The sequence below is a fragment of the Allobosea sp. R86505 genome (assembly GCF_042466375.1).
GTDB lineage: Bacteria > Pseudomonadota > Alphaproteobacteria > Rhizobiales > Beijerinckiaceae > Allobosea.
In genome coordinates this window covers 1,957,434-2,178,471 of record NZ_JAXHPY010000001.1, presented here as the reverse complement: position 1 = coordinate 2,178,471, position 221,038 = coordinate 1,957,434, and the positions used below count along the sequence as shown (strand labels likewise).

The following is a 221,038-nucleotide window of genomic DNA, read 5'->3' as shown; positions in this document are numbered from 1 at the left end:
AGCAATAGGCGCGCGAGTTGATCTCGCGCTTTCCGAGATAGAGGATGTCGTTGCCGCCCGAGATCTCCTCCCAGACGTTCTTCTTGTCGTCGAGCGAGTCGCGGCTCTGGTCGACATAGCCGAGGGTGACGCTCTCGCCGATCTTGATCGTGCCGGCATCGGGCTTGTCCTGCCCCGTGATCATCCGGAACAGCGTCGTCTTGCCGGCGCCGTTGGGGCCGATCACGCCGACGATGCCACCCGGCGGCAGCTTGAAGGTCAGCCCGTCGATCAGGAGCTTGTCCTGGAAGCCCTTCGAGATATCCTCGAAATCGACGACGTTGTTGCCCAGCCGCTCGGCGATCGGGATGACGATCTGCGCGGTGTCGGGCCCTTTGTTGTTGGCCTTCTGGACGAGTTCGTCATAGCGCTGGATGCGCGCCTTGCTCTTGGCCTGCCGGGCCTTGGGTGAGGCCGAGATCCACTCCTGCTCGCGCTCCAGCGTCTTCTGGCGGGAGACGTCCTCGCGGTTCTCCTGGGCGAGGCGCTTCTGCTTCTGCACCGACCAGGCCGAGTAGTTGCCCTCATAGGGGATGCCCTGGCCGCGATCGAGCTCGAGGATCCAGCTGGTGACGTTGTCGAGGAAGTAGCGATCGTGGGTCACGATCAGGATCGCGCCCGGATAGGTGCGCAGGTGACCTTCCAGCCAGGCGGTCGTCTCGGCGTCCAGATGGTTGGTCGGCTCGTCGAGCAGCAGCAGCTCCGGCTGCTCCAGCAGGAGCTTGCAGAGCGCGACGCGGCGGCGCTCGCCGCCCGAGAGCTTGGCGACCTCCCAGTCGTCGGGCGGGCAGCGCAGCGCGTCCATCGCCTGGTCGACCTTCGAGTCCAGATCCCACAGCCCCTTGGCCTCGATCTCGTCCTGCAGCGCCGTCATCTCGTCGGCGGTCTCGTCCGAGTAGTTCATGGCGAGCTCGTTGTAGCGGTCGAGCACGGCCTTCTGCGGCGCGACGCCGAGCATGACGTTGTCGCGGACGTTCAGCGTCTCGTCGAGCTTGGGCTCCTGCGGCAGGTAGCCGACGCGCGCCCCCTCGGCGACCCAGGCTTCGCCGGTCCATTCCTTGTCGTAGCCGGCCATGATCTTGAGCAGCGTCGACTTGCCCGCGCCGTTGACGCCGAGCACGCCGATCTTGGCGTCAGGATAGAAGGACAGGTGGATGTCCTTGAGAACCTGCTTGCCGCCCGGATAGGTCTTCGACAGGCCGCGCATATGGTAGATGAACTGGCGGGACATGGGCGTGCGGGCTCCGCTGGCGGACTGAGGGTCGCAAGGGTCGGGAAATCTGGCGCGTATGTAGCGAGACACGCCGCCAGCCGCAACCGGCATGCCGGCCCGGGCGCCGCGATTGCGCCAGCGCGCCTCCCCTGAATAATGCTCTCTCGGACATGCGGGCGAGGCTGATCGGACATGACGCGAAACCCGGGCGACGCCACCATCGAGCTGCGCCTCGCCAACGGCGCCCAGCTGTTCAACACGCTCGATCCCTTCCCCTTCAGCGAGGGCGACATCTCGGCCGAGGCCGAGCGCTATATCGTCGAATGGGCGCAGGAACTGCCGAAGGACGCCCCCATCGCCATCACCATCCACCTGCCGGCAGCGGAGATCGCGGGCCCGCCCGGACCCGACCTCGCGACCGCGCTGACGGGCTGGTTCGCCGCCAAGGCGCGATCCGAGGGGCACGCCCTGCGCGAGCATTTCCGCGACGGGCGGCGCGCCTTCCTGATCGGCTTCGCCGGACTCGCTCTCTGCCTCGCCATCAGCTTCGCGCTCACCAGATCCTTCGACGGGCCCTTCGCCCGCATCGTCCAGGAGAGCCTCGTCATCATCGGTTGGGTGGTGATCTGGCGCCCGGCCGAGATGTTCCTCTACGACTGGCTGCCGCTGCTGCGCCGCCAGCGGCTCTACCGACGCCTGGCCGAAGCGCGCGTCACGGTCCGGATCGCGGCTGGCGACTGACCCCGCTCGCCTCCGACAGTTCGGCGAATTGGGCCAGGAAGCGCATGAACCGTTTCGTGTGGCCTGAGCCCCCGGCCGCACGCTCCGCCAATTGCACGACCACAAGCCCTCGCGTAGGCAGCACCGCGATGAACTGGCCGCCAAACCCGGCAGCGAACCCCGCCCCCGGCCCGAAGCGCCCGGCGGGCAACGTCCACCACAGACAGCCATAACCCAGATCGCCCCGATCCGTGGCGGAATAGGGCGAGAGTGTTTGGGATATCCACGCGGCGGGGATGATCTGGCGTCCACCCCAGCGTCCGCGATCAAGGACGAGTTGGCCGAACCGGGCCGCATCGCGCGCCGTCAGCTTGAACGGATAGGCCTCATGCCGAGATTGCGGAACGCGCACAGACCGACCGTCCTTGGCGTCGAAGTCCTCCATGCCGATGGGCCGTGCGATGCGCTTGGCGAAGCTGGCGAAGATGTCCTCGCCGGTCTGCTGGCGATAGATCGTGCCGAGAACGTTGAAATCCCAGTTGTTGTAGAACCAGAAGGTCCCTGCGGCATGGCTGCCGCGTTCCGGGCGCTTGGCGCGCATGTCGGCGGTTTCATGGGCAGCCGGGTGATAAACGCCAGAGCGCGCCCGCAGGAGATCCATCACGCTCGCCTGCTTCTCGGCGTTCGTGAGAGCGGGGGGCACGTCGTCGATGTGGAGTTGGGCGAGCGTCGCCGATGGATCGACCCGGGCCTCGGCGATGGCGATGCCGTAGAGCGCGCCGAGCAGGCTCTTGCGAACCGAGGCGACATCCACCTTGCGTCGCTCGTCACCGAGGCTGACCAGGCGCCGACCATTCCGCAAGACGATCAGCGCCGTCAGGCCCTCGGCGCGAAACTGCGCAGCAGCGAGCGCGGCGCCTTGATCGGCTGCGGGGCTCACCTGACCGGAGGAGGTCGTCGCAAGCCAGGGCAGAACGCAGAGACCACACAGAATCCGGCGCGTGAGGAATCCTTGTATCATTGCCGGTGCCCGCAGCTCTTTTCACGACCTGTCTTGCGAGCGCTTTCAGGGCGTAATGATGACATGAGCAGGGTACCCGTCTGAACACCGAACACTGTATGCAGCATATCTTGATAGGCCCGGGATTTGCGGTCTAATCTCCCCGCTGGACCAGCCGGACCAATCCGGCGGCCATCCCTGGGGAGGGACCATGAAGACCATCATCAAGGCTGCGCTCGGCGCGGCCGCCCTGCTCTCTGTCGCCGGCCCGTCCTGGGCCTTTCCGGATCGTCCGGTCCAACTCATCGTGCCCTGGGCCGCCGGCGGCGGCATGGACGCCGTGATGCGCATCTTCGCCGCCGGTTACGAGGCCGAGCTCAAGCAGCCGGTCAATGTCGTCAACCGCACCGGCGGCGGCGGCCTGACCGGCCACACCGCGATCGCCAACGCCACGGCCGACGGCTACACGGTCGGCGGCATCAGCCCCGAGATCTCCTTCTTCAAGACGCTCGGCCTCGGCGACATCACCATCGACAGTGTCGATTCCTTCTCGCGCGTCTCGCTCATCCCGGCCGGCGTCACGGTCAAGGCTGACAGCCCGATCAAGACGGCAGCCGACTACATCAAGGCGGTCAAGGAAAATCCGAAGGGCACCTTCATGGCCTCGGGCACCGGCGTCGGCGGTTCCTGGCACATCGCCTCGGGCGGCCTGCTGAAATCGGCGGGCATCGCGCCCGACGCCGTGCGCTGGGTGCCGAGCAATGGCGGCGCGCCTGCCCTGCAGGACCTCGCCTCCGGTGGCATCAGCGTCTTCACCGGCTCGCCGATCGAGGCCAAGGCGATGCTCGACGCCGGCCGCGTGCGCACCATCCTGCTGATGACCGAGGAGCGCCATCCGAACTTCCCGGACGTGCCGAGCGCCAAGGAGGCCGGGCTGAGCTGGACCTACCAGAACTGGTTTGCGCTCTCGGCACCCAAGGGCGTCCCGGCCGACCGGCGCAAGATCCTGTTCGAGGCGGCCGAGCGCACCATGCAGCGCCCCGAGGTCCGCAAGGCGATGGCTGATCGCGGCATCACCCCGGTCTGGGACAAGCCCGGCGAGTTCGCCGTCTACGCCAAGACCTTCACCGAGCGCGGCGTCAGCGTCCTCAAGGATCTCGGCCTCGCCAAGCAGTAACCAGGCCGATCCGCCGGGGCGTCTTCACAAACGCGCCATCGGCGGCGGCGGCGCCTTCCCTTCGGCCCGGACCATGCATCACACTTGGCCGGGCCGAAGGTCGGGAGAACGGCGATGCGGGGAACCACGAGGTCCTGGACAGCGATCCGCGACGGGCTCATCGCCCTGGCCGCAACGGTTCTGCTCCTGCCCCCGGCCGCCCGCGCCCAATCCGACGAGCCGGGCTGCCGGCCCGAGATGGCCTCGCTGCGGCTTCCCATCCATCGCGCCAACCTGACGCTGGCCGCCCTCGGCAGGGACGAGGCGCGCATCACCTTCGTCGGCCACGCCACCTTCCTGATCGAGACGCCGGCGGGGGTGAAGGTCGCGACCGACTACAACGACTATGTCCGGCCGCAGGTGACGCCCGATGTCGCCACGATGAACAAGGCCCACTCGACGCACCATTCGCGCAACCCCGATCCCGGCATCAAGCAGGTCCTGCCGGGCTGGGACCCGACCGGCCGCGGCGCCGCCAGGCACGACGTGACCTTGGCCGATCTGCGTGTGCGCAACGTGCCGACCAACATCCGCTCCTATTCGGGCTCGACCGATTTCGACGGCAATTCGATCTTCGTCTTCGAGATCGGCGAGCTCTGCATCGCCCATCTCGGCCATCTGCATCACCCGCTGGAGCCCGGCCATCTGCGCGCGCTCGGCCGTGTCGACGTCGTGCTCTTCCCGGTCGATGGCAGCTACACGCTGGATCAGGAGGGCATGCTCGAGGTGCTGAAGTCGCTGCAGGCGCGGGTGATGATCCCGATGCACTTCTTCGGGGGTGCCACGCTCAGCCGTTTCCTCGCCCGCTCGCAGGACAACTGGCCGATCGAGCGGCGCGATCAGCCGGTGCTGACCGTCAGCAAGGCCGGGCTTCCCGCTCGCCCGACCATGATCGTGCTGCCGGGGAACTGAGGCAGCCCGTCGACGCTCACATGTCGCCGAGATCGTCCGGCACGTTGCCGTGGATCTTGCCGGCGGTCTTCGGCTTGGTCAGCGGTGCCGGCACCGGCGCATTGCCGCGGATCAGACTCGTCCCGGCATAGATGTCGCTGGCGACCTGGAGGTCGAGGCGCTCCGCGTCGCGCCGGCGGACATCCTCGGCGATCTCGGCCGCCTCCGGCTCGGGCACGCCCATGCCGAGCAGCACCGCCGTGCCGAAGGCCATCGCGGATTCGAAGGTCTCGCGGATCTGGTAGTCGACGCCGGCGCGGATCAGGTCCATCGCATGGCCGCGATCATAGGCGCGCACGAACAGCTTGGCATGCGGGAACGCCTCCTGCGCGACGGCAACGATGCGGTTGCTGGTTTCGCGGTCGTCGACGCAGACCAGGATCGCCTCGGCGCGCTCGGCCCCGGATGCGTGCAGGATCTCGGGGCGCGTGCCGTCGCCGTAGTGAACCTTGAAGCCGAAGCCGGCGGCCGCCTGGATCAGTTCGACATCGACCTCGATGATCGAGACGCTGAAACCCCGGGCCAGCAGCGCCTGCGAGGCGACCTGGCCGAAACGACCGAAGCCGATGACCAGCGCACGGCCGTTGAGACCGTCGGCGAGGTCGACCCCATCGAGCGAGGTCTCCTCCGGCGGCAGGAAGCGGTCGAGCGCGAGCACCAGCAGCGGCGTCAGCGCCATGGAGAGGATCACCGTGGCGCTCGCCACCGCATTGGTCTGGGCGTCGAAGATGCCGGCCGCCGCCGCCGCCGAATAGAGCACGAAGGCGAACTCGCCGCCTTGCGAGAACAGCGCGACCCGGGTCACCGCCTCCCGCGTCCGCGAGCCCGAGACCTTGGCGACGATGAAGATGCCGAGCGCCTTGACGCTCATGAAGGCGACAACCGCGAAACCGATCAGCACCCAGTTCCGCGCGATCACGCCAAGATCGAGCGACATGCCCACCGCGAGGAAGAAGAGCCCGAGCAGGATGCCGCGGAACGGCTCGATGTCGGCCTCGAGCTGATGCCGGAAGCTCGATTCCGACAGCAGCACGCCGGCGAGGAAGGCGCCCATCGCCATAGACAGCCCGCTGAGCTGCATCGTCAGCGCCGAGCCGAGCACGACCAGCAGCGCGGCAGCGGTCATCACCTCCCGCGCATGGGCCAGCGCCAACAGACGGAACATCGGGTTGAGCAGATAGCGGCCGGCGACGACGAGCCCTGCGACGGCCGCCGCCGCGATGCCGACCGAGAGCCAGCCATTGCTCTGCGTCCCCGTCACGGGCGCAAGCAGCGCCACCACGGCCAGGAGCGGCACGATCGCGAGGTCCTCGAGCAGCAGGATCGAGACCGCCTGCTGGCCCTGCGGGGTCGAGCTCTCGCCGCGCTCGTTCAGCATCTGCATGACCACGGCGGTGGACGACAGGACGAAACCCATGCCGGCGATGAAGGCGGCCGGCAGGGGGAGGCCATAGGCGTATCCGACGACGGTCAGCAGCGTGCCGCAGAGCGCGACCTGCGCCACGCCGAGGCCGAAGATTTCACGACGCAGATTCCACAGCCGCGAGGGCTGCATTTCGAGCCCGATGATGAACAGGAACATCACCACGCCGAGCTCGGCGACATGCAGCACGGATTCGGGATTGGGAAACAGGCCGACGCCATAGGGCCCGATGGCGAGGCCGGCGGTGAAATACCCCAGCACCGAGCCGAGCCCGAGCCGCCGGAACAGCGGCACGGCGACCACGCCGGCACCCAGCAGGCTCACCACCTTGATGAGATCGCCGGTGAGACCCTCGGCTGCCATCTATCCGCCCTCCCAGAACGGCGCCGCCCGCCCGGCGCAACCGGGCTCAGTTAGGTGCGCTGCAGCGACAAGGCAAATGCCGCGCCGCCCGATCACGCAGCCGTGCGCGCCGGCCGCCCCTCGATCGGATAGGCGGGGTCGTTGTAGCCCGGCGTCGAGGGATGCCCGGTCGGTACCAGACCGTCGATCAGCGCCTCGTCCTCGGGCGTGAAGGTGACGTCGAGTGCGGCCAGATAGGCCTGCCACTGCTCCAGCGTGCGCGGGCCGGCGATGGCGGCCGTCAGGAGGCGGTTGTTGAGCACCCAGCCGACCGCGAACTGGATCGGCGTCATGCCGCGCGCAGCGGCATGCTGTTTGATCGTCTGGGCGATGACGAGGCTCTCCTGCCGCCATTCGGTCTGCAGGATGCGCTTGTCGCCGCGCGCCGCGCGCGTGCCCTGCTGCGGTGTCTCGCCCGGCTCGTACTTCCCGGTGAGCACGCCGCGCGCCAGCGGCGAATAGGAGGCGACGCCGAGCCCGTAATAGCCGCAGGCCGGCAGATGCTCGACCTCCGGCATTCGGTTCATTGCATTGTAATAGGGCTGGCTGACGACCGGCCGGTCGATGCCGAGTTCGTCGCAGAGGCGGCAGATCTCGGCGACCCGCCAGGAGCGGTAGTTCGAGACGCCGAAATGCCGGATCTTGCCCTGCCGCACGAGATCCCCGATCGCGCGGACCGTCTCCGCCAGCGGCGTGGCGAGGTCCTCCTTGTGGAGGTAGTAGATGTCGATGAATTCGGTGCCGAGCCGGCGCAGGCTGTCGTCGCACGCCTGGAGCACCCATTTGCGCGAGAGCCCGGCGCGGTTCGGCCCCTCGCCGATCGCATTGGCGACCTTGGTCGCCAGCACCCAGTCGTGCCGGTGGGCGGCGATGGCCCGCCCGGTGATCTCCTCGGAGCGACCCTCCGTGTAGGCGTCCGCCGTATCGATGAAGTTGATCCCGACATCGCGGGCGTGGTCGACGATCGCGCGCGAGGCGACTTCGTCGGTGGCACCGCCGAACATCATCGTGCCCAGGCAGATCGGCGAGACTCTCAGGCCCGAGCGCCCGAGCTGGCGGTATTCCATCGACACATCCCCTGCAATCGGCGGGCTGCGCCCCGCACGCGTCCGATCCGTCCGGCAAACCTGCCCCAGCCCCGCCCGTCGCGCCAGCCATCCGCGCGCAGGCGCCCCCTGCAGGCCGCGCCATCCCGGGTCCGGCGCCCGCCCTGGAACGCCTAACCGCAAGGAAATGCTTAAGCTTTGATGTCAGGCTGACCGCGTCGCCATCACGGCCGGAGCCGATGAATCCCGCCACGCTCGCCCACAGCCAGACGCTGGCCACCCTGCTGCAGGCGCTCGCGCCCGCCTCCGGCCTCGTCGCGGGCCGGACGGTGGAAGCGCGCCTGCTCGCAATCGCCGGCGACGGCACCGCGACCGCGCAGCTCGGCCAGGAAACCGTCTCGCTCGTGCTCGCCGGCCCCGCCGCCCGTCAATCCGCGCTGCAACCGGGCGCGACTTTGGTCCTGAAGCTCGACCCGGGCCCCTCCGGCGCGGCCAGCGGAAGCCTGACGGCGACGCTGGTCGAGGTCCGCCCGCCGACGCCCGAGCAGGCCCGTGCCGCCATGGCGACGGCCCAGTCGATGCTACCGCCCGGGGCGGCCAACGCGGCGCCCGGCAAAACGGCACCTGCCCAGCCCGCGCCGACGTCATCCACCTCCACACAGGCTTTAACCCTGGCGATGCCGGGCCAACCGCCGGCCCCTGCCGCACGGCCGACAGGCCCCGCCGCGCCGCCGACGGCGCTGGGCACCGCCATGGCCGCCGCCACGCCCGGCCCGGGGCCGATGGCCGGTCCGATCCCGAGCGCAGCGGCAGCGCCCGCGAACCCCGAGGCGATGTCCGGATCGAACCGTCCCGTGGCCGCACGCGCCGATCCCGCCGCGGGTGCGGCCTCGCCACGCGCCATGGCCGGGCCTCTGCTCGGCCCCGCCCTGGCACGACAGGATTCGCTGGCGCCGCTCCTGGCCAATCTGCGCGCCGTCGCCAATGGGGCCGTCGCGCTGCCGCGGCCGCTGCTGGCGCTGGCCGATCGCGTCATGGCCCGCGCGCTGCCGGTCGAGCGCAAGGCGTTGACCGGGCCGGCCCTCCAGGCGGCGGTGCAGACCTCCGGGCTCTTCCTCGAGGCCAACCGGGCGCAGGGCGCGCCGGCCCGGCCGCAGGCGGACCTCAAGGGAGCGCTCCAGACCCTTCGCGACCATCTCCTGCCGCTCGTCCAGTCGGCCTCGGCGCCCGAGGCCGGCAGGGCCGGCAGCCTGCCCTCATCCTCGGCCGGACCGGCGCAGCTCCCCGGCGGGGATCTCACGGCGAAGCCCGCCCCGCCCCGCCGCGACGGCGCGCCGGTGCCGCAGCCGATCGCCGAGCCCACCCTCTCCACTGGCGACAAGCCGCTCACGATCGTCGGCACCCTGCTGGAGCAGACGGACGCCGCGATCGACCGCATCACGCTGTCGCAATACGCCTCCCTCCCGGCCGAGGGCACGCGGCCCGAGGCGCAACAGAGCCAGCGCTGGCTCACCGAGATCCCCCTCGCCTTTCACCAGGGTGCGGCGATGCTGCCGCTCCAGATCGAACGCGAGCCGCCCCGGCGCGAGGTCGATGCCGCGGCCGGCCCGCTCTGGCGCGTCCGCTTCGCGCTCGATGTCGAGCCGCTCGGCCCGCTTCAGGGCGTCGTCACCCTGCAGGGCCGCAGCGTCGGCATCACGCTCTGGGCCGAACGGGAGGACACCAGCCGGCTCCTGCGCGGCGCCTCGCCCGGCCTCGAGGCCGCCCTGGCGGATGCACGGTTCGAGAACCGCTCCATCGACATTCATACCGGCCAGCCGCGCATCGCCCAGCCCACCGCCGGGCAGTTCCTGGACCGGATGTCATGACCAGCCCCCCCGCCCCGCCTCCCGCCCGCCCCCCGGCGCGGCAGATCGCCATCGCGCTCGAATATGACGGGCAGAACGCGCCCCGCGTCACTGCCAAGGGCCGCGGCGAACTGGCCGAGCGCATCATCGAGACCGGCCGCGCGCATGGCGTCGCGATCGAGGAGAACGCAGTGCTGGCGCAGGCGCTCTCGGCGGTCGAACTCGACGACCAGATCCCGGAGGAGCTCTATCGCGCGACGGCGCAGGTCATCGCCTTCGTGCTTTCGCTGCGCGGCGAGGTCGGCCGATACCGGCGCGAGGGCGGTTCGGTTTGACCTCCGGCATCGTCGTCAGGCGCGTCAGGGCCGCCGATTACGGAGCGTACGGCGCACGCTTCGCCGCGCTGGCCGCACGGTCGCGCGAGCCCAATCCGCATATGTCGCCGGCGGCGGTCAGCGCCGCCCGCGTCGTTGTGCCGGAGGACCGGATCGTGATCCTCGCCGCCTGGCTCAGCGAAGCACTGGGGTCCGAGCGGCTGGCAGGTCTCTGGGCGCTGCGGCGCAAGCGTGACTGGCGCACCGGCTTCGCAGCCGCCCTGACCGCCCCGCTCCTGCCGCTCTACGAAGTCACCTCGCTGCCGGTGCTCGATCCCGACCATGCCGAGGACGTCGCGCAGGCGATGCTGCGCCATATCCTCGCGGCCGGCGACCTGCCCCGCACGCTGTCGCTGCCGCTGCTGCCGCTGGAAGGGCCGGCCTTCGCGGCGCTGAGCGAGGCCTGCCGCGCCACGGGCAGCCGCCTCTCCACCAGCGAGCGCTGGCAGCGCCCGGTGATGGTGGCGCAGCCGGGCGACGACGCCGAGCGCTACCTACGCCGCGCGCTGGGCCAGAGCTACAAGAAGCGGATGCAGCAGTTTCGCGCCATCGCGCGACACGGCACGGTGAGCTTCGAGCGCCTCAGGGGCCCCGCCGCACGGGACGCCATGCCGGATTTCCTGGCGCTGGAGGCGGCGGGCTGGAAGGGCGAGGCGGGCACCGCCATCGCCCGCCTCCCCCAGGCCGGAGCCTATTTCGACAGCCTCGCCACGCAATACGCCGCCAGCGACGCCCTACAGCTCGACATATTGCGGCTCGACGGCCGCCCCCTCGCGATGGGCCTGCTGATCGAGAGCGCCGGCACCCGCCACTTCCTCAAAATCGCCTATGACGAGGCGCAGGCGCGCCACTCCCCCGGCCGGGCCCTGACGATCGCCATGCTGCAGGCGGACTTCGCCGGCACGCCTCCGGCGCTCTTCGACAGCGGCGCTGGCGACGGGGTCGACGCCGGCACCTATGTCTGGGGCGAGCGCCGGGCGATGGGCAACGTCCTGATCCGCCTCGGCGAGCCTGAGCCGGGCCTGCCCGAGGGCGCCGCCCGCCTGCGCCAGGGCCTGCGCGCGCTCCGTACCCGCCTGCAGCGGAAGCGGGCGAAAACGGTGGCGTGAGCCGCCGCGATCGGCCACATCTGCGCTCGACCAGAGCGGAGGGCACGACATGGACGGCGGCATCAGGATCGGCATCGTCACGGTTTCGGACCGCGCCTCGGCCGGGATCTATGAGGACGAGGGCGGCCCCGCCATCAAAGCCTATTTCGCAAAGGCGTTAAGCTCGCCCTGGATGCCCGTCGCCCGCGTCATCCCCGACGACCGCGCCTTGATCGCAAAGACCCTGATCGAACTGGCGGACCAGGAGGGCTGCTGCCTGATCGTCACGACGGGTGGGACCGGCCCCGCCCCTCGCGACGTCACGCCCGAGGCGACGGAGGATGTCGTCGAGAAGCCGATGCCGGGCTTCGGCGAGCTGATGCGGCAGGTCAGCCTCGCCAAGGTGCCGACCGCGATCCTCTCGCGCCAGACCGCCGGCATCCGCGGCCGCTGCCTGATCGTCAACCTGCCGGGCCGCCCGCGCGCCATCGCCGAGTGCCTCGACGCGGTGATGCCGGCGGTCCCCTACTGCATCGACCTGATCGAGGGCCCCTATCTCGAAACCGACCCCGCGGTGATCCTGGCCTTCCGGCCCGGCCAGAAGCCCAAGGGCTGAAAGCCCGACGCTGCGGACGCCGCGCTCGCACGCAGGGCCCGCATGCAGGGACGAGGGTGCAAAGCGCGTCGCGATCCGTCATCATCCGCCCCGAGCGCCGGTCACGGCGCCGATCACACGCCGGTCGAGAAGAGCCGGCATCGGGAGGATGACGATGAAACGCCGCGACATGCTCGCCGGCCTCGCCGCGACGTCGGCCGGGGCCCTTCTGACCGGACCGTCCCGCGCCCAGGCGCCCTGGCCCTCGCGCCCCATCACCCTGGTCGTGCCTTTTCCGCCCGGCGGCCAGGCCGATCTCGCAGCGAGGCCGATCGCCCAGGCGCTCGAGAAACTGCTGAAGACCGCCGTCGTCGTCGACAACCGCGGCGGAGCCGGCGGGGCCATCGGCAATGCCGCCGTCGCCCGCGCCGAGCCGGATGGCTACACCCTGCTGATGACGCTCTCGTCGCTGGCTGTGCTGCCGGAATCGGCGCGCCTCTTCGCCCGCACTCCGCCCTACGAGGTTGCGCAACTGGCGCCGGTCGCGCGGGTGCTGGCCGACCCGACGCTGCTGGCCGTTCCCGCCGCCTCGCCCTGGAAGACGCTGAAGGACTTCGTCGAGGACGCCAAGGCGCGCCCGGGCACGATCCCCTACGGCTCGTCGGGTTCCTACGGCACGCTGCATGTGGCGATGGAGATGTTCGCCGCCTCCGCGGGTCTGAAGCTGCTGCACGTGCCCTATCGCGGTGCCGGCCCCGCTCTGACCGACCTGCTCTCCGGCCAGATCCGGGCGCTGGCCTCGGCGCCCGGCGTCCTGAAGCCCCATGTCGACTCCGGCGCGTTGCGCGTGCTCGCCAATTGGGGGGCAAGCCGGATTCCGAGCTTCCCCGACCTGCCGACCTTCAAGGAGCTCGGCTATGCCGATGTCGAGTTCTACATCTGGGCCGGGCTGTTCACCCCGCGCAACCTGCCCGAGCCCGTCGCCACCCGCATCCGCGAAGGCATGCGCAGCGCCATGGCCGACCCGGAGGTGCGGCAGATCTTCGAGAAGGCGGGCAGCCCGCCGGCCTATCAGGACACGCCCGACTTCACCCGCTTCGTCGAGGCCGACAGCGCCCGCCTGATCGAGGCGACGCGCAAGATCGGCAAGGTGGATTGAGGACAAACGCCAGCGTCAGCCCTCGCGCTGCGCCAGCCACTCGGCATAGGTGCCGCGCGTCAGATCGAAGCGGTCGTTCTGGCGCGCATAGCCGTCGCCGAACATCCGCCCGACCGGCTTGTAATCGTCGATGCTGACGCGCAGCGTCGCGGGATCGACGAGGCCCTCGCGGGCATGGATGCGAACGACCTCGCCGATCAGCATCTCGCGCGTCGGCGAGAACACCAGCGACATCGTCTTGCGGCATTCCAGCGCGAAGGGCGCTTCCGCGATATGCGGCACGCCGACCGAGACACCGGGATTGAGCGAGAGCCCCGCCGCGTCGATCTCGCTGATCTCGGGCGGGAAATCGACCGCGCAGATGTTCATCGCCTCGGCCAGCCCTTCATCGACGAGGTTGACGACGAATTCGCCGGCCGCGGCGATGTTGCGCGTCGTGTCCTTGGGGTTGTTGCCCGGCCTGTGCTGCAGGCCGAGCACGATCAGCGCCGGGTCCTCGGAGAAGACGTTGAAGAAGCTGAAGGGCGCGGCATTCACCACCCCGTCCGGCGACAGGCTGGTCACGAGCGCGATCGGGCGCGGCGTGACGCTGGCGCAGAGCAGCTTGTAGCGGTCGCGCGGGGCGAGGTCGGAAAAGGCGACGGTGAAGGCGCTCATCGGTTCACTCCGGCTCGACCACGCCGACCTGGCCGGTGATCGGCCCGTAATGCTCGATCCGCCGGTGCATCTTGAAATCGAAGATCGTCTGCTTGCCGAAGCGGGTGTCGTCGAGATCGCAGGCGTGGACGATGAGGCCGTCGGCCTCGCCCTCGAGCTCGGCGACGATCTCGCCGTCCGGGTTCACGATCAGCGTGCCGCCCATCAGATGGTGGCCGTCCTCGCTGCCGGCCTTGGCGACCGCCACGACCCAGCAGGAGTTCTGGTAGGCGCCCGCCTGCACCGACAGGCGATGATGGAACAGGCGCTGCGCCATCCCCTCCTTCGCCTTGTGCCCGTTGACCGAGGGCGTGTTGAAGCCGAGCACGATCATCTCGACGCCCTGCAACCCCATCACGCGATAGGTCTCGGGCCAGCGGCGGTCATTGCAGATGCACATGCCCATCAGGCCGCCCATCGTCCGCCAGACCGGGAAGCCGAGGTCGCCGGGCTCGAAATAGCGCTTCTCGAGATGCTGATGCGCCCGCGTCGGGTCGTACTCGACATGCCCCGGCAGATGGATCTTGCGGTACTTGCCGACGATGGCGCCGCTCTTGTCGACCAGGATCGAGCTGTTGAAATGCTGCCTTTCCGGCGTCAGCTCGGCATAGCCGAAGCTCATGCCCATGCCATGCGCGCGGGCCCGGTCGAACAGCGGCTGCACCGCCGGATTGGGCATGGCGGCCTCGAACCAGGCATCGGCCTCGGCGCGATCCTCATGATACCAGCGCGGGAAGAAGGTCGTCAGAGCGAGTTCAGGATAGACGATGAGGTCCGCGCCCTGCGCTTTCGCCTCGTCCATCAGCGCCAGCATGCGCGCGACCACCTGCTCCCGTGTCTCGGCCTTCTGGATCGGCCCGAGCTGGGCGGCGGCGACGGTCACGATGCGGGACATGGAAAACCTCGGCGGCAGGCGGGGATTACGACGCGGCTTAGCGAAATCGGTGCCAGCCGCCTATCCCGCGCCCATGTCCGCGGCGCTCGCCACGCCTGCGCTGTCAGCCTGCCTGCAGCTCCTGGCCGATCGCCCGCACCAGCTGCGGCCCGATCGGATCGGTGATCGAGGAATACCCGCCGAGCAATTCGCCGGAGCGGCCGACGAGGTATTTGTGGAAGTTCCAGCGCGGCGTCTCGGTCGGGCGCTGCGCGGCCGCCCAGCGATAGAACGGGTGCGCCTCGGGGCCTCGGACCACCGTCTTCTCGGCGAAGGCGTAGGTCGCACCATGGGTCTGCCGCGCGGCCTCGGCGATGGCGGCGCCCTCCAGCGGCTCCTGCCCGCCGAAATCATTGCTGGGCACGGCGATCAGCATCAGGCCGCGCGCGCGATAGCGCTGCCAGAGCTGCTCCAGCGAAGCGAACTGCCCCGCGAAACCGCAATTCGTCGCCGTGTTGACGATCAGCACCGGCCGCCCGCGGTAATCGGCCAGCGAAAACCGCCCGCCGCCGACCCGCGCGAAGGTGAGGCTGGACGCCGAAGGCACGCCCTGCGCAAGGGCCGGGCCTGCCACCGCCGGCAGCGCGCAGGCGCCCGCCAGCCATCCCAGAACGTCTCGACGCCGCACTGTCATGACACGATCCCTCCTGGCTGCCGGTGGGCCGCCCCCTCCGGATCACGCGATCATGCCATCTACGACGTCGATCCCGAAATGGATGTGCCCCGCGGCCTTCCGGCGCGGGGCACATCTCGAACACTAATCCGGATGCGGCGCGAAGCCCGCGCCGGCGCGGCTCAGTTGCTCAGCGACAGCACCTTCTTCACGCGCACCTCGAGATCGCGCAGCTCATAGGGCTTCACGACGTAATGGTCGGCGCCGTTCGACGTCGCCTCGTCCATCTTGTCGACCGAGCGCTCGGAGGTCGCCATGATGATCTTGATCTGGTTGAGCTCCGGCACCGAGCGGATGGCGCGCAGCAGGTCGATGCCGCTCATGCCGTCCATGTTCCAGTCCAGAAGCAGCAGATCATAGCGCTTGGTCTGCATCTTCATCAGCGCTTCGCGCGCATTCTCGGCCTCGTCGATGTCCTGAAACTCGATCTGCTTCAGGAAATACGTCGCGAGGCCGCGCATGCTCTTCTGGTCGTCGACCACGAGGATCCTGTACTCGCTTCTCGCCTTCATCACGATCTCCTTATGCGGTCCGCAGGTGCGACCGCTCGCCGAGCAGGTTGCTGACCGCAGCTCCGATCTGGTCGAGCGCGACAACCCGGTCGGCGGCACCGATTTCGAATGCCGCTTTCGGCATCCCGTTTACCACGCAGGTTTCCCCACTTTGGATTAACGTCTCCGCCCCCGCTTTGCGCATGGCTAACAAACCCTCAGCGCCATCGCGCCCCATGCCGGTCAGCAGGATGCCGATAGCGTTCGCGCCGAGGCTGCGCGCGACGGAGTGGAACATGACGTCGACGGAGGGGGAATGTCCGCTGACCAGCGGCCCCTCGCGCAACATGCAGACGAACTCGCCGCGCCGCTCCTCGATCTCGAGATGGCGCGGCCCGCCCGGCGCGACCACGGCCATGCCGGGCTTGAGCCTGTCGCCGTCGCTGGCCTCGCGCACGTCGAGCCCTGTCGCCGTCGCCAGCCGCGCCGCGAACTTCGCCGTATAGCCCGGCGGCATGTGCTGGACGACCGCGATCGGGAGGCGCAGATGCGCCAGATCACGCATCACCACCTGCACCGCCGGCACGCCGCCGGTCGAGGCGCCGATGGCGATGAAGGAGGCCTTGCCGCCCATCCGGGCGGGCTCCCGCGGGGCCGCCACGCGCACCGGCGCGCTCTCGCGCCGGGAGGCGAACATCCGCCGGCTGGCGGAGGCGCGCTGCAACGCGCCCACCAGATGCTTCATGAAGCTCTCGAGCGTATGCGTCGTGCCGTCGGGCTTCTCGATGAAGTCGATCGCGCCGAGTTCGAGCGCCTGGATCGTGTTGTCGGCGCCGGGCCCGCCGAAGGCCGAGACGATCAGCACGGGCAGCGGGTCCTGCTTGAGCACCCGCGCCAGAAGCTTGAGTCCATGGCGACCGGGCAGTTCGAGATCGAGCGTGACGACGTCCGGGCGCAGTTCCTGGATCTTGTCCCAGCCTTCCTCGGCGCTGCCGGCGATGCCGATCACCTTGAAGCCCGGAGCTCCGTCGATGATCTGCGTCATCAGCTTCTGCATCAGGACGGAATCGTCGACGACCAGGACCTTGACCGGGTTGGCGGCGGAGGGAGTACCGATCGGCATCACCAGACCTCCACTTCACCGGCCACAGGCTGGGTCTTGAGCCGGTTGAGATAGGCGACTTCCTGCTGGTGGTCGGGATCGCGCGCCGTCGACTGGACGTGCTGGACCCAGGCCCGCCCCGTGGAGGGCTGGTAGTGAATGCGCCGCGAGCGCGTGCCCCCGACATCCTTGGAAACGACCGGGATGCCCTCGCGGTTGAGGAACTCGGTCACGAACGCGATGTTGCCGTCGCCGATCGCCAGCATGGTCGCTCCCGAGAGGACACGCGCACCGCCGAACACCTTGGCCTCGAGATTGCCGCGCCTCGCCCCGCGCTTCAACAGCCCGTTGATCAGAACCTCCATCGCTGTGTCGCCATAGCGCTCGCCGGCGCTGGCGTCGGAGGCGCCGTTGTTCTTCGGCAGAAGGAAATGGTTGAGCCCGCCGACGCCGGCCTGCGGGTCGCGCATGCACACGGAGATGCAGGAGCCCAGGACGGTGGCGACGATCTCGTCCTTGGCGGCCGTGATCTCATGCTCGCCCGGAGCGACCGTGATGATCGTGGCCTCGAAGCGCGGGTCGAAATAGCGGCGGGAGGAACGCGCGACGCTCATGGCAGTCTCTCATAGATCGTGCGGCCGATCAGCCGGAGTTGAGGGTGGGGCTGGGGCAGCGATTCCGAATGGCCGAGATAGAGGAAGCCACCAGGCGCGAGCAGCGTGACGAAACGGTCGAGGATCGAGGCCTTGGTCTGCGTGTCGAAATAGATGAAGACGTTGCGGCAGAAGATCACGTCGAAGGGTCCGCTCATCGGCCAGCGTTCGATCAGGTTGAGCCGCTTGAAGGAGATCATCCGGCGCAGATCGTCGCTGATGCGGGCTTCGCCGCGGCCGGAATTCTCCAGCTTGAGCAGCGGCTTGACGTCGGACGGCAGGCGGTCGAACTGATCCGGCGAATAGACCGCGGCCTCGGCCTTGGCGAGGATGTCGGTGTCGATGTCGGTCGCCAGGATCTTGAAGTCGACGTCGCTGCGGTTGCCGACGACGTCGCGCGAGACTGCGGCAATGCTGTAGGGCTCTTCGCCAGAGGAGGCCGCCGAGCACCAGATCCGGATCCGTCCGCGCCGCCCGGCGCGCTCCTGCACCAGCCGCGGCAGGACATCCTTGCGCAGATGGTCGAAATGGTGCCGCTCGCGGAAGAACGAGGTGTGGTTCGTCGTCACCGCGTTGATCAGCTCGGGGATCTCGTCGGCCGCCTGCGGCGTCTTCAGATAAGCGCAGTATTCCGCCACAGAATTGAGGCCAAGCGCCTTGACGCGCCGTGCCAGCCGCCCGCGCGTCATGGCTTCCTTGTGCTCGCGGATAACGATGCCGGCATGCTCGTAGACGAGCTTGGAGATGAAGCCCATGTCGTCACGCGTCAGCGTAACGTCGGCCAGCTGCGGTTGAGCGAGGGCTGCACTGGATCTCGACATGGCCACTAGAACTCCGCCCAGTCATCGGCACGTCCGCCGCCGGCGACACGCCGACGGGGCTCCTGCCAGGTTTTCGTCGCCGATTCGGGCCGGCGGACGTCGTTGTTTTTCGGAACGGGACGGGCCGCCGCCACCGGCGTCGGGACACGCACGGCCCTAGCCGGCTCGGCCGCGCCGCGCGTCGCGACGGGCGCCACGGACCCCTCGGCCCGGAAGAAGGAGACCAGCCGCCGCAGCGTCGCGATCTCATCCATCAGCTCGGTCGCGGAGGTCGCGCTCTGCTCCGCCAGCGCCGAGTTCTGCTGCGTGGTCTCGTCCATCTGGGCGATCGCGCGGCTCATTTCCTCGATGCCATGGGCCTGCTCGGCGGCGGCCTGCGAAATCTCGACGATCGTGGTCGAGACCTTGCCGGTCGCCTCGACGATCCGCTCCAGCGCATCGCCCGTCGAGCGGACGCAGCGCACACCCTCGCCGACCTGCTCGTTGGAGCTGACGATCAGCCCCTTGATGTCCTTGGCCGCCTGCCCCGAGCGCTGCGCCAGCGCGCGCACCTCGGAGGCCACCACGGCGAAGCCGCGGCCGGCATCCCCCGCCCGTGCCGCCTCGACCGCGGCGTTGAGGGCGAGCAGGTTGGTCTGGAAGGCGATGTCGTCGATCACGGAGACGATCTCGGAAATCCTCACCGACGAGGTCTCGATCCGCTCGATCGCCCCGACCGCCTGCGCCACGACCGTCTTGCCGTCCTGCGCCACGCCCATCGCCTCGTTGGCGAGATCGGTGGCGACGCGCGAGCGGCCGGCGCTGTGCTTCACCGAGGCCGCCAGCTGTTCGGTCGTCGCCGCGGTTTCCTCGAGATTGGCGGCCGTCTGCTCGGTGCGCTCGGCGAGATCGCCGGCCCCCGAGTCGATCTCCGATGCGGCGCGGGCAACATGGCCGGCCGTGCCCTGGATCGTCGCGACGGTCTCGGACAGGTGGGACAAGGCGTCGTTGAGACTGTTCTTCAGCTCGGCGAGGCGCCCGCGATAATCGCCGCACATGCGTCGCGTCAGATCGCCTTCGGCCAACCCGTCCACGACGTGGGCGAACTCGCCGACGGCGCCTTCGACCACCGCGTTGATCTGATTCATGCCCTCGGCGATGCGCTGCAGCCCGTCGGGCTTTCCCGCCACCGGAACGCGGCGCGAGAAATCGCCCTCGACAGCGGCTGCCACCATGTCGGCGACCTCTGCGGCGGCCGCCAGTTCGTCGGTCAACTCGACCCATTCGACGGCGGTGCCGAGCCGGCGGCCGTTGGCCTGCGTCACCGGCGACAACGAGAGCGAGACCGTGCGGCGCCCGAGCGCGAAGCGGATCGCCTGGGGGCCGACCGTCTGCACCCCGGCCCGCGCCTGGACGCTCTCCATGACGCGGCCGAGCATGTCCTTGGCCGAGCAGCCCGGAAAGGCGATGCGGAAATCCTCCTGGGCCTCGCCGAAGAAGCGCAGCAGCGAGGCGTTGACATAGACCACGCGCCCCTCCGCGTCGCAGACCATCACATTGGTGCGGCAGCCGTCGAGCGCGGCGCGAATGCGCGCGGCCTCTTCGCCGGATTCGTGCAGGCTCTTCAGGGACCGGGCCAGATCACCGATCGCATCGCCGCGTTCGATCCCGGCTACAGCGACGTCTTCACCCGCCTGCAGCTGCGCGACAGCCTCGCGCAAGCGCCGCAGCGGAGACTGGATATGACGGCCGGCCATCCAGGTGCAGACGCCGACGACACACAGGCCCGCTGCGCCGAGGCTGCTGAGCGAGATCGCGTCGAGGCGGCCGAGGGCGGCCTGGTAGGAGAGGCTGCCGGCCGCACCGGCCGCCACCGCGACGGTGGCGGCGAGCAGGAGCGGCAGTTCGAAGCCGTTGCGTGTTGATGGACCGAGGGCGCTGCCCATTTCTGATGTCGTTTCTTGCTCGGCCCGCGCTTCCAGCAACGCCACTCCTCGGGCCCGTCTTTGTTGAGTCGTTCAGCTCGCGCGGGCGACCTTTGCCACCTGGCCCTCGACGCCGCCGTCGCGGATGACCGCCGCGAGGTTGAGCAGGGCGACGATGTCTGTGTCGAGCAGCACGAGGCCCTCGATCAGGCCGTGTTCGTCGCGCTCGAGATCGGGCGCCGGGCGAACCGCGCTGACCGGCACGTCGACGATGTCGGAAACCGAATCGACGAGGAGGCCGGCGACCTTGTCCTCGATGTCGACGACGACGATCACATGGGTGGCCGTGGCGTTGGTGGTGCCAAGCCCGATCGAGGTGCGCAGGTCGTAGACCGCCAGGATCACACCGCGCAGATTGAGCACGCCGCGGACATGCGGAGCCGCATGCGGCAGCGGGGTCGTGGCCTGCCAGCCCTTGATCTCGCGGACCATGCCGACATCGATGCCGAAGGTGCGATCACCGACCTTGAAGGTGACGATCCGGCGCGCCGCCGATTCCGGCTGCGCCGACGAGAAATGCTTTTCGCCGAGTTGCAGGGTCATTGGATTATCCAGCCAGTTTCAGTTCGGTTGCGGGAGGACGCTCGCCGGATGCGGCGAGGCGCAGCATGGAGTCGACATCGAGGATGAGCGCGACGAGGCCGTCGCCCAGAATGGTGGCGGCAGACGCGCCGTGGACCGTGCCGTAATTGCCTTCGAGGCTCTTCACGACCACCTGCTGCTGTCCGAGGATCTCGTCGACGGCGATGCCGACATTGTCGCCGCGCTCGGTCTCCGCGATGATGATGATGTTCTCGTTGCGGGTGCCCGAAGAGCCCATCACGGCACCGAGACGATGCAGCGGCGTGATCTCGCCACGCCAGCGCAGGACCTCCTGGCCGAAAGTGAGATGCTCGATCGGCGTCGAGGCGAGGTGCTGCGTCTCGATCACGCTGGCGATCGGGATGACGTAGCGGTCCGACCCGCAGCGGATGACCATGCCTTCGAGGACGGCGAGCGTCAGCGGCAGGGCCAGCGTGAACTTGCAGCCTCGGCCGGGCTCGGAGTCGACGCTGATGCGGCCGCCCAGGGATTCGACGTTCCGGCGGACCACGTCCATGCCGACGCCGCGGCCCGAGACGTCGCTGATCACCTCGGCCGTCGACAGACCGGCGGCGAAGATGAGTTGATCGATCTCCTCCGGAGCCAGCCTCTCGTCGGCCCCGACCAGACCGCGGGACTTCGCCTTCGCCAGCAGCTTCTCGCGGCCGATGCCGCGGCCGTCATCGGTGACCGAGATGACGATGCGCCCGGCGCGATGCTCGGCGATCAGCTTGATCGTGCCTTCCGGGCTCTTGCCGGCGGCAATGCGGTCTTCCGGTGTCTCCAGCCCGTGATCCATCGAGTTGCGGATCATGTGGGTCAGCGGATCGGCCAGTTCCTCGATGATCGTCTTGTCGACCTCGGTGTTCTCGCCCTCCAGCACCAGGCGCACTTCCTTGCCCAGCGTCTGGGCGAGTTCGCGAACGAGGCGCGGCATGCGCTGGAACACGGCTTTCACCGGCTGCGCGCGCACAGCCATGACATGGTCCTGGAGTTCGCGGGTCTGGCGCGAGAGCGTTAGGATGCCTTCGGCGGTCTTGGCGTAGACGTCGTAGGGCAGCGAGCGGACGCATTCGACCAGCATGGACTGGGTGATGACGATCTCGCCGACCAGGTTCATCAGCTTGTCGATGCGGTCGAGGTCGACGCGCACGCTGACGGCGGTGCGCTGGCGCGCAGCGGCCGCGTCGTTGGCGGGCGCACGCGGCGCGGCCTTGGCGGGCGGAGCCTCGACCACGGCGGCCGGGGGCGCCACCGGCGCGGCAGCGGCAGGCTGGATGTCGGGCGTCGCCACGGCCGCCGAGGCTGGCCCGAGCTTGGCGAGGATGGCGGACAGATCGGCCGCGACCGAGCCGGAGACCTCGCCGCTGGCGGCCGGCGAAGCCGCAGGGGCCGGCGCAGGCGCCGCCGCGGGCTCATTGGCGGTTTCGGCCAGGACCTCGATCTGGAATTCCTCGGTCGCCAGCGTGAAGTCGAAGCGGCTGCAGATCTCCTCGACCGACAGCTCGGTACGCATCGTCACGACGAAGCGCATGAAGCAGTCGGAGACGTCGATGGTCTCGAGCGAGGGCACATGGCTGAGATCGCAGGCGATCGAGACGATGTCGTCGGCCGGAAGCGAGGCAAACACGACGCGCGGCTCGATCACCCGGCGGAACAGGTCCGCCTCGGGGGCGATGCGCAGGATCACGTCGCGGCCCGGCTTGCTGGCGGCGGCCTTGGCCGGCTCGTCGTCCCAGCCCGAATCGGGTCCGGAGGTCTTGGCCTCCACCATCGCCAACAAATTGCCGAGTGCGGCAACGCCGGGCGGCTCATCCTTGGCAGTTGCGGGGGCGGGGGCGGGGGCGGGCGGGGGCGGCGCAGGCGGCGCGGCAGCCGCGACCGGCGCTTCGCCGGGGGCCTTGCCGACCTGCTCGAGCGCCTCGAGGAGATCGGGGCGGGGCCGGGCCGGCTCGTCGTTGCGGGCCGCCGAAACAAGGTCGGCCACCGCATCCGAGCAGCGCAGGAACAGGGTGAAGGGTGCATCCTCGATCGCCACGCGGCCCGACCTCAGATGGTCGAGCGAGGCCTCGAAGACATGCGCGAACGCCACGAGTTCGGTGCAGCCGAAGGCGCCGGCGCCACCCTTGATCGAGTGGATCGCCCGGAAGGCAGCGTTGACATCCTCAGGATCCGTCGAGCCTTCGTCCAGCGCCTGCAGTCGCAGCTCGAGCGCCCCCAGGAGCTCTTCGCATTCCTGGAAGAAAGTCTGTTTGAGTTCCGCCAACGGATCCATGGACGCAAGCCTCAGTTCTGGTAGCGGGCGACGAGGCCGAGCAGGGTGTTCGGCTCGAACGGCTTGACCATCCAGGCGCTGGCACCGGCGCGGCGGCCCTCCGCCTTGATCTCGGCACCGTTCTCGGTGGTCAGCACGATGATCGGCGTGTTCTGCCCGGCAGGGCGGGCACGGCAGGCGCGGGTAAACTCGATTCCGTCCATCAGCGGCATGTTGAGGTCGGTGATGACGAGATCGGGCTTGAACTGGTCGAACTTGGCCAGACCGTCCTCGCCGTTTTCCGCCTCGGCCACCTCATGGCCGGCATTGCGCAAAGTCAGGCTGAGCAGACTGAGCAGGGTTTTGGTATCGTCGATCGCGAGAATGCGCATTCAAATCACTCCAGAACGAGAGCGCTGTGAGCGGGATCGAAACCGATCGCCCGCAGGGATTCGCGGCATTCTGCGGAAGCCGCCTTGAGCGAGACCGACAGACCGCGCGCCTTGGCGCTGGTCGCGGCGGAATGCAGCAACTGGACCCAGAGGCTGGGCAGCGGCCCGGCTTCGGCACATTCGACGGCGATGCTCTCCTTCTGCTCCAGCGCGACAAGCAGCTGGTTGCGGAAGGTGGCCGCTTCGGAGCGGCCGAGGAACGTCGGAAGGGAAACGGTGATGACCATGAGACACGACCCAGGATTGCGCCACTCATCATCGCGTCCGACTGGTAAAAATTTCCCTAACCGCACGACGTAGCGTCAACTTTTTAGGCATGGCGGTGGTGGCAGCCGCGTTTTGGGGGCGCCAGACCGGCGGTTTGCAGCCCCTTCACCGCGCTCCGGAGCCTAGTCCGTCAGAACATGCTGTTGCTGATCGCACGCGGGACCAGGGTGATGCTGCCGCTCGCCTCGCGGTACTTGCGAGGTATGTTGATGATCCCCGAGAGGTGCAGCCAGAGGTTGTTGGGCGAGATCGGCTTGGTGATGATCTCGTGCGCGCCGAGCTTCGCCGCCTGGAGGACCGAGCGCCGGTCCGGCTTCTCCATCATCACCAGCACGGGTGCCTTGGCGAAGGGCGAGGTCTTGAAGGAGCGAATGGCGGCGAGACACTTGGTGCTGCCGTTATCGGGCATGTCCCAGTCGAGGATCACGATGTTGGGCTGCTTCTGGATGAACATCGTCGCAGCGGAGGGAAGATCGGACGCCTCGAAGATGCGATGCAACTGCGCCTGATACAGCATCGTCCGGATGATGCGCCGGTAATGCGGGCTCGGATCGATCAGGAGCACCGAAAGATTGGGAAATGACGGCGCGATATGCATGGCGCGGGGCCCAACGACTTAACTCAACTGAAACTGACGTCACACAGGTAGAAGGCCGGTCCGGTCGCTAGACGTTGAGGCCGAAGCGAAAGCCGCCCCAGTGGCGGCCCTTGACCATGATCGGGGCCGACAGGTCCTCCATCACGAGGAACTGACCGCCACCCATGTCGCGCCGGTAGGTCTGCAGCAGGAACGGCTTGCGGTTGCGCGCCGCCGCTAGGCCGGTCCGGTCGTCGAAGATCCGGCGGTTTCGGCAGTTGGCGTTGTTCCACACCGGGTCATTCCCCTGGGGATGGGAATATTTGACGTTGTGCGTCGGCAGGAAGCCGTTGCGGTCGACAGCCGCGCAGAACACGATCCGGCGGTTGGACGCCAGCAACGGCTCCTGGATCGGCGGAAGCAGGCGGTCGCACAGCTTGACGAACCGCGTCATGTGCTGGACCGGGTCGCTGCCAGGGATGGGCTGGTAGCCCTCGTCGAAGAGATCGGTCAGCGACAGCTCGCCCCGGTCCAGCGCCTGCTCGAACAGCCCGCCGATACGGGCGGCGGTTTCCATGGCCGTGGCGATCAGCTCCGACTGGGCGGTGCGGACGCCCGACGCCGCGATCGCACCGAGGATGCCCTCGCTGATCGCAACGAGCGTCTCGGCGCGCTGGGAGGCCTTGTCGAGGTTTTCGCTGGAATGGTCGACGCCGTCGACGAGGGCCCGAAGGTCCTCCCCGACCTTGGCGAAGGCGATGGCGTTGTCCCGGGTCGGATTGGAGATCGCGTCGATCTCGCCGATCAGCTCGACGACGCCGCGGCTGAAGCTGTCGAGTTCGCCGACCTGCTGCGCAATCGACTGGCTCTCGTCGCTGGCCCGCCGGGCCGTCAGGGCGTTCTCCTCGCTCTTGCTCGCCAGCAGGTCGACCGAGTTCACCAGCGCATCGAGCTGCTTGGAGCTGAGCGCGGTGGCATCGCGCGTCTGCTCGGCGAGATGCTTCACCGCAGCGGCGATCACCGCGAAGCCGCGGCCGGCGGCCCCGCTGCGGGCCGCCTCGACGCCGGCATTGATCGAGAGCAGCTGGATTTCGCGGGTGATCGCCTGGATCGCATCGCTGGAGGCCCGCACCTTGTGCGCATCCGCGACAGCCTGGGCGAGAGCCTGAGAGATCGACTGGGCCCCCTGCGAGAGGGCCTCGATGTCGGACTGCGCCGAATTCAGCCCGAGCCTGACGGAACCCGTGACCCGCTCCAGCCCGTTGCGGACGGTCGACGCGGTCGTCTGAGCCCCCTCGGCCGCCTGCTGGATGGCGCGGTTCGCCCGCGACACCTGGTCGACGGCGGCGACGACGCGGTGCAGACCCTGGGTCTGCCCGTCGAGCTGACGGGTCACGTCGCCGATGCGTCCGGAGATGTCGGTGATCTCCGCTCCGAGCTTGCCGAACCGCTCGGCGATATCCCGCACGGCCGCGGCCGCGGCGCTGTCCGCCGGGAGATCCTCATTGGCCGGCACAGGAGCAACTCGCGCGAGCGCATGCATGGTCGTCGGGTCCTTTTCGGGCCTCAGCAATCCTGTGAGACCTTAAGGAAACGCGGTAAACCGAGCGTTAATGCAACCTCCGGGCGTATCCGGGGCGCAGCGATGCCGGCGCGACGTCCGGCTCTGCACTGTCCATCTCGGGAACCGTACCGGCCGGGGATTCGTATATGCTGTGCATCCGTGAACGCGGCTCCCGCATAACGTGGGGGCAAGTCTGATGCCGAAACCGCTCATGGAGGAATCCCGATGACCATCACCCACAACGCTTCCCGGCGCACGCTCCTGGGCTTCGGGGCCGCCGCCCTCGCCATGGCCGCCGCGCCCCGCGTCTGGGCTCAGGCCGCCGCGCCCGCGGCGCCGGCCGGCCCCTTCTCCCTGCCCAAGCGCGCTTACGAGGCGGCCGCGCTGGAGCCGCATATCGACGCCACGACGATGGACATCCACTACACCCGCCATCACGCGTCCTTCGTCACCGCGCTCAACAACGCCGCCAAGGACCATGGCGTCCTCGCCTCCAAGCCGATCAACGAACTCCTCGGCGACATCGGCGCGTTGCCGGAAGCCGTGCGGGTTCCGATCCGCAACGCCGGCGGCGGCCACGCCAACCACAGCATGTTCTGGGAGATCATGGGCCCGGGCGCCGGTGGCACGCCGACCGGAGACGTCGCGGCCGCGATCACCAAGGACCTTGGAGGCTTCGACAAGTTCAAGACCGATTTCGAGGCGGCGGGCCTGCGCGTCTTCGGCTCGGGCTGGGTGTTCGTCACGGTCGACAAGGCCGGCAAGCTCGCCCTGCTCGCCAAGCCCAACCAGGACAGCCCGCTGATGGACAAGCGCATGGTCCTCATGGGCAACGACGTCTGGGAGCACGCCTATTATCTGAAGTACCAGAACCGCCGCGCCGAGTACCTCAAGAGCTGGTGGAACGTGGTCAATTGGGCGAAGGTCAACGAGCGTTACGCCGCCGCCAAGGCCGGCAAGCTGACCGTCTGATCGGTCGGATCACCGCGAGAATGGCGATACCCGGCCCCTAGGCCGGGTATCGTCGTTTTGGTCTTGGGCAGCCCCGGCCCTGCGCCCTTGCGTCGACGGGTCGGCCGGCCTAATTTAGAATTATTCTAAATTATGAGGCCCCCTATGCTCTCTCGTTTTTCCCTTCCGGGTTTCGGCGGCAAGCGTCGCTTCGACGAACTCTCCGAGAAGGAGGTCCTGGCCCTGGCGATTGCGTCGGAGGAGGAGGATGGCCGCATCTACGCGATCTACGCGCAGAAGCTGCGGACGGCCTACCCGGCATCGGCTGCGGTCTTCGACGGCATGGCAACCGAGGAGAACGGCCACCGCGAACGCCTGCTCGCCCTCTACCAGCAGCGCTTCGGCGACGTCGTCCTGCCGATCCGGCGCGAGCATGTCGCGGATTTCTATGCCCGCAAGCCGGTCTGGCTGGTCGAGAACCTCGGTCTCGACCAGATCCGGGCCGAAGCCGAAGATATGGAGCGCCGGGCCAGCGACTTCTACGTCGCAGCCGCCGGTCGCTCGACCGATGTCGAGACCCGCAAGCTCCTGGGAACGCTGGCCGCCGCCGAGGCCGCCCACCAGGCGAGGGCGCAGGGGCTCACGGCAGAGCATCTCGACGGCGAGGCGCGCACCAGCGAGGATGACGCCGCCAAGCGCCAGTTCGTGCTGACCTGGGTCCAGCCCGGCCTCGCCGGCTTGATGGACGGCTCGGTCTCGACGCTCGCCCCGATCTTCGCCACCGCCTTCGCGACGCAGGACCCCCACACCACCTTCCTGATCGGCCTCTCGGCCTCGGTCGGCGCCGGCATCTCGATGGGCTTCACCGAGGCCGCCCATGACGACGGCAAGCTCTCGGGCCGCGGCGCGCCCTGGAAACGTGGCCTGGCCTCGGGCGTGATGACGACGCTGGGCGGGCTCGGCCATGCCCTGCCCTATCTGATCCCGCATTTCTGGACCGCGACCACGGTGGCGCTGATTGTCGTCTTCGTCGAACTCTGGGCGATCGTCTGGATCCAGAACCGCTTCATGGAGACGCCCTTCCTGCGCGCCGCCTTCCAGATCATTCTGGGCGGCGGGCTGGTGCTGGCGGCGGGTATCCTGATCGGCGGGGCGTAGTGGCACGTCATGCTCGGGCTTGCCCCGAGCATCTCTTGCAAACGGAGACACCTCGTTCGGCAAGAGTTTCTCGGGTCCGCGCAGGCGCGGCCCGAGGATGACGACCTAGCCCAGCACCGGCGCCCTCGCCTCGCACACCCCCTCCTGCTGGAGCACGAAGGCCGCCCGCAGGCAGAGATCCTCGCGCCAGGGCGCAGCGATGATCTGAACGCCGATCGGCAGCCCGTCGCCGAAGACCGGCACGGCCGCGACCGGCAGGCCGATCGCCGAGATCGGCTGGGTGAACAGCCCGAGATTGGGCCGCAGCGGCACGGTCTCGCCGCGCAGCTTGAGCGTCTTCTGCCCGACGAGCGGCGCCGGACAGGGCGTGGCCGGCGCGATGATCAGGTCGACATCGGCGAACACCCGCATCATCGTGTCGTGAAACCAGCGCCGCGCGCGCTGCGCCTGAACATACCAGGCCGCCGGGAGCATCGCCCCGGCCAGAAAGCGGTCGCGGGTCTCGGGGTCGAAATCATCCGCCCGCTCCCGCAGCCGGTCGAGATGGAAGGTCGCGCTCTCGCTGTTGGTGATCAGGAAGGCGGCTGCGCGGGCGATCGCTGCGCCCTCCAGCGCGAAGCTCCGTGTCGCGCCCAGCGCCTGCGCCACCTGCGCCACGGCGGCAGTCGCCTCCGGCATGCCGTCGGTCGCGAAATGCCCGCCCGCCACCGCGATCCGCAAACCACCGATGCCCGCCTGCAGCGACGGCAGTGTCGGTTCGACCGGCCGCTGCGCGCAGGCCGGATCATACGAATCCGGCCCCTGCAGCGCGTCATAGGCGGTCGCCAGATCGGTGACGTCGCGCGCGAAGGGGCCGAGATGGTCTAGCGAATCGCAAAACGGGAAGCTGCGCGAGCGCGGCAGCCGGCCATAGCTCGGCTTCAGGCCGAAGACGCCGCAGAGCGAACTCGGCACGCGGATCGAGCCATTGGTGTCGGAGCCGAGCGAAAGCGGGCTGAAACCCGCCGCCGTCGCCGCGCCCGAGCCGGAGGAGGAACCGCCAGCCATGCGCGCCGTGTCATGCGGGTTGCGGCAGGGCCCGTCATGGGCGTTCTCGCCGGTGAAGTCGTAGGCGTATTCGCCCATGTTGAGCCCGCCGAGCAGCACGGCGCCGGCCGCCGTCAGCCGCTCGACCAGCACCGCGTCGCGCGCCGCCGGTGCCCGCTCGCGATTGATCTTCGAGCCCGCCCGCGTGGGCAGCCCCGCAATGTCGAACAGGTTCTTGGCCGCGAAGGGCACGCCCGCCAGCGGCCCGAGCGGCGCACCGGTGGCGCGGGCGGCATCGACCGCGCGGGCCTGCGCCAGCGCCCGCTCGGCGGTGATATCGGTGAAGGCGTTGATGGCGGAATCGAGCGCCGCGATGCGGGCGAGGAAGGCTTCGGTGACGGCCAGGGCCGTGACCTCCCCCTCCCGAACGTGCGCCGCGATGCGATGGGCCGGCGCGAAGACATCGACAGTCACGCGGTCACCTCCGGCACGCCCGGCCGAAACACCGCGGCGAGTTCGAGCGAGGCCTCGTCGAGCGGCGCGGCGCGGACGATCTCGGCCATGCCATGAGCGATGGTCAGGAATTGCAGCACCACCGGCCGCTGCGCCTCCGTGATCGTCAGCCCCAGCACCGGCGCCATCGCATCGCAATGGAGCGCGGCGTCGAACGCCGTCTTGGGGTGGGTCTCGTTCACGCCGCCGGCTCCCATCGATTTTCGCCCCCTTGCCGCGGGGGTTCGGCTGTCGCCCCGGAGAGCGCGGCCAGCACCTCCGTCGTCGTCGAAACCCAGCCGAAGATTCCGCCCTGGGCCGCGATCATCGCCAGGCCCACCTCGTGGAACTCCGGGAAATAGGAGGCGCAGGCATCGCCCAGCACGAGGCAGCGATAGCCCCGGTCGTTCGCCTCGCGCACGGTGGTGTGGACGCAGACCTCGGTGGTGACGCCGGTCACCATCAGCGTCTCGATGGCGCGATTGCGCAGCATCAGCTCGAGATCGGTCTGGTAGAAGGCGCCCTTGCCCGGCTTGTCGATCACCGGCTCGCCGGGCAGCGGCGCAAGCGCAGGAATGATCTCGTGCCCCGCCTCGCCGCGGATCAGGATGCGCCCCATCGGCCCGCAGGCGCCGATGCGCTTGTCGGCCGGACCGCGCAGGACCTTGGCCGGCGGCGCGTCGGCGAGGTCGGGCCGGTGGCCTTCGCGGGTGTGGATCACCAGCATGCCGGCCGCCCGCGCCGCCGCCAGGATCGCCCGGCAGGGCTCGACCGCCGCCATCAGCCGGGAGACGTCATTGCCGAGCGCAGCCCCGAAGCCGCCGGGCTCGAGGAAGTCGCGCTGCATGTCGATGATGATCAGGGCGGTGCGCGCCATGTCGACGCCGAGCGGAAAGGGCCGGGCAGGAATTTCGATGCGGCTCACGGCGCGGCGCCCCCGATCGCGGATCTGCGGAACGGGCTTTGCAAGGCGCGTGCCTGACAGCGAGCGAGCACCAGAGCGGAATCAGATCATGAGAAGCGCGGCCGAACCCCTTGCCGGAACGGGGAAATCCCGGCGATCCGAAATCTGAGCCAAAACCGCCTCGGCCCGCCGCAGTCGCCAGGGCGGAGGACGAGCGCGTTCGTTGCATAATCCTTGCATGCAACTCCTTGAGTTTTGCCTAATCGATAGGCGCCACGAAAGAGGGCCCCGTGACGACCCTGAGCAGCCTGCTCGCCGCCCATCTCGATGGCAGCGCCACCATCCCGCAGACCATCGCCGCCTGCTATGCCCGCCACCGCGCCCATGGCGACGCGGCGATCTTCATCGGGCTGCGGCCGCAAGCCGAGGTGCTGGCGGAGGCTGAGGCCCTGCAGGCGGAAGGGCCGCGCGGCCGCGCGCTCTGGGGCATCCCCGTCGCGGTGAAGGACAACATCGACGTCGCCGGCCTGCCCACCACCGCGGCCTGCCCCGCCTTCGCCTATGAGCCGGAATGCGACGCAACCGTCGTCGCGCGGCTGCGGGCGGCGGGCGCCATCGTCATCGGCAAGACCAATCTCGACCAGTTCGCCACTGGCCTGAACGGCTCCCGTTCGCCCTATGGCGTGCCGCGCAATGCGCTCCGTGCCGATCTCGTCCCCGGCGGCTCCAGCTCTGGCTCTGCCAGCGCGGTCGCGGCCGGCATCGTGCCGGTGGCGCTGGGCACCGACACGGCCGGCTCGGGCCGCGTGCCGGCGGGCCTGCAGAACCTTGTCGGCCTCAAGCCCAGCCTCGGGCTGGTTTCCACGGCGGGCGTCGTGCCGGCCTGCCGCACGCTGGACTGCGTCTCTGTCTTTGCGCTCACCGTCGAGGATGCGTGGACGGCGCTGTCCGTTGCAGCAGGCCCCGACGCTGGTGATCCCTGGTCCCGCGCCCTGCCGCTGGGCCGGCCGGGCGCCGTGCCGCCAAAGCTGCGGATCGCCGTCCCCCGCCCGGAGGATCTCGATGTCGCGGGCGATGCTGCGGCGGCCGCGAGCTTCGCAGCCGCGGTCGAGCGCGCCAAAACCCTCGGCGCCGAGATCGTCCCGCTCGACATGGGCCCGTTCTACGAGACCGCGCGCCTGCTCTATGAGGGGCCCTGGGTCGCCGAGCGCTACCTGACGATCCGCGATCTGCTCGCGAAGGACCCCGAGGCGATCCTGCCCGTGATCCGCCAGGTCGTCGCGGGGCGGCCTTTGCCCGACGCGGCCGAGACCTTCGCCGCGCGCTACCGCGTCGCCGAACTCGCGTTGGTGGCCAAAGCGGCGATGAAGGGCATCGACGCGCTGATGGTGCCGACCGCGCCCCGCCCGGTGACGCTGGCCGAGATGGCGGCCGACCCCATCGGGGCCAATTCGCTGCTCGGGCGCTACACCAATTTCGTCAATCTGCTCGATCTCTGCGCGCTCGCCATCCCCGCCAGCCTGGCAGCCAACGGCACGGCGGCGGGCGTGACGCTGATCGCCCTGGCCGGGCACGATGCCGTGCTCGCGGGCATCGGGCAGGCGCTCCACGCCGCCGCCGGGCTGCCATTGGGCGCAACCGGCCTGCCCCATCCCACGGTGACACCGGCGCCGGTGCGAGCTGCGCCAGACGCCATCGAGATCGCCGTCGTCGGCGCGCATCTTTCCGGCATGCCGCTGAACCGCGAACTGACGGACCGGGGCGGCACCTTCCTGCGGGCGACCACGACCACCGCGGACTACCGCCTCTTCGCTCTGCCGGGCGGCCCGCCGGCGCGACCGGGGCTGACCCGTGTCGGGGCGGGTGGCGCCGCCATCGCGCTCGAGGTCTGGTCGCTGCCGGCGGAGGGCTTCGGCCGCTTCGTCGCCGGCATCCCCTCCCCGCTCGGCATCGGCACGTTGGCGCTGGCCGACGGCACGACCGTCAAGGGCTTCCTCTGCGAGACCATCGCCACGGAAGGCGCGCGAGACGTCACGGAGTTCGGCGGCTGGCGGGCCTTCGTGGCGGCGCAGGCGAAGGCGGGGTGACGGCAGAGCGGGACTTCGCCGAACAGTGCGCATGTGATAAGATCACCTGTAGTCACCGTCGGAGGTCGCGATGAAGGAAGTCCAGTTGCGGGAGGCGAAGGCGTCCCTCTCCGCTCTCGTCGACCGCGCCGTCGCCGGCGAGCCCGCGCTCATCACCCGGCATGGGCGGAAGGAAGCGGTCGTGCTGTCTTTCGCCGAGTACCAGCGGCTCGCCAACGTACCGAGTTTTGAGGAGCTGCTGGCCGCCTTTCCAGGCGAGCCTGGCGATATTCCCGATCGGGATCGGTCTCCGCCGCGCGATTTCGCATTCTGATGTACCTGCTCGACACCGACATGCTTTCGGCGTCGGCTCCGACCAAGGCCCAGCCACACGACACGTGGCTGGAATGGCAGGCTCGGGCCAAGGGACGGCTTTTTCTGTCCGCGATCACGGTCGCTGAGGTGGAGGGCGGCATCTGCGCATGCTTACGTCGTGGCGCGACCACCAAAGCACTCCGCCTACGGCAGTGGATCGATGCGATGGCGCATCTCTACGACGGACGTATTCTGCCGTTCGATCTCAATGTCGCCCATGCCGCGGGGCCGTTGCTCGATCGGGCTCGCGCTCACGGGACGGGGTTCGCCGACATTGCAATCGCCGCCACGGCAGCGGCACACGGTCTGATCGTCTTGACCGGCAACGAGAGACACTTTCGCCCCCTCGAGATCGCCTGCATCAATCCCTTGCAGAAGCTCCCGCCGCTGTGAGCCGGCCTGCCCTCAACGCATATCCGCATAACTGCGGAACGCATCCCTGACGATGCCGATATGGGCCCGCATCGCCTGCTGGGCGCCGGGCTGGTCGCCGCGCAGGATCGCCTGAACGATCAGGTCATGCTCGCGATAGGAGCCGCCGAGGCGGCCCGTGGCGCGAAACTGGGCGCGACGGAAGGGTGCGACGCGGATGCGCGTCATCAGGGTCAGTTCGGCGAGATAGCTGTTATGCGAGCCGGCATAGATCGCGGCGTGAAAGGCCTCGTTCTTCTCGTGATAGCTCGCCGGGTCGCCCTCATGGACGAGCAGACGCAGCGCCTCGTGCAGGGCTTCCAGCGCCCGCCGCTCGGGCACGGTCATGTTGCGGGCGGCGAGCCCGGCGCAGAGCGCCTCCAGCTCCGCCATCGCCTCGAACATGTCGTTCAGCTGGCTCGGCGTCGGCAGCGCCACCACCGCGCCGCGATGCGGCCTGACGCTGACCAGCCCCGAAGCCGAGAGCTGGCGGATCGCCTCGCGCACCGGCGTGCGCGACACGCCGAAGCGGGTCGCGATCTCCTGTTCGTCCAGCGGCGTCCCGGGCTCGAGCTGCCCGGAGACGATCGCATCGGAGAGCTGCAGCCGCAGCGCCTCGGTGCGCGTCACCGGCGCCGTGGCGGGCCTTAGCGTTCGGACGGGAGCGGAACCTGGCTGCATGACCCTGTCGCCGTCGGAGGAAGGTGGGGCGGGAGGAGCAAGGGCATGCGCGGTCTCCCGTCGCCGCTCACTCGGCAATGGCACTGACATGGGCGGCGACGACGCGCCAGCCCTCGGGGAACTTGACCCAGGTCTGGCTCTGGCGGCCGATCTTGCCCGCCATGCTCTCGCGCCGGAACAGCGTGTTGGCCGTGGCGAAGGCGTCGCCATAGGTGGTGATGACGGTGCGCTCGATCGTGCGCGTCAGCCCGGCGGACGGGCGCGCCGCGCGGAAAGCCGCAATCTCGCTGAACCCATAGAGATTTTCGCCGATGCCATAGCGGATCGTCTCGGGCGCATCCTTGAAGCAGGCATCCAGCACCGCGACGTCGTTTGCGTTCAACGCCTTCTCATAGACCATGAAAGCGGCCTCGACTTCGGCGACGACGGCGGGATCATTGAGGATCATGAGGAGTTTCTCGACTGCGTTCTTCATTGAACCTTGGCGTCATTCTCGGGCGGAGCGAAGCATAGACCCGAGAATCTCTGGCAGGAGATGCTCGGGTCAAGCCCGAGCATGACGCTCCAAACCGTGTCCGCGAATGACATTCACAATCACGCCGGCGGATGGGGAATCGCCGTCAGCAGTTCCTTGGTATAGTCCGCCTTCGGGTCGCCGAGCACCTCCTCAGCCGTGCCCTGCTCGACGATGGCGCCGGTCTTCATCACGATCACCCGGTCGCAGAGCAGGCGCACCACGTTAAGATCATGCGAGACGAAGAGATAGCTCATCCCGAGCCGCTCCTTCAGCTCCTGCAGCAGGTTGAGCACCACCGCCTGGACCGAGACGTCGAGCGCCGCCGTCGGCTCGTCGAGGATGACGAGGTCGGGCTCCAGCGCGATCGCCCGGGCGATGCCGACACGCGCCTTCTGCCCGCCCGAGAGCTGGTGCGGGAAGCGGTCGATCAGCTCGACCGGCAGCCCGACCAGCCGCGCCAGCTCCTCGCAGCGCGCCCGCAACGCGTCGCGCCCCGAAATCCCGCCCATCCGCAGGATCGGGTCGGCGATGGCGCGCTCCGCCGTGAAGCGCGGATTGAGGCTGTCGGTCGGGTCCTGGAAGACCATTTGGATGCGCCGCCGATAGAGCGAAGCGGCAAACTGCTTGGCGGGAATCGCACCGATATCCGTGCCGTCGAACAGGATCGAGCCGCTGGTCTTGTCGATCAGCCGCGTAATCATCATCGAGGTCGTCGACTTGCCGCAGCCGGACTCGCCGACGAGCCCGAGGGTCTCGCCCTTCGCCACGCTGAAGCTGATGCCGTCGACCGCGCGGAACGGCGCTTTCGGCTCCTCGGCCTTGCCCATCAGCTTCGCGAAGAGCGAGCCGCTCGGGGGCCGCGGATATTCCTTCACGAGGTTCTCGACCCGCATCAGCGGAGGAGCATCGGGCGCCGGCACGGCCTTCGCAGCAGCCGGCTGTGCGGCCGGTCCCTTCAGCGCATCGGGCAGCAGATCGCGCAGGCTCATGCCGATGCGCGGCGTCGCCTGCATCAGCTTGCGGGTATAGGCGTGCTGGGGATTGCGGAAGATCTCGCTGGCCTTCGCCGTCTCGACGACGTTGCCCTTCTCCATCACCACGACCTTGTCGCAATAGGCGGCCGCCAGCCCGAGGTCATGGGTGATCAGGATGGTCGACATGCCACGCTCGCGCGTGAGCTCGACGATCAAATCCATCACCGCCTTCTGGGTGGTGACATCGAGCCCGGTGGTCGGCTCGTCGGCGATCAGCAGCTGCGGCTGGCAGGCGAGCGCGAGCGCGATCACGACGCGCTGGCACATGCCGCCCGACAGCTCGAACGGATAGGCGTCGTAGCGCTCCTCCGGCCGCGCGATCCTCACCTTGGCAAGCGCCTCGATCGCCTTCTCCCTGGCCGTCGCTCGCGTCGCCTGGACATGTTCGAGCAGCACGTCCTCGATCTGCTTGCCGACCTTGCGGATCGGGTTCAGCGCCGCGCGCGGGTTCTGGAAGATCATCGAGATTTCGCGCCCGCGGATGTCGCGCATCTGCGCTTCGCTGGCCGCAACGAGATCCACGCCCGAGAACGCGATCGAGCCCTCGGCGACCTTGCCGGCCCGGTCGAGAATCCGCACCACGGCATAGGAGGTCACCGACTTGCCGGAGCCGGATTCACCGACGATCGCGACCGTCTCGCCTTTGGCGACGCTGACGTCGATCGCCTTGACCGCCTGCACCGTCCCGCGACGCGTGGCGAACTCGACGGTAAGGTTCTTGATGTCGAGGAGTGGGGGAGAGGTCATGGGCGGACATCTCCGTCATGCTCGGGCTTGACCCGAGCATCTCTTGCCGGAGATTCCCGGCTCTCCGCTGCGCTCCGGCCGGGAATGACGGCCTGCTGTACCCGAGCCATCATCAATTCCTCCGCTGCGGATCGACGAGGTCGCGCACGCCGTCGCCGAGCAGGTTGAAGCAGAACACCGCCGTCATCAGCGCCAGCCCCGGGAAGAAGGCGATCCACCATTCGCCCGAGACGATGAAGCTTGCGCCCTCGGCGACCATGATCCCCCATTCCGGGGTGGGCGGGCGCACGCCGAGCCCGATGAAGGAGAGGCCCGCCGCATTCAGGATGGCGTAGCCCATGGTCAGCGACATCTGCACCGCCATGATCGGCATGATGTTGGGCACGATCTGCGTCAGCAGCAGCCGCCAGTCGGAATTGCCGGAGAGGCGCGCTGCCTGGACGAAGCCGGCCTCGCGGCGGACATTCGCCTCGGCCCGGGCGACGCGGGCATAGAGCGGGAAATTGATGATCGCGGTGGCGATGACGATGTTGGTGACGCTGTTGCCGAGCGCAGCCACGATGCCCATCGCCAGCACGAAGAGCGGGAAGGCCATGATCGTGTCGGCGAGGCGCCCGACGACCTTGTCGACCCAGCCGCCATAGAAGCCGGCCATCACGCCCGCGAGCCCGCCCATCGCGAAGACGAGCGCCACCGAACAGACCGCGATGGCGAAGTCGAGCCGCGTCGCCACGATCACCCGGCTGAAGATGTCGCGCCCGAGCTGGTCGGTCCCGAACCAGTGCCGCGCGCTCGGGGCCTGCAGGGCAGAGTTGGTGTTGCTGGCGAGCGGGTCGTAGGGGACAAGCGAAGGACCGAGGATCGCTGCCAGCAGGATCAGCGCGAAGAGCCCGAAGGCGAGCCCCGTCACCGGGTTCTCGGAGACGATGTGGCGGGCATGGGCCAGCAGGCTGGTCGAGGGCGGCGCCTCGAAGCGCAGTGCGGGAGCAGAGGCGGGATCGATCTTGGTCATGTCGTTCATGCCCTCAGCCCTCCAGCCGGACGCGGGGATCGATGACGCCGTAGAGCACGTCGATCATCAGGTTCAACGCGACGTAGAGGATCGCCATCGTCAGAACGAAGCCCTGGATCGGCGCATAGTCGGAGGCGATCAGCGCCTCGACCGCATAGGAGCCGACGCCCGGCCAGGCGAAGACCTTCTCGACCAGCACATTGGCGCCGAGCAGGAAGGAGAACACCATGCCGAGCGTGGTGACGACCGGCAGCATCGCGTTGCGAAAGGCATAGGTGCCGATGACCTTGCGGCTGGAGAGCCCACTGGCGCGCGCGGTCCGCACGAAATCGGCGCCGAGCACGGCGAGCATCGAGGCCCGCGTCATCCGCGTGATCGGGGCCAGCGAGAAGATCGCTAGCGTGATCGCCGGCAGCGCGATCTGCGCCAGCGCGGCGCGTAAGGTCTCGCCATCGCGCGCCAGCAGCGAATCCACCAGGTAGAGCCCGGTGATGCGGGCGGGCTCCGAGGCGAAGACGTCGAGCCGCCCCAGCGGCGCCGGCGCCCAGCCCAGGATGAAGTAGAACACATAGACCAGCAGCAGCCCGGTGAAGAACACCGGCAGCGAGACGCCCGCCGTCGCCACGATGCGGCAGAGATGATCGATCCAGGAGCCCTGGCGGACGGCCGCGAGCACGCCGAGCGGCAGCGCCACCGACATCGCCAGCAAGAGCCCCGCCAGCGTCAGTTCGGCCGAGGCCGGCAGCCGCGCCGCGAGATCGGCCGTCACCGGCTGGCCGGTGGTCAGCGACATGCCGAGATCGCCCTTCACCAGGGCGGTGACGTAAGCGACGAACTGCACCGGCAGGGGCCGGTCGAGCCCGAGCTTGCTTCGGATCTCGATGATCGCCTCCGGCGATGCGGCCGGACCGGCGAAGTACGCCGCCGTATCGCCCGGCAGCACCCGCGTCAGCAGGAAGGTGACGATGATGACGCCGATCACCGAAGGGATCGTCGTCATCAGGCGCTGGCCGATCAGGCGAAGCATGGTTGAGTTTCCTTATCCAACCGCGTCGTCATTCTCGGGCGGAGCGCAGCGCAGACCCGAGAATCTCCGGGGAGAGATGCTCGGGTCGAGCCCGAGCATGACGCGCGGGGCTCGTCGGCGCCCGCGCGTCTGTGGCCATCAGAGTCACACGCCCTTGGTCAGGTAGCGGAAGTCCGGCTCGCGGCAGGGCTGGAACTGGTAGCCGCCGATCGACTTCTGCAGCGCGACGTCGTGGGTCGGCTGGTTGATCGGCACCATCGGCACCTCGGCATTGATCAGCTTGATGAAGTCGATGACGTTGGCGTCGTAGGAGGCCTTGTCGGGGGCGAAGCGGGCGGCGTCGACGAGCTTGTCCAGCGCCGGGTTCTGGTAGGCGGCGATGTTGAAGATCGAATTGTTGCCGTGCATCGTCCAGAACAGGTAGTAATCCGGATAGTCGAGCCAGCCCGCGAAGCGGTTGAGCACCATCGGATTGGTCTTCTTGGCGATCTCGGTGCGGAAATTGGCGCCCGGCACCTTGTTGATCTCGACGGTGATGCCGATCTGCGCCAGCGCCTCCTTCATCAGCACCGCCATCGGCTCGGCGACGGTCGCGTTGCCGGCGTCGAAATACAGCGTCGTCGAGAACGGGCCGCCGGCGGCATCGACCAGCGCCTTCGCCTTGGCGACGTCGGTCGTGTAGGGGAAGGGTTGCGGCCAGGCGACCTTCGGGGTTGTGCCACCCGCCATCGAGACGCCACGGCCGAAGAGCGAGGCCTGCAGGATCTTGTCGTAGGGCATGACCCAGGCGACGGCCTGGCGCAGGCGCACATCCTTGAACGGGCCGACCTGCGTGTTGAGATAGCAGCCCCAGACACCGTTGGGGATGGGCACGCCGACGACGTTGATCTTGCCGCCGTCGAGCAGGTCCTTGAAGTCCTTCGGCGGCAGCCCGTAGGACACGTCGGCATCCCCGCGCTCGATCAGCGCCCGACGGGTTGAGGGCGAGGCGATGTCGCGTGCGATGATGCGGCGCAGCTGCGGCAGCTTCCCGCAGGCCCAGGCGTCGTTGCGGACATAGATCGTCTCGACGCCCGGCTTCCAGCTCTCGACCTTGTAGGCGCCGGAGCCGGCGATGTTGTTCTTCAGATATTCCTTCGCCCATGGATCGCCGCCGCTGTTGGCGATGGCGAGCTCGGAGTCGAAGACGAAGGGAATGGTGACCGCCAGGTTGGGCAGCGTCATCTTGTCCTTGCGGACGAAATCGATGCGGAAGGTCTTGTCGTCGACGGCGACGAACTGCTCGGGCTTCTCCAGCGAGCCGGCGTTCATCTGCGTGGTGGCGAAGCCGCCGATCGAGACGGCGCGGTCCATCGACCACTTCACGTCCTTGGCGGTCACCGGCCGGCCGGAATGGAACTTGGCGTCGCGCAGCTTGAAGGTCGCGCTCATGCCGTCCGAGGCGACCTGGTAGCTCTCGGCGAGTTCGCCTTCGAGTTCGCCCATCGCAACCTGATGACCGCCCCCGCCCGGGATCGGAACCGGCTTGAAGCGCAGCAGGCGATCATAGCAGTTCAGCGAGACGCCATTGACCGGCTGCGACGAGCCGATCCCCTGCATGTCCAGACTGTTGGGCCCGTATTCCTGCACGAGCAGCAACGTCTCGTTGCGGCTCGGCGCCTGGGCCTGGGCACTGCCCTTGGCCACGAAGGGAGCAGCGAGGCCTGCGGCCAGGGCGGTGCGGCGCGTGATCATCGGGGTCTGTCCTCGGTTGGCAGGCTGGTGAAGGAACGGAACACGCCGTTTCGCTAGCAGGGAGCGTGCCAATTCCGATGGCCTGTGATTCCAAGGGCTTCGGGCCGATCACCGCCGTCGCCCTGCCTGCCTTGCATGCCATTGTATGCACGACGGCAGATGATGATGAATTTATAGGCAAAATTGTCACCGCCTCCTGACCAGGCTTAACTGTTCGTTCAGAAGTCGGCTCGGTCGCCTGCGCACCGGCTCACGCCCCCTTGCGTCGCGGCGAATCCGCCTGTGGAGTTGCCTCGCCCGCGACACCGGGCCGGAGTGAAGCGGATGCGCGCGCGTCAGATCGAAGTCTTCCGGATGGTGATGCGCTGCGGCACGCTCACCAGCGCCGCCGAAGCCTTGAACGTCTCGCAGCCGGCGCTCAGCCAGATCCTGCTCCACACCGAGGACGAGCTCGGCTTCAAGCTGTTCCAGCGGGTCAAGGGCCGGCTGATCCCGACCCCGGAGGCCGAGGATCTCTACCCCGAGGTCGAACGCCTGTTCGGCGACCTCGAGGCCCTGCGCTGCCGCGCCCGCGACCTTCGCCACGGCAAGGCCGGCATCGTCAGGCTTGCCGCCTCCGCCCCGCCTTCGCTTTCGGTCGTGCCGGAGGCGCTGCGCCATTTCCGCAGCGCTCACCCCGCCTTGCGGGTGCTCTCCTATGTCGTACCGGCCGAGATCATCATGCGCATGCTCGACGACGGCCAGGCCGGACTCGGCGTCGCCATGACCGACGAGCCGATGGCGGGGATCGACACCGAGATCATCGGGCGGACGCGGATGGTCTGCGTCCTGCCCGCGGGCCATGAACTGGCGGAAAAGGCGTCGATCGCCGCCGCCGACCTGCAGGACGAGACGCTGATCTCCTACCGCGCCACCTCCCTGCAGGGGCGGTTGCTGCGTGAGGCCTTCGGCCGCGAGGGGCTGGTTTTCCAGCCGGAAATGGAGATCGACGTCTCGATCATCGGGCTCGCCTTCGTCCAGCAGGGGCTCGGGGTCGCGGTGGTGGACGGTCTCCTGCCCTGGCACAGCTTTCCCGGCCTCGTGACCCGGCCCTTCCTGCCCGAGGTCTCACTGCCGCTGTGCCTGCTGACCAGCGCGCGCCGCCCGCTCTCGCGCAGCCACGATCTCCTGCGCGCCCATCTGCGCACCGCCTGCCGCGAGCTCGGCCTGGCAGCGGCCGATGTCGACCATAAGCCTGCCTTATGAAGCGGGGTGGCCTTGCTCTTTGACGGCGAGGCGGGCGCGACCCGACACTGCCGCGCACTCCACGGACAGGCACATCATGAGCTGGCGTATCGGCGTCGACATCGGCGGCACCTTCATCGACTTCTGTGCCCTCGAGACCGGCACCGACCGTGTCGAGACCATCAAGGTCCTGACCACGCCGGACGAACCGGGCAAGGAACTGCTCGACGGGCTGCGCCTGCTGCAGGAGCGCCACGGCATCGCACCCGGGGAGGTCGTCTCTTTCGTTCACGGCACCACGGTCGGCATCAACACCATCATCCAGCGCAAGGGCAGCCGGCTCGCGCTGATCACGACGGCGGGCTTCGAGGACGTCATCGAGCTCGCCCGGCTGCGCATGCCCGAGATGTACTCGCTGTTCTGCGCCAGGCCCGAGCAGCTGATCCCGCGCGACCGCATCCATGGCGTCCGCCAGCGCCAGCTCGCCAGCGGCGAGATCGCCGCGCCGCTCGACACCGACGGGCTCGCCGCCGCCGTGGTCGCGATCCGCGCCAAGGGCGTCGACGGCGTCATCGTCTCCTTCCTCCATGCCTATCGCAATGGTGCCCATGAGGCGCAGGCCAAGGCGCTGATCGCGAAGCTTGCGCCGGAGCTTTTCGTCTTCACCACCAGCGAGGTCTGGCCGGTGATCCGCGAATATGAGCGGACGACCACCGCGATCCTGAACGGCTATGTCCATCCACGCGTGGCGGGCTATCTGACCGCGCTGGAGGAGGCGCTCGCCTTGCGCGGCGTGCCGGCAGCGCCCATGCTGACCAAGTCGAACGGCGGCATCATGAACGCCCCCACCGGCAAGCGCGCCTGCGTCAACATGCTGCTCTCGGGCACGGCGTCGGGCGTCATCGGCGCAGCCTGGCTGGCCGAGCAGGCCGGAGTTGGCAACGTGCTGACGCTCGACATCGGCGGCACCAGCGCCGACCTCGCGCTCATCATCGACGGCCAGCCGCAATTCGGCACCGGCGAAGTCGTCGGCGACTTCCCGCTCTTCCTTCCCAGCGTCTCCGTGACCTCGATCGGCAGCGGCGGCGGCTCGATCGCCTGGGCGGATGATTTCGGCGTGCTCAAGGTCGGCCCCGAAAGCGCCGGCTCGACGCCGGGCCCCGCCTGCTATGGCCGTGGCGGCACCCGCGCCACCGTCACCGACGCCATGGCGGCGAGCGGCTTCCTCGGCCACACCCCCCTCGCCTATGACCAGATCGGCATGGACCGCGCCCGCGCCGACGCGGTCATCGGCGACCTCTCCGCGAAGCTCGGCCAGACGCCCCAGGCCACCGCCGAAGCGATCATCGCGGTTGCGGTCTCCGAGATGTTCGTCGAGGTCAACAAGCTCGTCGCGCGCTATGGCGTCGATCTGCGCGATTTCACGCTGATGCCCTTCGGCGGCGCGGGGCCGATGCTCGGCTGCTTCCTGGCGCGCGAGCTCGGCATCCCGCGCGTGCTGGTGCCGCACCGGCCGGGCGTCGTCAGCGCGCTCGGCGGGCTGATCGCCGATGTGAAGGGCGACTTCATCCAGACCGTCTTCGCCGCCGCCGTGCCGGATGCGCTGCCGCTGCTGCGCGCGGCGCTGGCGCGGCTGAAGGCGGACGGGCTGGCCTGGATCCGGCAGGACCAGGGCTTCGACGGCCCCGTGGTCGAAGCCTTGAGCGCCGACATGCGCTATCACGGCCAGTCATTCGAGATCGAGGTGCCGCTCGAGGAGGCCTGGCTGCGCGACGGCGACCTCGCCGCCATGACGGCCGCCTTCCACAGCCAGCATCTCGCCATCTACGATTTCAACGACGTCGGTGCCGAGGTGCAGATCGTCAATCTGCGCCTGGTCGTCAGCGGCGCGACGCCGCGTCCCCGCCCCGCCCCGGCGGCGGACCAGCCGGCGGCGATGGCGATGCCCGCGCGCCGGATCGAGGTCTGGCTCGACGGTGCCACCCGCGAGGTCGATCTCCACCACCGCGATGCCCTGCGCAACGGCCACCGCTTTTCGGGCCCGGCCGTCGTCGCCCAGCAGGACACGACGATCTGCATCCCCGAAGGCTTCGATGCGCAGGTCGATGCCCGCCTCAACCTCCACCTCATCCTGCGCAGCGAGGCCTGATCATGGTCGACAAGATCACCTTGCAGGTTCTGGCCAACCACTGCCGGGCGGCGGCCGAGAACATGGCCTACACGCTCTACCGCACGGCCCACTCGACCTTCGTCAAGGAGACCGAGGACTTCACCGTGATGGTGATGGACCGGACCGGCCGCGTCGTCGCCGTGCCGATGGATCTGGGCGCGACCTGGTATCCTGGGATGAACTACAACCGCGCGATCGACCTCGTCGACGAATACCGGCCCGGCGACATCGCCTTCACCAACGACCCCTATAGCGGCTACCTCGCCACCCATGCGCCCGACACGCATCTGTGGAAACCGATCTTCCACGAGGGCGAGATCGTCTGTTTCGTCGGCGGCCATGTCCACAACACCGACATGGGCGGCGCGGTGCCGGCCTCGCTCTCCCGCTCGCTGACGGAGATTCACCAGGAGGGCATCCGCTTCCCGCCGATGACGCTGATGCGCGACGGCGCCTTCGACGAGACGATCCTGCGGATCATGACGATGAACGTCCGCAAGCCCGCCCTCAACATGGGCGACCTGAAGGCGCTCGCCGGCGCGCTCAACACCGGCGAGCGCAAGATCCTGGCGATGGTCAGGAAGTTCGGCGCCAAGGGCTTCATGGACGGCCTCGACGGGCTGATGGACTATGCCGAGCATCAGGCCCGCGACATCCTGCGCGGGATGCCGGACGGCGAATACGTCTTCGCCGACTATGCCGACGAGGACGGCGTCGACGGCAACCCCTGCCGCCTGAAGCTGACGCTGACGATCAGGGGCGACGAGGCGATCCTCGATTTCACCGGCTCGGACCCGCAGCTCGGCTCCTCGCTCAACGTGCCGACCGGTTCCGACCCGCGCCACACCCTGCTGCTCGTCGGCGTCTACTACGTCCTCTACACGCTCAACCCGCAGATTCTGCTCAACTCCGGGCTGACCCGGCCCTTCACCTGCATCGCGCCCGAAGGCACGGTGCTGAACCCGACCTTCCCGGCCGCCGTCGGCATGCGCAGCCTGACCTGCGCGAGGCTGCGGAGCCTGGTCTTCGGCGCCTTCAGTCTCGCGGTGCCCGAGCGCATGCCCGCCGCACCGGCGGGGTCGAGTTCCATCGTCAACGTCATGACCACCGACGAACGCACCCATCGCAGCGTCATCGCCGCGATCAACCCGGTCGTCGGCGGCGGCGGCGGCATGCCCCATCGCGACGGCACCAACGGCTCGGGCGCGGACGCCGCCTATCTCAAGAACACGCCGATCGAGATCACCGAGACGGAGGTGCCGATCCAGTTCACCCGCTACGGCCTGCTGCCCGATTCCGGCGGCCCCGGCCGCTGGCGCGGCGGGCTCGCCACCGTGATGGAGTTCAAGGTCTTCTCGCCGAATTCGCGCATCACCGTGCGCAACCGCGACCGCTCGATCTTCCGCCCCTGGGGCACGCTCGGCGGACTTTCGGCCGAAACCTCGAACTTCATCATCAACCCCGGCGCGGCCGGCGAGCGCATCCTCGGCAACACCGACATCGCCATCGCCGAGCCGGGCGACGTCATCCACATCCATTCGCCGGGCGGCGGCGGGCGCGGCTGCCCGCTGGAGCGCGAGCCGGAGCGGGTGCGGCTCGATGTCGAGCGCGGCTATGTCGGGGTGGACGCGGCGAAGGCCCGCTACGGCGTGGTGATCACGGACGGCGTCGTCGATGCCGAGGCGACGGCGGCCCTGCGCGCAACCCTACGCAAGGACGTCCACACCACCCATTTCCACTTCGGCCCGGAGCGCGACGCCTTCGAGCAACTCTGGACGGCGCAGAACTACGATGCCCTGACGCGTCTGCTCGCGGCCCTGCCGGTCCATTGGCGCTTCTTCGTCAAGACCAAGCTCTTCGCCGCGATGCGCGAGGCGGAGAGTGGCGGCGACGTGGAGGCGGCCTTCACCGCCGTGCGGCGCGACTATCCGCAGGTGCCTGAGGTCGTCTGAGCCGCGCCGTCATTGCGAGCGCAGCGAAGCAATCCAGGAGCCGCCGAGCGATCGCGTCTGGATTGCTTCGCTGCGCTCGCAATGACGCGGAAAGGCCGCGCCAAACTCCTGACCGTTACGACAGGCTCACGGGGTCGCCAGCCCGAATCTCGCCCGGCACGACCACGTCGCAATAGATCCCGAAATTGCGCTCGTAGCGCTTCACGATCGTTCGCAGCAGCTCGACGTCGAGCGGCAGCCCCTCCTGCTCGAGGGTGATGAAGCCGCAGCGCCCGCAGGGCTCGCGCCCCTGCAGCACGACATCGCCGATGCGGATCTCCCGGCCGATCCAACCCTGTTCCGGCATCGGATCGGGTTCGTCCGGCCAGTCGACGACGAGGCTGGGGCGGAAGCGGCGCTCGTCGATCACGCTATCGGGATGGTCGCGCCCGAGGCTGCGCATGGCGGCCGTGGTGACGATGTGGAGCGGTGCATGCTCGTAGCGCGGCCGGAAGCCCGCGCCGGAAACGGGATCGAAGGGCTTCAGCAACGGCCGGAACCCGAAAATCGCCGACAGCGCCTCAATCGTTTCCGGCTCGTCGGGGACCGCCCAGCTCTCGCCATCGGCGGAGATCGCGACGCCCTCGCCAGTGAAACGGGCATGGCCGCGCGGCACCTGGATGAAGTGCTTCTCGCGGCCGGGCGAGGCGATCCGCCCCGTCTGCGCGTCGAGCAGCCCCCAGATGCGATCGCCCAGAATGCCCGACGGGCCGAGCGGCGCCCGCTCCAGCCGCTCCCCGCCCATCGAACTGACCGGATAGCGCCAGAGCGACGCGACCGATCCCGTCACGGCAATCCCCGTCACGGCAAGTCCATGCGCGGGTCGAGCGCGTCGCGCAGGCCGTCGCCGACGAAATTGAAACTCGTCACCGCCAGCGTGATCGCCGCGCCGGGGATGATGGCGAGCCAGGGCGCGCTCGTGAGGTAGCTCTGCGCGTTCTCCAGCATGTTGCCCCAGCTCGGCGTCGGCGGCTGGATGCCGTAGCCGAGGAAGGAGATGTAGCTCTCGGCCAGGATCGCATGAGCGACGTTCAGCGTGGCCGCGACCACGATCGGCGCGATCGCATTGGGCAGGAGTTCGCGCACCATGATGCGCATGTTGCTCGAGCCCATCGCCACCGCGGCCTGCGCGAATTCCCGCGTCCGCAGCGAGCGGATCTGGGCTTCGACGACGCGCGCGACCTCCATCCAGGAGGTCATCGCGATCAGCATGACGATCGACGGCACGGAGGGCTGGATCAGCGCCGATATCGCCAGCAGCAGGAAGATCGTCGGGAAGCACAGCATCGCGTCGACGAAGCGCATCAGCGCCGCCCCGATCACGCCCTCATAGAAGCCCGCCGCGACGCCGACCGCGATGCCGATGCCCATCGCCAGCACCATCGCGCAGAAGCCGACGGCCAGCGAGATCCGCCCCGCCATCAGGAGCCGGGCGAGGACGTCGCGCCCGAGCGGATCGGTGCCGAGGACATGCGACCCTGCGAAGGGCGGCGCGAAGCGCTGGCGGATGTCGATGAAGGTGTCGCTGTAGGGCAGGAGCCACGGCCCGATCACGCAGGCGAGCGTCATCAGGATGATCGTCACGGCCCCGAAGACCGCGAGCTTGTGGCGCCGGAAGCGGCGCATGCCGCGTCCGTTCCAGAAACCCTCCGCGCGGATGGGAAGGGCGTCGAGGGTCGGCTCGAGGCTCATCGGCCGCTCCTCGCAATGCGGGGATCGGCGACGCCGTAGAGCAGGTCGGCGAGCAGGCTGCCGAGCAGCACCATCACGGCGGTGAACATCAGGATACCCATCACCACCGGATAGTCGCGGTAGCTGATCGAATCGAGGAAGAGCCGTCCCATGCCGGGCCAGGTGAACACGGTCTCGGTGACGAGTGCGCCCGACAGCAGCGAGGGCACATGCAGCCCGGTGATCGTGATCATCGGCAACAGCGCGTTGCGCAGCACATGCGTCATCAGGATGCGCCGCTCCGGCACGCCCTTGGCCCGCGCCGTGCGGACGAAATCCTGGTTGATCACGTCGAGCATCGAGGAGCGCATGTAGCGGCTCCAGACGGCGGTCGAGACCAGCGCCAGCACGATGCAGGGCCCGACCAGATGGTGCAGCCGGTTCAGGAAGGAGCCATCGCCGATGGTGAAGCGGTTGCCCGAGGGCAGCCAACCGAGCCCGACCGAGAAGACATAGATCACGACGAGCCCGAACCAGAAGGTCGGGATCGACAGCGCGATCATCGTGCCGATCGTGGCGATGCTGTCGAACAGCGAATAGCGCTTCACCGCGCCGATGATGCCGATCCAGGCGCCGATCAGCATGGCGAGCAGGGTCGACGAGACCATCAGCTCGAGCGTCGGCCCGAGATGGCCGGCGATGATGTGCAGCACCGGCTGCTGGTCGCGATAGGAGCGCCCCCAGTCGCCGCTCAGCATGCGCCAGAGCCACTCGGCATACTGAACCGGCAGGGGCCGGTTCAGTCCCAGTTGCTCGGCGATCCGGTCGAGATCGGCCTGGGTCATGTCGCCGCCTTCGGCGAATTGCGACATCGGCCCACCCGGAGCCAGATGCAGGATCGCGAAGCCGATCATCGAGACGATGAACAGCAGCAGGATGGCCTGCATCAGCCTCTGCAGAAGGAACCCGCTCATGGCGAAAACGAACTCATGGCGCGTCGGTCCGGGCGGGTGCGCATCATGGTCTCAGCGCGCCCAGTACCAGCTGCCCATGTTCCAAGTATTCTGGCGGGCATTGACGTTGGGTTCGTAGCCGATCAGCCCCTCCTTGTAGCCCTCAACCGGCGCGTACTGGTAGATCGGCAGGATCGGCAGTTCCTCGCGCACCAGTTCCTGCAGCTTGAAGTAGATCTCCTTGCGCTTGGCCTGGTCGAAGGTTTCCTGGCCGGCCTTCATCAGCTTGTCGGCCTCGGCGTTCTGCCACTGCATCTGGTTGGCGCCGGCGCCGCTCTTGGCGGGAATCGCGTCCGAACCGAAGCGGTGCGCCGGATCGGGGTCGATCACGGTGCGGAAGGCGGTGCCGACGATCAGCGAGTCGAATTTGGAGCGGGTGTAGAACTCGCCCCAGATCACCGCCGCCGGCATGTTGTTGATCGTCATCTTGACGCCGACCTGGGCCCAGTCCTGCATCATCAGTTGCTGGCACTGTTCGCGCAGGGCCGCGCCCGTCGTGGTGGACACCGCGAATTCCAGCGGAACGCCGTTCTTCATGCGCGTGCCCGAGCCGGAGCGCTTCCAGCCGGCGTCGTCGAGGATCTTGTTGGCCAGCGCGAGATCGTAGGTCTGCTTCGGCAGATTCGGATTGTAGGCCCAGGATTCCTGTGGCGCGAAGGACTCGGTCGGCGTGTGCAGGCCGTAATAGATGATGTCGATGATCGCCTGCTTGTTGATCGAGGCGTAGAGCGCCTGGCGCACTGCCTTTTCCTTCAGGACCGGGTGCTCCAGATTCGGCATCAGGATCTCGAGCGAGGCGCTCGGGATTTTCACGACCTTGCGGCCCGGCAGCTTCACCGCCTCGGCATAGAAATTGGCCGGAATGCCCGTGCCGATGATCAGGTCGACCTGCCCGGTGCGGAACTGGGCGTAAAGCGCGGTGCGGTCGGGGACATATTTGAGGACGGCGCGCTCCAGATACGGGCCCTTGCCGTGGAACTTCTCGTTGGCGACGAGCTGGATGTTGTCGCCGGGCGTGCGCGTGCCCCATTTGAACGGGCCGGTGCCCACCGGCGCGCCGTTGAAAGGCGCCGTATTGGGGTCGGCCGCCTTTTCCAGAATGTGCTTGGGCACGATGTAGGTGTTGGAGAGCAGCGCCAGATAGGGCGCATAGGCCTTCTCCATCCGCCAGGAGATCTCCCGCGGGCCGGTGACCTTGATGTCCTTGACCAGCGCATGGCCGACGCGGGTACGGCTCTTGAAGCCCGGCGCGACGATCAGCTCGAGCGTGTACTTCACGTCCTCGGCGGTGAAGGGCGTGCCGTCATGCCAGGTCACGCCCTCGCGCAGCTTGACCTTCCAGGCCAGGCCGCCCTCCGAGATGCCGCCATTGGCCTCGCTCGGGATCTCGACGGCGAGGTCGGGGATCAGGTTGCCCTGGGGATCGGCCACCCAGAGCGTGTTGAAGATCTGCATCCAGACCGTCTCGTCGACCTCGATGCCCGGCATCAGCGGGTTGAACGCGGTCGGCTCCTGCGACAGGCCGACAACGACCTGTCCCGTCGGCTTGGCCGGCGGCGGCGGCGCGGGCTTGGTCTGGGCGCGGGCGCTGCCCACGCCCGAGGCCGCGAGCAGGCCGCCAGCGCCGAGCGCGAGCAGGTCGCGGCGGTGAATCGCGGGCATCGGGAAAGCGGACGTCACGCTGCCGTCGGAATTCTTTGTCATCGGAAACCCCTCGTTATGAGCGATGAGCCTGCCTTTGCGGCAAGCACTCGCGGTTGGCCGATTGTCGGCCTTCCCTTCACGCTAGGCGACGTCGGCGGTATCGAACACCGATGATCTCGGACAGGTGCACAGATTATGCCGTTTGACGGCACGCCTTTGGCATAGGCTTCTGCCGTGATGCGGTGCTATCGAGGCCCCGTTTCCGGTTTCTGCCGAAGGACTGCCGCAGCCATGTCGCCCCCGGTCACCCGCATCCACAGCGACGAAACGCTGCCTCAATCCGTCGACGTCGTGGTCATCGGCGGCGGTGTCGCCGGCATCACCGCCGCCTATAACCTCGCCAAGAAGGGCCACTCCGTCGCGGTGGTCGAGAAGGGCTATGTCGCGGGCGAGCAGTCGAGCCGCAATTGGGGCTGGTGCCGCCAGCAGAACCGGGACCTGCGCGAATTGCCCCTCGCCCAGCGCGCGCTGGAAATGTGGAAGGGCATGAACGAGGAGCTCGGCGCCGAGACCGGCTTCCGCCACACCGGCCTCGTCTATGTCACGACCAAACCGTCCGATCTCGCGGCCTGGTCCGGCTGGATCGACAAGGCCCGCGAGATGCAGATGCACAGCCGCGTGCTCTCCGCCGCCGAGGCCAAAGAGATGTCGCCGGGCTCGACCGAAAACTGGATCGGCGGCGTGCATTCCCCCAGTGACGGCAAGGCCGAGCCCGCGCTGGCCGTGCCGGCCTTCGCGGAAGCCACGCGCAAGCTCGGCGTCACCATCCACCAGGACTGCGCGGCACGCGGCCTCGAAACCACGGCAGGGCGTGTCTCGGCGGTCGTCACCGAGAAGGGCACGATCAGGACCAGCAGCGTGCTCGTCGCCGGCGGCGTCTGGACCTCGATGTTCTGCCGCCATCACGGCATCGACATGCCGATGGCGGGCGTCCAGTCGACCTCCTTCTTCACCGCCCCCATCGACGGCCCCGACATCACGCAGGGCGGCATCTCGACGCCGGACGTGACCTTCCGGCGCCGGCTCGACGGCGGCTACACGATCGGCATCAGTGGCCGCGGCCTGCTGCGGCTGAGCCCACAGGGGATGATGTATGCCAAGCCGTTCTGGCGCACCTTCAAGAAGCGCCACAAGCTTCTGACGATCACCGCGGACAAGACCTTCTTCGCCGGGCCGGAGGCGCTGATGCGCTGGAGCAATGACAGCGTCTCCCCCTTCGAGCGGATGCGCACCTTCGATCCGCCGCCGCAGGAGAAGCTGATCTCGTTCGCGCTGAAGCGCATCGCCGAAATCTATCCGCAGCTCGCCAACGTGAAAATCGTCCAGAAATATGGCGGGCTGATCGATTTCACGCCCGACTGGGTGCCGGTGATCTCTCCCATCGACAAGCTGCCCGGCCTCTATGTTTCGGCCGGCTTCAGCGGCCACGGCTTCGGCGTCGGCCCGGCAGCGGGCAAGCTCGCGGCTGATCTCATCGCCGGCGACGCCCCCATCGTCGATCCCCACCCCTATCGCTACAGCCGCCTCGTCGACGGCACCGATCTGGGCGAACCCGGGCTGATGTGAGCGGGGCGAGGAGGACCGCTGCCCCGGCATGGATTTCGCGGGCACGCAGCGGTAAGCCGGACGCCTGACTTCATCGGGAGAGACGATCATGCTGCGGACCGTGCAAGGCTGCGCCGAGGCGCTTGCGAGCGGCGCCACCACGGCGCGCACGCTGGTCGAGGATTGCCTGGCGACCATCGCCGATCCGGCCGGCGAGGGCGCCCGTGCCTTCATCTCCGTAGCGGCCGACGCAGCCCGTGCCTGCGCCGATGCCCATGACGCCCTGCGCCGGGCCGGGCGCGCGCCCTCGCCCTATGCCGGCATCCCCTTCGCGGTGAAAGATCTGTTCGACGTCGCCGGAGAGGTCACGACGGCGGGTTCGCGCGCGCTCGCCGGCGCCGCCCCGGCGAAAACCCACGCCCCGACGATCGCGCGCATGCTGGCGGCGGGCTTCATTCCCGTCGGCCGCACCAACATGACCGAGTTCGCCTATTCCGGCATCGGCGCCAACCCGCATTACGGCACGCCGCTCAGCCCCTGGGACCGTTCCTCCGCCCGCATCCCCGGCGGCTCCTCCTCCGGCTCGGCAGTCGCGGTGGCGGACGGCATGGCGGTGGTTGCGCTCGGCAGCGACACCGGCGGCTCCTGCCGCATCCCCGCCGCGCTCTGCGGCATCGTCGGCTACAAGCCGACCGCCAGCCGCGTGCCCCTCGACGGCGTCGTGCCCCTCTCCGGCAGCCTCGATTCGCTCGGGCCGCTCGGCGCCAGCGTATCCTGCTGCGCCATCGTCGATGCGGTACTCGCCGGAGAAACCCCTTCGTTGCCGATACCGCGCCCGCTCGCGGGGCTGCGCCTCGCGATTCCCCGCGAGATCATGCGCGACGGCATGGACGCGACCGTCGCCACCACCTTCGAGCGCGCGGTCGCGACGCTGGCGGCGCAGGGCGCGCGGATCACGGAGGTCTCGTTCTCGCCCCTGCTCGACATCGCGCCTGCAATGACCCGCGGCGGCTTCACCGGCCCGGAATCCTATGACTGGCATCGTGATCTTCTCGCCGCGAAGGGCGCGCTCTACGATCAGCGCGTGCGCAGCCGCATCGAGGCTGGCGCGACCATGACGGCGGCCGACTATGTCGCCCTGACCGCGGCACGCCGTCGCATCGTCGCGGCGATGGACGCGCTGACCGCCCCTTTCGACGCGCTGCTGATGCCGACCTGCCCGATCGTGGCGCCGCGCATCGCGGAACTGGCCGAGGACGCGGAGTATTACCGTCTCAACGCGCTTCTGCTGCGCAATCCGAGCCTCGGCAACTTCCTCGACCGCTGCTCCATCAGCCTGCCCTGCAACCGCCCCGGCGAGGCTCCCGTCGGGCTGATGCTGATGGGCGAGACCGGGGGCGACGCGACACTCTTCGCCGTTGCGGCCGCCATTGAGGCGGCTTTGGCCGCCTGATGCGAAAATGATCCAAGGCAGCGGCGCTCAACGCCGCTAGTGGTCCGGCCTGGATCTGCCGGAGACACGCCATGAGCCCCACGATCAAGCCCATCGCCAGCGACGGCGCCCTGCCCGCGCAGGCCGATGTCGTCGTCATCGGCGGCGGCATCGTCGGTACGGCAGCGGCCTATTTCCTGGCGAAGCGCGGCCGCTCGGTGGCGCTCGTCGAGAAGGGCGTCGTTGGCGGCGAGCAATCGAGCCGCAACTGGGGATGGTGCCGCCAGCAGAACCGCGATGCGCGCGAACTCCCGCTCGCCATGCGCTCCATGGAGTTGTGGGACCGTTTAGCCAGCGAGATCGGCGAGGATCCGGGCTTCCGCCGCTGCGGGCTGGTCTATGCCAGCAATGACGCCGCGCAAATCGCCCAATGGGAGCGCTGGCGCGAAACGGCGACGCAGTTCGGCGTCGAGACGCGAATGCTGACCGGGCCGGAAGCCTCCGCCATGACGGCGGGCACCGGCCGCAACTGGCTCGGCGGCGTGCATTCGGTGACCGACGGCAAGGCCGAGCCGGCGCTCGCCGCACCGGTCCTGGCGCTCGGCGCCCGCCAGCATGGCGCGACCATCCATCAGGGCTGCGCCGCGCGCGGGCTCGACATTGCCAACGGCACTGTCACCGGCGTCGTAACCGAGACAGGCACGATCCGCACCCAGTCGGTTATTCTCGCTGGCGGCGCCTGGGCCTCGGGTTTCTGCCGCCATCACGGCGTCCTCTTCCCGCAGGCCAGCATCCGCGTCACCAGCCTGCGCACGGAGATCGCGCCCGCCTGGCTGGAGGCGTTCTACACGCCTGAGATCGCCCTGACGCGCCGCCTCGACGGCAGCTACACCATCGCGATCAGTGGCAAGGGCACGCTCGAGCTGACACCGCAGGGCATCCGCTTCGCCCGCCAGTTCATGCCGATGTTCGTCAAGCGGCTGAAGGCCGTCGAATTCGGCATCGGCTCCTCCTTCTTCAGCGGGCCGGAGGCGCTGGGCAACTGGACGCTGGACGAGGAAACCCCGTTCGAGCGCATCCGCGTGCTCGACCCCGCCCCCAGCCGCAAGGCGATCGCGACACTGCTGGAGCGCGCACATTCGCTGGTGCCGACGCTGCGCAGCGTCGCGGTGCGGGAGAGCTGGGGCAGCTATATCGACTCGACGCCCGATGCGGTGCCGGTGATCTCGCCGACCGTGGGGCTGAAGGGCCTCGTCCTGGCCGCCGGCCTCAGCGGCCATGGCTTCGGGCTCGGCCCCGGCGCCGGCCATCTCGCCGCCGATCTCGCCACCGGCGACACCCCGATCGTCGACCCCCGCCCCTTCCGCCATGCCCGCCTCCTCGACGGGTCGCAGGGCGAGGTCGGCGAGTTCTGACGCGCCCACCGGCGGCGTGGCAATCCATGCTGCCGATGCCGGATTGATCGGCAGATTCTTGGGCCGCCGGCCCGCAAATCCGCGCCCGCCCCTGCCCCCTGCCGCTAGTCTCGGCTCATCGGCGGCGATGTCCGCCCCTCCGACAGAGCGAGCGCGGACCATGACCACCTGGCGGCCGAAATTCATCACCTTCGACTGCTACGGCACCCTGATCTATTTCGAGATGGGTCCCGCCGCGCGGCGGGTCTACGGGGCGCGCCTGTCGCCTGCGCAGATGGACGCCTTCGTCGACGACTTCAGCAGCTATCGACTCGACGAGGTGCTCGGCCCCTGGAAACCCTATCAGGACGTCGTGCGGAACGCGGTCGAGCGGACCTGCAAGCTCAACGGCTTCGCCTATGATCCCGCCGACGCACAAAAAATCATCGACGAGATTCCTGGCTGGGGCCCGCATCCCGACGTGCCGGCCGGCCTCGCCAAGGTCGCCAGGGAAATTCCCCTCGTCATCCTCTCGAACTCGATGACCGACCTGATCCCGCATTCGGTCGCCAGGCTCGGCGCGCCCTTCCATGCCGCCTACACGGCGCAGGAGGCCCAGGCCTACAAGCCCCGCATGCAGGCCTTCGAATATATGTTCGATCAACTCGGCTGCGGGCCGCAGGATGTGATGCACTGCTCGTCGAGCTTCCGCTACGACCTGATGACGGCCCATGACATGAAGATCGGCCGGCGCGTCTTCGTCAATCGCGGCCATGAGCCGCCCAATCCCTATTACGGCTACAGCGAGATCAGCGGCATCGACGGGCTCCCCGGCCTCGTCGGGCTCTGAAACGATGGCCGATTTCGCGCCGGACTCGGTCGCCTTTGCGACCGGCCACTATATCGGCGGCGAGGTCGTCCAGGCGGGCGAGCGCATCGACGTCGCTCGCCCTTCGGACGGCGCGACTTACGCCGATCTGCCGATCGCCGACGCCGCCATCGTCGACCGCGCCGTCACCAATGCGACGAAGGCGGTCGCGGCGAGCGGCTGGGCGACGCAGCCGCCGCGCGAGCGCGCCCGCGCGATGCGGCGCTGGGCCGATCTGATCGAGGAGCACGCCGTCGCACTCGGCCGGCTCGAGGCTGTGGGCTCGACCCGGCCGATCGCGCAGGCGGTTACCGGCGACGTCGCCAGCGTCGCCGAAGGCATCCGCTTCTTCTCGGAATGGGCCGACAAGCTCGGCGGCGAGGTCGCGGCCACCCGCCAGGACCATCTCGGCCTGATAGTCGCGGAGCCCTATGGCGTCGTCGGCGCGATCACGCCCTGGAACTTCCCGCTCAGCATGGCCTCCTGGAAGGTCGGCCCGGCGCTGGCCGCCGGCAACGCCATCGTGCTCAAGCCCTCGGAGCTGACGCCCTTCTCGACCGTGCGGCTGGCGGAACTCGCCGTGGAAGCCGGCATCCCTGCCGGCATCTTCAACGTCGTGCAGGGCAATGGCGTCGTCACCGGCGATGCACTCTCTCGCCATCCCGGCCTCGCCAAGCTCTCTTTCACCGGCTCGACCCGCACCGGGATCGCGGTGATGAAGGCCGCCGCCGAAACCGGCATCAAGCCGGTGACGCTGGAACTCGGCGGGAAGAGCCCGCAGCTCGTCTTCGCCGACGCCGATCTGGACAAGGCCGCCGCCTGCATCGCCGGCTCCCTGCTCGCCAATGCCGGCCAGGCCTGCGTCGCCGGTTCGCGGCTGATCGTCCAGCGTTCCGTGATGGACGAACTGGTGGCACGGCTGAAGGCGCGGCTCGCCACGGTTGCGCCGGGCCCGACCTGGAAGGCCGCAACGGGCTATGCGCCGATCATTTCGGAGACGCAGGCAAGGCGCATCGACGACATCCTCGCGCGCAGCCGCCTTCAGGGCGCGGAATGCCTGCTCGGCGGGGCGCGGATCGAGGGCCATGGTGGCGCGTTCTACCAGCCGACCCTGCTCGCCGGCGTGACCGCGCAGACGGCAGCCGTGCGCGAGGAGATCTTCGGCCCGGTCCTGACGATCCAGGCCTTCGACGACGAGGCCGAGGGGCTGAGCCTCGCCGATCATCCCGAATACGGGCTCGCGGCGGGCGTCTACACCGCCGATCTCGGCCGCGGCCTGCGCGCGATGCGGGCGCTCAAGGCCGGTACCGTCTGGATCAACCGCTACAGCCGCACGCTCGACTTCATCCTGCCGACGGGCGGCTACAAGAGCTCCGGCATCGGCAAGGACCTCGGCCGCCAGGCGGTCGAGGCCAATCTGCGCCACAAGACGGTGCTGATCGACATTGGCGGGTGAGCCAGCGTCGGCGCACGCACAGCCCTCATCCTGAGGAGCCACGCAGCGGCGTCTCGAAGGATGGTCTAGAGGGTTCGCGAGCCCCCTGAATCATCCTTCGAGACGCGGGCTTTCGCCCGCTCCTCAGGATGAGGGCTGAGGGCCGGCAGGATCGGCCTCAGTGCCGCCAGTCCTGATAGCGGTAGTACATTCCGACGAAGGGCAGGAACCAGGGCGGGCCGAAATGGCCGGGCACCACCGGCCAGTCGAGCCCGGCGAGCGGGTTGGCCGCGGTTTCACCACCCATCACCCGGGCCATGATCTGCCCCATATGCACCGACATCTGCGTGCCGTGGCCGCTATAGCCGGTGGCGTAGAACACGCCGTCGCGCTCGCCGGCGCGCGGCAGGCGGTCGGCGGTCATGTCGACGAGCCCGCCCCAGCAATAATCGATCCGCGTCTGCGCGAGCTGTGGGAACAGCTCGAGCATCCGCGCCTTCAGGATGGCGCCGCTTTTGGCGTCAGAAGAGGGGCTCGACAGCGCGAAGCGCGCCCGGCCTCCGAAGATCAGGCGGTTGTCCGGCGTCAGCCGGAAGTAGTTGCCGATGTTCATCGTCGTCGTTGCCGTGCGGCGCGTCGGCATGATCGAGACCGCGAGATTGTCCGACAGCGGCTCGGTCGCGATGATGAAGCTGCCGACCGGCACGATCCGCCGACGCAGCCAGGCGAAAGGTCCCTGCCGCGAGGCGCCGGTCGCCAGCAGCACCTGCTTGGCTTCCAGCGACCCGCGCGTCGTGACGACGCGATGCGCCTGCCCGGCGATCCGCTGGAGCGACGTCACCGCGGCGCCTTCATGAATCTGGGCCCCCGCCCGGGCCGCGGCCTCCGCCAGACCCACGCCGAAGCGGCCCATATGCATATGGGCGCTGCGCGGGAAGACGAGCCCGCCATGGAAGCCCAAGGACCCGATCTCGCTCTGGACCTCGCCCGGCGCCACCACCTCGAGGTCGGGCTCGACGGTGGACTTGAGCAGATCGGCGCTCTTCTGCAGTTTGGCGAAATGCCCGGGCTTGGCCGCGAGCTTGATCTTGCCGGTGCGGGTGAAGTCGCAGTCGATCGCCTCCTCCTTCACCAGCGCCTCGACCGTGTCGACGCCATCGTCGAAGACGCGATACAGCGCGCTCGCCCGCTCGATGCCGATCTGCGCCGCGAGGCCGCCGAGGTCATGCGCCAGGCCGTTGTTGCAGTGTCCGCCATTGCGGCCAGAGGCCTCGCCGACCACGCGGCCGGCCTCCAGCACGGCGACGCGCGCACCCGCCTTCGCCAGGCTGCGCGCGGCCGACAGGCCGGTGAAGCCACCGCCGATCACCGCGACATCGACTTGCCCCTCGACCGGCTCCGTCGAGCCCGAAGTGAAGCGCGGCGCGGAGGCCAGCCAATAGGGTTCGAGCTTCATCTCGGATCGGCCTCGATCGGGAGCGGGCCGGGCCGGCGCCCGCGCGCAGGCGCGACGGGCCGCCGTACCGGGGCGGAGAACACGCAGCTTGCACGACCCTAACCTGCTGTATTGTATGAATTATGCTATTCCCGAGTGGCCTCGGCGGCCCTATGATCGGCGACTTCCCGTGAGGCACAGGCCTTGGCTTACAGAACGGCAAAGCGCCGGCTCGGCTACGAGATCGCCATCCGGCCGATGGCGGAGGCCGATCTCGACCAGCTGCATCAACTCTCGATCGGCGTCGGCTGGCCGCATCGCCCCGAGGACTGGCGGCTCGTCATCGGACTCGGCCACGGCATCGTCGCCTGCGACGCGATCGGCCGGGTGCTGGGCTCGGCGATGTGGTGGCCCTTCGGCGAGAGCTTCGCAACCGTCGGCATGGTCATCACCTCGCCGCGCCTGCAGGCCCAGGGGGCCGGCCGCGAGCTGATGGACATGATCTTCGCGCAGTCGGGCACGCGCGACCTGCGCCTCAACTCCACCAAGGCCGGCTACCGGCTTTACCGCTCGCTCGGCTTCGAGCCGGTCGGCCGCGTCTTCCAGCATCAGGGCAAGGCGCTGCCGCCTCCTGCCCCCGTCGCCGCCCTGCCCGGCCTGCGCCCGGTGGCCCCGACCGATCTCGACGCGCTCGCCGCCCTCGACGCAAGCGCCTATGGCGCCGACCGGCATCAGGCCCTCGCCGCGCTGCTCTCGACCTCGGTGGGCACGCTCGTGGAGTGCGACGGTGCGGTCGTCGGCTTCGCCCTCTGCCGCCCCTTCGGCCGCGGCCATGTCGTCGGGCCCATCGTGGCGGAGGATGACGCGATGGCGATCGCGCTGCTCACGCCGCATGTCGAGGCCCATCAGGGCGAATTCCTGCGTGTCGACACCGCGCAGGAGCAGGGCGCCTTCGGAGCCTTCCTCGAATCCTGCGGCCTGACGATCTTCGACACGGTCACCCCGATGATCCGCGGAAGGGCCCACGGCCCCACCGGCCCCGCACGCATCTTCGGGCTGGTCAACCAGGCGCTGGGCTGAATCCAGCCGTCATTGCGAGCATAGCGAAGCAATCCAGAGTCGCCCGCCCGACGTCCCCCTGGATTGCTTCGCTGCGCTCGCAATGACGGGTCAGGGACCCGCGTCGCTCATACGTCGAAGAGAACCGGCAGCGGATAACCCGGCTTCTGGATCGGCGACTTGATCACGACATAGCTGAAGTATTTGGAGATGCCGATGTTGCGGTTGAGCAGGGTCTCGATCAGCGACTGGTAATGCGTCAGCCCGCGCGTGACGAACTTGACGAGATAGTCGTAGCCGCCGCTGACCATGTGGCACTCCACCACCTCGTCGACCCGGCGCAGGGCCGTCTCGAAGCGGATGAAATACTCCTTGGTGTGGTCGGCCAGCGTCACCTCGGTGAAGACGGTGATCGTCTCGCCGAGCTTCTGCAGGTTGATCGTCGCGCCATAGCCGGAGATGAACCCCGCCTGCTCCAGCCGCTTGACGCGCAGCAGGCAGGGACTCGGCGAAAGGCCGACCGCATCGGCCAGATTGACGTTGGTGATCCGGCTGTTGTTCTGCAGCTCGATCAGGATCTTCATGTCGATGCGGTCGAGCCGCACGCCCGGTGTCACGTCGAAAGCCTCACCCCACCCCCGGCGCGCAGCCCCTCGCGGAGCCGCCGCCGTCGCGTCAACCTAGACCGTCGGCGCCTCCGGGCAAAGCAAGGATCGCGCCGCCTCAGGCCGCCTTTGCGGGCGCAAGAGCCGCCTGCACCTCGGGCAGATCGAGCATGTCGTCGAGCGTCTGGCGCAGGCGCGAGACGATCAGGTCGATCTCGCTCTCGCTGCAGCAGAGCGGCGGCGCCAGCCCGATGATGTCGTCGGCGAAGGCGCGGAAGATCACGCCATTGGCATAGCCACGGGCGAAGAGATGATCGGCCAGCCTGACGCTGCGCGGCAGCTTGTCCTTGCTCGCCTTGTCGGCGACGAGCTCGATCCCGGCCAGAAGCCCGCGCGCCCGCACTTCGCCGACCAGCGGATGATCGGCCAGAGTGGCGAGCTTCTTTTCGAAATAGGCGCCGACGCGCTGGCCGTTGGCCAGGATGCCGCCCTCGTCGTAGAGCCGGAGCACTTCGAGCGCGACCGCCGCCGAGACCGGATGGCCGGAATAGGTCTGGCCATGGCCGATGGGGCCGCCCTCCGGGGCATTGTCCTTGATGCCGCGATAGATCTTTTCGCCGATCGCCAGCGCGCCCAGCGGGGCGTAGCCCGAGGTCAGCCCCTTCGCCATCGTCATCAGATCCGGCACCACACCCTCCCCCTCGCAGGCGAACATGGGCCCCGTCCGGCCGAAGCCGGTGATGACCTCGTCGGCGAGGAACAGGATGTCGAGCTCAGTGGCCGTGTCGCGCATCGCCTTGAGCCAGCCCCTCGGCGGCACGATCACGCCACCCGAGCCGACCACGGGCTCGCAGAAGAAGGCGGCGACATTCTCCGCACCCAGTTCCGCCACCTTGGCCCGCAGCGAGGCGACGCTGGCTTCGATCACCGAGGCGTCGTCGGAGCCGGTCGGATTGCGATAGGCGTAAGGCGCGGCGACATAGTGCCGGACATGCGCCGGGAAATCGAAGTTCGCATGGAAGGCCGGCAGCGCGGTGACGCCGGCCCCGGTCGAGCTCGAGCCGTGATAGCCGCGCTCCAGCGAGAGGATCGCCTTCTTCGTCGGCCGCCCGGTGACGTTGTAGTAAAACTGGATCAGCCGCAGCGCCCCGTCGATCGCATCCGAGCCGCCGAGCGAGAAATAGATGTGGTTGAGATCGCCCGGCAGGAGTTCGGCGAGCTTGGCCGCCAGCCGGATCGCGGGCTCGCTGCCGAAGGAGAAATAGCCGGTCGCATAGGGCAGCTCGCGCATCTGCGCGGCTGCGGCCTCGACGATGCTCTCATGGCCGTAGCCGACATTGACGCACCACAGGCCGGCGAAGCCGTCGATCAGCTCATGCCCTTCCGAATCCGTGATGAAGGCGCCCTTGGCCGACTTCATGATGGTGACGCCGCGCTTCTCGTGCCCGGCCCAGTTGGCGACCGGGTGGACCCAATGGAGGCGGTCGAGCGCTTCGAGCGAATTGACGGTCATGGCGGGCTCCTGCGGCGCAGATCGGTGGTGGTTTGACAGGGTTCAGGCGGCGCTCTGGAGCGAGGTCTCGCCCCCCGGTCGCCGGCGCGGCATCCCGCCCATCTCGCGCAGATAGCGTCCGGGCGTGATGCCGCAGATATTCTTGAAATGGCGCGAGAAATGGCTCTGGTCGAAGAAGCCGGCCTCGGACGCCGCCTGCGCCATCGGCACGCCGTCGCGCAGCAGCCGCTTCGCATAGCCGATCCGGCGATGGCAGATGTAGCGGTGCGGCGTCAGCCCGACCTGGCGGCGGAACACCGTCACGAAGCGGCAAACGCTCAGGCCCGCCAGCGCCGCGAGATCCTCGAGATAGATCGCATCGGTGAAATGGCGTTCGATATGACGCAGCGCGCGCCGGATCCCGTGGCTGGCGGGCTGCGCGGACATCGTCATCCCGCTTTCGTGCAGGGCGGGCTCGACCGGGGCTGGCTCGTGCATGGACCTCTTCGACCTCCGCGGATGGATCAACCATCCTGCGCAGAGGTTAGAACGGCCCCGGAAGCCGTCGGCGCGGCCTTCGGCTCCGCGCGTGACACGACCTGCCCATTTCGCCGCCTCGCGCAGCAGATCGTGCTTCGCCTTTGGGAAGGCGGCTGAGAGCCTCAGTAGCCGCGCTGTCGGTCGACCGCTCCCAGCAGCGGCTCGCCCGCCTTGTGGCGGCGCAGGTTTTCCAGCACGAGGTCCACCGCCGTCTCGGGCTGCGTCATGCTGGCGATATGCGGGGTCAGCAGCACGCGCGGATGGCTCCAGAGGGGATGGCCCGGCGTCAGCGGCTCGGGCGTGCAGACGTCCAGCACCGCGGCCGAGATCTGGCCGCTGTCGAGCGCCGCCAGCAGCGCCTCCTGGTCGAGATGACCGCCACGGCCGACATTCACCAGCCGCGCGCCCTTCGGCAGTTGCGCGAAGAGCTCGGCGCCGAGCATGCCGCGCGTCTCATCCGTCAGCGGCAGCAGGCAGACGAGGATGTCGGTCCGGCCCAGGAAATCCGGCAGGCTCTCCGTGCCCGCAAAACAGGTCACGCCCTCGATCTCGCGCCCGGAGCGACTCCAGCCGGCGACCTGGAAACCGAGCGTGCGCAGCATGCGGCAGCAGGCCTCGCCGAGCATGCCCAGCCCGAGCACCCCGACCCGCCGCGTCGCAGCGGGGCGCACGCGGATCTGCTGCCAGATCTCGGCGCGCTGCTGGCCGACATAGTCGATCAGATCCCGATGCAGGCCGAGCACGGCCATCGAGACATACTCGACCATGCCGTCGACGATGCCGGTCTCGACCATACGCGCCACCGGCAGGTCCGGCGGCAGCTTCGACAGGTCGAGATGATCGACCCCGGCGCCCGAGGACATGAGCAGCTCGAGATTGGGGAAGCGCTCGGCCAGATCGTCCGGCGGCATCCAGGCGACGAAATAGCGGATTTCGGCCGGGTCGCCGATGTCGGGCCAGATCCGGAAGGAGAGGTCCGGCGCCTTCTCGGCGAGGATCTTGGCCCATTCGGCGCCGCGCGCGGGGTCCGACTTGTAGAGCAGTGCCATCGTCTTCCCTTCAGCCCAGCGCCTGGCTGGCGAGCGTGTAGCGGCTGACCGGGCCCGCAGGCCGGGGGAGGTTGCCGCGCACCATGCTGTTGACGCCATCGACCGGCTTCAGGCCAGCTCCCGTCAGCAGATCGACGAGCGGCGAGCCGTCCTCGACATCCACCCGCACGAACTGCCCCTGCCTCGCCTGCAAGCCATGCGCCAGCAGCGCCCGCGCATCGGCGAGGTCCGCGGCCACCACGGGTCCGATTACGAGGCCCCGACCGAAGCGGCGCACCATGCTGAAGCCTGCGGCCTCGCCGCCGCGCATCAGCACGGTCCCCTCGCCCGCCTCCAGCACCGCCCGCAGCAGCGGCCCGCGCGGCAGGCCGGTGGCCGCCTGGTCAAGCTGTTCCAGCACCGGCAGATCGGCCAGCGCAGCCGGGCGGAGCGTGGCGCCATTGGCGAGAGCGAGGATGGGATCGGCGCCGACCTCGCCCTGATACTGGCGGATCGCCCCGCAGAGGACGAAGCCGAGCTTTTCATAGAGCGGTTGGCCGGCGACAGTGGCGTTCAACAATAGCGATCGCCCTTCGGCCTGTGACAGCAAGGACTGCATCAGCCGCCGCCCGAGGCCGCCGCCCTGATGCTCCGGCGACACGATGATCATGCCGAGCGTCGCATGATGCTCGCCATAGGGCCACCATAGCGCGGTCGCCACAACCTCTTCGCCGACCGTCGCGACGACGCCGCGACCGAGCCCGATCGCCATCGCCCAGTCCTCGGCCCGGTGGGGCCAGCCGACCGCACGGGCAAGGCCGGCACCGGCGGCGGCATCGGCCGGCGCGATATCGCGCAGCAGAGCCGCTTCCCGGATCAACGTATCGCCCATCAGCCGACGCTCTCCTGAACGACGTAGACCTTCGCCACATGGACGCGGCTGGTCCAGGCGCAGGGCGCGCCCTGCGGCACGAAGACGGTCTCGCCTTGCGCCACGGTGACGACGGTGCCGTCCGCGATGGTGAGATCGACCGCGCCTTCGAGAATGTGCATCAGCTCGGCCAGGCGGTGCGGCCGCGAGATCCGCGCATAGGGCGTCGAATCCCACAGGCCGGCGCGCAGCTGCACGGCCTCGTCGGTGAAGACGTTGTGGCTGCGGCATTGCGGCGCCGGGCCGAGCAGGACCTCCGGTGCCGGCGGCGTCGAGGGCGACAGAGGCAGATTCCGGGTGATCAGCGTCGCACCCGGCAGCGCGCAGGCGCCGGCGATCTGCGCATGGAAGGCGAAGAAGGTGCCCGGCGCCGCCTCGACACGCAATTTCGTGCCGCGCCCGATCACCACCGCCGCGTGAGCCCCGACGGTGAGCGCGGGCGCACCCTCGACCGACAGCGTGAGCGCGCCCGCCAGCACGACCAGCGTCTCCGTATGCGGGAAAGCGTCGATCTCGACGGCGCCGGCGAAGGCCGCCCGCCCGGCTGCCGCGGCGTCCGACCGCCAGACGACCTCGCGGCCCGCCGCGAAGGGATCGGCCGGACCGAGCCCCTGACCCGCGGTAGAAGCGGGCGGCGCGGAGACGGCGCGGTGGAGCATCACGAGGGCGGGAGTCGTCATGGGCGGGGCGGTCCGTCGCTGTCGTTTCGGAGCGTCCAGCCGCTAAGGCAATCCGTCGTCGCGGGATTGCACTATCTTTTCGATCCCGCTGCTAAACGGCGCGGCTGTAGCGCCGCGCCGGCTGGTCGATATGCGCGTCGAACGCCGAGGCGACCTTGCGCACCAGGAGCCGCGCCCGGTCCGGCATGCGGATGACGGCGCCGTCGCGCTGCACCATCCCGTCCTGCACCAGCGGCGCGAGCCGGGCGAACGACGGCGCCAGCTCCTCCGGATCGGCACCATGGCGCGCGCAGACCGCCTCGACATCGACCGAAAGGTCGCACATCAGCCGCTCGATCAGATCCGCCCGCAGCCGGTCGTCGTCGCTGAGCCGGTAGCCGCGCACCGTCGCCAGCCCTCCCTCGCGGACGCGCTCGCCATAGCGGCCGGTGACCACCTCGTTCTGGACATAGCCCTGCGGCAGCCGCCCGATCGCGGAGGCGCCGAAGCCGATCAGAGCCTCGCAGCCATCGGTGGTGTAGCCCTGGAAATTGCGCCGCAGCTGCCCGCTGCCGAGCGCCTGCGCCATCTCGTCCCCGGGTCGGGCGAAATGATCGAGACCGATGCGCACATACCCGGCCGCGACGAGGTGCTGCGCCATCGCCTCCGCCTGCTCGTGACGTGCCGCGCCATCGGGCAGATCCGCCAGCGCGATCCGCTGCTGGTGCTTTTTGAAGTCCGGCACATGGGCATAGCCGAAGATCGAGAACCGGTCCGGCGCCATCGCCAGGCAATGCTCGACCGTCTCGATGCAGGAGGCTGTGCTCTGCCGCGGTAGTCCGTAGATCAGATCGAGATTGACCCCGCCGATGCCGGCTTCGCGCAGTTGCGCGATGACCGCGGCGGTCCGGTCGACGCTCTGGACCCGGTTGATCGCGCGCTGGACGTCCGGATCGAAGCTCTGCACACCGAGGCTGGCGCGGTTGACCCCGGCCTCGCGCAGCGCCTCGACCATCGCCGGCGACAGATGGCGCGGGTCGATCTCGACCGCGATCTCGGCGTCACGATGCAGGCAGAAGTGCTCCCGCAGCAGTGCGATGAGATCGACGAAATCCTTCGGCGCCAGGATGGTCGGCGTGCCGCCGCCGAAATGGACATGGCGGACGTCGAGCGGTGTCGTCAGACGTGCCGCGACCGCTTCGATCTCCTGCCGCAGCACGGCGAGATAGGCGCCGATTGGTGGGTCGCGCAGCGCCACCGTCGTGTGGCAGCCGCAATACCAGCACATCGACCGGCAGAACGGGACATGCAGATAGAGTGAGCCCTTCGCATCGGAGGGCAGCGACGAAAGCCAGTCGCCGTAGCAATCGCCGTCGACATCGCCCGCAAAGTGCGGTGCCGTCGGATAGCTCGTGTAGCGTGGCAGGCGTTCGTCGAGATAGGTCGTCCCAGGCGCTTGCACGGCCGTTTCCCCCTGTGCCGGTCGACCGGCTCGGCGAAGAAACATAAGCGGTACCGCGCGCCCGTCTTTGCGCTAGAGCAAGTCGCGTCGCCGGCTCAGCGACTCAGACGAGCCCGCCGTCCACATGCAGCGTCTGGCCGGTGATGTAGGAGGCTTCCGTCGAGGCGAGGAAGGCGATCGCGGCCGCAACCTCCTCCGGAAGGCCGCGCCTCCCGATCGGGATGATCGCCTCCATCCGGGCGATCGCCTCGGCGGCGAGCTTGCTGCCCTTGCCCTCGTCCTTGCGGATCAGCCCAGGCGCGACCGCGTTCACCGTGATGCCGTCGGGCGCCAGCTCATGCGCCATCAGGCGGACCGTCGTCTCCAGCGCCGCGCGGCTGGCGGCGGTGGCGGCGAAGGGCTGCATGTCGGTGCGCAGCGCATGGGCGGTGAAGGAGGACGTCGCGACGATGCGCCCGCTGCCGCTTGCCTTGAGCAGGGGCCGCGCCAGCCGGGCCAGCCGCAGCAGCACGACGACCGAATCCTCGACGGCGCCGCGCAGCTCCGCTTCCGCCAGATCCATGATGCCGCCCTTGCGGGCATGCCCCGCCACGGCCGCGATGGCATCGAGCCGGCCGAAGCGTTCATCGGCCAGCGCCACCGCGCGCTCCACCGTCGAAGCCTCGGCGATGTCGCCCAGCAGGGTGACGACGACGGCGCCCGATTCCGCCGCCGCGGCCGCGACCGCCGCGAGCCCGGCCTCGTTCGAGCCCGTATGCAGCACGAGCCCGACGCCGGGCCGGGCCAGCCGCAGCGCTGTCGCCCGGCCGATGCCGCTCGCCGCGCCGGTGATGAGATGGACGCGCTCGGGAGACACCATCGGCAGAAGAGACCTTTGCTGCGGTCGCAAGACCAGATTTGCAGTCCAGAAGGTGTATGAATGGCCAGGACGGACCGATCTGAAAGCAATTATATGATTGAAATTGCTTTGTAAATTTGCGGCGACAAATGAGGTGCGTAGCAAGAGCACGCTACCGGACGCGACGTCGAGATCGATGCCGCGCAGCGCCGGGTGGCTGCCGAAGCGCTTGCCGATTGCGTTCCCGTTCGTCAGCCGCAATCGCGACGCCCCGCTCTTCGCGGGCTTCCTGTCGGTGGTCCGGGAGAAACTCGCCGCCCATCACCCGAAGCCCGCGGAGGACGCAGGCCCGCCGCCCTGGCCGGATGATCGCGTTGGCTCGCGGCGGCGTTGGCTAGATCTCCCGGGCGTCGAGCGCCCTGTAGAGCGGCAGGGCCAGCGGCGCGATCCTGCGAACGACGTTCCGCATCGGCTGGGCCTTCGGCTGTGACAGCGGCAGGCCCAGCGTCGAGAGCGGCACACCTTGCGTCGCCTGCGCCAGTTCGCGCCCCAGCGAAATCGAGAGCGCCACCGCCCGCCCGTTGCAGCCGACCCAGCCGAAGCCATTGGGTCCCAGTTGGTGGATGCGCGGATAGCCCGGCACCTGGGGCTTAAGGACATCATCCGGCGTCATGCCGATATAGCCGGACCAGACGTAATCGAAGGAGACCTCGCCCAACTGGGGCCAGAGCCGCTTCAGCCGCTCGGCGACGGGCCCCCGCAAATTGTCGCCGCCGGCGCCCGGAAACACCGCCGCCCCGCCCGTCACCAGCCGGTTGCGCGCGTCCCAGCGGGCGAAATAGAGCTCGCGATGGGTATCCGACATCGCCTGACGGCCGGGAATGATCGTCTTGGCGATGTTGTCGCTGATCGGCTTTGTCGCCATCTGCCAGGACAGAACGGGGATGACTTCCGCAGCGATGTCGGGGGCGAGCCCGCTTTCGAATTCGTCGGTATAGGCGTTGGTCGCCAGCACCAGCGCGCGCGCCGTCACCGAGCCCGTCGCGGTCTTCACCAACCAGCGATCACCCTGGCGCGTCATGCTGGCGACGGGCGAGCGCGCATAAATCACCGCCCCCAGCTTCAGCGCGACCTCGGCCAGCCCGCGCGCCAGCGCCAGCGGGTTGATATGGCCGCCGGTCCGGTTCCAGAAGCCGCCAAACCAGGCCTCGGAGCCGGTCATCTGCGCGGTGGCCGCCCGATCGAGCAGTTCGACAGGCGCACCGATCGTCGACCATTCGCGCACGCGCTTCTCGGCCAGCCTGAAACGGCCGGGCGAATGCACCGGCTGAACCCAGCCCGCCTGCTCGGCCTCGGCGGCAATGTCGTATTTGCGGATCGTGTCAAAGAGATACTGTGCGCTGTCGCGCAGCACCGCGTTGAAGCGCTCGCCCGCCTCGCCATGCCTTGCGACCATGGCGGAGGGATCATGCCCCGCCAGCGTCGGGATGACCTGGCCGTTGTTGCGCCCCGAGGCACCCCAGCCAGGCTCGGCCGCCTCGACCACGACGACCTCGACACCGGCCTCGCGCAGATGGATCGCGGTGGAAAGCCCGGTGAAGCCGGCGCCGATCACCACCACATCGGCCTGAACATCGCCATTCAGCTCCGCAAGAACCGGACCGGCGGGCGCGGTCGCGGCCCAGAGCGAAGGCGGCCAGGTGACGGAGGCTAAGGCGGACATGGGCTGATCATCCAGACGCGAAGCGGGAGAGCAGCGTCCGCTCGGCGGGCGCCACGCCGGCCATCCTTGCCCCCTGCCGCCGTCGAGGCAAGAGGAGGCCTTCTCGGGCAACGCAGAAGCGAAGACAGATTTTCTCTGTCGGCGCCGCCATGCGAACAGGTTCGTTCGAATTTCGCAATATATCATTCGATGCTTGGAATATTCATCCCCGCCCCGTTATGTTTGCAGTGCAGCGGGGGGCTGCCCGCAGGGAGCGATCGGGCGATTGCGCCCCGGCAGCGCTTCGGGTGAACTTCCTCTCCTGTCGGCTTTTTCGACCAAAGGCGTCCCATGTCTCTCAAGCACATCCTCGGCCTTGACCATGTCATGGTGACCGTGCGCGATCTCGATGCCGCCGCGGCGGGCTGGAAGCGCCTCGGCTTCACGGTATCGCCGCGCGGGACGCATTCGCCGCATCTCGGCTCCGGCAACTACACGATCATGTTCGGCGAGGATTATCTCGAACTGCTTGGGATCATCACCGAGACCGAGCACAACCAGCCGATGCGCGACTTTCTGAAGACGCGCGAGGGCGTCGAGCGCGTCGCCTTCACAACCAGCGACGCGGCTGCGGGGGTTCTCGAACTTCAGGAGCGCGGCATCGACGCAGACGGCCCGGTGCATTTCGGCCGGCCCGTGGAACTGCCCGATGGCGGCGTCGGCGAAGCGAAGTTCAACGTGTTCCGCTGGCCTCTGTCTGAAGACCCCGGCGGTATCCGCATCTTCGCCTGCCAGCATCTGACCCGCGACACCGTCTGGATTCCCGCGCTGCAGAGCCACGCCAACGGCGCGCGACGGATCATCCGCCTCGAAGTCCTCTCGGCCGATCCGAAGGCCGCAGCGGCGCATCTCGGCCGCCTGATCGACGAAACTGCGCAGTCCGATGGCGATGGCTGGTCTGTGCCGACCGGCGGCAACCGGGCCGACATTTTGTTCTATGACGCCGCCGGCTTCGCCCGCCGCTACCCGGACACGGTCCGGAAGGGGGCGGCGAGTGGGGGTGCGGTGGCGCTGATTCTGGCGAGCGACGATCTCGAAGGCGCGAAGGCGGCCCTCGGCCCGCTCGCAGAGGCTCACGACGGCGCGCTCAGCGTTCCCGCCCAGGCCGCCAACGGCATCATCGTCAGCTTTCTGCCGCTATAGCCATCACGCCCGCTTTTTGGGCAGCGGCGCCGTTGACGCCTGTGGCCGCCGCCCGCATCGTTTCCCCAACGTGACCGCAGGACCGAGGATCTTCCCATGGACATGACCCGCCGCGCCGCGCTTCTGACCAGCGCCGCCATCGCTTCCAGCGTTGCCTTCCCGATGCGTTCGCTCTTCGCCCAGGAGACGCCGCGCAAGGGCGGGGTTTTCACCGTCCATTACGGCGCCGAACAGCGCCAGCTAAACCCGAGCCTCCAGGCCTCGACCGGCGTCTACATCATCGGCGGCAAGATCCAGGAACAGCTCGTCGATCTCGACGCCGCGGGCAAGCCCGTCGGCGTGCTGGCGACGAGCTGGGAGGCCGCGCCCGACGGCAAGACCATCACCTTCAAGCTGCGCGACGGCGTGAAATGGCATGACGGCAAGCCGTTCACATCTGCCGACGTGCAGTTCACGGCCATGGAGATGTGGAAGAAGATCCTCAACTACGGCACCACGCTGCAGCTCTTCCTCACCGCCGTCGACACGCCCGATCCGCTCACCGCGATCTTCCGCTACGAGCGGCCGATGCCGCTGAACCTGCTGCTGCGCGCTTTGCCCGATCTCGGTTATGTCTCGCCGCGCCACGTCTACGAGGGCAAGGGCGAGATCCGTCAGAACCCGGCCAATCTCGCGCCCATCGGCACCGGCCCGTTCAAGTTCGTCACCTATGAGCGCGGCCAGCACGTCATCGCCGACCGCAATCCCGACTACTGGCGTCCCAATGCGCCCCATCTCGACCGCATCGTCTGGCGCGTCGTCACCGACAGGGCCGCTGCCGCCGCGCAGATGGAAGCCGGCCAGATCCATTACAGCCCGTTCTCCGGTCTGACGATCTCGGACGCCGCACGGCTCGGCAAGGATCCGCGCTTCATCGTCTCGACCAAGGGCAACGAGGGCAATGCCCGCACCAACACGATCGAGTTTAACTTCCGCCGCAAGGAACTGGCCGATATCCGCGTCCGCCGCGCCATCGCGCATGCGCTCGACATCCCCTTCTTCATCGAGAACTTCCTCGGCGACTTCGCCAAGCGCGGCACGGGACCGGTCCCTTCGGTCTCCACCGACTTCTACCCGGCCGACAACGGCCCGCAGTACCCCTTCGACAAGAAGCGCGCCGCAGCCCTCCTCGACGAGGCCGGCTTCAAGGCCGGCGCGGGCGGAACCCGCTTCAGCCTGCGCCTCCTCCCGGCGCCCTGGGGCGAGGACATCTCCCTCTTCGCCACCTTCATCCAGCAGTCGCTGGCGGAGGTCGGGATCAAGGTCGAGGTCGTCAGGACCGATGGCGGCGGCTTCCTGAAGCAGGTCTATGACGAGCACGCCTTCGACCTCGCCACCGGCTGGCACCAGTACCGCAATGACCCGGCCGTCTCGACGACCGTGTGGTATCGCTCGGGCCAGCCCAAGGGTGCGCCCTGGACCAACCAGTGGGGCTGGACCGACGCGACGATGGACAAGATCATCGACGACGCGGCAACCGAGGTCGATGCGACCAAGCGCAAGGCGCTCTATGGCGAGTTTGTCCGACGCGCTAACACCGAACTGCCGATCTGGACGCCGATCGAGCAGATCTTCCTGACGGCGATCAGCGCCAAGGCGCGCAACCACTCCAACACGCCGCGCTGGGGCTCGAGCTCCTGGCACGATCTGTGGTTGGCGGAGTGAACGACCTCGATTTCGCCGAACTGCTGAGCTGATGCGCATCCTGACCCTCGCGGGGCGGCGTCTGGCCGCCTCGATCCCGACCCTGCTGCTGATCCTGATCGGGGTCTTCGTCCTGCTGCAGTTCGCGCCGGGCGACACGGTCGATGCGCTGATGGCCCAGATGGGCGGGGGCGATGCCGAGACCGCCCGGCAGCTACGCCAGTATTACGGCCTCGACGTCTCCGCCTGGGCCCAGCTCGGCAACTACCTCTGGCGGCTGATGCGGCTCGATCTCGGCTTCTCGGCGATCTACGGCAAGCCGGTCGCGACCGTCATTGCCGAGCGCCTGCCCGCGACGATCCTGCTGATGACGGCGTCGCTCTCGCTCGCCTTCTTCTTCGGGCTGATCTTCGGCGTCATCGCCGCGCGCGGCGTCAACCGCTGGCCCGATACGCTCATCTCCACACTGGGCCTCGTCTTCTACGCCATGCCGACCTTCTGGTTCGGCCTGATGGCGATTGTCGTCTTCGCGATCTACCTGCAATGGCTGCCGGCCGGCGGCTTCGAGGACATCACGGTCGGCCTCACCGGCTTCGCGCGCACCCTCGACATCGCCAGCCACCTCGTCCTGCCGACGCTGACGCTCGGCCTCTTCTACATGGCGATCTATCTGCGCATCATGCGCGGCTCGATGCTGGAGGTGCTGACGCTCGATTTCGTCCGCACGGCGCGCGCCAAGGGCATGGACGAGACCCGCGTCGTGGTCCGCCACGTCCTGCGCAACGCGCTCCTGCCGATGGTGACGCTGATCGGCCTGCAGGCCGGCACGATGCTCGGTGGCTCAGTCGTCGTCGAGAGCGTGTTCTCGCTGCCGGGGCTCGGGCGCCTCGCCTATGAATCGGTGATCCAGCGCGACCTCAACACGCTGCTCGGCATCGTCTTCGTCTCGGCGCTGCTCGTCATCACCGTCAATTTCATCGTCGACCTGCTCTACGCCCGGCTCGACCCGCGCATCACCACGGGGAGCTGACGCAATGTCCTTCCTGAAACTGTATTTCCGCAGCCCGCCTGCGATCATCGGGCTGCTGCTCCTGATCCTCGTGCTCGCCATGGCGATCAGCGCCGACTGGTTCTACCCGCGCGATCCCCTGGCGCTGGCGGGGCGGCCGCTGATCTGGCCTTTCAGCAATCCTCGCTTCCTGCTCGGCACCGACAATTCCGGCCGCGACATCGCCGCCCAGATCTTCCACGGCGCGCGCATCTCGCTGCTGATAGGCCTCGTCGCCACGCTGATCTCGGTCGGGATCGGCATCACCATCGGTGCTGTTGCCGGCTATTACGGCGACTGGGTCGACACCGCCCTGATGCGCGTGACCGAAGCCTTCCAGACCCTGCCGAACTTCATCCTGCTGCTTGTCCTCGTCGCCGTCTTCGGTTCGACCATCACGACCGTCACCGTCGCGATCGGTATCGTCTCCTGGCCGGCCTCGGCGCGGCTGACGCGGGCCGAGTTCCTGTCCCTGCGCAACCGCGAATTCGTGCAGGCCGGGCGCACGCTCGGCCTGCGCGACGTGAAGCTGATCTTCGGCGAGATCCTGCCCAACGCCCTCCCCCCGGTGATCGTCTATGCCAGCGTCGTCATGGCGATCGCGATCCTGCTCGAGAGCGCGCTGGCCTTCCTCAAGCTGTCGGACCCCAACGTCGCCTCCTGGGGCAATCTGATCGGCGCCGGGCGCGACGTGCTGCGGGTGCAATGGTACGTCTCCGCCATTCCCGGCGTCGCCATCCTCGTCACGGTGCTCGCCGTCTCGCTCGTCGGGCAGGGGATGAACGATGCGCTGAACCCGAGGCTGAAGGGCCGATGAGCGCCATCCTCAACCTCGACGCGGTCAGCGTCAGTCTGCCCAGAAACGCCGACCGCCCCCATGCGATGAGCGAGGTCTCGCTATCGCTTTCCGCCAACGAGTTCCTCTGCGTCGTCGGCGAATCCGGCTCCGGCAAGTCGATGACGGCCAATGCCGTGATGCGGCTGCTGCCGCCGGGCGTCGCCATCGATGGCGGGCGCATCCTGTTCGAGGGGCGCGATCTCGCAGGCCTGAGCGAGCCGCAGATGCGCAAGGTCCGCGGCGCCGGCATCGCCATGATCTTCCAGGAGCCGATGACGGCGCTGAACCCGCTGCGCACCATCGGCGACCAGATCGGCGAGATGTTCCAGCTCCACACCGATCTCGGCAAGGCTGAGATCAGGGACAAGGTCCAGGCTCTGCTCGAAGAGGTGCGGATCCCCGACCCCGTCGCGGCGGCCAAAGCCTATCCGCACGAGCTCTCCGGCGGTCAGCGCCAGCGCGCCATGATCGCCATGGCGCTCGCGCTCGACCCCAGGGTGCTGATCGCCGACGAGCCGACGACCGCGCTCGACGTCACCACCCAGGCCCAGATCCTCAACCTGATCCGAGACCTGCAGAAGCGCAAGGGCACCGCCGTCCTGTTCATCACCCATGATTTCGGCGTCGTCGCTGAGATCGCCGACCGCGTCGCGGTGATGAGCCAGGGCCGCGTCGTCGAGCAGGGCACGGCGGAAGCGGTGCTCGGCAACCCGCAGCATCCCTATACCAAGCAGCTCATCGCCGCCGTCCCGCCGCTGAAGGCCCCTGCCCCGCGCGAACTCGCGACCGAGATCATCCTCGCGGCCGAGCACGTCTCCAAGACCTATCGCACCGGCGGCTTCCTCGGCCGCGGCCAGCGCGTGACCCATGCCGTGCGCGACGTCTCGCTGACGCTGCCGAAGGGCGCGACCCTCGGCATCGTCGGCGAATCCGGCTCGGGCAAATCGACGCTGGCGCGCTGCCTGGTGCGCCTGATCGACCCCGAGAGCGGCGCCATCCGCATCGGCGGCACCGATATCGCCAGCCTCTCCAAGTCCGAACTGCGCGCCGAGACGCGCCATATCCAGATGGTCTTCCAGGACCCCTTCGCCTCGCTCAACCCGCGCCGCAAGGCGGGCGACGCCGTCGCACAGGGGCTGATCGTCCACGGCACGCCGCGCGCCGAGGCGCTGGCGCGGGCGCGCGAGCTCTTCGCGCTGGTTGGGCTCGATCCCTCCGCGATCGACCGCTACCCGCATGAATTCTCCGGCGGCCAGCGCCAGCGTATCGGCCTGGCGCGCGCGCTGGCGCTGGAGCCGCGCGTGCTGGTCGCCGACGAGCCGGTCTCGGCGCTCGACGTCTCCGTGCAGGCGCAGGTGCTCAAGCTGCTCGCCGACTTGCGCCAGCGCCTCGGCCTCTCGATCGTCTTCATCACCCATGACCTGCGCGTCGCCGCCCAGGTCTGCGACCTCGTCGCGGTGATGAAGAACGGCGAGGTCGTCGAAGCCGGTCCGATCGGACAGGTCTTCGGCGCGCCGCAACACGCCTACACTCAGGCTCTGCTCGACTCGATTCCCGGCCGAGGCTTCGGATTGCGCATGCCGGATTCCTGACCTCGATCGCATCGGCGCGGGCACCGGACAGAGCCGGCCGATGACGCGCCCTCAGCGGCGCCGCCATCCCGATGCCACCGCCACGACACCCTCAATCCCCATCCGAGACGGCTTGGAGCTACGCCAGAACGACCCGATCGGGTCGATCGCGGGCCCTCTGATCGGAAGTGGTGGGCCGGGCCGGACTCGAACCGGCACCGGCGCTGTTATGAGCAGCGAGCTCTAACCATTGAGCTACCGGCCCATGCCCCGCGTAGCATCGCGCCCGAGCCGGCCGCAAGCGTCATGCGAAGCCTCCCCGCACAAAGCCGAAGGCCCCGCCATCTGTGGGATGGCGGGGCCTTCTGGTGTCGTGGGGTGCGGCGTGGCCGCTCAGGCGGCTTCGGCCATCGCATGGGCCTTGTCGGAGCCGTGGCCTTGCCGGAAGCGGAAGCGGGCGATGTGTTCGCTCAGCGCGCGGGTCTGCTCGTCGGTCAGCGCCAGCGCGGCGTTGGTCTCCTCGACCAGGGCTGCGTTCTGATGCGCCATCGAGCCGATGCCGTCGATCTCGGTGTTGATCGCCGAGACGTCGCTGGCCTGGCTCCTGGCCGTCTGCGAAATACCGTTCATCAGCCCCGTCAGGTCGTTCACCGAGGCGACGATCGCCTCGAACATCTGGGCGGTTTCCTCGACCAGGCCGACGCCGACCTTGACATCGCCATGCGCCGCCTCGACCAGCTTCTTGACGTCGTTGGAGGCATCGGCCGAGCGCTTGGCCAGGCTGCGGACCTCGGTCGCGACGACCGCGAAGCCGCGGCCGCTGTCGCCGGCGCGGGCCGCCTCGACGGCCGCGTTCAGCGCCAGCAGATTGGTCTGGAAGGCGATCTCGTCGATCATCGCGATCACCTCGGAGATCTTGTCCGAGGAGGTGCGGATGCGCTGCATCGCCTCGAGCGCGGATGCCACGACCTTCTCGCCCTGCTGCGCCTGGCTCTCGGCGCCCTCGGCCATGCCCGTCGCCTGGGCCGCCTCGCTCGCCGTCTTCTTCACCGTCCCGGCGAAGGCGCCGAGCTGGTTGGTCGCCATCGAGACGGCGTTGCTCTCCTCGCTGGTGCGCTCGGCCAGATCCGTGACGCCGTCGAGGATCTCGGTCGTGGCGCTGCGCACCGCCGCGACCGTCTCCGACAGCTTGGCGAGCGTGCTCTCGAACTCCTCGGCGAGCGCGTTGGTGCCGTTCTTCAGCTCGGCGAAGGCGCCCTGATACATCCCCTCGATGCGGGTCGAGAGATGCCCCGCCGAGAGTTCGGCGAGCACGTCGCAGGTTTCGGACAGGCCGCCCTGCACCGTCTCGAGCAGTTCGTTGACCGAGCCCGCCAGCGCGTTCAGCTCGGCGTCGGCAAAGTTCGCCTCGACACGGCGGCTGAAATCGCCGGCCGCAGCGGCCGCCACGACCTCGCCGAAGGCGGCGCCGAGTTCCGCCATCATCGCGCGGCGCTGGTCCTGGGCCCGTGCGTCGTCCTCGATCTTGGCGGCCTCGGCCGCGCGCAGCGCCACCGCATTGTCGCGGAACAGCAGCACGCTCTTCGAGATGTCCGAGATCTCGTCATTGCCCTTCGTCTCGACAACCGTCTCCAGAGCCCCGTCGGCGATCGCCCGCGTCGCAGCCCAAAGCCGGTTCAGACGCCCGATGATCGCAGGACGGACGTAGAAGAGCGAGAGCGACAGGGCGATCAGCAGCGAGCCGATGCCGATGGCGCCCAGCCACTTCTCGCTCTGCTGGATCAGGCTCGCCGTCGAAGCACTGGCGGCAACGGCCTCGCCGCGCGCCCCCTCGACCAGTTTCTCGACCTGGCCGCGCAGGGTCGCGGCGGCCTTGTCGACCGTCTTCAACGTCGTGGCAATCTCGCCGAGCGTCGTCAGGTCGCGCTCCCGCATCTCGACGATGCCCGAACGCCCCTCACCCATCTTGATCACGGCCTCGACGACCTGGGTCCGGAAGGCGTTGGAGGACGCGGCCTCGGCAGCCTGGAGCTCCATACGGATACGCATGGCGGTGGCCTTGAAGCGCTCGCGGGCGATGTCGAGACGCGCCTTGTCGGGGACCTGAGCCGTCTCGCGCAGCATGCCCATCAGCTCGTTGACCTGGGCCTCCAGCTTGCGGGCGAAATCGAAAACCGGGAAGTCGCGGTCGTTCAGCGTCTTCATCGCGGCGTCGAGCTGCTCGCCCGACAGGCCCTTGATGCTCTCGATGCCCATGGTGACGTTGAAACGGGCCTCATCGGCCTCGGAGCCGACGACGCCGCTGAACACGCGGCCCGCCTTGCCGAGATTCTCCAGCAGACCGTTCATCGCGGCCGCGTTGCGCATCCGGGCGCCGGTGAGGTCGTTGATCTCGTTGATTGTGCGCGAGAGTTCGTCGACCGCCTGCTGGGTCGGCTTCATGTCGAGCCCGCTGAGGGTCGCGATCCGGCGAATCAGGTCGAACTGGCGGGCCTCGATCCGATCGAGCTCGTTGGTCAGGGCCGCGCGCTGCTGGACGTTCTCGACATCCATGAAGCGCGGTGCCAGCGCCGTCGAAAGCGTCGCCGCCTGCGACAGCTCGAGCGCGAGCTCGACCATCGGCATCTTCCGGCCGGCCATGTCCTGAACCGTCTGGTCGACGCGGCCGAAGGACAGCCACGCGACAGCCGACGCCACGATCGTCAGCGCGGTCATCAACCCCACGGCTGCGTAAATCCGCGCGGCGATGCCGACGCGGAGCGGTTTGCGCTGGCGGGGGGGTTTGCAGGCCTTCGTCATCGATCGCTCTCCGAATGCAACGCGACATCTTGAACGACGAAGCTGGTGCGAGGCCTTTGGAAGTCTCCGACCGAGGCTGCCAAACGCAAGACCTGCCATCAGCACCGCGACATTCGGCAACCGAAGACGAGCCCCCGAACCGCTCCGCGCCTCGACTGTCGATAGGCGGGAACCTTGTTCAAACGACAAATCGTCCGGATGCGCTTAAAGAACGTTTAAGCTTGCGGATTCTTTTGAATCACTCGCCCTGGACCCCGATTCAGCTTCCGTTAGGGAATGTCGTCCGGTTTTTTGCTGGGCACAACGGAATTGTCCCGGACGCGGGGGGCCTTTTTTCGCGTTCCTGCGAGCCGGCGGGGCCCAAAAAGCCGAAGGCCCCGCCATCTGTGGGATGGCGGGGCCTTCTGGTGTCGTGGGGTGCGGCGTGGCCGCTCAGGCGGCTTCGGCCATCGCGTGGGCCTTGTCGGAGCCGTGGCCTTCCCGGAAGCGGAAGCGGGCGATGTGTTCGCTCAGCGCGCGCGTCTGCTCGTCGGTCAGCGCCAGCGCGGCGTTGGTCTCCTCGACCAGGGCTGCGTTCTGATGCGCCATCGAGCCGATGCCGTCGATCTCGGTGTTGATCGCCGAGACGTCGCTGGCCTGGCTCCTGGCCGTCTGCGAGATGCCGTTCATCAGCCCCGTCAGGTCGTTCACCGAGGAGACGATGGCCTCGAACATCTGGGCGGTCTCCTCGACCAGCCCGACACCGACCTTGACGTCGCCATGCGCCGCCTCGACCAGCTTCTTGACGTCGTTGGAGGCATCGGCCGAGCGCTTGGCCAGGCTGCGGACCTCGGTCGCCACGACCGCGAAGCCCCGCCCGCTGTCGCCGGCGCGGGCCGCCTCGACGGCCGCGTTCAGCGCCAGCAGATTGGTCTGGAAGGCGATCTCGTCGATCATCGCGATCACCTCGGAGATCTTGTCCGAGGAGGTGCGGATGCGCTGCATCGCCTCGAGCGCGGATGCCACGACCTTCTCGCCCTGCTGCGCCTGGCTCTCGGCGCCCTCGGCCATGCCCGTCGCCTGGGCCGCCTCGCTCGCCGTCTTCTTCACCGTCCCGGCGAAGGCGCCGAGCTGGTTGGTCGCCATCGAGACAGCGTTGCTCTCCTCGCTCGTGCGCTCGGCGAGATCCGTGACGCCGTCGAGGATCTCGGTCGTGGCGCTGCGCACCGCCGCGACCGTCTCGGACAGCTTGGCGAGCGTGCTTTCGAACTCCTCGGCGAGCGCGTTGGTGCCGCTCTTCAGCTCGGCGAAGGCGCCCTGATACATCCCCTCGATGCGTGTCGAGAGATGCCCCGCCGAGAGCTCGGCGAGCACGTCGCAGGTCTCGGACAGGCCGCCCTGCACCGTCTCCAGCAGTTCGTTGACCGAGCCCGCCAGCGCGTTCAGCTCGGCGTCGGCAAAGTTCGCCTCGACACGGCGGCTGAAATCGCCGGCCGCAGCGGCCGCCACGACCTCGCCGAAGGCGGCGCCGAGTTCCGCCATCATCGCGCGGCGCTGGTCCTGGGCCCGTGCGTCGTCCTCGATCTTGGCGGCCTCGGCCGCGCGCAGCGCCACCGCATTGTCGCGGAACAGCAGCACGCTCTTCGAGATGTCCGAGATCTCGTCATTGCCCTTCGTCTCGACAACCGTCTCCAGAGCCCCGTCGGCGATCGCCCGCGTCGCAGCCCAAAGCCGGTTCAGACGCCCGATGATCGCAGGACGGACGTAGAGCAGGGCCAGCACGAGCGCGATCAGCAGCGAGCCGACGCCGATGGCGCCCAGCCACATCTTGCTCCGCTCGATCAGATTCGCTGTCGAGGCATTCGCCGCGACCGCACCGGAGCGAGCCGATGTGACGAGCTTGTCGATTTCCGCGCGCATCACGGCCGCGGCCTGGTCGATGTCGAGGACACGGGCATTGATCGCAGCCTGCGTTTCGAGATCGCGCTGGCGGAGCGCGACCACGCCGCGCGGCCCTTCGCCCAGGGCGATGACCGCGTCGATCACGCGGGTCCGCGCCTCGTTTGGCTTGATCTTGTCGGCGGCCGCCATGTCCTTCTCGATCCGCAGCACGACCGCATTGAGACGTTCGCGCGCGAGCCCCAGATGCGACTGGTCCGCGATCTGGCCGGCCTCGCGCAGGAGCCCGATCAACTCGTTGACCTGTGCTTCGAGCTTGCGCGCGAGATCGAAGGCCGGGAACTCGACGTCGTTGACGGCCTTCAGGGCTTCGTCGAGCTGCGCGCCCTCCAGGCCCTTGACGCTCTCGATGCCGAGCACGACGTTGAACTGGCGCTCATCGGCCTCGCCGCCGACCACCTTGACGAAGTCTTCGCGCACCTTGTTCAACTGCTCGACGGCGGCGGCCATCTGCGCGGCATTGCGCAGGCGCGTTCCGGTCAGGTCGTTGATGTCGTTGATCCGCAGCGAGAGATCGTCGATCGCCTTCTGAACCGGCTTCATGTCGACACCGCCGATCTTGCCGACCGCCCGGACCAGTTCGAACTGCCTGGCCTCGATCGTATCCAGCTCCGTGGTCAGGCGAGAGCGCTGCTGCACGGTCTGGACATTCATGAAGCGCGGCGCCAGTGCGGTCGACTGCGTGCCCACCTGGGACAGTTCGAGCACGAGTTCGACGGTGGGCATCTTGTGCTCAACCATCTCGCCGACCGTGGCATTGATCCGATCATAGGACAGCCAGGCCACCGCGGAGGCGACGATCGTCAGCGTGGTCAATGCGCCGAGCGCAGCATAGATGCGCGCGGCGATGCCGATGCGCAGCGGCGCGCGCAGGCGCGCCGGTGTCTTGGCCTTCGTCATGTCACTCTCCGGAGTACGACGCGGAAGATGCAGCTCAGGCGGACAGCGAACCGACCGACTTGAACGTGCCGTCCGTTCCGATGACCGTCAGGTAGACGTCGTCGGAACCGCGATTGTCATTGGGGCCGAAGGTCATCTTGAAGCCGCCGAAATCAAAGGAGCCGTTGGTCAGCGCCGCCATCAGGGCCTTGCGGGTCGGGTCCTTGCCGGCCTTTTCCAGAGCGGCGACGACGGTGCGACCGACGAGATAGCCCTCCAGCGAAACGAAGCCCGGCTTCTTATTCTTGGCGTCGCTGGCGGCGAGCGCGGCCTGATAGGCCTTGACCACCGGGATCGAGGTGTCGGTCGGAAGCGGCACGACCTGCGTGACGTAGACCCCCGCGCCGGCATCGCCGAGTTCGGCCGCCAGCGCGTCCGAGCCGACGAAGGAGATGTTCATGAACACCGGCGTGAACTTCACCTGCTTGCACAGCTTGATGAACTCGGCGCAGGGCTTGTAGGGGCCGACCATCACCACGGCTTCCGGATTGGCCTTGCGGATTTCGAGCAGGGCGGACCGGACCGCGACCGTGTTCCGCTCGAAGGTCCCTTCGGCGACGAGGCTCATCTTGCGCGCGTCCATCGCCTTCTTGACGCCGGCGAGGCCGGCCCGGCCGAACGCGTCGTCCTGATAGAAGATCGCGATCTTGGAGAAGCCCTTGTCCTTGACGAGCCGCTCGATCCAGACCTCGGTCTCCTGGAAGTAGGAGGCGCGTACATTGACGACATGCGGCAGATAGGGATCGCGCAGGCCTTCGGCGCCGGTGAAGGCGCCGATGAAGGGCAGGCCGGCCTCCTTGGCGATCGGGTGGGCGGCCATCGCCGTCGGCGTGCCCACCGGACCGACGAGCGCGAAGACCTCCTTGGCGATCAGCGCCTTGGTCGCATCGATCGACTTGCCGGGCTCGTAACCGTCATCTTGCGTCAGAAGCTCGATCTTGCGCCCCCCGACGCCACCCTTGGCGTTGGCCTCGGCGAAGGCGGCGGTGAGGCCATCGCGCATGCCCAGGCCCAGCGCGCTGGCGGGCCCCTCGAACACGGCCGCCTGGCCGAGCACGATCTTGTCGGCGAAGACGCCGGTTTCGGCGAAGGCGCGGCCCGGCAGGAGCGAGGCGGCGGAGGCGCAGGCAAGGCCAGTCAGGACATCACGACGATGGATCATGAAAGGATTCCCCCAATAATTCTTCTTCAGTGGTCAGTCGGGTTAGGCCAGCCGACCGGAAGAATGCGGGGAAGGCACCTAACGAAGGGTTAAGTGACTGGATTATTCTGAATCAGTCGCGATTCCGAGGATTCAGCGTTCGTTAGCGTTTGGCGATCTGTTGGCGCGGCTCATGCGAGCCGGGTGAAACGCCGGCAAGATCATCGCACAGAGACCGTCAGATCTTGAGCCGGATCGTCAAGGGCATCATGACGTTACGGCACGCGCTCACCGGCCCAACCCCGAAGCCATGCCATTCGGCCTCAGCCGAGCCCGCGGCGCACGCTAGGCGGGTTGGGCAGGTTGGGGCACGGGACGCGGCCGCCCCTCCTCGTCGATCGCGACGAAGGTGAAGGTCGCGTCCGTGACCTTCTCGTGGATCATGGTGCGGAAGCGCCGGGCCCAGGCCTCGACATGGATCTTCATCGAGGTCCGGCCGACGGACTCGACCTCGGTATAGACGCTGAGGACGTCGCCGACCTTGACCGGCCTGATGAAGGTCATCGCATCGACCGCGATGGTGACGACGCGCCCCTGCGCCCGGTCGACCCCGGCGATGCCGCCGGCCGCGTCCATGCGCGACATCACCCAGCCGCCGAAGATGTCGCCATTCGCATTGGTGTCGGCCGGCATCGCATTGATGCGCACCGTCAGGTTGCCGCGCGGCGCCTCGTCCTGCGCCACGCCCGCTTCTCTCGTCATCCCCTCGGCCCCCATCAATTCTCCGCCCATTGGAGCATGCGCCGCGGCGCCTGCGCCAGATGGAGCGGACGAGGGTACGGGATGCCCGGCTCAGGCCGCGCCGAGTTCCTTGCGCACCAGCGCCGCCCCGGCCGACAGGGCCGCGAGCTTGCCGTAGGCGACCTCCGACGTCATCGGCGCCATGCCGCAATTGGTGCAGGGGAAGAGCTTCTCGGGCGCCACGAAGGCGAGTGCGGCGCGGATCGTGGCCGCGACCTCCTCGGGCGTCTCGATCGTGTTGGAGGCGACGTCGATGGCGCCCGCCAGCACGTCCTTGCCGTCGAGCAGCCTGATCAGGTCGAGCGGCACCTTCGAGTTGCGGCACTCCAGCGAGACCTGCTGGATCGAGCTCTTCGCGATCGCCGGGAAGGTCTGCTCGTAGTGGCGCCACTCCTCGCCGAGCGTCGCCTTCCAGTCGATATTGGCCTTGATGCCGTAGCCGTAGCAGATGTGGACGGCGGTGGTCGCGGTCAGCCCATGCGCGGCGCGCTCCAGGCAGGCGATGCCCCAGTCCGGCACCTCCTTCATGTAGACGTTGAAGGCGGGCTCATCGAACTGGATGACGTCGACGCCGAGCGCCTGCAGCTCATGCGCCTCCTCGTTCAGCACGGCGGCAAACGCCATGGCGAGGTCCTCGCGGCGGCCGTAATGCTCGTCGGCGATGGTGTCGACAATCGTCATCGGGCCCGGCAGCGTGAACTTCAGCTTGCGCGTGGTGTGGGCGCGCGCGGCCTGCGCCTCCATGCTGTGCACCGGCCCCTTGCGGCGGATCGCGCCGGTGACCGTCGGCACCTCCGCCTCGTAGCGGTTGTTGCGGATGCCCATGATCGTCTTCTTGTCGAAGTCGATGCCGTCGAGATTGGCCAGGAAGCCGTGGACGAAATGCACCCGCGCCTGCTCGCCGTCGCCGACGATGTCGATGCCGGCATCCTCCTGCAGCTTCACCGCCAGGATCGTCGCGTCGCGCCGGCCCTCCTGCAGCGCCACGCCCTCCAGCTTCCACGGCGCCCAGAGCCGCTCGGACTCGGCGAGCCAGGTCGGCTTGGGCAGGCTGCCGGCGATGGTGGTGCGAAGCATGGAGGTTTCCTTTGGTTATGGTTGCGCCGACATCGACTGCAGGGGGCGTCGCCGTCAAGTCAGACGATCGGGTCTGCGACACAGCTGCCAAGATCACAGCAACCAAGTGTCAGCTGGCTTGGCCAGTCGCGAGCCCTGACGGCGTCGCAGCGATGATGCTCAGGCGGCGACGAGAGGCGCCAGTTCGGCATAGGCCTCCGCCTTGGCGACCTGTTCGCGCGTGAGATCGTAGCTGTTCTGGAGATTGAGCCAGAAGCCCGCCGAGGCGCCGAGCACCCGCTCCAGCCTGAGGGCCGTATCCGCCGTCATGCCGGTTTCGGCCCTCAGGAGCTTGGTGACCCGTGTGGGGGGGACCTTCATGGCACGCGCCAAGGCCCGGGCCGAGATTCCCATCGGCTCGAGGAACTCATGCTGCAGCATTGCTCCCGGATGGGTCGTGATGCGCGTCATCATGCGCTCTCCCTCAATGGTAGTCCGTGATCTCGATCGCGTGAGCCTGTGCCCCGTCCCATTCGAAACAGATCCGGTATTGATCGTTGATCCGGATGCTCCACTGGCCCGCGCGATCGCCCTTCAGCGCTTCGAGGCGGTTGCCCGGCGGCACGCGGAGATCGTCCAGGCGCGTGATGTTCATGACGCGATCGAGCTTTCGCAGCGCGATCGCCTCGAAGCCGCGCCAGCGGGGATGGCAAATCCCATCCTCGTAAAGAGCCAGCGTATGCTTGTCGGCGATCCGCTTCATCCGAACTGTTTCATATCATGAAACAGAAATGGCGAACAACACCTGTCCGGAACGTGATCCGGCCTCAGACCGCCGCCGTCGCAGCGGGTCCTTCCGGCCGCCGCCTGGCCCGCATCATCAGCCAGCACACCACCGTGAGGTTGACGAGGTTCCAGGCCAGCCCGTTGAGGAAGGCGGCGCGATAGGAGGCAAAGGCGTCGAAGATCGCGCCCGAGACATAGCCGCCGACCGCCATGCCGAGAATGGTGGAGGACATCACGAGGCCGATCCGCACGCCAGCCTCCCGCGCCGGCAGGTATTCCCGGATGATCACCGCATACATCGGCACGATGCCGCCCTGGAACAGGCCGAAGATGCCGGTGACGATGAAGAGCGAGGTCAGCCCGTCGAACCAGAGATAGAGGAAGAGCGCCAGCCCCTGCATCAGCGAACCCAGCGCCAGCGTCGCCGTGCCGCCGATGCGGTCGGCGACGAAGCCCGATGCGATGCGGCTGATGATGCCGAGTGCCAGCATCAGCGAGAGCATCTCGGCGCCACGCGCAACGCCGTAACCCAGATCGCTGCAATAGGCGACGATATGCACCTGCGGCATCGCCATGGCGACGCAGCATGAGAAACCCGCGATCGCCAGCAGCCACTGCAACTGGCTGGCCGAGAGTCCGAGATCGCCGCGCGCGTTCGTGCTCGCCGCCTCCTGCGCCGCGATGCTCGCCGCCGATGGCCGGCGGCGGAAGAACGGCGCGAGCGGCAGCATGATCGCCATCACCGCAAGCCCGATGCCGATATGGGTCGCGCGCCAGCCATGGCTGGCGACGCCCCAGGTGATGACCTGCGGCCAGATCACCCCCGCCAGATAGCTGCCCGAGGCTCCGAAGACGACGGCGAGCCCGCGATGCTTGCGGAACCAGTGCGAGAGATCCGCGATCAGCGGCGAGAAGCCGGCCCCGCCACCGACGCCGATCAGGAAGAGATGGACGAGCGCGAACTGCCAGAGCGATTGCGCCATCCCGGCGAGGATGTAGCCGCTGCCCAGCAGCAGCGCGCCGCCGACGATCGGCACGATGATGCCGTAGCGGTCGGCGATGCGGCCCATGGCGATATTGCCGAAGCCGAAGCCGAGCATGACGCAGGTATAGGGCAAGGAGGCGCCGGCCCGCAGCGTGCCGAACTCGGTCTGCACCGAGGGCAGCACCACGACGACGGACCAGGTGCCGACGCAGGCCGCCGTGCCGATTAGCAGCGAGACGGCCAGGCGCAGCCAGGCATAGGAGGAGTCGGGCGCGTAGCGGGTTTCGTCGGTGACCATGTTTCCTCGGCGCGCCGGCTCTGGGGCCAGACGTTCTTGACCGAGGATTAGGCAGGGCGCAGCGTCTCGGCAAGCGCGCCCCAAGCAGGGTGGCGCGGCGTCGATGTGTGCGCGCCCCTGCCCGAAACGAAGAAGCCTTCGCCTGGCGGCGAAGGCTCCAGCAGAGCAGTTGTCGATCGTGATCAGGCGGCGCGGCGCTCGTGGCGGCCTTCGTTGATCTCTTCGATGATCTTGGCGAAGAAAGCCGGCAGGTCGTCGGGCTTGCGCGAGGTGACGACGCCCTTGTCGGTCACGACCTCGCTGTCCTCCCACTGCGCGCCGGCATTGATCATGTCCTGCTTGATCGTGTTGTACGACGTCAGGCGGCGGCCCTTGGCGATGCCGGTGTCGATCAGCAGCCAGGGCGCATGGCAGACGGCGGCGACGACCTTGCCCTGCTCGAAGAAGCGCTTGATCAGCGTCAGCGCTTCGGGCGTGCCGCGCAGCGTGTCGGGGTTCATCTGCCCGCCGGGCAGCACGATGGCGTCGTAAGTCTCGGCGCTGACCTCGGCGAGGGTCTTGTCGACCTTGACCGCGCGGCCCCAGTCCTTCTGGTCCCAGCCGGTGATTTCGCCGCCCTCAGGCGCGACGATATGCACGGTCGCGCCGGCTTCCTTCAGCTTGGCATGCGGGACATCGAGTTCCGACTGTTCGAAGCCGTTGGTGGCGAGGATGAGGATGGTCTTGCCAGAAAGCGAGCTCATGAAGAGCCTCGGTGTTCGGGTTGAGGGTGATGACCCGACAACCCGCACCGGCAACGACCGTTCCTGCGGTCTTGCGTCGCTCCCCGCCGGGCAGCTACCGGAAAACGCTTTCGCCCGCCTGATCGACCAGCTGCTGGCCCTTGACCAGCGTGAAATCGACGGCCTCGTCCTTGCCAGGGAAACGGTCCGCCCGGACGAAGCGGTGGCTCTTCATTTCGCCATCGATCGTCTTCTCGACGACGCCGCAGAGCTGCCACTGGCCGCCCTCCTGATAGGGCGTGGCATGGATGGTGAATCCGTTGTGCTCGATGGTCTTGAGCGGGCCGGCCGGAGCCGCGTCAACCGGCTTGCGGCCACCGAACAGGGATTTCAGGAACGACATCGGGCTTTTCCTCCGGAGCGGGTGCGCGGCCGCAGGGAGAACTAACCGTACCGCACCGCCCTGCCAAGGCGCGCGACGACGCGGCCGCGCTCAGGCGAGGTGCAGCACCACCTCGCGGCGATGCGGCCGGGCGCGATGCTCGAACAGATAGATCCCCTGCCAGGTGCCGAGCGCGAGCCGCCCGCCCATCACCGGGATCGAGAGCGAAACGGGTGTCAGCGCCGCCTTGAGATGGGCGGGCATGTCGTCGGGCCCCTCGGCGCGGTGGACGAGATAATCCATCGCCGGATCGTCGGCGGAGGGCACGAGCCGGCGGAAGAAAGCGTCGAGATCGACACGCACGTCGGGGTCGGCATTCTCCTGGATCAGCAACGAGCAGGAGGTGTGACGCACGAAAACCGTCAGCAGCCCGGTCGCGATGCCCGCCCCCGCGACAAAGGCGGCTGCCTCGCGCGTGAACTCATAGAGGCCCGGCCCGCGCGTCGTGATCGCCAGCAGCGTCTGCGCCGCCATCTCAGCGCTCGGTGACGGCGAGCCTGGCGCCCAGCGCCACGAAGGCGGCTGCGAAGCCGCGCCGCAGCCAGGCCATCACCGCCGGCCGCGTCACCACCCTGTCGCGCATCGCTGCCGCGAAGAGGCCATAGAGCGCGAAGACCACGAAGGTCATCGCCATGAACACGCCGGACAGCTCGAGCATGCGCGCCAGTGGCGCCTTTTCGCCGGCCGCGATGAACTGCGGCAGGAAGGCGACGAAGAAGATCGAGAGCTTGGGGTTGAGCACGTTGATCGCGACGCCGTCGCGCAGCACCCGCCAGGCCGAGCGCGGATCGGCCTTCGCATCGACGGCGAGCGCGCCATGCTCCCGCAGCGTCTGCCAGGCCATGAACAAGAGATAGGCGACGCCGGCATATTTCACGACCGCGAAGGCGAGCGCGCTGGCGTGCAGCAGCGCCGCCAGCCCCAGCATCGCCGCCAAGAGATGCGGCACGATGCCGAGCGTGCAGGCGAAGGCGGCAAGCAGGCTCGCGCGCGAGCCCCGGGTGAGCCCCGCGGCGATGGTGTAGATCGCGCCCGTCCCCGGCGAGGCGACGACGATGAGCGAGGTCAGCAGGAATTCGGGCGACATGGGACGAGCCTCCGCGGAGCAGCGGCCAGCAAGCCGCAAGCCGCTGCCGGGATCAAGCCCGCCTCGCCACCCGTCCACCCTGGTGACAAAACTTAGGCATTGACCTAAGTGTTGTTCTACGCTTGGATCGCCCCATGTCCGCGACGCTCCCCACCCTCGACGACGCCTTCCGCGCCCTGGCCGATCCGACCCGGCGCGCGGTGGTGCAGGCGCTGGGGCGGGGGCCGGCCTCGGTCAGCGAACTCGCCCGGCCCTTCGAGATGGCGCTGCCGAGCTTCCTCCAGCACCTCAGGGTCCTGGAGGAGAGCGGGCTCGTCACCACGGCGAAATCCGGGCGCGTGCGCACCTGCTCCCTGCGCCGTGAACCTCTCGCCGCCGCCGAAACCTGGCTGGAGGCGCAGCGCAGCCTCTGGACGCAGCGCCTCGACCAGCTCGACGCCTTCGTCCTGCACCTGAAAAACGACGAGGAACGCCCATGACGACCCTGCCCGCAGCCGCCTTCGACCCGGCGCTGGATCTCGAACTCAGGCGCGAGGTCGCGGTACCGCCGCATCTGGTCTGGCGCGCCTGGACCGAGCCGGCCCTGCTCACGCAGTGGTTCACGCCCGCCCCCTGGCGCACCACGCATTGCGAGATCGACCTGCGCCCCGGCGGCCAATTCCGCACCGTGATGGAGGGTCCCAACGGCGAAAAGAACGACAGCACCGGCTGCTTTCTCTTTGTGGTTCCGGAGACGCTGCTGGTCTTCACCGACGCGCTCGGGCCCGGCTACCGCCCGCTGGGCTCCGGCTTCATGACCGCCTCGATCGAAATCGAGCCGACGACGACCGGAACGCTCTACACGGCCCGCGCCCTGCACAAGGACGAGGCCGGCCGCAAGCAGCACGAGGAGATGGGCTTCCAGCAGGGCTGGGGCACCGCGCTCGACCAGCTGGTGGCGCTGGTGAAGGGGATGTGACGACCACAATCCCTTTCACGAACAAGAAAGCCGGCCTCGCGGCCGGCTTTTTCGTCAATTGTCCAGGAAGCTCCGCAGCTTCCGGCTCCGGCTCGGATGCTTCAGCTTGCGGAGCGCCTTCGCCTCGATCTGGCGGATGCGCTCGCGGGTGACGCTGAATTGCTGGCCGACCTCTTCGAGCGTGTGGTCGGTGTTCATGCCGATGCCGAAGCGCATGCGCAGCACGCGCTCCTCGCGCGGGGTGAGTGACGCCAGCACGCGCGTCGTGGTCTCGCGCAGGTTCGACTGGATCGCGGCGTCGATCGGCAGGATCGCGTTCTTGTCCTCGATGAAGTCGCCGAGATGGCTGTCTTCCTCGTCGCCGATCGGAGTCTCCAGCGAGATCGGCTCCTTGGCGATCTTGAGGACCTTGCGCACCTTCTCCAGCGGCATGGCGAGCTTCTCGGCCAGTTCCTCCGGCGTCGGCTCGCGGCCGATCTCGTGCAGCATCTGACGCGAGGTCCGCACGATCTTGTTGATCGTCTCGATCATGTGGACGGGGATGCGGATCGTGCGCGCTTGGTCGGCGATCGAGCGGGTGATCGCTTGGCGGATCCACCATGTCGCGTAGGTGGAGAACTTGTAGCCCCGGCGGTACTCGAACTTGTCGACCGCCTTCATCAGGCCGATATTGCCTTCCTGGATCAGGTTGAGGAACTGCAGGCCGCGATTGGTGTATTTCTTGGCGATCGAGATCACGAGGCGAAGATTGGCCTCGATCATCTCCTTCTTCGCCTGCCGCGCCTCGCGCTCGCCCTTCTGGACCATGAGCACGATCTTGCGGAATTCCTGGATCTCCAGGCCGGTCTCGGAGGCCAGCGTGTGGATGTCCTCGCGCAGGCTCTTGATCCGCTCCAGCTCTGACCCGACGAACTCGCGCCAGCCGCGCGAGCCGAGCTTGGAGACGCGCAGGATCCACTTGGGATCGAGCTCGCCGCCGACATGCTGCTTGAGGAAGTCCTCGCGGCCGACGCCATAGCTCTCGGCCAGACGCAGCAGGCGCGTCTCATGTCCGATCAGGCGCTTGTTGATGTCGTAGAGCTGCTCGACCAGTGCCTCGATGCGGTTGTTGTTGAGCGAGAGCGACTTCACCGCGGTGATGATGTCGTCCTTGAGCTTCTTGTATTTGCGGTCCTGCGACGGCGAGAGCTTGGTGTTCTCCAGCCGGTTTGCGATGTCCTGGTCCTGCAGGCGGCGCAGCTTCTTGTAGTTGTCGGCGATCGAATCGAAGGTCTCGAGCACGCGCGGCTTGAGCTCGGCCTCCATGGCCGAGAGCGAGACGTTGTTCTCCATGTCGTCGTCGTCGAGATCGGGCGGCAGCTCGCCTTCGGGCGTCTCGCCCTCGGCGGCCGGAGCGGCCTCCGCCTCGCCGCCCTCGCCCGCGACCTGGGCCGGGTTCTTGCCGTCAGGGCCGGCATAGGTCGCTTCGAGGTCGATGATGTCGCGCAGCAGAACCTTGGCTTCGTTCAGCTCGTCGCGCCAGATGATGATCGCCTGGAAGGTCAGCGGGCTCTCGCAGAGCCCCGCGATCATCGCCTCGCGCCCGGCCTCGATGCGCTTGGCGATCGCGATCTCGCCCTCGCGGGAGAGCAGCTCGACCGAACCCATCTCGCGCAGATACATCCGCACCGGGTCATCGGTGCGCTCGGTCGGCTCGAGATTGCGCTTGGTCTCGACCGGCAGGGCCGAGCGCGAGGCGTCGACCAGATCGCCGCCCTCCGGCTCTTCCTCGTCGGCGCCATTGGTGCCGGTGCGGGCCGCGGCGCGTTCCTCGCCGGAGGCTTCCGGGTCCTCGTTGTCGACGACGTTGATGCCCTGCTCGCTGAGCTGGCCGAGAACATCCTCGATCTGCTCGGAGGAGAACTCCTCCGAAGGCAGCACCTCGTTCAGTTCGTCATAGGTCACATAGCCGCGCTTCTTGGCGAGCTTGATCATGCGCCTGACGGCCTGATCCGTCAGATCGAGCAACGGACCGTCGGAGGTCGGGGGGCTTCCGGCGTGGCCTGGTCGGCCTTGTCCCGTTCGCTCGTTTTCGTCGCCATCAACAGCGCTCCGCACTCTCAGGCCGCCACGGCTCGGAAGAAGCCATTTGCGGACGCATAAAAGGGCGGCGCGGCCGCAGGTCCGGCGCGCTCACCCCACCCAAATCACACAGGCGAGATGGCACCGCTCATCCTTGATGAACCGTAAACCAAACCCCGCCGACGCGCAGACCTGACCAGAAGGACCCGTGGAACTCCCTCAATCCTCGGACATCGCCTCCGTCCCCTCGATCGTCTCGAGGCGAGCCTTGACGTCCTTGATCCAGGCGAAATTGGCTTCGGTCGCTTCGTCAGCCAATGCACGCTCGGCTGCCTTCAACTCGCTATGTAGCGTCCGCGCGCGATGATGCAAGACGATGGCCTGACGAATCGAGTCGAAAACCGATTCCGGATCAGCGGCTTGCGCCAGTTTCAGCCGCTCCGCCGGCCCCGTCACCGCCATCAATTGCGCCTGCGCCTCCCTGACGCGCGGCTGTTCCAGCCTGTTCGCCAGCGCCTCCTCGTCGAGCACGCCCTCCATCGCGGCGTCGAGCAGCGCCTGGCGGAAGCGCTCGGCGGCGGGGCCGTCGAGCGACAGATCGGCGATCTCGTCGGCGCAGCGCAGGATCAGCGCGGGATGGCTCGCCAGAGCGAGCAGGATGAAGGCCTCGCGGGTGTCCTCGCCGCGGCCGCGCGCCATGATCTTGGTCCGAGTCAGCTGGCTCGAGGCCTTCAGCGGCCCCACCGACCAGGGCGAGGGCTGCGGGAATCCGCCGCGGCCGCCGCGCGCCGCTCCGCCCCCCTGCCCCCGCCCGCGCGGGTAGCCGCCCTCACGCCGCTCGGCGCGCGCCGGCGCCGCGCTGGCGAAGAGCTGCGCCAGCCGTTCGTCCATCTCGCGGCGGTAATGCTTGCGCGTCGTCTCGTCGCGGATCCGACCGAGCGGCTCCTTCAGCCGCCGCTCGAAGGCGGCACGGCGCTCAGGCGTATCGAGCGGCCCGGCCTCGACCTCCCGCGTCCACAGCATGTCGACCAGCGGCCGCGCCGCGCCCAGAACCTCGGCGATGGCCGCCTTCCCGCCTGAACGCGCCAGGTCGTCGGGGTCCTGCCCCTCGGGCAGCAGCGCGAAAGAGAGCGACTTCCCAGGCTCGAGCAGCGGCAGGGCGATGTCGATGGCGCGGCTCGCAGCCTTCCGGCCAGCCTTGTCACCGTCGAGGCAGATCACAGGCTCGTCGGCCATGCGCCAGAGCAGCGTGAGCTGGTCCTCGGTCAGGGCCGTGCCAAGCGGCGCGACCGTCTGCGGGAAGCCGGCGAGCGCCATGGCGATCACGTCGACATAGCCCTCGACCACGATCGCCTGCCCGGTGTCGTGGGCGGCCTTGCGGGCATTGTGGTGGTTGAAGAGGAGCGAGCCCTTGTGAAAGAGCGGCGTCTCCGGCGAGTTGAGATATTTCGCCGAGACCTCCGCGCTCATCGCCCGCCCGCCAAAGGCGACGACACGCCCCCGCGAGTCATGGATCGGGAACATGATGCGGTCGCGGAAGCGGTCATAGGGCACGGCGATCTCCTCGCCATGCACGAGCAGCCCGGCCTCCATCATCAGTTCGGCAGACACGCCCTTCCCCGCGAGATGGTCGCGCAGCGCGAAGCGGTCGGCCGGGCCATAGCCTAGGCGGAAACGTGTGCGCGCCTCACCGTCGAGCCCGCGCGAGGCGAGATAGCGCCGCGCGTGACCACCGCGATCGCCCATCAGCTCGGACTCGAAGTAGCGCGCGGCCAGTTCCACGACCTCGTGCAGCCCCTTGCGCCGCTCCTCCTGGACCTGTGCTTCCTGCGTGATCTTCGGCAGAGTCACGCCGGCTTCGGCCGCCAGCTTCTCGACCGCCTCGGGAAAGGACAGCCCTTCCGTCTCCATCACGAATTTGAAGATGTCGCCGTTCTTGCCCGACGAAAAATCGAAGAACGAGGCCTTCTGGTCGTTGACGAAGAAGGACGGCGTCTTTTCCGCATTGAAGGGCGAGAGCCCCTTCCATTCGCGTCCCGCCTTCGCCAGGCGCACGCGCTTGCCCACAACCGCCGAGACCGGCAGCCGCGCCTTGATCTCTTCGAGAAGGGAGGGCGGGAACTTCATTGCTTCCTATGTGAGCGCGAGCCCGGCGAAAGCCAATCGCGGATCTTGCCGGAGCCCGGTTTGTTGGCGCTATCCACAGCACCGTGATAAAGAAAATCCGCCGGAAGGAAGAAAGCCATGGCGCTGAACATCAAGGATCCGGAGACGGAAAAGGCCGTGCGGACGCTGGCAAAGCGCCGCGGCCTCAGCCTGACCGAAGCCGTGCGTCAGGCTGTCAGCAGCGAACTCGGCAAGGACGAATTGTCGGAGGACGAGAAGGCGCAGCGCGTGGCAGCGGCGATGGCGCGGATGGAAGCGCTCTACAAAAAATACGACATCAAGCCGACCGAGCGCTCGATGACCCGCGACGAGATCGACGAGATCCTCGGTTACGATGAAAACGGTCTGTGGTCGTGATGGTCATCGACACATCCGCGGTCGTTGCTTGCCTGGCCGGCGAAGCCGACGCCACTGAGTTCACCAAGAAAATCGCGCTGGCCGAACGTCGAATCATGTCGAGCGTCAACCTACTGGAGGCAAGGCTCGTTCTGGTTTTCTCGAAGAGAATTCCAGCCGCAATCGTCGATGACTTCGTGACGAACGAACGCATCGACATCGTCCCCTTCGACGAAGCCCTCTCCCATGTCGCCTTCCAGGCCTATCGCCGCTTCGGCAAGGGCCGGCATCCCGCGAAGCTCAACATGGGCGATTGCGCGGCCTATGCTCTAGCGCAGAGCCGCGGCTGGCCGCTGCTGTTCAAGGGCGATGATTTCGCGCAGACGGATATCGAGCGGGCGTGAGCCCGCTCGACCGGCCACGACTCACCCAGCGAGGGCGGCCTTCACCAGCCCGCTCGCCTTGCCGAAATCCATCTGGCCGGCGAATTTGGCGCGCAGGATCGCGATGACCTTGCCCATGTCCTTGACCGAGGCGGCGCCACTTTCGGCGACTGCGGCCGCGATGGCAGCCTGAACCTCGTCGTCGGACATCTGCTTGGGCATATAGGAGGCGATCACCTCGACCTCGGCGCGCTCGCCGGCGGCGAGCTCGGGGCGGCCGTTGGCGTCGTAGATCGCAATCGATTCCTGGCGCTGCTTGATCATCTTCTGCAGCAGGGCAAGCAGCTCGTCGGGCGTCGTCTCTGGCTTGCCGAGCCCGCGCGCCTCGATGTCCTTGTCCTTCAGCGCCGAGGTGATCATCCGGATCGTCGAGACCTTGCCCTTGTCCCCGGCCTTCATCGCTTCCTTGAGGTCGGCCGTGAAGCGCTCGCGCAGGCTGGTCATACAGGTATTCCTTCGTTGTGCAGCGGGCTTCGCACCCGCGTCGATTGACGGCATGGGAGCGCGTCTTTAAGGCTCGCGCTCCAGACGCGGACAGCGAAACCCGCTGCCGCCCATGCATTGCCGCAAGCCAGCGCGGCCTGGACCGAGACATAGACATGACCGCACACGAAGGAAACCCCGCCACGGGCGGCTGGAGCGAACCGCGCGCGACCGCCTTGCTGGTCCTCGCCGACGGCACGGTGCTGGAAGGCTTCGGGCTGGGCGCCACCGGCGAGGCCCCCGGCGAGGTCTGCTTCAACACGGCGATGACGGGCTATCAGGAAATCCTGACCGACCCTTCCTATGCCGGCCAGATCGTCACCTTCACCTTCCCCCATATCGGCAATGTCGGCGTCAATGACGACGACACCGAAACAGTCAACGCCGCCGCCTCGTCGGGCGTGCGCGGCATCGTGCTCCACGCCGCCATCACCGAGCCCTCGAACTGGCGCGCGAGCCGCCATTTCGATGCCTGGCTCAAGGCGCGCAACATCGTCGGCATCTGCGGCGTCGACACCCGCGCGCTGACCGCCCTGATCCGCGACAACGGCATGCCCAACGCGATCCTCGCCCACGCCCCCGACGGCGTCTTCGACATTCCGCGGCTCCAGAAGCTCGCCGCCGAACTGCCCGACATGGCGGGCCTCGACCTCGTGCCGATGGTCACCTCATCCCAGCGCTACGACTGGGATGAGACGCCCTGGCAGTGGCCCGCCGGCTACGGCAAGCGCGACGGCGCCGCCCACAAGGTCGTCGCGATCGATTACGGCGTGAAACGCAACATCCTGCGCCTGCTCTCCAAGGCCGGCTGCGACGTCACCGTCGTGCCTTCGACAGCTTCGGCGGAGGAGATCCTGGCGCTGCAGCCGGACGGCATCTTCCTCTCCAACGGCCCGGGCGACCCGGCCGCAACGGGCGAATACGCCGTCCCCGTGATCAGGGAACTGCTGGAGAAGAAAGTCCCGACCTTCGGCATCTGCCTCGGCCATCAGATGCTGGCGCTCGCCGTCGGCGGCCAGACCATGAAGATGAAGCAGGGCCATCACGGCGCCAACCACCCGGTGCAGGACAAGACGACCGGCAAGGTCGAGATCGTCTCGATGAATCACGGCTTCGCAGTCGATCCCGCCTCGCTGCCGGCGCATGCGGTCGAGACCCATGTCTCGCTCTTCGACGGCTCCAACAGCGGCTTTGCCCTGACCGACCGCCCGGCCTTCAGCGTCCAGCACCACCCGGAAGCCTCGCCCGGCCCGCAGGACAGCCACTATTTGTTCAAGCGCTTCGTCGAGATGATGGACGCGGACAAGACGAAGGCCTGACCGCGCCCGCGCTCAGCCTCTGAAAGCCGGGATCCGCCATGCCGCGTCTGCCCATGATCTGCCTGTGTTTGTCGTGTTCGATTTCGACAGCGCCGGCCTTCGCCCAGTCGCTCTGCGACGAGATGTGGGCCGAACGCAACGCGATCTATTTCGACGCCGGATACTGCTTCAAGACGGCCCGCGCCAAGGCGGCTTTCGGTGACAATGCCGACTGTCGGTACGAGACGCTGGCGGATGTGCCTCTGACGGCGCGCAATCGCCCCGACATCGCCGAGATCCAGCAGCGCGAGCGCAAGTCAGGCTGCCCGCGCTGAGCCACCTCGGGCAACTTCGCCTCCGCCCCTGGTTGACAGTCCAGCTTTGCTGCTTTTGAAGGGCGCCATGACCTCAGCGACCTGCCTCGCCCGGACCTATTACGCCCCGTCCTCATAAGGAGGGTCGCATTCTCATGCTTCAACCGCCGCGCTGGCGGTTGAACTCAGGCAGTCACCCGGCATCGCGGCCCCCTCCAGGGAACCCGACCATGCCACGCCAGCGCAAATCCTTCTCCTCCCTCGGCCTGCTCGGCTTCGGCGCCTTCGGGCAGCTGATGGCGCGCCACCTCCAGCCGCATCTTCGCCTCGTCGTCTGCGATCCCGCCACGCCGCCACGGCCCGATCCTTCGGGCAAGGGGCTCGTGCCGGGCGACATCGCGGCCGTGGCGGCCTGCGACATCGTCGTGCTCGCCGTCCCGGTCGACGCGATGGCACAGGCGATCGCGAGCCTGCGCCCGCATCTGCGCGCCGGCACTATCGTGCTGGATGTCGGTTCGGTGAAGATCGAGCCCGCCCGCCTGCTGCTGGAGGGATTGCCAGAGCAGGTCGAGATCATCGGCACGCATCCGCTCTTCGGCCCGCAGAGCGCGCGCGACGGGCTGGCAGGCCTGAAGATCGCGCTCTGTCCGATCCGCGGCGACAGCGTCCGGCGGATCGCCGCCTTCCTGCGCCGGAATTTCGCCCTCGACGTGATCCTGACCACGCCGGACGCGCATGACCGCGACATGGCGCTGGTCCAGGGCCTGACCCATCTCGTCGCCAAGATCCTCGTCCGCATGGAGCCGGTGCCGCGCCGGATGACGACGCGCAGTTTCGAGCTGCTGATGCAGGCGACCGAGATGGTGCGCCACGACGCGCCCGGCGTCTTCCTGGCGATCGAGCAGGCGAACCCGCATGCGCGCGCCGTGCGGGAGCGATTCTTCGCTCATGCCCAGGCGCTGACCCACGCGCTGGAGCGACACGATCACCCCGAACCCGCATGCGCCTGTAGCGATGAACCGGAACCCGGCTCTTCCGCACCGGGCCATCCTGCCCTATTGCAGCGCAATATCATCCCTGAGCGTCACGCGAAAACATGATCCGTCTCGAAAACATCGGCAAGCAGAACGGCCAGCAGATCGTCTTCATCGAGGCCTCGGCCTCGCTCCTGAAAGGCGAGAAGGTCGGCCTCGTCGGCCCCAACGGTGCCGGCAAGACCACCCTGTTCCGGATGATCACCGGGCAGGAGCAGCCCGACGAGGGCATGGTTCAGGTCGATCGCGGCATCACCATCGGCTATTTCAGCCAGGATGTCGGCGAGATGCAGGGCATGAGCGCGGTCGCCGCCGTGATGGAGGGCGCCGGCCCCGTCAGCGCCGTGGCGGCGGAATTGCGCGAGCTCGAGACGGCGATGGGCGACCCCGACCGCGCCGACGAGATGGACGAGATCATCACCCGCTATGGCGAGGTCCAGGGGCGCTTCGAGGAGCTCGACGGCTATGCGCTCGATGGCCGCGCCCGCGAGGTCCTCGACGGTCTCGGCTTCAGCCAGGAGATGATGGAGGGCGATGTCGGCGCACTCTCGGGCGGCTGGAAGATGCGCGTCGCGCTCGCCCGCATCCTGCTGATGCGCCCCGATGCGATGCTGCTCGACGAGCCCTCCAACCATCTCAACCTCGAGAGCCTGATCTGGCTGGAATCCTTCCTCAAGGGCTATGAGGGCGCGCTGCTGATGACCTCGCACGACCGCGAGTTCATGAACCGCATCGTCGGCAAGATCGTCGAGATCGATGCCGGCGCGCTGACCTCCTATTCCGGCAATTACGAATTCTACCAGCAGCAGCGCGCCCTCGCCGAGAAGCAGCAGCAGGCGCAGTTCGAGCGCCAGCAGGCCATGCTCGCCAAGGAGGTCGCCTTCATCGAGCGCTTCAAGGCGCGCGCCTCCCACGCCGCCCAGGTGCAGAGCCGCGTCAAGAAGCTCGACAAGATCGAGAAGGTCGAGCCGCCCAAGCGCCGCCAGACCGTCTCCTTCGATTTCCCGCCCGCCCCGCGCTCGGGCGAGGACGTCGTCACGCTCAAGGGCGTCGACAAGCGCTATGGCAGCCGCACCATCTACGAGGCGCTCGACTTCCAGATCCGCCGCAGGGAGCGCTGGTGCGTGATGGGCGTCAACGGCGCCGGCAAGTCGACGCTGCTGAAGCTGGTCACCGGCTCGACCGAGCCCGATTCCGGCAGTGTCTCGCTCGGCGGCTCGATCAAGCTCGGCTATTTCGCCCAGCACGCGATGGAGGTGCTGGACGGCGACCGCACCATCTTCCAGTCGCTGGAAGACCGCTTCCCGCAGGCCGGCCAGGGTTCGCTGCGTGCGCTCGCCGGCTGCTTCGGCTTCTCCGGCGACGATGTCGAGAAGCGCTGCCGCGTCCTCTCGGGCGGCGAGAAGGCCCGCCTCGTGATGGCGCTGATGCTCTACGACCCGCCGAATTTCCTCGTTCTCGACGAGCCGACCAACCATTTGGACATCGCGACCAAGGAAATGCTGATCAATGCGCTGGCGCAGTACGAGGGCACCATGCTCTTCGTCAGCCACGACCGGCATTTCCTCGCCGCGCTCTCCAACCGCACGCTGGAGCTGACGCCCGACGGCGTCCACACCTTCGGCGGCGGCTACACCGAATACGTCGCCCGTACCGGCCAGGAGGCGCCGGGCCTGCGGAGTTAGCGACGTCGGCGGGCAAGGCTGTGCTCTGGATGCTCTTGCCCTCCGTCATTGCGAGGAGCGTCAGCGACGAAGCAATCCAGGAGCGGGCGCGCTCGACGTCCTCTGGATTGCTTCGCTTCGCTCGCAATGACGGTCTGCCTTGGGGCAGAAGCGTCGCGGAATGACGACGCGATTCAGATCAAGGGGCGGGTCGGCCCGACGCGCTAAACACCCGGCCTGACGATCAGCCGCGAGCCCCCATGACCGACAATCCCCTCACCCGGCCCGGCGCCGCCCACCCCGCCATCACCGAGGCGATGATTGCGACGCTGGTCGCGCGCTTCTACGAGCGGGCGCGCGAGGACGCGGTGATCGGCCCGGTCTTCATGGGCGCGGTCGCGGATTGGGACGAGCACATCGCCAACATCGCCGATTTCTGGAGTTCGGTGATGCTGCGCACCGGGCGTTATCACGGCCGCCCGATGCGCCCGCATCTGATCCTGCCGCTGGAACCGCAACATTTCGACCGCTGGCTCAGCCTCTTCGAGGAGACGGCAGCGGAGGTCTGCGGCGAGCCGGAGATCGCCAACGAGTTCATCATCCGCGCACGCCGCATCGCCGACTCATTCGAAATGGGCCGGGCCTCGGTCACCGGCGCGATCGCCCGCCCGCGCCACAGCCGGGGCTGAGCCTCAGCGTCTTGCCGCAATGACGCGCACCGTGATGGAATGAGGCATGGACGCGCCCCTCATCCGCCTGCTCGGTCCCGCCGACGCCGCCGCCTATCGCGCCCTGCGCCTCCAGGCCTTGCGTGACCACCCCGAAGCCTTCGGTGCGAGCCATGAGGACGAGGCAGCCCGCAGCCTCGACATGACCGCCAGGCGCCTCGATGGCGGGCCATGGAACTGCGTCTTCGGCGCCTTTGCCGGAGAAAGCCTCATCGGAACGGCCGGCTTCATCGTGCCGGACCGATCGCCGAAATCCCGTCACAAGGGCCTGCTCGTCGGCGTCCATGTCGCGCCGGCCCATCGCGGCCATGGCCTTGGCCGCGCACTGGTCAAGGCCGTCATCGACCATGCGCGCGCCCATGTCGTGCTGCTGCAGGCCGCCGTGGGCGTCGCCAATGCGCCGGCGCTGCGGCTCTATGAGAGCCTCGGCTTCCAGCGCTACGGGCGGGAGGACAAGGCACTGCTCGTCGACGGCGTCTTCATCGACGAGGCGCTGATCGTGCTGGATTTTTCGTCCGATGCCTGATCGCTGCCGGAGCTTGTCTGCGGCATCCCTCAGCCCTCATCCTGAGGAGCCATTCCGTGAGGAATGGCGTCTCGAAGGATGTTCAAGAGGTTCTGGAGCCTGCTGGAACATCCTTCGAGACGCGCCTGCGGCGCTCCTCAGGATGAGGTTGAGGGCTGAGCGCCCTTCAAAACCCTCGCGCCGCCAGCGCCTTCTCGTCGTCCTGGATGTAGTCCCGGATGACCGGCACCGCGCTCTTGTGCGGGCCGAGCAGCAGCTGGAACACCATGTCGCCGCCGATGTCGAAGGAGATCGAGCAGGCGCAGAGATAAAACTCCCACATCCGCGCGAAGCGCTCGCCCATCATCGCGACGACCTGCGGCCGCTGCGCCATGAAGCGCTCGCGCCAGGCTTCAAGCGTCCAGTGGTAGTGCCGGCGCCAGAACTCGCAGTCGGAATGCCAGAGCCCGGTCTGCTCGACCGCCGCGAACACCTCCGACAGTGCCGGCGCATAGCCGCCGGGGAAGATGTACTTGTCGAAGAACGGACCCGTGAAACCCGGCGGGCCGACGCGGCCGATGCAATGGACCAGCGCGATGCCGTCCGGCGTCAGCAAATCACGGATCTTTTCGAAATATTCGAGGTAATGCGCGACGCCGACATGCTCCATCATGCCGACGGAGACGATCCGGTCGAAGGTGCCGCCAAGCTCGCGATAGTCCTTGTTGACGAAGCTCACCGCGTCGCCGACGCCGGCTGCATCCGCGCGCTTCTGGGCCGCGGCCATCTGGTCGGGCGAGACGTTGAGTCCGGTGACCTTCGCCCCGCAGGCCTTGGCGAGGTAGATCGCGAGTTCGCCCCAGCCCGAGCCGATGTCGAGGACCGTCATCCCCGGTTCGATCTTCAGCTTGGCGGCAATGTGGCGCAGCTTCGCCTTCTGCGCATTCTCCAGCCCGACCTCCGGCGAATGCCAATAAGCGCAGGAATAGGTCATCGTCTCGTCGAGCCAGAGCCGGTAGAAATCGGTCGGGATGTCGTAGTGGTGCTTGACCTTCTTGCCGGCGACGCCGAGCGGGTTGTGCATCCGGAAGCGCCGAATCTTGAAACGCACAGAGCGAATCAGCTTCTGGATCGGGTGCTTGCGCAGCTCCTTGCGCTGCAACCAGAACAGCGTCAGCAGGTCGTGGATCGTGCCTTCCTCGAAGTCGATCCGCCCATCCATATAGCCCTCGGCGAGCGCCAGTTCCGGATTGAGGAAGAGCTCACGCTCGATCCGGTCGTCATGGAAGCGCACGGTGACGGAGGGTACCGTCTTGACGGCGCCAGCAAAGCGCAGTTCGCCGGGCCCTGGCCCGAAGATGTGGCGCGTTTCGTCCGGCGTGATCACCGTCAGGCGCCCCATCCTGACGAAACGCTTCAGCAAACGCGGTAGCAACAACATCGCAGCCCTCACCCCGCGCCAATTTAGAGCATGTCGAAGCTGTCGAGGAAACCTCCGGCAACCAAACAGCAACGTCAGCCTCGCTCCATCCCGATCCGGCAGGATGCCTCCACAAATCGAAGGGAGCGGGCGCAACGGAATGGACAAGCGGTTTTCGAAGCGCTGGCGCTCGCATCTGCGGATGGCGAAGCTGTTCGACCGCTCGCAGCGCTTCCTCGTCGAATGCCGCATCCTCGATCTCTCGGCGACGGGGGCACGCCTGAAACCCCAGAGCGACCGGCCGCTGCCGCTCGAACTGCATCTGCAGGACGAGGTGATGGAGGTCTCGAAGCGCGCCACCATCGTCTGGATCCAGCGCGGCGAGATCGGCATCCGCTTCGCGCCCGATCCCGAGGCCGGTTGAGCCTCGTGCCATGACCGCACGCACGACTCGGGGGATCGGGACGGCTCGGGGAACCCCGGACGGCCAGGCGCGTTCACCGGCACGAGGACGCCCCTGCCGCCTGACGGGACAACGATGGACGACGACCGCATCACCCGCATCGCCCGCGCGCTCTGCCGCTCGGCCCGAATCGATCCCGATGGCATCCTGCCGGGTGAAGGCGCCGATCCGGAACTCCTGCGCCACGATGTGCGCGGCCAGGTCGGCGGCCGCGAAGTCCCGGCCTGGACGATGTTCCGCGGCGCCGCGCTGACCTTCATCCAGGCCCATGAGGATCGAGTCGTCGCGCCGCTCTGATATTCCCCCGCGCTTGCTAAGCGGGTCGCCGGCGGCATAGTGCTCGCCTCTCGCGCGGAGGCAGCCGCGCATCCTGGCGGAACGGCGAAGCATGTCCTGGCGCGATTTCTGGAACGGCGAACACGCGATCTATGTCTCGCCACGCCACAAGACGCTGCATTACCGCCAGATCGCGACCGACCTGATCGGCCATATCCCCGCGCCCGACGCCGTCGTGCTCAACCATGGCTGCGGCGAGGCGCTCGACGCCGGCCGCGTCGCCGGAAATTGCGGCAAGCTCTATCTCTGCGAGGCCGCGCCCAGCGTGCGCGACAAGCTGCGCGCCATGCTCGGCGGCAAGGCGAACGTCGCCGTGGTCTCGCCCGAGGAGGTCGAGGCTCTGCCCGACGCAACCCTCGATCTCGTCGTCGCCAACTCGCTGATCCAGTACCTCTCGCGCGACGAACTCGTCGCTCTGCTCGCCACCTGGCGCGGCAAGCTCAAGCCGGGCGGCAAACTCGTCGTCGCCGACATCATCCCGCCCGATGTCAGCCCGCTGACCGACGCCTCGCAGCTCCTCGCCTTCGCCTGGCGCGGCGGGTTCCTCACGGCGGCGCTGGCCGGGCTTGTCCGCACCGCCTTCTCGGACTACCGCAAGCTGCGGGCGCAATACGGCCTCTCAACCTACCGCATTGACGAGATTGCCGGGCTGATCACAGCCGCCGGCTTCGAGGACGCGACGCCCGCGAAGAATTTCGGCCACAACCCGCATCGGCTGACTCTGGTCGCGCGCAAGGCGGGTTAGGTCGGAGCGCCGCCACTACACTCATGAGGAGACGTCCGATGCATATCGGCTTGATCGGCGGAATCGGTGTCGCGGCGACAGTGGTCTACTACCAGCGCCTCGTGGCGGCGGCGGCCGAACGCGGCGTCTCAAAGCTCGATCTCACCATCGTTCACGGCGAGATCCAGGAGCTGATCCGCAACAATCTCGCAGATCACAGGGCCGAGCAGGCAAAAGCCTTCGTTCCCCTGGTCGAACGCCTGAACCATGCGGGATGCGATTGCGTGGCCCTGTCCTCGCTCGGTGCGCATTTCTGCCTGGATGACCTGGTGGCGCTCTCGCCCTTGCCGATCGTGTCCGCCGTCGCTCCGCTCGATGCCTTTTTCGTCGGGAAGGGCATCAGGCGGATCGGGCTCCTGGGAACGCGGGTGGTCATGCGGACCCGGCTTTATGGCCAGCTTGCGCGCACGGAGGCGATCGCGCTCGATGACGAGATCGAACTCCTCGGCCAAGCCTATCAGGACATTGCCGTCGCGGGTGTCTGCACACCGGCACCGCGGGAACTGTTCCTCGAGGCCGGGAAGCGCATGATCGTGGCGGGCGCCGACGCGATCGTTCTGGCGGGAACCGACCTCAACCTGGCGTTCGACGGGCAGAGCCCAGGCTATCCGGTCATCGACGCGCTGGATGTCCATGTCGCGCTCCTGGCTGATCTCGCTGCCGGGCGGATCTCCCTGGATCACCTGCCGTCATAGGCGGCGCCCGAACTGCCCGCTGGGTCGGCCAATCCGAAGGCGCGCGCCTCGGACGAGAACACCTCACGATGCCCATGCTGACGACCCGGATCGCCAGCTCGGGCAGGCCGCCGACGCCGCGAACAGGTGCTTCAGGCGCATGACCGCCAGATCGCAAGCGACCTGATCGGTCATATCCCCGCCTCCGACGCCGTGGTGCTCAACCATGGCTGCGGCGAGGCGCTCGATGCCGGCCGCGTCGCCGCCGCCTGCGGAAAACGCTTTCTCTGCGAAGCCGCGCCCAGTGCCCGCGAGAAGCCGCGCGCGATGCTGGGTGGCAAGCCGAACGTCGCCGTGGTCTCGCCCGAGGAGGTCGAGGCGCTGCCCGACGCAACCCTCGATCTCGTCGTCGCCAATTCGCTGATCCAGTATCTCTCGCGCGACGAACACGTCGCCCTGCTCGCCACCTGGCGCGGCAAGCTCAAGCCGGGCGGCGAACTCATCGTCGCCGACATCATCCCACCCGATGTCAGCCCGCTGACCGACGCCTCGCAGCTCCTCGCCTTCGCCTGGCGCGGCGGGTTCCTGACCGCGGCGCTGGCGGGCCTCGTGCGCACTTCTCGGACTATCGCAAGCTCAGGGCCCAGTACGGCCTCTCAACCTACCGGGCCGAGAAGATCACCGCGCTGATCGCCGAAGCCGGCTATGACGGGATCGAACGCCAGCCGAATTTGGCGACAACCCGCACCGGATGACATTCGCGGCGCGCAATCCAGCCTGACACCCAATGAGGACTGGCTGCGGTTCAAGCCGTCTACGGAATCCGCCAGGAGGTGCCACGTGCCACGGGAAGCGAAGGCGTGCAGGTCATGTCGCGACCTCGGCTGGCATCGCGCTTTGCTCGGCACGATAGGCCTGCGGGACGACAAAAACCTCGTCGGCCCGAGCATAGCCGCCGTCCTTCACCTCCTCGATCAGCACCATCGTATGCGGCCGGGCCGCCTCGGAGAAATATTCGACGAGCAGGTCCGTGACGCGATGGACGATCTGCTCCTTCTGGGCCAGGCTGAGTGCGGCTTCCGGGGTCTTGATGTTGACGAATGGCATCTTGCTGTTCTTTCAGGTTGGGGGCGGTTGGCGTGCATCAGAAAAGGGCGGTTGCCGCAGCTGTGAGGGCGTCAGAGGCGCGCCGCTGTAGCGCCCGTGCGTCGGCTAGAACCGCCATACTGCGGGAACCCAAGCATAGCCGCCGTCGATCTTCAGCATGCGGCCGAGCCCCGGGAACGGGTAGTGGAAGCCGAGAACCAGCATTTGCTCCGCCGCGGCGCGGTCGAATATCCGTCTGCGCGCAGCCAGCGCCGCCTCTTTGTCCCGGTCGGGGCCGGGGCGCCACGGGCGGTCGATGTTGACGACGGGGTGGTAAGCGAGGTCCGCCGTCAGCAGCAGTTGATCGCTTCCGGAATGGACGAGAAATGCGACCATGCCGGGTGTGTGCCCCCCGGCGGCGAGGGTGGTGAGGCCGGGAACGATCTCGCGGCCAGGCTCGTAGAGTTCGATCGTCGCGGCAACGGGCTCCAGACTCCGCTTGATCGCCGCGCCAAACCGGGTCCGGAAATCCGCAGGCACCGGCATGTAGGACAGATCGGGCTCGCCTTTGACGAAGAAGTCCCAATCGGCCTTCGGTGCGAAGACCGTGGCCCGGGGGAAGGCCCTGCCGCCATCGGCTCCCCGCAGATTGCCGACATGGTCGGGATGGGTGTGCGAGACGACGATCACGTCGATGTCGCCCGGCGTCAGGCCGATGCCGGCGAGATGGGCGAAGAGGCGGCCGCCATTGGAACCCATCGTCCCCCCTGCGCCCGCTTCGAGCAGGATGCGTCGACCGCCGGTCTCGATCAGGAGCGTGTTCAGGTTCAAGGTGAGGTGGTCGGTCGGGAGGAAGGCGCGCCGCAGCACGGTCTGCAGATCCGCCTCCGGAGCGTCGCTGGCATAGATTCGCGGCGGCCCGCCGATCACGCCATCGCTCAGCACCGTCGCGCGGATGTCGCCGACACGAAAGTGATAGAAGCCGGCATTGGCGGCGGTACCCGTCGGCGTTTGAGCGCTGGCGCGACCGGCGCCCGGTGGCCCCAGCATGAGGCCGGCGCTGCCGCTCGCTGCGGACAGCATGATCGTTCGGCGGTTGAGGGTCGGTCGGATCATCGTCATCCCGTTTCGGTCGTGGCCAAGTCTTGCTGGCACAGGATGACAGCGCCGCGGCGCGCGCATAAGCTTCCCAGACGCGACCAGCTTGATAAGGCCTGCCTTGCAATGAGCCCGCTCCGACTCGACAATCTGGAGGTCTTCGCCACGATCATCCGCTGCGGTGGATTTCGGGCCGCGGCGCGCGAGCGGCGGGTCTCGTCCTCGGCGCTGAGCCAGACCGTGACGACGCTGGAGGAGGCCCTGGGCATCCGGCTTCTGAACCGCACGACGCGCAGCGTCGCGCCGACCGAGGCGGGAGCCCGCCTCCTCGCAAGGCTCGCGCCGGCCCTGGACGACATCCGGGAGGCGCTGGAAGACCTCAACCAGTTGCGCGACACTCCCTCGGGCCTGATCCGCATCAACGCGCCTGCCCCCGCCGTGGAGCATGTTCTGTGCCCGCTCGTGTTCGATTTCATGCACCGCTATCCCGATGTGAAGGTCGAGATCGTCAGCGACGCCGCCCTCATCGACATCGTCGAGCGGGGCTTCGACGCGGGCGTGCGCTTCGGCCGGCAGCTGGCCCAGGACATGATCGCCACGCCCCTGGGCCCGCCCCTGCGCTACGCCATCGTCTGCTCGCCCGCCTATCGCGACGCCCGCGGAACGCCGCTGAGCCCGCAGGACCTGATCGGCCATGATTGCATCCGCCGCCGTTTCCCCGGCGGGTCGTTGGCCACCTGGGAGTTCGAGAAGGATGGGGAGGCCTTGTCGATTGCGCCCGAGGCGCGGCTGACGCTGGGCTCGGCCCATCAGGAGGTGCAGGCCGCGTTGGCGGGCCAAGGCATCGCCCATGTCTTCGATACCTATGCCAAGCCCTATCTCGACGATGGGCAGCTGATCGAACTGATGCGGGACTGGAGCCCGCGGCTCCCGAGCTGGTTTCTCTATTACCCCAACCGGCGGCACCCCAGCGCGGCCATGCGGGCCTTTCTCGCCCACGTCAAAGCCCAGGCCTGAACAGCCTCGCGGGCTACGGCCTCACCCCGACCGGTCGGCGAACGAAAAGAACTTGTGCCCCAGGAACGAGAACACCATCACGAATCCGGTGGTAACGAACTGCATCGGCAGATAGGGCAGGGCCAGCCGCGTCACGAACAGGTGCATCAGCGCCCACGTCAGCCCGAACCCGCCGACGGCGATCAGGCCGAAGCGCCAGCTCGCCTGGGCGTGGCTGCGGGTCGCCTCGAAGGTCATCCAGCGGTTCAGCGTGTAGGAGACCACGGCCCCGACGACGAAGCCCGCCAGGGTCGCCGGCACCGGATCGACCTGCGCGAGCTCGACCAGCGCGACCAGCACACCGTAATGCGCGACAGCGGTGAGCCCGCCGGCAAGCACATAGGCCAGGAGCTGGCGGGTCTGGCGGGGGTAGCGGCGCAGCGGCATCGTGCCTCCTTACAGGCTTTGCCCCAACGAAGCCTGAACAGCGTTCGCGCCGCAGCAGGCTGTGTGCTCGCGCGCTTTCCGCTTCCCTGCGCCGCTCCTCCCCTCTATAGCGAGCGCCTAGCATTCATCTCAGGCGCTCGCACCGGCCCGCTCTCGTGATCGGACGGCAGCGAGTGCGCGCGCCTGCCTCAAGACGAAGTCGAGCCCCATGCCCAAGCGCACAGACATCAAGACCATCCTGATCATCGGCGCCGGCCCCATCATCATCGGCCAGGCCTGCGAGTTCGACTATTCCGGCACGCAGGCCGTGAAGACGCTGAAGGCCGAGGGCTACCGCATCGTCCTGGTTAATTCGAACCCGGCCACGATCATGACCGATCCCGAGCTGGCGGATGCGACCTATGTCGAGCCGATCACGCCCGAGATCGTCGCCAAGATCATCGAGAAGGAGCGCAACGTGCTCCCCGGCGGCTTCGCCCTGCTGCCGACCATGGGCGGGCAGACCGCTCTGAACTGCGCCCTCTCCCTCAACCAGAAGACGATTCCGCAGCCCGACGGCAGCAAGATCAGCGTGCTCGAGAAGTTCGACGTCGAGATGATCGGCGCCACCGCCGAAGCCATCGACAAGGCCGAGGATCGCGAGCTGTTCCGCGAGGCGATGACCAAGATCGGACTCGACACCCCGCGCTCGCACCATGTCAAGAATCTCGGCCAGGCGCTGACCGCGCTGGAGGATATCGGCCTGCCGGCGATCATCCGCCCGTCCTTCACCATGGGCGGCACCGGCGGCGGCATCGCCTACAACAAGGGCGAGTTCATCGAGATCTGCGAGCGCGGCTTCGACGCCTCCCCGACCAGCGAAATCCTCATCGAGGAGAGCGTGCTCGGCTGGAAGGAGTACGAGATGGAGGTCGTTCGCGACAGGAACGACAACTGCATCATCGTCTGCTCGATCGAGAACCTCAACCCGATGGGGGTTCACACCGGCGATTCGATCACGGTCGCGCCCGCGCTGACGCTGACCGACAAGGAATACCAGATCATGCGCGACGCCTCGCTCGCGGTCCTGCGCGAGATCGGTGTCGAGACCGGCGGCTCGAACGTGCAGTTCGCGGTCGATCCCGAGACTGGCCGGATGATCGTCATCGAGATGAACCCGCGCGTCTCGCGCTCCTCGGCGCTGGCCTCCAAGGCGACCGGCTTCCCGATCGCCAAGGTCGCGGCGCGTCTGGCCGTCGGCTACACGCTCGACGAGATCGAGAACGACATCACCGGCGGCGCGACCCCGGCCTCCTTCGAGCCGACGATCGACTATGTCGTCACCAAGATCCCTCGCTTCGCCTTCGAGAAGTTCCCCGGCGCCGAGCCGACGCTGACCACCGCGATGAAGTCGGTCGGCGAATCCATGGCGATCGGCCGCACCTTCCAGGAAAGCTTGCAGAAGGCGCTGCGCTCGCTGGAGACCGGGCTCGACGGCCTCGACGAGATCGAGGTCGAGGGCATGGGCAAGGGCGACGACAAGAACGCGATCAAGGCCGCGCTCTCGACGCCGACGCCCGACCGCATCCTCCAGGTCGCGCAGGCGATGCGCTTCGGCTTCACCGACGCGCAGGTCCATGAGAGCTGCAAGATCGATCCCTGGTTCCTCGAGCAGATGCGCGGCATCGTCGACACCGAGGAGAAGATTCGGCAGTTCGGCCTGCCGCAGACGCCGGGCGCCTTCCGGCAGGTCAAGGCGATGGGCTTCTCCGACAAGCGGCTCGCCGCCGTCGCCGGCAGGACCGAGGCCGAGGTGCGGGCGCTGCGGCGTTCGCTCGCCGTGCGCCCGGTCTACAAGCGCATCGACACCTGCGCCGCCGAATTCGCCTCGCCCACGGCCTATATGTACTCAACCTATGCCATGCCCTTCGCCGGCCAGGCCGCCGACGAGGCCAAGCCGACGGACCGCAAGAAGGTCGTCATCCTCGGCGGCGGTCCCAACCGCATCGGCCAGGGCATCGAGTTCGACTATTGCTGCTGCCATGCCTGCTATGCGCTGAAGGATGCCGGCTACGAGACCATCATGGTCAACTGCAACCCGGAGACGGTGTCGACCGACTACGACACCTCCGACCGGCTCTATTTCGAGCCGCTGACCGCCGAGGACGTGCTCGAGATCCTCGAGACCGAGAGGCAGAACGGCACGCTGCACGGCGTCATCGTCCAGTTCGGCGGGCAGACCCCGCTCAAGCTGGCGAACGCGCTCGAAGAGGCCGGCATCCCGATCCTCGGCACCTCACCCGACGCAATCGACCTCGCCGAGGATCGCGACCGCTTCAAGCGCCTGCTCGACAAGCTGCAGCTCAAGCAGCCCAAGAACGGCATCGCCTATTCGGTCGAGCAGGCCCGCATGATCGTGGCCGAACTCGGCCTGCCCTTCGTCGTGCGCCCGTCCTATGTGCTCGGCGGCCGCGCCATGGCGATCATCCGCGACGAGGCGATGTTCGAGGATTATCTGCTCGGCACCCTGCCCTCGCTGATCCCCTCCGAGGTCAAGGCCAAATACCCCAACGACAAGACCGGCCAGATCAACACGGTGCTCGGCAAGAACCCGCTGCTGTTCGACCGCTATCTGTCGGACGCGATCGAGGTCGATGTCGACTGCCTGGCCGACGGCAAGGACGCCTTCATCGCCGGCATCATGGAGCATATCGAGGAGGCCGGCATCCATTCCGGCGACTCGGCCTGCTCGCTGCCGCCGCGCTCGCTGTCGCCCGAGACCATCGCCGAACTGGAGCGCCAGACGCGCGCCATGGCGCTGGCGCTCGATGTCGGCGGGCTGATGAACGTCCAGTATGCGATCAAGGACGGCGAGATCTATGTGCTCGAGGTCAACCCGCGCGCCTCGCGCACGGTGCCCTTCGTCGCCAAGGTCGTCGGCATCCCCGTCGCCAAGATCGCGGCCCGCATCATGGCCGGCGAGAGCTTGGCGAGCTTCGGCCTGAAGGCGCAGACGCTCGGCCATGTCGGCGTCAAGGAGGCGGTGTTCCCCTTCGCCCGCTTCCCCGGCGTCGACGTGCTGCTCGGCCCGGAAATGCGCTCTACCGGCGAGGTCATCGGGCTGGACCGCTCCTTCGACATCGCTTTCGCCAAGAGCCAGCTCGGCGCCGGCTCGAAGGTGCCGGTCAAGGGCACGGTCTTCGTCTCGGTGCGCGACGAGGACAAGCCACGCATCGTCGAGAGCGTCCGCATGCTGGCCGATCTCGGCTTCCGCGTGCTGGCGACCGGCGGCACCCTGCGCCTCCTCCAGGAGGAGGGCATCGCGGCCGCCAAGATCAACAAGGTGCTGGAAGGCCGTCCGCACGTCGTCGACGCGATCAAGAACGGCGAAATCCAGCTCGTCTTCAACACCACGGACGGCCCGCAGGCGCTGGCGGATTCCCGTTCGCTCCGCCGAACGGCCCTCTTGCACAAGGTTCCCTATTATACCACCTTGGCCGGAGCGATCGCGGCGGCGGAAGGCATCAAGGCCTACTGCAGCGGCGATCTCGAGGTGAGGTCGCTGCAATCCTACTTCGTGAACGCTGCCTGAGGGCGGGGCGCCGACGAAGTTTTATAAACGACGAGAAGCGGGGCGCAGGCGGCCAGAAAGCCGCCGGCGGGCACCCGCTTTCGGATGATGGGACGAGACGATGGAAAAGGTTCCGATGACCCCCGGCGGCTTCGCCGCTCTGGAGGCCGAACTCAAGGACCGCCAGCAGGTCCAGCGCCAGCGCATCATCGCAGCGATCTCGGAGGCCCGCGCCCATGGCGATCTCTCGGAGAACGCCGAGTATCATGCCGCCAAGGAAGCGCAGGCGCTCAATGAGGGCCGCATCCAGGAGCTCGAATCCCTGATCGGCCGGGCCGACATCATCGACGTCGCGAAGCTCGCCGGCAGCGACACGATCAAGTTCGGCGCCACCGTCAAGCTGATCGACGACGACACCGAGGAAGAGAAGAGCTACCAGATCGTCGGCGAGCCTGAATCGGACGTGAAGTCCGGCAAGGTTTCGATCGGCTCGCCGATCGCGCGCGCGCTGATCGGCAAGAAGGTCGGCGATTCCGTGCAGGTCAACACGCCCGGCGGCGGCAAGTCCTACGAGGTCGTCAGCGTCGACTTCCGCTAGCCGCGGCCGCGTCAGTGCCGGCAGCACGCCTGAAACCTTGGCGTGGCCGGCTCGCGACACCACATGGATGGGCGACATCTGGGAGCATCAGCCATGACGACCCGCCGCTCATTGATCCTGCAGGCCATGGCCGGCGCGATGCTCGCCGCGACCGGTCCCGCGCTGGCGCAGGCGAGGACCGTCGGCGCGATCCGCGTCGACACCGCCCGCCTTGCAGCGCAGGGCTGGGGTCCGCGATCGCAGGAGATCAAGCGCGACCTCGAGCGCCAGCTCGCGACCACGCTCGCCCCGATGATCCGCCGGGGCGGACCGGTTCTCACAGTCACCGTCAAGGGCGTCTGGCTGGCGAGCTGGGCCGGCGGCGGTGGCAAGTTTAGCGCCGGCGGCGCCAGCATGGACAATTTCGATGCCGACTACGTTCTGACCGGTCCGCGCGGCGAGGTTCTGGGCCAATGGACGATCCTGTCCACCATAGGCTCGGATTCTGGCGGCGCCTGGTATCGGCCCGATGTCGATCAGCGCCGCGTCGCCGCGTTGATCGAGAACAACGCCCTCTGGATCAGGCGCTATCTCGGCGGTTGAGCCGGGTTCCTGATCTGAAAGGCGGTCTTCCCCCGCTGGAAGCCGCAGGCTTCATAGAAGCCGAGCACTGCCGGATCGGAGCGGCCCGTCATCAGCATGACCTTGTAGCAGTCCAGCGCGAAGGCATGGGCGACGGCCGCGCGGACGACGGCCTTGCCGAGACCGCGCCCGCGCAGCGCGGCGGCGCTGACCACGTTCTCGATCAGCGCAAACGGCCTTTGATCGCGCGTCAGGTTCGGCACGACGATCAGGACGCAGGTCGCCACAACGGCACCTTCGAACTCGGCCACATGAACGCTCATCATGTCGCTCGACAGCATGCGGTTCCAGGTCGCCTCGGCCGCCACGGCGTCGGGCAGAAGGTCCCCCGGGCTCAACTGCGCGTAGAGCGAGAGAATGGCGGGGAGATCGGCCGCGCCGGCCCGACGAACGGCGGACATCACCTCACGCGAACGGCACGATCGGCTCGTCCTTGACCCGGTCGAGCGCCAGTGCCGTGCGGACATTGCGGACATTGGGCAGGCCCGTCAGCTCGCCGACGAAGTCCTGGAAGGCCTTCAGGTCCGGCGCCACGCATTTCAGCATGAAATCGATATCGCCGGAGAGTTTCCAGCACTCGCGCACCGCGGCCCACCCCCGGATCCGCGCCTGGAACACCTCGAGATCGGCCTCGGCCTGGCTCGCCAGATGGACGAAGGCGAAACAGACCACCTCGAAGCCGAGCTTGCCCTCGTCGAGCTGTGCCCGGTAACCGGTGATCAGCCCCGCTTCCTCCAGCGCCCGCACGCGGCGCAGGCAGGGCGGCGGGGAGATGCCGACCCGGCTCGCCAGCTCGACATTGGTCATCCGCCCGTCCCCCTGCAATTCGCGCAGGATCGCCAGGTCGATATCGTCGAGTTTGGAGCGCACGAGGGGTCCCGGATCAAGGTTGCGCTGGTGTAGACGCAGCGTCTTGGCGATACAAGGCACGTGCCGTGCCGAAGCCGGCGAGCCACCGCAGGAGCCTGCCTTGCAAGCCGACCCCACTCCGACCGTCTGGGTGCTGACCGACGGCAAGGCCGGCGACCAGGTCCAGTGCCTGGGCGTCGCCGAGCGGCTGGGCGTCACCCCCGAGATCCGGCGGATCGCGCCGCGAAAACCCTTCGCCTGGCTGATGCCGCGCGGCCCGATCGACCCGCGCGAGGCTCCCGACCGGCCCGGCAGCCCGATCCGCCCGCCCTTCCCGGACATCGTCATCGCCTCGGGGCGCCGTGCGATCGCCTATGTCCGGGCGGTGAAGAAGGCCTCGAACGGCGCCACCTTCACCGTCATCCTGAAGGATCCGCGCACGGGCGCGGGCTCGGCCGACTTCCTCTGGGTCGCCGAGCACGACCGCCTGCGCGGCGAGAACGTCCTGGTCACGACGACCTCCCCGCACGGCCTGGCGCCGCAGCGCCTGGAGGCGGCGCGCCGCGCCCCGCCCGCCGCCATCGCTGCCCTGCCCACCCCGCGCGCCGCGATCCTCGTCGGCGGGGACAGCCGCCATCACCGCTTCAGGCCCGAAGACATCGCTCGCTTCGCCGAGGGGCTCGAGGCGCTCGCGCGCTCGGGCGTCGCTTTGATGGGCTCGCGCTCGCGCCGCACCTCGCCGGCACTTGACGCCGCCGTCGCCGCCGTCTTCGCCCGCCATGGGGGCTGGTGGTGGGACGGCACCGGCGAGAACCCCTATGTCGCGTTGCTCGCCCATGCCGACGCCATCGTCACGACGGCGGATTCGACCAACATGATCGGCGAGGCGACAGCGACCGGCGCCCCGATCCTGGTGTTCGAGCCGCATGGCGGGCACGGCAAGCTGGCGAAATTCCTCGAGTCGCTGAAGCGGCAGGGCATGGTCCATCACTTCGAGGGGCGGCTGGCGGGCGAGCGCTATGCGCCGGTCGATTCGACGCAAGCGATCGCCGACGCCGTCCGCCAGCGTTGGCTTATGCACAGGCAGCAGCTGCGCCTCGCCTGATCTTGAAAGCCCGTGCGCTTGCATCGTCGATCCGGCGGCGTATGTCGGGAGGGCAAGCAAGAGGAATTCAACATGGCCCACACCCATGCCCGCGTGATGATCGTCGGTTCAGGCCCGGCCGGCTACACCGCCGCGATCTACGCCGCCCGCGCCCTGCTCGAGCCGGTGCTGATTTCGGGGATGCAGGCCGGTGGCCAGCTGATGATCACCACGGACGTCGAGAATTATCCGGGCTTCGCCGACGTCATCCAGGGCCCCTGGCTGATGGAGCAGATGCGCGCCCAGGCCGAGCACATGGGCACGCGCATGGTCTCCGACCACATCGCCCGCGTCGATCTCTCGCAGCGTCCCTTCCGCCTTTGGGGCGACGGCGACGCGACCTATTCCTGCGACGCGCTGATCATCGCCACCGGCGCCCAGGCGAAATGGCTCGGCCTGCCCTCCGAACAGGCCTTCCAGGGCTTCGGCGTCTCGGCCTGCGCCACCTGCGACGGCTTCTTCTTCCGCAACAAGGAGGTTGCGGTCGTCGGCGGAGGCAACACCGCGGTCGAAGAGGCGCTGTATCTCGCCAACCTCGCCAGCAAGGTCACGCTGGTCCACCGCCGCGATACGCTGCGCGCCGAGAAGGTGATGCAGGATCGGCTGTTCAAGCATCCGAAGGTCGAGGTCGTCTGGGATTCCGAGGTGGCGGAGATCTGCGGCGGGACGCAGCCTCCCAACGTCACCCATCTGCGCCTGCGCAACCTGAAGACCGGCGTCGAGCGCGACCTGAAGGCCGACGGCGTCTTCATCGCCATCGGCCACAAGCCGGCGACCGAGCTCTTCGCCGGGCAGCTCGCCATGAACGAGACCGGCTATCTCGACGTCGAGCCGGGCACCAGCCGCACCAACATCGCGGGCGTCTTCGCCGCCGGGGACGTCACCGACGAGCATTATCGCCAGGCCGTGACGGCCGCCGGCATGGGCTGCATGGCTGCCCTCGATGCCGAGCGCTGGTTGCAGGCGACCGAACTGGAACAACTCAGGGCGGCCGAATAGGCGGCCCTGTTTCAACTCATCACGAAAATTGATCGTCTTTGTAACCAAATTCAGGGTGAAAAGAACGCCGTGATGCGACAGGGGCGTTGACGTTCCAAGATTTTAGCCTCCAACATGCGCCTAACGCATAACGGGGGAAGCGCGGTGGATTGGGACCGCATCAGGATTTTTTATACCGTCGCCGAGTCCGGCAGCTTCACCAAAGCTGGCGATGTTCTCGGGCTGAGCCAATCCGCCGTCAGCCGCCAGATCGGCGCGCTGGAGCGCGAACTGCGCGCGCCGCTGTTCCACCGCCACACCCGCGGGCTGATCCTGACCGAGCAGGGTGAACTGCTCTGGCGCGCGGCGCGCGAGATGACGCAGCGCCTCGAGCGGACGCGGGCCCAGCTCTCGGAAACCCGCGAGCACCCCTCCGGCGAGCTCAAGGTCACGGCCACCCGCGGTCTCGGCGGCCATTGGCTGACCCCGCGCCTGGCAGAGTTCCTCGACCTCTACCCCGACATCAAGGTCGATCTCATCCTCACCGATGAGGAACTCAACCTGTCGATGCGCGAGGCCGACATCGCCATTCGCCTGCGCCAACCGCAGCAGCCGGACCTGATCCAGCGCAAGCTCTTCACCGTCCATTTCCACGTCTACGGTTCGCCGGCCTATGTGAAGCGCTTCGGCGAGCCCAAGTCCCATGAGGATCTGGACAACCACCGCATCCTCTCCTTCGGTGGCACCTCGCCGTCCTATTTGACGGCGGTGCACTGGCTCGGTTCGCTGGGTCGCGATCAGCGCAATCCCCGCCCGATCCACCTCACCGTCAACAACATCACCGCGATGAAGCGGGCCGTCGATTCCGGCGCCGGCATCGCCGTGCTCCCCGACTACCTGATCGAGACGGGCTCGCCGCTGGTGCAGTTGATGCGCGAGACCGAGATGCCTCAGCTCGAGAGCTATCTGGTCTATCCGGAAGAGATGAAGTCGGTCGCGCGTGTGCAGGTCTTCCGCGACTTCCTGATCCAGAAGGCCCAGCGCTGGACCTACTGACCGACGCCGCCACCCGCTGATTCGCTTAGTGCCGGGCGTTCCCAACGCCCGGCACGTCTCGTTGGTGCCCCCGGCCGCCGCAATGTTATGCTGCGCTGCAGCAATGGATTGACGATCTCTTGCCCTAACGGCAAGCTCCGGCTGCGCTGCGTGCATATTTATCAATGATTTAGGCTCAAATTGCGCCATATGATCGCGGTTCATGCAATCTGCGCATGGCGGACCCAATCAATGCTGCATTGCAAAAAGGCAGATGGCGACCGATATAGCAGTCACGGTTGTTCGGAACGGGCTCTGCTATCTCCTCCCGGCATCGAGTTCGTTTCAGCCGTTCCCCTCTGAGATGTTTGGCGTTTGAGCCGGATGTTTCAAACTTCAAAGGCCGGCTCCCTCACGGGACGCCGGCCCTTTTTTTGGCTGCGGCGCGCGGGCCGCGGCCGGCGGTGGATCAGGCCGCCAGTTTCCCGACCAGCCCGGCGAACCTGTCCATGAAGCCTTGCAGGAAGCCGCGCGTCGCCTCGACCGTGACGGTACCGGCCTCGTCGACCAGGCCTTCCTTCCAGGTGATGAACATCTGGCCGCCCATCACCAGCGCCCCCTGGTTGCCGAGGATGTCGCGCAGATGCTGCTGGGCGCAGGCGGTGCCGACGCCGCCGGGGCTGGTGCCGATGATGGCGGCGGGCTTGCCGCCCCAGACGCCCTTGCCCGAGGGACGCGAAGCCCAGTCGATCGCGTTCTTCAGCACGGCGGGGATCGAGCGGTTGTGCTCCGGCGTGACGACCAGCACGGCATCGGCCTCCGCGATCGCCTCCTTCAGTCGCGTCGCGCTCTCCGGCCATGCCTCGCCCTCGAGATCCTGATTGTACATCGGCAGGTCGTCGATGTGCGCGAAGCTCGCCGCGAAGCTCCCCTCGCCGAGCTTCGCCAGCGCCTGCGCCAGCTTGCGGTTAATCGACGCCTTGCGGTTGCTGCCGACGATGATGGCGAGCTTGAAGGGGGCCATGAAGGGGAACTCCTCAGTTGTGGTGCGGAAAGGGTCTGTGAGAGCAGGCAACGCGCAGCGGCCCCGCCGCGTTCATCCCGCCGCCCGTGAAGGCCGCGCCGCCAGCGGCAGGGCCTCGAAGAGGCCCGGCGCCGCGTCCGTGCGCGCCTTCTCGATGGTCAGGAGGCGCAGCTTGGTCTCGACGCCCCCCTCGGCCGAGAAGCCGCCGGTCCGGCCGCCGGCCGCGAGCACGCGGTGGCAGGGTACGATGATCGGCACCGGATTGCGGCCGAGCGCGACGCCGACGGCCCGCGCCGCCCCGGGCTGGCCGAGCCGGGCCGCAACCGCGCCATAGGTCATCGTCTCGCCGGGCGGAATGCTCAGGGCGACCTCGTAGACGCGCCGCTCGAAGGCGGGGACTGCATCGAGATCGACAGGCAGATGCGAGAGATCGCGCGCCTCACCGTCCAGCAGCGCCACGATCTCCGTGATGGCCGCCGCGATGAAGGCGGGCGGCGGCGCCTCGACGGCTCGCGGGAACCGCCGCGCCAGCCGCCGGCAGGCCGTGTCCTCGTCGGGCTCGGGGAGTTGCGCGCCGATGATGCGGTCGCCCCGCCAGACCAGGGCGCAACGGCCGATCGGTGTCGGGAAGAGGCAAAAGGACGGCATGGCGCCATCCTAGGCCATCGCCGGCCGCGCCGTCACCCGCTCACATGAACAGCTTTTCGCCGTCCAGCCCCTTGTAGAGCCCGGCGACCTGCTCCTCATAGCCATTGTAGAGCAGCGTCGGCCGGCGGTCGCGCGAGCCGAGCAGCTGCTCGCTGGCCTGGGTCCAGCGCGGATGCGGCACGGCCGGGTTCACATTGGCCCAGAAGCCGTATTCGGCAGGCTGCAGCCCCTCCCAGAAGGTCTTGGGCCGCTCCGCCACGAAGCTGATCTTGGTGATCGATTTCACCGACTTGAACCCGTATTTCCACGGCACGATCAGCCGCACCGGGGCGCCATGCTGGCTCGGGATCGGCTTGCCATAGATGCCCGTCACCAGCAGCGGCAGCTCGTTCGTCGCCTCCGCGATGGTCAACCCCTCGGTATAGGGCCACGGATACCAGCGGGCCGACTGGCCCGGCGCCATGCGCGGGTTGAGGAAGGTTTCGAAGCGGATGTATTTCGCACCCGACAGCGGCCGGGCGAGATCGACGAAGGCCTTGAGCGGGATGCCCGTCCACGGCACCGCCATCGACCAGCTCTCGACGCAGCGGAAACGGTAGAGCCGCTCTTCCAGCGGCAGCTTGCGCACGAGATCGTCGAAGCCGATCTCGAAGGGCTTCTCGACCATGCCGTCGATCGCGATGGTCCAGGGCCGGCTCACCAGCCGCTTCGACGCCGCGACGATGTCCTTGGACGTGCCGAACTCGTAGAAATTGTTGTAGCTCGACGCCAGCGCCTCGTCGGTCACCGCCCGGTCGAGCGTGTAGGCGGCGTTGCGCTTGGCGGGGTAGAGATCGAGCGTCGGATCGGCGCCCTGGGCGGCGGCGCCCCCCGGACGCGCAGCGCCCGCGATCAGGCCGGCCCCGCCCGCCATGAAGGCGCGGCGGTTGAAGAACACCGCTTCCGGCGTCGCCTCGCTCTCGGGAATGGACCAGCTCGGACGGTTCTTGATCAGCATCGGACCGGCATCGCTCCGTTTCGGATGCCGCCACTCTAGCGCATGGCCGGACGCCGCACGCAATTCACGAGGGGGAGAGGTGCCACTTGGCCGCGACGTCTTGATTTCGTCATTGCGAGGAGCACAGCGACGAAGCAATCCAGACGTTCAGGGCACTGTCCTGGATTGCTTCGCTCCGCTCGCAATGACGAGGCGCCCTCAGCCGCGCGCCTCCAGCGCCTTGACGATGGCCTGCCCCATCTCGCTGGTCGAGACGGCATTGGCGCCCGGCGCGGCGATGTCCTTGGTGCGGGTGCCGGAGCCGAGAACGTCGGCAATCGCGCCTTCGAGCCGGTCGGCCGCCTCGATCGCGCCGAAGGAGTAGCGCAGTGCCATGGCAAACGAGCCGATCATCGCGATCGGGTTCGCCAGCCCCTTGCCGGCGATGTCCGGCGCCGAGCCATGGACCGGCTCGTAGAGCGCCTTGCGCTTGCCGGTGGCCGGGTCCTCGGCGCCGAGCGAGGCCGATGGCAGCATGCCGAGCGAGCCGGTCAGCATCGCCGCCACGTCCGAGAGGATGTCGCCGAAGAGGTTATCGGTGACGATGACGTCGTACTGCTTGGGCCAGCGCACCAGCTGCATCGCGCAGTTGTCGGCGAGCACATGCTCGAGCTCGACATCGGCGTAGTCCTTGGCATGCAGCGCGGTGACCGTCTGCTTCCAGAGCACGCCGGTCTTCATGACGTTGTGCTTCTCGGCCGAGGAGACCTTGTTGCGGCGCGTGCGCGCCAGCTCGAAGGCAACGCGGCAGATCCGGTCGATCTCCGGGGTGGTGTAGAGCTGCGTGTCGATGCCGCGCTTGGAGCCGTCCTCCAGTGTCACGATCTCCTTGGGCTCGCCGAAATAGACGCCGCCGGTGAGCTCGCGCACGATCAGGATATCGAGGCCTTCCACGACCTCCGGCTTCAGCGAGGAGGCCGAGGCCAGCGCCGGATAGCAGATCGCCGGCCGCAGGTTCGCGAACAGGCCGAGATCCTTGCGCAGGCGCAAAAGCCCGGCCTCCGGGCGGTGCTGATAGGGCACATTCGCCCATTTCGGGCCGCCGACGGCGCCGAAGAGCACGGCGTCGGCCTGCTGGGCGAGCTTCATGTCGCCTTCAGAGATCGCCTGCTTGTGCGCGTCATAGGCGGCGCCGCCGACGAGGCCCTTCTCGATCTCGAAGGAGGCGAGCCCCTGCTTGCCGAACCAGGAGACGATCTGCTCGACCTGCCCCATCACCTCGGGGCCGATGCCGTCGCCGGGGAGCATCAGGAGCTTGTGGGTCGCCATGGTCGTCGCCTCGCCGTTTCTTGAACCTGCAATGGCGGCTGATTAGGGCGCACGCCCCCCGCATGCAAGCGGCGCGGACGCCATGTCAGGGCCGCGCCAGCCGCGCGGTCACCTCGATCTCGACCTTCATCTCGGGCTTCAGCAGCCCGGCCACGACATAGATGCCCGCTGCCGGGCGCACCTCGCGGAAAACCTCGCCGCAGACGGCGAGCACCGGCTCGCAATAAGCCCGGTCGGTGACGAAATACTGCGCCCGCACCACGCCCGCGAGCGAGGCGCCCGCCTCCGTCAGCACCGCATCCAGCGTCCGGAAAATGTTACGTGCCTGCTCGGCCGCATCCTCCGGCAGGGTCATGGTGACATAGTCATAGCCGGTCGTGCCGGACACGAAGACGAGATCGCCGTCGATCACGGCCCGCGAATAGCCGAAGGCGGTCTCGAAGGGCGAGCCGGTGGAAATCAGGCGGCGGGACATGCGAGGGGGTCTCGGGGGTCTGGTGGATGCGTGCGGCTCAAGCAGTCGGAACGATCAGTTCGACGGTTGGAAAATAAGTCCGGTAGCGCTTGGGGTCGCGGGTCAGCAATGGGATATTCTCGACCAGAGCATGAGCGCCGATGAAAAAATCCGGCAGCACGCCCGTCCGCGTTCCGCCGGATTCTCGATATGACTTGAAGGCTTTTCCCGCGAGGAACAGCGCCTCGCGCGGGATGGGTGCGAGAATGACATCGACCGACCTCAAGACGGCATCCGTGTCTGCGGTGCTTTCGAGACCCACGGAAAGCTCGGCATAAACGATGTCATCGACGATCAGCACACCTTCAGACAGCGCGCGTTCGAGTGCCATCAAGGACGGCGTCATCCACGCCGGGCTCATCGTCACGACGTCCAGGAGAACGTTCGTGTCGACCAGTGTGGTCAATCTTCGCCTCGGGTCATCGCCATGATTTCGTCGGTGGTCATGTTCGTTTTCAGCGTGCCCGCCAGACGTTTCAGCGCAGCGATGCGCTCGGCCACGTCGACGGTTTTGCGGAGGGACACCTGGCCATCTTCGGTGAACGCAAAATCGACCATGCTCCCCGCCGTGAGCCCCAGGCGCTCGCGAACAGCGCGGGGAATCGTGATCGTGACCTGTCCAGCCTCGTCCATGACCGTGCTCATAGGCGCGCCCTCCACGACCCGATCCATAGCACTTCCGGGCCGTGCGCTAAAGCGTGGGCCTCACACCCGCCCGCTCTTCAGCGCGCGCAGCACTTTCTCGCCCGGCCGTCCGGTCGGGGGCATGCCGATCCTGGCCTCGACATCCCGGATCGCCGCGCGCGTCAGCGAGCCGACGGCGCCGTCCGGCTCACCGACATTGTAGCCGCGCGCAATCAGGAGCCGCTGCAATTCGCGGCGCTGCTCGCGCGACAGGGGCAGATCGTCGGTCGGCCACTCGCCCTGCACGCCCGGCCGGCCGCGCAACCGGTCGGAGAGCAGCGAGATCGCCAGCGCGTAGGAGTCGGCGCCGTTGTAGCTGAAAGCCGCGTCGTAGTTCTTGAAGACGAGGAAGGCGGGGCCGTTGCGGCCCGCCGGCATCAGGAGCCCGGCATTGCCCGTGCCGTTGAGCGCCGAGCCGTCGAACTTGACGATCCCCTGCCCCGCCCAATGCGACAGCGGGCGCTTGGGGTTTCGCCCCGTCGAGCCGCCATAGCCGCGCGGCACCCGGACCTCGTAGCCCCAGGTCGCGCCGGTGACCCAGCCCGCCTTGTCCATGAAGTTGGCGGTCGAATGCAGGGCATCGGGAATCGAATCGACGAGGTCGCGCCGCCCGTCGCCGTCGCCGTCCACGGCGAGCCGCAGATAGGTCGAGGGGATGAACTGGGTGTGGCCGAAGGCGCCGGCCCAGGAGCCGAACAGCCGCTCGGGGCGCAGATCGCCGCGCTGGATGATCTGCAGCGTCGCCAGCAATTCGCCCTTGAAGAAGGCGTTGCGGCGCGGCGCCAGGCACGCCCCCGTGGAAAGCGCCTGCACCAGCGGCCAGCGCCCCTTGGCCTTGCCGAAATCGCTCTCGACGCCCCAGACGGCGGCGATGGTGTGACGGTCGACGCCGAAGCGCCGCTCGGCCGCCGCCAGCGTCGAGGCGTGCTGGCGCATCATCGCGCGCCCCTCCGCGACCTTCTCCTCGTCGACCAGCGTGCCCAGATAGTCCCAGATCGGCGTCTTGAACTCCGGCTGGTTGTTCATCGCCTCGATGATCTTCATGTCCGGCTCGACGCCGGCCATGGCGCGGTCGAAGGTGGCCCCCGACACGCCCTTGGCCGCGGCATCGCTGCGCAAGCCGGACAGGCAGGAGGAAAAACCGCCCTGCGCCGAAGCGGCGGAGGCGACGAGGACGAGGGGCAGGGCCAGGATCGTTGTGCGCATGGTCTCCACCGAATTGCAGGAATGACGCAAAACTAGGGCGAGGCGGTTAAGAGAGGTTAACCATCGCCAGGGCAGCGCGGGCCGGCGAATCCCGCTATGAGGGCGCCAGCCCCCGCCGGAACCCGCCATGTCGCCCGCCTCGATCGAACTCCTCGGCTTCACTGCCGCCGCGCTCACCAGCCTGTGCTGGCTGCCCCAGGCCTGGCGCACCATCCGCACCCGCGACACGAAGGCCATCTCGCTGTGGACCCAGTCGCTCTTTGCTGCCGGGACGGCGCTCTGGCTGACCTACGGTCTCCACATCGGGTCCTGGCCGGTCGTCATCGCCAATGCGCTGACGCTCTGCCTCGTGCTGCTGATCCTGTCGATGAAGCTGCGCTTCGGCTGAGCCGGGGCATCGGCCGAACGAACCGGAAGCCGGGCGTTCCCGGCCACGCCTCGGAAGAACCGCGATGCCCTCCCTCACCACCGCCCATGTCCTGCCGGTCGTCCTGCTGATCGGCTCCAATGTCTTCATGACCTTCGCCTGGTATGGCCATCTCAGCTACAAGAGCACGGCGATCGGGCTCGCGATCCTGGCGAGCTGGATGATCGCACTGCCGGAATACATGCTGGCGGTGCCGGCCAACCGGATCGGCTCGGCCGTCTATTCCACCGCCGAGCTCAAGACGATGCAGGAGGTCATCACCCTCCTGGTCTTCGCCGGTTTCTCGGTGTTCTGGCTCAAGGAGAGCCTGACCTGGAATCACGCCATCGGCTTCGCGCTGATCGCAGCCGGCGCCTTCTTCATCTTCCACGCCAAGAGCTGATCCGGGAGCAGACGCGGATCCGCGCCGATCCCGGGGTGACAGCGCTCTGCCGCATCGTCACAGTGGCATCATGGATCAGCCAGCCACGCCCGCCCTCCCCTTCTCCGGCCACGACGCGGTCGAGGCCTATCTCGCCTCGGGCTACGACCAGGTCGTCGGCATGTCCTCGCGCTTCGCCGCCGCGATCTGCGCGCGGCTGCTGCGGCTGCAATCCGAGGAAGGGGTGCGTGGCCCGATCGCCGAAATCGGCGCCTTCGAGGGCCGCTTCTTCATCGCCCTCGCCCATGCGCTGAACGAAGGCGAAATCGCGCTGGCGCTGGACATCTTCTCCTGGCCCGACCCCGGCGTCGAGCAGCGCTTCGAGGCCAATTGCGCCCGCCATGGCATTGGCCCGGAGCGCCGCCGCACGATCAAGGGCGATGCCGGCGCGATGGCGCCCGCAGACCTCATCGCAAAGGCCGGCGGCGTCCCCTTGCGCTTCATCCATATCGACGGAGAGCATTCCCGCGCCGCACTCGGCCGCGACCTCGCGCTGGCCACCGCCTGCCTCGCCGAGGGCGGGCTGATCGTTCTCGACGACATGCTCCACCCCGGCTACCCGACGCTGATGGTGGCGGTGCAGGCCTATCTCGAAGCCAATCCCGACATCGTGCCGCTCTGCGTCATCGACCGCGAGACCATCGTCGGCGCGACCAAATTCGTGCTCTGCCGGCGCGCCTGGTTCGAGCGCTACCAGTCCCGCCTGCTGGAGATCTTCAAGGACTTCATCTGGCCGCTGGGCGCCGATTTCGAGCCGCATTGGTGCCTGGTGCTGGCGCAGGACACACGGCTGGCGGAGATTGTATGACGCCAGGCTGTGGTTACTCTGCGGCTGTCACGCCCCCGGCCAAAATGCCCTCGACGATCTCCTGAACGTTCAGTGCATCGGTCAGCGTCGCGAGATGGTGCACTTCCCCCCGCGTCAGCCGGACCACCCCCTCGATCTGGCGCCTGAGCGCGATCGGCCGCGCCTCCACCTGCGACAGGGCATCGGCTGCGCGCTGCCACGTTCCGTCGGGCAGGCGGCGTTCGGCGATGGACCAGTCGCAGAGCCGGACGGCGCCCTTGTCGCCTTCCAGCATCCAGATGTTGTGATCATCCTTCGACGTGCTGCCGACGCTGCCCTTGAGGTCGACCGGGATGTCGCCGGCCATCAGCGTCGCCTCGATCGAGCGCTCCGACTGGCCGGCCTCCGGAAACGCCGCGCGCCCGGAGAGACCGTGAAGCGGACCGAACAGCCTGCGGCTCAGGAAGAGGAAATGCGACACGACCTCCCGGGTGAAGCCGCCCTGTTGCCGCCCGTCCAGCCAGGCGGCGGCATCGGCCTGCCACGACCGGGGCCAGGTCGCGAAGGCGACCTCGATCGTGACGCGCGACACCGTGCCGACGGCACCCTGCGCGATCCAGTCCATCAGCGTGGCGACCGCAAGCGAGGAAGCGAAGGGAAAATTGACGGCCCCTCTGTTTCCGGCCTCTGCCACGAAGGCGCGCGCATCCTCGACATCGACCGCCAAAGGCTTCTCGCAGAACACGCTCTTTCCGGCTGCGATCGCGGCCCGGGCGTGACCGAGATGGAACGCGGGCGGCGAAGCGATGTAGACGCAGTCGCTGGCGGCGATGATCGCCGCGGCATCGGCCAGGCGCGGAACCTGCGGAAAGGCCGCCGCCATGCGTGCCATCGCCGAAGGCGCCGGATCCCAGACGCCGCCGACCGTCACCAGCGGCGGAGACTGATCCAGAATGGCGCTCAGCAGGCGCTCGCCCATGATGCCTGCGCCGATGATCCCGATCGAGAGAGTGCCGTCCTGCATCGCGTGAGATTCCCAGCCCTGAGCCGGACAGCGCGGTAGCAGGTTTCGGGACGGCGCACGAGCGCCAGTGGCGCCCCACCGCCGCATGCCTTCCCCGCCATCACCGAAGGCTCGGAGGGCTTGGCCCTGCAGCCCTCCGCCGCTACTTCGCCGGCCGGACGCGCAGCAGCTTCCCGTCGGGCGCGTCGCTCAGCAGGTAGAGGAACCCGTCCGGCCCCTGCTGAACGTCGCGGATGCGTTCGCCCACCCCCTCGAGCAGCCGCTCCTGTCCGGTCACGGCCTCACCCTGCGTCGAGAGCCGAACCAGCATCTGCCCGGCGAGCCCGCCGAAGACGAGCGCACTACTCCAATCCGGCCATACGGCGCCGTCCTGGCGGGTCAGCCCCGAGGCGCGATCGACGATCAATGTCGAACAAGGGCCACTTCTCCCCGGCTTGGCCTTCCCATCGCCGATCCGGCCGGCGCGCCCTGCCCGTCAGATCGCCATGTTGGCGCTCTTGATCACCGCAGCCCAGCGCTTGGACTCTGCGCGCATCATCTCGGCAAAGGCAGCCGGTTCGTTTCCGATCGGCTCAGCCCCTTCGTTGCGCAGGCGCGCCTTGATCGTGTCGCTGGTGATTGTGCTCACGGTGGAGGCGCGAAGAGCCTTGATGACGGGTTCCGGCGTGCCCTTTGGAACAACAAGCCCGTACCAAGCCGTCGCTCGATAGTCCGGCCAACCGAGTTCCGCCACGGTGGGGGTGTCGGGAAATAGCTTGGTGCGCTGCGGGCTCGTGACCGCCAGCAACCGGACCGCCTTGCCTTCGATCAGACCGAGCACGGAGGGAACGGTCGTGACCATGAAGTCCGTTTGTCCGGCGAGGAGGTCGGTCAGAGCCGGGCCGGCACCGCGATAGGGAACGTGGACCGCCTCAAACCCGGTGGTTCTGGCGAGCAACACGGTGGCGAGATGGCTCGCCGAGCCATTTCCAGCCGAGCCATAGGTGAGCTTGCCGCCGTTTTTCTGCGCGTGCTCGACCAGGTCACGTGCGGTCTGGAATGGCGACTTCGGCGCGACGACCAGTGCGAGCGGCGCATCGGCAATCAAGGTCACTGGATCGAAGGCTGTCAGCGGATCGACTTTGACATTCTTGTACAGGTGCGGGTTGACCACCATCGGCCCCTGGTTCGCGAGCAGGACCGTGTAGCCATCCGGGGGCGAAGACGCGGCCTGCGCCGTGATGAGGTTGCCACCGGCTGATCCGTTGTTCTCGACGACCAGCGACTGACCGAGCCTTTCACCGATGCCCTGCGCGACGAGGCGCGCGATCGCATCCGTGCCGCCGCCGGCCGCATAAGGGACCAGGAGCTTCATCGGCCGCGAAGGAAAGGGCGCCTGGGACCAGGCGATCGTGCTGAGCGCACTGCTGGCCCCCAGGGAGGCGGCGCCGAGGAGCAGGGTCCGGCGCGTCAGATTCGTCGTCATTCGTTCCTCCCGATTCAGGGCGACTGACGGCCCCGTTGTGAGGATTGCTATCGACTCAAACGACCGTTTTTGGAAATGCGATAATTTTGCAGATTGATGCAATTTACACATCAATCTCTACGGGCGCGCCTCCGGATTTTCACTCCATGTGTGGATCAGCATGTCTCTGAAGCGTTGGGCAGCGGGTGCCAGACGCGCCTTTCGGCGCTCGACCAGACCGATGGTGCGCGACACCGAGGGCGTGCCGATGACCTTGGTCGCGATGACGGGGTGGTCTCGCGGCGGTGTTGCGAGCCGCGGCAGCACCGACACGCCGAGGCCGCGCTCGACCAGCCCGAGCGACGTCGTCAGATGGTTGACCTCGAACTTGAAGGTCAGTCCGATACCCTCCTTCGCCAGAGCGCTTTCCAGGATCATGCGATTGCCGCTGGCGCGGCTGACTCCGATCAGCGTCTGGTCGGCGAGGTCTTTCCAGGCCAGTTCCTTGCGGGCGGCCAGGGGGTGGTCGCGCCGGCATGCGAGCACGAAAGGATCCTCGACGAGCGGGGTGAAGACCAGATCGGGGTCTGAACTGCCGAGAAGATTGATACCGAACTCGGCTTCCCCGCGAGCAACGCTCTCGAGCCCGTCATTCGCCGACAGGTCGAGGATCCGGAACCGGATCAGCGGATAGGTCGCGCTGAACGACTCGATGGCGCGCGGCAGGAAGTAGAAGGCAGCGGTCGGGACGCAGGCGATGGTGACCTGTCCCGACTGTCGGCCGGCGACGTCGGTGATGCCGAGCAGGGATTCCTCGAATTCGTCGAGCAGGCGGCGCGCGAGCGGCGCGAAGGATCGGCCCACGCTCGTGGGGCTGACCCTTCGCGTCGTTCGCTCCAGCAACGGCGCCCCCACCGCCACTTCGAGGGCCTGGACGCGGCGCGACAGAGCGGGCTGCGAGATGTTGAGCATCTCGGCCGCTTTGTGGAAGCCGCCCAGTTCGAGAACGGCGAGAAAGGCTCGGATATCGAGAAGCTCGAAATTGATGCGCATTCCATATCAATGATCGAAATCTTTGCATTTCACAACATGATCGGGGTGGTGGATACGGCTCTCCAGACACGGCCAATCGCGGCGTCAGCCGCGGGGAAGAGCCTCCATGGCAATCCAGCTTCGCATCCCCTGCACCCTCATGCGTGGCGGCACCTCACGCGGGCCGGTCTTTCTGGCAACCGACCTCCCTGTGGATACCGGCCTGCGCGACGAGGTGCTGCTGTCGATCCTCGGGTCAGGCAACGAACTTCAGATCAACGGGCTCGGCGGCGGCAATCCCCTGACGAGCAAGGTCGCCATCGTCGGGCCGCCGACACATCCCGACGCCGATGTCGACTATCTTTTCGCTCAAGTGAAAGTGGTCGAGCGCGTGGTCGACACCTCGCCAAACTGCGGCAACATGCTGTCGACCGTCGGCCCTTTCGCCATCGAGAAGGGGCTCGTCGCGGGCCAGGCGGGTCACACGCGCGTCGTGATCCACAACGTCAACACGGGGCAGCTCGTCGCCGCCACGGTGCAGACTCCCAACGGGAAGCCAGTCTATGACGGCGATACCGTGATCGACGGCGTGCCCGGAAGCGGGGCCCCGGTCGAACTCGAGTTTCTGGGCGTCGCTGGCGCCAAGACGGGAAAGCTGCTGCCGACGGGGGCCGCCATCGATCTCATCGAGGGGGTCGAGGTCTCCTGCATCGATGCGGCCATGCCGCTGGTCGTGATCGAAGCCGCCGCACTCGGTAAGACGGGGAGCGAGACGCCGGCCGAACTCGACGCAGACCGCGCGTTCATGGCTCGCCTGGAGCACATCCGGCGGAGGGCGGGCCGGTTGATGGGGCTGGGCGATGTCTCAGATCTGGTCATTCCCAAACCGGTGCTGATCGGACGACCGCAGAAGGGTGGCACCATCACGGCGCGCTATTTCATGCCGCACGCCTGCCACAAGGCCTTCGCCGTCACCGGTGCCGTCGGACTCGGCACGGCCTGCGGAACGCCCGGGACGCTGGCGCATCGCCTCGTCGGGGATGCCGGCCTTCCGCGGCGCGTGGTCATCGAGCATCCGTCAGGACGCATCGAGGTCGCGATCGACCGACGCGGACGCGCAGCCACCGCGGCCGTGCTCAGAACGACCAAGCCGATTCTGGAGGGCATCGCCTTCGCCCAGGTTCAGGACCGCCCGGTCACCCTGGCCGCCTGACATGACGGCGCCTTGAGCAGGGCCTCCAAAGCAGGCCGGTCGCGGCAAGCAGACCGCTGGCGCTGGCCATGAGAGGGAAAGCACGCGACGAAAGCCGCCGGCATGACTGCGATGCTGTGAGCCGCTGCGATCAGGGCACGCGATGCGATCATCATGTACTGATGATCGATTTCCGTGCTGGAAAGCGTGAGCATTACCGCGCCGGCCGGACCCGCAGCAGCTTCCCGTCGGGCGCGTCGCTCAGCAGGTACAAAAACCCGTCCGGCCCCTGGCGCACGTCGCGGATGCGTTCACCGAGCCCCTCGAGCAGCCGCTCCTGACCGGTCACGGCCTCGCCCTGCGTCGAGAGCCGAACCAGCATCTGCCCGGCGAGCCCGCCGACGAAGAGCGAGTTCTTCCAGGCCGGCCAGACGGCGCCGGTGTAGAAAGCAGCGCCCGAGGGGGCGATCGAGGGGTCCCAGTAGAACAGCGGCGGCTCCATGCCGGCCTTGGCCGTCCCCTCGCCGATCCTGGCGCCGGAATAGTCGATGCCGAAGGTGACGACCGGCCAGCCGTAATTGCGGCCGGCCTTGGGCGTGTTGACCTCGTCGCCGCCACGCGCGCCATGCTCGGCCGTCCAGAGCTGGCCGGTCTCGGGGTGCAGCGCCGCGCCCTGGACATTGCGATGGCCGATCGACCAGATCTCCGGCTGCCAGCCCTCGACCCTGGGGTTGTCGGCCGGCGCACCGCCCTCGGGGGCGATCCGCATGATCTTGCCGATATGATTGCCGGGGTTCTGCGCCTGGTCGCGCTGGCCGTAGCGGTCGCCGACCGTAACGAAGAGCGAGCCAGTCCGGTCAAAGACCAGCCGAGAGCCGAAATGCAGATTGCTGGAGACCGTCGGCATCTGCTGGAAGATCACCTTGGTGCCCTCCAGCGCCGTGCCGCGCTCGTTGAGGCGGGCGCGGGCGACGCTCGTGCCGCTGCCCCCCGCCCGCGGCTCGGCGAAGGAGAGGTAGATCGTCCGGTTCTGCGCGAAGCCGGGGTCGATGACGATGTCGAGCAGACCGCCCTGCCCGCGTCCCGAGACATTGGGCACGCCGGTGATCGGCGCAGACAGCTTGCCGTCCGCTCCGACCAGCCGCAGCCGTCCCGGCCGCTCCGTCACCAGCATGCGCCCGTCCGGCAGGAAGGCGAGCCCCCAGGGATGCTCGAGCCCGCCCGCCACCGTCTCCACCGTGAGGTCGCCCGCGCTCGACCGGACACGCTGCTGGGCCCCCGCCTCCGGAAGAGCGATCAGCATCGCCGCCGCGACAGTGAACAGCAAAAAGCAGGCTTGCCGGCGCATCGTCATCTCCTGATCGGACCCTTGGCTCACAGATAGGGACAACCGCCCGGCAGGCCAGTCGGTTGCGGGCCCGTCACGGCGAATTGAAGCGGCGGGTTCCGCCAGCGTCAGGGCGCAGGCAGCCGGCCGACGGTCACGACGCCACCCTGATCGTCCCGCTTCAGCACCACCATTTCGCCGGAAGCCGGAAACACGCCAGTCAGCGCGGTGATGTTGACCTGATGCGTCACCATCAGCACCAGCCCACCATCCGCGGGCAGCGCGGCGAGGCGCCTCCGCAGCGCAGCGGTGGCGCCCTCGCGTTCGCCGGGGCGTCCGAAGAAGGAATTCAGCGCCGTCGGCTCGTCCTCGACAGGGGCAAGCGCCATCAGCGCGGCCGTCTCGCGCGCCCTGCACCACTGGCTGGTCAGCACCAGCGCCACCGGGACGGCACGGCGACGGAATTCCGCTCCGAGGCGGCGGGACTGCTCACGCCCACGCTCGCCGAGATTGCGCTGCGTCGCGCAGTCGCCGATGCGGAACCCGGCCGGATCGCCGGTCCCGGGCGCATCGGCATGGCGCATCAGCGCGACATGGCCGGGTTTCGCGAGCAGCGCCCAGACCCGCTCGCGATCCACCTCGATGGCTGCGACGGCGCCGGGCCAGAGCGCCGGCAGCAGCAGGAGAGCGAGAACGAAGCGTCTTCCGAACCCTGCTGCGGCCATGCCGACTCCGTCTGTCCAGGCTACTCCGGCTTCACCCCGGCCGCCTTGATGATGTTTTCCCAAGTCGCGATTTCCTGAAGGTGATAGGGCCGGAAGGCGGCCGGGTCACGTAACCTCATCGTGAAGCCGAGCTTCAGGATCGCCTCGCTCACGGCGGGCTTCGCCAGCGAGGCGAGGATCGCCTTGGACAGTGTCGCCAGCACCGGGGCGGGCGTCGCGGCCGGCGCGAAGAAGGCGGCCCAGGAATCGGCGTCGGCATCGGCGATGCCCTGTTCGCGCAGGGTCGGGATGTCCTTGGCGCGCGGATTGCGCTCGGGGCTCGCGAGCGCGATCGCGCGCAGCGTGCCGGCATTGATCTGCGCGAGCACGCTCGGCAGCGTCGAATTGGCGATGTCGATGCGCCCGGCGATGATCTCCTGCACCAGCGGCGCCGCGCCGCGGAACGGCACATGCGTCATCTTGATGCCGGTGCGCGCCATGAACAGTTCCATGGCGAGATGCGAGCCCGAGCCGACACCAGTCGAGCCATAGTTGAGCTTGCCCGGATCGGCCTTGGCGAGCGCGACCAACTCCTTGATGTCCTTGGCCGGCAGGTCCTTGCGCACCACGAAGGCGTGCTCAAAGGCGCCGACGCCGGCCAGCGGCGCGAAATCCTTGACCGCGTCATAGCCAGGCTCCTTCAGCAGGAACATGTTGTTGCCATGCGTCTGGTTGTTGCCGAAGACGATGGTGTGGCCATCGGGATCGGCCTTGGCCACGGCCCGCGTGCCGACGGCGCCCGAGGCGCCGGCGCGGTTGTCGACGACGACGTTCTGGCCGATCGAGGTCGACAGGTCCTGCGCGACGAAGCGCGCGATCGCATCGGTGGGGCCGCCCGCCGGATAAGGCACGACGAGCGTGATCGGCCTGGTCGGGAAGCTCTGCGCCCGCACGACGGACGGAGCGAGGACGGTACCGGCCAGCAGGCCGAGCGTGAAACGGCGGGTCAACGACATCAGAAATCCTCCCGGAGCGGCCCGATTGAGCACAGGCTTGGCCGGAAGCCATAGAACATTCGGCGCCGGAGGGAAATGCCGCGATCGGATGAAGCCGCCGCGAAATCAAGGGCCTAGCCGGCAACGCCGCCGGCCGCGAAGCCCGCCCGCTTCAGCCGCTGGATGGAAAGGTCGAGCGCCTGCAGGAAGGCCGAGCGGTCGCGCGCCGAAAATGGCTTCGGTCCGCCCGTCGCCGTCCCCATCGCGCGCAGGTCCTCCATCATGTCGCGCGTCGCCAGCGCCATGCCGATCGAGGCCTCGGTGAAGGGCTTGCCGGTCGGGCCGATGACCTCGGCGCCGGCCTTGATGCAGCGGTCTGCGAGCGGGATGTCGGAGGTGACGACGATCGCGCCCCGGGCGACGCGCTCGGCGATCCAGTCGTCGGCCGCATCGAAGCCCCCCGAGACGATGACGCGCTCGATCCAGGGTTCGCGCGGCAGCATCATGAAGCTGTTGGCGACGACGAAGACATGCAGGCGGTGGCGACTGGCGACCTTGAAGATCTCGTCCTTCACCGGGCAGGCATCGGCATCGACATAGATCGCGATCGGCGGGGAAGCGGTCATGGCCGCCTGCGCATCGCAGGGACGCACGCGTCGCGCAAGGCCGAAACCGCCACAGAAGGACCGGTGCCTGGCGTTCGGCGAGAAAGCGCGTGCGCCGGCCGCCGGTCTGGCCTAGAGTCGATCTCTGCTTCGACATGACGAGCCCCGGCCTCTGCCGGGCCGGCCGCGGCAGGCGAAAGCCGCCGCATGATCGATTCCATCTTCATCGCCCATCGCGATCCAGGCCAAGCCTGACCTAAAGCCCGAGATCCACCGGGGGCGCGATCCCGCACCCTCAGACCCGAGGAGACCGACCATGGCAAAAGGCGAACAGCGCGGAAACCGCGAAGCCAAGAAGCCGAAGAAGGACAAGCCCAAGGCAGAGGCGGCGGCGCCCGCGACCTTCGCGGCAGCCGTAGCGCGCGCCGCGGGACCGAAAAAGAAATGATCCGCTTCAGAACCATCGACCCGGCCGAACAGGCCAGGGCCGACGAAAAGGCGGCCGCGGCGAAGCCCGCAGCCGCCACCCCCGCGCAACCCGAACCGGCCGAAGACGGACAAGCCCCGGACGATGCGGCCCCCGACACCTCGGCCCCCAAAGCCAAGGGCCTGACCCGCAAGACGCCGCTGCGGGCCAAGAAGCCGGACACATCCGGGCTGTTCCGGGACTGAGAGCACCGGGACCGAGACGGCGCTCCCCGAGCGGCGCGCCGCCGATGGCTCACGCCTCCGTCACCTCGTCGGTCCAGACCCTGAAGCCGGTCAGCGTATTGGGCCCGAACGTTGTCGCGATGGCGACGTCGGCCGCATCGCGACCGCGCGCGATCAGCACGCGGCCGATGCGCGGCTCGTTGTTGCGCGGATCGAACATCTGCCAGCCGCCGTCGAGATAGGCCTCGAAAGACGCCGCGAAATCGCCGGGCGGCCAGGGCTGCGGGGTGCCGATGTCGCCGAGATAGCAGGTGCAGTAGCGCGCCGGGATGTTCATCGCCCGGCAGAACGCGATGGCGAGATGGGCGTAGTCGCGGCAGACGCCCCGCCCTTCCGCATAGGCGTCCGAAGCCGAGCGGGTCACGCTGGCGTCGTTGTAGTTGAAGGCGATGCGCTGGTTGACGAAGTCGCAGATTGCCTGGACGCGTGGCGCGCCGGGCTGCGTTTGGCCGAAGAGTTGCCAGGCGAGATCAAGCAGCCGGTCTGAATCGCAGAAGCGGCTCGCCAGCAGGAAGACGATGGCCTCTTCCGGCAGATGCTCGACCGGCACCTGCCCCGCGCTGCGATCGAAGGCTTCCGGCAGGCCGCTGTCCTGGATGATCGCATCGGCTGTGATCCGCATCGCGCCCTTCGGCGCCACCAGCCGGGTGCACCAGTTGCCGAAGCCGTCGCGATAGGCGCTGACCGGAACGGAAGGGCTGAAGCGGATGTAATCGGGAGTCTGGAGGTCCGACACCCGGCTGAAATGCACGTTCAGCATCAGGATCATCGGCGTGGGTTGCGGAAAATCGTAATCGAGTTCGTAGCCGATTCTGAGTTTCACGGAGTTGCTTTCCGCGCGCCGCGGGCGCGCTGGTGATGAGTGGCCCCTCAGCCAATCACCTCACTATGCATGTTTCCGGCCAGTCCGGCGCGGCGAAACGCGGGCCGGACCGGTTCAGTTGTTGGGCACGATCGGTCGCATCGCATCCTCCACCTCCTTCCTGATGCTGTCCCACATGAAGGGAGGCCGCGCCTGTCTGCCCGAAGGCTGCGCCGGCGTATCGAGCCAGGCCGGGCGGCGCGGGCACAGCGAGGTCATGCTGTGGACCGATTCGGCGGGCAGCGCCGGCCGCGTTGCGTTGTAGTCGGTGCGCCGGTGCGTCCACGCCGCCTCGACATAGGCAATCTCCTCCTTTTCCGCCCCGACATCGCTGTCGACGGGATAATTCAGTGCGGGATCGGACAGGATGATCGCGACCTCGGCGATGGCGTAGAGACCACTGGGCGAGCTGGTGCGTCCCGTATCCCAGCTATGGCGTCGACCGCCGCCGATCAGCGCCGGCCCCGACAGACCGACCTCGCGCTTGTCGAGCGCATAGACGAAGCGCTCGGCACGGGGCGGCAGCGGCGGCTTGAACGCGTCTGGAAACGCCTTCCGATGCGCCTCTATCCCAGGGAGATTGAGGGGCGGGCGCGGCGGAATCGTCTTCTGCGACAGCAGCACGGCCTTGCTGGCGCGCATCACCGCGTGCATCGCCATCATGCGTCCCACCATGTCCGGCCCGGCGACCTTCTGGACGGCGTCGATGCGCTCTTTCAGCACGCGCTCGAAACAGTCCTCCGGCAGCGTCACGTTGCGGCAACCGCCATCGCCACGACCACCCTCGCGCATGACGCGGCCGATCAGCGCGCGGAACGCGGTCTGATCGTAGGAGCCCAGCGCGCAGGTCTCGGCGATCTCGGGTCTGTTGGTGCCGGACGTGACGAAGCGATACCACAGGTTGATCGCGAGGGCGCCGCCGACGACAACGGCCAGCAGGAGCGGCCCGTAGGCCCAATCCGGAAGGCGACGCCAGAGTTCCACGAGACGGCTCATCGCTCCCTCTCGGCAGTGGCGCGAAGCGGCGACCGGCCAGCGCGACGCCTGCGACGTGAATCTCCGCGACCATGCTGTCGACAGGACATTCGCGCCATTCACAGGCGCCATCAAGGAGTTTGGCTTGCGATGCCGGCTCGCGAGTCCTAAACCACGCGCGCGCCCGCCGCGGCGTGCCCTCGTCCGAGATCCGGAGAACCTCCCATGGCCTTCCTTGCCGACGCCCTGAAGCGCGTGAAGCCGTCTGCGACCATCACCATCACGCAGAAGGCGCGCGACTTGAAAGCGCAGGGCAAGGACGTGATCTCGCTCTCCGTCGGCGAGCCCGATTTCGATACGCCGGACAACATCAAGGAGGCGGCGATCGCCGCCATCCGTCGCGGCGAGACCAAGTACACCCCCGTCTCCGGCATCCCGCAGCTGCGCGAGGCGGTCGCCCGCAAGTTCAAGCGCGAGAACGGGCTCGACTACAAGCCGAGCCAGACCATTGTTTCGACCGGCGGCAAGCATGTCATCTACAACGCCCTGCTCGCCACGCTGAACCCCGGCGACGAGGTCATCTGCGTCTCGCCCTACTGGGTCTCCTATCCCGAGATGGTCGCGCTCTGCGGCGGCACCGCGACCTTCGCCGAGACGAAGATCGAGAACGAGTTCAAGCTCCAGCCGGAAGAGCTCGAGCGCGCGATCACGCCCAAGACCAAGTGGGTCATCCTGAACTCGCCGTCGAACCCCTCGGGCGCCGCCTATAGCCGCGCCGAGATGAAGAAGCTCACCGACGTGCTGATGCGCCACCCCCATGTCTGGGTGCTCACCGACGACATGTATGAACACCTCGTCTATGGCGAGTTCGAGTTCGTCACCCCGGCCCAGGTCGAGCCCGGCCTCTACGAGCGCACGCTGACCATGAACGGCGTCTCGAAGTCCTACGCCATGACCGGCTGGCGCATCGGCTATGCGGCCGGCCCGCAGCACCTGATGAACGCCATGGACCTCGTCCAGGGCCAGCAGACCTCGGGCACCTCGGCGATCTCGCAATGGGCCGCCGTCGAGGCGCTGGACGGTCCGCAGGACCACCTGCCCGTCTTCAAGAAGGCCTTCGAGCGCCGCCGCGACCTCGTCGTCTCCATGCTCAACCAGACCCGCGGCCTCGTCTGCCCCAAGCCCGAGGGCGCCTTCTACGTCTATCCCGACTGCTCGGCCCTGATCGGCAAGACCATGCCCAACGGCAAGGTCATCGAGACCGACGAGGACTTGGTCATGGGCATCCTGGAGACGGAAGCGGTCGCAGCCGTGCACGGCTCCTCCTTCGGCCTGGGCCCCAACTTCCGCATCTCCTACGCCACCTCGGACGAGAAGCTGGAAGAAGCCTGCCGCCGCATCCAGCGCTTCTGCGCCGAACTGCGCTGAGCGAGACCGTCATTGCGAGCGCAGCGAAGCAATCCAGTGAGTGTCGCGCGACGGCCCCTGGATTGCTTCGTCGCTGACGCTCCTCGCAATGACGTAGATACCACCTTGAATCGCCGCATCCTCATCGCGGGAGCGGCGATTTTTCTATTGCCTAGCCGGTCGCAGGCGCAGGCACCGACCACCCTGACGGCGCGCGAAGCTCACGACGCCGCCCGCGCAGGCACCCTTCTCTTCATCGACATCCGCACGCCCGAGGAGTGGCGCGACACCGGCATCCCCCAGGGCGCTATCGCGCTCGACGCCGAGGCATCCGCCTTCGAGGTCAGGCTCGCCGGCCTGCGGCTGGACCATCGCGGCAAGCGAATCGCCCTGATCGACCGCAGCGGCGGACTCGCGGCTGCGACCCGAGCCAAGCTTGCCGGCCGCGGGTTCAGCGACATTCTGGCGGTCCGTGGCGGCATGCTGGGTCCCGGCGGCTGGCTGGCCGAGAAGCTGCCGGTGGCGGCTTATCCCTGACGGCGCCGTGATGCTCGGGCTTGACCCGAGCATCACGCACACGGCTCAGCCGCCGCTCTGATCCTTCAGCAAATCCGGCCGCCTCTCCCGCGTGATCCGCTCCGCTTCCGCCCGCCGCCACTTGGCGATGCGGGCATGGTCGCCCGAGAGCAGCGCCTCGGGCAGGCCCCGGCCTTCCCATTCGCGCGGGCGGGTGTAGTGCGGATATTCGAGCAGGCCATTCTCGAAGCTCTCGTCCTCGCCGGACAGTTCCTTGCCCATCACGCCGGGGATCAGCCGCACGCAGGCGTCGAGCAGGACCAGCGCCGCCATCTCGCCGCCCGAGAGGATGTAGTCGCCGATCGAGACCTCGGTCAGTCCCCGCCCCTCGATCACGCGCTCATCGACACCCTCGAAGCGCCCGCAGACGATGACGACGCCCTCGCCTCCGACCCAGCCGCGCACCTCGCGCTGCGACAGCGGCCGCCCGCGCGGCGACATCAGCAGCCTCGGGCGCGTGTCTTCGGCGGGAACGGCGGCATCGATCGCCGCGCCCAGCACGTCGCAGCGCAGCACCATGCCCGCGCCGCCGCCGGCCGGGTTGTCGTCGACATTGCGGTGCCGGCCGATGCCGTGGTCGCGGATCTGGTGCGTCTCCAGCGACCACAGCCCGCGACGCAGCGCTTCGCCGGCCAGCGACACGCCGAGCGGCCCGGGGAACATCTCCGGATAGAGGGTGAGGACGGAGGCGCGGAACGGCATATGGGAGCCTGGCTGATATCAGGACAAAACGCGACGTCATTCCGGGCGAGCGAAGCGAAGTCCCGGAATCCATCGTAAGGCGCGACGATGCCCTAGGATGGATTCCGGAGCGGCGCGGCTTCGCCGCTTGTCCGGAATGACGCAGTGCTTGTGGACAAAGGAATCAGTTCGAACCGAAGCGCAGCGCCGGCAGCCGGTCCAGCGCGTTGAAGTCCGTCGCGGAGGCGACGACGTTGTCATAGGCAGCGAAGCCCTCCGCACCGAGCATGGTCAGCATGGCGACGGCCCGCATGCCGGCCCGCCGCGCCGCCTCGACGCCGTTGGGGGCGTCCTCGAAGACGAGGCAGGTCTCCGGCGCCACGCCCATGCGGCGCGCCGCCTCGACGAACATGTCCGGATGGGGCTTGCCGCGGAAGCCCTGCGAGGGCGAGATCACCGTCGCGAATTCGGCCCGCAGGCCGAGCGTATCGAGCACCAGCGCGATGTTCTCGGGCGGCGCGGCCGAGGCCACCGCCATCGGGACGCCGAAGCTGCGGGCGCGCGCCATCAGCGGCAGCAGGCCCGGCAGCGGCGCGACATGAGGCCGGTAGGTCTCGCGGTAGAGCGCCTCCTTGGCCTCGCCCAGCCGGGCGATCTCGTCCGGAGCGGCTTCGGGAAAATAGGGTCCGACGATCTCGCCGACCGCCATCCCGGCAGTGGTCCGGAAAAAAGCCGGCCGGTCGAAGGGCAGGCCGTGCTCGCGGTGCCAGCTCTCCCAGGCGTCGTCATGGAAGCGCATATTGTCGACGATGGTGCCGTCCATGTCGAAGATCAGCGCGCCGGCCGGCCGGTCCCAGGCGTTTGACTCAGTCTTCATCGTCGGCCTCGAACAGCCCTTCGGGCGGAACCGCCTCGATGCGCCGGGCGGCGATGTCGATGCGCGGCGCGAAGGCCTTGGTGAAGGGCATCAGCACGGAGCGGCCATCCAGCAGCAGAATGTCGAGCAGATCGCCCGCGCCGTAATTGGCGACGGTGGTGACCGTCCCCAAGACCACGCCATCGGGACCGACGACCGCGCAGCCGATCAGATCGGCCTGCAGGAACTCGTCCTCATCCTCGGGCGCCGGGATCTTGTCGCGGGACACGAAGAGGTTGACGCCGTTGAGGCTCTCGGCAGCCTCGCGGCTGGTGATGCCCTTGAGGCGGGCGACCACGACCTCCTTGGCCGGGCGGATCTCGGCGATCTCGAAGCGCCGGCCCTTCTCGTCGGTCAGCGGGCCGTAATCAGCGATGGCCAGCGGATCGCCGGTGAAGGCCTTGATCCGGACCTCGCCCTTGATGCCATGCGCGGCGCCGATGACGCCGAGCAGGATGAGCTTGTCGTCGCTCATCGATAACACGCAGGGAGCGCGACCATACTCCCTCCCCCCGCTTGCGGTGGGGAGGGCTGGGGTGGGGGGCAGTGCCGCTCGGCGTCACGTCGAAGGATGGGGCTCGGGCTTTGCGCCCCCCCATCCCTAACCCTTCCCCACCGCAAGCGGGGGGAAGGGAACGAGCCCCACCCCGTCACTCTCACGCCTCGGCTTCAGCCGGGGCCGCGGACTTGGCCGCGTTCTTCTCGGCGCGCTCCTTGGCCTTCTCGCCGGGAACAGCCTTGTTGGGGTTGTTGCGGACGGGGCGCTTGGCGAGGCCGGCGGCGTCGAGGAAGCGCAGCACGCGGTCGGTCGGCTGGGCGCCCTTCGAGAGCCACTCCTTGGCCTTCTCGACGTCGAGCACGACGCGCTCCGGCGAATCCTTCGCCTTCATCGGATCATAGGAGCCGATCTTCTCGATGAAGCGGCCATCGCGCGGCGAGCGGGCATCGGCGACGACGATGCGGTAATACGGGCGCTTCTTGGCGCCGCCACGGGTCAGGCGGATCTTGAGGGACATTCGCGTCTTTCCTTGGGTTTTGAACGGGTAAGCGTTGCGGTGGAAATCAGGGCTTGTTGTCGTCGACCAGCTGGTCGATCGCGGCCCAGGGATCGTCCTTCATGCCTGTCGAGGTGAAGATCTCGAGATCGATCGAGCCGTCTTCCAGCACGTCGATCTCCCAGTATTCACCCGGCGCATGCACGAGGAAGGAGAAGGCGTCGTCGCGATAGGACGACGTCTCATAGGACAGGTTGGCGTCGTCGAGACGCGCCTTGACCTGCTTGAACACGTCGAACATGCCGACGCGCATTTCGGTGGGCTTGGTCACTTCTTCTTGCCTCCGAAGGGGTTGGAGCCCCCCAGCCCCGGAAGTCCGCTGCCCAGCCCCGGCAGCTTCGGCATCATCCCGGCCGGCGGCGTCACGCCCTTGGGCAGCCCCGGGAAGCCGCCCGGAGGCAGCCCCGGCATGCCGCCGCCCGCACCGAGCTGCTTCTGCAGTTCGGCGAGTTGCGCCGGATCCATCTTCGAGGGATCGGGCATGCCGGGCGGCAGGCCGCCCATGCCGCCGCCGATGCCGAACATCTGGCCGAGCTTGCCGAGCATGCCGCCCTTCTGTTTGCTCATCGCCTTCATCATGTCGGCCATGCCGCGATGCATCTTGAGCAGCTTGTTGATCGCCTCCGGCGAGGTTCCGGAGCCGGCGGCGATGCGCTTCTTGCGGCTGTTCTTGAGCAGGTCGGGGTTCTTGCGCTCGGCCGGCGTCATCGAATCGATGATCGCGATCTGGCGCTTGATCATCTTGTCGTTGACGCCCGAATTGGCGAGCTGGCCCTGCATCTGCTTCATGCCGGGCAGCATGCCCATCACGCCGCCCAGCCCGCCCATCTTCTCCATCTGCTGGAGCTGCATGCGCATGTCGGCGAGGTCGAAATTGCCCTTGGCGAGGCGCTGCGCCAGCGCCTGGGCCTTGTCGGCATCGACCGTCTCGGCCGCGCGCTCGACCAGGCTGACGATGTCGCCCATGCCGAGGATGCGGTTGGCGACGCGCGAGGGGTGGAAATCCTCCAGCGCGTCGATCTTCTCGCCCGTGCCGACGAGCTTGATCGGCTTGCCGGTGACGGCGCGCATCGAGAGCGCCGCGCCGCCGCGGGAATCGCCGTCCATGCGGGTCAGCACGATGCCGGTCAGCCCGACGCGGGCATCAAAAGCGCGCGCCGTGTTGACCGCGTCCTGGCCGGTCAGCGCGTCGGCGACGAGCAGCACCTCGTGGGGGTTGGTCGCCGCCTTAACCTCGGCGACCTCCGCCATCAGCGTGTCGTCGAGCGTGACGCGGCCGGCGGTGTCGAGCATCACCACGTCGTAGCCGCCGAGACGGGCGGCCTCGATCGCACGCCTGGCGATCTGCACGGCCGACTGGCCGGCGACGATCGGCAGCGTCTCGACGCCGACCTGCTTGCCGAGGATGGCGAGTTGCTCCATCGCGGCCGGGCGGCGCGTGTCGAGCGAGGCCATCAGGACGCGCTTCTTGCTGCGGTCGGTCAGGCGCTTGGCGATCTTGGCGGTCGAGGTCGTCTTGCCCGAGCCCTGCAGACCGACCATCAGGATCGGCACCGGCGGCACGGCGTCGAAGGTGATGCCCTCGCCATCGCCGCCGAGCATGTCGATCAGCGCGTCGTTGACGATCTTGATGACCTGCTGACCGGGCGTGACCGACTTCAGCACCTCGGCGCCGACGGCCCGCTCGCGAACCTTGTCGGTGAAGCTGCGCACGACCTCGAGCGCGACGTCGGCCTCGAGCAGCGCCTTGCGCACCTCGCGCAGCGCGGCGTTGACGTCCTCCTCGGTCAGCGAACCCCTGCGGGTCAGCCCCGAGAGGATGCCTGATAGCCTGTCGCTCAGAGTGCCGAACATGCGGACCTGCTTGCTTGCCTTCAGGGACCGACCGCGCGAAGCCTCATCGCCAAACGGTTGCGCGCCCGAGGGCGCGGACGCGCTGTCGGGCGTTGACCTCCGGGCTCATGATGCCGCGAGGCGGCCCGGTCGGCGGATGCGGTCTCGACGATGTCGGCGAAACGGATGGCGCGGTTAAAGCGGCAGATTGTGGCGAAAGTCAAGGTTGACCGGGTCGCAGCAGCAATCTCGCCATGATGGGCCGCTAGCGCCGCATCCTCCGAAGCGATGCCGGACCCATCCTCGCCCATGCGCCCTCTCCTCGCCGCCGCCCTCGCCCTCCTCGCCGCCGGCTGCGCCGGCGAGCCGCGCCGCGAGACGCCGCTCGATCCGCGCGCCACCGCCCGCCTGGCGGCGGTCATCCTCGATCACGCCGAGGCCGGCCGCATCTTCAACGCCTATCGCGCCAGCCAGGGCCTCGGGCCCGTCAGACTCGATCCCACACTGACGGCCATGGCCCAGCGCCAGGCCGATGCCATGGCGCGCGCCAACGCGCTCTCGCATGACGCCGCCGGCAATTTCGCCGCGCGCGTCCATGCCGCCGGCCTCGACGCCGCCCGCGCGGCAGAGAATCTCGGCGGCGGCTACTATTCGACGACAGAAGCCTTCGCCGGCTGGCGCGCCTCGTCGGGCCATGATGCCAATCTGCGGATGAAGGAGGCCACCCGCTTCGGCATCGCGCTCGCGAAGGACCTGCAGACGCGCTACCGCGCCTGGTGGGCGCTGGTCGTGGCGGGCGAACCGGAGAAGCGCGTCGAGATGTCGGCCGGGCCCGTCGGCTGGTTCGGTTCGAACCGGCCGCCGCGCTGACTCCGACGGCGGAGCGATGGCGATGATAGTTAGCAAACTCACCAGCAAGGCACGGACGACGATCCCTCAAGCGGTCCGCGAAGCGTTGAGTCTTCGGGATGGTGATCACATCGCCTATGCGGTCGAGCGGGATCGCGCCGTCATCACGAAGGCATGCGAGATGCAGACCGAACCGCCTTTAGCGACCTTTCACGAATGGAGCAGTGAAGCGGACTGCAAGGCCTATAGAGGTTTGTGAGCAAAACGACGTCGTCTGAATTAGCTCCCTTTACAAACCGCTGCAGCTGGGGATGGCTCGCCCGACGCCATCGGGGACACAGCTTCATGACCTTCGAAACCTGGGCCGCCTTCGCCGCCGCCACCGCCGTGCTGCTGGTCATTCCCGGCCCGACGATCCTGCTCGTCGTCTCCTATGCGCTCGGCCAGGGCTGGCGCACGGCGCTGCCGACGGCGGCCGGCGTCGCGCTGGGCGACTTCACCGCGATGACGCTCTCCATGCTCGGCGTCGGCGCGCTGCTGGCGACCTCGGCCACCGTCTTCACCGTGCTGAAATGGGCGGGCGCGGCCTATCTCGTCTGGCTCGGCGTCAAGCTCTTCCGCGCCGGCGGCACGCTCGACGCCAGCCCGCGCGAGGATGCCGTCTCGTCGCTGAAGATGCTCGGCCATGCCTGGCTGGTCACGGCGCTGAACCCCAAGAGCCTCACTTTCTTCGTCGCCTTCCTGCCGCAGTTCCTCGATCCGAAGGCCGATTTCTGGACGCAGATGCTGATCTTCGAGGCGACCTTCGTGACACTCGCCGCCGCCAACGCCTTCGGCTACGCGCTCATCGCCTCCCGCGCCCGCGCCGTCGTCAGCAGCCCGCGCGCCATCCGAGCCATCAACCGGACCGGCGGGACCCTGCTGATCGGGGCCGGCATCGCGACGGTGGCGATGCGGACCGGCACGCGCTGAAGGGCAGACGATCATGACGGCCCGCGACACCGCCACGCTCGATTTCTATGCCGCCGAGGCCCAGGCCTATGCGGGCCGCTCCCGCGAAGCCGAGCATGCCCGCATCGCCGATTTCGCCGCGGCGATACCACCCGGCGCTCGCGTGCTGGAATTGGGCTGCGGCGGCGGTCACGACAGCGTCGCGCTGCTCGATCGCGGCCTCGACCTCGTCGTAACCGACGGCTCGCCGGAACTGGCCGAGCAGGCGAGTAGGCGTCTCGGCCGGCCGGTCGAGGTGCTGCTCTTCGAGCATATCGACGCGGTCGAGGCCTTTGACGGTGTCTGGGCCAATGCCTGCCTGCTGCATGTGCCCCGCACAGCGCTGCCGGCGATCCTGGCGCGTATTCACAGGGCGCTGAAGCCCGGCGGACTGTTCTATGCCAGTTTCAAGGCGGGCACGGACGAGGGGCGCGACCGTTTTGGCCGCTACTTCAACTATCCCTCGCCGGACTGGTTGCGGTCCGCCTACGGTGCTGCAGGCTGGCTGAGCCTCGTCATCGTCGAGACAACGGGCGGTGGCTATGATGGCGAGCCGACACCCTGGCTGCATGTCACGGCGGTCAAGCGACCGTGAACGGTGCCGGCTTGACCCGCGGCGGCGCGAACCCACCTCTTGCGGTATGAACCGCCGCAAGCTCCTCACCTATCTCGGCCTCCCCGCGCTGCTTGGCACGAGCAGCGCGGCCTGGGCCTCGATCTCGCGCTCGCGCAACCCCTATTATCAGGGCCCCGTGACCGAGAACTTCAACGGTGTCGTCTTCACCGACGGCCGGCCCGTGACCAAGGGGCTCGCCGACGTTCTGAAATGGCAGACCTCAAGGCGTGATCGCGAGGCTTTTCCCGAGAGCTATCCCGCCCCGCCGCAGGACCGACCGCCTGCCCGCGTCGAGGGTGTCCGCATCGTCCATCTCGGTCATGCCTCGTTCCTGTACCAGATCGGCGGGCTCAATCTGCTGATCGACCCGGTCTACTCGCTGCGCGCCAGCCCGCTCTCCTTCATCGGTCCGCGCCGCGTCAACGAGCCGGGCGTGGCCTTCGCCGACCTGCCGCGCATCGACGCCGTCCTGATTACGCATAATCACTACGACCATCTCGATATCGAGACGCTGGCGCGGCTGCATGAGCGCGACGCGCCGCGCATGATCATGCCGCTCGGCAACGACACCATCGTCAGGGCCCGCGTCCCGGAGGCGCGTGCCGAGGCGCATGACTGGTCGACGCGCCTGGTGCTGTCGGAGACCGTCGCGGTCACCTTGGTGCCGAGCTACCACTGGTCGGCGCGTGGCGCCTTCGACCGGCGCATGGCGCTGTGGTGCTCCTTCGTGCTGGAAGGAGGCGGCACCCGCATCTTCCACATCGGCGACACCGGCTACCACGACGGCTCGCTCTATCGCCGCCTCGGTGCCGAATTGGGACCCTTCCGTCTCGCCGTCCTGCCGATCGGCGCTTTTGAGCCCCGCTGGTTCATGCGCGACAACCACATGAACCCGGAGGAGGCGGTGCAGGTCATGCTGGCGCTGCGCGCCGAGGCAGCGCTCGGGCACCACTGGGGCACCTTCCAGCTCACCGACGAGGGCATCGAGCGCCCGCCGGCAGCGCTCGCCGCGGCATTGGCGGCCGCCGGCGTCGCCGAAGAACGATTCAGGCCAATGCGGCCGGGATTGAGCTGGCAGGTCTGAAACGGCGCTCGCGATCAGCGCGGCTGGACATAGACGTTGATCTCGAGATTCGGGTCGGCCGGATCGGCGAGATCCCCGACATATTCCTCGAGGAATGCGTCCTTCACGCTGATCGCCTTCGCTTCGAGATAGGCCGTGATCGTCTCATAGGTCGAGTCGATGTCGTCATAGGGCGCGACATGGACGAAGCGCAGCGACGGTCCGGCCGGCGTCAGCCCCGGCCGTACGCCATCGCCGAATGTCGCATTGCGCTCGCCCTCGGGCGCCGGCCCGACCGGCAGCATCGCCTCGTAGCGGAAGCCGTTGTCGTCGGTCTCCAGAAACAGCGTCAACGGCCGCCCGGCGATCGGCAGGCGCGCGCGCTCCGCCTCCTGGCGCAACACGCGAAAGCTCTCGGCCAGCCGCTTGAAGCCTTCATCCCAGCTCGCGGCGCCGGAGAGTTTCAGAACGGGCTTGGCGACCAGCAGAACCTCGTCCACGTCGCTCTGGTCGCCGCGTTTCCCCGCGAGGGTCGCATTGGGGTCGAGCACGCCCGTCTGCTGCTGCAGGCTCGGCGGCTGCACGGGCTGGATGGGGCCGGGCGCGGGCAGGGTCGGCGGCGGCTGCACCGGCTGCGGCTCCAGCGGCATCTGCGGTGTCGGGGCCGGCTGGACGGGCTCGGGCGTCAGCGGGCGCGGCGGCGCCGGCGCGGGCTGGACCGGCTGCGGGCCGGGAACGGGCTCGGGCACGGCGGCAGGTGGCGTCGGCGCGGGAGTGGGTTGCACTTGGGCAGGCACCGCCGCCCCCGGCGGCGGAGCGAGCGGCGCCGATTCCACGGCGCTCGGAGGCGCCACGCGTGTCTGGGCTGAGGCAAGACTGCCGACGCTCAGGAAGGCGGCCAGCGTCCCGACGGCAATACGGCGATGCTGCATCGTCAAAGGTCCTGCCTGGAACGGCGCCAAAATCGACTCGCGCTCTTGCGGCGCAATATGGAACATCCACTTACGCCAGGAAATCATCGCGAGGGTGGCTTTTTCACGTCGCCTCCCTCATAGACCCGCAATCCCATGGGATATGTGACGGTATGAACGCCCTCGCCCATCGTCGGTTCCTGAAAATGAACGGTCTCGGCAACGAGATCACCGTGCTCGATCTGCGTGGCACGACGCTGCGCGTCGGCGAGCGCGACGCACGCGCCATCGCGGCCGAGCCGCGCGCGCATTTTGACCAGCTCATGGTCCTGCACGATCCCGTCACGCCCGGTACCGACGCCTTTGTCCGGATCTACAACACCGACGGCTCCGAGGCCGGCGCCTGCGGCAACGGCACGCGCTGCGTCGCCTGGGCCATGCTGGCCGACCCCTTGATGGGCGGTGCCGGCAAGACCGCGCTGACGCTGCAGACCAAGGCCGGGCTGCTGCCGGCCAGGCGCGACAGCGATCTCGTCTTCACCGTCGACATGGGCGCGCCCCGGCTCGACTGGGAGGACATCCCGCTGGCCGAGCCCTTCCACGACACCGCGCATTTCGAGCTTCAGATCGGCCCGATCGACGATCCGATCCTGCACACGCCCTGCGCGGTCAACATGGGCAATCCCCACGCCGTCTTCTTCGTCGACGATCCCTACCGCTTCAATCTCGAGCAGATCGGCCCCCTGCTCGAGAACCACCCGATCTTCCCCGACCGCGCCAACATCGAGCTCGCCGCCGTCACCGCGCCCGACCATATCGTGCTGCGCGTCTGGGAGCGCGGCGCCGGCATCACCCGCGCCTGCGGCTCGGGCGCCTGCGCGGCCCTCGTCGCCGCCGTGCGCCGCGAGCTCAGCGCCCGCAAGGCCGTGGTCAGCCTGCCCGGCGGCGACCTCGCCATCGAATGGCGGCAGAGCGACGGCCACGTCCTGATGACCGGCCCGGTCGAATTCGAATGGGAGGGCACGCTCGCCCCCGAACTGTTCGAGACCGCCGCCTGATGACCCTCGAGGTCGTCACCTTCGGCTGCCGCCTCAACATCGTCGAGGGCGAGGCGCTCCGGCGTCAGGCGCAAGCCGCGGGCCTCTCCGACCTCGCCGTGGTCAACGCCTGCGCCGTGACGTCGGAGGCCACCCGGCAGGCCCGCCAGGCGGTCCGCCGGCTCCATCGCGAGCAGCCGGGCCGGCCCGTCATCGTCACCGGCTGCGCCGCCCAGATCGAGCCGCAGCGCTTCGCGCAGATGCCCGAAGCCGCCCGCGTCATCGGCAATGCCGAAAAGCTCGAGCCATCGACCTGGACAACCCTCGCCCGCTCGAACAGCCTCGGCGCCACTGAGGCCGATCCGCGCGACAAGATCGCCGTCGGCGACATCATGGCGCGCACGCGGCTGGCGCCGGTCGAAGCCGGCCGCGCCGCCCGGCAGACGCGCGGCTTCGTGCAGGTCCAGAACGGCTGCGACCATCGCTGCACCTTCTGCATCATCCCCTTCGGCCGGGGGAATTCGCGCTCGCTCGCGCCCGAGGCCGTGCTGGCGCAGTGCCGCGAACTGCTGGAGGACGGCGCGCGCGAGATCGTCCTGACCGGCGTCGACCTGACGAGCTATGGCCGCGACCTCGCGCAGGCGCCGCTGCTCGGGCGGCTGGTGCGCCTGATCCTGCGCGAACTGCCGGAGCTGCCGCGCCTGCGCCTGTCCTCGATCGATGCTGTCGAGGCCGACGACGATCTGCGTGAGGCACTCGCCACCGAGCCGCGGCTGATGCCACATCTGCATCTCTCGCTCCAGGCCGGCGACGACCTGATCCTGAAGCGCATGAAGCGCCGCCACGGCCGCGACGACGCGATCCGCTTCTGCGCCGAGATCCGCTCCTTGCGGCCCGACATCGCCTTCGGCGCCGATCTCATCGCCGGCTTCCCGACCGAGGACGACGCCATGTTTGCCCGCTCGCTCGACCTGATCGGCGAATGCGGGCTGAGCTATGTCCATGTCTTTCCCTATTCCAGCCGCCCCGGCACGCCCGCCGCCCGGATGCCGCAGCTTCCGGGACCGGTCGTCTCGGAGCGTGCGGCCCGGCTGCGTGAGGCCGCAAGCGCAGCCCATGCCGCCCATCTCACCGCCCGCCTCGGCCGGCCGCTGACGGTTCTGACCGAGCGCGGCAACACCGGCCGCGCCCCGGACTTCACGCTGGTGCGCTTCCGGAGGGAGACCGCACCGGGCGAGATCCTCTCGGTCTCGGCGCAGGCCGCAGACGCGCGCGCCCTGATCGCCGCCTGAGGGCTCAGGCCGAAAGCGCGACACCTTCGACGCGCTGAACCTGATTGTTGCAGTAGCCGCGCGGATTCCAGACGATCTCGAGCGGCTGGACATGCCCCTGCACATCGCGGGCCTGAGCGAGGACGGACATGGCTCCAGACTGCGCGACGACGAGGTCCGCACTGAAGCGCCGCCAGGCGAAGGGCCCCTCGCCATCCTCAAGCTCTGCATCCTGCCAGCTCACGCCGCCATCGCCGGAGACGCGGACACTCGCGAGCGGGATCGCCCCGCTCCAGCCGAATCCTGCGACCGTCAGTCTCTCGCCGCAGGTCGCGCTAAAGCCGTCCAGCGGCGTCGTGATCAGCGACTTCACCGGCATGTCGGTGATCACGGCGAAAAGGCTCGGATCGAGCGGCTCGCCGGGAGCGACCGGCGCCGTCGGCAGGCGGTAATTCGTCCCGCCCATCTTCTCGCCGTCATGCTCGCAGGCGCGCAATTCGACCCGGTCGAGCCATTTCTGCCAGGCCGAGCCCGGGAAACCGGGCGCCACGATCCGCAGCGGCCCGCCATGCAGCCGCGGCAGTGGCTCTCCGTTCATCGCGAAGGCGATCAGCGTCTCGGGGCTCAGCGCCTTGGCGATCGGCAGCCCGCGCGACAGCGCCGGCCGCGACGGGTCGGAGATCAGCCGGTCCGGCGCGTACTGCCCCGTATAGACTGCCGTCTCCCGCACGCCGGCATCAGCGAGCACATCCGCCAGCCGCACCCCGGTCCAGCGCGCGCAGCCGACGGCGCCCAGCCGCCAGGGCAGCCCATCGGTCGCCGGCGAGAATTGCGAGCGGCCATTGCCGGCGCATTCCAGCACGGCAGTGAGCGTCACCGTCTCGAAGCGGGCCCGCAGCGCGGCGATCGTCCAGCGCGTCGGCCGCTCGACCTCCCCGTCGATCGTCAGCGTCCAGTCCACCTCGTCAGCGATCGAGGGCACGGTGCCGTTATTGCGGATGAAGAATGTGTCGACCGGGGTGATCGGATCGACCAGCAGATCGAGGCCGGGCTCGGCGTTGAGCGCCGCATCGTCATGGATGTGCAGCCCCGGCTTGAGCTGGCGCAGCAGCGCTTCGTCGATCAGGGGATGCGGCAAGCGGCAATTCTCCAGGGACGCGGGGTGCGTCGGAGCACCCCGCGCGATGGAGACGAGATTAGCCCAGCCCCGCGGCGAAGGCGATGGCCCCCAGGCCTCAGCCCTTGCCGGCGACCTCCTCGCGCAGCGCCCGGCGCAGCACCTTGCCGACATTGGTCTTCGGCAGGCTCTCGCGGAAGAAGATCTGCTTGGGCACCTTGTAGCCGGTCAGACTCTCCTTGCAGAAGGCGCGCAGCTCGTCGGCCGTCAGCGCATCATCCTTGCGCACGACGAAGGCGGTGACCGCCTCGCCGGAATGCTCGTCGGGCAGGCCGATCACGGCCGATTCGAGCACGCCCGGATGCATCGCGATCACGTCCTCGACCTCGTTGGGATAGACGTTGAAGCCGGAGACCAGCACCATGTCCTTCATCCGGTCGACGATGCGGACCTGCCCGTCGGGCTGCATCACCCCGATGTCGCCGCTGCGGAAATAGCCATCCTCCGACATCACCTTGGCGGTCTCGTCGGGCCGGTTCCAGTAGCCCACCATGACCTGCGGACCGCGGATGCAGATCTCGCCGGATTCGCCGATCGGCAGGTCGTGGCCTTCGGCGTCGCGGATCGCGATTTCGGTCGAGGGCAGCGGAAAGCCGACCGTGCCGGTGAACTCGGCGATATCGGTCCGGTTGATCGAGGCGACGGGGGAGGTTTCAGAGAGGCCGTAGCCCTCGATGATCGGGCGCCCGGTGACCGACTTCCAGTGCTTGGCCACCGCGGCCTGGGTCGCCATGCCGCCCGAGACGGCAAAGCGCAGCTCGTCGAAATTCACCTGCGCGAATTCGGGATGATTGGCGAGCGCGTTGTAGAGCGTGTTGACGCCGGAGATCAGCGTGAAGCGGCTCGCCTTCAGCGTCTTGACGAAGCCGGCGATGTCGCGCGGATTGGCGATCAGCAGCCCCTTGGCGCCGATCCGCAGCATGAACAGGCAGCAGCAGGTCAGCGCGAAGATGTGGTAGAGCGGCAGCGCGGTGACCATGACGTGCTGGTAGTCGCTGCGGCCGAGCGGCGGCTCCAGCGCCCAGCCGAGCCAGAGCCCGCATTGCTCGACATTGGAGGCGACGTTGCGGTGCGACAGCGTCGCGCCCTTGGCGACGCCGGTCGTCCCGCCGGTGTATTGCAGGAAGGCGACGTCGTCGGGCGTCACGGTCACCGGCGCCATCGCGTCGGAGCCCGCCAGAACCGTCGCCAGCGGCACGAAGCCCGGAAGGTTGAAGGGCTTGACCACCTTCTTGATGCGCCGGGCGACGAAATTGACGATATGCCCCTTGAAGCCCATCAGGTCGCCGGCGGTGGCGACCACCACCGTCTCGACCTTGAGCTGCGGCTTCGCCTCCTCAACCACATGGGCGAAGTTCTCGATCACGACCAGTACACGGGCGCCCGAATCATTGAGCTGATGGGCGAGCTCGCGCGCCGTATAGAGCGGGTTGACGTTGACGACGGTGTATCCACCGAGCAGCGCGCCGAAGATCGTCGCCGGATAGGCCAGGATGTTGGGCATCATCAACGCGATGCGGTCACCCTTGCGATAGCCCTGCGCCTGGAGCCAGGCGGCAAAGGCCCGCGCGGCCCTGCCGGTCTCGGCGAAGCTGATCGACTTGCCGAAGCTCTCGAAGGCCGGGCGAGCCCCGTAGGTCTCGCAGGCGCGGCCGATCAGATCCGCCAGCGTGCCGGGATCGCCGATCTCGGGCGGCACGGCCGGGGGGTAGTGGGCGAGCCACGGGCGCGGCTCGGGCTTCGCCTGGGTGGCGGCAGTCGCGTTCATCGTCGTCCTCCCCGTCGCCCGGCTTTCACCCGCGCGGCGGGCAGCCGATGCCGTTTTTCAAGCCCTTACACTGCGGAACAGCGGGGGCGGGCGCAAGGCCCGGAGCATTGCTTATCCGCAGAAAAGTTCATATGTAAACTGAATTGATGTCGCCAGAGCGTTCGGCGGCGTCAGGCTCGGGTTCGACCTGAGCATTGCGGGACGAGAGAAGCACCGGAAGCGCGGGGAACCCCTCTCCCAAAGGGAGAGGTGCAGGGGAGAGGGGAAGGCCGCTGGACCAGCGGACCGCCACCCTCACCGCGGCTGCGGGCAGGGTGTAACTCACGCGTCCAGGGGCCGACACCTCTCCCCTACCCCTCTCACTGATCTCGGGCCTGCCCGAGATCAGCACTCAGAGTTTCGAGGTCGGCAACAGCCGCCTTCGATGCGGGAGAGGGGTTCCCGCGCTCTTCGCTGTCAGCGCGCGGAACACTCCCCCTCAGCCGTAAACGCAGCGAAAGCCGATATAGACCGCCGTGAAATCCGCCGCCTTCCACTGCGGGGCTTCGCTGCGGGTCTGGGCCGGGCCGTACCACCAGGAGCCGCCGGCGGTGAGCGCGTCGCTGCCGCGCCGGTCGGCGAGCCATTCCCAGAGATTGCCACCCATGTCGTTAAGGCCGTTGACGCCGCGCCGCGTCGCCCCAGTGGGAGCGTGACGCTCCCAGACGTCCCCGGCGGCGGGGTCGGTGCCGGCGAGATTCATGCCTGCGGGCTGGTCGCCAACGGGGAAGGGATAGGTGCGACCCCGCTCGAAGCCGTCGCTCGGGGCGGCCCGGCGCTCGGTGAAGGCGGCCTCGCGCCATTCGGCGAGCGTCGGCAGGCGTCCGCCTTTCGCCGCGCAATAGTCGCGCGCCTCGAACCAGGTCAGATGCGCCGCCGGATCCGTCGGCTGCGCTGGCTTGCCCGAGGGGCTGCGATAACTCCAGCCCGGCCGGCGCTGCCAGCCGCCGAGATATTCATGCCCGCCGCCCTCGCGCTCGGCCGCCGTCTGCAGGCCGCGCGCGGCGGCATGACGCGCGAAGGCCTCGACCGTGACCTCTGTCGCGTCGATCGCAAAGCCGCTGATCGGCACCGCGCCTTCGGGTGCCGCGCCCTGCGCCGTGCCTGCCAGCACCAGCCCGATCAGCCCCGCCCATCGCCAGCCCTGCACCATCTGCATCCCCCTCCCGTCGCGGAGCGGATGATGCAAGCGGACCTCTGCGCCGCAAGCCGCGCATCGCCGCACCCACGCGGATGTGAAGGAGAGCTTGGCGCTCACCGATTCCGCCGCTCCCCCCGCAGCGTCGCGAGCCCGATCCCGACCGCGTCGAACCCGCCATCGACCGCCAGAATCTGGCCGGTGATGTAGCTCGCCTGGTCGCTGCACAGGAAGAAGATCGACGCCGCCAGCTCCTCCTCCAGCCCGTAGCGGGCGAGCGGGATCGCGTCGCGGTAATCGGCGCGGATTTCGGCCGAATGCACCGCCTTGGCCATGGCCGTGTCGACCGGGCCGGGCGCGACCGCGTTGACCCGGATGCCGAGCGAGGCGAGCTCGGCCGCCTGCTGCTTGGTGAGATGGGCGAGCGCGGCCTTCGAGGTGCCGTAGGCGACGCGCAGCGTCGAGGCGCGCAGCCCCGAGATCGAGGTGATGTTGACGATGGCGCCGCCGCCGGTCTCGGCCATCAGCGGGGCGGCGAGCTGCGTCATCAGGAAGGGGCCGGTGAGGTTGACCGCCATGACGCGGTTCCACTCGGCGAGCGTCGTCTCCAGCAGCGGCTTGAACACCGCCGTGCCGGCATTGTTGACGAGCGCATCGAGCCGCCCGAAGCGGGCGGTCAGCGCCGCGAAGGCCGCCTCGACCGCATCGGGATCGGAGACGTCGCAGGGCAGCGCCAGCGTCTCCTCCGGCCGGCCGAGCGCGGCGACGGCTTGCGCCAGCAGATCGGCCTCGATGTCGAGCAGGCCGACCTTCCAGCCCTCCTCGAGGAAGCGCTGGGCGGTGGCGAGCCCGATGCCGCGCGCGGCGCCGGTGACGAGGGCGACATTGATGCTGTCCTGAGGCATGATGCGTTTCGACCCGGTTTCTGTCAGTCTGGTTGACGACAGCCTATGCATTGCGGCGCATGCGTCGCCAAGCCGGACCGGCGCGCGCCGGCGGGTGGGCGGCGCGTTTCGAGAGCCGCTCGACAAGCCACGCCATCTCCTGTATGGCCCGCGCACTCAACTGAAAACAGCGTGCCGAACGCCCGCGCAGCCAAGCGCGACAACGGCAATTGGAGAGACCCGTGAACATCATCGAACAGCTCGATCAGGAGCAGATCGCCAAGCTCAGCGAAGGCCGCGAAATCCCGCACTTCCAGCCCGGCGACACCGTGCAGGTCAACGTCAAGGTCAAGGAAGGCGAGCGCAGCCGCGTCCAGGCCTATGAGGGCGTCTGCATCGCTCGCAATGGCGGCGGCCTGAACCAGAGCTTCACCGTCCGCAAGATCAGCTATGGCGAGGGCGTAGAGCGCGTGTTCCCGCTGTTCTCGCCGAACCTCGATTCCATCAAGGTCGTCCGCAAGGGCAAGGTGCGCCGCGCCAAGCTCTATTATCTGCGCGATCGCCGCGGCAAGTCGGCCCGCATCGCCGAGCGCGTCGAGGCCCGGCCGCCCAAGGGTGCGAAGGCCGACGCCAAGTAAGATTTCGCTTCAGGCGAGAGAGTTTGGAAACGCGGTCCTTCGGGGCCGCGTTTTTTCATTGAAGTGGCCCTGGGACGCCCTGGCAGCCCGTCATCCTGGCGCGAGTGAAGCGAAGCGCCGGGATCCATCATGAGGCTCCGCGGTGCCCTATGATGGATCCCGGCCGACCTGCGGTCGCCCAGGATGACGCCGGGTGCGCGGAATCACCGCCTACTCCTGCCCACCAAAGGTCATGTCGCGCCGCGCCGTCAGGATGCTGATGGAATAGCCGGCGACGACGTCGACCAGCGCCATCAGCGTGATGATCAGGAATGTGCCGGTGCCAAAGCCCGGCACCAGCAGGAAACCGATGAAGCACGCGATGAAGACCAGCATCGACAGACCGTGATTGAGGATCGAGCTCGATTTGGCGCTGGTCGCGTTCATGATCTCGAAGAACAACACGATCGTCGAGAGTGCCAGCAGGAGCTCGCTGACGGTCAGCGAAAAGCGCGTTGCCGAGGGCAGGTGGAAGGCCGCCACCTCCGTGGTCAGCGCAACGCCGCTCACCGCGACGGTGAGGCCATAGGCGCCGACCGCCAGCACCATGAAGGGGAAAAACCGCAGCATCTCGTCACCCATGCGTTGCCGCCGCGCCGTGCGCCGCGTCGGTTGCCTGCATAGCAGCGCAAGACTGAGGACGCACGCCGCCCGGCACGCGGCGCCACGACGATGAGACCTTCGTTTTGCGCCCCCCTTCCCCGCTTTGCCTTCGTTGCCGCCGCAGTCTGGAACTGTTAGAACCGGCTCATGACGAAGCGCCCCGCGAGTGAGCATGGCCGGCTTTGCGTGGTTCGCCGCGAGGCGAACCTGCGCCGCATGCCCACGACGCAGGGTTTCGCGGCCCTGCACGACCATGCCCGCCTGCCCTGGCGCTTCTTCGGCCGCTTCACCGCCTCGATCGCCGCAGGCCTTAGCCGCGCCTGAGACCCGCGCCGCGCGCGGGCGACAGGCGAATGCGTTCTGCGAGCCGGCTTCCCGCAGCCGGCCCTTTCCACGATCCCATCGATCTCACGCCACCGAGGCTCCAGCGCCATGACCGCGACGTCCGCACCCCGCACCCTCTACGACAAGATCTTCGACGACCACATCGTCGACCGGCAGGAGGACGGCACCTGCCTGCTCTATATCGACCGCCACCTCGTCCATGAGGTGACCAGCCCGCAGGCCTTCGAGGGGCTGCGCATGACCGGCCGCAAGGTCCGCGCGCCGCACAAGACGCTGGCCGTCGTCGACCACAACATCCCCACCACCGATCGCTCCAAGGGCATCGCGGAGGAAGAAAGCCGCATCCAGGTCGAGGCGCTCGCGAAGAACGCCAAGGAATTCGGCGTCGAGTATTTCAACGAACTCGATATCCGCCAGGGCATCGTCCACATCGTCGGCCCCGAGCAGGGCTTCACCCTGCCCGGCACCACCATCGTCTGCGGCGATAGCCACACCTCGACGCATGGCGCCTTCGGGGCGCTGGCCCATGGCATCGGCACCTCGGAGGTCGAGCATGTGCTGGCCACCCAGACGCTGATCCAGAAGAAGGCCAAGAACATGCTCGTCCAGGTGGACGGCACGCTGACCAAGGGCGTCACCGCCAAGGACATCACGCTGGCCATCATCGGCGAGATCGGCACGGCCGGCGGCACCGGCTCGGTCATCGAATATGCCGGCGACGCCATCCGCGCGCTCTCGATGGAGGGCCGCATGACGCTGTGCAACATGTCGATCGAGGGCGGCGCGCGCGCCGGCATGGTCGCCCCCGACGAGAAGGCCTACGCCTATCTGAAGGGCCGCCCCAAGGCGCCGCAGGGCGCCGCCTGGGACGAGGCCCTGCGCTACTGGGAGACCCTCTACACCGACGAGGGCGCGCATTTCGACCGCATCGTGAAGCTCGACGCCAACAACCTGCCGCCGATCGTCTCCTGGGGAACGAGCCCTGAGGATGTGATCTCGGTCGCGGGCAGCGTGCCCGATCCGGCGCTGATCGAGGACGAGACCAAGCGCACCTCCAAGCAGCGCGCACTCGACTATATGGGCCTGACCGCCGGCACCAAGATGACCGAGATCCCGCTCGACGTGATCTGGATCGGCTCCTGCACCAATGGCCGCATCGAGGATCTGCGCGCAGTCGCCAAGATCGTCGAGGGCAAGAAGATCGCGGGCTCGCTCGACTACGCCATGATCGTCCCGGGCTCAGGGCTCGTGAAGCAGCAGGCCGAGGCCGAGGGGCTGGACAAGATCTTCCTCGCCGCCGGCTTCGAATGGCGCGAGCCGGGCTGCTCGATGTGCCTGGGCATGAACCCCGACCAGCTCAAGCCGGGCCAGCGCGCCGCCTCGACCTCGAACCGCAATTTCGAGGGCCGCCAGGGCTTCAAGGGCCGCACCCATCTCGTCTCGCCGCAGATGGCGGCGGCGGCAGCGCTCGTCGGGCGATTTGTCGATGTGAGGCAGTTGGGGTAGCAGCGTGTCGATAGCAATCTCGACAGACACCTGCGACGAGTTGCAGTGGCGCAAGCTGCGGGAGCACGATCTTGCTCTCGCAGAACGCTTCATGATCGGCCTTGGCATTAGAAAGTCACGAAGAAATAATATTCTAAATTCCCTTGCCTCATATGAAATGACGATAAAGGGCTATGATTTCATACTATCGATTATAAGCCATTCGATAAAGGATAATACTACGGATTTTTATTGGATGGACGAAGGCTTTACGCTTTATTTGCGCGAAGACACGTTCGCTTGGAGCGATTTTGCTACGCGGACGCAAAGCGGAGGCCGAATTCGTTACGTTAATAACCTAATGCCCGATCGGCATAATATAAAGCACGCCGACATACACCAGTTCTGTAAGACGATGGAGAATTTTCTATTTGTTTTAGAGAAGATTAGTGGCCATTCTCCATACCAAGCCGGATCAAAGAAACGACCAACACTCGCAGAGTCAATTCGCTACGTCGAACAATTCCTAAATCACAACGAGAAAGATATACTATCGCACTTCCGTAATTTTAGGAATTTTATCTCACATTCGCCCGATCAGATCGAAGATTGCCTCTACAGAGGCGTTGCTTTGTCTACTTGCCACCGCAGGAAAATCAAATTCGACGGACGCACATTTTCATTCCTTGACGACATGGCTGTGATCACAAAGAAATTAATCAATATCTTTCGTAAAAAACAAGCAACTCAGATTGACAAAGCGAAATTCCTTAAGCGAATTCAGATGATTGAAAAATTTACGATGTTTGATGGCAAATACAGACTAGCCATGAAACGGGATACATCAGAGAGGACGCCGCCAAGAACATCGGAATCCGACCAAGACGAAGTGATTATTAGAGCGGATTACAGCATAAATCATGTTGGATTCTGGATATCTGATGGCCGTTTCATTTCGTTGCCAAAACGTTGGTATCCGAGATTAATGGAAGCCAATTCAGATGATTTGAGCAATTGGCACGTGACGGAGGATGGCATGGCGATCAGTTGGCCAGCCTTGCAGCAGGAGATTAGGCTTACAGATATTGTCGCAGGCCGCGCCGCTCCCGGTGTCGTGAAATGAGCCAGCCCCCCCGCGAATCCGCCCGCGCCGCCGAGGCGCAAGCCGCGCTCGACCGCGTCAAGCGCGACAGCGAAAGCCTGCTCGGCTCGTCCATGGGCCGGGCGGCGGATCATTTCGGTGCCAAGGATGCCCCCGAGGGCGACCAGGTCGAGCTCTGGGGCCGGCGTATCGGCAGATCCCTGTCGCTTCTCGGCGTCGTCGTGCTCGCCTGGTGGCTGGGCCATCAATTGAAGGTCTGGTGATGGGCAGCGTTCCCGCCATCCGCGCCGCAACGAACCCGGCCGAGATCGACTGGGACGGCACCCGCGCGCCCTCGATCGAGGCCTTCGAGGTGCTGGCGCAGGCCGCCTTCGACCGGCTGCCCGACGAGTTCCGCGCGCTCTGCAGCGACGTGATCTTCAACGTTACCGAGTTTCCCGAGGACGACGTCTGCAAGGAGCTCGAGGCCGAGAGCCCCTTCGACATCCTCGGCCTCTTCACGGGCATCGGCCTGCCGCAGCAGGGCTATGCCCCGCAGACCGGCCAGATGCCCAACACGATCCATCTCTACCGCCGCCCGATCCTCGACTACTGGGCCGAGCACGACGAGACGCTGGGCCACATCGTCACCCATGTGCTCGTCCACGAGATCGGCCACCATTTCGGCTTCTCGGATGAGGATCTGGAAGCCATCGAACGCGCCGCGGAATGACCGGCGAAACCCACAAAGCAGCAAGGACCGACCGCTCATGCAGCCCTTCACCACCCTGACCTCGACGCCCGCGCCGCTGAAGGTGATCAATGTCGACACCGACATGATCATCCCCAAGCAGTACCTCAAGACGATCAAGCGCACGGGTCTCGGCACCGCGCTGTTCTCGGAGATGCGCTACAAGGAGGACGGCTCGGAGAACCCCGATTTCGTGCTCAACCAGTCGGCCTATCGCAAGTCGGAGATTCTGGTCGCCGGCGACAATTTCGGCTGCGGCTCCTCGCGCGAGCATGCCCCCTGGGCGCTGCTCGACTTCGGCATCCGCTGCGTGATCTCGACGTCTTTCGCCGACATCTTCTACAACAACTGCTTCAAGAACGGCATCCTGCCGATCGTGGTCAGCCCCGAGGACCTCGAGAAGCTGTTCGACGACGCCGATCGCGGCTCCAACGCGACGCTGACGGTCGATCTCGAGAAGCAGCAGATCACCGGCCCCGATGGCGGCACGGTCAGCTTCGACATCGACCCCTTCCGCAAGCACTGCCTGATGAACGGCCTCGACGATATCGGCCTGACCATGGAGAAGGCGCCGAAGATCGAGGCCTTCGAGGAGAAGCTGAAGGCGCGCGCCTGGGCTTGAGGCGCTCCGTCATTCTCGGGCGCGGCGACGCCGCGACCCGAGAATCTCGTGCAGGAGATGCTCGGGTCTTCGCCCGAGCATGACGGCTCTTACCCCACCAGCCCGCTCATCGGCCCAATCCCGCCGCTGCCCGGAAACACCTTTTCCGCCAGCACCGGCCCGGGAATCCCGAACAGATCCGCGACCACGCCCTTCGCCACGGCGCGGATGTCGGTCGTCGGCTTCAGGTCGCGCTTCTCGTGGAGCTGCTCCAGCTTCAGTCCCGGCCAGTCGACGATCATCCGCCCGCCCTTGACGGCGCCGCCGACCAGGAAGGCGACCGTGCCGGTGCCGTGATCGGTGCCGACGGTGCCGTTGACCCGGGCGGTACGGCCGAACTCGGTGACGACCATCACCACCGTGTCCTTCCAGACCGGCTTCAGGCCCTGCTCGAAGGTTGCCAGCGCGCCGTCGAGCCCGCCCAGCAGCTGCGCCAGCCGGCCCTTGGCGCCGCCTTCATTGGCATGCGTGTCCCAGCCCTCGAAGGCCAGCGCTGCGATCCGCGGCCCGTCATCGGCGCCGACCAGCGCCGCGGCGCCCTCGGCGATGCGCTTCATGCCCTCCGCGCTGTCGGGCCCGCCGCCGCCCCTCGCCTCGCCGCTCATGCCCTGGCGCCGGGCGATCTCCTCAGTGAGCTTCGCCTGGGCGAGCGCGCGGGCGAGGCCCGGATCACGCTGCCCGTAGAGATCCTCCAGCCGCTGGATCAGATCGGCGCCGGCGCGGGCCATGCGCGGCGGCGCCCAGCCCAGCACCGGCGCCTCGCCGCGCACCACCAGCGGCGGCACCACACCGACGCCGAGCACGCCCTTGCGCGAGATGCCTTCCCCGGCCGGAAGGTTGGCGATCAGCCGGTTGAGCCAGCCGCTCTCGGTCTTGCCGGGACCGCCCTGCCCGCTCTCCAGCACATCCTGCCCGTCGAAATGCGAGCGCTCGCGATACCCTGTCGCCGCCGCGTGGACGACCGAGGCCTGGCCCGCGGCATAAAGCCGGGCGAGGTTCGGCATCGCCGGATGAAGATAGAAGAAGCCGTCGAGCGGCAGCGCCGCATCGGGGCCGTCCTTCGTCAACGCGATGCCCTCGCGCAGGCCCGCATAATCGGGGTCGCCGAGCGGCGGCACGGCCGAGAGCCCGTCCAGCGCCCCGCGCAGCACCACCAGCAGAAAGCGCGGATCGCGGGCGCCCGCCGCCGCATAGGCGAATTTCGGTACGAAGGACCAGGCGAACAGCGCCCCCGCCGCGCCCAGCACGGCGCGGCGCGACGGCGTCATTCGTTCGCAATCGTCGTCGTCATCGAGCATCGGACTCACCTCCGCTGGAATTCGGGCGAAAGCAGCAGCAGCGCCAGCGCCTGCGGCTTGCTGTCGGCACGCGCCACGGCCTGCCGCGTCTCGGGCGAGAGCCGCGGCCCCAGGATGTCCTCGGTCAGCGCGCGGGGATCGGGCACGCTGGCCGCCGCCTGGCGCCCCCAGCCGGCCGCGACGTCGATGCGGGTCTTGATCCCCTCCGGCGAGGCCCAGGCCTCATTGCCGTCGGGATAGCCGTTCGGGCCGGCAGGCTGCCAGAAAGGCTGGCCCATCGCGTTGAGCGGGCCGAGGATCGGGCCAAACTCGGCCTTGCGCCCAAGCGCGCGGCAGGCCGCCAGCAGAAACTCCTGCGGCGAGCGGATCTTGGTCGGCTCGGCGCCCCAGGCCGCATCCGACTCGATCAGCGCCCGCGACACCGCGGCGAGATCGCCCTCGGTCTTCCTGAACACGGCCGAAAGCTCGCGCACCAGCGCCGACGGCGGCTCGTCCGCGACGAAATGCCGGACGAGCTTGATCGCGATGAAATCCGCCGTGGCGGGATGGCGGGCGAGGTCGGTCAGCGCCGCCAAGCCCTTCTCCTTGCCCGGCTGGCCATAGGGCTTGCCGAGCAGCACCGGTGCGCCGGGCTCGTGCAGCCCGGCATTGAAGGCGAAAGAGCCGGGAAAGCCCAGAACCGCCTCGCGGCCGACCACCGTCCAGCCCGTGATGATCCGCGCGAGATTGGTGACGTCGACCTGGGCATAACCGCCGGAGACCCCGAGCGTATGCAATTCGAGAATCTCGCGGGCGAGGTTTTCGTTCAGCCCGCGCCCGCGCCGCTTGCCGGCCGGCGAGGACGGGCCGATCGAGAGCCGGTTGTCGAGGAACTCCAGCATCGCCGGGTGGCTCTCGGCCGCCACCAGCATGTCCTCGAAACGGCCGAAGACATGCGGGCGGATCGCCTCGCGCTCATAGGCGCCGGCCATGATCCGCGTCATGTTGCTCTTGGTGGCGCCAATGCAGAAATGGTTCGACCAGAACTGGACGAGCCGTTCGCCGAAACCGGTCTCGGCCTCGAGCGCGAGCCGCACCCGCGCCACGACCTCGTCGCGATAGGTCCGGTAGGGCAGCGCCGGCTCGTTGGCCGGCTTGGGCTGCGGCATCTGATTTTGCGTAGGCGCTGCCGCAGCGACCTGCTGCCCTGCGGCGGGGCTCGCCTCGCGCGCCGCCCGCTCGGCATCCGCGAAGGCATAGAGCGCCGCCCCGATCTCGACCGTACCGGAAAAGGGCAGCCCCGTCGGCTGCGGCAGCACGCGCCGCTTGATCTCGGCCAGCAGGCGTTCGCGCGCCGTGCCGCGAATCTCAGAGGCCTGGCCGAAGCCGAAGCCCATGCCGAACCGCTGCAACCCCACGCTCTCGCTTCGCAACACGCTCGGGCTCGCCATGCGTCGCCTCCGGTCGGATGATCGCGGCGACAAGCTAGACCCTCAATCGTGGCGAAAGCCAGAAGGCTGACGGGACAAAGCGAGGCTTAGTCGGCGTGATCGCCCGCAGCACGCGGAGAACGCGACGAATTGCTCAATAATGAAGCCACCGCCCCGATCGGGGCGGTGGCCTTGTCGGGGCTGAAAAAGGCGGCCGTCGTCACATCGCCTGCAGCACCGCGACGTCGCGGACGGCGCCGCTGATGCCGGCGATCTTGCCGACCATCGTCGCCTTGCCGGAGGCCAGATCGACCTTGTGCAGGGCGCCGTCGGCGACCAGCCAGCCGGTGTTGCCGCCATCCGCGCCGGTCTGGATGTCGAAGGCGATCGACTTCGGCATGGTGCCGAGCTTGCCGACCGCGCCGAGCACGCCGTCATTCGGCGGCGCCTGCTTCAGCAACGCGCCGATCTTGCCGTCGATGTCGTAGAGCGTCGTCTCCTTGGTGCCCTTGACGGAATTGGTGTAGGCGCCGGCGACGACCATCGGCGTCTCGCCCTTGTGCATGTCGCCCTCGGCGAATTTCAGCGTCCCGTCGACCACGACCTTTCCGTCATCGACATTGACGCGATAGTTCGTGCCGTCGGCGCCCATCACACGCAGGCGGTCTGCCGCCGGGTTGAAATCGACGGTGGCCATCGTCGAAGCCGACAGCACCTTGTCCATCTTCGACTTCATCGTCGCCTTGCCGGCGGTATCGACCGTGTAGATCGTGCCGTCCGTGGACAGCGCATAGAGCATGCCGTCGGCGGGGCGAACATCGATGCCGGCGATCCTGCCGGCGATGCCGGTGACCTTCATCGACTTTCCGGCCTTCTGCGTGGCGGTGTCGATCATGGTCAGGGTGTCGTCGCCGGTGAGCGCGGCGAGCATGGCGGCCTGGGCCGAGTGGGAGGCTGCGAACGAGGCGCCGAGGATGGTCGAGGCGATCAGCGCGATGCGGCGGGCGTGGTTGAGACGGGGCGTCCGGGTCATGTCGTTGTCCTCCGATTGCTGTAGAGGTACCGCTCCGGCCATCAGGGCCGCGGCACTCGCAGCGGTTATCCAGGACGTCCGGCAATGGATGCAGATTGAAAAATAAAGACAAACTCCGCATCCGGGACGGAACCGCGCGCTTAACCCAAGGTTGGCATCAGGCCTTGGGTGAACGCCTGATGGAACGGGGATGGTGGGGGACATCGCGTTGACGCACACGGCGGGAGAAATCGAGGCGGCCCTGCTGGCCTGCGCCGCGGGAGATAAATCTGCGCTCCGGCGCATCTATGATGCCGAGTCACCGCGTATGATCGGTGTCGCACAGCGTTTGCTGAAGCGTCGCGCCTTGGCCGAGGAAGCGGTGCAGGATGCCTTCGTCCTGATCTGGCGGCACGCCGCGCGCTTCGATCCGCAGCGCGGTGCCGGTCTGACCTGGATCTATGCGATCCTGCGCAACCGCTCGCTCTCGATCCTGCGCGACGAGAAGCGGACGGAAACGAGCGATGCCCCGCTCGGCGAGGAGGCGGCCAGTGAAGAGGACGATCCCGAGACCGTGATGTCGAAACTGTCCGACGCCAAGGCGCTGCACGCCTGCCTGGAGACACTGCCGCCACAGCGGCGCGGGCTCGTGCTGCTCGCCTTCGTCCAGGGCCTGACCCATGGCGAAATCGCCGGCAAGCTCGGCCTGCCGATCGGCAGCGTGAAATCCTGGATCCGGCGCTCGCTGATCGCCCTGAAGGAGTGCCTCGGATGAGCCCCTCCCCCGACGATGCCCAGGAGCGCGATGCGCTCGCGGGCGAATATGTGCTCGGCCTCGTCGAAGGCGCCGATCGCGAGCGACTCGAGCAGCGCCTCGCGCGCGAGCCGGCATTGGCGGCGAGCGTCGAAAGCTGGCGCGGCCACCTCGCGGCCATCGACGCCACGGCCCGGCCGATCCCGCCCTCGCCCGGCCTGTGGCCGCGCATCGAAGCCGAGATCGCCGCGATCCTGCCCGCCGCCGAACGCGGCCGCGCCAAGGCGATGAAGGCCGGCAATACGCTCGGCGACTGGTGGAACAGCCTGTTCATCTGGCGCGGCGCAGCGTTTGCCGGCGCCCTCGCCGCGATCCTGCTCGCCATCGGCCTCAACGGTGCGCTCGACCGCGCCAAACGCCAGCCGCTGATGGTGGCCGTGCTGCTGACGGACGCCAATGTCGCGGCGGCCGTCGTCAATACCTATCCCGACGGCCGCGTCGAGATGGTGCCGCTGCAGAACATCGCGGTGCCCGCGGGCATGGCCCTGGAGATCTGGACGCTCTGGGACCGCGCCGTCGGGCCCCGCTCGGTCGGCCTGATCGACCGCGCCCGCACCACGCCGCTGCGCCTCGACCAGCTGCCGCTGGGGACCAACCAGCTCTTCGAGATCACGATCGAACCGGCCACCGGCTCGCCGACGGGGAGGCCGACGGGGCCGATCGTCGCGAAGGGGACGACCTCGCAGGCTTTGTAGCTCGGGCGCCCGATCTAAACCGTCATCCTGGCCGGAGCGAAGCGGAGGCCGGGATCCATCATCGGGCTCGCCGACGCGCTATGATGGATCCCGGGCCGACCTTCGGCCGCCCCAGGATGACGCGCCGGTTCAGGCGATCCAACTCAAACCACCACGGTGATCGTCTCCGCTGCCCGCGTCAGCCCGGTATAGAGCCACCGCGCCCGGTGCTCCCTGAACGCGAAGCTCTCGTCGAACAGCACGATGTCGTTCCACTGCGATCCTTGCGCCTTGTGGACGGTGAGCGCGTAGCCGAAGGTGAACTCGTCGGTGTGCTTGCGCAGCTCCCAGGGGATCTCCTCCTCCGTCCCGTCGAAGAAGTTCGGCAGAACCGAGACCTTGACCGGCTTGGCGTTGGGATCGTCCTCCGGCGTCACCCGCATGGTGACGAGCCCCTTCTTCGAGGTCTTGAGCTCCTGCACGATCCAGGAGCCGCCATTGAGCAGCCCCTTGCTCTTGTCGTTGCGCAGGCAGACGAGCTTTTCGCCCGCCACCGGCACGGTCTCGGTGCGGCCCATGATCTGCCGCATGCGGGCATTGTAGTTGCGCCGTGTCTTGTTCAGGCCGACGAGGACCTGGTCGGCGCTCATCACCAGTTGCGGATCGACCTCGCTGCGCCGGATCACGCGGCTCCGGCCGTAGTCGCCGACATCCAGCCGCCCGCCCCCGCGGATGGTCATCGACATCCGCACGATCGGGTTGTCGGCGGCCTGGCGGTGAACCTCGGTCAGCATGATGTCGGGCTCGACCTCGGTGAAGAAGCCGCCGCCCTTGACGGGAGGAAGCTGCGCCGGGTCGCCCAGCACCAGAACCGGCGTGCCGAAGGAGAGCAGGTCGCGGCCGAGATCCTCGTCGACCATCGAGCATTCGTCGATGATGATCAGCTTGGCCTTGGCCGCGGCGCTCTCGCGGTTGAGCACGAAGGTCGGGCTCTCCTCGTCGACACCGCGCGAGCGGTAGATCAGCGAATGGATCGTCTGCGCGCCGACGCAGCCCTTGTTGCGCAGCACGAGCGCGGCCTTGCCGGTGAAGGCGGCAAAGGCGACCTCGCCGTCGACGGCCTCGGCGATGTGGCGCGCCAGCGTGGTCTTGCCCGTGCCGGCATAGCCGAACAGGCGGAAGAGCTGCGGCTCGCCGGCCTGCAGCCAGCGCGCGACGGCGCTCAGCGCGGCATCCTGTTGCGGGGACCAGCTCATGCGGCGATGCGGCAAAGGGAAATCATGCCGCAGATGGGGACGAGTCGCGCCGCGATGGCAAGCGCGAAGGCGTCGGCCGCTCAGGCCGCGCGCAGGCGGCGCACGAAATCCAGCGCCTCGCGCTGCAGGCTGCCGATGCGCTCGTCGAGCGCCCCGGCACTCGCCGCGCCCATATCGGCCTGGGCCACGCTCTGCGCATTGGCGATGGCGATCTCCGACATCGCGCCGGCCGATGTCCCCGTGACCTCCGAGATGCGGGCGACGGTCTCTCCGAGCGAACCGAGCAGCTCGGTCTGCGACCCGACCATGGTCGAGATCTCGGCGCTGGTCTGCTCGACCGCGCCGACGCTGGCCGCGATCGCCGAGATCGCGCCGGCCGCATGCGACAGCGCCTCGTCGACCAGCGAGATCCGGCCGACGATCTGACCCGTCGCGACCGCCGTCTGGCCCGCCAGTTCCTTGACCTCGTTCGCGACGACGGCAAAGCCCCGGCCATGGGCCCCGGCGCGGGCCGCCTCGATGGTGGCGTTCAGGGCCAGCAGATTGGTCTGGCGCGCGATCGCCTCGATCATGCCCACGACATCACGGATTTGGGCGGCGTTGTCGGTCAGGCGCTCGACCAGTGCGCTGGTCCCGGCGGCCTCCTGCGTGGCGGCGGTCGCCATCACCGAGACCCGGCGGACTTCGGCGTTGATCTGGCCGATCACCTGTTCGAGCCGCAGCGCCGCCTCGGTGCTGGCCTGAGCGTCCGCGCCGGCACCGCTGACCGACGAGGCGGCGGTCTCGGCACTGCGTGACACCTGATGCACGCGCACTGCCGAATCCTGCAGGGCGACGCGGAGGATCTCGCTCGACCCCGCGATCTCCGCGAGCAGCCTGCCGAGCCGCTGCTCGAATTCATCGGCGATCCGGTGCAGTTCGCGCGTCCGCTCCTGGCGGGTCTGCTGGGCGAGATCGGCCTCGGCCTCGCGCGTCACCAGCGTGGCGCGGACCTCGCTCAGGGCCCGCACCGTCCGGGCGAGCTGCCCGATCTCGTCCGCCCGGCCCTGATGGGGCACCTCGATCAGCGTGTTCGACGTGCTGGCGCGCGCGATCGCGGCCATCAGATCGCGCAGAGGCCGCGTCAGATGGGCGCCGAGCAGCAGGAACGCGGCAGACCCGCCTGCGAGCGGCAGCAGCAGCGCGATCACGATGGTTCGGATGCGGACGATATCGGAAAGGTCGGCCGCCCTCCGGGTCGCGTCGCGGGCCATCTGCCCGAGTTCGTCGCGCATCGCCGACGTTGTCACAATGATCTGGCGGACATTCTCCCGCGCGGCGTCGGCTCCCGCCTCCACCAACGCCGCCTTGACGGAGATGCTCCGGCCGATCTCGACGATATCGCGCTGAAAGGACATGAAGGTCCTGAGGCTCGGGTTGAGCGTCGGATTGGCCTCCCGCATCGCGGCCGGCAGCGACGCCATCAGGCTCTCGCGGGCGGAATCGACCAGCCCGATCGCGCCGTCGAGTTGGTCGAGCACGGCTTCGATCTCGCGTGCGGTCGCCCCCTCCTCGAAGCGGCTGAGCAGCGAGGCATAGGTGACACGGTTCGTCAGCAGTGCCGCACGGTTGGCGAGTTCGAGCTTCTCGATCCCCTCCTTGTCGATCTGCCGGACCGCGTCGAACCCCCGCACCGCGCTGACCACGCCGAGCGCGCTGGCGACACTCAGGAGGGCAATGAGCAGGGTGATCTTGGCCGTCAGTCCCAGTCTACGCATCGTCGCAGGCCACCATCGCAAAAGCTGGCGCCTATCTCGCAGCTGCGAACGAACAAGCCGTTAACGGCACCGACAAAATCAATTGAATCAACAGATTAGCCGGTTATCGAAGCGAGCATGGAGCTTCGCTAGAGCACGCCGTGGCGCTCGAAAACCGCGCGCAGGCTCGCTCCGGCCAGCAGTTCATCGCGCGTCGTGTCCTCCGCCTCGATCTTGGAGAGAGCGAGCATCACCGCCTCCCGAAACAGGCGCTTGGGCACCACGACGACCCCATCGGCATCGCCGAAGATGAAATCGCCCGGCTCGACCCGCGCACCGGCGACTTCGACCGGCTCGTCCTTGGCCATCATCTCGGCCCGGCCCTTGGTGTCGAGCGGGCCGATGCCGCCGTGGAAGAGCGGAAAGTTCAGCTCGCGGATCCGACGCACATCGCGCACCAGACCATCGGTCAGGCAGCCGGCCGCGCCTCGCACCATCGAGGCCGTGGTCAGCAACTCGCCCCACGGCGCGATCCGGTCCGTCGGACCATCGCAAGCCAGCACGGCGATCTCGCCCGGTGCGAGACTGTCGATCAGGTCCATCTCGAGGGCATAGGGATTGTGGCCTTCGGGAAAGTGATAGCGCTTCATGTAGAGGCCGGTGCGGGCGAAGCCGCACAGGATGCTGGCCTCGTCGAGAGGCCTGACGAAGGGCTTCAGCGCCTGGTTCGGCGAGCCGAGCTGGTCCAGCACATCCGAGAGCACCGCCGAATAGAGCTTCGCCTTGAGCATCTCGACATCGAATAGTCCCGCGAGATCCGACATCCCGTTCCCTCCAGAGCCGATCGGCTTCGATCGCGCCACTGACCGGGCGCGTGCGATCGCACAGTGCTGCAGAGCCGGGGCCTGGTCCAGCCTCCTCGCCCGGCAACCGGACGGGCTGCGCCCTTCAGGCCCGGAGGGTCACCAGGGAATCGTCTCGCCCTGCCAGGTCCGGAAGCTGTTGGTCTGCGCCATCCCAGACGCATCGATCGTCGCGATGAGCCCGGCCGCGCTCTCCGAGGGCGCGATATCGGCCCCGCCGCCGCCCATATCGGTGCGGACCCAGCCGGGATGGAACAGGAGTTGCGCGATGCTGCGCTCGCGCACCGCATTGCCGAACACCACCATGGTCATGTTCACCGCCGCCTTCGACGAGCGATAGGCCAGCGAACCCGAGGGGTTCAGCCCGATCGAGCCCATGCGGCTGGTGATGGTGGCGATCTTGCGGCCGCTGCCCGCCTCGATGTTCGGCAGGAGGGCCTGCGAAACCCGCAGCGGCCCGTAGACATTGACCTCGAAGACCTCGCGCCAGATGTCGAAATCCATCGCGAGGGCGCTCTCGGCGCCGCGCGGGCCGTGGATACCGGCATTGTTGACGAGGACGTCGATCGGCCGGCCGTCGAGTGCAGCCTTCGCCGCCGCGACGCTCTCATCGGAGGTGACGTCGAGTTCGAGCGGCACCAGCGCGGCCGGATGCGCGGCCGACAGTTCCGCCAGCGCCCCACCCCAGGGATTGCGCGCCGCCGCCACGACATGGTCGCCGCGCCGCAGCAGTTCCATCGTCAGCGCGAGGCCGATGCCGCGATTGGCACCGGTGATCATCCAGGTCTGGGGCATGGGGTGGCTCCGGGTTGAGCCTTCCGTTCTAGGCGAGACGCGGCGCCCTTGGAACGCCGGCCGTGCAGGGCGGCCCAGCGGTGGCGAGTGAGGCCAGACATGATTTGATGAATATCTATTTCCAGACTATGAATATTCAACCGGGAGGAAGGATCATGCCGCTCTACATCCGCGATGACGAGGTCGACGAACTGGCGACCAGGCTCCAGCGTCTGACCGGCACACCGACCAAGACCCAGGTCGTGCGCCAGGCCCTCGAGCGGGAGATCAGCCGGCTCGAAGCCGCCCGGCCGCTCGGCGAACGGATCGCCAAAAGCATGGCCATCGCCGATGCGATGGGATCGGGTCGGAGCGATTTCGACATGAAGGCGTTCACCGACGAGATGTGGGAAACATGACCTATCTCGACGCCTCCGTGATCGTCGCCATTCTCGGGCGTGAGAGCGACCGCGAGCATCTGCTGGCGGGGCTGGAGGCATCGCCGCGCCCTTTTCTCGTGTCGCCGCCCGGCGTTTTCGAAGCGGTCATCTCTCTGGCGGCGAAGAAGGCGCGGGATTCGCACAAGGTCCTCGATGCCGGTCTGATCACCGCAGCCCAGAGCAGCGTCGTGCAGTTCATCGCCGATATCGGCGCCACGGAGGTGACCGTCACCCCTGCCATCGGGCAGGCCGCGATCGAAGCGGCCAAGCGCTACGGCCGCGCCGTCGGCAACCCCGCGGCGCTGAATTTCGGCGATTGCTTCGCCTATGCCTGCGCCAAGGAGCATGGCGCGGCTTTGCTCTACAAAGGGAGCGATTTTGCTCAGACCGATCTGGCCTGAGCATTGCCGAGCCGCAGCCGCTTACCCCTTCGGCTTGCCGTACCCACCCGCCGTCGGCGTGATCACCGTCACCGCCTCGCCGGCCTGGAGCAGCGTTTGGTCGCAAGGCTTGAGCTCCTCGACCGCGCCCGACAGACGCCGCACCATCGTCGTGCCGAGCTGCCCCGGCTCGCCGCCCTTCACGCCGAAGGGACGGACCTTGCGGTGCGAGGCCAGGATCGCGCAGTCCATCGTCTTGCGGAAGCGGATCGTGCGGCTGGTGCCGTCGCCGGCGTTCCACTCGCCGCGCCCGCCCGAGCCGGCGCGGATGTGGAAATCCTCCAGCACCACCGGAAAGCGCGTCTCCAGGATTTCCGGATCGGTCAGGCGCGAATTGGTCATGTGCACATGCACGCCCGACGTGCCGTGGAAGCCCGGCCCGGCCGGGGAGCCCGAGCAGATCGTCTCGTAATACTGGTATTCGTCATTGCCGAAGGTGAGGTTGTTCATCGTCCCTTGAGAGGACGACATCGCCTCCAGCGCTCCGAACAGGGTGTTCGTCACGGCCTGGGAGACCTCGACATTGCCCGCCACGACCGCTGCCGGATAGCGCGGCGAGAGCATCGAGCCCTCGGGGATGACGATCTTGATCGGCCGCAGGCACCCGGCATTCATCGGGATCGCATCGTCGACCATGACCCGGAAGACATAGAGCACGGCCGCCCGCGTCACAGGCGCCGGCGCGTTGAAGTTGTCGGGCCGCTGCGGCGAGGTGCCGGTGAAGTCGACGGTGGCCTCGCGCTTGTCGCGGTCGATGCTGATCTTGACCTTGATCGCGCAGCCCTGGTCCATCGGATAGGTGAATTCGGCATCGTGCAGCTTGGTCAGCAAGCGCGCGACGCTCTCGGCCGCATTGTCCTGAACATGGCCCATATAGGCCTGCACCACGTCGAGCCCGAAGGAGGCGATCATCTTCTTCAACTCGGCGACGCCCTTGGCGTTGGCCGCGATCTGCGCTTTCAGGTCGTTGACGTTCTGCACGACGTTGCGCACCGGATAGCGCGCGCCGGTCAGGATCGAGACCAGTTCGTCCTCGCAGAAGCGGCCCTGATCGACGATCTTGAAGTTGTCGATATAGACGCCTTCCTCCTCGATCACGGTGGCCAGCGGTGACATCGAGCCCGGCGCGGTGCCGCCGACATCGGCATGGTGGCCGCGGCTGGCGACCCAGAACAGGATCTGCTCTTCCGCCTCGTCGAAGACCGGCGTGCAGACCGTGATGTCGGGCAGATGCGTGCCGCCATTATAGGGGGCGTTCAGGCAGTAGACGTCGCCTGGGCGGATGACCGGGTTGTTCTTGATGACGGTCTCGACGGACTTGTCCATCGAGCCCAGATGCACCGGCATATGCGGCGCGTTGGCCACCAGCGCCGCGCTCTGGTCGAAGACCGCGCAGGAGAAGTCGAGCCGCTCCTTGATGTTCACCGAATACGCGGTGTTCTGAAGCGTCACGCCCATCTGCTCGGCGATCGACATGAACAGGTTGTTGAAGATCTCCAGCATCACCGGATCGGCCTTCGTGCCGATCGCGGCGTTCTGGACCAGCGCCTTGGAGCGCACCAGCACGAGATGGTCCTTGGCCGTGAGCCTGGCGCTCCAGCCCTCCTCGACCACGACGGTCTGGTTCGGCTCGATGATGATGGCCGGCCCCGAGACGCCCTGGCCGGGCTGCATCGCCTCGCGCCGGACGATTTGCGCCTCGTGCCACTGCGCCTTGGAGAAGACGCGCGTCGTCTCGGCCACAGCGGGCTCGCCCGCGGTTTCGGGCGCGGAAGCCTCCTCGAACTTGGCGCCGCCGCCGATCGCCTCGACCTCGACCGCCTCGATCACCAGTGCCTTGGCCTCGTCCATGAAGCCGAAGCGGGCCTTGTGGGCGGCCTGGAACGCCGCCTTCATCGCGTCGGGCGTCCCGGCCGCAACGGCAATCGCGGTGTCGGTGCCGGCATAGCGGACATGGGCGCGGGTCAGGATCGCGATGTCGCCGTCGGGCACGCCTTGGCCCGACACCTCGGCCCGGGTCTCGGACGCGAGCCCGGCTGCGGCTGCCTCGACCGCCGCCTGGGCGGCGCCGTCGAGCGGCACGTCGAGCGCCGCCGTGCGCGTCGAGCGGATTTCGGCCAGGCCCATGCCATAGGCCGAGAGCAGGCCGGAGAACGGGTGCAGCAGCACGGTCTTGATGCCGAGCGCGTCGGCCACGAGGCAGGCATGCTGCCCGCCGGCGCCGCCAAACGAGTTCAGCGCATAGCGGGTGATGTCATAGCCGCGCTGGACCGAGATCTTCTTGATCGCCTCGGCCATGTTGGCGACCGCGATCTGGATGAAACCGTCGGCGACCTGCTCAGGCGAGCGCCCGTCCCCGACCTGCGCGGCCAGCGCCGCGAACTTCGCCCTGACAGCCTCGACATCGAGCGGCTGGTCGCGCTTCTCGCCGAAGATCGGCGGAAAATAGTCCGGGATCAGCTTGCCGACCATGACGTTGGCGTCGGTCACCGCGAGCGGCCCGCCGCGGCGATAGGCGGCCGGGCCCGGATTGGCGCCGGCCGAATCCGGCCCGACGCGGAAGCGCGCGCCGTCATAATGCAGGATCGAGCCGCCACCGGCCGCAACCGTGTGGATCAGCATCATCGGCGCGCGCATCCGAACGCCCGCCACCTCCGTCTCGAAGGCGCGCTCATATTCGCCGTCGAAATGGGCGACATCGGTCGAGGTGCCGCCCATGTCGAAGCCGATGACCTTGTCGAAGCCGGCCGAGCGCCCGGTCTCGGCGAGGCCAACGACGCCGCCGGCCGGGCCGGACAGGATCGCATCCTTGCCCTGGAAGAGTTCGGCGGCGGTGAGCCCGCCCGAGGACATCATGAACATCAGCCGCGCGCCGGTGCGGGCGAGGTTGAGTTCCTCCGAAACCTGCTGCACATAGCGGCCGAGGATCGGCGAGAGATAGGCATCGACCACGGTGGTGTCGCCACGGCCGACCAGCTTGATCAGCGGCGAGACCTCATGGCTGACCGAGACCTGCGGGAAGCCGATCTCGCGGGCGATCCTGGCCGCGACCTGCTCATGGGCCGGATAGCGATAGGCATGCATGAAAGCGACCGCCACCGCACGGAAGCCGGCGTCGAACTGCGCCTGCAACGCCGCGCGGATCGCCGCCTCGTCGGGCACGTGCTCGATCACGCCGTCGGCGAGCACGCGCTCGTCGATCTCGACCACCGCCTCGTAGAGCTGCTCGGGCTTGATGATCTCCTTGGCGAAGATGTCCGGCCGCGCCTGGTAGCCGATCCGCAGCGCGTCGCGAAACCCCTTGGTCGTCACCAGCAGCGTCCGGTCGCCCTTGCGCTCGAGCAGGGCGTTCGTCGCCACCGTCGTGCCCATGCGGACCTCGCCGACCAGCCCGGCCGGGATCGCCTCGCCCGCCTTCAGGCCGAGATGGTCGCGGATTCCCTGCACCGCCGCGTCGCGATAGGCGCCGGGATTTTCCGAGAGCAGCTTCCTGGCGTGAAGTTTGCCTGAGGGATCGCGGCCGATCACATCCGTGAAGGTGCCGCCCCGATCGATCCAGAAGTCCCAGCGCGACGACATCCCACATCCTCCCGTTCGGCGACCAGGCAGCGTCGCTGACGTTTCATCGATAAATTGTCGATGTGTTGTTGACAAGCTGGATTCGGGCGGTACGATCACGATTGTGACCGAAAAAGGGCGAGGGGCCAGCGGTCGCGAGCGGAGGATGCAATGACGGGAACTCTCCTGGCAACCGCGAAGGCGCGTTGCGTCATCCGCCGAGGGGCGCCGCGATGATCCGCCGGGCCCTCGACCTGCTCTATCTGACGGCGGGATATATCGCCGGCGTTTTCCTGATCGTAATCTTCGGCCTGATGATGCTGCTGTCGGTCGGTCGCGACATCAACTTCAACGTCCCTTCCGGCGATGACTTCGCCGGCTGGGCTTTCGCGGCGATGGCCTTTTTCGGCCTGGCGCATACCTTCAAGAGGGGCGAGATGATCCGGGTGGGGCTCCTGATCGAGCGCCTGCACGGGCGGGCCCGGCAAGCGGCGGAACTGTTTTCGCTCACCGTGGCGGCGCTCTTCATTGGCTTCTTCACCTGGCAGACCGGCAAGCTCGCCTACGACTCCTGGCAGTATTTCGACATGTCCACCGGTGTCGTCTCGGTGCCGCTCTGGATGCCGCAGCTCTCGCTCGTTCTGGGACTTGGAACGTTGCTGATCGCCATCCTCGACGAATTCATCATCGTGCTGCGGACGGGACGCCCCACCTATGAACCCGATCCGCCGAAATCCGTGGAAGAGTTGGTGGAGCGCGTCGCTCAGGGCGGAGGCGTCTGAACCATGAGCCTTCCCGTTCTCGCGCTCGTCCTGCTGGGCTTCCTCGTCCTCGTTCTCGCCAGCGGCGTCTGGATCGCGGTCGGCCTCGGCCTCGTCGGCCTCCTGGCGATGTGGCTCGTCACCGACGTGCCGATCGGCCAGGTGCTCGCGACCACGGTGTGGAGTTCCGCCAGCGGCTGGACGCTGACGGCGCTGCCGCTCTTCATCTGGATGGGCGAAATCCTGTTCCGGACGCGCCTCTCCGAACAGATGTTCCAGGGGCTGTCGCCCTGGCTGCAATGGCTGCCGGGACGCCTGATCCACACCAACATCATCGGCTGCGGTATCTTTGCCGCGGTCTCCGGATCCTCGGCCGCGACCGTCGCGACGATCGGCAAGATCTCGCTGCCGGAGCTGAAGAAGCGGGGCTATGACGAGAAGCTGAGCCTCGGCACCCTCGCCGGCTCCGGCACGCTCGGCCTGCTGATCCCGCCGTCGATCCCGATGGTGGTCTACGCCGTCACCGCCAACGTCTCGGTGCTGCAGGTCTTCCTCGGCGGCTTCCTGCCCGGCCTGCTGATCATGGCGCTCTATATGGGCTACGTCATCATCTGGTCGCTGCTCAACCCGGACAAGACGCCGCCGCGCGACCCCGCGCTGCCGTTCTTCGAGAAGCTGCGGCAGTCCGCCAAGCTGATGCCCTGTCTTCTCCTGATCGCGGCGGTGTTCCTGGCGCTCATCCTGGGCTTCGCGACGGCGACCGAATGCGCGGCCTGGGGCGTATCCGGCGCCCTTTTCCTCGCCTGGTGGAGCGGGACGCTGACCTGGAAGACGCTCTTCGAGAGCATCATGAGCGCCACCCGGCTCACCTGCATGATCATGCTGATCCTGGCCGGAGCCGCCTTCTGCACCGCCGCGATGGCCTATACCGGCATTCCGATGGCCCTGGCCGAATGGGTCAAGGGCATGGAACTCTCGACGCACATGCTCGTGCTGGCACTGACGGTGATGTACATCATCCTCGGCTGCCTGATCGACGGCATCTCGATGATCGTGCTGACGGCGGTCATCGTCCTGCCGATGGTCAAGGAGGCCGGCTTCGACCTCGTCTGGTTCGGCGTCTATCTCGTCATCCATGTCGAGATGGCGCAGATCACCCCGCCGGTCGGCTTCAACCTGTTCGTGCTGCAGAACATGAGCGGAAAGGACACCTGGACGATTGCAAAGGCGGCGCTGCCGTTCTTTCTTCTGCTCAATGTCGCCGTCTTCATCATCACGACCTTTCCGCAGATCGTGCTCTACCTGCCCAAGCTCGCTTTCCCGGACTGATCCGTTTCTCGTTTAGGCAACCAAGCAAAAAGAGAGGGAATGACACCATGACCAACCGCAGGATCTTCACGGCCGCCGCCTTCGCCTTCGGCGTCAGCGCGCTCGCCTTCGCCGCGCCCGCCGCGGCGCAGACCAAATGGAACCTCCCGGCCGCCTATCCGGTCGACAACCCGCACAGCGTGAACCTGATCCAGTTCGGCAAGGAGGTCGAAGCCGCGACCGGTGGCAAGCTCGCCATCACCGTCCATCCCGGCGCCTCGCTGTTCAAGGCGCCCGAGATCAAGCGCGCCGTCCAGAGCGGCCAGGCCCAGATGGGCGAGGTCCTGATCTCGATCCACGAGAACGAGGACCCGATCTTCGGCATCGACGTGGTGCCCTTCCTGGCAACCTCCTTCCCGGAGGCCAAGAAGCTCTATGCCGCCTCCAAGGCCGCCGTGGAGAAGAAGCTCGATGCCCAGGGCATCAAGCTCCTGTTCATGGTCCCCTGGGCGCCGCAGGGCGTCTACACCAAGAAGGAGATCAACACGATCGACGACATGAAGGGCCTCAAGTGGCGCTCCTACAATGTCGGCACATCGCGTCTCGGCGACCTGCTCGGCATGCAGTCCGTCACCATCCAGGCCGCGGAATTGCCGCAGGCGCTGGCGACCGGTGTCGTCAACTCCTTCATGTCCTCGGGCGGCACCGGCTATGACTCCAAGGTCTGGGAGTCGCTGACCCATTTCTACGATACCCAGGCCTGGATCCCGAAGAACGCCACCTTCGTCAACAAGGCCGCTTTCAACGGCCTCGACAAGGCGACGCAGGAGGCGATCCTCAAGGCCGCCGTGACCGCCGAGGCGCGCGGCTGGAAGATGTGGGAGGAGAAGGCCGGCTGGTATCTCGACCAGCTCAAGGCCAAGGGCATGAAGGTCCAGGCGCCGAGCCCCGCGCTCGCCGCCGGCTTCAAAAAGGCCGGCGACACGCTGACCGCCGACTGGCTGAAGAAGGCCGGCGCCGACGGCCAGGCGATCGTCGACGCCTACAAGAAGATGTGACGAACCACGTCAGGGTCGGGCTTGCCCCGACCCTCTCCTGCAGGGGTTTCTCGGGTCGGCGCTCCTGCGCCGCCCGAGAATGACGGGCTCTTCAATCATGCCAGAACTCAAGCCCCCGCCCGACGAACTCGGCCCGATCGTCTCCTCCGGCCATCTGGCCGCGGGCGCGATGCCGGCGCTGTCGGAATTCGAATTCGCGATGAACATGACGGTGCATGCGTTCCAGCGTTGGATGGTGCGCTGCGTCGCGGCATCTGGCGTGCCCGACCTGTCGCCGCTCGACGTGCTGGTGCTGCACAACGTCAACCACCGCGCCAAACCCAAGCGCCTGGCGGATATCTGCCTCGTCCTCAACATCGAGGACACGCATCTGGTGAACTACGCTTTGAAGAAGCTGGAGCGTTTGAAGCTTCTGAAATCCGGCCGCAAGGGCAAGGAAAAGACGGTCACGGTCACGCCCGCCGGCGAGGAGGCCTGCCGGCGCTACGCCCAGATCCGCGAGCAATTGCTGGTGAAGTCGGTGCTCTCGACCGGGCTCGACCCGAAGCGGCTCTCCGAGATCGCCGCCGCGATGCGCTCGCTGTCGGGCCAGTACGACCAAGCCGCCCGCGCCGCCGCGAGCCTTTGACCCGCTGACGGCTCAGGCCGCCGCCTCTTCCTCCGCGATGCGCATCGTCACGCGCGTGCCGCGCGGCTGCTGCGCGTATTCGATCCCCGTCCCGAGGCTTCGCGCCATCGCGCCGACGATCTTGCCGCCGAGACCGGTGCCCGTCGCCCGCCCCTGTCCGGACCAGCCGACCCCGTCATCGGCGACCACGAGGATGGTCGAGCCATCGCTCTCCCGCGCAAGGGACACCCTGATCTCCCCGGTTCCCTCGGGATAGGCGTATTTGATCGCATTGGTGACGAGTTCCGTCACGATCATCCCGATCGAGACGGCCCTGTCCGGCTTCATCTGGATCGGCACCGCCTCGAAACGGACGTCGGGCGTCCGCCCGGCCGACGACATCGAATGCCCGAGTTCCCGCACCAGCGTGTCGAGATAGGCCGCGAGATCGACCGTCCGCACGTCGTCGGAGGTGTAGAGGCTGCGATGGAGATTGCCGATCGCGGTGATGCGCGCCTGCGTCTCGGCCAGCGCCGCCCGGGCGCCGGCATCCTGCACCGACGAGGCCTGCATCCGCACCAGCGAGGAGACCAGCGACAGGCTGTTGGCGACGCGATGGTTGACCTCCGCCAGCAGCACGATGGCCCGGTCGCGCGCCGCCCGGACCTCGCGCTCGGCCTCTTCCTTGGCCCGCATCAGCCGGGCCCGCTCGACCGACTGCTCCAGCGCCGCGGTCAGGAGAATCTCGAAATCCTCGCCGATCGTTTTGACGACGTAGTCGACCGCACCGGCCTTGAGCCCCTGCACCGCGATGGCGAGTTCCGACGAGGCCGTGACGTAGACCACCGGCGGCGCCCCCTCAACCTCGGCGAGTTGCGCGAGGAGGTTGAGCCCGAGACTGGTCCCGAGGTCGTGGTTGAGGATCACCGCGTCGACGCCGCCCGCCCTGATGCGCGCCAGCCCCGCTTCGGCATGGCCGACATGCTCGACCGCATAGCCCTTGCGCGCGAGGATGCGCTGCACGAGCCGGCCCAGCGCCGGGTCGTCATCGATATACAGGACGGTCAGTTGCCGAGGGGACATCGACGGGTCACGGGCCGCAGTCACGGGGTTTCCGGCACCTGCATGACCGAGAAAAACAGCCCGAGCTGTCGGATCGCATTGGCGAAGCCGTCATAGTTGACCGGCTTGGTGATGTAGACATTGGCGCCGAGATCGTAGCAGCGCTGGATTTCGCGGCTGTCGTCGGTGGTGGTGAGCACGACCACGGGCGAGCGCTTGGTGTGGGCGTTGGCCTTGACCTTCTCGAGGATGTCGACGCCGCCCATGTCCGGCAGGTTGAGGTCGAGCAGGATCAGGAGCTGGCGCCCGGAGCTGACCATGCCCGAGCCATCGGGGCCGAACAGATAGGCCAGCGCCTCGGTGCCGTTGGTGAAGGGGATGATCTCGTTGTTAACACCGGCGCGCCGGATGTTCTTTTCGATCAGCCGCGCGTGGCCTTCGTCATCCTCGATCATCACGATCGACACGGGTTTCGCATGGGTCATGGCTGGTGGCTCCGCTTCACGCTCCGCAGATCGGCCGGCAGCAGGACCGTGAAGGTCGTTCCCACGCCGAACTCCGACCGGACGGTGATGTCTCCGCCGAGGTTGCGCACGAGCGTGCGCACATGCGCAAGCCCGATCCCCTCGCCGGGTGTATTTTGTGTTCCCGACCGGCGGAACAGCTCGAAAATCCGCTCATGGTCGCCAGCCGCGATGCCGCGGCCATTGTCCTCGATCTCGATCGCGACCCAGCCCGGCTGCGGGATGAGCGTGCGCGCGACGATCTGCAGGGGCCGGTCGGGCGCGCGATACTTGATGGCGTTGTCGAGCAGGTTGCCGATGATCTGGTCGAGCGAGAAGCGGTCGCTGACGATGCGGTCGATCTTCGCCTCGATGGCGATGCCGCCGCCCGTCTCGCTGGCCTGATGGTGCACGGCCGCCGCGGCCGCCTCCAGCAGCGCATCCAGCATGACCCGCTCGGGCTTCAGCGCCCGGCTGCCCTCGCGCGAGATCTTGAGAATGGCGTTGATCAGCCCGTCCATCTTCCGCGTCGAGGAGCGGATGAAGTCCAGCGCCTCGGGCGCGTCGGTCTTCAGCGCGGTCTCGGCATCGGCCTTCAACCCAGCGGCCTTGTCCTCCTCGGCGTCGAGATAGGCCTCGATCGGCTTGAGGGTTTCCTCCAGCTCGCTGGTGAAGCCCATGATGTTGACCAGAGGCGCGCGCAAATCATGCGTGACGATATAGGCGAAGCGCTGGATTTCCTGATTGGCCTTGACCAGCGCGTCGGTGCGTTCGCGCACGCGCTCCTCGAGACCGGCGTTGAGCCCCTCGAGCTCGCGCCGCGCTCCGACGATCTCGTTGGTATAGCCCAGGATCGTCCAGGCGGCGGCGGCGGCGAGCCCGAGGATCACCATGGCCCCGAGGATGGTGCCCCAGCGCAGGCGTGAGGCTGCCGTCTCCTGGGTCGAGATGGCTTCCAGGAGCCGTGTCTCGGACCGTTCGAGGATGCTGGCGAAGCCGGCCCTCGCCTCGTCCATCAGAGTCTTGCCACGGCCGTTGAGCACGATCGCGAGCGCGGCTTCGAAATCGCCGCGTTGAGCCGCCCGCACGCTGTCGGTCACCTCCGCCATCTTGGCATCGATCGCCGCGCGCAGCCGCTCCACGTCGGGCATCATGTCAGGCTCGTCCGAGACAGCCTGGCTCAGCCTCCGGAAGAGCTCCTGATAACGCGCCACGGCATCGACATAGGGAGCGAGATAGGCCGAATCCCGCGTCAGCAGGTAACCGCGCTGGCCCGTCTCGGCGTCCTGCACCAGAGACATGAGATCGGCCGAGGCACTGCGCACCTCGCGAGTCTCGACCACCTGCGCGAAGGAGCGCTCGGAAGCCAGGGTCAGCCAGAGCGAACCGGCGACGATCGCGATGAGGGCCGCGATGCCCGCCAGCAGGATCAGCAGGTTGGTGCGCCGGAAAAGGGCTTGCGAGATCGGCATGAAGTGTCCGGAGTTCAGGCTCGTCCCGATGCCTGTTTACGCCTGAATCCGCAAGATGAAATGACACGTCACGGGATCAAGTCCTGCGCATCCTGCAGTCGGAGCGGCGAAACGACTGTAAGGAAGCGCGTCGACATTTGACGTAAAGGCAGATGCCACGACATCAAGCAGAACAGCAGCCGAAAACGGCTTCCCGTTGGAATAACATCCATGGGCTCGCTCTTTTGCGGAAAAGTCGAAGCTTTCTACATTTGAATTGAGACAATTTTAAACCGATGGCGCTAGCACCGATCAAACAGGTGGCAGAGTGATCTTTTGGGAGCCGCCCGTCACGAAGCCTACCGGCCGGCGACCCGCGGCCTGATCGGAGCCGGGGTCCGTGTGGCGACCGATCGCGCGCTCGGGGGCAGACATATGAAGATCATGATCGTCGACGACAACCGCACCTATCTGACGGTGTTGCGCGGCGTCGTGAACAACATCGGCGGCCACCACATCTCCGTCTTCTCCAACCCGCTCGACGCGCTCGAGGCGGCAGGGAGCATCGAATTCGACCTCGTGCTGGTCGACTACCTGATGCCGGAGATGGACGGTGTCAGCTTCATCCGCGCGCTGCGGCAGCTGCCCAACCATCACGACCAGCCCATCGTCATGGTCACCACCACCGAGCAGCGCGAGACGCGGATCGCCGCCCTCGATGCGGGCGCGACCGATTTCCTGCGCAAGCCGATCGAGCCCGTCGAACTGCGCGTGCGCGTCCAGAACCTGCTCGGCCTGCGCGAGGCCCAGACGGCGATGCGCGACAAGGCGGCCTGGCTGGCCAAGGAGGTCCGCCAGGCGACGCAGGATCTGATCGAGAGCCAGCGCGACATGGCGCGGCGGCTTTCGCGGGCGATCGACTGCCGCGACGGCCACACCGGCGACCATGTGGCGCGCATGGCGGCGCTGTGCCGGATCATCGCCGAGGGGCTCGGCCTCGACGCGGAGCAGTGCGAAACCATCCATGCCGCCGCCCCGATGCACGATGTCGGCAAGATCGGCATTCCCGACTTCATCCTGCAGAAACCGGGCCGCCTCACCGACGAGGAGATGGCGGTGATGCGCACCCATGTCACCATCGGGGAGGCTATCCTCGCCGATGGACGATCCGCGCTGATGCGCTGCGCCGAGCGCATAGCATCCACCCATCACGAGCGCTGGGACGGCAAGGGCTATCCGCGCGGGCTGGCCGGAAAGCAAATCCCTATCGAGGGGCGCATCGCCGCCGTGGCGGATGTGTTCGAGGCCCTCTGCGCCAACCGAATCTACCGGCCCGGCCGGCCGCCGGAAGATGCCCGCCAGTTCATCCTCGCGGGGTCCGGCCGCCATTTCGACCCCGCCTGCGTCGCCGCCTTCGAAGCCCGCTGGAGCGAGATTCTCGCTTTGATCAACGCCACATCGGACCCGCTGACGCCCGCCATCGCGCTCGCCAGCTGACCCCGCAATCATCGGCAGGAGCCCCCATCATGCTGACCCGCTTCGCCTTCCTCTGCATCGCCTGGCTCGGCTTGGCCGGTTGGGCCGCCGCCGCCGAGATCGCCGCCCCCAAGGGGCCGGTGATCCTCACCGTCTCCGGCAAGATCGCCAACCGCAACGCGCCCGAGGGTGCCACCTTCGACGCCGCCATGCTGGAGGCCCTGCCCAGGCGCACGACCACGGCGAGCACGCCGTGGTATCCGCAGAAGACGCAGTTCGAGGGGCCGCTCGGCGCGGCGCTGCTGGACCTGGTCGGCGCGAGCGGCACCGTCCTCAAGGTGACGGCGCTCAACGACTATGCCGTCGAGATTCCGCTCGCCGATCTCCGCAAATGGCCGGTGATCCTCGCCACCAAGATCAACGGCAAGCCGATCTCGGTGCGCGAGAAGGGGCCGATCTTCGTGATCTACCCCTTCGACGAAGACTCCTCGCTCTACAACGAACTCTATTTCGGCCGTTCGGCCTGGCAGGTCAAAACGATCGAAGTGCGCTGAAACACAGGCAGGATCAAAGCGCACCGGCATGGAGAGACGCCCCAACCCGAACCGGCTGAACAATTTCGGGATACTGGCTCTGCTGGGGGTCAGTCTACTGCTCGGCGCCGTCGTCATGGCGACCTTCTCGGCGCTCGGCACCCGCCACCGGGCGACCGAGGAGAGCGTCCGCGAGGACGTCGTCTGGGCGGCCTATCAGCTGGATCGCGAGGTCAAGAAACTCGGCACCGTTGTGCGCGACCTGAAGGACGGGTTCAGCGCGAAACTGCGTGCCGACGTCACGCTGCGCTACGATATCCTCTACAGCCGGACCACGGTGCTCACGAGCGACCATTACCGGAAGAAGTTCGGACAGGACCCCGACATCATCACGCTGGCACAGGACGCGCGCGAGCGCATCCTGCGGATAGCGCCCCTGGTCGATGCGCTGGAGAGTTCCAGCCCACCGACGCAGCCAATCCTGGCCTTGCTGGGCGAGCTCGCGCCTCTGGCGCAACTCACCGAACGACTTCTCAACGTCACCAATCTCGCGCAGTCGCGCATCCGGGTGCAGGACCGCGGTGAGCTGACCGCGGCCTATGAGCAGCTCGGCCACGCCATGACGGCCCTGATCGGCTCGCTCGCGCTGATCGTGGTCTATCTCGGCGTCCAGCTCTACCATATCCGCATCGCCCGGCGCCGTTTCGAGCGGCTCAGCATCGAGAACGCCGAGGCGGCCGAGCGCGCCGAGGCCGGCGCCCGCGCCAAGTCGATCTTCCTCGCGACGATGAGCCACGAGATCCGCACGCCGCTGAACGGCATCATCGGCATGGTCGACATCATGCGGGATTCGGCCATGACCTCGGCCCAGCGCGAAAGGCTCGCCGTCATCGGTGATTGCAGCGACACGCTGCTGGCGCTGATCGACGACATCCTCGACTATTCCAAGCTCGAATCCGGCGCGGTCGATTTCGAGATCAAGTCCTTCGACCTCGCCGAGGTCTGTTCCACCGTCGCCAATGTGATGGGCCGGCGCGCCGAGGACAAAGGCATCGTACTGCATGTCCAGCACCCGCCCGCAATGATCACGACGGATCCGACACGCCTGCGCCAGCTTCTGTTCAACCTCGTCGGCAACGCCGTGAAGTTCACCGACACCGGCTGGGTCAGGTTGGTGTGCAGCATCGAAGCCGGCAACCGGCTGCGCGTCGAAGTCGAGGATACCGGCATCGGCATCCCCGAAGAGGCACGCGAGCGCCTGTTCCAGGATTTCAGCCAGCTCGACGTCACCATCAACCGCCGCTTCGGCGGCACCGGTCTGGGTCTGGCGATCTGCCGGCGGCTGATCGGCTCGCTGGGAGGCGAGATCGGCGTGTCCTCGCGCGAGGAGCGCGGCACGCGCTTCTGGTTCACACTGCCCGTCGGGCCTGTCTCCAAGCCGCAGCCAGCTTCGGAGCTCGCTCCGCCAACCGTCACGCCGGATCGTTTCGTCGGCCGCGTGCTCGTCGCCGAAGACAACCCGATCAACTTCGCCGTCGCCAGCGAATTGCTGCAGCGCCTCGGACTCGAGGTCGATCACGCACCGGACGGCCGGATCGCCGCCCATCTGGCGGGCGCCACGGCCTATGATCTCATCCTGATGGACATGCAGATGCCGCTGATGAGCGGCCTCGAAGCCACCCGCGCCATCCGCGAGCAAGGGTTGCGCGATCTGCCGATCGTCGGCCTCACCGCCAATGCCTTCGCCAGCGACCGGGAGGCCTGCCTGGCCGCCGGCATGAGCGATTTCGTCGCCAAGCCGATCAACCGCGCGAAGATGACGGGCATTCTCGCCAAATGGCTGCCGGAGGGCGGGCGGACCGTTGCGCGCGCCCCTGCCCCGGGGCATGTGGACCCCGCCCCGGCCGACGACGGACAGGCCCTCGTCGACCATGGCATCCGGGGCGCGCTGGCCCGCGAGATCGGGACCGATCTGCTCGACGAGCTGACGCGCCAGTTCTGGCCCGATGCGACCCGCTCGACGGCCGAGGCGGCCCGGGCGGTGCAGACAGGCGAAACCGATGTCGCCCTGCGCGAGCTGCACACCCTGAAGGGCGTCGCCGGCACGCTCGGTTTCCGCGCGTTCGAGGCGGACGCACGAGCCGCCGAAGCCGCTCTCCGCTCCGGCCGTGACGCCGACGTCACCGCCCTGCAGACCGCACTGCTGCGCACCATGCTGGCGCTGGGGGCCGGCGGCCCGGGCGAGGTCGCTTCTCAGGACCCAGAGACGATGCGGGCCGCTGGCTGAGCAGCGCCCGCCCGCAGGTCACCTAGACCGCCACGTCCTTCTGCATCTCCGCATACGCCGCCATCAGCGGCTCATGCACCGACCAGAACGGTCCTGGCGCCCGGCCGACCAGTTGATCCTCGAGCAGGCCGAGATGCAGGTGCCAGCCGCTGGAGACCATCGCCATGCGGTGCTTCGTCGCCAGCCTGCGGTGGATCAGCACGAGCCGGACCTCCTCGCCCACCGGTGTCAGCGCGATCTCGACATCGGAATCGGGGTCGCCCATCCCGACCCAGTTGAAGGCCAGACGGTGCGGAGGCTCATAGACGGTGACGGTGCCGCTCATCAGGGCGCCCTCGTCGTTCATCTTGCGGGCGCTCTCGGGTGGCGCCTCCTGCGTGATGCGGGAATGCTTGAAGAACAGGTCGATCCTGCCGCCGGCCCGCGACTCCGTCTCGCCACCGCAGAACCAGGTCGCGCGCTTCTCGTCTTCGACCAGATAGGCCCAGACCCGCTCGATCGGCCCCGGCAGCAGGCGCTCGAAGCGCACCGCCCCGCTCTCCAGCACCTCGCCATAGGTCTTCTTGTCCGCCTGCTGTACCTGCGTCTGCATCACGCCTCCTCGCCCGGATCGGGCTTTCGTAGCGCGGCCTCGAGAGCCGCCAGCCTGTCGGGCCAGAAGGCGCGCACGCGCCGTACCCATTGCTCGAAGCCGTCGATGCCGTCTGGATCCAGCGCATAGATGCGCCGCTGGCCTGCGACCGTGACCCGGACCAGCCCGGCCTCGCGCAGCGCCTTGAGGTGCTGCGAGATCGCCGGTGCCGACATCGTGAATCGCTCCCCGATCTCCCCGGCCGAGAGTTCACCCTCCGCGAGCATCTCGACGATGCGGCGGCGGGTGGGGTCGGCGAGCGCGGTGAAGGCGTCCATGGGTCGATGATTCCGTCATTACTTAATTAAGTCAAGACAAAATTATTGTGCGGTGCTTTGCGTCTGCCTCGCCTGCGAGGCGGGCGCTTGCCCATCGCGACGCGCTCCGTCAAAGCGATGCACTCCAGATCGATCCTCCGCCAGGCGAACCGTTCCGCATGCCCACCCGCAACGCCACCCTCGCCGGAATCGGCATGATGCTGCTGGGCATCCTGATGTTCTCCCTGAACGACGTGATGGGGAAATGGCTGGTCGCGACCTATACGGTCGGGCAGGTGCTGCTGCTGCGCAGCGCGGCCGCCCTCGTCGTCCTTGCCCCCTTCATCGTCAGGCAGGGCCTGATGCGCACGCTTCGCCCGCCCAGGCCCCGGCTCCAGCTCCTGCGTGTCGCCCTCGGCGCCAGCAAATCGGCGCTGTTCTACGCGGCGGTGGTCTATCTGCCGCTCGCCGACACCATGACGATCTGGATGGCGGCTCCGGTCTGGGCCGTCGTCTTCGCGGCCCTGCTGCTCGGCGAGAAGGTCGATCTGCCGCGCTGGCTCGCCGTGGCGATCGGCTTCGTCGGTGTCGTGGTGGCGCTCAACCCGACGGGCGCGAGCCTGAGCTGGCCGGCACTGATCGCCGTGCTCGGCAGCATCCTCTTCGCGCTCCTGATGATCGCCGGCCGCTATCTGCGCGAGACGCCCGACGTCACGCTCGTCGGCCTGCAGACCTTCGGCACGCTGCTCATCGGCCTGGCGCTCCTGCCCTTCGGCTGGGTCCCGCCGACGCCGCGCGACTTCGTGCTGCTGAGCCTGCTCGGCATCGTCGCCATGGTCGCGCATCTGTGCGTCACGCGCTCCCTCAAGCTGGCGGAAGCCTCGGTGGTGGCGCCCTATCAGTATACGCTGATCGTCTGGGCGCTGATCTTCGGCTGGCTCGTCTTCGACGACTGGCCGACGCCCGCGATGCTGGCGGGCGCAGCCCTGATCGTGGCCGCCGGGCTTGCGCTCATGCTTCTCGAACGCCGGGCGAGCCCGGCCCGACCCGTGCTCGATACGCCCTGACCGAGCACCCTGTCTTCACGCGAACGGCGAAGGATCCTCAGATGGCCCTGATCACCTACCTCACCTCCGTCAAGTTCGGCTTTGGCGAAATCGACGGCATCGCGGCCGATCTGGCCGGGCTCGGCGTCGGCAAGCCGCTGATCATCGCCGACAAGGGCATCGTCGCGGCCGGCCTCGTCGCGAAGGTGCAGGCGCTGGCCCCCGCGCTCGCCGGCGCCCCCGTCTTCGACGGCACGCCGACCAACCCGACGGAGGAGGCCGTCGAGGCCGCGCTCGAGCTTTACCGGCAGCACGCTTGCGACGGGCTCGTCGCCATCGGCGGCGGCTCGCCGATCGACCTCGCCAAGGGGGTCGCGCTGCTGGCCACCCATGCCGGTCCGCTCGAGACCTATGCCGCGATCCTCGGCGGCATTCCGAAGGTCACCGCGGCCGTCGCCCCCGTGATCGCCATTCCCACGACCTCGGGCACCGGCAGCGAGGTCGGCCGCGCGGCGCTGATCACCCTGAAGGACGGCCGCAAGCTCGGCTTCATCTCGCCGCATCTGATCCCGCGCCTGGCGATCTGCGACCCCGAACTGACGCTCGGCCTGCCGGCCTGGCTCACGGCCGCCACCGGAATGGACGCCGTCACCCACTGCATCGAGACGTATCTCAGCCCGCGCGAGAATCCGCCGGCCGAGGCGATCGCGCTGGACGGGCTCAAGCGCGCCATCGGCTTCATCGAGCGCGCGGTGAAGGACGGGAGCGACCGCGAGGCCCGCAAGGAGATGATGATGGCCGCGCTCCAGGGCGGCCTGACCTTCCAGAAGGGGCTGGGCGCCGTGCACGCGCTGTCCCACCCGCTCGGCGGGCTGAAGGAGGTCTCGCTGCATCACGGCACGCTCAATGCCGTGCTGCTGCCCGCCGTGCTGCGCTTCAACGCGCCCGACGCCCAGGCGAAATATGCCGAGATCCGCAGGGTGCTCGGCCTGCCCGCCGAAACCGACCTCGCCGACTGGATCGCGGCTCTCGTCGCCCGCCTCGGCATGCCCGGTAGCCTCTCCGCTATGGGCCTGCCGCATGGTGTCATTCCCGCCATCGCCGAGGCCGCGACCAAGGACCATTCGAGCGCGACCAACCCGCGCGCGGCGACGGCGGCGGACTACGCCGCGATGCTGGAGGCCTCGTTCTGAGGACACGGCGTCATGGCCGGGCTTGACCCGGCCATCTCGGGACGAAGGGGCTCCAGCGCCTCATCCGGCCAGAGCTTCTCGGGTCTGCGCTTCGCTCCGCCCGAGAATGACGGCGCAGCCATCTCTCAGTACAGCCGCGTCCGGTAGGCCTCTTCGAGATTGGCCTCCGCCTCCGCGACGCCGACGGCCTTCGTCTGCTCCGCCATGATCCGGCCGAGCGAGGGGAAGCGGCTGCGTTCGAACCGGCTCGCCGGATCCCAGAGTTTCGAGCGGATCAGCGCCTTGCCGCAATGGAAGAAGGCCTCCTCGACGGCGACCAACAGGCCGAGCGTCGGCGTCCGCTCCTGCACGGTCGCGGGTTCCAGCAGCGCCGCGTCGCGGGTCAGCCGCGCGCGGCCGTTGACCCGCAACGTCTCGGCGATGCCCGGCACCATGAAGATCAGCCCGACGCCCGGCGAGGCCAGTACATTGCCGAAGCTGTCGACCCCGTTGTTGCCGCGCCGGTCGGGAATGAACAGCGTCCGCTCGTCCACCACCTCGACGAAGCCCGGCGCATCTCCGCGCGGGCTGGCATCCGCCCGCCCCTCGCCGTCCGAGGTCGCCAGCACGAGGAAGGGTGAGAGCGCGATGAAGTCGCGGCAATGCCCGTCGAGCCGGTCGAGCACCTTGCGTTCGGCCAGCGGATTGACCGGCCCCATATGAGCCCGCAGCGCGCCGGGCTCGGCGATGATCGTCTCCTCGGAGTTGCCGTCCGTCGTCATCGCATCCTCCTGATCGGTCTCGCCGCCACTGTCCCCGATCCGGGACGCTCAGGCCAGCGGCCCGGCCGCGCGTCGGCCATTCCCCCGCATCCGGCGACGGATCGAAAAGCCACAGCCCGCGCCGGGATGGCCCGCCCAGGCGCCGGCGCCTTGACCCTGCCAACGGCCCCCGCCATCGTGCGCCATCATTTCCGCCCCTCGACGAGGCTGACCTCCATGCGCCGCGCCCTGCTGCGAACCGCCCTCGCATCCCTCGCCGTCCTGACGGCCGCCGCCTCGGCCGAGGCCTCGGGCCGCCGCATGGTCCATCCGGCCGACCGCGCCGAAAACCGCACCGTCCCGCTGACCGGTGCGCTGCCCGCCTGCGACGATCCGGCGGTTCTCGGCGAGATCACCAGCTGGTTCAACTCGCGCGAGGCCAAGTTCTGGGGCCCGCTTCAGGCCGTGGCCTATGACCGGATCAGGCCGATCGGCTTCCGGCCGCTCGGCGACGATTTCATTCCCCGCCGCTTCTGCACCGGCCGGATGGCCCTCAACAACGGGACGCTGCATCGCGTCGATTACTCGGTGCGCGAAAATCTCGGCCTGTTCGGCTGGACCTGGAACGTCAACTGGTGCGTCAGCGGGCTCGACCGGCATCGCAGCTACGCGCCCGACTGCAAGATGGCGCGGCCCTGAACCGGCATCGCCGCCGATGAACCTCCTGCGATTCGCACTCGCGCTGCCGTTGCTGGCGGGCCTGCTCGGCGAGGCCGTGGCGCAGCCGCGTAACGACCGGGGCGGCCAACCGGGCGATTTCGACTTCTATGTCCTCGCCCTATCCTGGTCGCCGGGCTTCTGCGAACTCGACGGCGGCCGCGATCGCAACCGCGAGCAATGCGCCGAGGGGGCAGGCCTTGGCTTCGTCGTGCACGGCCTCTGGCCGCAGAACGAGCGCGGCTATCCCAGTGAATGCGGCCCGTCCGGCCGCACGCCCTCGCGCATCGCGCTCGACCAGGCGAAGGGGCTGTTTCCGAGCGAGGGGCTCGCCCGCCACCAGTGGCGCAAGCACGGCACCTGCTCCGGCTCCAGCCCGACCGACTATTTCGCCGATACGCGCCGGGCGCGCGAGAAGATCGCGATTCCTCCGGCCCTGGCCAGGGCCGGGCGCGAGCAGAACTGGACCGCGATCGACATCGAGCGCGCCTTCGTCGACGCCAATCCGGGCCTGCGCACCGACATGATGTCGGTCGCGTGCCGACGTGGCGTGCTGCAGGAGGTTCGGATCTGCTTGAGCAAGGATCTGCGGAATTTCCGCATGTGCCAGGAGGTCGATCGCTCCGGCTGCCGCACGCGCGACATCACCGTGCCGGCGCCGCGCTGACAGCGGCCGCAAAGCCGCGTATGAGCGCGGCATGAATTACCGCCACGGCTTCCATGCCGGCAATTTCGCCGACGTCCTCAAGCATGTCGTGCTGATGCGCGTCCTCACGCATCTGAACGCCAAGGAGACGCCCTACCGCGTCGTCGACACCCATGCCGGCGCCGGGCGCTACGACCTCGGCTCGGACGAAGCGCTGCGGACCCATGAATGGAAGGACGGCGTCGCGCGAATCGACCGCTCGCCGCTGGCGCCGGCCGTCGAAGCGCTTCTGAAGCCCTGGCGCGATGCCGTGTCGGGTGCCCGCGCGCTTTATGGACCCGAAGCCTATCCGGGCTCTCCCTGGCTATGCCGCCATGCGATGCGCCCCGATGACCGGCTGATCGCAGCCGAACTCCACCCGCCGACCCACAAGAAGCTGGTCCAGGCGATCAGCCGCGACGAGCGCTGCAAGGCGCTGGCGATCGACGGCTGGAACGCCCTGCGCGGCAACGTCCCGCCCAAGGAGCGGCGCGGGCTGGTGCTGATCGACCCGCCCTTCGAAGAAAAGGACGAGTTCGCCACACTAGAGGCCGAGCTGACCGCCGCCCATCGCAAATGGCCGACGGGCATCTATGCACTCTGGTACCCGGTCAAGGACAAACTCGCCGTGGCCAATCTGCTGGCGGGGATCAACCAGGCCGGCATCGGCCGTCTGCTGCGGTTGGAGATCGACGTTGACCGCCCCGATGCCGCCGGCGGCTTGAGTGCCACCGGGATGCTGATCGTCAACCCGCCCTGGCGGCTCGCCGAGGAGGCGCGCATCCTGCTGCCGGCCCTGACGGAACGCCTCGCCCAGGGGCCGCAGCCGCGCTATCTATGCGAGCCGATCCGTCCGGACGGCTGACACGCCAGCATTTCCGAGGCCTTGCCGATGCTCGTTCTCCGTTCCTCCCCCGCCTCCCCCTTCGGCCGCAAGGTCAAGATGGCCGCCGCCGAACTCGGGCTGCGCGACCGCATCGAGATCGTCGTCGCAGACACCAACGACCCGGCCGAGCCGCTGCGCCAGCAGAACCCGCTCGGCAAGATTCCGACGTTGGTGCTGGAAGACGGCATGACGCTGTTCGATTCGCGCGTCATCGTCGACTATCTCGACCATCTCGCTGGCGGCGACCGGCTGATCCCGGCCGGCGAGGCGCGATTCGCCCAGTTGCGCCTTCAGGCCCTGGCCGACGGCCTCTGCGATGCCGCGCTGCTCCAGGTCTATGAAACCCGCTTCCGCCCGGAAGAGGGCCGCAACGCTGCCTGGGTCGCCAACCAGGCCGGCAAGGTCGCGCGCGCGCTCGCCGCGCTCGAAGCCGCCCCGCCCAGCTATCCCGACCGTCCGCGTATTGGCGAGATGGCGCTGGCCTGCGCACTCGGCTATCTCAACCTGCGCTTCGCCGGCAACTGGCGAGCGGATCATCCCCGGCTCGTCGCCTGGCTCGACACCTTCGCCGCCAAGGTCCCCTCGTTCGAGGCCACCCGCTTCAAGGGGTGAGGCAGGGCCGAACCATCATCGACGGAAGAACTGGCCGGGGCGTCTTGCGCGCTCGGCCAGCAATCCGCTGCCGGCGCGACAAGACCGCGCGCCTTGGCCTCGTCCGCGGCATTCGCAACAGTTGGCAACAAAAAACCCGGTGGCCGAGGCCACCGGGTTCTTTTTGATCCCCGTCAGGGGAAGCAGACTAGAACTTGTAGTTCAGGCCGGCGCGGACGACGGAGAAGTCGGTGCCGACCTTCACGCCCGAGTTGAACACGCTCTTCTCGCCGAGGTCGACGTAGAGGTACTCGACCTTGGCGGTCCAGTTGTTGGTGAAGGCGTACTCGAGACCGCCGCCGACAGCGTAGCCGCCGGTGTGGCTGTTATCCGAGGAGCCGAGGCCAGCGATCGAGGTCTTCACGTTGCCGTAAGCCCAACCACCGGTGATGTAGGGCATGAACCGGTCGAAGGCGAAGCCGACGCGGCCACGAACCGTACCGAAATACTCGGTCTTGATGCGGTCACCAAAGCCATTGCTGGCCTTCAGATCAGCGCCCTGGATGTCGGCCTCGACGCCGAGGACGATCTGGCCGATCTGGTAGTTGTAGCCGATCTGGCCACCGCCGATGAAGCCGTCGACGTCGCCGATCGAGACCGTGCGGGCCAGGGCGAAGGTGCCGGCGTTCACATTGCCGAAGCCGTAGCCAGCGTTGGCACCGACGTAGAAGCCGGTCCAGGTGAAGACGGGGGCGTAGACCGGGGCGACGACCGGGCCCTTGCGGGACGGCAGGTCGGCGGCGGAGGCAGCGCCGGCAGCGACGAGGCCGATCGCCGCAACGCTCGAAAGCAGGAACTTCTTCATGGTGGTACTCCTAGTCGTCGCTTCGCCGGTTGCCCCGGCGGGTGATGTCGATGAACCGGTTATAAGACCTGTTCGGGGTTTTGTCTGTTGCGTCGGAAGCACATCTGCCTCACAGACCACGGCGAAATTGCGGCACGAATGGGATGACTGCGGCGATTGTATAAACGCACGTTAACGACTGTTAAAGCATGCCTAATGGTGAATCGAATACTAACAAGTTCGTGAGCACTCACGTAACCTTGTGCGTGAAACGCGGACGGCCACGCAGGGTTCCCAATGTCGCCACAATTTTTGCCGCCGTGCTTGCGGCTCCCGGTGACGCGTGCTTAAGCCGAACCAGTCAGCCAGAACGGAATCCGGGTGCCGCTCCTCTCCATCTTCATCATCGCGCGCGACGAGGCAGACCGGATCGAGCGGACGATCAAGGCGGTGCGCAGCCTCAGCGACGATATCGTCCTGGTCGATTCGGGCTCGACGGACGGCACCCAGGAGATCGCCGCACGCCTGGGCGCCCGCGTGATCTTCAACAGCTGGCCCGGATACGGCCAGCAGAAGCGCTTCGCCGAGGATCAGTGCCGGAACGACTGGCTGCTCAACATCGACGCCGACGAAGTCGTCCCGCCCGATCTCGCCGCCGAGATCGCGGCCCTGTTCACAGGCTCAGGCCCGGCCGCCGACGCCTACAGGATTCGCATCGCGGAGATCTTTCCGGGCGAGCCGGCGCCGCATCCTTTCGCCTATGCGCTCGCCCCGGTCCGGCTCTACCGAAAGGACAGGGGCCGCTACTCCCCCTCCCCCGTGCACGACCGTGTCGATCTTTTTCCCGGCGCTCGCGTCGCCCGGCTGAAGGGCACGGTGCATCACTACTCCGTGCGTTCGCTCGGGGAGCAGATGACCAAGCTCAACAGCTACAGCGACGCCCAGGCCGACGATCTCGATCGGCGAGGCCAGTCGCTTTCGGTGTTTCGCCTCGCCGTCGAATTCCCCGCCAATTTCATCAAGGCCTATATCGGGCGGCGCCACGCCCTGCGCGGCGTCTACGGCTTCATGACCGCGATGAACTACGCCTTCTATCGCTATCTGCGCGTGGCGAAGCACTGGGAGCGGCGGCTCCAGCGGCGCGCGGGCGAGCAACAGACGCAGACTCCGCCAGAGGCACGGGAGCGGCCAGATGGCTGAGGTCGCACTGGTTACGGGCGGCGCGCGCCGCATCGGCCGCGCCATCGTCGAATGCCTCGCGGCGAACGGCTATGCCGTCGCGATCCATTGCGGCAGCGCGCGCGACGAGGCCGATGCGCTGGCGGCGAGGATCATAGGGGATGGTGGCCGCGCTGCGGTTCTGGTCGCCGATCTCGTTGATCCCAATGCGGTCGCCGCCCTGATGCCGGCAGCGGAGGCCGCGCTCGGCCCCGTGACGCTGCTCGTCAACAACGCCTCCAGCTTCCTCGTCGACGAGGTCACGACCATCGACGTGGCGACCTGGAATCGTCAGTTCTCGATCAATCTGCGCGCGCCTTCGGTGCTGGCCGGAGCGCTGGCGAACCGGCTCCCGGAAGGACGCGAGGGCGCCATCGTCAACATCATCGACCAGCGCGTCTGGAAGCTGACGCCGCAATACTACTCCTACACCCTGACCAAGGCCGCGCTTCTGACGGCGACCACGACGATGGCGCAGGCGCTCGCGCCGCGTATCCGCGTCAACGCGGTCGGACCCGGCCCCACCCTGCCCAACCCCCATGATGGTCCCGAAGCGATGGATCAGGAGGCCGCGGGCACGTTGCTTCGCCACAGGATCGACCCAAGCGAGATCGCGGAAGCCGTGCTCTACCTCGCCCGCGCCCGTTCGGTCACCGGCCAGATGATCGCGGTTGATGCCGGGCAGCATCTTGGCTGGCGCACGCCCGACATCGTCGGCTGACGCCGGCGATCAGGCGGCCGGGTCCGGTCGATAAGGCGCGCGGCCGCTGGCGAGCGCGCTGTCGAGCAGTTCGAGCCGGTCCTGCCCCCAGAACACCTCGCCGTCGAGCACATAGCTCGGCGCGCCGAAGACGCCGGCCGCGATCGCCGCCGCGATCGTGCCCTCATAGGTCCCGACCACCGCCTCGCTCTCGGCCGCGAGCGCCAATGCCTGCGCATCGAAGCCGCAGGACTGGGCCACCCGGGCGACTGCACCAGCCTGCGTCATGTCCTCGTCGCGGGACCAGACACCGGCCATGACCTCTCCCATGAAGAGACCTGGATCCCCGCCAGCCGCGACGATCGCGATCAGGAAGCGGTCGGCGGGCGAAGGGTCGAACGGAAAATGCTTCGGCTGCAGCACGAGCTTCACGCCGCGCCGCTCGCGCCAGCGCTGCAGATCCATCAGCCGGTAGCGCTGGCGCACCGGATGACGCTTCGGCAGCGGCAACCCGCCTGTCTCGTCGAAGACCGCCCGCAGCGGCACCGGCCGATAGACGATCCGGCAGTCGTGCCGCGCCGCAATCTCGAGGAAGGTCGCATGGCCAAGATAGGTCCAGGGCGAATGCAGCGAGAAATAGTAGTCGATGGTGCGGGGCATGGGCGTCTTTCGGTTGTGCGGCGGCATGCCAATCAGCGACCTTGGCAGGCAGCTATTCAAACTACATGATCATCGAAAGGGAATGGGCAGACATTTCGAACCGAAGGGATTTGACATGGCTCGATCGAGGCGGTCACCCGGAGAGATCAACAGGAATGGACAACTTCTGGTCGCCATGACCGATGAGCCGGGCACGGACCACATGCAGTACATCTGGCTCGTCGCCTGTTTGCGCGGCCGCTCAGCTGAGACCGAGTGCGGGCACTTCTACGGTTCGAACGGGTCAGATTTCTTTCAACAGAAATGTCCGCGTTGCCAGGGCGGTCAGCCGGGACCTTCGATAGAAGCCCTCAGGCTCGACAAAGACCGATTGGCGACCATCATGAACGTGGCATTCAGCGCCGCCTTGGTCGAAGGCGAGGCCAGCGGCCCAGCCGAAGATTTCGACATCGAGAGCTTCCTGGCCGAGCGGCGCACAGCCGCCATCAAACCAGCGTGATCGCCGAGATCAGCCGCCCGTAATCCGGCTCGCCGCGATGGGTCGTCCGGCGATAGCTGAAGAAGCGCTCCTCGTCGCCATAGGTGCACAGCGACAGGTCGACGAAACGCCCGATTCCGGCCTCCTGCGCCCGCAGGCCGATGAAGGCCGGCAGGTCGAACATCGCATGGGCGGCGCGCTCGGAGGCCGTGAAGAAACGCGCATAGGTCGCGTTCTCCGCCTTGAAGCGCTCGACGAATTCGGGCCCGACCTCATAGGCGGCGGCACTGATCGTCGGCCCGAGCACGGCGACGATGCGCTCGCGGCGCGCGCCGAGCTTCTCCATCGCCGTTACGGTTGAGGCGACGACGCCCCCGAAGGCGCCCTTCCAGCCCGCATGGGCCGCGCCGACGACGCGCGCCTCGCTGTCGGCGAACAGGATCGGCCCGCAATCGGCGCTGGAGACACCGAGCGCCACGCCCGGCGCCGTCGTCACCATGGCGTCCGCCCTGGGCCGCTCGGCCGGCCATGGCCCCGTCACCACCTCCACATCGGCGGAATGCACCTGATAGAGGCTGACCAGATGCGTCGGCTCGACCGCCAGATACGCCGCCATGCGCCGGCGGTTCTCGACGATCGCCGCCGGATCGTCGGCCGACCCCAGCCCGCCATTCAGCGAGGCGTAGATGCCGGTGGAGACGCCGCCCTCCCGCGTGAAGAAGGCGTGGCGGATGCCGGGCTCGGCGGCGAGATCGGGGGAGGTGATGAACATCATATCGTCCGGTTTCAGTGAGCGGTGCCGCGCATCTCAGCCCTGCTCTGGCAGGCGATGAAGGTCAAATCCGGGCAGCGGCGGCAAGTCCGGATGGGAGAGGGCCAGAACCTTGAACAGATCGCCCATGCCGGTGGCGCCGCGCTCCGTCAGGCGATCGAAGGCCGCGCTGATCGCCTGCACTTGGTCCGGCCTCGCCTTCGCCAAGAGCGTCTGAGCCCGCTCGGCGAGGCCCAGCGCCAGCAGAAAATCCGCTTGCCGGACCGGTCCATGGGTCGCGGCGCCCGCCCGCAGCCCCGCCTGCGCCATCCGGGCAAAATCGACATGCACGGTCAGATCGGCCTCGCCGGGCTCCTCCAGCGAATCGACGAAAGCGTGCCGGCGCATCGCCTGCAGCGTGTCGCCGAAGCCCGACCGCAGCGAGCCATAGTCGATGAAGAGCGCCCCGCCGCCCTGACGCGCGACGTGCGATGCGACGCCCGACACCAGGGACAGGGCCGCCAGCGGCTGCTCCAGGATGGCACCAGGCGGCGCCGTCGCGGGCCCCGTCTCATCGGAGGCAGTCGCGGCCAGCCCAAAGGCGAGGCGCCCCTGCCCGTCAAGCCCGACGAGGCGCTCGCGCCAGCCCTGTTCCGTCATCACGAACTGGTCGAGCGGCAGCGCATCGAGCAATTCATTGGCGACGATGATCGCGGGCCCATACAGCGCCGTCTCGACCCTCTCATGCCAGACCGGCTCCGCCTTTCCGGCGAGCGCCGCAGCCTGGATCTCGCGCAGCACCGGGCTGGTCTCAACCAGATGCACCGCCGCCGCCTCCCGGAAGCCCGGCAGGATCCGCGTCGCGCGCAGCATGTCGGCCATCAGCGTGCCGCGGCCCGGGCCGATCTCGATCAGGGCGAAGCGCGAAGGCTGACCCATCGCCTGCCAGAGATGGGCGGCCCAGAGCCCGATCATCTCGCCGAACATCTGGCTGATCTCGGGCGCGGTGGTGAAGTCGCCTGCCGCGCCCAAGGGGTCGCGCGTCATGTAGTAGCCATATCGCGGATGGCCCAGGCAAAGCGCCATGAAGCGCGAGACCGGAAGCGGGCCCTCTTCCGCGATCAGGCGGACCAGTTCCGCCTTCAGCGCGCTCACGCAGGCCTCGACCGGGAGCGCAGCGCGAGAACGAGCCCGGCAGCAAACAGCGGCAGCGACAGCAGCATGCCCATGGTGATCCCGCCCGAGAGCGCATCGACCGAGGCCCCGAACAGGAAGCCGAGTTGCGGATCGGGCTCGCGGAAGAACTCGCAGACAATGCGGGCAACGGCATAGCCCATGCCGAACACGCCGGCGACGAGGCCGGGCCGCTTCAGCCCGCCGGCCCGCACCAGCAGCGCCAGCAGGATGAACAGCAACAGCCCCTCGCCCAGCGCCTCGTAGAGCTGGCTCGGATGGCGCGGCAACGGCCCGCCGCCCGGAAACACCATCGCCCAGGGCACATCCGGCGCGGGCCGGCCCCAGAGCTCGGCATTGATGAAATTGGCGATGCGCCCGAGGAACAGCCCGATCGGCACCACCGCCGCGGCGAGATCGAACACTGACAGCGCCGGGTAGCCGCGACGGCGCGCGAACAGCCACAACCCCAGCGTCGCGCCGATCAACCCGCCATGGAAGGACATGCCGCCCTGCCAGATCGCGAGGATGTCCTGCGGCCGCTCGAGATAGCGCGCCAGATCGTAGAACAGCACGAAGCCGAGCCGCCCACCGAGCACGACGCCGAGCGCGACGAAGAGCAGCATGTCATCGAGTTCGTCGACCTTGGGCCGGGCGCGCCCGGCCCAGAGCGGCTCGGCCGCGACCAGCCGGCGCGCATACCACCAGCCGCCGAGCAGGCCGACGACATAGGCCAAGCCGTACCATTTGACCGAGAGCGGCCCGAGCTGCAGCGCGACCGGGTCGATCACCGGGAAGGCGATGGCGAAGGTTGGCATGAGCGAGGTCCGGTTGACGGGCGGGTGGTGATGGCCACTGCAATGCGACGAGGTCAAGAGGGGTGGCCGCGCTTTGCTTTCGAGATTTGATGGCATCGCCATCACGGTGATATCATCGCATCTCAAAAGGGAGGCTCGCCATGCCGTCAGTCACCGTTCGCAAGCTGTCCGACGAGACGCACCGGGCGCTTAAAATCCGGGCCGCGCGCCATGGCCGCAGCACCGAAGCCGAGATCCGTCATATCCTCGACGCCGCGGTCAATCCGGCGCCCCGCATCAAGCTCGGCTCGTTGCTCGCCGAGATCGGGCAGAGCGTCGGCGGCGTTGATCTCGACATTACGCGCGACAAAACCATCGGCGAGCCGGTCAGCTTCGAATGATCCTCCTGGACACGAATGTCGTTTCGGAGCCCCTCAAGCCACGCCCTGAACCCGCGGTCTTGCGTTGGCTCGATGCACAGCCCTTCGAAACGCTTTTCCTGCCGGCGGTCGGGCTCGCGGAACTGATGTTCGGCGTGGCCGTGCTGCCGGCAGGACGCCGCCAGCGCGCCCTCCAGACGCAGCTTGAGCAACGGGTCCTGGCGGTTTTCGAGCAGCGCATTCTGCCGTTCGATGCCGCTGCCGCCACGGCCCACGCGCAGCTGCGCGTTGACGCGAAGAGCCGCGGCCTCGCAATCTCCATCGTCGACGGCTACATCGCCGCCATCGCGCTCGCCCACCGCCTGACCGTGGCGACGCGCGACACCGCGCCCTTCGCGGCAGCGGGCCTGGCGGTGATCAACCCCTGGACCGCCTGACCCGCGCCATCATAGCTTCACGATCAGCTTCCCGAAATTGCCGCCCTCGAGCAGCCCGATGAGGGCCTCGGGCGCCCGTTCCAGCCCCTCGACGATGTCTTCCTTGAATTTCACGGCGCCGCTGGCGATCCATGCCGCCATATCGCGCTCGAAATCAGGGCGCTGGGCGATGAATTCGCGCTGGATGAAGCCGCGGATCAGCAGGCTCTTGGACAGGATCTGCCGCATCAGTACGGGCAGGCGGTCGGGCCCCTCGAACTCGCCGGTGGCGTTGTACTGCGAAACCAGCCCGCAGACCGGGATGCGCGCGCAGGTGTTGAGCAGCGGGAACACCCCGTCCCAGACCTTGCCGCCGACATTCTCGAAATAGACGTCGATGCCATCCGGGCAGGCTGCCGCCAGCTGCGCCGCGAAATCCGGCGCGCGATGGTCGATCACGGCGTCGAAGCCGAAGGTCTCCCGCACGACCGCGCATTTCTCAGGTCCGCCGGCGATGCCGACGGCGCGCGCCCCGTTGATCCGTGCAATCTGCCCGACCGCCGAACCGACCGGGCCGCTGGCGGCCGCGACGACGACCGTCTCACCCGGTTTGGGCTGGCCGATCGTCAGCAGGCCCGCATAGGCGGTGAAGCCCGGCATACCCAACACGCCGAGCGCCGTGGTGACGGGGGCGGCAGCCGGATCGAGCTTGCGCAGCTGCTCGCCCTTCGCCAGCGCATGCGACTGCCAGCCGGAATGGGACAGCACGATGTCGCCCGCTGCAAAGTTCGGATGGCGGCTCTCCAGCACCGCGGCGACCGTGCCGCCCTCCATGACGGCGCCGATCTCGGTCGGCGCGGCATAGCTCTTCGCCGCGCTCATCCGCCCGCGCATATAAGGATCGAGCGAGAGATAGAGGACCTTCAGCAGCACCTCGCCCTCGCCAGGCGTCGGGATTGGCGCCCGCTCCAGCCGAAAGTTGTCCGGCGCAGGGCGCCCGTCGGGGCGCGAGGCCAGGGCAATGCGCAGATGATCGGCTTTGGGCACGGGGGACATCCTGAATGGAGAATGGCGGGGGCGTTGCCGATGATATGGGAACGCCCCGCCCCCAAGGACAGCGCCGGGGATCGCTTTAAGGCCCCGACAGGTGCGTTATGAATCTGATTCGACCGATCCGCCGCGCCCCGCTTCGCCACGCGCCGTCAGACGCTCGAAGGCGGAGGGTCGGCCGCGAGCCTGCCAGGCCGCGATGAGGGCCGTGGCGTTTCGTTCCGGTGCGATCAGGCTATCGACCTCGAAATCGTAGAGGCAGTAGTCATGGATCTGGAAGAAATCGCGCCGGGCATCGCCGACGGGTCGGTCGCCGCGCGCCAGCTCCCGCCGCTCCAGCTCCGCCAGATCGCAATGCACGCCGACGAAAAAGACGTCCTGTCCCGCGAGAATACCGACCAGCCGGTGCAGCCAGGCTTCGCTTTCCATGATGTGCTCGACGATCAGGTTGTTGCCCGCGCGCAGATAGGCCAGCAGCGACTGCTCGAAACCGATGAAGAACGGTTCGCGCATCGCGCGCCAGGCGAACTCGCCGCTCCTGATCCGGGCCGAGGGCAGCACGCCGGAATCACGCAGATGATCGATCGAGATATGCCAGAAGGGCCGGTCGATCACCGCCTGAACCGCTCTCGCGAGCGACGACTTGCCGCTCGACGACGCGCCGTTGAGCAGGATCATCTGCCCGGCGGGCACCTCATTCTCAGCCGACATCGCCCCTCACTCCCCTCTCGACTGCAGGGGTACGCTCCTGACATGACGAAACGCCTCGCGCATCCTACATGCGAGGCATGAATCGCGAACCGACCCAGCACCCGCCCGAAGAGGACCTGCCGGACACCGGGGCCAGGCCCGAGCCCGAGGCCGAGGAGGCCCTGCCGACCCCGGCGCTCGATCTCGGCGAGACCGCGCCGGGCGCGCTGAAGGCCGGCATCGAGGTCATCGCGGGCTTTGCCAAGCATCTGCCCAACAAGCCCGGCGTCTACCGCATGTTCGATGCAGCCGGCGAGGTGCTCTATGTCGGCAAGGCCAAGAACCTGAAGAACCGGGTGACGGCCTATGCGCGCGGCATGGCCCACACCAATGCGGTCGCGCGCATGATCGCCGAGACGGCGAACATGGAATTCGTCACCACGGGGACGGAAACCGAGGCGCTGCTGCTCGAATCCAACCTGATCAAGCAGCTGCGGCCGCGCTACAATGTGCTGCTGCGCGACGACAAGAGCTTCCCCTACATCCTGCTGAGCGGCGACCACGAGGCGCCGCAGATCGCGAAGCACAGGGGCTCGCGCCAGCGCAAGGGCGATTATTTCGGCCCCTTCGCCTCGGTCTGGGCGGTGGAGCGGACGATCGACGCGCTGCAGAAGGCGTTCCTGCTGCGCTCCTGCACCGATTCCTTCTATGAGAACCGCACGCGCCCCTGCCTGCTCTTCCAGATCAAGCGCTGCGCCGGCCCCTGCACCGGCGAGATCGCGATTCCCGACTATCAGGCGCTGGCCTCCCAGGCGCGCGACTTCCTCTCGGGCCGCTCCTCCAACGTCAAGCAGCTGCTCTCGACCCGGATGCAGGAGGCGGCCGCGGAACTCGAATTCGAGAAGGCGGCGCGCTATCGCGACCGGCTCGCGGCGCTCTCGGCCGTGCAGGCCGGTCAGGACATCAACACGCAGGGCGTCGAGGAGGCGGATGTCTTCGCCATCGACGAGCAGGCCGGGCAGTTCTGCGTCGAGATCTTCTTCTTCCGCAACAAGCAGAACTGGGGCAACCGCGCGATCTTCCCGCGCGCCGACCGCAGCCTGACGCCGGACGAGGTTCTGGCCTCGGTCGTCACCCAGTTCTACGACGACAAGCCGCCGCCGCGCCTCGTGCTGCTCTCGCATGAACTGGCTGAGATGGATTTGATCACGCAGGCGCTCTCCGCCCGCGCCGGCCGCAAGGTCGAGGTGGCCAATCCCAAGCGCGGCGAGCGCGTCGATCTGATCGAGATGGCGCGCAAGAACGCCCGCGAGGCGCTCTCGCGCAAGCTCGCCGACAATGCCGGCCAGAGCTCGCTGCTGGCCGCACTGGGCGCAGCCTTCGGCCTGGCGAGGCCGCCGCGCCGCGTCGAAGTCTACGACAACTCGCACATCATGGGCACGAACGCCGTCGGCGGCATGGTCGTTGCAGGCCGGGACGGCTTCATGAAGAGCCATTACCGCACCTTCAACATCTCCACCGACACCATCGCCGGCGACGATTTCGGCATGATGCGCGAGGTGCTGCAGCGGCGGTTCGCGCGGCTGGCGAAGGAGGCGGGCACCGCGACCGGCTCTCCTCCCCCCTGTGGGGAGGAGTTGGAGGTGGGGGTCGCGCCGCTCGGCGAGCCCTCACCAGGCGGCACCACACCCATCCCTCTCCCTTCCCCCCAAGGGGGAAGGGAAGAGCCCGCCTCGGCGACCGCCGACCCCGACGACGACAGCTTCCCCGCCCGCCCCGACCTCGTCATCGTCGATGGCGGCAAGGGCCAGTTCGCCGCGGCGCAGAAGATCATGGCCGAGCTCGGGGCCGCCGACATCCCGCTCGTCGCGATCGCCAAGGGCGAGGACCGCAACGCCATGCGGGAGACCTTCCACATGGTGGGCCGCGAGCCCTTCAAGCTGCAGCCGCGCGATCCGGCGCTCTACTTCATCCAGCGCCTGCGCGACGAGGCCCACCGCTTCGCCATCGGCACGCACCGGGCGCGGCGCAAGAAGGACACGATGAAGAACCCGCTCGACGAGATTCCCGGCATCGGCCCATCGCGCAAGCGGGCCCTGCTTTTGCATTTCGGAACGGTCAAGGCGATCAAGCGCGCCAAGCTCGACGACCTGATGCGGACGCCGGGCGTGAATGCGGCCACGGCCAAGGCCGTGCATGATTATTTTCACGATGGCTGACGAACACTGGCATTGTCGCCGCATTGCGTGTTGACGCTGTCACAACCACGCTGCTTTGGTGATTTCCGTGACGATTCTTCCAGATGCCATGCGGCGGCGCGGGCCTTGGTCCCTGCCGAACCTGCTCACCTACGGCCGGATCCTGGCGATCCCGGCACTTGTCGGGCTGTTGTTCTGGCCGAAGGACGACTGGGTCCGCTGGATCGCGCTCGCGGTCTATGTCGCCGCCGCCGTCACCGACTATCTCGACGGCTGGATCGCCAGGGCCTGGAGCCAGCAATCCGCTATCGGCCGCATGCTCGATCCGATCGCCGACAAGCTGCTCGTCTGCGCGCTCCTGCTGATGCTCGTCCACACCGAGACGATCAAGGGCTGGGCGATCTGGGCGGCCATCGTCATCCTTTGCCGCGAGATTCTGGTCTCGGGTCTGCGTGAATTCCTCGCCGATCTGAAGGTCAGCGTCCCCGTCAGCAAGGTCGCGAAGTGGAAGACGACGGCGCAGCTGCTCGCGCTCGGCTTTCTCGTGGCCGGCCCGGCGGGCGACACCGTCCTGCCCTACAACACGCAGATCGGCATCGTCATGCTCTGGGTCGCCGCGGCGCTGACGATCTACACCGGCTGGGACTATTTCAACGCCGGCATCCGCCACATGGTCGACGAGGACTTGCGCGGCTCATGACGCAGTCTCCCGACACGACGGCGCCCGCCGTGCAGACACGAACCGTCAGGCTGATCTATTTCGCCTGGGTGCGCGAGCGCGTCGGCCAGGCCGAGGAGCTGGTCGTTCTGCCCGACGACGTCGCCACCGTGCTCAACCTCGTGCGCTGGCTGAAGGCCCGCGACGAGGGCTACGCCGCCGCCTTTGCCGACGAGACGCTGGTGCGCGCCGCCGTCAACCAGACCCATGTCAAGCCGGGCGCGAGCCTGGAAGGCGCCCGCGAGATCGCCTTCTTCCCGCCGATGACAGGCGGGTGAGATGACGGCCCCCCTGTCATTCCGGGGCGTGCCGAAGGCGCGAACCCGGAACTCACGACCGGGCTCAACCCGTGACATGGCGCCTTCATGGCTCACCCGGTCATGGGTTCCGGGTTCCGCGCTGCGCGCGGCCCCGGACAGACAGAGGCCGGCATGACCCCGACGATCCGCATCCAGCGGGAGGATTTCGACCTCGCGGCCGAGATCACCGCGCTCTCGGCTGGCCGGCGCGACATCGGCGCGGTGGTCAGCTTCACCGGCCTCTGCCGCGACGAAGGCGGAACGCTGGCTGCGCTCGAACTCGAACATTATCCCGGCATGGCCGAGGCCGAGATCGCCCGCGTCGCCGACGAGGCCACTGCGCGCTGGCCGCTGCTCGGTCTTCTCGCGATCCACCGCTACGGCCGCGTGGCGCCGGGCGAGCAGATCGTGCTGGTGATCGCAACTTCAGCCCATCGCCGCGCCGCTTTTGAAGCCGCCGATTTCATGATGGACTACCTCAAGACCCGTGCCCCGTTCTGGAAGCGCGAGCATCTCGCCGACGGCACGACGGGCGGCTGGGTCGAGGCGAAGGGGGAGGATGACGATGCGGCGCGGCGCTGGGAGTAAGGGTGCGCTGGCCGCGCTCGGGCTGATGCTCACCATGGCGACCCCGGCGCAGGCGCAGATCGGACCGATCAAGACCTTCCGCGACTGGGTGGCGGGTTGCGACAATACGAAATCCTGCACGGCGCTGTCGCTGCCCAACGAGACCGACGACGAGATCGCCTTCCTGCGGCTGGACCGTCCGGCCGGCCCCGAGGGCGCCCCGACCCTGGCGCTGAAGCTGCGCGCCCAGAAGCTGAAGAAGAACTTCACCATCGCTCTGGCCCTGGATGGGGCGCCCTTCCCTGCTGGCGGGCAGCCTCTGCAGGCCACCAGCGTCGACGGTGAGGTCGCCGAGATCGCCATCCCGGCCGCGACGGCCGAGGCCCTGATCACGGCGGCGCGCAAGGCAACGACGCTGACGGCGTCGATCGAGGCTTCGACGCTCAACGTGTCGCTCGCCGGCTCGGTCGCGGCCATGCTCTGGATCGACGAGCGGCAGGGCCGGCTGAACACGCCGGGCGCCCTGATCCGCAAGGGCACGACCGGTTCGGCGCCGGCCGCGCCGCCCTTGCCGGTCATCGCCAGCCGCCCGGCCTCGGGCAAGCCGCCATCCAAGGCGGAAGCGGCGGCCCTGACCAAGGCGATGCGGGCCGAAATCAACCGCCGCGAACCCGATTCCTGCGAGGATATGCCGGACGGCTTCACCGACACCGACGGCGCCTGGGCCCTGGATGGCACGCTCCGGCTCGTTGCCGTCGCCTGCTCGCGCGGAGCCTACAATGTCTCGAGCCAGTTCTGGCTCGTCACCGGGCGCGACGTGGCCAAGGCCAGACCGGCCCCCTTGGAGGGGGCCACGGGCAAGGCGGCCAGCGACCTGATCAATGCCGATTTCGATCCGAAGACCGGCCAGATCAGCTTTTACGCCAAGGCCCGCGGCCTGGGCGATTGCGGCAGCTCGGGCTCCTATGGCTGGAACGGCCAGCGCTTCGCAGTTCTCCAGTGGAGCGAGATGAGCGAGTGCCGCCTTCTCCCCGGCGACGACTGGATCACGCTGTTCCGGAGCGCGGAGAGATGACTCCCCGCAACCTCCTCGTCATCCCGGACGCAGCGAAGCGGATATCCGGGATCCATCGGAGGGCGAAGTCTGTCTAAGGACTGCGCTTTGCGATGGATCCCGGGGCAAGCCCGGGATGACGCCCGCGTTTCTGCCGGGCGTCAGGGGGCTGCCGCGAGAGGCGCTCAAGCCGCCTTCGACTTCGGCCGCACGGCGTCGGAGTAATCCTCCATGATCACCTTGCCCATATTGCCGGTGAGGAAGGAGTAGGGACCGATCTCCGACACCAGCGTCACCTCTGCCGCCGAGCCGGTGATGAAGCACTCGCTGAAGCCCTCCAGCTCCTCCGGCCGGATGCGGCGCTCGACCACCTCGAAACCGCGCTGGCGGCAGAGATCGATCACCGACTGGCGGGTGATGCCGTTCAGGAAGCGGTCGGCCAGCGGGGTGTGGATCACGCCGTCCTTGATGAAGAAGATGTTGGCGCCGGTGCATTCGGCGACATGGCCTTCCCAGTCCAGCATCATCGCATCGGCATAGCCGGCGCGCTCCGCCTTGTGCTTGGAGAGCGAGCAGATCATGTAGAGCCCCGCCGCCTTGGCATGAACCGGCGCGCAGGCCGGGTCCGGCCGGCGATAGGCGGCCACATCGAGACGCACGCCCTTCAGCTTCTGCGCCATGTCGAACATGCTCGGCCACTCCCAGACCGCGATGGCGGTGTGGATCGTGTTGTTGATGCCGGAGACCGCCATCATCTCCGAGCCGCGCCAGGCGACCGGGCGGAGATAGGCGTCCTTCAGCCCGTTCTCCTTGAGGCAGAGTTCCTTGGCGGCGTCGAGTTCGGCGACCGACCAGGGAATCGTGAAATCCATGATCTCGGCCGACTTGTGGAAGCGCTGCGAGTGCTCGGTGCCCTTGTAGATCACGCCGTCATAGGCGCGCTCGCCTTCGAACACGCAGGAACCGTAATGCAGCCCATGGGTCAGTACGTGGATCTTCGCGTCCTTCCACGGCACGAGCTTGCCGTCGAACCAGATGACTCCGTCGCGCTGGTCGAAAGGAATGACTGACATGGGGTGCTCCTCTTGGCACGTCCGGTCCGGTTGATCCGCTGGCACCCCGAGCACCGTCACCATGGCGGGCCGGGGCGAAGACCGGAATGATACTGCGCTGCAACATCGTCTTGCGACATATTCCGTCGTCAGGCGCGCTTGACCGGTAATCTTCCGTCTGAGATATGTCAACATCACTGACATAATTCGCAGGACGGATTCGATGCCGCAGACGCAGGCCCGGTCCACGCCCGCCGCCGCTCCCGCACCGGATGCGACGGTCCCCTACGACCTGATCGAACTGCTCTTCTTCGCCTATCGCGACTTTGTCGGCGGCCCCGACCTGATCCTCGCCGAATACGGCTTCGGCCGGGCCCATCACCGCGTGCTGCATTTCGTCCTGCGCCGGCCGGGGCTGACCATCGCCGAATTGCTCGACATCCTGAAGATCACCAAGCAGAGCCTCAACCGCGTCCTCAAGGAACTGGTCGAGACCGGCTTTGTCGAGCAGCGCACCGGCGTGCAGGACAAGCGCCAGCGTCATCTCCATGCCACGGCCGCGGGGCAGGATCTCGCCTTGCGGCTGGTCAGGCTGCAGGCCCAGCGCATCCAGGCGGCGCTCGCCGATCTCGCGCCGGAGGCGGCCGAGACCGTCGCGCAATACCTCGCGGGGTTGATCGATCCCTCCGAACGCCACAAGGTGCAGGGCTTCCTCGCCGCGCCGCGGTGAGGCCCACGGCATCAGCCCAAGGCGCAAGAGACAATCAAGGCGGACACCACATGGCCGCACAGCCGGCGCGAAAGCCCCTCCCCGACGAGGCGCCCCACATCCTCGTGGTCGATGACGACCGCCGCCTGCGCGACCTGCTGGCGCGCTTCCTCGGCGACAACGGCTACCGGGTCACCACCGCGGCCAATGCCGCCGACGCCGACCAGCGCCTGGCGCGGCTGGTCTTCGACGCCATCGTCCTCGACATCATGATGCCCGGCGAGAACGGCTTCGACTTCGCCCGCCGCTTCCGCACCGACTCGGCCGTGCCGATCCTGATGCTGACCGCCCGCGCCGACGGCAAGGACCGCATCAACGGCCTCGAGATCGGCGTCGACGACTACCTCGCCAAGCCCTTCGAGCCGCGCGAACTGCTGCTGCGCCTCGGCAACATCCTCAAGCGCACCATGGCCACCGAGCCGGCGCAGGCGGCCAGGCCCGATTTCGTCCGCTTCGGGCCCTTCCTCTACGGGCTCTCCCGCGGCGAACTGCGCAAGGGCGAGGAGCCCGTCCGCCTGACCGAGCGCGAGCGCGAGATCCTGACCGCCTTGGCGGAGCGCGCCGGCGAGGTCGTGCCGCGCGAGGAATTGGCCGCCCAGGGCACGGCCGCCAATGACCGCACCGTCGACGTCCAGATGAACCGGCTGCGCCGCAAGATCGAGCGCGACCCGGCCGATCCGCTCTATCTCCAGACCGTGCGCGGCGTCGGCTATCGCCTCGTGACCGACCGGACGTGACGCCCGCCCAGCCCGGCAGGTGTCGCAGGGGCGTGGCGCAATTCATGACAGCGGGCTGGGCGCGCCTGGGAACGGCGATCGCGCGCGCGCGGACCGGCGCCAACAACCAGCTGAAACCCTGGCTCAAGATCGCCGGCCGGCCGCTTCACGCCATCGCCCGCTATGCCCCCAAGGGGCTCTATCCGCGCGCGCTCGTCATCGTCATCGCCCCCGTCGTGCTGCTGCAGTCGGTCATCGCCTATGTCTTCATGGAGCGGCACTGGCAGACCGTGACGCAGCGCCTGTCCTCGGCCGTCTCGGCCGACATCGCCGCGATGATCGACGTCTATGAGAGCTATCCGCAGGATGCCGACACCAGCGTGCTCTCGCGCATCGCGGCCGAGCGGCTGGGCATGGACATCGACATCATCCCCGATTCCGACCTGCCGCCGCCGGGTCCGCGCCCCTTCTTCTCGCTGCTCGACAGCGCGCTCTCGGCCGAGCTCGCCCAGCAGGTCGCCCGCCCCTTCTGGCTCGACACGGTCGGCCGCTCCAGCCTGATCGAGATCCGCATCAAGCTCGACAAGGACGTGATGCGCATCCTGACGCGGCGGAACTCGGCTTACGCCAGCAACAGCCACATCTTCCTGCTCTGGATGCTCGGCACCTCGCTGATCCTGCTGACCATCGCAGTCCTGTTCCTGCGCAACCAGATCCGCCCGATCCTCAAGCTTGCCGATGCGGCCGAGGCCTTCGGCAAGGGCCGCGACGCCGAGTTCCGCCCGCGCGGCGCCCGAGAGGTCCGTCGCGCCGGCAACGCCTTCATCGAGATGAAGCGTCGCGTCGAGCGCGCGGTCGGCGAGCGCACGACCATGCTCAACGGCGTCAGCCATGATCTGCGCACCATCCTGACCCGCTTCAAGCTCTCGCTCGCCTTGCTCGAGCGCTCCTCCGAGATCGAGGCGCTGGAGAAGGATGTCGACGAGATGGCCCGCATGCTCGAGGATTACCTCGCCTTCGCCCGCGGCGACGCCGGCGAGACGGCCGTCGAGACCGACATCCGCGGCCTCCTGGAGGAGTTGAAATCGGACGCCGAGCGCCAGGGCCACCAGACCGAACTGACCGTGGTCGGAGACCCGCTGGTCGTGGTCCGGCCCGATGCCTTCCGCCGCCTGATGACGAACCTCGTCTCCAACGCTGCGCGCTATGGCGACCGCATCGCCATCCGCGCCACCCATGACGCGCGCTACCTGATCGTGATGATCGACGATGACGGCCCCGGCATCCCGCAGGACCAGCGCGAGGAGGTCTTCCGCCCCTTCTTCCGCCTCGACGAGGCCCGCAACGTCGATTCCGGCGGCACGGGCTTAGGGCTCGCCATCGCCCGCGACATCGCCCGCGCCCATGGCGGCGACATCATGCTGGCGGATTCACCGCTGGGGGGGTTGCGGGCGACGGTGCGGCTGCCGGTGTGATGACAAAATTGACAACTGTTAATTGACAGACTACAACTCGTCATGATCGTCAGCATTCGCCACAAAGGTCTCAAGCGCCTTTATGAGAGTGACGATCGACGGGGTTTGAACCCGCAGCATGCAGGCAAGATCGCCTTGGTTCTGGGTGTGCTCGACGTGGCCAGCACGATCGACGAAATCAACATTCCCAGTTTTCGGCTGCATCCCCTCACCGGGGACCTCAAAGGGTTCTGGTCGGTGACGGTACGCGCCAATTGGCGCATCATATTCCGCTTTGAAGACGGGAATGTCTTCGATCTCGATCTGGTCGACTATCATTGACGAGGCTGCGACATGGCGATGCTGAACCCACCTCATCCAGGGTTGCTGCTCCATGAGGAATTGCTCGACCGCGGCCTGACAGTGGCTCAGGCGGCGACGGGTCTCGGCGTCACGCGCCAGCAGTTGCACAAGGTGATCAAGGGCCAAAGCGCGGTCAGCCCGGAAATGGCCCTGCGCCTGGAAAAGGGTATCGGCAGCCGTGCCGATCTCTGGCTCAAGATGCAGATGGCTTTCGACCTTGCCCGGGTCCGGGCGCGCGAAGCGGACATCGATGTGAGGCCGCTGGCGGGATCGGTCGTCTGAACGCGCCGGCGCGTCAGAACAACCGCCCGCCCTTCGGCACCTCAAGCCCCGGCCCGATCAGCACGACCTCGCCCTGCTCGTCGGGCACGCCGAGCGTCAGCACCTCGGACATGAACTTGCCGATCTGGCGCGGCGGGAAGTTCACCACCGCCAGAACCTGCCGGCCCGGCAGGTCCTCGCAGGTGTAGTGCTTCGTGATCTGCGCCGAGGACTTCTTCAGGCCGATCGTCCCGCCGAAATCGATCACCAGCTTGATCGCGGGCTTGCGCGCCTCCGGATAGGGCGAGGCCTCGACGATCGTGCCGACGCGGATGTCGACCTTCAGGAAATCGTCGAAGCCGATCGTCGCGGCCAGAGCGGCGCTGTCGGAGGGGCCGCTCAAAACTCGGCCCATCCCTTGTCATGCGCGCTCATGTCGGACTTGCGCGCCGCACCGCCGCCGCCGGCCGCGGCAGCGACGGGCCGGGCCACAGGCCGGGCGACCGGGGGCGCGGACTTGCGCGGTGCGGGCGCCGGCGCGACAGCCGCCTGCATCGTGCGGGCCATCGCCTTCAAGCCGGCGACATCGCCGCCGAGCTGGAAGCGCGCGACCAGCGCGGCCAGGCGGTCGGCCTCCTGCGAGAGCGAATGCGCGGCGGCGGTCGACTGCTCGGCCATGGCGGCGTTCTGCTGGGTCGACTGATCCATCTCGCCGACCGCGGTGTTGACCTCCTGCAGACCCGAGGCCTGCTCCTGCGCGGCGCTGGCGATCTCGGAGACGAGGCCCGTGGCGCGAGTGATCTCCTGGGCCATGCGCTGCAGCGCACTGCCGGTCTGGCCGACCAGGGCGACGCCCTTCTCGACCTCGCTGTTGGAGGCGGCGATCAGTTCCTTGATCTCCTTGGCGGCTTCCGCCGAGCGCTGGGCGAGCGCCCGCACCTCGGAGGCGACCACCGCGAAGCCCTTGCCGGCATCGCCGGCGCGCGCGGCCTCGACGCTGGCGTTCAGCGCCAGCAGATTGGTCTGGAAGGCGATCTCGTCGATCACGCCGACGATCTGCGAGATCTCCTCGGCGGATTTCTCGATGCCGCCCATCGCCACCACGGCGTCGCGCACGATCGCGGTCGACTGCTCGGCCTCGGCCTTGACCTGCGTCGTCGCCTGATTGGCCTGGCGCGCGCTCTCGGCCGTCTGCCGCACGGTCGCAGTGAGCTCGTCGAGCGCGGTCGCGGTCTCCTCGACGGAAGCCGCCTGCTGCTCGGTGCGCCCGGCGAGGTCGTCGGCAGCCTGGCTGATCTCGATCGAGCCCGACTTCATGCTCTCGGTGTTGGTCGCGATCTGCCGCATCGTCTCCTGCAGCTTGCCGATCGCGGCGTTGAAGTCGTCGCGCAGCTTGGCGTAGTCGGAGCCGAAATTCTCGTTGATGCGGTAGGTCAGGTCGCCCTCGGCCAGATGCTCCAGGCCGGTGCCGAGCGCCGCGACGACGCCCTCCTGCGTCCGGGAGAGCTCGGCCCGCTCGGCCTCGCTGCGTCGGCGCTGGCCGTCGGCCGCATCGCGATGTTCTGCAGCCTCCTGCTCGACGCGCACCTTGTCGGCCTCCATGGCGTCCTTCGCCACGGCGGCGTCGCGGAAGATCACGAGGGCCCGCGCCATCGAGCCGATCTCGTCGGGCCGGTCCTGATGGGCGATGGCGGTCTGGAGATTGCCCGCGGCGAGCGCGTTCATCGTGCCCGACAGTGAGGTCAGCATGCCGTTGGCGCGGCGGCTCAGGACGATGACGAGGCCGAACATGAGCAGGCCCAGCGGCACCAGCACCTTGGCGACGTCGATGGTCATGCGCAGGAAAGCCGCGTCGACGTCATGGACATGCAGACCGGTGCCGATCAGCCACTGCCACTTCGGCACCGACATGACGTAGGAGATCTTGAGGGATGCTTCCTTGTCGCCCGGCTTGGTCCAGTCGTAGTCGATGTAACCGGCGCCCTTGTCCCGGGCAAGCTTGATCATGTCCTGCACGAAGAAGCGCCCCTTGGCGTCCTTCAACGGGGTCATGTCGGTCGTCTCGATCTTCTTGTTGGCATGCGAGACGCTGATGCCGTTGAAGCCGATGACGAAATAATAGTTGCCGCCATCGAAGCGCGCGCTGGCCAGGGCGTCGAGCGCCATCTTCTTGGCCTCGGCCTCTGGCAGCTCGCCCTTCTCGGCCCGCGCGAGGAAGCTGTTCACCGTCGTCGTGGCGGCTTCGACCGCGTTCTTCACCTCGGCGCGTTTGAGTTCCATCATGTCGTCGCGCGCCATGTAGAGCGCGAGTCCGGCGCTGGTGACGGACATCACGACAGCGAGTCCTGCGATCAGCGCGAAGGAGCGGCTGATCGACAAGGTGGCGAGCTTCTTCAGCGACATGCGCATGACCCCTGCGAAACGAGATTCGCAAGAGTCGCAAGAAATGGCTAATACACGCTTAACGTTAAGCGCGCCGCACCCGCTTTGTTAACCTTGTCTCAGATCGCCGGGGCGAAATCCTCACCCGTCCGGCGCAGGCTCTCGTCGGAGCGCTCGCGCCGCCGCGCGCCGGGCCGCCGTCCCGAGCACAGCGCCCGGGCCAGCCCGCGCAGCGGCGCCGTCAGCCGGTGAACATCCTCGACGCGGGCCATGACCGAACCCGCCGTCTTCAGCTCGCGGTCGAGTCGCGCCATGGTCCGCGACAGTTCCGGCTCGTCATCGTCCAGCCAGACCTCGCTGACTCGCGCCATCAGCAGAACGGCGCCCTGCACCCGCACCGGACCCAGAGCATCCTCGGTGCGGATGCCGGCCGAGGCCAGCATATAGCGCCAGGAATTCACCGCGCCTCGATTGAGCGCAGCCATGGTCAGCGGGTCACGCCGGATCACCGGTGCGATGCGGCGAAGCCCCACCTTGTAGGGCGCCAGCGCATCGAGCCGCCGCATCACCAGGTCGAACAGGCGCTCGCGCACCGGCTCGGCGGCAAGATCGTCGGAGGTGTCGGCGAGCACGGCCTCGTCGACGAGGCGGGTCAGGCCGCCCAGCATGGCGAGCTTCGAGGGGAACAGGCCTCGCAGCTTGGCGAGCGGCAGCCCCGCCTCGGCCGCGATGTCGCCGAGCTCGATCTCGTCCCAGGGATGCGTGGCGGCCAGGCGCATCAGCGCCTCGACGGCCTGCTTGCGCGGATCGACCGGCGGCTCGACCGGAGCAGCAGCGGATGTGGGGGGCAGCGGAGCGCGGGCCATGGCGGTTCTCCTTCGCGACGGTTGTCAGGAGAAGCTAGGCTGCGATCGCGGCCTATGAAAGGCCGATCAGCCCGAAAGCTCCCCGGCGCGACGTTTGGCGGCAGCCACGGTCTCGACCACCAGCGGCTCCAGCGCCCCCATCAGCACGGACAATCCGGCCGCCGTGGTCCCCGCCGGCGAGGTCACGTTCTGGCGCAGGGTCGCGGGCGACAGCGGCGACTGATGGAGCAGTTCGCCCGCCCCCTCGATCGTCGCCCGCGCCAGGCGCTCGGCGATGTCGGCGGGCAGACCGGCCGCCTTGCCGGCCGCGGCAAGGCACTCGACCAGATGGAAGACATAGGCCGGCCCCGAGCCCGACACCGCCGTGACGGCGTCGATCAGCCCCTCGTCCTCGAGCCATTCCACCGTGCCGATGCTGCGCAGCAGGGCATCGGCCATCGCGCGCTGGGCGCCGGTGACGCCGCGGCCCGCCGCCGCGCCCGTGGCGCCGCGCTGCACCGAGGCCGGCAGGTTGGGCATGGCCCGGATCATCGCGGTGGCGTTGGGCAGCCGCGCCGACAGATCCGACAAAGTCTTGCCGGCAAGGATCGAGATCAGCAGCGTCTCGGGGCCGATCAGCGCCTGCACCGCGGGAGCCGCCGTGTCGAGCATCTGCGGCTTGGTCGCCAGCACCAGCACCTCGACGGAGGTCAGCGAGGCCGGATCGGGATTGATCGCCATGCCCTTCGCCGCGGCGAGGCCGACCAGCTCGTCGGAGGGGTGGGGGTCGAACAGGCTGATGCCGGCCGGGTTCATGCCGATCCGCAGCCAGCCCTCCAGCATCGCGCCACCCATCTTGCCGGCGCCGAGAAGAACGAGGGAGGTCGGCAGGGGGCTGGACATGGCGGATTCTCGCGGCTCTCGGGGATGGGCGTCATTCTCGGGCTCGTCCCGAGAATCTCAAGACCGGAAGTCTCCGGTTGGAGATGGTCGGGTCAAGCCCGACCATGACGCGCTGCTCCCTGCCCGGGTCAAGCCCGGGCATGACGATCCGCGAAACTCACGCCTCTCCGACGGTCTCCAGCATCGAGCCTTCGAGCCCTTCGCGGGCCGTCTTGCCGGCCCAGACGACGAACTGGAAGGCCTGGAAATAGCGCTCGCAGGCGTCGATGGCCGCCTTGATCAGCGCCGCCGCCTGCTCGTCCGTCGGCTCGGCCCCGCCCGAGAGCAGCAGGGCGTGGCGGTACATCACCACGTTCTCCGAGCTCCACAGGTCGAAATGGCCGAGCCAGAGCTGCTCGTTGACGAGGCTGACCAGTTGCAGCACCTCGCCGCGCCGCCTCTCCGGCACCTTCAGATCGAAGGCGCAGGCGACATGGATCGCCTCGACCTCCTCCAGCCAGGTGATCGCGACGTGATAGTCCGACCAGCCGCCGGTGACCGCGACCGACAACTCGTCATCGCTGTCGCGGTCGAAGCTCCAGTTGTTGAGGGCGGCGAGCCGCTCAATCAGGTTGAGGGGGTTGGAGGGCCGATCGAGTTCGCCGTCCAGTTCGAGATCCATCATGCCCTTGGGTCCAACTGCCGGACGCCGCGGAGGGCGCGGTCCGGCGCGTTCGAGAACGGGAACACGGCGACGGGAAAACTGAAGGAACGCAACCCACAGGCGCAGCGCCGGCGGGAGACCGGGTGCAACGCTTCGTCCAACCCAGCCTAAGCGGCTGGACTGACGAATCAATTTCTCCACCGACGTTAGCGCAGGGCGTATGACACTCCCAACACGATGTGACGCTCGGCGGATTCGGGGGGAGGCTCAATCCCCATGGCGGCCTGTCCACAGCACATGGCTGTGGATGCCGGCGCCGCCGGCGCGGCGCCCAACCGGATGTGGGGCTGCGCGCCCGAATCTCTCGTCGGGAACGCGGGGTCAGGCCTTGGCGTCGGATGCCGGCTGGGCCGCGGCCTCGAGCGCGGCGAGGCGGGCCGCCAACCGGTCGTTCTCCTCGCGGGCGAGGACGGCCATCTCGCGCACCGCCTCGAACTCCTCGCGGGTCACCACATCGAGGTCCCGCAGCAGGCGCTCGATCTGCGTCTTCACGACGGTCTCGACCTCGCGACGCATGCCCTGGGCTGCGCCGGCGGCGTCGGTGGCGAGGCGGGCGATGTCGTCGAGGATACGGCTGCTGGTCGTGACCATGGGGGCTCTCCGGACAAAGGCCCGTCGGGGCCGGCTTCACCGCTATATGGGGGAGGACGAGGCCTCCCGCAATCGGACGGAGCGCCACGGGCCGCCCCCCCCGAAAGGCCCGTCTGGACCTGCGGTGCGCATCGGCCTAGAAAGGCCGCACAGGGACTGTAAAAACACTCCAACACGTCAGCGACCAAAGACAAGCGGGAGGCGTCATGATCGTTCGTTTCAGCGGCCCCGTCCTCGGGGTGGTCGCCGCACTCGCGCTCGCGGGCTGCCAGGAAACCACCACCGCCGCACGCCCCCGGGTGGACGCACCGGGCGTTCCGGTCTCGGTCCAGAGCATTTCCGGCGCGCCCGATTCGGTGACGACGCGCTTCGCCGGCCTGCTCGGCGAGGCCGCCGCCGAGCGGCGCATGGAGATCGTGCCCGGCGACAAGCCGGCCCGCTTCCGCGTCCGCGGCTATCTCACCGCCCAGCCGACCGAGGACGGGCAGACCGCGCTCGCCTTCGTCTGGGACGTCTATGACGAGAGCAAGAAGCGCGCGCAGCGAGTCCAGGGCGAAAGCCTCGGCCGCCGGGGCGGCGGGTCCGATCCCTGGTCGGGCATCGACCAGACCGTCGTCGCCAAGGCCGCAGCCGAATCGATGGATGCGATCGCGAGCTTCCTGGTGACGACGCCGGCCGTGGAGGCCGTTTTGCCGGCCGACAAGGCCAAGACCGCCACCGCCAAGCAGGCCGGCAACGCAGCGAAGACGGCGGGCACTGCCACGAGCGGCCGCAGGCTCTGATCGAAGCCGTCCGGGCGGGGCCGCAAGGCGAACGCGTCTGCGTCGATTTGGCAACCATTGCACACGGCTTTCGCAGTGCAGCGGTCGACTCACCGTCACACCGCTGTTAAGAGCGCTGCCATCAGGGCCGGCCGTGCGCCGGCCATCCAGCCCCGTTCCAAATGGTGCGCCACGGCATGCCCTCTTCGTTCAAAGTCGTCGCCGGCAATTCCAACCGGCCGCTTGCGGAAGCCATCTGCACCCATCTCGGCATCCCTCTCACCAAGGCGTCGGTACGTCGTTTCGCCGACATGGAGGTCTTCGTCGAGATTCAGGAGAATGTGCGCGGACAGGACGTCTTCATCATCCAGTCCACCTCCTTCCCGACCAATGACCACCTGATGGAGCTGCTGATCATCACCGATGCGCTGCGCCGCTCCTCGGCGCGTCGCATCACGGCGGTGATTCCCTATTTCGGCTACGCCCGGCAGGATCGTCGCGCTTCGGGCCGCACGCCGATCTCGGCCAAGCTCGTCGCCAACCTGATCACTCATGCCGGCGTCGACCGGGTGCTGACGCTCGATCTCCATGCCGGGCAGATTCAGGGCTTCTTCGACATCCCGACCGACAACCTCTTCGGCGCCCCCCTGATGTCGCGCGACATCAAGGAGCGGCTCGACTACAAGAACGCCATGGTCGTATCGCCGGACGTCGGCGGCGTGGTGCGTGCGCGCGCGCTGGCCAAGCGCATCGACGCGCCGCTCGCTATCGTCGACAAGCGCCGCGACCGGCCCGGTGAATCCGAGGTGATGAACATCATCGGCTCGGTCGAGGGCCGCTCCTGCATCCTGCTCGACGACATCGTCGATTCCGGCGGTACGCTGGTGAACGCGGCCGAGGCGCTGCTCGACCAGGGCGCCCGCGAGGTCTACGCCTACATCACCCATGGCGTGCTCTCGGGCGGCGCCGTGGCGCGCATCGCCAATTCCAAGCTGAAGGAACTGGTGATCACCGATTCGATCATGCCCACCGAGGCGGTGAAGGTGGCGCGCAACATCCGCGTCCTCTCGATCGCGCAGCTGATGGGCGAGGCGATCGAGCGCACGGCGCAGGAAACCAGCGTCTCCAGCCTGTTCGACTAAGGCGGGTCGAATGCCGACCTCTCCCGTCATTGCGAGCGTAGCGAAGCAATCCAGCAGGCTCGCGCAGTCGCTCTGGATTGCTTCGCTGCGCTCGCAATGACGGCTAGTGCACCCATGACTTCCCGCGCCATCGTTCTGTTCTCGGGCGGGCAGGATTCCACCGTCGCCCTCGCCTGGGCCCTCGAGCGTTTCGACGTGGTGGAGACCGTCGGCTTCGACTATGGCCAGCGTCACCGCGTCGAGCTCGACTGCCGTACCACGATCCGGAAAGCCCTGCCCGCACTCTCGCCGCACTATGCGCAGCGCCTCGGTGCCGATCACATGGTCGATCTCGCCGCGCTCGGCGCGATCTCCGAGACGGCGCTGACCCGCGATACCGAAATCGCCTTCGCCGAGACGGGGCTTCCCACAACCTTCGTCCCCGGCCGCAACCTGATCTTCCTGACCTTCGCCGCGGCGCTGGCCTATCGCCGCGGCGCCAAGCACATCGTGCTCGGCGTCTGCGAGACCGACTATTCCGGCTATCCCGACTGCCGCGACGACACGATCAAGGCGATGCAGGTCGCGCTCGGCCTCGGACTAGACCGCCGGCTCGTGCTGCACACGCCGCTGATGTGGCGCGACAAGGCGCAGACCTTCGCCCTGGCCCGTGCGCTCGGCGGCGAGGCACTGCTCGATCTGGTGGTCGAGCAGAGCCATAGCTGCTATCTCGGCGACCGTTCGACCCGGCACCCCTGGGGCTATGGCTGCGGCGGCTGCCCCGCCTGCGAGCTGCGGGCCAAAGGCTATGCCGCCTATCTGATTGCTCCCGACGACAGCGGACCTTCCCATGACTCTTGACCGTCAGCGCCGGATCGAAGGGCTCGTCGCCCTCGTCCTCTTCGCCCTGACCATTCCCGCCGCGAACTGGCTGATCGGCAATGCCGGCACCGTCTGCGTGCCCAACGGCCCCTGCCTCGTTCCGGTCTGGCCCGGCATCAAGGCCCCCAGCGGCGTGCTGATGATCGGGCTGGCGCTGGTGCTGCGCGACATCGTCCAGCGCCGTCTGGGCACGGCCGCCGGCCTCGGCGCCATCGCGGTCGGCGCCGCGATCTCCGGCTTTGTCGCGCCGACGGCGATCGTCGTCGCCTCGGTGGCCGCCTTCCTGCTTTCCGAGCTTGCGGATTTCGCCGTCTATACGCCGCTGCAGAAGCGCCGCTTCGTCACGGCGGTGGTCGCATCGAGCCTGATCGGGCTCGTCGTTGACAGCGTCGTCTTCCTGCAACTCGCCTTCGGCAGCCTCGATTTCCTCAGCGGCCAGATCATCGGCAAGGCCTGGATGGTGCTGCTCGCCCTGCCCCTGATGCATCTGCTCCGCCGTCGCGACGAGCGGCTGGGGCTGGTGGCCGCCTGAGGTTCGGCGCGGTCGCGCGCCAAAAATCTGGCCCCGAAGCCACACAACGGGGTCTTTTTCCGAGATCGTAGCCCGGTCCGAACAATTTGAGCCAACGCCGCAACGCCGGCTTCACGGCGAGGTGCGATACCTGCCGCTTCGTCACACGGGGCCGGCAATGCACGAAGACCGTTCGTCGGAACGCCTGCAAGCGCTGCAGAACGAGATCCTGGTGTCCATCGCCCGGGGTGAGGCGCTCTGCACCGTCATGGAACGCCTGTGCCTGCGCGTCGAAGCGATCGCTCCGGGCGTCATCTGTTCCGTTCTGGCGCTGGACGAGGAGCGGCGCCTGGTCTCGCTCGCCACGCCGTCCCTCCCGGCCTCCTACGCGGCCGCCGTGACGGGGGTCGAGGTCGGCCCGCGCGTCGGCTCCTGCGGCACCGCGATCCACCGGGGCGAGCCCGTCTGCGTCACCGACATTGCCAGCGACCCGCTGTGGCAGGGTTTCGAGGATCTCGTGCTGCCGCTCGGCCTTCGAGCCTGCTGGTCCAGCCCCATCAAGGCGCGCGATGGGCGCGTCGTCGGCAGTTTCGCCTTCTACTACGACCAGCCGCGCGGCCCCGACGAACTCGAGCGCCAGATCGTCGAGACCTGCGTCCATCTCTGCGCGATCGCGATCGAGCACGAGGAGGTTCGTTCGCACAATCATCGGCTGGCCTATTACGATACGCTGACGGCGCTCCCGAACCGGGCGAGCTTCAACGAGGCGATCGCGCGTCTGACCGCCGCGACGCCGCTCGATTTCGGCCTGATGCTGATCGACATCGATCACCTGAAGGTCGTCAACGACACGATGGGTCATGCCGCAGGCGACGCGCTCATCGCGACGGTGGGAATCCGGATCCAGTCCGTGGCTGGCGAGGCCGTGGCCTATCGCATCGGCGGCGACGAGTTCGCCGTGATCCTGCCGCGAGGAACGACGGCGGCGCAGATGCGGGCGACCGCCTGCGCCATCCTCGCTGCGATGGCACCCCCGCTCGATCACGACGGACACGGCATCATGCCGAGCGTCACCATCGGCGCCGCCCTGGCGGGCGAGGATGGCGAAGATGGCGTCACGCTGCGCCAGAACGCCGATTTTGCGCTCTACCATGCCAAGGAGACCCGTCGCGGCGGCTATGTCCGCTTCAAGGACGGGCTGCGGACCTCGATGACGCGACGTCTGCAGATCAAGCGCGACGTCGATGTCGCCCTGACCGAGGGCCGGATCATTCCCTATTACCAGCCGGTCCTGCGGATCGACACCGACGAGATCGTCGGTCTGGAGGCGCTTGCCCGCATGCGCTTGCCGGATGGGCGCGTCGCCTCCGCCGTCGAATTCCAGGAGGCGATGGCCGATCCAAAGGTGGCCCATCGCATCACCGGGCAGATGCTGAACGCCGTGGCCGCCGACATGGCGGCCTGGCAGAGCGCCGGCATCCCGTTCCAGCATGTCGGCATGAACGTGACCTCCGCCGACTTCCAGAAAGGGGATCTGGTCCAGCGCATCGTGCGGGCCATGGAGCGCACCGGCGTGTCGCCCCGGCATCTGGTGGTCGAGATTACCGAGCAGGTCTTTATGGGCCGGAGCAAGGACGGCGTCGCCCGCACGATCGCGGCGCTGCGCGAGCGCGGCATCTGCGTGGCGCTCGACGATTTCGGCACCGGATTTGCCTCCCTCACCCATCTGCTCGATTTCCCCGTCGACATCATCAAGATCGACCGCTCCTTCATCGCCGCCGCCCAGACCAGCACCAAGAGCAGCGTCATCGTCGAGGCGATGGTCGGGATCGCCCACCGGCTCGGCATGCGGATCATCACCGAGGGGATCGAGACGCAGGCCCAGGCCGAATGGCTCCAATCCATGGGCTGTCGGCTCGGCCAGGGCTTCCTCTATGCCCAGGCCCTGCCGGCTGGCATCGTCGGGGAGCTTCTGCAGCGCTTCGGCGCCAAGCCCGACAGGGCGGCAGCCCGGCTCCGGGGCGTCACCGCCTCCGCCGCCTGACGCATCGCGGGCTTGAGATCGCCGCCCTTTTCGCTTATGAGCCTGCCAGCGTCCGACTGACACCCTTGGAGGCACGGACGCCGAACCGCAAAGAGGCCGCCTGCTGGCGGCCTTGTCTTTTCAAGCAAGGATTCAAAACCATGACCGCCGTGAAGCAAATCGAGGCTTCGGCGCGCGCACAGGTCGGCAAGGGGGCCGCCCGTGCAGTTCGTCGTCAAGGCCAGACACCCGCCGTCATCTATGGCGGTGGCGCCGCTCCCGAAGCCATCGCGCTCGACGCCAACAAGACCCGCCTCCTGATCTATGGCGGCCATTTCCTGACCACGCTGTTCGAAATCAGCGTCGACGGCAAGAAGCAGCGCGTGATCCCGCGCGACTACCAGCTCGACCCGGTCAAGGACTTCCCGATCCATGTCGACTTCCTGCGCGTCGCCGCGGGCCAGACGGTGACGGTTGAGGTTCCGATCCATGTCGTCGGCCAGGAGTTGAGCCCCGGCGTGAAGAACGGCGGCCTGGTGCAGATCGTCGAGCACTCGCTCGAGATCACGGTCGAGCCGGAGCACATCCCGGAGGCCTTCGAGGTCTCGGTGGCCGGGCTCCAGATCGGCGACGCCCTCGAGGCGAGCGTGATCAAGCTGCCGAAGGGCGCCAAGCTCACGGTCGGCTCGGACGCCACCATCGTCACCATCGTTCCGCCGATGGTTGAAGAGGCCGACGAAGCTGCCGAGGCCGAGGCCGCGAAGGCCTGATCGGGCTTTTTCGTCCGGCATCTCGCCATCACAGACAATGCGAACGGCCGGGGCTTCCCGGCCGTTTTGCCGTGAGGGACGACCATCGTCATGCTGATCTTCGCAGGGCTCGGCAATCCCGGCGCGCGCTATGCCCGCAACCGGCACAATATCGGCTTCATGGCGCTGGACGCCATCGCACGCACGCATCGCGCCTCGCCATGGCGCGGCCGCTTCCAGGCCGAGGCCTGCGAGGCGACGATCGGCACCGAGAAGGTCGTGCTGCTCAAGCCGCAGACCTACATGAACGAATCCGGCCGCGCGATCGGCGAGGCGGCGCGCTTCTTCAA

General features: G+C 67.9%; 230 protein-coding genes and 1 tRNA gene (2 of these 231 only partly in view). 110 read left to right on the top strand and 121 right to left on the bottom strand.

All coding sequences use genetic code 11. From position 1 onward, the window contains the following. Positions 1 to 1,270 carry the 5' portion of an energy-dependent translational throttle protein EttA gene (ettA, locus tag SJY11_RS10520; protein WP_376986541.1) on the bottom strand. The gene continues 383 nt to the left of window position 1, outside the view, so only the first 1,270 of its 1,653 coding nucleotides appear in the window; it begins with the start codon at positions 1,268 to 1,270; its stop codon lies beyond the left edge, outside the window. 174 nt (positions 1,271 to 1,444) lie between these two features. Here ettA and SJY11_RS10515 point away from each other — a divergent pair, with 174 nt between their 5' ends. Next, complete coding sequence (locus tag SJY11_RS10515; protein WP_376986540.1) at positions 1,445 to 1,993, top strand: hypothetical protein; 549 nt, start codon at positions 1,445 to 1,447, stop codon at positions 1,991 to 1,993. Here the strand turns inward: SJY11_RS10515 and SJY11_RS10510 are convergent. Beyond that, the gene (locus SJY11_RS10510; protein ID WP_376986538.1) at positions 1,965 to 2,912 is read right to left on the bottom strand and encodes a serine hydrolase domain-containing protein; all 948 of its coding nucleotides are present in this window, start codon (positions 2,910 to 2,912) and stop codon (positions 1,965 to 1,967) included. The genes SJY11_RS10515 and SJY11_RS10510 overlap by 29 nt on opposite strands. Positions 2,913 to 3,183: 271 nt before the next feature. Between SJY11_RS10510 and SJY11_RS10505 the strand changes: the two genes are divergently transcribed. Together SJY11_RS10505 and SJY11_RS10500 are read left to right on the top strand one after the other, a co-directional pair. Continuing rightward, a complete protein-coding gene (locus tag SJY11_RS10505; protein ID WP_376986537.1) occupies positions 3,184 to 4,149 on the top strand; it encodes a Bug family tripartite tricarboxylate transporter substrate binding protein in 966 nt (321 codons plus the stop codon). Positions 4,150 to 4,263: 114 nt separating this feature from the next. After that, a complete protein-coding gene (locus tag SJY11_RS10500; protein WP_376986536.1) occupies positions 4,264 to 5,100 on the top strand; it encodes an MBL fold metallo-hydrolase in 837 nt (278 codons plus the stop codon). A 16-nt stretch (positions 5,101 to 5,116) separates the two neighbouring features. On the opposite strand, the gene SJY11_RS10495 is transcribed toward SJY11_RS10500, so the two are convergent. Further along, a complete protein-coding gene (locus SJY11_RS10495) occupies positions 5,117 to 6,925 on the bottom strand; it encodes a monovalent cation:proton antiporter-2 (CPA2) family protein (RefSeq protein ID WP_376986535.1) in 1,809 nt (602 codons plus the stop codon). A gap of 92 nt (positions 6,926 to 7,017) precedes the next feature. After that, positions 7,018 to 8,031, bottom strand: a complete 1,014-nt coding sequence (locus SJY11_RS10490) for an aldo/keto reductase (RefSeq protein WP_376986534.1) — start codon at positions 8,029 to 8,031, stop codon at positions 7,018 to 7,020. Positions 8,032 to 8,249: 218 nt separating this feature from the next. Between SJY11_RS10490 and fliK the strand changes: the two genes are divergently transcribed. From fliK to SJY11_RS10465, 5 genes are all read left to right on the top strand, one after another. Then, positions 8,250 to 9,878: a flagellar hook-length control protein FliK gene (gene fliK, locus SJY11_RS10485; protein WP_376986533.1), complete on the top strand. Its 1,629-nt coding sequence runs from the start codon at positions 8,250 to 8,252 to the stop codon at positions 9,876 to 9,878. Next, positions 9,875 to 10,192, top strand: a complete 318-nt coding sequence (locus SJY11_RS10480; protein WP_376986532.1) for an EscU/YscU/HrcU family type III secretion system export apparatus switch protein — start codon at positions 9,875 to 9,877, stop codon at positions 10,190 to 10,192. Before fliK ends, SJY11_RS10480 begins: the two co-directional genes overlap by 4 nt. Beyond that, positions 10,189 to 11,340, top strand: coding sequence for a GNAT family N-acetyltransferase (locus SJY11_RS10475; RefSeq protein WP_376986531.1), 1,152 nt, complete (start codon positions 10,189 to 10,191; stop codon positions 11,338 to 11,340). The genes SJY11_RS10480 and SJY11_RS10475 overlap by 4 nt, the downstream gene beginning before the upstream one ends. Positions 11,341 to 11,389: 49 nt before the next feature. Then, on the top strand, positions 11,390 to 11,935 hold the full coding sequence (mog, locus tag SJY11_RS10470) for a molybdopterin adenylyltransferase (protein ID WP_376986530.1): 546 nt from the start codon (positions 11,390 to 11,392) through the stop codon (positions 11,933 to 11,935). 154 nt (positions 11,936 to 12,089) lie between these two features. Next, positions 12,090 to 13,073 (top strand): Bug family tripartite tricarboxylate transporter substrate binding protein, encoded by a 984-nt coding sequence (locus SJY11_RS10465; protein WP_376986529.1) that lies wholly within the window; start codon positions 12,090 to 12,092, stop codon positions 13,071 to 13,073. A 15-nt stretch (positions 13,074 to 13,088) separates the two neighbouring features. Here the strand turns inward: SJY11_RS10465 and SJY11_RS10460 are convergent, their stop codons facing one another. The 14 genes from SJY11_RS10460 to SJY11_RS10395 form a co-directional block, all read right to left on the bottom strand. Then, entirely contained in the window at positions 13,089 to 13,730 is a 642-nt protein-coding gene (locus SJY11_RS10460) for a flavin reductase family protein (RefSeq protein ID WP_376986528.1), read from the bottom strand. Between the two features lie 4 nt (positions 13,731 to 13,734). Next, on the bottom strand, positions 13,735 to 14,664 hold the full coding sequence (locus SJY11_RS10455) for an N-carbamoyl-D-amino-acid hydrolase (RefSeq protein ID WP_376986527.1): 930 nt from the start codon (positions 14,662 to 14,664) through the stop codon (positions 13,735 to 13,737). 103 nt (positions 14,665 to 14,767) lie between these two features. After that, positions 14,768 to 15,337 carry a glutathione peroxidase gene (locus SJY11_RS10450; protein ID WP_376986526.1) on the bottom strand — a complete coding sequence of 190 codons (570 nt, stop codon included), beginning with the start codon at positions 15,335 to 15,337 and terminating at the stop codon, positions 14,768 to 14,770. A gap of 161 nt (positions 15,338 to 15,498) precedes the next feature. Next, complete coding sequence (locus SJY11_RS10445) at positions 15,499 to 15,888, bottom strand: response regulator (protein WP_066722099.1); 390 nt, start codon at positions 15,886 to 15,888, stop codon at positions 15,499 to 15,501. A 10-nt stretch (positions 15,889 to 15,898) separates the two neighbouring features. Continuing rightward, positions 15,899 to 16,990, bottom strand: a complete 1,092-nt coding sequence (gene cheB, locus SJY11_RS10440) for a chemotaxis-specific protein-glutamate methyltransferase CheB (protein ID WP_376986525.1) — start codon at positions 16,988 to 16,990, stop codon at positions 15,899 to 15,901. Beyond that, positions 16,990 to 17,583, bottom strand: a complete 594-nt coding sequence (locus tag SJY11_RS10435) for a hypothetical protein (RefSeq protein WP_069055904.1) — start codon at positions 17,581 to 17,583, stop codon at positions 16,990 to 16,992. The genes cheB and SJY11_RS10435 overlap by 1 nt, the downstream gene beginning before the upstream one ends. Next, positions 17,580 to 18,443, bottom strand: coding sequence for a CheR family methyltransferase (locus SJY11_RS10430; protein WP_376986524.1), 864 nt, complete (start codon positions 18,441 to 18,443; stop codon positions 17,580 to 17,582). The genes SJY11_RS10435 and SJY11_RS10430 overlap by 4 nt, the downstream gene beginning before the upstream one ends. Before the next feature lie 5 nt (positions 18,444 to 18,448). Further along, positions 18,449 to 20,368: a methyl-accepting chemotaxis protein gene (locus SJY11_RS10425; protein ID WP_376986523.1), complete on the bottom strand. Its 1,920-nt coding sequence runs from the start codon at positions 20,366 to 20,368 to the stop codon at positions 18,449 to 18,451. A gap of 72 nt (positions 20,369 to 20,440) precedes the next feature. Next, complete coding sequence (locus SJY11_RS10420) at positions 20,441 to 20,950, bottom strand: chemotaxis protein CheW (protein ID WP_376986522.1); 510 nt, start codon at positions 20,948 to 20,950, stop codon at positions 20,441 to 20,443. A gap of 4 nt (positions 20,951 to 20,954) precedes the next feature. Then, positions 20,955 to 23,264, bottom strand: a complete 2,310-nt coding sequence (locus SJY11_RS10415; protein WP_376986521.1) for a chemotaxis protein CheA — start codon at positions 23,262 to 23,264, stop codon at positions 20,955 to 20,957. Positions 23,265 to 23,275: 11 nt separating this feature from the next. Beyond that, complete coding sequence (locus SJY11_RS10410; RefSeq protein WP_054210774.1) at positions 23,276 to 23,635, bottom strand: response regulator; 360 nt, start codon at positions 23,633 to 23,635, stop codon at positions 23,276 to 23,278. A 5-nt stretch (positions 23,636 to 23,640) separates the two neighbouring features. Then, the gene (locus SJY11_RS10405) at positions 23,641 to 23,922 is read right to left on the bottom strand and encodes an STAS domain-containing protein (protein WP_069055910.1); all 282 of its coding nucleotides are present in this window, start codon (positions 23,920 to 23,922) and stop codon (positions 23,641 to 23,643) included. Positions 23,923 to 24,092: 170 nt separating this feature from the next. Further along, a complete protein-coding gene (locus SJY11_RS10400; protein WP_305689453.1) occupies positions 24,093 to 24,560 on the bottom strand; it encodes a response regulator in 468 nt (155 codons plus the stop codon). Between the two features lie 67 nt (positions 24,561 to 24,627). Continuing rightward, positions 24,628 to 26,082 carry a methyl-accepting chemotaxis protein gene (locus SJY11_RS10395; RefSeq protein WP_376986520.1) on the bottom strand — a complete coding sequence of 485 codons (1,455 nt, stop codon included), beginning with the start codon at positions 26,080 to 26,082 and terminating at the stop codon, positions 24,628 to 24,630. Between the two features lie 246 nt (positions 26,083 to 26,328). Here SJY11_RS10395 and SJY11_RS10390 point away from each other — a divergent pair, with 246 nt between their 5' ends. Together SJY11_RS10390 and mbfA are read left to right on the top strand one after the other, a co-directional pair. Beyond that, on the top strand, positions 26,329 to 27,075 hold the full coding sequence (locus SJY11_RS10390; RefSeq protein ID WP_376986519.1) for a superoxide dismutase: 747 nt from the start codon (positions 26,329 to 26,331) through the stop codon (positions 27,073 to 27,075). A gap of 144 nt (positions 27,076 to 27,219) precedes the next feature. Further along, the gene (gene mbfA, locus SJY11_RS10385; RefSeq protein ID WP_376986518.1) at positions 27,220 to 28,212 is read left to right on the top strand and encodes an iron exporter MbfA; all 993 of its coding nucleotides are present in this window, start codon (positions 27,220 to 27,222) and stop codon (positions 28,210 to 28,212) included. Between the two features lie 105 nt (positions 28,213 to 28,317). Here mbfA and SJY11_RS10380 read toward each other — a convergent pair whose 3' ends face one another. Genes SJY11_RS10380 through SJY11_RS10370 form a run of 3 tightly spaced genes read right to left on the bottom strand, consistent with a single transcriptional unit; the run spans position 28,318 to position 30,607 of the window. Next, complete coding sequence (locus tag SJY11_RS10380; protein WP_376986517.1) at positions 28,318 to 29,712, bottom strand: AtzE family amidohydrolase; 1,395 nt, start codon at positions 29,710 to 29,712, stop codon at positions 28,318 to 28,320. Continuing rightward, a complete protein-coding gene (locus SJY11_RS10375; protein WP_376986516.1) occupies positions 29,709 to 29,933 on the bottom strand; it encodes a DUF4089 domain-containing protein in 225 nt (74 codons plus the stop codon). Before SJY11_RS10375 ends, SJY11_RS10380 begins: the two co-directional genes overlap by 4 nt. Continuing rightward, positions 29,930 to 30,607 (bottom strand): cysteine hydrolase family protein, encoded by a 678-nt coding sequence (locus SJY11_RS10370; RefSeq protein ID WP_376989295.1) that lies wholly within the window; start codon positions 30,605 to 30,607, stop codon positions 29,930 to 29,932. Before SJY11_RS10370 ends, SJY11_RS10375 begins: the two co-directional genes overlap by 4 nt. Positions 30,608 to 30,924: 317 nt before the next feature. Here SJY11_RS10370 and atzF point away from each other — a divergent pair, with 317 nt between their 5' ends. The 3 genes from atzF (at position 30,925) to SJY11_RS10355 (ending at position 33,468) form a co-directional block, all read left to right on the top strand. Next, a complete protein-coding gene (atzF, locus tag SJY11_RS10365; protein ID WP_376986514.1) occupies positions 30,925 to 32,721 on the top strand; it encodes an allophanate hydrolase in 1,797 nt (598 codons plus the stop codon). A 70-nt stretch (positions 32,722 to 32,791) separates the two neighbouring features. Continuing rightward, positions 32,792 to 33,034 carry a type II toxin-antitoxin system Phd/YefM family antitoxin gene (locus tag SJY11_RS10360; RefSeq protein ID WP_376986513.1) on the top strand — a complete coding sequence of 81 codons (243 nt, stop codon included), beginning with the start codon at positions 32,792 to 32,794 and terminating at the stop codon, positions 33,032 to 33,034. Further along, the gene (locus SJY11_RS10355) at positions 33,034 to 33,468 is read left to right on the top strand and encodes a PIN domain-containing protein (protein WP_376986512.1); all 435 of its coding nucleotides are present in this window, start codon (positions 33,034 to 33,036) and stop codon (positions 33,466 to 33,468) included. The genes SJY11_RS10360 and SJY11_RS10355 overlap by 1 nt, the downstream gene beginning before the upstream one ends. 12 nt (positions 33,469 to 33,480) lie before the next feature. Here SJY11_RS10355 and SJY11_RS10350 read toward each other — a convergent pair whose 3' ends face one another. The 6 genes from SJY11_RS10350 to SJY11_RS10325 form a co-directional block, all read right to left on the bottom strand. After that, positions 33,481 to 34,167, bottom strand: a complete 687-nt coding sequence (locus tag SJY11_RS10350; protein WP_376986511.1) for a GntR family transcriptional regulator — start codon at positions 34,165 to 34,167, stop codon at positions 33,481 to 33,483. 67 nt (positions 34,168 to 34,234) lie between these two features. After that, entirely contained in the window at positions 34,235 to 34,615 is a 381-nt protein-coding gene (gene hpxZ / locus SJY11_RS10345; RefSeq protein WP_376986510.1) for an oxalurate catabolism protein HpxZ, read from the bottom strand. Between the two features lie 146 nt (positions 34,616 to 34,761). Then, on the bottom strand, positions 34,762 to 36,465 hold the full coding sequence (locus SJY11_RS10340; protein ID WP_376986509.1) for a dipeptide ABC transporter ATP-binding protein: 1,704 nt from the start codon (positions 36,463 to 36,465) through the stop codon (positions 34,762 to 34,764). Between the two features lie 112 nt (positions 36,466 to 36,577). After that, positions 36,578 to 37,486, bottom strand: coding sequence for an ABC transporter permease (locus tag SJY11_RS10335; RefSeq protein WP_376986508.1), 909 nt, complete (start codon positions 37,484 to 37,486; stop codon positions 36,578 to 36,580). A gap of 4 nt (positions 37,487 to 37,490) precedes the next feature. Next, positions 37,491 to 38,504, bottom strand: coding sequence for an ABC transporter permease (locus SJY11_RS10330; protein WP_376986507.1), 1,014 nt, complete (start codon positions 38,502 to 38,504; stop codon positions 37,491 to 37,493). A 144-nt stretch (positions 38,505 to 38,648) separates the two neighbouring features. Next, positions 38,649 to 40,238, bottom strand: a complete 1,590-nt coding sequence (locus SJY11_RS10325) for an ABC transporter substrate-binding protein (RefSeq protein ID WP_376986506.1) — start codon at positions 40,236 to 40,238, stop codon at positions 38,649 to 38,651. Positions 40,239 to 40,562: 324 nt separating this feature from the next. Between SJY11_RS10325 and SJY11_RS10320 the strand changes: the two genes are divergently transcribed. The 3 genes from SJY11_RS10320 (at position 40,563) to SJY11_RS10310 (ending at position 45,584) form a co-directional block, all read left to right on the top strand. Continuing rightward, positions 40,563 to 41,483, top strand: a complete 921-nt coding sequence (locus SJY11_RS10320) for a LysR family transcriptional regulator (protein ID WP_376986504.1) — start codon at positions 40,563 to 40,565, stop codon at positions 41,481 to 41,483. Between the two features lie 76 nt (positions 41,484 to 41,559). Beyond that, the gene (locus SJY11_RS10315; RefSeq protein ID WP_376986503.1) at positions 41,560 to 43,611 is read left to right on the top strand and encodes a hydantoinase/oxoprolinase family protein; all 2,052 of its coding nucleotides are present in this window, start codon (positions 41,560 to 41,562) and stop codon (positions 43,609 to 43,611) included. A 2-nt stretch (positions 43,612 to 43,613) separates the two neighbouring features. Continuing rightward, positions 43,614 to 45,584, top strand: coding sequence for a hydantoinase B/oxoprolinase family protein (locus tag SJY11_RS10310; RefSeq protein ID WP_376986502.1), 1,971 nt, complete (start codon positions 43,614 to 43,616; stop codon positions 45,582 to 45,584). 115 nt (positions 45,585 to 45,699) lie between these two features. Here SJY11_RS10310 and SJY11_RS10305 read toward each other — a convergent pair whose 3' ends face one another. The 4 genes from SJY11_RS10305 to SJY11_RS10290 are packed head-to-tail and all read right to left on the bottom strand — an operon-like array spanning position 45,700 to position 50,011. Then, positions 45,700 to 46,428, bottom strand: a complete 729-nt coding sequence (locus SJY11_RS10305; RefSeq protein WP_376986501.1) for an MOSC domain-containing protein — start codon at positions 46,426 to 46,428, stop codon at positions 45,700 to 45,702. Beyond that, on the bottom strand, positions 46,425 to 47,315 hold the full coding sequence (locus SJY11_RS10300) for an ABC transporter permease (RefSeq protein WP_376986500.1): 891 nt from the start codon (positions 47,313 to 47,315) through the stop codon (positions 46,425 to 46,427). Before SJY11_RS10300 ends, SJY11_RS10305 begins: the two co-directional genes overlap by 4 nt. Further along, entirely contained in the window at positions 47,312 to 48,268 is a 957-nt protein-coding gene (locus SJY11_RS10295) for an ABC transporter permease (RefSeq protein ID WP_291823898.1), read from the bottom strand. Before SJY11_RS10295 ends, SJY11_RS10300 begins: the two co-directional genes overlap by 4 nt. Before the next feature lie 51 nt (positions 48,269 to 48,319). After that, positions 48,320 to 50,011: a peptide ABC transporter substrate-binding protein gene (locus SJY11_RS10290; protein ID WP_376986499.1), complete on the bottom strand. Its 1,692-nt coding sequence runs from the start codon at positions 50,009 to 50,011 to the stop codon at positions 48,320 to 48,322. A gap of 231 nt (positions 50,012 to 50,242) precedes the next feature. Between SJY11_RS10290 and SJY11_RS10285 the strand changes: the two genes are divergently transcribed. The 5 genes from SJY11_RS10285 (at position 50,243) to SJY11_RS10265 (ending at position 56,706) form a co-directional block, all read left to right on the top strand. Then, complete coding sequence (locus tag SJY11_RS10285) at positions 50,243 to 51,577, top strand: NAD(P)/FAD-dependent oxidoreductase (RefSeq protein ID WP_376986498.1); 1,335 nt, start codon at positions 50,243 to 50,245, stop codon at positions 51,575 to 51,577. Between the two features lie 88 nt (positions 51,578 to 51,665). Beyond that, complete coding sequence (locus SJY11_RS10280; protein WP_376986497.1) at positions 51,666 to 53,009, top strand: amidase; 1,344 nt, start codon at positions 51,666 to 51,668, stop codon at positions 53,007 to 53,009. Positions 53,010 to 53,080: 71 nt separating this feature from the next. Further along, entirely contained in the window at positions 53,081 to 54,403 is a 1,323-nt protein-coding gene (locus SJY11_RS10275; RefSeq protein WP_376986495.1) for an NAD(P)/FAD-dependent oxidoreductase, read from the top strand. A 160-nt stretch (positions 54,404 to 54,563) separates the two neighbouring features. Next, positions 54,564 to 55,232, top strand: a complete 669-nt coding sequence (locus SJY11_RS10270; RefSeq protein WP_376986494.1) for a haloacid dehalogenase type II — start codon at positions 54,564 to 54,566, stop codon at positions 55,230 to 55,232. A 4-nt stretch (positions 55,233 to 55,236) separates the two neighbouring features. Next, on the top strand, positions 55,237 to 56,706 hold the full coding sequence (locus SJY11_RS10265) for an aldehyde dehydrogenase family protein (RefSeq protein ID WP_376986493.1): 1,470 nt from the start codon (positions 55,237 to 55,239) through the stop codon (positions 56,704 to 56,706). Between the two features lie 157 nt (positions 56,707 to 56,863). On the opposite strand, the gene SJY11_RS10260 is transcribed toward SJY11_RS10265, so the two are convergent. Beyond that, the gene (locus SJY11_RS10260) at positions 56,864 to 58,141 is read right to left on the bottom strand and encodes an NAD(P)/FAD-dependent oxidoreductase (protein WP_376986492.1); all 1,278 of its coding nucleotides are present in this window, start codon (positions 58,139 to 58,141) and stop codon (positions 56,864 to 56,866) included. A 183-nt stretch (positions 58,142 to 58,324) separates the two neighbouring features. Here SJY11_RS10260 and SJY11_RS10255 point away from each other — a divergent pair, with 183 nt between their 5' ends. Further along, positions 58,325 to 59,200, top strand: a complete 876-nt coding sequence (locus SJY11_RS10255) for a GNAT family N-acetyltransferase (protein ID WP_376986491.1) — start codon at positions 58,325 to 58,327, stop codon at positions 59,198 to 59,200. A gap of 107 nt (positions 59,201 to 59,307) precedes the next feature. On the opposite strand, the gene SJY11_RS10250 is transcribed toward SJY11_RS10255, so the two are convergent. The 9 genes from SJY11_RS10250 to SJY11_RS10210 all read right to left on the bottom strand — a co-directional run bounded on the left by SJY11_RS10250 (position 59,308) and on the right by SJY11_RS10210 (position 68,457). Then, positions 59,308 to 59,784: an Lrp/AsnC family transcriptional regulator gene (locus SJY11_RS10250; RefSeq protein ID WP_376989294.1), complete on the bottom strand. Its 477-nt coding sequence runs from the start codon at positions 59,782 to 59,784 to the stop codon at positions 59,308 to 59,310. A gap of 118 nt (positions 59,785 to 59,902) precedes the next feature. Then, positions 59,903 to 61,297, bottom strand: a complete 1,395-nt coding sequence (locus SJY11_RS10245; RefSeq protein WP_376986490.1) for an aminotransferase class III-fold pyridoxal phosphate-dependent enzyme — start codon at positions 61,295 to 61,297, stop codon at positions 59,903 to 59,905. Between the two features lie 42 nt (positions 61,298 to 61,339). Then, complete coding sequence (locus SJY11_RS10240; protein WP_376986489.1) at positions 61,340 to 61,774, bottom strand: helix-turn-helix transcriptional regulator; 435 nt, start codon at positions 61,772 to 61,774, stop codon at positions 61,340 to 61,342. A gap of 164 nt (positions 61,775 to 61,938) precedes the next feature. Next, entirely contained in the window at positions 61,939 to 62,865 is a 927-nt protein-coding gene (locus tag SJY11_RS10235; RefSeq protein WP_376986488.1) for a 2-hydroxyacid dehydrogenase, read from the bottom strand. A 10-nt stretch (positions 62,866 to 62,875) separates the two neighbouring features. Further along, positions 62,876 to 63,736 (bottom strand): GNAT family N-acetyltransferase, encoded by an 861-nt coding sequence (locus SJY11_RS10230; RefSeq protein WP_376986486.1) that lies wholly within the window; start codon positions 63,734 to 63,736, stop codon positions 62,876 to 62,878. Continuing rightward, a complete protein-coding gene (locus tag SJY11_RS10225) occupies positions 63,736 to 64,455 on the bottom strand; it encodes a cupin domain-containing protein (RefSeq protein ID WP_376986485.1) in 720 nt (239 codons plus the stop codon). The genes SJY11_RS10230 and SJY11_RS10225 overlap by 1 nt, the downstream gene beginning before the upstream one ends. A gap of 91 nt (positions 64,456 to 64,546) precedes the next feature. After that, positions 64,547 to 65,896 (bottom strand): oxygen-independent coproporphyrinogen III oxidase, encoded by a 1,350-nt coding sequence (gene hemN / locus SJY11_RS10220; RefSeq protein ID WP_376986484.1) that lies wholly within the window; start codon positions 65,894 to 65,896, stop codon positions 64,547 to 64,549. A 103-nt stretch (positions 65,897 to 65,999) separates the two neighbouring features. Beyond that, a complete protein-coding gene (locus tag SJY11_RS10215; protein ID WP_376986482.1) occupies positions 66,000 to 66,755 on the bottom strand; it encodes an SDR family NAD(P)-dependent oxidoreductase in 756 nt (251 codons plus the stop codon). A 373-nt stretch (positions 66,756 to 67,128) separates the two neighbouring features. Then, on the bottom strand, positions 67,129 to 68,457 hold the full coding sequence (locus SJY11_RS10210) for an NAD(P)/FAD-dependent oxidoreductase (protein WP_376986481.1): 1,329 nt from the start codon (positions 68,455 to 68,457) through the stop codon (positions 67,129 to 67,131). Positions 68,458 to 68,787: 330 nt separating this feature from the next. Between SJY11_RS10210 and SJY11_RS10205 the strand changes: the two genes are divergently transcribed. The 5 genes from SJY11_RS10205 to SJY11_RS10185 all read left to right on the top strand — a co-directional run bounded on the left by SJY11_RS10205 (position 68,788) and on the right by SJY11_RS10185 (position 74,800). Continuing rightward, entirely contained in the window at positions 68,788 to 69,639 is an 852-nt protein-coding gene (locus SJY11_RS10205; RefSeq protein WP_376986480.1) for a VOC family protein, read from the top strand. A gap of 96 nt (positions 69,640 to 69,735) precedes the next feature. Beyond that, a complete protein-coding gene (locus SJY11_RS10200; protein ID WP_376986479.1) occupies positions 69,736 to 71,343 on the top strand; it encodes an ABC transporter substrate-binding protein in 1,608 nt (535 codons plus the stop codon). Between the two features lie 31 nt (positions 71,344 to 71,374). Further along, positions 71,375 to 72,352 carry an ABC transporter permease gene (locus tag SJY11_RS10195; protein WP_376986478.1) on the top strand — a complete coding sequence of 326 codons (978 nt, stop codon included), beginning with the start codon at positions 71,375 to 71,377 and terminating at the stop codon, positions 72,350 to 72,352. Positions 72,353 to 72,356: 4 nt separating this feature from the next. Next, on the top strand, positions 72,357 to 73,187 hold the full coding sequence (locus SJY11_RS10190; RefSeq protein ID WP_376986475.1) for an ABC transporter permease: 831 nt from the start codon (positions 72,357 to 72,359) through the stop codon (positions 73,185 to 73,187). Further along, on the top strand, positions 73,184 to 74,800 hold the full coding sequence (locus tag SJY11_RS10185; protein WP_376986474.1) for an ABC transporter ATP-binding protein: 1,617 nt from the start codon (positions 73,184 to 73,186) through the stop codon (positions 74,798 to 74,800). The genes SJY11_RS10190 and SJY11_RS10185 overlap by 4 nt, the downstream gene beginning before the upstream one ends. A gap of 168 nt (positions 74,801 to 74,968) precedes the next feature. On the opposite strand, the gene SJY11_RS10180 is transcribed toward SJY11_RS10185, so the two are convergent. The 13 genes from SJY11_RS10180 to SJY11_RS10120 all read right to left on the bottom strand — a co-directional run bounded on the left by SJY11_RS10180 (position 74,969) and on the right by SJY11_RS10120 (position 87,773). Then, positions 74,969 to 75,044, bottom strand: a tRNA-Ile gene (locus SJY11_RS10180). A gap of 128 nt (positions 75,045 to 75,172) precedes the next feature. Further along, positions 75,173 to 77,578 carry a methyl-accepting chemotaxis protein gene (locus SJY11_RS10175; RefSeq protein WP_376986472.1) on the bottom strand — a complete coding sequence of 802 codons (2,406 nt, stop codon included), beginning with the start codon at positions 77,576 to 77,578 and terminating at the stop codon, positions 75,173 to 75,175. A gap of 432 nt (positions 77,579 to 78,010) precedes the next feature. Then, positions 78,011 to 80,416, bottom strand: a complete 2,406-nt coding sequence (locus SJY11_RS10170) for a methyl-accepting chemotaxis protein (RefSeq protein ID WP_376986471.1) — start codon at positions 80,414 to 80,416, stop codon at positions 78,011 to 78,013. 34 nt (positions 80,417 to 80,450) lie between these two features. Beyond that, the gene (locus SJY11_RS10165) at positions 80,451 to 81,617 is read right to left on the bottom strand and encodes an ABC transporter substrate-binding protein (protein ID WP_376986470.1); all 1,167 of its coding nucleotides are present in this window, start codon (positions 81,615 to 81,617) and stop codon (positions 80,451 to 80,453) included. 324 nt (positions 81,618 to 81,941) lie between these two features. Beyond that, the gene (locus SJY11_RS10160) at positions 81,942 to 82,358 is read right to left on the bottom strand and encodes an acyl-CoA thioesterase (protein WP_376986468.1); all 417 of its coding nucleotides are present in this window, start codon (positions 82,356 to 82,358) and stop codon (positions 81,942 to 81,944) included. A 90-nt stretch (positions 82,359 to 82,448) separates the two neighbouring features. Next, positions 82,449 to 83,474, bottom strand: coding sequence for a methionine synthase (locus SJY11_RS10155; protein WP_376986467.1), 1,026 nt, complete (start codon positions 83,472 to 83,474; stop codon positions 82,449 to 82,451). A 159-nt stretch (positions 83,475 to 83,633) separates the two neighbouring features. Beyond that, positions 83,634 to 83,927 carry a HigA family addiction module antitoxin gene (locus SJY11_RS10150; protein ID WP_376986466.1) on the bottom strand — a complete coding sequence of 98 codons (294 nt, stop codon included), beginning with the start codon at positions 83,925 to 83,927 and terminating at the stop codon, positions 83,634 to 83,636. A 10-nt stretch (positions 83,928 to 83,937) separates the two neighbouring features. After that, positions 83,938 to 84,216, bottom strand: coding sequence for a type II toxin-antitoxin system RelE/ParE family toxin (locus SJY11_RS10145; RefSeq protein ID WP_376986465.1), 279 nt, complete (start codon positions 84,214 to 84,216; stop codon positions 83,938 to 83,940). Between the two features lie 64 nt (positions 84,217 to 84,280). After that, positions 84,281 to 85,522 (bottom strand): MFS transporter, encoded by a 1,242-nt coding sequence (locus SJY11_RS10140; protein ID WP_376986464.1) that lies wholly within the window; start codon positions 85,520 to 85,522, stop codon positions 84,281 to 84,283. Between the two features lie 182 nt (positions 85,523 to 85,704). After that, complete coding sequence (locus tag SJY11_RS10135; RefSeq protein WP_376986463.1) at positions 85,705 to 86,265, bottom strand: type 1 glutamine amidotransferase domain-containing protein; 561 nt, start codon at positions 86,263 to 86,265, stop codon at positions 85,705 to 85,707. 94 nt (positions 86,266 to 86,359) lie between these two features. Beyond that, positions 86,360 to 86,647 carry an HlyU family transcriptional regulator gene (locus SJY11_RS10130; RefSeq protein ID WP_376986462.1) on the bottom strand — a complete coding sequence of 96 codons (288 nt, stop codon included), beginning with the start codon at positions 86,645 to 86,647 and terminating at the stop codon, positions 86,360 to 86,362. Between the two features lie 90 nt (positions 86,648 to 86,737). Beyond that, a complete protein-coding gene (locus SJY11_RS10125; protein WP_376986461.1) occupies positions 86,738 to 87,160 on the bottom strand; it encodes a secondary thiamine-phosphate synthase enzyme YjbQ in 423 nt (140 codons plus the stop codon). A gap of 1 nt (position 87,161) precedes the next feature. Then, entirely contained in the window at positions 87,162 to 87,773 is a 612-nt protein-coding gene (locus SJY11_RS10120; RefSeq protein ID WP_376986460.1) for a LysE family translocator, read from the bottom strand. Between the two features lie 134 nt (positions 87,774 to 87,907). Between SJY11_RS10120 and SJY11_RS10115 the strand changes: the two genes are divergently transcribed. Both SJY11_RS10115 and SJY11_RS10110 read left to right on the top strand, forming a co-directional pair. Next, positions 87,908 to 88,252: an ArsR/SmtB family transcription factor gene (locus tag SJY11_RS10115; protein WP_376986459.1), complete on the top strand. Its 345-nt coding sequence runs from the start codon at positions 87,908 to 87,910 to the stop codon at positions 88,250 to 88,252. Next, positions 88,249 to 88,731: an SRPBCC family protein gene (locus SJY11_RS10110; protein ID WP_376986458.1), complete on the top strand. Its 483-nt coding sequence runs from the start codon at positions 88,249 to 88,251 to the stop codon at positions 88,729 to 88,731. Before SJY11_RS10115 ends, SJY11_RS10110 begins: the two co-directional genes overlap by 4 nt. 54 nt (positions 88,732 to 88,785) lie before the next feature. Here SJY11_RS10110 and rpoD read toward each other — a convergent pair whose 3' ends face one another. After that, positions 88,786 to 90,705, bottom strand: coding sequence for an RNA polymerase sigma factor RpoD (gene rpoD / locus SJY11_RS10105; RefSeq protein WP_376989293.1), 1,920 nt, complete (start codon positions 90,703 to 90,705; stop codon positions 88,786 to 88,788). Between the two features lie 306 nt (positions 90,706 to 91,011). Further along, positions 91,012 to 92,919: a DNA primase gene (gene dnaG, locus SJY11_RS10100; RefSeq protein ID WP_376986457.1), complete on the bottom strand. Its 1,908-nt coding sequence runs from the start codon at positions 92,917 to 92,919 to the stop codon at positions 91,012 to 91,014. Positions 92,920 to 93,036: 117 nt separating this feature from the next. Here dnaG and SJY11_RS10095 point away from each other — a divergent pair, with 117 nt between their 5' ends. Further along, positions 93,037 to 93,315: a type II toxin-antitoxin system VapB family antitoxin gene (locus tag SJY11_RS10095; RefSeq protein ID WP_376986456.1), complete on the top strand. Its 279-nt coding sequence runs from the start codon at positions 93,037 to 93,039 to the stop codon at positions 93,313 to 93,315. Then, positions 93,315 to 93,698: a type II toxin-antitoxin system VapC family toxin gene (locus SJY11_RS10090; protein WP_376986455.1), complete on the top strand. Its 384-nt coding sequence runs from the start codon at positions 93,315 to 93,317 to the stop codon at positions 93,696 to 93,698. The genes SJY11_RS10095 and SJY11_RS10090 overlap by 1 nt, the downstream gene beginning before the upstream one ends. A gap of 21 nt (positions 93,699 to 93,719) precedes the next feature. Here the strand turns inward: SJY11_RS10090 and SJY11_RS10085 are convergent, their stop codons facing one another. Continuing rightward, entirely contained in the window at positions 93,720 to 94,181 is a 462-nt protein-coding gene (locus SJY11_RS10085) for a GatB/YqeY domain-containing protein (protein ID WP_376986454.1), read from the bottom strand. Positions 94,182 to 94,336: 155 nt separating this feature from the next. Between SJY11_RS10085 and carA the strand changes: the two genes are divergently transcribed. From carA to SJY11_RS10055, 6 genes are all read left to right on the top strand, one after another. After that, positions 94,337 to 95,539 carry a glutamine-hydrolyzing carbamoyl-phosphate synthase small subunit gene (gene carA, locus SJY11_RS10080; RefSeq protein ID WP_376986452.1) on the top strand — a complete coding sequence of 401 codons (1,203 nt, stop codon included), beginning with the start codon at positions 94,337 to 94,339 and terminating at the stop codon, positions 95,537 to 95,539. A gap of 53 nt (positions 95,540 to 95,592) precedes the next feature. Then, positions 95,593 to 95,853 carry a YARHG domain-containing protein gene (locus SJY11_RS10075; protein ID WP_376989292.1) on the top strand — a complete coding sequence of 87 codons (261 nt, stop codon included), beginning with the start codon at positions 95,593 to 95,595 and terminating at the stop codon, positions 95,851 to 95,853. 209 nt (positions 95,854 to 96,062) lie between these two features. Then, positions 96,063 to 96,932 (top strand): prephenate dehydrogenase/arogenate dehydrogenase family protein, encoded by an 870-nt coding sequence (locus SJY11_RS10070; protein ID WP_376986451.1) that lies wholly within the window; start codon positions 96,063 to 96,065, stop codon positions 96,930 to 96,932. After that, positions 96,929 to 98,551, top strand: coding sequence for an ABC-F family ATP-binding cassette domain-containing protein (locus SJY11_RS10065; RefSeq protein WP_376986450.1), 1,623 nt, complete (start codon positions 96,929 to 96,931; stop codon positions 98,549 to 98,551). Before SJY11_RS10070 ends, SJY11_RS10065 begins: the two co-directional genes overlap by 4 nt. 239 nt (positions 98,552 to 98,790) lie before the next feature. Further along, complete coding sequence (locus SJY11_RS10060; protein ID WP_376986448.1) at positions 98,791 to 99,219, top strand: group III truncated hemoglobin; 429 nt, start codon at positions 98,791 to 98,793, stop codon at positions 99,217 to 99,219. A gap of 46 nt (positions 99,220 to 99,265) precedes the next feature. Further along, a complete protein-coding gene (locus SJY11_RS10055) occupies positions 99,266 to 99,784 on the top strand; it encodes a GNAT family N-acetyltransferase (RefSeq protein WP_376986446.1) in 519 nt (172 codons plus the stop codon). Positions 99,785 to 99,950: 166 nt separating this feature from the next. Here the strand turns inward: SJY11_RS10055 and SJY11_RS10050 are convergent, their stop codons facing one another. Then, on the bottom strand, positions 99,951 to 101,204 hold the full coding sequence (locus tag SJY11_RS10050; protein WP_376986445.1) for a class I SAM-dependent methyltransferase: 1,254 nt from the start codon (positions 101,202 to 101,204) through the stop codon (positions 99,951 to 99,953). Between the two features lie 139 nt (positions 101,205 to 101,343). Here SJY11_RS10050 and SJY11_RS10045 point away from each other — a divergent pair, with 139 nt between their 5' ends. From SJY11_RS10045 to SJY11_RS10025, 5 genes are all read left to right on the top strand, one after another. Then, positions 101,344 to 101,607 (top strand): PilZ domain-containing protein, encoded by a 264-nt coding sequence (locus SJY11_RS10045; protein WP_376986444.1) that lies wholly within the window; start codon positions 101,344 to 101,346, stop codon positions 101,605 to 101,607. Positions 101,608 to 101,721: 114 nt separating this feature from the next. Continuing rightward, the gene (locus SJY11_RS10040) at positions 101,722 to 101,943 is read left to right on the top strand and encodes a hypothetical protein (RefSeq protein WP_376986443.1); all 222 of its coding nucleotides are present in this window, start codon (positions 101,722 to 101,724) and stop codon (positions 101,941 to 101,943) included. 91 nt (positions 101,944 to 102,034) lie between these two features. Next, positions 102,035 to 102,727: a class I SAM-dependent methyltransferase gene (locus tag SJY11_RS10035; RefSeq protein ID WP_376986442.1), complete on the top strand. Its 693-nt coding sequence runs from the start codon at positions 102,035 to 102,037 to the stop codon at positions 102,725 to 102,727. Positions 102,728 to 102,750: 23 nt separating this feature from the next. After that, positions 102,751 to 103,461: an aspartate/glutamate racemase family protein gene (locus tag SJY11_RS10030; RefSeq protein ID WP_376986441.1), complete on the top strand. Its 711-nt coding sequence runs from the start codon at positions 102,751 to 102,753 to the stop codon at positions 103,459 to 103,461. Between the two features lie 126 nt (positions 103,462 to 103,587). Next, positions 103,588 to 104,130: a class I SAM-dependent methyltransferase gene (locus SJY11_RS10025; protein WP_376986440.1), complete on the top strand. Its 543-nt coding sequence runs from the start codon at positions 103,588 to 103,590 to the stop codon at positions 104,128 to 104,130. Between the two features lie 177 nt (positions 104,131 to 104,307). On the opposite strand, the gene SJY11_RS10020 is transcribed toward SJY11_RS10025, so the two are convergent. Then, entirely contained in the window at positions 104,308 to 104,547 is a 240-nt protein-coding gene (locus SJY11_RS10020) for a tautomerase family protein (protein ID WP_376986438.1), read from the bottom strand. A gap of 105 nt (positions 104,548 to 104,652) precedes the next feature. Next, the gene (locus SJY11_RS10015) at positions 104,653 to 105,609 is read right to left on the bottom strand and encodes an MBL fold metallo-hydrolase (protein WP_376989291.1); all 957 of its coding nucleotides are present in this window, start codon (positions 105,607 to 105,609) and stop codon (positions 104,653 to 104,655) included. A 75-nt stretch (positions 105,610 to 105,684) separates the two neighbouring features. Here SJY11_RS10015 and SJY11_RS10010 point away from each other — a divergent pair, with 75 nt between their 5' ends. After that, positions 105,685 to 106,641 (top strand): LysR family transcriptional regulator, encoded by a 957-nt coding sequence (locus tag SJY11_RS10010; RefSeq protein ID WP_376986437.1) that lies wholly within the window; start codon positions 105,685 to 105,687, stop codon positions 106,639 to 106,641. A 21-nt stretch (positions 106,642 to 106,662) separates the two neighbouring features. Here SJY11_RS10010 and SJY11_RS10005 read toward each other — a convergent pair whose 3' ends face one another. Further along, positions 106,663 to 107,067 (bottom strand): GtrA family protein, encoded by a 405-nt coding sequence (locus tag SJY11_RS10005; RefSeq protein WP_376986436.1) that lies wholly within the window; start codon positions 107,065 to 107,067, stop codon positions 106,663 to 106,665. Positions 107,068 to 107,275: 208 nt separating this feature from the next. Between SJY11_RS10005 and carB the strand changes: the two genes are divergently transcribed. The 3 genes from carB (at position 107,276) to SJY11_RS09990 (ending at position 111,797) form a co-directional block, all read left to right on the top strand. Then, a complete protein-coding gene (carB, locus tag SJY11_RS10000; RefSeq protein ID WP_376986435.1) occupies positions 107,276 to 110,638 on the top strand; it encodes a carbamoyl-phosphate synthase large subunit in 3,363 nt (1,120 codons plus the stop codon). A gap of 100 nt (positions 110,639 to 110,738) precedes the next feature. After that, positions 110,739 to 111,215, top strand: a complete 477-nt coding sequence (gene greA / locus SJY11_RS09995) for a transcription elongation factor GreA (RefSeq protein WP_376986434.1) — start codon at positions 110,739 to 110,741, stop codon at positions 111,213 to 111,215. Positions 111,216 to 111,308: 93 nt separating this feature from the next. After that, positions 111,309 to 111,797: a hypothetical protein gene (locus SJY11_RS09990; RefSeq protein WP_376986433.1), complete on the top strand. Its 489-nt coding sequence runs from the start codon at positions 111,309 to 111,311 to the stop codon at positions 111,795 to 111,797. Here SJY11_RS09990 and SJY11_RS09985 read toward each other — a convergent pair. Beyond that, on the bottom strand, positions 111,782 to 112,237 hold the full coding sequence (locus SJY11_RS09985; protein WP_376986432.1) for a GNAT family N-acetyltransferase: 456 nt from the start codon (positions 112,235 to 112,237) through the stop codon (positions 111,782 to 111,784). The genes SJY11_RS09990 and SJY11_RS09985 overlap by 16 nt on opposite strands. A gap of 4 nt (positions 112,238 to 112,241) precedes the next feature. After that, entirely contained in the window at positions 112,242 to 112,706 is a 465-nt protein-coding gene (locus tag SJY11_RS09980) for an Lrp/AsnC family transcriptional regulator (RefSeq protein WP_376986431.1), read from the bottom strand. 100 nt (positions 112,707 to 112,806) lie between these two features. Between SJY11_RS09980 and SJY11_RS09975 the strand changes: the two genes are divergently transcribed. The 3 genes from SJY11_RS09975 (at position 112,807) to SJY11_RS09965 (ending at position 115,863) form a co-directional block, all read left to right on the top strand. Then, entirely contained in the window at positions 112,807 to 113,790 is a 984-nt protein-coding gene (locus tag SJY11_RS09975; RefSeq protein ID WP_376986430.1) for a mitochondrial fission ELM1 family protein, read from the top strand. A 72-nt stretch (positions 113,791 to 113,862) separates the two neighbouring features. Then, positions 113,863 to 114,828: a thioredoxin-disulfide reductase gene (gene trxB, locus SJY11_RS09970; RefSeq protein ID WP_376986429.1), complete on the top strand. Its 966-nt coding sequence runs from the start codon at positions 113,863 to 113,865 to the stop codon at positions 114,826 to 114,828. Between the two features lie 144 nt (positions 114,829 to 114,972). Then, entirely contained in the window at positions 114,973 to 115,863 is an 891-nt protein-coding gene (locus SJY11_RS09965) for a LysR family transcriptional regulator (RefSeq protein ID WP_376986428.1), read from the top strand. Between the two features lie 448 nt (positions 115,864 to 116,311). Here the strand turns inward: SJY11_RS09965 and SJY11_RS09960 are convergent, their stop codons facing one another. The 8 genes from SJY11_RS09960 to SJY11_RS09925 form a co-directional block, all read right to left on the bottom strand. Next, positions 116,312 to 116,866: an NADPH-dependent FMN reductase gene (locus SJY11_RS09960; protein ID WP_376986427.1), complete on the bottom strand. Its 555-nt coding sequence runs from the start codon at positions 116,864 to 116,866 to the stop codon at positions 116,312 to 116,314. A 72-nt stretch (positions 116,867 to 116,938) separates the two neighbouring features. Next, complete coding sequence (locus SJY11_RS09955) at positions 116,939 to 117,514, bottom strand: methylated-DNA--[protein]-cysteine S-methyltransferase (protein WP_376986425.1); 576 nt, start codon at positions 117,512 to 117,514, stop codon at positions 116,939 to 116,941. A 40-nt stretch (positions 117,515 to 117,554) separates the two neighbouring features. Further along, positions 117,555 to 118,511, bottom strand: coding sequence for a protein-methionine-sulfoxide reductase catalytic subunit MsrP (msrP, locus tag SJY11_RS09950; RefSeq protein ID WP_376986424.1), 957 nt, complete (start codon positions 118,509 to 118,511; stop codon positions 117,555 to 117,557). A gap of 198 nt (positions 118,512 to 118,709) precedes the next feature. Beyond that, complete coding sequence (gene leuB / locus SJY11_RS09945; protein ID WP_376986423.1) at positions 118,710 to 119,819, bottom strand: 3-isopropylmalate dehydrogenase; 1,110 nt, start codon at positions 119,817 to 119,819, stop codon at positions 118,710 to 118,712. Between the two features lie 85 nt (positions 119,820 to 119,904). Further along, the gene (locus SJY11_RS09940) at positions 119,905 to 120,294 is read right to left on the bottom strand and encodes a RidA family protein (protein WP_326909023.1); all 390 of its coding nucleotides are present in this window, start codon (positions 120,292 to 120,294) and stop codon (positions 119,905 to 119,907) included. A gap of 37 nt (positions 120,295 to 120,331) precedes the next feature. Next, positions 120,332 to 120,739, bottom strand: a complete 408-nt coding sequence (locus tag SJY11_RS09935; RefSeq protein ID WP_376986422.1) for a type II toxin-antitoxin system VapC family toxin — start codon at positions 120,737 to 120,739, stop codon at positions 120,332 to 120,334. Further along, on the bottom strand, positions 120,736 to 120,978 hold the full coding sequence (locus SJY11_RS09930; protein ID WP_376986421.1) for an AbrB/MazE/SpoVT family DNA-binding domain-containing protein: 243 nt from the start codon (positions 120,976 to 120,978) through the stop codon (positions 120,736 to 120,738). The genes SJY11_RS09935 and SJY11_RS09930 overlap by 4 nt, the downstream gene beginning before the upstream one ends. Positions 120,979 to 121,038: 60 nt before the next feature. After that, entirely contained in the window at positions 121,039 to 122,223 is a 1,185-nt protein-coding gene (locus SJY11_RS09925; RefSeq protein ID WP_376986420.1) for a lytic murein transglycosylase, read from the bottom strand. Positions 122,224 to 122,350: 127 nt separating this feature from the next. Between SJY11_RS09925 and SJY11_RS09920 the strand changes: the two genes are divergently transcribed. The 3 genes from SJY11_RS09920 (at position 122,351) to SJY11_RS09910 (ending at position 123,879) form a co-directional block, all read left to right on the top strand. Next, on the top strand, positions 122,351 to 122,611 hold the full coding sequence (locus tag SJY11_RS09920; RefSeq protein WP_376986419.1) for a SemiSWEET family sugar transporter: 261 nt from the start codon (positions 122,351 to 122,353) through the stop codon (positions 122,609 to 122,611). A gap of 64 nt (positions 122,612 to 122,675) precedes the next feature. After that, positions 122,676 to 123,032, top strand: coding sequence for a DMT family protein (locus SJY11_RS09915; protein ID WP_376986418.1), 357 nt, complete (start codon positions 122,676 to 122,678; stop codon positions 123,030 to 123,032). 70 nt (positions 123,033 to 123,102) lie between these two features. Beyond that, positions 123,103 to 123,879 carry a class I SAM-dependent methyltransferase gene (locus tag SJY11_RS09910; RefSeq protein ID WP_376986417.1) on the top strand — a complete coding sequence of 259 codons (777 nt, stop codon included), beginning with the start codon at positions 123,103 to 123,105 and terminating at the stop codon, positions 123,877 to 123,879. A 13-nt stretch (positions 123,880 to 123,892) separates the two neighbouring features. Here the strand turns inward: SJY11_RS09910 and SJY11_RS09905 are convergent, their stop codons facing one another. The 4 genes from SJY11_RS09905 to SJY11_RS09890 form a co-directional block, all read right to left on the bottom strand. After that, positions 123,893 to 124,882: a Gfo/Idh/MocA family protein gene (locus tag SJY11_RS09905; RefSeq protein ID WP_376986416.1), complete on the bottom strand. Its 990-nt coding sequence runs from the start codon at positions 124,880 to 124,882 to the stop codon at positions 123,893 to 123,895. A 142-nt stretch (positions 124,883 to 125,024) separates the two neighbouring features. Next, positions 125,025 to 125,336 carry a PQQ-dependent sugar dehydrogenase gene (locus tag SJY11_RS09900; protein WP_376989290.1) on the bottom strand — a complete coding sequence of 104 codons (312 nt, stop codon included), beginning with the start codon at positions 125,334 to 125,336 and terminating at the stop codon, positions 125,025 to 125,027. Between the two features lie 21 nt (positions 125,337 to 125,357). Continuing rightward, complete coding sequence (locus SJY11_RS09895; protein ID WP_376986414.1) at positions 125,358 to 126,347, bottom strand: Bug family tripartite tricarboxylate transporter substrate binding protein; 990 nt, start codon at positions 126,345 to 126,347, stop codon at positions 125,358 to 125,360. A 117-nt stretch (positions 126,348 to 126,464) separates the two neighbouring features. Then, complete coding sequence (locus SJY11_RS09890; RefSeq protein WP_376986413.1) at positions 126,465 to 127,379, bottom strand: LysR family transcriptional regulator; 915 nt, start codon at positions 127,377 to 127,379, stop codon at positions 126,465 to 126,467. Positions 127,380 to 127,485: 106 nt separating this feature from the next. On the opposite strand from SJY11_RS09890, the gene SJY11_RS09885 reads away from it, so the two are divergent. Then, complete coding sequence (locus SJY11_RS09885; protein WP_376986412.1) at positions 127,486 to 128,571, top strand: 4-oxalomesaconate tautomerase; 1,086 nt, start codon at positions 127,486 to 127,488, stop codon at positions 128,569 to 128,571. A gap of 193 nt (positions 128,572 to 128,764) precedes the next feature. Here the strand turns inward: SJY11_RS09885 and SJY11_RS09880 are convergent, their stop codons facing one another. The 4 genes from SJY11_RS09880 to SJY11_RS09865 form a co-directional block, all read right to left on the bottom strand. Beyond that, positions 128,765 to 129,898, bottom strand: coding sequence for a PQQ-dependent sugar dehydrogenase (locus tag SJY11_RS09880; RefSeq protein ID WP_376986411.1), 1,134 nt, complete (start codon positions 129,896 to 129,898; stop codon positions 128,765 to 128,767). Positions 129,899 to 130,005: 107 nt separating this feature from the next. Next, positions 130,006 to 130,602, bottom strand: coding sequence for a histidine phosphatase family protein (locus SJY11_RS09875; protein WP_376986410.1), 597 nt, complete (start codon positions 130,600 to 130,602; stop codon positions 130,006 to 130,008). Positions 130,603 to 130,622: 20 nt separating this feature from the next. Then, entirely contained in the window at positions 130,623 to 131,597 is a 975-nt protein-coding gene (locus SJY11_RS09870) for a Bug family tripartite tricarboxylate transporter substrate binding protein (RefSeq protein WP_376986409.1), read from the bottom strand. Between the two features lie 113 nt (positions 131,598 to 131,710). Further along, positions 131,711 to 132,202 carry a YaiI/YqxD family protein gene (locus tag SJY11_RS09865; RefSeq protein ID WP_326909045.1) on the bottom strand — a complete coding sequence of 164 codons (492 nt, stop codon included), beginning with the start codon at positions 132,200 to 132,202 and terminating at the stop codon, positions 131,711 to 131,713. 295 nt (positions 132,203 to 132,497) lie between these two features. On the opposite strand from SJY11_RS09865, the gene SJY11_RS09860 reads away from it, so the two are divergent. Together SJY11_RS09860 and SJY11_RS09855 are read left to right on the top strand one after the other, a co-directional pair. Continuing rightward, entirely contained in the window at positions 132,498 to 132,629 is a 132-nt protein-coding gene (locus tag SJY11_RS09860; RefSeq protein WP_257785730.1) for a hypothetical protein, read from the top strand. Further along, the gene (locus SJY11_RS09855; RefSeq protein ID WP_376986408.1) at positions 132,626 to 132,853 is read left to right on the top strand and encodes a hypothetical protein; all 228 of its coding nucleotides are present in this window, start codon (positions 132,626 to 132,628) and stop codon (positions 132,851 to 132,853) included. The genes SJY11_RS09860 and SJY11_RS09855 overlap by 4 nt, the downstream gene beginning before the upstream one ends. Positions 132,854 to 132,902: 49 nt before the next feature. Here the strand turns inward: SJY11_RS09855 and SJY11_RS09850 are convergent, their stop codons facing one another. Both SJY11_RS09850 and SJY11_RS09845 read right to left on the bottom strand, forming a co-directional pair. Beyond that, a complete protein-coding gene (locus tag SJY11_RS09850) occupies positions 132,903 to 133,715 on the bottom strand; it encodes a transglutaminase-like domain-containing protein (protein ID WP_376986407.1) in 813 nt (270 codons plus the stop codon). Between the two features lie 114 nt (positions 133,716 to 133,829). After that, positions 133,830 to 134,750 carry a hypothetical protein gene (locus SJY11_RS09845; RefSeq protein WP_376986406.1) on the bottom strand — a complete coding sequence of 307 codons (921 nt, stop codon included), beginning with the start codon at positions 134,748 to 134,750 and terminating at the stop codon, positions 133,830 to 133,832. A 204-nt stretch (positions 134,751 to 134,954) separates the two neighbouring features. On the opposite strand from SJY11_RS09845, the gene SJY11_RS09840 reads away from it, so the two are divergent. Next, entirely contained in the window at positions 134,955 to 136,157 is a 1,203-nt protein-coding gene (locus tag SJY11_RS09840; protein ID WP_069055995.1) for a pyridoxal phosphate-dependent aminotransferase, read from the top strand. Between the two features lie 105 nt (positions 136,158 to 136,262). Beyond that, positions 136,263 to 136,673, top strand: a complete 411-nt coding sequence (locus tag SJY11_RS09835; protein ID WP_376986405.1) for a rhodanese-like domain-containing protein — start codon at positions 136,263 to 136,265, stop codon at positions 136,671 to 136,673. A 45-nt stretch (positions 136,674 to 136,718) separates the two neighbouring features. On the opposite strand, the gene trmD is transcribed toward SJY11_RS09835, so the two are convergent. The 6 genes from trmD to ffh all read right to left on the bottom strand — a co-directional run bounded on the left by trmD (position 136,719) and on the right by ffh (position 141,218). Next, positions 136,719 to 137,414 carry a tRNA (guanosine(37)-N1)-methyltransferase TrmD gene (gene trmD / locus SJY11_RS09830; protein ID WP_376986404.1) on the bottom strand — a complete coding sequence of 232 codons (696 nt, stop codon included), beginning with the start codon at positions 137,412 to 137,414 and terminating at the stop codon, positions 136,719 to 136,721. Between the two features lie 163 nt (positions 137,415 to 137,577). Beyond that, positions 137,578 to 138,270, bottom strand: a complete 693-nt coding sequence (locus tag SJY11_RS09825) for an HAD family hydrolase (protein WP_376986403.1) — start codon at positions 138,268 to 138,270, stop codon at positions 137,578 to 137,580. Then, positions 138,260 to 138,784 carry a ribosome maturation factor RimM gene (gene rimM / locus SJY11_RS09820; protein WP_376986402.1) on the bottom strand — a complete coding sequence of 175 codons (525 nt, stop codon included), beginning with the start codon at positions 138,782 to 138,784 and terminating at the stop codon, positions 138,260 to 138,262. Before rimM ends, SJY11_RS09825 begins: the two co-directional genes overlap by 11 nt. 181 nt (positions 138,785 to 138,965) lie before the next feature. Then, on the bottom strand, positions 138,966 to 139,325 hold the full coding sequence (gene rpsP, locus SJY11_RS09815) for a 30S ribosomal protein S16 (RefSeq protein WP_326909063.1): 360 nt from the start codon (positions 139,323 to 139,325) through the stop codon (positions 138,966 to 138,968). 46 nt (positions 139,326 to 139,371) lie between these two features. After that, on the bottom strand, positions 139,372 to 139,635 hold the full coding sequence (locus tag SJY11_RS09810; protein WP_192644627.1) for a hypothetical protein: 264 nt from the start codon (positions 139,633 to 139,635) through the stop codon (positions 139,372 to 139,374). Next, a complete protein-coding gene (gene ffh, locus SJY11_RS09805; protein WP_069056002.1) occupies positions 139,632 to 141,218 on the bottom strand; it encodes a signal recognition particle protein in 1,587 nt (528 codons plus the stop codon). The genes SJY11_RS09810 and ffh overlap by 4 nt, the downstream gene beginning before the upstream one ends. Before the next feature lie 288 nt (positions 141,219 to 141,506). Here ffh and SJY11_RS09800 point away from each other — a divergent pair, with 288 nt between their 5' ends. The 5 genes from SJY11_RS09800 to SJY11_RS09780 all read left to right on the top strand — a co-directional run bounded on the left by SJY11_RS09800 (position 141,507) and on the right by SJY11_RS09780 (position 144,736). Further along, positions 141,507 to 142,067 carry a CAP domain-containing protein gene (locus tag SJY11_RS09800; protein WP_376986401.1) on the top strand — a complete coding sequence of 187 codons (561 nt, stop codon included), beginning with the start codon at positions 141,507 to 141,509 and terminating at the stop codon, positions 142,065 to 142,067. Between the two features lie 16 nt (positions 142,068 to 142,083). Continuing rightward, positions 142,084 to 142,305 carry an AbrB/MazE/SpoVT family DNA-binding domain-containing protein gene (locus SJY11_RS09795; protein WP_376986400.1) on the top strand — a complete coding sequence of 74 codons (222 nt, stop codon included), beginning with the start codon at positions 142,084 to 142,086 and terminating at the stop codon, positions 142,303 to 142,305. Between the two features lie 86 nt (positions 142,306 to 142,391). Beyond that, positions 142,392 to 143,018 carry a LysE family translocator gene (locus SJY11_RS09790; protein WP_376986399.1) on the top strand — a complete coding sequence of 209 codons (627 nt, stop codon included), beginning with the start codon at positions 142,392 to 142,394 and terminating at the stop codon, positions 143,016 to 143,018. 13 nt (positions 143,019 to 143,031) lie between these two features. After that, positions 143,032 to 143,631 carry a class I SAM-dependent methyltransferase gene (locus tag SJY11_RS09785; RefSeq protein WP_376986398.1) on the top strand — a complete coding sequence of 200 codons (600 nt, stop codon included), beginning with the start codon at positions 143,032 to 143,034 and terminating at the stop codon, positions 143,629 to 143,631. Positions 143,632 to 143,677: 46 nt separating this feature from the next. Next, a complete protein-coding gene (locus tag SJY11_RS09780) occupies positions 143,678 to 144,736 on the top strand; it encodes an MBL fold metallo-hydrolase (RefSeq protein ID WP_376986397.1) in 1,059 nt (352 codons plus the stop codon). A gap of 14 nt (positions 144,737 to 144,750) precedes the next feature. Here SJY11_RS09780 and SJY11_RS09775 read toward each other — a convergent pair whose 3' ends face one another. Beyond that, positions 144,751 to 145,647 carry a GyrI-like domain-containing protein gene (locus SJY11_RS09775; protein ID WP_376986396.1) on the bottom strand — a complete coding sequence of 299 codons (897 nt, stop codon included), beginning with the start codon at positions 145,645 to 145,647 and terminating at the stop codon, positions 144,751 to 144,753. A gap of 152 nt (positions 145,648 to 145,799) precedes the next feature. Here SJY11_RS09775 and dapF point away from each other — a divergent pair, with 152 nt between their 5' ends. Both dapF and mtaB read left to right on the top strand, forming a co-directional pair. After that, positions 145,800 to 146,684 carry a diaminopimelate epimerase gene (gene dapF, locus SJY11_RS09770; protein WP_376986395.1) on the top strand — a complete coding sequence of 295 codons (885 nt, stop codon included), beginning with the start codon at positions 145,800 to 145,802 and terminating at the stop codon, positions 146,682 to 146,684. Next, positions 146,684 to 147,955 (top strand): tRNA (N(6)-L-threonylcarbamoyladenosine(37)-C(2))-methylthiotransferase MtaB, encoded by a 1,272-nt coding sequence (mtaB, locus tag SJY11_RS09765; protein ID WP_376986393.1) that lies wholly within the window; start codon positions 146,684 to 146,686, stop codon positions 147,953 to 147,955. Before dapF ends, mtaB begins: the two co-directional genes overlap by 1 nt. Positions 147,956 to 147,959: 4 nt before the next feature. On the opposite strand, the gene SJY11_RS09760 is transcribed toward mtaB, so the two are convergent. The 4 genes from SJY11_RS09760 to SJY11_RS09745 form a co-directional block, all read right to left on the bottom strand. Then, positions 147,960 to 149,072 carry a sulfite oxidase gene (locus SJY11_RS09760; RefSeq protein WP_376986392.1) on the bottom strand — a complete coding sequence of 371 codons (1,113 nt, stop codon included), beginning with the start codon at positions 149,070 to 149,072 and terminating at the stop codon, positions 147,960 to 147,962. Positions 149,073 to 149,169: 97 nt separating this feature from the next. Next, entirely contained in the window at positions 149,170 to 150,879 is a 1,710-nt protein-coding gene (locus SJY11_RS09755; RefSeq protein ID WP_376986391.1) for an AMP-binding protein, read from the bottom strand. Between the two features lie 478 nt (positions 150,880 to 151,357). Next, positions 151,358 to 152,077, bottom strand: coding sequence for an SUMF1/EgtB/PvdO family nonheme iron enzyme (locus SJY11_RS09750; protein WP_376986390.1), 720 nt, complete (start codon positions 152,075 to 152,077; stop codon positions 151,358 to 151,360). Positions 152,078 to 152,172: 95 nt separating this feature from the next. Beyond that, a complete protein-coding gene (locus SJY11_RS09745) occupies positions 152,173 to 152,961 on the bottom strand; it encodes an SDR family NAD(P)-dependent oxidoreductase (protein WP_376986389.1) in 789 nt (262 codons plus the stop codon). Positions 152,962 to 153,182: 221 nt separating this feature from the next. Between SJY11_RS09745 and rplS the strand changes: the two genes are divergently transcribed. Next, positions 153,183 to 153,578: a 50S ribosomal protein L19 gene (gene rplS, locus SJY11_RS09740; RefSeq protein WP_376986388.1), complete on the top strand. Its 396-nt coding sequence runs from the start codon at positions 153,183 to 153,185 to the stop codon at positions 153,576 to 153,578. Between the two features lie 210 nt (positions 153,579 to 153,788). Here rplS and SJY11_RS09735 read toward each other — a convergent pair whose 3' ends face one another. Further along, positions 153,789 to 154,199, bottom strand: a complete 411-nt coding sequence (locus SJY11_RS09735) for a hypothetical protein (protein WP_376986387.1) — start codon at positions 154,197 to 154,199, stop codon at positions 153,789 to 153,791. Between the two features lie 168 nt (positions 154,200 to 154,367). Between SJY11_RS09735 and SJY11_RS09730 the strand changes: the two genes are divergently transcribed. The 6 genes from SJY11_RS09730 to leuD all read left to right on the top strand — a co-directional run bounded on the left by SJY11_RS09730 (position 154,368) and on the right by leuD (position 158,504). Then, the gene (locus tag SJY11_RS09730) at positions 154,368 to 154,544 is read left to right on the top strand and encodes a hypothetical protein (RefSeq protein ID WP_156446650.1); all 177 of its coding nucleotides are present in this window, start codon (positions 154,368 to 154,370) and stop codon (positions 154,542 to 154,544) included. A 108-nt stretch (positions 154,545 to 154,652) separates the two neighbouring features. After that, positions 154,653 to 156,071 carry a 3-isopropylmalate dehydratase large subunit gene (gene leuC / locus SJY11_RS09725; RefSeq protein ID WP_376986386.1) on the top strand — a complete coding sequence of 473 codons (1,419 nt, stop codon included), beginning with the start codon at positions 154,653 to 154,655 and terminating at the stop codon, positions 156,069 to 156,071. 4 nt (positions 156,072 to 156,075) lie between these two features. Beyond that, positions 156,076 to 157,173: a DUF2442 domain-containing protein gene (locus tag SJY11_RS09720; protein ID WP_376986385.1), complete on the top strand. Its 1,098-nt coding sequence runs from the start codon at positions 156,076 to 156,078 to the stop codon at positions 157,171 to 157,173. Then, positions 157,170 to 157,415 (top strand): hypothetical protein, encoded by a 246-nt coding sequence (locus SJY11_RS09715; RefSeq protein WP_376986384.1) that lies wholly within the window; start codon positions 157,170 to 157,172, stop codon positions 157,413 to 157,415. Before SJY11_RS09720 ends, SJY11_RS09715 begins: the two co-directional genes overlap by 4 nt. Beyond that, positions 157,415 to 157,864: a metallopeptidase family protein gene (locus SJY11_RS09710; protein ID WP_376986383.1), complete on the top strand. Its 450-nt coding sequence runs from the start codon at positions 157,415 to 157,417 to the stop codon at positions 157,862 to 157,864. The genes SJY11_RS09715 and SJY11_RS09710 overlap by 1 nt, the downstream gene beginning before the upstream one ends. Positions 157,865 to 157,901: 37 nt before the next feature. After that, positions 157,902 to 158,504: a 3-isopropylmalate dehydratase small subunit gene (gene leuD, locus SJY11_RS09705; RefSeq protein WP_376986382.1), complete on the top strand. Its 603-nt coding sequence runs from the start codon at positions 157,902 to 157,904 to the stop codon at positions 158,502 to 158,504. An 89-nt stretch (positions 158,505 to 158,593) separates the two neighbouring features. Here leuD and SJY11_RS09700 read toward each other — a convergent pair whose 3' ends face one another. The 3 genes from SJY11_RS09700 to SJY11_RS09690 form a co-directional block, all read right to left on the bottom strand. Next, positions 158,594 to 159,841 (bottom strand): DUF1501 domain-containing protein, encoded by a 1,248-nt coding sequence (locus tag SJY11_RS09700; RefSeq protein ID WP_376986381.1) that lies wholly within the window; start codon positions 159,839 to 159,841, stop codon positions 158,594 to 158,596. 5 nt (positions 159,842 to 159,846) lie between these two features. Beyond that, on the bottom strand, positions 159,847 to 161,271 hold the full coding sequence (locus SJY11_RS09695; RefSeq protein ID WP_376986380.1) for a DUF1800 domain-containing protein: 1,425 nt from the start codon (positions 161,269 to 161,271) through the stop codon (positions 159,847 to 159,849). A 199-nt stretch (positions 161,272 to 161,470) separates the two neighbouring features. After that, the gene (locus SJY11_RS09690; protein WP_376986379.1) at positions 161,471 to 162,283 is read right to left on the bottom strand and encodes a DUF4394 domain-containing protein; all 813 of its coding nucleotides are present in this window, start codon (positions 162,281 to 162,283) and stop codon (positions 161,471 to 161,473) included. A gap of 307 nt (positions 162,284 to 162,590) precedes the next feature. Here SJY11_RS09690 and SJY11_RS09685 point away from each other — a divergent pair, with 307 nt between their 5' ends. Continuing rightward, entirely contained in the window at positions 162,591 to 163,037 is a 447-nt protein-coding gene (locus SJY11_RS09685; RefSeq protein WP_376986378.1) for a sigma-70 family RNA polymerase sigma factor, read from the top strand. Further along, positions 163,034 to 163,771 (top strand): anti-sigma factor, encoded by a 738-nt coding sequence (locus SJY11_RS09680; RefSeq protein WP_376986377.1) that lies wholly within the window; start codon positions 163,034 to 163,036, stop codon positions 163,769 to 163,771. Before SJY11_RS09685 ends, SJY11_RS09680 begins: the two co-directional genes overlap by 4 nt. 143 nt (positions 163,772 to 163,914) lie before the next feature. On the opposite strand, the gene SJY11_RS09675 is transcribed toward SJY11_RS09680, so the two are convergent. From SJY11_RS09675 to SJY11_RS09660, 4 genes are all read right to left on the bottom strand, one after another. Continuing rightward, on the bottom strand, positions 163,915 to 165,006 hold the full coding sequence (locus SJY11_RS09675) for an ATP-dependent DNA helicase (protein ID WP_376986376.1): 1,092 nt from the start codon (positions 165,004 to 165,006) through the stop codon (positions 163,915 to 163,917). Between the two features lie 80 nt (positions 165,007 to 165,086). Continuing rightward, positions 165,087 to 166,763 carry a methyl-accepting chemotaxis protein gene (locus tag SJY11_RS09670; protein WP_376986375.1) on the bottom strand — a complete coding sequence of 559 codons (1,677 nt, stop codon included), beginning with the start codon at positions 166,761 to 166,763 and terminating at the stop codon, positions 165,087 to 165,089. A 128-nt stretch (positions 166,764 to 166,891) separates the two neighbouring features. Then, positions 166,892 to 167,566: an RraA family protein gene (locus SJY11_RS09665; protein ID WP_376986374.1), complete on the bottom strand. Its 675-nt coding sequence runs from the start codon at positions 167,564 to 167,566 to the stop codon at positions 166,892 to 166,894. 138 nt (positions 167,567 to 167,704) lie between these two features. Continuing rightward, positions 167,705 to 168,400, bottom strand: a complete 696-nt coding sequence (locus SJY11_RS09660) for an SDR family oxidoreductase (RefSeq protein WP_376986373.1) — start codon at positions 168,398 to 168,400, stop codon at positions 167,705 to 167,707. Positions 168,401 to 168,507: 107 nt separating this feature from the next. Here SJY11_RS09660 and SJY11_RS09655 point away from each other — a divergent pair, with 107 nt between their 5' ends. Further along, positions 168,508 to 168,798, top strand: coding sequence for a type II toxin-antitoxin system VapB family antitoxin (locus SJY11_RS09655; protein ID WP_376986372.1), 291 nt, complete (start codon positions 168,508 to 168,510; stop codon positions 168,796 to 168,798). After that, entirely contained in the window at positions 168,795 to 169,220 is a 426-nt protein-coding gene (locus SJY11_RS09650) for a type II toxin-antitoxin system VapC family toxin (protein WP_376986371.1), read from the top strand. Before SJY11_RS09655 ends, SJY11_RS09650 begins: the two co-directional genes overlap by 4 nt. Before the next feature lie 21 nt (positions 169,221 to 169,241). Here the strand turns inward: SJY11_RS09650 and SJY11_RS09645 are convergent, their stop codons facing one another. Beyond that, positions 169,242 to 172,838 (bottom strand): hydantoinase B/oxoprolinase family protein, encoded by a 3,597-nt coding sequence (locus SJY11_RS09645; RefSeq protein WP_376986369.1) that lies wholly within the window; start codon positions 172,836 to 172,838, stop codon positions 169,242 to 169,244. A gap of 212 nt (positions 172,839 to 173,050) precedes the next feature. Here SJY11_RS09645 and SJY11_RS09640 point away from each other — a divergent pair, with 212 nt between their 5' ends. The 4 genes from SJY11_RS09640 (at position 173,051) to SJY11_RS09625 (ending at position 176,572) form a co-directional block, all read left to right on the top strand. Continuing rightward, positions 173,051 to 173,599: a TRAP transporter small permease gene (locus SJY11_RS09640; RefSeq protein ID WP_376986368.1), complete on the top strand. Its 549-nt coding sequence runs from the start codon at positions 173,051 to 173,053 to the stop codon at positions 173,597 to 173,599. A gap of 3 nt (positions 173,600 to 173,602) precedes the next feature. Continuing rightward, positions 173,603 to 174,907, top strand: a complete 1,305-nt coding sequence (locus tag SJY11_RS09635) for a TRAP transporter large permease (protein ID WP_376986367.1) — start codon at positions 173,603 to 173,605, stop codon at positions 174,905 to 174,907. 47 nt (positions 174,908 to 174,954) lie between these two features. After that, entirely contained in the window at positions 174,955 to 175,944 is a 990-nt protein-coding gene (locus SJY11_RS09630) for a TRAP transporter substrate-binding protein (protein WP_376986366.1), read from the top strand. A gap of 97 nt (positions 175,945 to 176,041) precedes the next feature. Then, a complete protein-coding gene (locus tag SJY11_RS09625) occupies positions 176,042 to 176,572 on the top strand; it encodes a winged helix DNA-binding protein (protein WP_376986365.1) in 531 nt (176 codons plus the stop codon). 12 nt (positions 176,573 to 176,584) lie between these two features. Here the strand turns inward: SJY11_RS09625 and SJY11_RS09620 are convergent, their stop codons facing one another. From SJY11_RS09620 to SJY11_RS09610, 3 genes are read right to left on the bottom strand one after another with little or no spacing between them, the layout of a single operon-like run. Beyond that, entirely contained in the window at positions 176,585 to 177,634 is a 1,050-nt protein-coding gene (locus SJY11_RS09620) for a sensor histidine kinase (protein WP_376986364.1), read from the bottom strand. A gap of 20 nt (positions 177,635 to 177,654) precedes the next feature. Continuing rightward, positions 177,655 to 178,098 carry a response regulator gene (locus tag SJY11_RS09615; RefSeq protein WP_326906161.1) on the bottom strand — a complete coding sequence of 148 codons (444 nt, stop codon included), beginning with the start codon at positions 178,096 to 178,098 and terminating at the stop codon, positions 177,655 to 177,657. Beyond that, positions 178,095 to 179,588, bottom strand: coding sequence for a sensor histidine kinase (locus SJY11_RS09610; RefSeq protein WP_376986363.1), 1,494 nt, complete (start codon positions 179,586 to 179,588; stop codon positions 178,095 to 178,097). Before SJY11_RS09610 ends, SJY11_RS09615 begins: the two co-directional genes overlap by 4 nt. 414 nt (positions 179,589 to 180,002) lie before the next feature. Here SJY11_RS09610 and SJY11_RS09605 point away from each other — a divergent pair, with 414 nt between their 5' ends. Genes SJY11_RS09605 through SJY11_RS09595 form a run of 3 tightly spaced genes read left to right on the top strand, consistent with a single transcriptional unit; the run spans position 180,003 to position 183,863 of the window. Next, positions 180,003 to 181,064 (top strand): HD domain-containing phosphohydrolase, encoded by a 1,062-nt coding sequence (locus SJY11_RS09605; protein ID WP_376986361.1) that lies wholly within the window; start codon positions 180,003 to 180,005, stop codon positions 181,062 to 181,064. Between the two features lie 29 nt (positions 181,065 to 181,093). Then, a complete protein-coding gene (locus SJY11_RS09600) occupies positions 181,094 to 181,597 on the top strand; it encodes a putative pterin-binding protein (protein ID WP_376986360.1) in 504 nt (167 codons plus the stop codon). A 28-nt stretch (positions 181,598 to 181,625) separates the two neighbouring features. Beyond that, a complete protein-coding gene (locus SJY11_RS09595; protein WP_376986358.1) occupies positions 181,626 to 183,863 on the top strand; it encodes a hybrid sensor histidine kinase/response regulator in 2,238 nt (745 codons plus the stop codon). Positions 183,864 to 183,885: 22 nt separating this feature from the next. Here the strand turns inward: SJY11_RS09595 and SJY11_RS09590 are convergent, their stop codons facing one another. Continuing rightward, a complete protein-coding gene (locus SJY11_RS09590; RefSeq protein ID WP_376986357.1) occupies positions 183,886 to 184,455 on the bottom strand; it encodes an SRPBCC family protein in 570 nt (189 codons plus the stop codon). Then, a complete protein-coding gene (locus tag SJY11_RS09585; protein ID WP_376986356.1) occupies positions 184,455 to 184,772 on the bottom strand; it encodes a metalloregulator ArsR/SmtB family transcription factor in 318 nt (105 codons plus the stop codon). Before SJY11_RS09585 ends, SJY11_RS09590 begins: the two co-directional genes overlap by 1 nt. 158 nt (positions 184,773 to 184,930) lie before the next feature. Between SJY11_RS09585 and SJY11_RS09580 the strand changes: the two genes are divergently transcribed. Beyond that, positions 184,931 to 185,818, top strand: a complete 888-nt coding sequence (locus SJY11_RS09580; protein ID WP_376986355.1) for a DMT family transporter — start codon at positions 184,931 to 184,933, stop codon at positions 185,816 to 185,818. Between the two features lie 41 nt (positions 185,819 to 185,859). Next, positions 185,860 to 186,990 carry an iron-containing alcohol dehydrogenase gene (locus tag SJY11_RS09575; RefSeq protein WP_376986354.1) on the top strand — a complete coding sequence of 377 codons (1,131 nt, stop codon included), beginning with the start codon at positions 185,860 to 185,862 and terminating at the stop codon, positions 186,988 to 186,990. 125 nt (positions 186,991 to 187,115) lie between these two features. Here the strand turns inward: SJY11_RS09575 and SJY11_RS09570 are convergent, their stop codons facing one another. Further along, positions 187,116 to 187,751 carry a pyridoxamine 5'-phosphate oxidase family protein gene (locus SJY11_RS09570; RefSeq protein WP_376986353.1) on the bottom strand — a complete coding sequence of 212 codons (636 nt, stop codon included), beginning with the start codon at positions 187,749 to 187,751 and terminating at the stop codon, positions 187,116 to 187,118. Positions 187,752 to 187,901: 150 nt separating this feature from the next. Between SJY11_RS09570 and SJY11_RS09565 the strand changes: the two genes are divergently transcribed. Genes SJY11_RS09565 through SJY11_RS09550 form a run of 4 tightly spaced genes read left to right on the top strand, consistent with a single transcriptional unit; the run spans position 187,902 to position 190,630 of the window. Beyond that, positions 187,902 to 188,429: a hypothetical protein gene (locus SJY11_RS09565; RefSeq protein ID WP_376986352.1), complete on the top strand. Its 528-nt coding sequence runs from the start codon at positions 187,902 to 187,904 to the stop codon at positions 188,427 to 188,429. A gap of 16 nt (positions 188,430 to 188,445) precedes the next feature. Further along, positions 188,446 to 189,114 (top strand): ribonuclease T2 family protein, encoded by a 669-nt coding sequence (locus SJY11_RS09560; protein ID WP_376986351.1) that lies wholly within the window; start codon positions 188,446 to 188,448, stop codon positions 189,112 to 189,114. 31 nt (positions 189,115 to 189,145) lie between these two features. After that, positions 189,146 to 189,997 (top strand): 23S rRNA (adenine(2030)-N(6))-methyltransferase RlmJ, encoded by an 852-nt coding sequence (locus SJY11_RS09555; RefSeq protein ID WP_376986350.1) that lies wholly within the window; start codon positions 189,146 to 189,148, stop codon positions 189,995 to 189,997. A 27-nt stretch (positions 189,998 to 190,024) separates the two neighbouring features. Beyond that, positions 190,025 to 190,630, top strand: a complete 606-nt coding sequence (locus tag SJY11_RS09550; RefSeq protein WP_376986349.1) for a glutathione S-transferase family protein — start codon at positions 190,025 to 190,027, stop codon at positions 190,628 to 190,630. Between the two features lie 187 nt (positions 190,631 to 190,817). On the opposite strand, the gene SJY11_RS09545 is transcribed toward SJY11_RS09550, so the two are convergent. Continuing rightward, a complete protein-coding gene (locus SJY11_RS09545) occupies positions 190,818 to 191,474 on the bottom strand; it encodes an outer membrane protein (protein ID WP_376986348.1) in 657 nt (218 codons plus the stop codon). Positions 191,475 to 191,834: 360 nt separating this feature from the next. Between SJY11_RS09545 and SJY11_RS09540 the strand changes: the two genes are divergently transcribed. Together SJY11_RS09540 and SJY11_RS09535 are read left to right on the top strand one after the other, a co-directional pair. Next, entirely contained in the window at positions 191,835 to 192,653 is an 819-nt protein-coding gene (locus tag SJY11_RS09540) for a glycosyltransferase family 2 protein (protein ID WP_376986347.1), read from the top strand. After that, entirely contained in the window at positions 192,646 to 193,392 is a 747-nt protein-coding gene (locus SJY11_RS09535) for an SDR family oxidoreductase (RefSeq protein WP_376986346.1), read from the top strand. Before SJY11_RS09540 ends, SJY11_RS09535 begins: the two co-directional genes overlap by 8 nt. Positions 193,393 to 193,401: 9 nt before the next feature. Here the strand turns inward: SJY11_RS09535 and SJY11_RS09530 are convergent, their stop codons facing one another. Continuing rightward, a complete protein-coding gene (locus SJY11_RS09530) occupies positions 193,402 to 194,031 on the bottom strand; it encodes a 2-hydroxychromene-2-carboxylate isomerase (RefSeq protein ID WP_376986345.1) in 630 nt (209 codons plus the stop codon). A 175-nt stretch (positions 194,032 to 194,206) separates the two neighbouring features. Here SJY11_RS09530 and SJY11_RS09525 point away from each other — a divergent pair, with 175 nt between their 5' ends. Next, the gene (locus SJY11_RS09525) at positions 194,207 to 194,530 is read left to right on the top strand and encodes a type II toxin-antitoxin system ParD family antitoxin (RefSeq protein WP_376986344.1); all 324 of its coding nucleotides are present in this window, start codon (positions 194,207 to 194,209) and stop codon (positions 194,528 to 194,530) included. Here the strand turns inward: SJY11_RS09525 and pgeF are convergent. From pgeF to lgt, 3 genes are read right to left on the bottom strand one after another with little or no spacing between them, the layout of a single operon-like run. Further along, on the bottom strand, positions 194,517 to 195,281 hold the full coding sequence (gene pgeF, locus SJY11_RS09520) for a peptidoglycan editing factor PgeF (RefSeq protein ID WP_376986343.1): 765 nt from the start codon (positions 195,279 to 195,281) through the stop codon (positions 194,517 to 194,519). The genes SJY11_RS09525 and pgeF overlap by 14 nt on opposite strands. A gap of 36 nt (positions 195,282 to 195,317) precedes the next feature. Continuing rightward, complete coding sequence (locus SJY11_RS09515) at positions 195,318 to 196,415, bottom strand: class I SAM-dependent methyltransferase (RefSeq protein ID WP_376986342.1); 1,098 nt, start codon at positions 196,413 to 196,415, stop codon at positions 195,318 to 195,320. Continuing rightward, entirely contained in the window at positions 196,412 to 197,251 is an 840-nt protein-coding gene (gene lgt, locus SJY11_RS09510; protein ID WP_376986341.1) for a prolipoprotein diacylglyceryl transferase, read from the bottom strand. Before lgt ends, SJY11_RS09515 begins: the two co-directional genes overlap by 4 nt. Positions 197,252 to 197,391: 140 nt before the next feature. On the opposite strand from lgt, the gene SJY11_RS09505 reads away from it, so the two are divergent. Beyond that, entirely contained in the window at positions 197,392 to 197,631 is a 240-nt protein-coding gene (locus tag SJY11_RS09505) for a FitA-like ribbon-helix-helix domain-containing protein (RefSeq protein WP_376986339.1), read from the top strand. After that, entirely contained in the window at positions 197,628 to 198,047 is a 420-nt protein-coding gene (locus SJY11_RS09500; protein ID WP_376986338.1) for a type II toxin-antitoxin system VapC family toxin, read from the top strand. Before SJY11_RS09505 ends, SJY11_RS09500 begins: the two co-directional genes overlap by 4 nt. Positions 198,048 to 198,056: 9 nt before the next feature. On the opposite strand, the gene SJY11_RS09495 is transcribed toward SJY11_RS09500, so the two are convergent. Continuing rightward, positions 198,057 to 199,073: an NADP-dependent oxidoreductase gene (locus tag SJY11_RS09495; protein ID WP_376986337.1), complete on the bottom strand. Its 1,017-nt coding sequence runs from the start codon at positions 199,071 to 199,073 to the stop codon at positions 198,057 to 198,059. 105 nt (positions 199,074 to 199,178) lie between these two features. Then, positions 199,179 to 199,787 (bottom strand): chloramphenicol phosphotransferase CPT family protein, encoded by a 609-nt coding sequence (locus SJY11_RS09490; RefSeq protein ID WP_376986336.1) that lies wholly within the window; start codon positions 199,785 to 199,787, stop codon positions 199,179 to 199,181. 77 nt (positions 199,788 to 199,864) lie between these two features. On the opposite strand from SJY11_RS09490, the gene uvrC reads away from it, so the two are divergent. The 5 genes from uvrC to SJY11_RS09465 all read left to right on the top strand — a co-directional run bounded on the left by uvrC (position 199,865) and on the right by SJY11_RS09465 (position 204,623). Beyond that, complete coding sequence (gene uvrC / locus SJY11_RS09485; protein ID WP_376986335.1) at positions 199,865 to 201,985, top strand: excinuclease ABC subunit UvrC; 2,121 nt, start codon at positions 199,865 to 199,867, stop codon at positions 201,983 to 201,985. A gap of 88 nt (positions 201,986 to 202,073) precedes the next feature. After that, positions 202,074 to 202,664 carry a CDP-diacylglycerol--glycerol-3-phosphate 3-phosphatidyltransferase gene (pgsA, locus tag SJY11_RS09480; protein WP_376989289.1) on the top strand — a complete coding sequence of 197 codons (591 nt, stop codon included), beginning with the start codon at positions 202,074 to 202,076 and terminating at the stop codon, positions 202,662 to 202,664. Beyond that, on the top strand, positions 202,661 to 202,960 hold the full coding sequence (moaD, locus tag SJY11_RS09475) for a molybdopterin converting factor subunit 1 (RefSeq protein ID WP_376986334.1): 300 nt from the start codon (positions 202,661 to 202,663) through the stop codon (positions 202,958 to 202,960). The genes pgsA and moaD overlap by 4 nt, the downstream gene beginning before the upstream one ends. Before the next feature lie 153 nt (positions 202,961 to 203,113). Then, entirely contained in the window at positions 203,114 to 203,569 is a 456-nt protein-coding gene (locus tag SJY11_RS09470) for a molybdenum cofactor biosynthesis protein MoaE (protein ID WP_376986333.1), read from the top strand. Then, positions 203,547 to 204,623 (top strand): DUF1176 domain-containing protein, encoded by a 1,077-nt coding sequence (locus tag SJY11_RS09465; RefSeq protein WP_376986332.1) that lies wholly within the window; start codon positions 203,547 to 203,549, stop codon positions 204,621 to 204,623. Before SJY11_RS09470 ends, SJY11_RS09465 begins: the two co-directional genes overlap by 23 nt. Positions 204,624 to 204,787: 164 nt before the next feature. Here the strand turns inward: SJY11_RS09465 and SJY11_RS09460 are convergent, their stop codons facing one another. After that, entirely contained in the window at positions 204,788 to 205,675 is an 888-nt protein-coding gene (locus SJY11_RS09460) for a branched-chain amino acid aminotransferase (protein WP_376986331.1), read from the bottom strand. A 202-nt stretch (positions 205,676 to 205,877) separates the two neighbouring features. Here SJY11_RS09460 and SJY11_RS09455 point away from each other — a divergent pair, with 202 nt between their 5' ends. The 5 genes from SJY11_RS09455 to SJY11_RS09435 are packed head-to-tail and all read left to right on the top strand — an operon-like array spanning position 205,878 to position 209,238. Continuing rightward, entirely contained in the window at positions 205,878 to 206,384 is a 507-nt protein-coding gene (locus tag SJY11_RS09455) for a MarR family winged helix-turn-helix transcriptional regulator (RefSeq protein WP_376986330.1), read from the top strand. Between the two features lie 50 nt (positions 206,385 to 206,434). After that, positions 206,435 to 207,160: a response regulator gene (locus tag SJY11_RS09450; RefSeq protein ID WP_376986329.1), complete on the top strand. Its 726-nt coding sequence runs from the start codon at positions 206,435 to 206,437 to the stop codon at positions 207,158 to 207,160. Positions 207,161 to 207,204: 44 nt separating this feature from the next. Beyond that, complete coding sequence (locus SJY11_RS09445; RefSeq protein ID WP_376986327.1) at positions 207,205 to 208,614, top strand: ATP-binding protein; 1,410 nt, start codon at positions 207,205 to 207,207, stop codon at positions 208,612 to 208,614. Positions 208,615 to 208,656: 42 nt separating this feature from the next. Continuing rightward, positions 208,657 to 208,935, top strand: coding sequence for a type II toxin-antitoxin system RelE/ParE family toxin (locus SJY11_RS09440; protein WP_376986326.1), 279 nt, complete (start codon positions 208,657 to 208,659; stop codon positions 208,933 to 208,935). Positions 208,936 to 208,947: 12 nt separating this feature from the next. Further along, entirely contained in the window at positions 208,948 to 209,238 is a 291-nt protein-coding gene (locus SJY11_RS09435; protein WP_326906130.1) for a HigA family addiction module antitoxin, read from the top strand. A gap of 13 nt (positions 209,239 to 209,251) precedes the next feature. On the opposite strand, the gene SJY11_RS09430 is transcribed toward SJY11_RS09435, so the two are convergent. From SJY11_RS09430 to SJY11_RS09405, 6 genes are all read right to left on the bottom strand, one after another. Beyond that, a complete protein-coding gene (locus SJY11_RS09430) occupies positions 209,252 to 209,620 on the bottom strand; it encodes a tRNA-binding protein (protein WP_376986325.1) in 369 nt (122 codons plus the stop codon). Next, entirely contained in the window at positions 209,617 to 211,620 is a 2,004-nt protein-coding gene (locus tag SJY11_RS09425) for a methyl-accepting chemotaxis protein (RefSeq protein ID WP_376986324.1), read from the bottom strand. Before SJY11_RS09425 ends, SJY11_RS09430 begins: the two co-directional genes overlap by 4 nt. Before the next feature lie 98 nt (positions 211,621 to 211,718). Next, positions 211,719 to 212,465 (bottom strand): TetR/AcrR family transcriptional regulator, encoded by a 747-nt coding sequence (locus tag SJY11_RS09420; RefSeq protein ID WP_376986322.1) that lies wholly within the window; start codon positions 212,463 to 212,465, stop codon positions 211,719 to 211,721. A gap of 66 nt (positions 212,466 to 212,531) precedes the next feature. Then, positions 212,532 to 213,347 carry a pyrroline-5-carboxylate reductase gene (gene proC, locus SJY11_RS09415; protein ID WP_376986321.1) on the bottom strand — a complete coding sequence of 272 codons (816 nt, stop codon included), beginning with the start codon at positions 213,345 to 213,347 and terminating at the stop codon, positions 212,532 to 212,534. A 157-nt stretch (positions 213,348 to 213,504) separates the two neighbouring features. Beyond that, positions 213,505 to 214,011: a type III secretion system chaperone family protein gene (locus SJY11_RS09410; RefSeq protein ID WP_376986320.1), complete on the bottom strand. Its 507-nt coding sequence runs from the start codon at positions 214,009 to 214,011 to the stop codon at positions 213,505 to 213,507. A gap of 360 nt (positions 214,012 to 214,371) precedes the next feature. Then, positions 214,372 to 214,641 carry an accessory factor UbiK family protein gene (locus SJY11_RS09405; protein ID WP_069056071.1) on the bottom strand — a complete coding sequence of 90 codons (270 nt, stop codon included), beginning with the start codon at positions 214,639 to 214,641 and terminating at the stop codon, positions 214,372 to 214,374. A 206-nt stretch (positions 214,642 to 214,847) separates the two neighbouring features. Between SJY11_RS09405 and SJY11_RS09400 the strand changes: the two genes are divergently transcribed. The 7 genes from SJY11_RS09400 to pth form a co-directional block, all read left to right on the top strand. Then, positions 214,848 to 215,423: a hypothetical protein gene (locus SJY11_RS09400; RefSeq protein WP_376986319.1), complete on the top strand. Its 576-nt coding sequence runs from the start codon at positions 214,848 to 214,850 to the stop codon at positions 215,421 to 215,423. A gap of 176 nt (positions 215,424 to 215,599) precedes the next feature. Next, positions 215,600 to 216,544, top strand: coding sequence for a ribose-phosphate pyrophosphokinase (locus SJY11_RS09395; RefSeq protein WP_376986318.1), 945 nt, complete (start codon positions 215,600 to 215,602; stop codon positions 216,542 to 216,544). A gap of 114 nt (positions 216,545 to 216,658) precedes the next feature. After that, a complete protein-coding gene (queC, locus tag SJY11_RS09390; protein WP_376986317.1) occupies positions 216,659 to 217,384 on the top strand; it encodes a 7-cyano-7-deazaguanine synthase QueC in 726 nt (241 codons plus the stop codon). After that, positions 217,374 to 217,937 carry a VUT family protein gene (locus SJY11_RS09385; protein WP_376986316.1) on the top strand — a complete coding sequence of 188 codons (564 nt, stop codon included), beginning with the start codon at positions 217,374 to 217,376 and terminating at the stop codon, positions 217,935 to 217,937. Before queC ends, SJY11_RS09385 begins: the two co-directional genes overlap by 11 nt. A gap of 211 nt (positions 217,938 to 218,148) precedes the next feature. Beyond that, entirely contained in the window at positions 218,149 to 219,960 is a 1,812-nt protein-coding gene (locus tag SJY11_RS09380; RefSeq protein ID WP_376986315.1) for a putative bifunctional diguanylate cyclase/phosphodiesterase, read from the top strand. A 140-nt stretch (positions 219,961 to 220,100) separates the two neighbouring features. Continuing rightward, a complete protein-coding gene (locus SJY11_RS09375; RefSeq protein ID WP_376986314.1) occupies positions 220,101 to 220,709 on the top strand; it encodes a 50S ribosomal protein L25/general stress protein Ctc in 609 nt (202 codons plus the stop codon). A gap of 90 nt (positions 220,710 to 220,799) precedes the next feature. After that, positions 220,800 to 221,038: the beginning of an aminoacyl-tRNA hydrolase gene (gene pth / locus SJY11_RS09370; RefSeq protein ID WP_376986313.1), read on the top strand. 376 nt of this gene lie beyond the right edge of the window; only the first 239 of its 615 coding nucleotides appear in the window; the start codon lies at positions 220,800 to 220,802; the stop codon falls past the right edge of the window.

Coding starts and splice junctions, on each gene's coding strand:
- SJY11_RS10515 (WP_376986540.1), top strand. CDS start 1,445: ATGACGCGAAACCCGGGCGACGCCACCATCGAGCTGCGCCTCGCCAAC.
- SJY11_RS10505 (WP_376986537.1), top strand. CDS start 3,184: ATGAAGACCATCATCAAGGCTGCGCTCGGCGCGGCCGCCCTGCTCTCT.
- SJY11_RS10500 (WP_376986536.1), top strand. CDS start 4,264: ATGCGGGGAACCACGAGGTCCTGGACAGCGATCCGCGACGGGCTCATC.
- SJY11_RS10495 (WP_376986535.1), bottom strand. CDS start 6,925: ATGGCAGCCGAGGGTCTCACCGGCGATCTCATCAAGGTGGTGAGCCTG.
- SJY11_RS10490 (WP_376986534.1), bottom strand. CDS start 8,031: ATGGAATACCGCCAGCTCGGGCGCTCGGGCCTGAGAGTCTCGCCGATC.
- fliK (WP_376986533.1), top strand. CDS start 8,250: ATGAATCCCGCCACGCTCGCCCACAGCCAGACGCTGGCCACCCTGCTG.
- SJY11_RS10480 (WP_376986532.1), top strand. CDS start 9,875: ATGACCAGCCCCCCCGCCCCGCCTCCCGCCCGCCCCCCGGCGCGGCAG.
- mog (WP_376986530.1), top strand. CDS start 11,390: ATGGACGGCGGCATCAGGATCGGCATCGTCACGGTTTCGGACCGCGCC.
- SJY11_RS10465 (WP_376986529.1), top strand. CDS start 12,090: ATGAAACGCCGCGACATGCTCGCCGGCCTCGCCGCGACGTCGGCCGGG.
- SJY11_RS10460 (WP_376986528.1), bottom strand. CDS start 13,730: ATGAGCGCCTTCACCGTCGCCTTTTCCGACCTCGCCCCGCGCGACCGC.
- SJY11_RS10455 (WP_376986527.1), bottom strand. CDS start 14,664: ATGTCCCGCATCGTGACCGTCGCCGCCGCCCAGCTCGGGCCGATCCAG.
- SJY11_RS10450 (WP_376986526.1), bottom strand. CDS start 15,337: ATGACAGTGCGGCGTCGAGACGTTCTGGGATGGCTGGCGGGCGCCTGC.
- SJY11_RS10445 (WP_066722099.1), bottom strand. CDS start 15,888: ATGAAGGCGAGAAGCGAGTACAGGATCCTCGTGGTCGACGACCAGAAG.
- cheB (WP_376986525.1), bottom strand. CDS start 16,990: ATGCCGATCGGTACTCCCTCCGCCGCCAACCCGGTCAAGGTCCTGGTC.
- SJY11_RS10435 (WP_069055904.1), bottom strand. CDS start 17,583: ATGAGCGTCGCGCGTTCCTCCCGCCGCTATTTCGACCCGCGCTTCGAG.
- SJY11_RS10430 (WP_376986524.1), bottom strand. CDS start 18,443: ATGTCGAGATCCAGTGCAGCCCTCGCTCAACCGCAGCTGGCCGACGTT.
- SJY11_RS10425 (WP_376986523.1), bottom strand. CDS start 20,368: ATGGGCAGCGCCCTCGGTCCATCAACACGCAACGGCTTCGAACTGCCG.
- SJY11_RS10420 (WP_376986522.1), bottom strand. CDS start 20,950: ATGACCCTGCAACTCGGCGAAAAGCATTTCTCGTCGGCGCAGCCGGAA.
- SJY11_RS10415 (WP_376986521.1), bottom strand. CDS start 23,264: ATGGATCCGTTGGCGGAACTCAAACAGACTTTCTTCCAGGAATGCGAA.
- SJY11_RS10410 (WP_054210774.1), bottom strand. CDS start 23,635: ATGCGCATTCTCGCGATCGACGATACCAAAACCCTGCTCAGTCTGCTC.
- SJY11_RS10405 (WP_069055910.1), bottom strand. CDS start 23,922: ATGGTCATCACCGTTTCCCTTCCGACGTTCCTCGGCCGCTCCGAAGCG.
- SJY11_RS10400 (WP_305689453.1), bottom strand. CDS start 24,560: ATGCATATCGCGCCGTCATTTCCCAATCTTTCGGTGCTCCTGATCGAT.
- SJY11_RS10395 (WP_376986520.1), bottom strand. CDS start 26,082: ATGCATGCGCTCGCGCGAGTTGCTCCTGTGCCGGCCAATGAGGATCTC.
- SJY11_RS10390 (WP_376986519.1), top strand. CDS start 26,329: ATGACCATCACCCACAACGCTTCCCGGCGCACGCTCCTGGGCTTCGGG.
- mbfA (WP_376986518.1), top strand. CDS start 27,220: ATGCTCTCTCGTTTTTCCCTTCCGGGTTTCGGCGGCAAGCGTCGCTTC.
- SJY11_RS10370 (WP_376989295.1), bottom strand. CDS start 30,607: ATGGCGCGCACCGCCCTGATCATCATCGACATGCAGCGCGACTTCCTC.
- SJY11_RS10360 (WP_376986513.1), top strand. CDS start 32,792: ATGAAGGAAGTCCAGTTGCGGGAGGCGAAGGCGTCCCTCTCCGCTCTC.
- SJY11_RS10355 (WP_376986512.1), top strand. CDS start 33,034: ATGTACCTGCTCGACACCGACATGCTTTCGGCGTCGGCTCCGACCAAG.
- SJY11_RS10350 (WP_376986511.1), bottom strand. CDS start 34,167: ATGCAGCCAGGTTCCGCTCCCGTCCGAACGCTAAGGCCCGCCACGGCG.
- hpxZ (WP_376986510.1), bottom strand. CDS start 34,615: ATGATCCTCAATGATCCCGCCGTCGTCGCCGAAGTCGAGGCCGCTTTC.
- SJY11_RS10340 (WP_376986509.1), bottom strand. CDS start 36,465: ATGACCTCTCCCCCACTCCTCGACATCAAGAACCTTACCGTCGAGTTC.
- SJY11_RS10335 (WP_376986508.1), bottom strand. CDS start 37,486: ATGAACGACATGACCAAGATCGATCCCGCCTCTGCTCCCGCACTGCGC.
- SJY11_RS10330 (WP_376986507.1), bottom strand. CDS start 38,504: ATGCTTCGCCTGATCGGCCAGCGCCTGATGACGACGATCCCTTCGGTG.
- SJY11_RS10325 (WP_376986506.1), bottom strand. CDS start 40,238: ATGATCACGCGCCGCACCGCCCTGGCCGCAGGCCTCGCTGCTCCCTTC.
- SJY11_RS10320 (WP_376986504.1), top strand. CDS start 40,563: ATGCGCGCGCGTCAGATCGAAGTCTTCCGGATGGTGATGCGCTGCGGC.
- SJY11_RS10315 (WP_376986503.1), top strand. CDS start 41,560: ATGAGCTGGCGTATCGGCGTCGACATCGGCGGCACCTTCATCGACTTC.
- SJY11_RS10310 (WP_376986502.1), top strand. CDS start 43,614: ATGGTCGACAAGATCACCTTGCAGGTTCTGGCCAACCACTGCCGGGCG.
- SJY11_RS10300 (WP_376986500.1), bottom strand. CDS start 47,315: ATGAGCCTCGAGCCGACCCTCGACGCCCTTCCCATCCGCGCGGAGGGT.
- SJY11_RS10295 (WP_291823898.1), bottom strand. CDS start 48,268: ATGAGCGGGTTCCTTCTGCAGAGGCTGATGCAGGCCATCCTGCTGCTG.
- SJY11_RS10290 (WP_376986499.1), bottom strand. CDS start 50,011: ATGACAAAGAATTCCGACGGCAGCGTGACGTCCGCTTTCCCGATGCCC.
- SJY11_RS10285 (WP_376986498.1), top strand. CDS start 50,243: ATGTCGCCCCCGGTCACCCGCATCCACAGCGACGAAACGCTGCCTCAA.
- SJY11_RS10280 (WP_376986497.1), top strand. CDS start 51,666: ATGCTGCGGACCGTGCAAGGCTGCGCCGAGGCGCTTGCGAGCGGCGCC.
- SJY11_RS10275 (WP_376986495.1), top strand. CDS start 53,081: ATGAGCCCCACGATCAAGCCCATCGCCAGCGACGGCGCCCTGCCCGCG.
- SJY11_RS10270 (WP_376986494.1), top strand. CDS start 54,564: ATGACCACCTGGCGGCCGAAATTCATCACCTTCGACTGCTACGGCACC.
- SJY11_RS10265 (WP_376986493.1), top strand. CDS start 55,237: ATGGCCGATTTCGCGCCGGACTCGGTCGCCTTTGCGACCGGCCACTAT.
- SJY11_RS10260 (WP_376986492.1), bottom strand. CDS start 58,141: ATGAAGCTCGAACCCTATTGGCTGGCCTCCGCGCCGCGCTTCACTTCG.
- SJY11_RS10245 (WP_376986490.1), bottom strand. CDS start 61,297: ATGACCGTCAATTCGCTCGAAGCGCTCGACCGCCTCCATTGGGTCCAC.
- SJY11_RS10240 (WP_376986489.1), bottom strand. CDS start 61,774: ATGCACGAGCCAGCCCCGGTCGAGCCCGCCCTGCACGAAAGCGGGATG.
- SJY11_RS10235 (WP_376986488.1), bottom strand. CDS start 62,865: ATGGCACTGCTCTACAAGTCGGACCCCGCGCGCGGCGCCGAATGGGCC.
- SJY11_RS10230 (WP_376986486.1), bottom strand. CDS start 63,736: ATGGGCGATACGTTGATCCGGGAAGCGGCTCTGCTGCGCGATATCGCG.
- SJY11_RS10225 (WP_376986485.1), bottom strand. CDS start 64,455: ATGACGACTCCCGCCCTCGTGATGCTCCACCGCGCCGTCTCCGCGCCG.
- SJY11_RS10215 (WP_376986482.1), bottom strand. CDS start 66,755: ATGGTGTCTCCCGAGCGCGTCCATCTCATCACCGGCGCGGCGAGCGGC.
- SJY11_RS10210 (WP_376986481.1), bottom strand. CDS start 68,457: ATGTCCGCCTTAGCCTCCGTCACCTGGCCGCCTTCGCTCTGGGCCGCG.
- SJY11_RS10205 (WP_376986480.1), top strand. CDS start 68,788: ATGTCTCTCAAGCACATCCTCGGCCTTGACCATGTCATGGTGACCGTG.
- SJY11_RS10200 (WP_376986479.1), top strand. CDS start 69,736: ATGGACATGACCCGCCGCGCCGCGCTTCTGACCAGCGCCGCCATCGCT.
- SJY11_RS10195 (WP_376986478.1), top strand. CDS start 71,375: ATGCGCATCCTGACCCTCGCGGGGCGGCGTCTGGCCGCCTCGATCCCG.
- SJY11_RS10190 (WP_376986475.1), top strand. CDS start 72,357: ATGTCCTTCCTGAAACTGTATTTCCGCAGCCCGCCTGCGATCATCGGG.
- SJY11_RS10185 (WP_376986474.1), top strand. CDS start 73,184: ATGAGCGCCATCCTCAACCTCGACGCGGTCAGCGTCAGTCTGCCCAGA.
- SJY11_RS10175 (WP_376986472.1), bottom strand. CDS start 77,578: ATGACGAAGGCCTGCAAACCCCCCCGCCAGCGCAAACCGCTCCGCGTC.
- SJY11_RS10170 (WP_376986471.1), bottom strand. CDS start 80,416: ATGACGAAGGCCAAGACACCGGCGCGCCTGCGCGCGCCGCTGCGCATC.
- SJY11_RS10165 (WP_376986470.1), bottom strand. CDS start 81,617: ATGATCCATCGTCGTGATGTCCTGACTGGCCTTGCCTGCGCCTCCGCC.
- SJY11_RS10160 (WP_376986468.1), bottom strand. CDS start 82,358: ATGACGAGAGAAGCGGGCGTGGCGCAGGACGAGGCGCCGCGCGGCAAC.
- SJY11_RS10155 (WP_376986467.1), bottom strand. CDS start 83,474: ATGCTTCGCACCACCATCGCCGGCAGCCTGCCCAAGCCGACCTGGCTC.
- SJY11_RS10150 (WP_376986466.1), bottom strand. CDS start 83,927: ATGATGACGCGCATCACGACCCATCCGGGAGCAATGCTGCAGCATGAG.
- SJY11_RS10145 (WP_376986465.1), bottom strand. CDS start 84,216: ATGAAGCGGATCGCCGACAAGCATACGCTGGCTCTTTACGAGGATGGG.
- SJY11_RS10140 (WP_376986464.1), bottom strand. CDS start 85,522: ATGGTCACCGACGAAACCCGCTACGCGCCCGACTCCTCCTATGCCTGG.
- SJY11_RS10135 (WP_376986463.1), bottom strand. CDS start 86,265: ATGAGCTCGCTTTCTGGCAAGACCATCCTCATCCTCGCCACCAACGGC.
- SJY11_RS10130 (WP_376986462.1), bottom strand. CDS start 86,647: ATGTCGTTCCTGAAATCCCTGTTCGGTGGCCGCAAGCCGGTTGACGCG.
- SJY11_RS10125 (WP_376986461.1), bottom strand. CDS start 87,160: ATGGCGGCGCAGACGCTGCTGGCGATCACGACGCGCGGGCCGGGCCTC.
- SJY11_RS10120 (WP_376986460.1), bottom strand. CDS start 87,773: ATGTCGCCCGAATTCCTGCTGACCTCGCTCATCGTCGTCGCCTCGCCG.
- SJY11_RS10115 (WP_376986459.1), top strand. CDS start 87,908: ATGTCCGCGACGCTCCCCACCCTCGACGACGCCTTCCGCGCCCTGGCC.
- SJY11_RS10110 (WP_376986458.1), top strand. CDS start 88,249: ATGACGACCCTGCCCGCAGCCGCCTTCGACCCGGCGCTGGATCTCGAA.
- rpoD (WP_376989293.1), bottom strand. CDS start 90,705: ATGATCAAGCTCGCCAAGAAGCGCGGCTATGTGACCTATGACGAACTG.
- dnaG (WP_376986457.1), bottom strand. CDS start 92,919: ATGAAGTTCCCGCCCTCCCTTCTCGAAGAGATCAAGGCGCGGCTGCCG.
- SJY11_RS10095 (WP_376986456.1), top strand. CDS start 93,037: ATGGCGCTGAACATCAAGGATCCGGAGACGGAAAAGGCCGTGCGGACG.
- SJY11_RS10090 (WP_376986455.1), top strand. CDS start 93,315: ATGGTCATCGACACATCCGCGGTCGTTGCTTGCCTGGCCGGCGAAGCC.
- SJY11_RS10085 (WP_376986454.1), bottom strand. CDS start 94,181: ATGACCAGCCTGCGCGAGCGCTTCACGGCCGACCTCAAGGAAGCGATG.
- carA (WP_376986452.1), top strand. CDS start 94,337: ATGACCGCACACGAAGGAAACCCCGCCACGGGCGGCTGGAGCGAACCG.
- SJY11_RS10075 (WP_376989292.1), top strand. CDS start 95,593: ATGATCTGCCTGTGTTTGTCGTGTTCGATTTCGACAGCGCCGGCCTTC.
- SJY11_RS10070 (WP_376986451.1), top strand. CDS start 96,063: ATGCCACGCCAGCGCAAATCCTTCTCCTCCCTCGGCCTGCTCGGCTTC.
- SJY11_RS10065 (WP_376986450.1), top strand. CDS start 96,929: ATGATCCGTCTCGAAAACATCGGCAAGCAGAACGGCCAGCAGATCGTC.
- SJY11_RS10060 (WP_376986448.1), top strand. CDS start 98,791: ATGACCGACAATCCCCTCACCCGGCCCGGCGCCGCCCACCCCGCCATC.
- SJY11_RS10055 (WP_376986446.1), top strand. CDS start 99,266: ATGGACGCGCCCCTCATCCGCCTGCTCGGTCCCGCCGACGCCGCCGCC.
- SJY11_RS10050 (WP_376986445.1), bottom strand. CDS start 101,204: ATGTTGTTGCTACCGCGTTTGCTGAAGCGTTTCGTCAGGATGGGGCGC.
- SJY11_RS10045 (WP_376986444.1), top strand. CDS start 101,344: ATGGACAAGCGGTTTTCGAAGCGCTGGCGCTCGCATCTGCGGATGGCG.
- SJY11_RS10040 (WP_376986443.1), top strand. CDS start 101,722: ATGGACGACGACCGCATCACCCGCATCGCCCGCGCGCTCTGCCGCTCG.
- SJY11_RS10035 (WP_376986442.1), top strand. CDS start 102,035: ATGTCCTGGCGCGATTTCTGGAACGGCGAACACGCGATCTATGTCTCG.
- SJY11_RS10030 (WP_376986441.1), top strand. CDS start 102,751: ATGAGGAGACGTCCGATGCATATCGGCTTGATCGGCGGAATCGGTGTC.
- SJY11_RS10020 (WP_376986438.1), bottom strand. CDS start 104,547: ATGCCATTCGTCAACATCAAGACCCCGGAAGCCGCACTCAGCCTGGCC.
- SJY11_RS10015 (WP_376989291.1), bottom strand. CDS start 105,609: ATGCTGTCCGCAGCGAGCGGCAGCGCCGGCCTCATGCTGGGGCCACCG.
- SJY11_RS10010 (WP_376986437.1), top strand. CDS start 105,685: ATGACAGCGCCGCGGCGCGCGCATAAGCTTCCCAGACGCGACCAGCTT.
- SJY11_RS10005 (WP_376986436.1), bottom strand. CDS start 107,067: ATGCCGCTGCGCCGCTACCCCCGCCAGACCCGCCAGCTCCTGGCCTAT.
- carB (WP_376986435.1), top strand. CDS start 107,276: ATGCCCAAGCGCACAGACATCAAGACCATCCTGATCATCGGCGCCGGC.
- greA (WP_376986434.1), top strand. CDS start 110,739: ATGGAAAAGGTTCCGATGACCCCCGGCGGCTTCGCCGCTCTGGAGGCC.
- SJY11_RS09990 (WP_376986433.1), top strand. CDS start 111,309: ATGACGACCCGCCGCTCATTGATCCTGCAGGCCATGGCCGGCGCGATG.
- SJY11_RS09985 (WP_376986432.1), bottom strand. CDS start 112,237: ATGTCCGCCGTTCGTCGGGCCGGCGCGGCCGATCTCCCCGCCATTCTC.
- trxB (WP_376986429.1), top strand. CDS start 113,863: ATGGCCCACACCCATGCCCGCGTGATGATCGTCGGTTCAGGCCCGGCC.
- SJY11_RS09960 (WP_376986427.1), bottom strand. CDS start 116,866: ATGGCCCCCTTCAAGCTCGCCATCATCGTCGGCAGCAACCGCAAGGCG.
- SJY11_RS09955 (WP_376986425.1), bottom strand. CDS start 117,514: ATGCCGTCCTTTTGCCTCTTCCCGACACCGATCGGCCGTTGCGCCCTG.
- msrP (WP_376986424.1), bottom strand. CDS start 118,511: ATGCTGATCAAGAACCGTCCGAGCTGGTCCATTCCCGAGAGCGAGGCG.
- leuB (WP_376986423.1), bottom strand. CDS start 119,819: ATGGCGACCCACAAGCTCCTGATGCTCCCCGGCGACGGCATCGGCCCC.
- SJY11_RS09940 (WP_326909023.1), bottom strand. CDS start 120,294: ATGTCCCGCCGCCTGATTTCCACCGGCTCGCCCTTCGAGACCGCCTTC.
- SJY11_RS09930 (WP_376986421.1), bottom strand. CDS start 120,978: ATGAGCACGGTCATGGACGAGGCTGGACAGGTCACGATCACGATTCCC.
- SJY11_RS09925 (WP_376986420.1), bottom strand. CDS start 122,223: ATGCGCACAACGATCCTGGCCCTGCCCCTCGTCCTCGTCGCCTCCGCC.
- SJY11_RS09920 (WP_376986419.1), top strand. CDS start 122,351: ATGTCGCCCGCCTCGATCGAACTCCTCGGCTTCACTGCCGCCGCGCTC.
- SJY11_RS09915 (WP_376986418.1), top strand. CDS start 122,676: ATGCCCTCCCTCACCACCGCCCATGTCCTGCCGGTCGTCCTGCTGATC.
- SJY11_RS09910 (WP_376986417.1), top strand. CDS start 123,103: ATGGATCAGCCAGCCACGCCCGCCCTCCCCTTCTCCGGCCACGACGCG.
- SJY11_RS09905 (WP_376986416.1), bottom strand. CDS start 124,882: ATGCAGGACGGCACTCTCTCGATCGGGATCATCGGCGCAGGCATCATG.
- SJY11_RS09895 (WP_376986414.1), bottom strand. CDS start 126,347: ATGACGACGAATCTGACGCGCCGGACCCTGCTCCTCGGCGCCGCCTCC.
- SJY11_RS09890 (WP_376986413.1), bottom strand. CDS start 127,379: ATGCGCATCAATTTCGAGCTTCTCGATATCCGAGCCTTTCTCGCCGTT.
- SJY11_RS09885 (WP_376986412.1), top strand. CDS start 127,486: ATGGCAATCCAGCTTCGCATCCCCTGCACCCTCATGCGTGGCGGCACC.
- SJY11_RS09880 (WP_376986411.1), bottom strand. CDS start 129,898: ATGCGCCGGCAAGCCTGCTTTTTGCTGTTCACTGTCGCGGCGGCGATG.
- SJY11_RS09875 (WP_376986410.1), bottom strand. CDS start 130,602: ATGGCCGCAGCAGGGTTCGGAAGACGCTTCGTTCTCGCTCTCCTGCTG.
- SJY11_RS09870 (WP_376986409.1), bottom strand. CDS start 131,597: ATGTCGTTGACCCGCCGTTTCACGCTCGGCCTGCTGGCCGGTACCGTC.
- SJY11_RS09865 (WP_326909045.1), bottom strand. CDS start 132,202: ATGACCGCTTCCCCGCCGATCGCGATCTATGTCGATGCCGATGCCTGC.
- SJY11_RS09860 (WP_257785730.1), top strand. CDS start 132,498: ATGGCAAAAGGCGAACAGCGCGGAAACCGCGAAGCCAAGAAGCCGAAG.
- SJY11_RS09855 (WP_376986408.1), top strand. CDS start 132,626: ATGATCCGCTTCAGAACCATCGACCCGGCCGAACAGGCCAGGGCCGAC.
- SJY11_RS09845 (WP_376986406.1), bottom strand. CDS start 134,750: ATGAGCCGTCTCGTGGAACTCTGGCGTCGCCTTCCGGATTGGGCCTAC.
- SJY11_RS09840 (WP_069055995.1), top strand. CDS start 134,955: ATGGCCTTCCTTGCCGACGCCCTGAAGCGCGTGAAGCCGTCTGCGACC.
- trmD (WP_376986404.1), bottom strand. CDS start 137,414: ATGCCGTTCCGCGCCTCCGTCCTCACCCTCTATCCGGAGATGTTCCCC.
- SJY11_RS09825 (WP_376986403.1), bottom strand. CDS start 138,270: ATGAAGACTGAGTCAAACGCCTGGGACCGGCCGGCCGGCGCGCTGATC.
- rimM (WP_376986402.1), bottom strand. CDS start 138,784: ATGAGCGACGACAAGCTCATCCTGCTCGGCGTCATCGGCGCCGCGCAT.
- rpsP (WP_326909063.1), bottom strand. CDS start 139,325: ATGTCCCTCAAGATCCGCCTGACCCGTGGCGGCGCCAAGAAGCGCCCG.
- ffh (WP_069056002.1), bottom strand. CDS start 141,218: ATGTTCGGCACTCTGAGCGACAGGCTATCAGGCATCCTCTCGGGGCTG.
- SJY11_RS09800 (WP_376986401.1), top strand. CDS start 141,507: ATGCGCCCTCTCCTCGCCGCCGCCCTCGCCCTCCTCGCCGCCGGCTGC.
- SJY11_RS09795 (WP_376986400.1), top strand. CDS start 142,084: ATGGCGATGATAGTTAGCAAACTCACCAGCAAGGCACGGACGACGATC.
- SJY11_RS09790 (WP_376986399.1), top strand. CDS start 142,392: ATGACCTTCGAAACCTGGGCCGCCTTCGCCGCCGCCACCGCCGTGCTG.
- SJY11_RS09785 (WP_376986398.1), top strand. CDS start 143,032: ATGACGGCCCGCGACACCGCCACGCTCGATTTCTATGCCGCCGAGGCC.
- SJY11_RS09780 (WP_376986397.1), top strand. CDS start 143,678: ATGAACCGCCGCAAGCTCCTCACCTATCTCGGCCTCCCCGCGCTGCTT.
- SJY11_RS09775 (WP_376986396.1), bottom strand. CDS start 145,647: ATGCAGCATCGCCGTATTGCCGTCGGGACGCTGGCCGCCTTCCTGAGC.
- dapF (WP_376986395.1), top strand. CDS start 145,800: ATGAACGCCCTCGCCCATCGTCGGTTCCTGAAAATGAACGGTCTCGGC.
- mtaB (WP_376986393.1), top strand. CDS start 146,684: ATGACCCTCGAGGTCGTCACCTTCGGCTGCCGCCTCAACATCGTCGAG.
- SJY11_RS09755 (WP_376986391.1), bottom strand. CDS start 150,879: ATGAACGCGACTGCCGCCACCCAGGCGAAGCCCGAGCCGCGCCCGTGG.
- SJY11_RS09750 (WP_376986390.1), bottom strand. CDS start 152,077: ATGCAGATGGTGCAGGGCTGGCGATGGGCGGGGCTGATCGGGCTGGTG.
- SJY11_RS09745 (WP_376986389.1), bottom strand. CDS start 152,961: ATGCCTCAGGACAGCATCAATGTCGCCCTCGTCACCGGCGCCGCGCGC.
- SJY11_RS09735 (WP_376986387.1), bottom strand. CDS start 154,199: ATGGGTGACGAGATGCTGCGGTTTTTCCCCTTCATGGTGCTGGCGGTC.
- SJY11_RS09730 (WP_156446650.1), top strand. CDS start 154,368: ATGACGAAGCGCCCCGCGAGTGAGCATGGCCGGCTTTGCGTGGTTCGC.
- leuC (WP_376986386.1), top strand. CDS start 154,653: ATGACCGCGACGTCCGCACCCCGCACCCTCTACGACAAGATCTTCGAC.
- SJY11_RS09715 (WP_376986384.1), top strand. CDS start 157,170: ATGAGCCAGCCCCCCCGCGAATCCGCCCGCGCCGCCGAGGCGCAAGCC.
- SJY11_RS09710 (WP_376986383.1), top strand. CDS start 157,415: ATGGGCAGCGTTCCCGCCATCCGCGCCGCAACGAACCCGGCCGAGATC.
- leuD (WP_376986382.1), top strand. CDS start 157,902: ATGCAGCCCTTCACCACCCTGACCTCGACGCCCGCGCCGCTGAAGGTG.
- SJY11_RS09700 (WP_376986381.1), bottom strand. CDS start 159,841: ATGCTCGATGACGACGACGATTGCGAACGAATGACGCCGTCGCGCCGC.
- SJY11_RS09695 (WP_376986380.1), bottom strand. CDS start 161,271: ATGGCGAGCCCGAGCGTGTTGCGAAGCGAGAGCGTGGGGTTGCAGCGG.
- SJY11_RS09690 (WP_376986379.1), bottom strand. CDS start 162,283: ATGACCCGGACGCCCCGTCTCAACCACGCCCGCCGCATCGCGCTGATC.
- SJY11_RS09685 (WP_376986378.1), top strand. CDS start 162,591: ATGATCGGTGTCGCACAGCGTTTGCTGAAGCGTCGCGCCTTGGCCGAG.
- SJY11_RS09680 (WP_376986377.1), top strand. CDS start 163,034: ATGAGCCCCTCCCCCGACGATGCCCAGGAGCGCGATGCGCTCGCGGGC.
- SJY11_RS09675 (WP_376986376.1), bottom strand. CDS start 165,006: ATGAGCTGGTCCCCGCAACAGGATGCCGCGCTGAGCGCCGTCGCGCGC.
- SJY11_RS09670 (WP_376986375.1), bottom strand. CDS start 166,763: ATGCGTAGACTGGGACTGACGGCCAAGATCACCCTGCTCATTGCCCTC.
- SJY11_RS09665 (WP_376986374.1), bottom strand. CDS start 167,566: ATGTCGGATCTCGCGGGACTATTCGATGTCGAGATGCTCAAGGCGAAG.
- SJY11_RS09660 (WP_376986373.1), bottom strand. CDS start 168,400: ATGCCCCAGACCTGGATGATCACCGGTGCCAATCGCGGCATCGGCCTC.
- SJY11_RS09655 (WP_376986372.1), top strand. CDS start 168,508: ATGAATATCTATTTCCAGACTATGAATATTCAACCGGGAGGAAGGATC.
- SJY11_RS09650 (WP_376986371.1), top strand. CDS start 168,795: ATGACCTATCTCGACGCCTCCGTGATCGTCGCCATTCTCGGGCGTGAG.
- SJY11_RS09645 (WP_376986369.1), bottom strand. CDS start 172,838: ATGTCGTCGCGCTGGGACTTCTGGATCGATCGGGGCGGCACCTTCACG.
- SJY11_RS09640 (WP_376986368.1), top strand. CDS start 173,051: ATGATCCGCCGGGCCCTCGACCTGCTCTATCTGACGGCGGGATATATC.
- SJY11_RS09635 (WP_376986367.1), top strand. CDS start 173,603: ATGAGCCTTCCCGTTCTCGCGCTCGTCCTGCTGGGCTTCCTCGTCCTC.
- SJY11_RS09630 (WP_376986366.1), top strand. CDS start 174,955: ATGACCAACCGCAGGATCTTCACGGCCGCCGCCTTCGCCTTCGGCGTC.
- SJY11_RS09625 (WP_376986365.1), top strand. CDS start 176,042: ATGCCAGAACTCAAGCCCCCGCCCGACGAACTCGGCCCGATCGTCTCC.
- SJY11_RS09620 (WP_376986364.1), bottom strand. CDS start 177,634: ATGTCCCCTCGGCAACTGACCGTCCTGTATATCGATGACGACCCGGCG.
- SJY11_RS09615 (WP_326906161.1), bottom strand. CDS start 178,098: ATGACCCATGCGAAACCCGTGTCGATCGTGATGATCGAGGATGACGAA.
- SJY11_RS09610 (WP_376986363.1), bottom strand. CDS start 179,588: ATGCCGATCTCGCAAGCCCTTTTCCGGCGCACCAACCTGCTGATCCTG.
- SJY11_RS09605 (WP_376986361.1), top strand. CDS start 180,003: ATGAAGATCATGATCGTCGACGACAACCGCACCTATCTGACGGTGTTG.
- SJY11_RS09600 (WP_376986360.1), top strand. CDS start 181,094: ATGCTGACCCGCTTCGCCTTCCTCTGCATCGCCTGGCTCGGCTTGGCC.
- SJY11_RS09595 (WP_376986358.1), top strand. CDS start 181,626: ATGGAGAGACGCCCCAACCCGAACCGGCTGAACAATTTCGGGATACTG.
- SJY11_RS09590 (WP_376986357.1), bottom strand. CDS start 184,455: ATGCAGACGCAGGTACAGCAGGCGGACAAGAAGACCTATGGCGAGGTG.
- SJY11_RS09585 (WP_376986356.1), bottom strand. CDS start 184,772: ATGGACGCCTTCACCGCGCTCGCCGACCCCACCCGCCGCCGCATCGTC.
- SJY11_RS09580 (WP_376986355.1), top strand. CDS start 184,931: ATGCCCACCCGCAACGCCACCCTCGCCGGAATCGGCATGATGCTGCTG.
- SJY11_RS09575 (WP_376986354.1), top strand. CDS start 185,860: ATGGCCCTGATCACCTACCTCACCTCCGTCAAGTTCGGCTTTGGCGAA.
- SJY11_RS09570 (WP_376986353.1), bottom strand. CDS start 187,751: ATGACGACGGACGGCAACTCCGAGGAGACGATCATCGCCGAGCCCGGC.
- SJY11_RS09560 (WP_376986351.1), top strand. CDS start 188,446: ATGAACCTCCTGCGATTCGCACTCGCGCTGCCGTTGCTGGCGGGCCTG.
- SJY11_RS09555 (WP_376986350.1), top strand. CDS start 189,146: ATGAATTACCGCCACGGCTTCCATGCCGGCAATTTCGCCGACGTCCTC.
- SJY11_RS09550 (WP_376986349.1), top strand. CDS start 190,025: ATGCTCGTTCTCCGTTCCTCCCCCGCCTCCCCCTTCGGCCGCAAGGTC.
- SJY11_RS09545 (WP_376986348.1), bottom strand. CDS start 191,474: ATGAAGAAGTTCCTGCTTTCGAGCGTTGCGGCGATCGGCCTCGTCGCT.
- SJY11_RS09535 (WP_376986346.1), top strand. CDS start 192,646: ATGGCTGAGGTCGCACTGGTTACGGGCGGCGCGCGCCGCATCGGCCGC.
- SJY11_RS09530 (WP_376986345.1), bottom strand. CDS start 194,031: ATGCCCCGCACCATCGACTACTATTTCTCGCTGCATTCGCCCTGGACC.
- SJY11_RS09525 (WP_376986344.1), top strand. CDS start 194,207: ATGACCGATGAGCCGGGCACGGACCACATGCAGTACATCTGGCTCGTC.
- pgeF (WP_376986343.1), bottom strand. CDS start 195,281: ATGTTCATCACCTCCCCCGATCTCGCCGCCGAGCCCGGCATCCGCCAC.
- lgt (WP_376986341.1), bottom strand. CDS start 197,251: ATGCCAACCTTCGCCATCGCCTTCCCGGTGATCGACCCGGTCGCGCTG.
- SJY11_RS09505 (WP_376986339.1), top strand. CDS start 197,392: ATGCCGTCAGTCACCGTTCGCAAGCTGTCCGACGAGACGCACCGGGCG.
- SJY11_RS09500 (WP_376986338.1), top strand. CDS start 197,628: ATGATCCTCCTGGACACGAATGTCGTTTCGGAGCCCCTCAAGCCACGC.
- SJY11_RS09490 (WP_376986336.1), bottom strand. CDS start 199,787: ATGTCGGCTGAGAATGAGGTGCCCGCCGGGCAGATGATCCTGCTCAAC.
- uvrC (WP_376986335.1), top strand. CDS start 199,865: ATGAATCGCGAACCGACCCAGCACCCGCCCGAAGAGGACCTGCCGGAC.
- pgsA (WP_376989289.1), top strand. CDS start 202,074: ATGCGGCGGCGCGGGCCTTGGTCCCTGCCGAACCTGCTCACCTACGGC.
- moaD (WP_376986334.1), top strand. CDS start 202,661: ATGACGCAGTCTCCCGACACGACGGCGCCCGCCGTGCAGACACGAACC.
- SJY11_RS09470 (WP_376986333.1), top strand. CDS start 203,114: ATGACCCCGACGATCCGCATCCAGCGGGAGGATTTCGACCTCGCGGCC.
- SJY11_RS09465 (WP_376986332.1), top strand. CDS start 203,547: ATGCGGCGCGGCGCTGGGAGTAAGGGTGCGCTGGCCGCGCTCGGGCTG.
- SJY11_RS09460 (WP_376986331.1), bottom strand. CDS start 205,675: ATGTCAGTCATTCCTTTCGACCAGCGCGACGGAGTCATCTGGTTCGAC.
- SJY11_RS09455 (WP_376986330.1), top strand. CDS start 205,878: ATGCCGCAGACGCAGGCCCGGTCCACGCCCGCCGCCGCTCCCGCACCG.
- SJY11_RS09450 (WP_376986329.1), top strand. CDS start 206,435: ATGGCCGCACAGCCGGCGCGAAAGCCCCTCCCCGACGAGGCGCCCCAC.
- SJY11_RS09445 (WP_376986327.1), top strand. CDS start 207,205: ATGACAGCGGGCTGGGCGCGCCTGGGAACGGCGATCGCGCGCGCGCGG.
- SJY11_RS09440 (WP_376986326.1), top strand. CDS start 208,657: ATGATCGTCAGCATTCGCCACAAAGGTCTCAAGCGCCTTTATGAGAGT.
- SJY11_RS09435 (WP_326906130.1), top strand. CDS start 208,948: ATGGCGATGCTGAACCCACCTCATCCAGGGTTGCTGCTCCATGAGGAA.
- SJY11_RS09425 (WP_376986324.1), bottom strand. CDS start 211,620: ATGTCGCTGAAGAAGCTCGCCACCTTGTCGATCAGCCGCTCCTTCGCG.
- SJY11_RS09420 (WP_376986322.1), bottom strand. CDS start 212,465: ATGGCCCGCGCTCCGCTGCCCCCCACATCCGCTGCTGCTCCGGTCGAG.
- proC (WP_376986321.1), bottom strand. CDS start 213,347: ATGTCCAGCCCCCTGCCGACCTCCCTCGTTCTTCTCGGCGCCGGCAAG.
- SJY11_RS09410 (WP_376986320.1), bottom strand. CDS start 214,011: ATGATGGATCTCGAACTGGACGGCGAACTCGATCGGCCCTCCAACCCC.
- SJY11_RS09405 (WP_069056071.1), bottom strand. CDS start 214,641: ATGGTCACGACCAGCAGCCGTATCCTCGACGACATCGCCCGCCTCGCC.
- SJY11_RS09400 (WP_376986319.1), top strand. CDS start 214,848: ATGATCGTTCGTTTCAGCGGCCCCGTCCTCGGGGTGGTCGCCGCACTC.
- SJY11_RS09395 (WP_376986318.1), top strand. CDS start 215,600: ATGCCCTCTTCGTTCAAAGTCGTCGCCGGCAATTCCAACCGGCCGCTT.
- queC (WP_376986317.1), top strand. CDS start 216,659: ATGACTTCCCGCGCCATCGTTCTGTTCTCGGGCGGGCAGGATTCCACC.
- SJY11_RS09385 (WP_376986316.1), top strand. CDS start 217,374: ATGACTCTTGACCGTCAGCGCCGGATCGAAGGGCTCGTCGCCCTCGTC.
- SJY11_RS09375 (WP_376986314.1), top strand. CDS start 220,101: ATGACCGCCGTGAAGCAAATCGAGGCTTCGGCGCGCGCACAGGTCGGC.